This window comes from Pseudogemmobacter sp. TB195, from assembly GCF_058313095.1.
On record NZ_JBZEGG010000010.1, the window covers coordinates 1 to 191733 of the forward strand.

The 191733-nt window shown below is 62.9% G+C and carries 179 protein-coding genes and 1 pseudogene; 96 read left to right on the forward strand and 84 right to left on the reverse strand.

Annotated elements, in window-relative coordinates; genetic code table 11:
* The coding region (locus AC4FS3_RS11535; protein WP_491020679.1) for a hypothetical protein at positions 1-251 on the forward strand (251 nt) is incomplete at its 5' end.
* Positions 248-961, forward strand: coding sequence for an LbetaH domain-containing protein (locus AC4FS3_RS11540; RefSeq protein WP_491020680.1), 714 nt, complete (start codon positions 248-250; stop codon positions 959-961). The genes AC4FS3_RS11535 and AC4FS3_RS11540, both read left to right, overlap by 4 nt.
* On the opposite strand, the gene AC4FS3_RS11545 is transcribed toward AC4FS3_RS11540, so the two are convergent.
* From AC4FS3_RS11545 to AC4FS3_RS11575, 7 genes are all read right to left on the reverse strand, one after another.
* Positions 912-3392: a glycosyltransferase gene (locus AC4FS3_RS11545; protein WP_491020681.1), complete on the reverse strand. Its 2481-nt coding sequence runs from the start codon at positions 3390-3392 to the stop codon at positions 912-914. The two genes, AC4FS3_RS11540 and AC4FS3_RS11545, sit on opposite strands and share 50 nt — an antisense overlap.
* Positions 3393-4127: 735 nt before the next feature.
* Positions 4128-4934, reverse strand: coding sequence for a BtpA/SgcQ family protein (locus AC4FS3_RS11550; protein WP_283179527.1), 807 nt, complete (start codon positions 4932-4934; stop codon positions 4128-4130).
* Positions 4935-5007: 73 nt separating this feature from the next.
* The gene (locus tag AC4FS3_RS11555; RefSeq protein WP_491020682.1) at positions 5008-5883 is read right to left on the reverse strand and encodes a carbohydrate ABC transporter permease; all 876 of its coding nucleotides are present in this window, start codon (positions 5881-5883) and stop codon (positions 5008-5010) included.
* A 64-nt stretch (positions 5884-5947) separates the two neighbouring features.
* The gene (locus AC4FS3_RS11560; protein ID WP_491020683.1) at positions 5948-7219 is read right to left on the reverse strand and encodes an extracellular solute-binding protein; all 1272 of its coding nucleotides are present in this window, start codon (positions 7217-7219) and stop codon (positions 5948-5950) included.
* A 43-nt stretch (positions 7220-7262) separates the two neighbouring features.
* On the reverse strand, positions 7263-8063 hold the full coding sequence (locus tag AC4FS3_RS11565; protein ID WP_491020684.1) for a carbohydrate ABC transporter permease: 801 nt from the start codon (positions 8061-8063) through the stop codon (positions 7263-7265).
* A complete protein-coding gene (locus AC4FS3_RS11570) occupies positions 8060-9169 on the reverse strand; it encodes an ABC transporter ATP-binding protein (RefSeq protein ID WP_491020685.1) in 1110 nt (369 codons plus the stop codon). The genes AC4FS3_RS11565 and AC4FS3_RS11570 overlap by 4 nt, the downstream gene beginning before the upstream one ends.
* A 75-nt stretch (positions 9170-9244) precedes the next feature.
* On the reverse strand, positions 9245-10045 hold the full coding sequence (locus AC4FS3_RS11575; RefSeq protein WP_491020686.1) for an SDR family NAD(P)-dependent oxidoreductase: 801 nt from the start codon (positions 10043-10045) through the stop codon (positions 9245-9247).
* A gap of 350 nt (positions 10046-10395) precedes the next feature.
* Here AC4FS3_RS11575 and AC4FS3_RS11580 point away from each other — a divergent pair, with 350 nt between their 5' ends.
* The 33 genes from AC4FS3_RS11580 (at position 10396) to AC4FS3_RS11740 (ending at position 46273) form a co-directional block, all read left to right on the forward strand.
* A complete protein-coding gene (locus AC4FS3_RS11580; protein WP_491020687.1) occupies positions 10396-11160 on the forward strand; it encodes a DeoR/GlpR family DNA-binding transcription regulator in 765 nt (254 codons plus the stop codon).
* 29 nt (positions 11161-11189) lie between these two features.
* The gene (locus AC4FS3_RS11585; RefSeq protein ID WP_491020688.1) at positions 11190-12674 is read left to right on the forward strand and encodes an FGGY-family carbohydrate kinase; all 1485 of its coding nucleotides are present in this window, start codon (positions 11190-11192) and stop codon (positions 12672-12674) included.
* Positions 12671-13321 (forward strand): HAD family hydrolase, encoded by a 651-nt coding sequence (locus AC4FS3_RS11590; protein WP_491020689.1) that lies wholly within the window; start codon positions 12671-12673, stop codon positions 13319-13321. Before AC4FS3_RS11585 ends, AC4FS3_RS11590 begins: the two co-directional genes overlap by 4 nt.
* A gap of 200 nt (positions 13322-13521) precedes the next feature.
* Positions 13522-14343, forward strand: coding sequence for a carbohydrate ABC transporter permease (locus tag AC4FS3_RS11595; protein ID WP_491020690.1), 822 nt, complete (start codon positions 13522-13524; stop codon positions 14341-14343).
* 54 nt (positions 14344-14397) lie between these two features.
* On the forward strand, positions 14398-15699 hold the full coding sequence (locus AC4FS3_RS11600) for an extracellular solute-binding protein (protein ID WP_491020691.1): 1302 nt from the start codon (positions 14398-14400) through the stop codon (positions 15697-15699).
* Positions 15700-15774: 75 nt separating this feature from the next.
* Positions 15775-16668 carry a carbohydrate ABC transporter permease gene (locus AC4FS3_RS11605; protein ID WP_491020692.1) on the forward strand — a complete coding sequence of 298 codons (894 nt, stop codon included), beginning with the start codon at positions 15775-15777 and terminating at the stop codon, positions 16666-16668.
* Positions 16665-18944 (forward strand): propanediol/glycerol family dehydratase large subunit, encoded by a 2280-nt coding sequence (locus AC4FS3_RS11610; protein ID WP_491020693.1) that lies wholly within the window; start codon positions 16665-16667, stop codon positions 18942-18944. The genes AC4FS3_RS11605 and AC4FS3_RS11610 overlap by 4 nt, the downstream gene beginning before the upstream one ends.
* Positions 18941-19363 (forward strand): diol dehydratase small subunit, encoded by a 423-nt coding sequence (locus AC4FS3_RS11615; RefSeq protein WP_491020694.1) that lies wholly within the window; start codon positions 18941-18943, stop codon positions 19361-19363. Before AC4FS3_RS11610 ends, AC4FS3_RS11615 begins: the two co-directional genes overlap by 4 nt.
* A 13-nt stretch (positions 19364-19376) precedes the next feature.
* Complete coding sequence (locus AC4FS3_RS11620; protein WP_491020695.1) at positions 19377-20486, forward strand: ABC transporter ATP-binding protein; 1110 nt, start codon at positions 19377-19379, stop codon at positions 20484-20486.
* Positions 20483-21277 carry an SDR family NAD(P)-dependent oxidoreductase gene (locus tag AC4FS3_RS11625; protein ID WP_092904260.1) on the forward strand — a complete coding sequence of 265 codons (795 nt, stop codon included), beginning with the start codon at positions 20483-20485 and terminating at the stop codon, positions 21275-21277. The genes AC4FS3_RS11620 and AC4FS3_RS11625 overlap by 4 nt, the downstream gene beginning before the upstream one ends.
* Before the next feature lie 46 nt (positions 21278-21323).
* On the forward strand, positions 21324-22472 hold the full coding sequence (locus tag AC4FS3_RS11630; RefSeq protein ID WP_491020696.1) for a phosphotransferase: 1149 nt from the start codon (positions 21324-21326) through the stop codon (positions 22470-22472).
* A 6-nt stretch (positions 22473-22478) separates the two neighbouring features.
* Positions 22479-23807: an aspartate aminotransferase family protein gene (locus AC4FS3_RS11635; protein ID WP_491020697.1), complete on the forward strand. Its 1329-nt coding sequence runs from the start codon at positions 22479-22481 to the stop codon at positions 23805-23807.
* Positions 23808-23882: 75 nt separating this feature from the next.
* A complete protein-coding gene (locus tag AC4FS3_RS11640) occupies positions 23883-24572 on the forward strand; it encodes a GntR family transcriptional regulator (RefSeq protein ID WP_491020698.1) in 690 nt (229 codons plus the stop codon).
* A gap of 724 nt (positions 24573-25296) precedes the next feature.
* Positions 25297-25521, forward strand: a complete 225-nt coding sequence (locus tag AC4FS3_RS11645) for a hypothetical protein (RefSeq protein ID WP_491020699.1) — start codon at positions 25297-25299, stop codon at positions 25519-25521.
* 30 nt (positions 25522-25551) lie between these two features.
* A complete protein-coding gene (locus tag AC4FS3_RS11650; protein WP_491020700.1) occupies positions 25552-26532 on the forward strand; it encodes an ABC transporter permease in 981 nt (326 codons plus the stop codon).
* A complete protein-coding gene (locus tag AC4FS3_RS11655; RefSeq protein ID WP_491020701.1) occupies positions 26529-27635 on the forward strand; it encodes a M20/M25/M40 family metallo-hydrolase in 1107 nt (368 codons plus the stop codon). Before AC4FS3_RS11650 ends, AC4FS3_RS11655 begins: the two co-directional genes overlap by 4 nt.
* On the forward strand, positions 27635-29131 hold the full coding sequence (locus AC4FS3_RS11660; RefSeq protein ID WP_491020702.1) for an FGGY-family carbohydrate kinase: 1497 nt from the start codon (positions 27635-27637) through the stop codon (positions 29129-29131). Before AC4FS3_RS11655 ends, AC4FS3_RS11660 begins: the two co-directional genes overlap by 1 nt.
* 27 nt (positions 29132-29158) lie before the next feature.
* On the forward strand, positions 29159-30148 hold the full coding sequence (locus tag AC4FS3_RS11665; RefSeq protein WP_491020703.1) for an autoinducer 2 ABC transporter substrate-binding protein: 990 nt from the start codon (positions 29159-29161) through the stop codon (positions 30146-30148).
* 65 nt (positions 30149-30213) lie between these two features.
* Entirely contained in the window at positions 30214-31731 is a 1518-nt protein-coding gene (locus AC4FS3_RS11670; protein WP_491020704.1) for a sugar ABC transporter ATP-binding protein, read from the forward strand.
* Positions 31728-32771: an ABC transporter permease gene (locus tag AC4FS3_RS11675; protein ID WP_491020705.1), complete on the forward strand. Its 1044-nt coding sequence runs from the start codon at positions 31728-31730 to the stop codon at positions 32769-32771. The genes AC4FS3_RS11670 and AC4FS3_RS11675 overlap by 4 nt, the downstream gene beginning before the upstream one ends.
* Before the next feature lie 41 nt (positions 32772-32812).
* Entirely contained in the window at positions 32813-33811 is a 999-nt protein-coding gene (locus AC4FS3_RS11680) for a dihydroxyacetone kinase subunit DhaK (protein ID WP_491020706.1), read from the forward strand.
* Positions 33808-34404, forward strand: a complete 597-nt coding sequence (locus AC4FS3_RS11685) for a dihydroxyacetone kinase subunit L (RefSeq protein ID WP_491020707.1) — start codon at positions 33808-33810, stop codon at positions 34402-34404. The genes AC4FS3_RS11680 and AC4FS3_RS11685 overlap by 4 nt, the downstream gene beginning before the upstream one ends.
* Positions 34405-34928: 524 nt before the next feature.
* Positions 34929-35249 (forward strand): TAXI family TRAP transporter solute-binding subunit, encoded by a 321-nt coding sequence (locus AC4FS3_RS11690; protein WP_491020708.1) that lies wholly within the window; start codon positions 34929-34931, stop codon positions 35247-35249.
* A gap of 121 nt (positions 35250-35370) precedes the next feature.
* Complete coding sequence (locus AC4FS3_RS11695) at positions 35371-37188, forward strand: TRAP transporter permease (protein ID WP_491020709.1); 1818 nt, start codon at positions 35371-35373, stop codon at positions 37186-37188.
* A 357-nt stretch (positions 37189-37545) separates the two neighbouring features.
* The gene (locus AC4FS3_RS11700) at positions 37546-38523 is read left to right on the forward strand and encodes a LysR family transcriptional regulator (RefSeq protein WP_491020710.1); all 978 of its coding nucleotides are present in this window, start codon (positions 37546-37548) and stop codon (positions 38521-38523) included.
* A 158-nt stretch (positions 38524-38681) separates the two neighbouring features.
* Complete coding sequence (locus AC4FS3_RS11705; RefSeq protein ID WP_491020711.1) at positions 38682-40097, forward strand: amidohydrolase family protein; 1416 nt, start codon at positions 38682-38684, stop codon at positions 40095-40097.
* A 12-nt stretch (positions 40098-40109) separates the two neighbouring features.
* Entirely contained in the window at positions 40110-40742 is a 633-nt protein-coding gene (locus AC4FS3_RS11710) for a glutathione S-transferase family protein (protein WP_491020712.1), read from the forward strand.
* 45 nt (positions 40743-40787) lie between these two features.
* Entirely contained in the window at positions 40788-41792 is a 1005-nt protein-coding gene (locus AC4FS3_RS11715) for a membrane dipeptidase (protein ID WP_491020713.1), read from the forward strand.
* A gap of 33 nt (positions 41793-41825) precedes the next feature.
* Complete coding sequence (locus tag AC4FS3_RS11720) at positions 41826-42857, forward strand: ABC transporter substrate-binding protein (protein ID WP_491020714.1); 1032 nt, start codon at positions 41826-41828, stop codon at positions 42855-42857.
* 22 nt (positions 42858-42879) lie between these two features.
* A complete protein-coding gene (locus AC4FS3_RS11725; protein WP_491020715.1) occupies positions 42880-43791 on the forward strand; it encodes an ABC transporter permease in 912 nt (303 codons plus the stop codon).
* Positions 43791-44588 (forward strand): ABC transporter permease, encoded by a 798-nt coding sequence (locus AC4FS3_RS11730; protein ID WP_283179580.1) that lies wholly within the window; start codon positions 43791-43793, stop codon positions 44586-44588. Before AC4FS3_RS11725 ends, AC4FS3_RS11730 begins: the two co-directional genes overlap by 1 nt.
* Positions 44585-45643, forward strand: coding sequence for an ABC transporter ATP-binding protein (locus AC4FS3_RS11735; RefSeq protein ID WP_491020716.1), 1059 nt, complete (start codon positions 44585-44587; stop codon positions 45641-45643). The genes AC4FS3_RS11730 and AC4FS3_RS11735 overlap by 4 nt, the downstream gene beginning before the upstream one ends.
* Before the next feature lie 66 nt (positions 45644-45709).
* Entirely contained in the window at positions 45710-46273 is a 564-nt protein-coding gene (locus AC4FS3_RS11740) for an NAD(P)H oxidoreductase (RefSeq protein WP_491020717.1), read from the forward strand.
* A 44-nt stretch (positions 46274-46317) separates the two neighbouring features.
* On the opposite strand, the gene AC4FS3_RS11745 is transcribed toward AC4FS3_RS11740, so the two are convergent.
* Positions 46318-47217 carry a LysR family transcriptional regulator gene (locus AC4FS3_RS11745; RefSeq protein ID WP_491020718.1) on the reverse strand — a complete coding sequence of 300 codons (900 nt, stop codon included), beginning with the start codon at positions 47215-47217 and terminating at the stop codon, positions 46318-46320.
* A gap of 161 nt (positions 47218-47378) precedes the next feature.
* Between AC4FS3_RS11745 and AC4FS3_RS11750 the strand changes: the two genes are divergently transcribed.
* On the forward strand, positions 47379-48116 hold the full coding sequence (locus AC4FS3_RS11750; RefSeq protein ID WP_491020719.1) for an SDR family oxidoreductase: 738 nt from the start codon (positions 47379-47381) through the stop codon (positions 48114-48116).
* A gap of 326 nt (positions 48117-48442) precedes the next feature.
* Here the strand turns inward: AC4FS3_RS11750 and AC4FS3_RS11755 are convergent, their stop codons facing one another.
* A complete protein-coding gene (locus AC4FS3_RS11755) occupies positions 48443-48715 on the reverse strand; it encodes a HipA domain-containing protein (RefSeq protein ID WP_491020720.1) in 273 nt (90 codons plus the stop codon).
* A gap of 223 nt (positions 48716-48938) precedes the next feature.
* On the reverse strand, positions 48939-49418 hold the full coding sequence (locus AC4FS3_RS11760; RefSeq protein ID WP_491020721.1) for a pyridoxamine 5'-phosphate oxidase family protein: 480 nt from the start codon (positions 49416-49418) through the stop codon (positions 48939-48941).
* Positions 49419-49702: 284 nt separating this feature from the next.
* Between AC4FS3_RS11760 and otsB the strand changes: the two genes are divergently transcribed.
* Genes otsB through AC4FS3_RS11775 form a run of 3 tightly spaced genes read left to right on the forward strand, consistent with a single transcriptional unit; the run spans position 49703 to position 53876 of the window.
* A complete protein-coding gene (gene otsB / locus AC4FS3_RS11765; protein ID WP_491020836.1) occupies positions 49703-50578 on the forward strand; it encodes a trehalose-phosphatase in 876 nt (291 codons plus the stop codon).
* Positions 50579-50598: 20 nt separating this feature from the next.
* Positions 50599-52443 carry a glycoside hydrolase family 15 protein gene (locus AC4FS3_RS11770; RefSeq protein ID WP_491020722.1) on the forward strand — a complete coding sequence of 615 codons (1845 nt, stop codon included), beginning with the start codon at positions 50599-50601 and terminating at the stop codon, positions 52441-52443.
* Positions 52440-53876: an alpha,alpha-trehalose-phosphate synthase (UDP-forming) gene (locus AC4FS3_RS11775; RefSeq protein WP_491020723.1), complete on the forward strand. Its 1437-nt coding sequence runs from the start codon at positions 52440-52442 to the stop codon at positions 53874-53876. The genes AC4FS3_RS11770 and AC4FS3_RS11775 overlap by 4 nt, the downstream gene beginning before the upstream one ends.
* Before the next feature lie 54 nt (positions 53877-53930).
* On the opposite strand, the gene AC4FS3_RS11780 is transcribed toward AC4FS3_RS11775, so the two are convergent.
* Entirely contained in the window at positions 53931-54173 is a 243-nt protein-coding gene (locus tag AC4FS3_RS11780) for a hypothetical protein (RefSeq protein ID WP_491020724.1), read from the reverse strand.
* A gap of 50 nt (positions 54174-54223) precedes the next feature.
* Positions 54224-55003, reverse strand: coding sequence for a peptidoglycan-binding domain-containing protein (locus tag AC4FS3_RS11785; RefSeq protein WP_491020725.1), 780 nt, complete (start codon positions 55001-55003; stop codon positions 54224-54226).
* A 599-nt stretch (positions 55004-55602) separates the two neighbouring features.
* Here AC4FS3_RS11785 and AC4FS3_RS11790 point away from each other — a divergent pair.
* The 3 genes from AC4FS3_RS11790 (at position 55603) to AC4FS3_RS11800 (ending at position 57461) form a co-directional block, all read left to right on the forward strand.
* Positions 55603-56160: a hypothetical protein gene (locus AC4FS3_RS11790; RefSeq protein ID WP_491020726.1), complete on the forward strand. Its 558-nt coding sequence runs from the start codon at positions 55603-55605 to the stop codon at positions 56158-56160.
* A gap of 87 nt (positions 56161-56247) precedes the next feature.
* Complete coding sequence (locus AC4FS3_RS11795) at positions 56248-56982, forward strand: cytochrome c oxidase assembly protein (protein ID WP_491020727.1); 735 nt, start codon at positions 56248-56250, stop codon at positions 56980-56982.
* Entirely contained in the window at positions 56979-57461 is a 483-nt protein-coding gene (locus AC4FS3_RS11800) for a CopD family protein (protein WP_491020728.1), read from the forward strand. The genes AC4FS3_RS11795 and AC4FS3_RS11800 overlap by 4 nt, the downstream gene beginning before the upstream one ends.
* On the opposite strand, the gene AC4FS3_RS11805 is transcribed toward AC4FS3_RS11800, so the two are convergent.
* Positions 57422-57964, reverse strand: a complete 543-nt coding sequence (locus AC4FS3_RS11805) for a DUF2231 domain-containing protein (protein ID WP_491020729.1) — start codon at positions 57962-57964, stop codon at positions 57422-57424. The two genes, AC4FS3_RS11800 and AC4FS3_RS11805, sit on opposite strands and share 40 nt — an antisense overlap.
* A 48-nt stretch (positions 57965-58012) precedes the next feature.
* Here AC4FS3_RS11805 and AC4FS3_RS11810 point away from each other — a divergent pair, with 48 nt between their 5' ends.
* Genes AC4FS3_RS11810 through AC4FS3_RS11825 form a run of 4 tightly spaced genes read left to right on the forward strand, consistent with a single transcriptional unit; the run spans position 58013 to position 62830 of the window.
* Complete coding sequence (locus AC4FS3_RS11810) at positions 58013-58711, forward strand: cytochrome c oxidase subunit II (protein WP_491020730.1); 699 nt, start codon at positions 58013-58015, stop codon at positions 58709-58711.
* The gene (gene ctaD / locus AC4FS3_RS11815) at positions 58708-61185 is read left to right on the forward strand and encodes a cytochrome c oxidase subunit I (RefSeq protein WP_491020731.1); all 2478 of its coding nucleotides are present in this window, start codon (positions 58708-58710) and stop codon (positions 61183-61185) included. The genes AC4FS3_RS11810 and ctaD overlap by 4 nt, the downstream gene beginning before the upstream one ends.
* Positions 61182-61499, forward strand: coding sequence for a hypothetical protein (locus tag AC4FS3_RS11820; protein ID WP_491020732.1), 318 nt, complete (start codon positions 61182-61184; stop codon positions 61497-61499). Before ctaD ends, AC4FS3_RS11820 begins: the two co-directional genes overlap by 4 nt.
* Before the next feature lie 50 nt (positions 61500-61549).
* A complete protein-coding gene (locus AC4FS3_RS11825) occupies positions 61550-62830 on the forward strand; it encodes an NAD(P)/FAD-dependent oxidoreductase (RefSeq protein WP_491020733.1) in 1281 nt (426 codons plus the stop codon).
* Between the two features lie 197 nt (positions 62831-63027).
* Here AC4FS3_RS11825 and AC4FS3_RS11830 read toward each other — a convergent pair whose 3' ends face one another.
* Together AC4FS3_RS11830 and AC4FS3_RS11835 are read right to left on the reverse strand one after the other, a co-directional pair.
* Positions 63028-63621 carry a hypothetical protein gene (locus tag AC4FS3_RS11830; RefSeq protein ID WP_283179559.1) on the reverse strand — a complete coding sequence of 198 codons (594 nt, stop codon included), beginning with the start codon at positions 63619-63621 and terminating at the stop codon, positions 63028-63030.
* A 36-nt stretch (positions 63622-63657) separates the two neighbouring features.
* Positions 63658-64185 carry a hypothetical protein gene (locus AC4FS3_RS11835; protein WP_491020734.1) on the reverse strand — a complete coding sequence of 176 codons (528 nt, stop codon included), beginning with the start codon at positions 64183-64185 and terminating at the stop codon, positions 63658-63660.
* A 556-nt stretch (positions 64186-64741) separates the two neighbouring features.
* Between AC4FS3_RS11835 and AC4FS3_RS11840 the strand changes: the two genes are divergently transcribed.
* Both AC4FS3_RS11840 and AC4FS3_RS11845 read left to right on the forward strand, forming a co-directional pair.
* Positions 64742-64963 (forward strand): hypothetical protein, encoded by a 222-nt coding sequence (locus AC4FS3_RS11840; protein ID WP_491020735.1) that lies wholly within the window; start codon positions 64742-64744, stop codon positions 64961-64963.
* Between the two features lie 104 nt (positions 64964-65067).
* The gene (locus tag AC4FS3_RS11845) at positions 65068-65607 is read left to right on the forward strand and encodes a sigma-70 family RNA polymerase sigma factor (protein ID WP_283179556.1); all 540 of its coding nucleotides are present in this window, start codon (positions 65068-65070) and stop codon (positions 65605-65607) included.
* Positions 65608-65731: 124 nt separating this feature from the next.
* Here AC4FS3_RS11845 and AC4FS3_RS11850 read toward each other — a convergent pair whose 3' ends face one another.
* The 4 genes from AC4FS3_RS11850 to AC4FS3_RS11865 all read right to left on the reverse strand — a co-directional run bounded on the left by AC4FS3_RS11850 (position 65732) and on the right by AC4FS3_RS11865 (position 69356).
* A complete protein-coding gene (locus tag AC4FS3_RS11850; protein WP_491020736.1) occupies positions 65732-66007 on the reverse strand; it encodes a hypothetical protein in 276 nt (91 codons plus the stop codon).
* Between the two features lie 101 nt (positions 66008-66108).
* Positions 66109-68148, reverse strand: coding sequence for a PAS domain-containing protein (locus tag AC4FS3_RS11855; protein WP_491020737.1), 2040 nt, complete (start codon positions 68146-68148; stop codon positions 66109-66111).
* 84 nt (positions 68149-68232) lie between these two features.
* A complete protein-coding gene (locus tag AC4FS3_RS11860; RefSeq protein ID WP_283179552.1) occupies positions 68233-68796 on the reverse strand; it encodes a response regulator in 564 nt (187 codons plus the stop codon).
* Positions 68797-69002: 206 nt separating this feature from the next.
* Positions 69003-69356, reverse strand: a complete 354-nt coding sequence (locus tag AC4FS3_RS11865; RefSeq protein ID WP_283179551.1) for a response regulator — start codon at positions 69354-69356, stop codon at positions 69003-69005.
* A gap of 292 nt (positions 69357-69648) precedes the next feature.
* Between AC4FS3_RS11865 and AC4FS3_RS11870 the strand changes: the two genes are divergently transcribed.
* Positions 69649-70443 (forward strand): glucose 1-dehydrogenase, encoded by a 795-nt coding sequence (locus AC4FS3_RS11870; protein ID WP_491020837.1) that lies wholly within the window; start codon positions 69649-69651, stop codon positions 70441-70443.
* Here AC4FS3_RS11870 and AC4FS3_RS11875 read toward each other — a convergent pair.
* Together AC4FS3_RS11875 and AC4FS3_RS11880 are read right to left on the reverse strand one after the other, a co-directional pair.
* Positions 70392-71465: an HWE histidine kinase domain-containing protein gene (locus AC4FS3_RS11875; RefSeq protein WP_491020738.1), complete on the reverse strand. Its 1074-nt coding sequence runs from the start codon at positions 71463-71465 to the stop codon at positions 70392-70394. The two genes, AC4FS3_RS11870 and AC4FS3_RS11875, sit on opposite strands and share 52 nt — an antisense overlap.
* Positions 71466-72370: 905 nt before the next feature.
* On the reverse strand, positions 72371-72868 hold the full coding sequence (locus AC4FS3_RS11880) for a YciE/YciF ferroxidase family protein (protein ID WP_283179603.1): 498 nt from the start codon (positions 72866-72868) through the stop codon (positions 72371-72373).
* A gap of 263 nt (positions 72869-73131) precedes the next feature.
* Here AC4FS3_RS11880 and AC4FS3_RS11885 point away from each other — a divergent pair, with 263 nt between their 5' ends.
* On the forward strand, positions 73132-73446 hold the full coding sequence (locus tag AC4FS3_RS11885; RefSeq protein ID WP_283179604.1) for a hypothetical protein: 315 nt from the start codon (positions 73132-73134) through the stop codon (positions 73444-73446).
* A gap of 341 nt (positions 73447-73787) precedes the next feature.
* Here the strand turns inward: AC4FS3_RS11885 and AC4FS3_RS11890 are convergent, their stop codons facing one another.
* The 4 genes from AC4FS3_RS11890 to AC4FS3_RS11905 all read right to left on the reverse strand — a co-directional run bounded on the left by AC4FS3_RS11890 (position 73788) and on the right by AC4FS3_RS11905 (position 78296).
* Entirely contained in the window at positions 73788-74321 is a 534-nt protein-coding gene (locus AC4FS3_RS11890; protein WP_491020739.1) for a superoxide dismutase family protein, read from the reverse strand.
* 61 nt (positions 74322-74382) lie between these two features.
* Complete coding sequence (locus tag AC4FS3_RS11895) at positions 74383-75768, reverse strand: c-type cytochrome (RefSeq protein WP_491020740.1); 1386 nt, start codon at positions 75766-75768, stop codon at positions 74383-74385.
* Positions 75769-75779: 11 nt separating this feature from the next.
* Entirely contained in the window at positions 75780-77549 is a 1770-nt protein-coding gene (locus tag AC4FS3_RS11900) for a GMC family oxidoreductase (protein WP_491020741.1), read from the reverse strand.
* A 3-nt stretch (positions 77550-77552) separates the two neighbouring features.
* Complete coding sequence (locus tag AC4FS3_RS11905) at positions 77553-78296, reverse strand: gluconate 2-dehydrogenase subunit 3 family protein (RefSeq protein WP_491020742.1); 744 nt, start codon at positions 78294-78296, stop codon at positions 77553-77555.
* 171 nt (positions 78297-78467) lie between these two features.
* Between AC4FS3_RS11905 and AC4FS3_RS11910 the strand changes: the two genes are divergently transcribed.
* A complete protein-coding gene (locus AC4FS3_RS11910) occupies positions 78468-79058 on the forward strand; it encodes an exopolysaccharide biosynthesis protein (RefSeq protein WP_491020743.1) in 591 nt (196 codons plus the stop codon).
* Positions 79059-79230: 172 nt separating this feature from the next.
* Here the strand turns inward: AC4FS3_RS11910 and AC4FS3_RS11915 are convergent, their stop codons facing one another.
* Positions 79231-79476, reverse strand: coding sequence for a hypothetical protein (locus AC4FS3_RS11915; protein WP_491020744.1), 246 nt, complete (start codon positions 79474-79476; stop codon positions 79231-79233).
* A 161-nt stretch (positions 79477-79637) separates the two neighbouring features.
* Here AC4FS3_RS11915 and AC4FS3_RS11920 point away from each other — a divergent pair, with 161 nt between their 5' ends.
* The 3 genes from AC4FS3_RS11920 to AC4FS3_RS11930 are packed head-to-tail and all read left to right on the forward strand — an operon-like array spanning position 79638 to position 80393.
* Complete coding sequence (locus AC4FS3_RS11920) at positions 79638-79904, forward strand: MgtC/SapB family protein (protein ID WP_491020745.1); 267 nt, start codon at positions 79638-79640, stop codon at positions 79902-79904.
* Between the two features lie 16 nt (positions 79905-79920).
* Entirely contained in the window at positions 79921-80112 is a 192-nt protein-coding gene (locus AC4FS3_RS11925) for a DUF3008 family protein (protein ID WP_283179611.1), read from the forward strand.
* The gene (locus AC4FS3_RS11930) at positions 80109-80393 is read left to right on the forward strand and encodes a PRC-barrel domain-containing protein (RefSeq protein WP_283179612.1); all 285 of its coding nucleotides are present in this window, start codon (positions 80109-80111) and stop codon (positions 80391-80393) included. Before AC4FS3_RS11925 ends, AC4FS3_RS11930 begins: the two co-directional genes overlap by 4 nt.
* A 610-nt stretch (positions 80394-81003) precedes the next feature.
* On the opposite strand, the gene AC4FS3_RS11935 is transcribed toward AC4FS3_RS11930, so the two are convergent.
* The 11 genes from AC4FS3_RS11935 to AC4FS3_RS11985 all read right to left on the reverse strand — a co-directional run bounded on the left by AC4FS3_RS11935 (position 81004) and on the right by AC4FS3_RS11985 (position 91484).
* Positions 81004-81606, reverse strand: coding sequence for a GntR family transcriptional regulator (locus AC4FS3_RS11935; RefSeq protein ID WP_491020746.1), 603 nt, complete (start codon positions 81604-81606; stop codon positions 81004-81006).
* Between the two features lie 62 nt (positions 81607-81668).
* A complete protein-coding gene (locus AC4FS3_RS11940; protein ID WP_491020747.1) occupies positions 81669-82400 on the reverse strand; it encodes a methyltransferase domain-containing protein in 732 nt (243 codons plus the stop codon).
* The gene (locus AC4FS3_RS11945; protein ID WP_491020748.1) at positions 82397-82990 is read right to left on the reverse strand and encodes a pimeloyl-ACP methyl esterase BioG family protein; all 594 of its coding nucleotides are present in this window, start codon (positions 82988-82990) and stop codon (positions 82397-82399) included. Before AC4FS3_RS11945 ends, AC4FS3_RS11940 begins: the two co-directional genes overlap by 4 nt.
* Positions 82990-84258 (reverse strand): adenosylmethionine--8-amino-7-oxononanoate transaminase, encoded by a 1269-nt coding sequence (gene bioA, locus AC4FS3_RS11950; RefSeq protein WP_491020749.1) that lies wholly within the window; start codon positions 84256-84258, stop codon positions 82990-82992. Before bioA ends, AC4FS3_RS11945 begins: the two co-directional genes overlap by 1 nt.
* Positions 84258-84875, reverse strand: coding sequence for a dethiobiotin synthase (gene bioD, locus AC4FS3_RS11955; protein WP_491020750.1), 618 nt, complete (start codon positions 84873-84875; stop codon positions 84258-84260). Before bioD ends, bioA begins: the two co-directional genes overlap by 1 nt.
* On the reverse strand, positions 84872-86005 hold the full coding sequence (locus AC4FS3_RS11960) for an 8-amino-7-oxononanoate synthase (protein WP_491020751.1): 1134 nt from the start codon (positions 86003-86005) through the stop codon (positions 84872-84874). The genes bioD and AC4FS3_RS11960 overlap by 4 nt, the downstream gene beginning before the upstream one ends.
* Positions 86002-86949, reverse strand: a complete 948-nt coding sequence (gene bioB, locus AC4FS3_RS11965; RefSeq protein WP_491020752.1) for a biotin synthase BioB — start codon at positions 86947-86949, stop codon at positions 86002-86004. Before bioB ends, AC4FS3_RS11960 begins: the two co-directional genes overlap by 4 nt.
* Before the next feature lie 434 nt (positions 86950-87383).
* The gene (locus tag AC4FS3_RS11970; RefSeq protein WP_491020753.1) at positions 87384-87656 is read right to left on the reverse strand and encodes a hypothetical protein; all 273 of its coding nucleotides are present in this window, start codon (positions 87654-87656) and stop codon (positions 87384-87386) included.
* A 98-nt stretch (positions 87657-87754) separates the two neighbouring features.
* Complete coding sequence (locus AC4FS3_RS11975; RefSeq protein WP_491020754.1) at positions 87755-88195, reverse strand: hypothetical protein; 441 nt, start codon at positions 88193-88195, stop codon at positions 87755-87757.
* Between the two features lie 307 nt (positions 88196-88502).
* The gene (locus tag AC4FS3_RS11980) at positions 88503-88673 is read right to left on the reverse strand and encodes a hypothetical protein (RefSeq protein WP_491020755.1); all 171 of its coding nucleotides are present in this window, start codon (positions 88671-88673) and stop codon (positions 88503-88505) included.
* A gap of 114 nt (positions 88674-88787) precedes the next feature.
* Complete coding sequence (locus AC4FS3_RS11985; RefSeq protein WP_491020756.1) at positions 88788-91484, reverse strand: hypothetical protein; 2697 nt, start codon at positions 91482-91484, stop codon at positions 88788-88790.
* 219 nt (positions 91485-91703) lie between these two features.
* Here AC4FS3_RS11985 and AC4FS3_RS11990 point away from each other — a divergent pair, with 219 nt between their 5' ends.
* Positions 91704-92060: a hypothetical protein gene (locus AC4FS3_RS11990; RefSeq protein ID WP_491020757.1), complete on the forward strand. Its 357-nt coding sequence runs from the start codon at positions 91704-91706 to the stop codon at positions 92058-92060.
* A 13-nt stretch (positions 92061-92073) separates the two neighbouring features.
* On the forward strand, positions 92074-92370 hold the full coding sequence (locus tag AC4FS3_RS11995) for a hypothetical protein (protein ID WP_283179625.1): 297 nt from the start codon (positions 92074-92076) through the stop codon (positions 92368-92370).
* A gap of 167 nt (positions 92371-92537) precedes the next feature.
* Here the strand turns inward: AC4FS3_RS11995 and AC4FS3_RS12000 are convergent, their stop codons facing one another.
* The 11 genes and pseudogenes from AC4FS3_RS12000 to hisN form a co-directional block, all read right to left on the reverse strand.
* On the reverse strand, positions 92538-94826 hold the full coding sequence (locus AC4FS3_RS12000) for a PAS domain-containing protein (protein ID WP_491020758.1): 2289 nt from the start codon (positions 94824-94826) through the stop codon (positions 92538-92540).
* A 138-nt stretch (positions 94827-94964) separates the two neighbouring features.
* Positions 94965-95188: pseudogene (locus tag AC4FS3_RS12005) on the reverse strand (hypothetical protein); the annotation flags it as partial.
* A gap of 161 nt (positions 95189-95349) precedes the next feature.
* A complete protein-coding gene (locus AC4FS3_RS12010) occupies positions 95350-95520 on the reverse strand; it encodes a hypothetical protein (protein ID WP_491020759.1) in 171 nt (56 codons plus the stop codon).
* Positions 95521-95670: 150 nt separating this feature from the next.
* Entirely contained in the window at positions 95671-96609 is a 939-nt protein-coding gene (locus tag AC4FS3_RS12015) for a phosphotransferase (RefSeq protein ID WP_491020760.1), read from the reverse strand.
* On the reverse strand, positions 96606-97547 hold the full coding sequence (locus AC4FS3_RS12020) for a phosphotransferase (protein ID WP_491020761.1): 942 nt from the start codon (positions 97545-97547) through the stop codon (positions 96606-96608). The genes AC4FS3_RS12015 and AC4FS3_RS12020 overlap by 4 nt, the downstream gene beginning before the upstream one ends.
* A 9-nt stretch (positions 97548-97556) precedes the next feature.
* On the reverse strand, positions 97557-98843 hold the full coding sequence (locus AC4FS3_RS12025) for a Zn-dependent hydrolase (protein WP_491020762.1): 1287 nt from the start codon (positions 98841-98843) through the stop codon (positions 97557-97559).
* The gene (locus tag AC4FS3_RS12030; RefSeq protein WP_491020763.1) at positions 98836-100653 is read right to left on the reverse strand and encodes an ABC transporter ATP-binding protein; all 1818 of its coding nucleotides are present in this window, start codon (positions 100651-100653) and stop codon (positions 98836-98838) included. The genes AC4FS3_RS12025 and AC4FS3_RS12030 overlap by 8 nt, the downstream gene beginning before the upstream one ends.
* 14 nt (positions 100654-100667) lie before the next feature.
* Positions 100668-101576, reverse strand: a complete 909-nt coding sequence (locus AC4FS3_RS12035) for an ABC transporter permease (protein WP_491020764.1) — start codon at positions 101574-101576, stop codon at positions 100668-100670.
* On the reverse strand, positions 101576-102556 hold the full coding sequence (locus AC4FS3_RS12040; protein WP_491020765.1) for an ABC transporter permease: 981 nt from the start codon (positions 102554-102556) through the stop codon (positions 101576-101578). Before AC4FS3_RS12040 ends, AC4FS3_RS12035 begins: the two co-directional genes overlap by 1 nt.
* Positions 102557-102635: 79 nt before the next feature.
* Positions 102636-104213 (reverse strand): ABC transporter substrate-binding protein, encoded by a 1578-nt coding sequence (locus tag AC4FS3_RS12045; RefSeq protein WP_171909721.1) that lies wholly within the window; start codon positions 104211-104213, stop codon positions 102636-102638.
* 106 nt (positions 104214-104319) lie between these two features.
* Positions 104320-105129, reverse strand: coding sequence for a histidinol-phosphatase (gene hisN / locus AC4FS3_RS12050; protein WP_491020766.1), 810 nt, complete (start codon positions 105127-105129; stop codon positions 104320-104322).
* 247 nt (positions 105130-105376) lie between these two features.
* Here hisN and AC4FS3_RS12055 point away from each other — a divergent pair, with 247 nt between their 5' ends.
* Complete coding sequence (locus tag AC4FS3_RS12055) at positions 105377-106150, forward strand: DeoR/GlpR family DNA-binding transcription regulator (RefSeq protein WP_491020767.1); 774 nt, start codon at positions 105377-105379, stop codon at positions 106148-106150.
* A 136-nt stretch (positions 106151-106286) separates the two neighbouring features.
* Here AC4FS3_RS12055 and AC4FS3_RS12060 read toward each other — a convergent pair whose 3' ends face one another.
* Positions 106287-107516 (reverse strand): mechanosensitive ion channel family protein, encoded by a 1230-nt coding sequence (locus AC4FS3_RS12060; protein WP_491020768.1) that lies wholly within the window; start codon positions 107514-107516, stop codon positions 106287-106289.
* 712 nt (positions 107517-108228) lie between these two features.
* On the opposite strand from AC4FS3_RS12060, the gene AC4FS3_RS12065 reads away from it, so the two are divergent.
* From AC4FS3_RS12065 to AC4FS3_RS12100, 8 genes are all read left to right on the forward strand, one after another.
* On the forward strand, positions 108229-108963 hold the full coding sequence (locus AC4FS3_RS12065) for a pseudouridine synthase (RefSeq protein WP_491020769.1): 735 nt from the start codon (positions 108229-108231) through the stop codon (positions 108961-108963).
* A 289-nt stretch (positions 108964-109252) separates the two neighbouring features.
* Complete coding sequence (locus tag AC4FS3_RS12070; RefSeq protein ID WP_491020770.1) at positions 109253-109798, forward strand: YaeQ family protein; 546 nt, start codon at positions 109253-109255, stop codon at positions 109796-109798.
* Positions 109799-110170: 372 nt separating this feature from the next.
* Positions 110171-111424: an MFS transporter gene (locus tag AC4FS3_RS12075; RefSeq protein WP_491020771.1), complete on the forward strand. Its 1254-nt coding sequence runs from the start codon at positions 110171-110173 to the stop codon at positions 111422-111424.
* A 425-nt stretch (positions 111425-111849) separates the two neighbouring features.
* Positions 111850-114963, forward strand: coding sequence for a response regulator (locus AC4FS3_RS12080; RefSeq protein WP_491020772.1), 3114 nt, complete (start codon positions 111850-111852; stop codon positions 114961-114963).
* Complete coding sequence (locus tag AC4FS3_RS12085) at positions 114960-115823, forward strand: CheR family methyltransferase (protein WP_491020773.1); 864 nt, start codon at positions 114960-114962, stop codon at positions 115821-115823. Before AC4FS3_RS12080 ends, AC4FS3_RS12085 begins: the two co-directional genes overlap by 4 nt.
* A complete protein-coding gene (locus AC4FS3_RS12090) occupies positions 115813-117645 on the forward strand; it encodes a response regulator (RefSeq protein WP_491020774.1) in 1833 nt (610 codons plus the stop codon). The genes AC4FS3_RS12085 and AC4FS3_RS12090 overlap by 11 nt, the downstream gene beginning before the upstream one ends.
* 451 nt (positions 117646-118096) lie before the next feature.
* The gene (locus AC4FS3_RS12095; protein ID WP_491020775.1) at positions 118097-119908 is read left to right on the forward strand and encodes an AI-2E family transporter; all 1812 of its coding nucleotides are present in this window, start codon (positions 118097-118099) and stop codon (positions 119906-119908) included.
* 222 nt (positions 119909-120130) lie between these two features.
* Positions 120131-120877: an SDR family NAD(P)-dependent oxidoreductase gene (locus tag AC4FS3_RS12100; protein ID WP_491020776.1), complete on the forward strand. Its 747-nt coding sequence runs from the start codon at positions 120131-120133 to the stop codon at positions 120875-120877.
* 21 nt (positions 120878-120898) lie between these two features.
* Here the strand turns inward: AC4FS3_RS12100 and AC4FS3_RS12105 are convergent, their stop codons facing one another.
* The 4 genes from AC4FS3_RS12105 to AC4FS3_RS12120 all read right to left on the reverse strand — a co-directional run bounded on the left by AC4FS3_RS12105 (position 120899) and on the right by AC4FS3_RS12120 (position 124295).
* Positions 120899-121498 (reverse strand): ankyrin repeat domain-containing protein, encoded by a 600-nt coding sequence (locus tag AC4FS3_RS12105; RefSeq protein ID WP_491020777.1) that lies wholly within the window; start codon positions 121496-121498, stop codon positions 120899-120901.
* Between the two features lie 101 nt (positions 121499-121599).
* On the reverse strand, positions 121600-122085 hold the full coding sequence (locus AC4FS3_RS12110; RefSeq protein ID WP_491020778.1) for a heme-binding protein: 486 nt from the start codon (positions 122083-122085) through the stop codon (positions 121600-121602).
* Positions 122086-122173: 88 nt separating this feature from the next.
* Positions 122174-122755 carry a response regulator transcription factor gene (locus tag AC4FS3_RS12115; RefSeq protein WP_491020779.1) on the reverse strand — a complete coding sequence of 194 codons (582 nt, stop codon included), beginning with the start codon at positions 122753-122755 and terminating at the stop codon, positions 122174-122176.
* Complete coding sequence (locus tag AC4FS3_RS12120) at positions 122739-124295, reverse strand: sensor histidine kinase (protein ID WP_491020780.1); 1557 nt, start codon at positions 124293-124295, stop codon at positions 122739-122741. The genes AC4FS3_RS12115 and AC4FS3_RS12120 overlap by 17 nt, the downstream gene beginning before the upstream one ends.
* 675 nt (positions 124296-124970) lie before the next feature.
* On the opposite strand from AC4FS3_RS12120, the gene AC4FS3_RS12125 reads away from it, so the two are divergent.
* Together AC4FS3_RS12125 and AC4FS3_RS12130 are read left to right on the forward strand one after the other, a co-directional pair.
* Positions 124971-125366, forward strand: a complete 396-nt coding sequence (locus AC4FS3_RS12125) for a (R)-mandelonitrile lyase (protein ID WP_491020781.1) — start codon at positions 124971-124973, stop codon at positions 125364-125366.
* A gap of 108 nt (positions 125367-125474) precedes the next feature.
* Positions 125475-126518: an NAD(P)-dependent alcohol dehydrogenase gene (locus AC4FS3_RS12130; RefSeq protein ID WP_491020782.1), complete on the forward strand. Its 1044-nt coding sequence runs from the start codon at positions 125475-125477 to the stop codon at positions 126516-126518.
* 1108 nt (positions 126519-127626) lie between these two features.
* Here the strand turns inward: AC4FS3_RS12130 and AC4FS3_RS12135 are convergent.
* The 4 genes from AC4FS3_RS12135 to AC4FS3_RS12150 are packed head-to-tail and all read right to left on the reverse strand — an operon-like array spanning position 127627 to position 132291.
* Positions 127627-129063, reverse strand: a complete 1437-nt coding sequence (locus AC4FS3_RS12135) for a cryptochrome/photolyase family protein (protein ID WP_491020783.1) — start codon at positions 129061-129063, stop codon at positions 127627-127629.
* Between the two features lies 1 nt (position 129064).
* Positions 129065-130225, reverse strand: coding sequence for a class I SAM-dependent methyltransferase (locus AC4FS3_RS12140; protein ID WP_491020784.1), 1161 nt, complete (start codon positions 130223-130225; stop codon positions 129065-129067).
* Complete coding sequence (locus AC4FS3_RS12145; RefSeq protein WP_491020785.1) at positions 130225-131007, reverse strand: DUF1365 domain-containing protein; 783 nt, start codon at positions 131005-131007, stop codon at positions 130225-130227. Before AC4FS3_RS12145 ends, AC4FS3_RS12140 begins: the two co-directional genes overlap by 1 nt.
* Positions 131008-131010: 3 nt before the next feature.
* Positions 131011-132291, reverse strand: coding sequence for an NAD(P)/FAD-dependent oxidoreductase (locus tag AC4FS3_RS12150; protein WP_491020786.1), 1281 nt, complete (start codon positions 132289-132291; stop codon positions 131011-131013).
* Positions 132292-132498: 207 nt separating this feature from the next.
* Here AC4FS3_RS12150 and AC4FS3_RS12155 point away from each other — a divergent pair, with 207 nt between their 5' ends.
* The 3 genes from AC4FS3_RS12155 to AC4FS3_RS12165 are packed head-to-tail and all read left to right on the forward strand — an operon-like array spanning position 132499 to position 134490.
* Positions 132499-133110: a sigma-70 family RNA polymerase sigma factor gene (locus AC4FS3_RS12155; protein ID WP_491020787.1), complete on the forward strand. Its 612-nt coding sequence runs from the start codon at positions 132499-132501 to the stop codon at positions 133108-133110.
* A complete protein-coding gene (locus AC4FS3_RS12160) occupies positions 133107-133742 on the forward strand; it encodes a ChrR family anti-sigma-E factor (RefSeq protein ID WP_491020788.1) in 636 nt (211 codons plus the stop codon). Before AC4FS3_RS12155 ends, AC4FS3_RS12160 begins: the two co-directional genes overlap by 4 nt.
* A gap of 4 nt (positions 133743-133746) precedes the next feature.
* Complete coding sequence (locus AC4FS3_RS12165) at positions 133747-134490, forward strand: SDR family NAD(P)-dependent oxidoreductase (RefSeq protein ID WP_491020789.1); 744 nt, start codon at positions 133747-133749, stop codon at positions 134488-134490.
* On the opposite strand, the gene AC4FS3_RS12170 is transcribed toward AC4FS3_RS12165, so the two are convergent.
* The 5 genes from AC4FS3_RS12170 to AC4FS3_RS12190 all read right to left on the reverse strand — a co-directional run bounded on the left by AC4FS3_RS12170 (position 134471) and on the right by AC4FS3_RS12190 (position 137846).
* Positions 134471-134875, reverse strand: coding sequence for a DUF2177 family protein (locus AC4FS3_RS12170; RefSeq protein ID WP_283179661.1), 405 nt, complete (start codon positions 134873-134875; stop codon positions 134471-134473). The genes AC4FS3_RS12165 and AC4FS3_RS12170 overlap by 20 nt on opposite strands.
* Positions 134876-135028: 153 nt before the next feature.
* Positions 135029-135691, reverse strand: coding sequence for a TetR/AcrR family transcriptional regulator (locus AC4FS3_RS12175; protein WP_249497498.1), 663 nt, complete (start codon positions 135689-135691; stop codon positions 135029-135031).
* A gap of 15 nt (positions 135692-135706) precedes the next feature.
* Entirely contained in the window at positions 135707-136087 is a 381-nt protein-coding gene (locus tag AC4FS3_RS12180; RefSeq protein ID WP_491020790.1) for an acyl-CoA thioesterase, read from the reverse strand.
* Complete coding sequence (locus AC4FS3_RS12185; RefSeq protein ID WP_491020791.1) at positions 136084-137013, reverse strand: beta-keto acid cleavage family enzyme; 930 nt, start codon at positions 137011-137013, stop codon at positions 136084-136086. Before AC4FS3_RS12185 ends, AC4FS3_RS12180 begins: the two co-directional genes overlap by 4 nt.
* 47 nt (positions 137014-137060) lie before the next feature.
* A complete protein-coding gene (locus tag AC4FS3_RS12190; protein ID WP_491020792.1) occupies positions 137061-137846 on the reverse strand; it encodes an SDR family NAD(P)-dependent oxidoreductase in 786 nt (261 codons plus the stop codon).
* Between the two features lie 94 nt (positions 137847-137940).
* Here AC4FS3_RS12190 and AC4FS3_RS12195 point away from each other — a divergent pair, with 94 nt between their 5' ends.
* From AC4FS3_RS12195 to AC4FS3_RS12215, 5 genes are all read left to right on the forward strand, one after another.
* Complete coding sequence (locus AC4FS3_RS12195; RefSeq protein ID WP_491020793.1) at positions 137941-138621, forward strand: amino acid ABC transporter permease; 681 nt, start codon at positions 137941-137943, stop codon at positions 138619-138621.
* On the forward strand, positions 138621-139259 hold the full coding sequence (locus AC4FS3_RS12200; RefSeq protein ID WP_491020794.1) for an amino acid ABC transporter permease: 639 nt from the start codon (positions 138621-138623) through the stop codon (positions 139257-139259). The genes AC4FS3_RS12195 and AC4FS3_RS12200 overlap by 1 nt, the downstream gene beginning before the upstream one ends.
* A 10-nt stretch (positions 139260-139269) precedes the next feature.
* Positions 139270-139998, forward strand: coding sequence for an amino acid ABC transporter ATP-binding protein (locus AC4FS3_RS12205; RefSeq protein ID WP_491020795.1), 729 nt, complete (start codon positions 139270-139272; stop codon positions 139996-139998).
* A gap of 30 nt (positions 139999-140028) precedes the next feature.
* The gene (locus tag AC4FS3_RS12210; RefSeq protein ID WP_491020796.1) at positions 140029-140841 is read left to right on the forward strand and encodes a transporter substrate-binding domain-containing protein; all 813 of its coding nucleotides are present in this window, start codon (positions 140029-140031) and stop codon (positions 140839-140841) included.
* Positions 140842-140945: 104 nt separating this feature from the next.
* Positions 140946-142121 (forward strand): amidohydrolase, encoded by a 1176-nt coding sequence (locus tag AC4FS3_RS12215; RefSeq protein ID WP_491020797.1) that lies wholly within the window; start codon positions 140946-140948, stop codon positions 142119-142121.
* 71 nt (positions 142122-142192) lie between these two features.
* On the opposite strand, the gene AC4FS3_RS12220 is transcribed toward AC4FS3_RS12215, so the two are convergent.
* The 5 genes from AC4FS3_RS12220 to AC4FS3_RS12240 all read right to left on the reverse strand — a co-directional run bounded on the left by AC4FS3_RS12220 (position 142193) and on the right by AC4FS3_RS12240 (position 147713).
* Positions 142193-142870 (reverse strand): glutathione S-transferase family protein, encoded by a 678-nt coding sequence (locus AC4FS3_RS12220; protein WP_491020798.1) that lies wholly within the window; start codon positions 142868-142870, stop codon positions 142193-142195.
* On the reverse strand, positions 142867-143853 hold the full coding sequence (locus AC4FS3_RS12225) for an ABC transporter permease (protein ID WP_491020799.1): 987 nt from the start codon (positions 143851-143853) through the stop codon (positions 142867-142869). The genes AC4FS3_RS12220 and AC4FS3_RS12225 overlap by 4 nt, the downstream gene beginning before the upstream one ends.
* A complete protein-coding gene (locus tag AC4FS3_RS12230) occupies positions 143846-145474 on the reverse strand; it encodes a sugar ABC transporter ATP-binding protein (RefSeq protein WP_491020800.1) in 1629 nt (542 codons plus the stop codon). Before AC4FS3_RS12230 ends, AC4FS3_RS12225 begins: the two co-directional genes overlap by 8 nt.
* A 4-nt stretch (positions 145475-145478) precedes the next feature.
* Positions 145479-146735 (reverse strand): sugar ABC transporter substrate-binding protein, encoded by a 1257-nt coding sequence (locus tag AC4FS3_RS12235; protein WP_283179483.1) that lies wholly within the window; start codon positions 146733-146735, stop codon positions 145479-145481.
* A 75-nt stretch (positions 146736-146810) separates the two neighbouring features.
* Positions 146811-147713 carry a sulfurtransferase gene (locus AC4FS3_RS12240; protein ID WP_491020801.1) on the reverse strand — a complete coding sequence of 301 codons (903 nt, stop codon included), beginning with the start codon at positions 147711-147713 and terminating at the stop codon, positions 146811-146813.
* Positions 147714-148000: 287 nt separating this feature from the next.
* Between AC4FS3_RS12240 and AC4FS3_RS12245 the strand changes: the two genes are divergently transcribed.
* The 5 genes from AC4FS3_RS12245 to AC4FS3_RS12265 all read left to right on the forward strand — a co-directional run bounded on the left by AC4FS3_RS12245 (position 148001) and on the right by AC4FS3_RS12265 (position 153046).
* A complete protein-coding gene (locus tag AC4FS3_RS12245; protein WP_283179485.1) occupies positions 148001-148453 on the forward strand; it encodes an RrF2 family transcriptional regulator in 453 nt (150 codons plus the stop codon).
* Positions 148454-148626: 173 nt separating this feature from the next.
* Positions 148627-149283 (forward strand): GntR family transcriptional regulator, encoded by a 657-nt coding sequence (locus tag AC4FS3_RS12250; RefSeq protein ID WP_491020802.1) that lies wholly within the window; start codon positions 148627-148629, stop codon positions 149281-149283.
* 17 nt (positions 149284-149300) lie between these two features.
* Positions 149301-150860 (forward strand): ABC transporter substrate-binding protein, encoded by a 1560-nt coding sequence (locus AC4FS3_RS12255; protein ID WP_491020803.1) that lies wholly within the window; start codon positions 149301-149303, stop codon positions 150858-150860.
* Between the two features lie 93 nt (positions 150861-150953).
* The gene (locus AC4FS3_RS12260; protein ID WP_491020804.1) at positions 150954-151988 is read left to right on the forward strand and encodes a succinylglutamate desuccinylase/aspartoacylase family protein; all 1035 of its coding nucleotides are present in this window, start codon (positions 150954-150956) and stop codon (positions 151986-151988) included.
* A complete protein-coding gene (locus AC4FS3_RS12265; protein WP_491020805.1) occupies positions 151985-153046 on the forward strand; it encodes a threonine aldolase family protein in 1062 nt (353 codons plus the stop codon). The genes AC4FS3_RS12260 and AC4FS3_RS12265 overlap by 4 nt, the downstream gene beginning before the upstream one ends.
* On the opposite strand, the gene AC4FS3_RS12270 is transcribed toward AC4FS3_RS12265, so the two are convergent.
* Positions 153023-153880: an AraC family transcriptional regulator gene (locus AC4FS3_RS12270; RefSeq protein ID WP_491020806.1), complete on the reverse strand. Its 858-nt coding sequence runs from the start codon at positions 153878-153880 to the stop codon at positions 153023-153025. The genes AC4FS3_RS12265 and AC4FS3_RS12270 overlap by 24 nt on opposite strands.
* A 146-nt stretch (positions 153881-154026) precedes the next feature.
* Here AC4FS3_RS12270 and AC4FS3_RS12275 point away from each other — a divergent pair, with 146 nt between their 5' ends.
* The 7 genes from AC4FS3_RS12275 to AC4FS3_RS12305 all read left to right on the forward strand — a co-directional run bounded on the left by AC4FS3_RS12275 (position 154027) and on the right by AC4FS3_RS12305 (position 160747).
* Positions 154027-154788: a phytanoyl-CoA dioxygenase family protein gene (locus AC4FS3_RS12275; protein WP_198838677.1), complete on the forward strand. Its 762-nt coding sequence runs from the start codon at positions 154027-154029 to the stop codon at positions 154786-154788.
* A 92-nt stretch (positions 154789-154880) separates the two neighbouring features.
* Positions 154881-155894, forward strand: coding sequence for an ABC transporter permease (locus AC4FS3_RS12280; protein WP_491020807.1), 1014 nt, complete (start codon positions 154881-154883; stop codon positions 155892-155894).
* A gap of 66 nt (positions 155895-155960) precedes the next feature.
* Positions 155961-156926: a sugar ABC transporter substrate-binding protein gene (locus AC4FS3_RS12285; protein ID WP_491020808.1), complete on the forward strand. Its 966-nt coding sequence runs from the start codon at positions 155961-155963 to the stop codon at positions 156924-156926.
* 74 nt (positions 156927-157000) lie between these two features.
* Positions 157001-158536, forward strand: a complete 1536-nt coding sequence (locus AC4FS3_RS12290) for a sugar ABC transporter ATP-binding protein (RefSeq protein ID WP_491020809.1) — start codon at positions 157001-157003, stop codon at positions 158534-158536.
* Complete coding sequence (locus tag AC4FS3_RS12295) at positions 158533-159459, forward strand: ribokinase (protein ID WP_491020810.1); 927 nt, start codon at positions 158533-158535, stop codon at positions 159457-159459. Before AC4FS3_RS12290 ends, AC4FS3_RS12295 begins: the two co-directional genes overlap by 4 nt.
* Positions 159456-159917, forward strand: coding sequence for a D-ribose pyranase (gene rbsD / locus AC4FS3_RS12300; protein WP_491020811.1), 462 nt, complete (start codon positions 159456-159458; stop codon positions 159915-159917). The genes AC4FS3_RS12295 and rbsD overlap by 4 nt, the downstream gene beginning before the upstream one ends.
* A complete protein-coding gene (locus tag AC4FS3_RS12305) occupies positions 159917-160747 on the forward strand; it encodes a 3-methyl-2-oxobutanoate hydroxymethyltransferase (protein ID WP_491020812.1) in 831 nt (276 codons plus the stop codon). Before rbsD ends, AC4FS3_RS12305 begins: the two co-directional genes overlap by 1 nt.
* 1009 nt (positions 160748-161756) lie before the next feature.
* Here the strand turns inward: AC4FS3_RS12305 and AC4FS3_RS12310 are convergent.
* Both AC4FS3_RS12310 and AC4FS3_RS12315 read right to left on the reverse strand, forming a co-directional pair.
* Positions 161757-161957 (reverse strand): hypothetical protein, encoded by a 201-nt coding sequence (locus AC4FS3_RS12310; protein WP_491020813.1) that lies wholly within the window; start codon positions 161955-161957, stop codon positions 161757-161759.
* A gap of 208 nt (positions 161958-162165) precedes the next feature.
* Complete coding sequence (locus AC4FS3_RS12315; protein ID WP_491020814.1) at positions 162166-163089, reverse strand: LysR family transcriptional regulator; 924 nt, start codon at positions 163087-163089, stop codon at positions 162166-162168.
* Between the two features lie 140 nt (positions 163090-163229).
* Here AC4FS3_RS12315 and AC4FS3_RS12320 point away from each other — a divergent pair, with 140 nt between their 5' ends.
* Both AC4FS3_RS12320 and AC4FS3_RS12325 read left to right on the forward strand, forming a co-directional pair.
* Entirely contained in the window at positions 163230-164054 is an 825-nt protein-coding gene (locus tag AC4FS3_RS12320; protein WP_491020815.1) for an aldo/keto reductase, read from the forward strand.
* A 9-nt stretch (positions 164055-164063) separates the two neighbouring features.
* Positions 164064-165236, forward strand: coding sequence for an MFS transporter (locus tag AC4FS3_RS12325; RefSeq protein WP_491020816.1), 1173 nt, complete (start codon positions 164064-164066; stop codon positions 165234-165236).
* 56 nt (positions 165237-165292) lie between these two features.
* On the opposite strand, the gene AC4FS3_RS12330 is transcribed toward AC4FS3_RS12325, so the two are convergent.
* On the reverse strand, positions 165293-166381 hold the full coding sequence (locus AC4FS3_RS12330) for an isocitrate/isopropylmalate dehydrogenase family protein (RefSeq protein ID WP_491020817.1): 1089 nt from the start codon (positions 166379-166381) through the stop codon (positions 165293-165295).
* Between the two features lie 9 nt (positions 166382-166390).
* Positions 166391-167137, reverse strand: a complete 747-nt coding sequence (locus AC4FS3_RS12335) for a glucose 1-dehydrogenase (RefSeq protein ID WP_491020818.1) — start codon at positions 167135-167137, stop codon at positions 166391-166393.
* A 178-nt stretch (positions 167138-167315) separates the two neighbouring features.
* Between AC4FS3_RS12335 and AC4FS3_RS12340 the strand changes: the two genes are divergently transcribed.
* Positions 167316-168803 (forward strand): aldehyde dehydrogenase family protein, encoded by a 1488-nt coding sequence (locus AC4FS3_RS12340; protein ID WP_491020819.1) that lies wholly within the window; start codon positions 167316-167318, stop codon positions 168801-168803.
* On the opposite strand, the gene AC4FS3_RS12345 is transcribed toward AC4FS3_RS12340, so the two are convergent.
* The 11 genes from AC4FS3_RS12345 to AC4FS3_RS12395 all read right to left on the reverse strand — a co-directional run bounded on the left by AC4FS3_RS12345 (position 168800) and on the right by AC4FS3_RS12395 (position 181673).
* The gene (locus tag AC4FS3_RS12345) at positions 168800-169699 is read right to left on the reverse strand and encodes a LysR family transcriptional regulator (protein ID WP_491020820.1); all 900 of its coding nucleotides are present in this window, start codon (positions 169697-169699) and stop codon (positions 168800-168802) included. The genes AC4FS3_RS12340 and AC4FS3_RS12345 overlap by 4 nt on opposite strands.
* Before the next feature lie 159 nt (positions 169700-169858).
* Positions 169859-171370 carry a sugar ABC transporter ATP-binding protein gene (locus AC4FS3_RS12350; RefSeq protein WP_491020821.1) on the reverse strand — a complete coding sequence of 504 codons (1512 nt, stop codon included), beginning with the start codon at positions 171368-171370 and terminating at the stop codon, positions 169859-169861.
* Positions 171370-172434, reverse strand: a complete 1065-nt coding sequence (locus tag AC4FS3_RS12355) for an NHL repeat-containing protein (RefSeq protein ID WP_491020822.1) — start codon at positions 172432-172434, stop codon at positions 171370-171372. The genes AC4FS3_RS12350 and AC4FS3_RS12355 overlap by 1 nt, the downstream gene beginning before the upstream one ends.
* Positions 172431-174545, reverse strand: coding sequence for an ABC transporter permease (locus AC4FS3_RS12360; RefSeq protein WP_491020823.1), 2115 nt, complete (start codon positions 174543-174545; stop codon positions 172431-172433). Before AC4FS3_RS12360 ends, AC4FS3_RS12355 begins: the two co-directional genes overlap by 4 nt.
* A gap of 13 nt (positions 174546-174558) precedes the next feature.
* Entirely contained in the window at positions 174559-175572 is a 1014-nt protein-coding gene (locus tag AC4FS3_RS12365) for a sugar ABC transporter substrate-binding protein (RefSeq protein WP_491020824.1), read from the reverse strand.
* 40 nt (positions 175573-175612) lie between these two features.
* Positions 175613-176614, reverse strand: coding sequence for an ABC transporter permease (locus tag AC4FS3_RS12370; protein ID WP_491020825.1), 1002 nt, complete (start codon positions 176612-176614; stop codon positions 175613-175615).
* 256 nt (positions 176615-176870) lie between these two features.
* Complete coding sequence (locus tag AC4FS3_RS12375) at positions 176871-177521, reverse strand: HAD family hydrolase (protein ID WP_491020826.1); 651 nt, start codon at positions 177519-177521, stop codon at positions 176871-176873.
* A complete protein-coding gene (locus AC4FS3_RS12380) occupies positions 177518-179878 on the reverse strand; it encodes an aldehyde dehydrogenase family protein (protein WP_491020827.1) in 2361 nt (786 codons plus the stop codon). The genes AC4FS3_RS12375 and AC4FS3_RS12380 overlap by 4 nt, the downstream gene beginning before the upstream one ends.
* A 10-nt stretch (positions 179879-179888) precedes the next feature.
* Positions 179889-180818: a deoxyribose-phosphate aldolase gene (gene deoC / locus AC4FS3_RS12385; RefSeq protein WP_491020838.1), complete on the reverse strand. Its 930-nt coding sequence runs from the start codon at positions 180816-180818 to the stop codon at positions 179889-179891.
* A gap of 203 nt (positions 180819-181021) precedes the next feature.
* On the reverse strand, positions 181022-181411 hold the full coding sequence (locus AC4FS3_RS12390; protein ID WP_491020828.1) for a type II toxin-antitoxin system VapC family toxin: 390 nt from the start codon (positions 181409-181411) through the stop codon (positions 181022-181024).
* Positions 181398-181673: an AbrB/MazE/SpoVT family DNA-binding domain-containing protein gene (locus AC4FS3_RS12395; RefSeq protein WP_198838699.1), complete on the reverse strand. Its 276-nt coding sequence runs from the start codon at positions 181671-181673 to the stop codon at positions 181398-181400. Before AC4FS3_RS12395 ends, AC4FS3_RS12390 begins: the two co-directional genes overlap by 14 nt.
* A gap of 470 nt (positions 181674-182143) precedes the next feature.
* On the opposite strand from AC4FS3_RS12395, the gene repA reads away from it, so the two are divergent.
* The 3 genes from repA to repC all read left to right on the forward strand — a co-directional run bounded on the left by repA (position 182144) and on the right by repC (position 185692).
* The gene (gene repA, locus AC4FS3_RS12400; protein ID WP_491020829.1) at positions 182144-183319 is read left to right on the forward strand and encodes a plasmid partitioning protein RepA; all 1176 of its coding nucleotides are present in this window, start codon (positions 182144-182146) and stop codon (positions 183317-183319) included.
* A gap of 1 nt (position 183320) precedes the next feature.
* Positions 183321-184289: a plasmid partitioning protein RepB gene (gene repB, locus AC4FS3_RS12405; RefSeq protein ID WP_491020830.1), complete on the forward strand. Its 969-nt coding sequence runs from the start codon at positions 183321-183323 to the stop codon at positions 184287-184289.
* 269 nt (positions 184290-184558) lie between these two features.
* The gene (repC, locus tag AC4FS3_RS12410; protein WP_491020831.1) at positions 184559-185692 is read left to right on the forward strand and encodes a plasmid replication protein RepC; all 1134 of its coding nucleotides are present in this window, start codon (positions 184559-184561) and stop codon (positions 185690-185692) included.
* Positions 185693-185748: 56 nt separating this feature from the next.
* On the opposite strand, the gene AC4FS3_RS12415 is transcribed toward repC, so the two are convergent.
* Entirely contained in the window at positions 185749-186522 is a 774-nt protein-coding gene (locus AC4FS3_RS12415) for a nitrilase-related carbon-nitrogen hydrolase (protein WP_491020832.1), read from the reverse strand.
* Positions 186523-186608: 86 nt separating this feature from the next.
* Between AC4FS3_RS12415 and AC4FS3_RS12420 the strand changes: the two genes are divergently transcribed.
* The 3 genes from AC4FS3_RS12420 to AC4FS3_RS12430 form a co-directional block, all read left to right on the forward strand.
* Positions 186609-188276, forward strand: a complete 1668-nt coding sequence (locus AC4FS3_RS12420) for a flavin monoamine oxidase family protein (protein ID WP_491020833.1) — start codon at positions 186609-186611, stop codon at positions 188274-188276.
* A 309-nt stretch (positions 188277-188585) separates the two neighbouring features.
* A complete protein-coding gene (locus AC4FS3_RS12425) occupies positions 188586-190778 on the forward strand; it encodes a rhamnan synthesis F family protein (protein WP_491020834.1) in 2193 nt (730 codons plus the stop codon).
* A partial coding sequence (locus AC4FS3_RS12430) for a DegT/DnrJ/EryC1/StrS family aminotransferase (protein WP_491020835.1) occupies positions 190771-191733 on the forward strand: 963 nt, incomplete at its 3' end. The genes AC4FS3_RS12425 and AC4FS3_RS12430, both read left to right, overlap by 8 nt.

Genomic DNA, 191733 nt, shown 5'->3' on the forward strand with positions numbered 1-191733 from the left:
TGCTGGCCCTCGCCGAGGGGCGCATCTTCACGCGAGATCACTTTCCGCTGCTTTGCGGTCCTGGCACATACTGGGCCGGAGACGGTATCGTGACCGCCTCCGGCACGTCCCCGGTGGCGCCGGAGGCAGGGCCTGAACTTCTCTGCCTGCCCTTTCATGGCCGTATTACTGCGCCAGAGCTGGCGCGCATCACCGCCATCGTTTCGGCGGTGCTTGATCACGGCGCCCCCAAACCGGAGCAGGCCGAATGAAATCCACCACCGATTTCGACGAGATCACAGTCTTCGGCGCGCGCGGGCATAGTCTGATGATCCTGCGCGGACTTGAGGAATACTGGCGGGGCCGCGTCCGTGTCCGGGCGCTGATTGATGATATCGAGAACGGGTTCGTGCATCCCGGCCTTGGTGTGCCGGTGATCTCGTCGGCTGCGCGGCTGCGTGACCACGCAGCCCTGCCTGTGCTGCTGACGGTCTCGACCCCGGGATTGCGGCGCCGGGTGGCCGGGGGGCTGCGCGAGGAAGGTGCAACTCTTGCCACCGCCTGCTGCCCCGATCTGCCGCATGTCGATCCGGATGTGCAATTCGGCCCCGGTTCGATCACCATGCCCTGGACCCGGCTAGGGCCGGCGGTGAGGATCGGCGCCTGTGCGATGATCCTGTCCTCCAGCATCGGCCATGATGTGGAGATCGGCGATTTCTCAACGCTGGCGATCGAATCCGCCCTGGCCGGGCATGTGAAGATCGGCGAAAGCGTGAATATCGCTCCGAGGGGGGCGGTTATGAATGGCAGCCGCCGCCGGGTGATGGAGATCGGCGACGGGGCAGAGATCGGCGGTGGCGCAGTGGTGATCGGTAAGGTTGCGGCCGGGGCGCGCATGATCGGCAATCCGGCCATGCCGATCCGCGACTGGGTCAGGCTTCGCCGTCTGTTGCGGAATGAAACCGGCTCAGAAGCGCTGTGACATAGGGCCCGAAGCCGGTCTCCCTCCGGATCAGCCGGCGCAGATCCCGGCGGGACCCGGAAGTGACCGCATTGGCGGCGGCACCCGCTGCCGCGACAAATCCCGCCTCATCCTCGGGGGGCAGGAAACGCCCGACGCCCTCCGTCATCCCGATCAGGCCGATATCGGCGGCATAGCCGACAAAGGGCGTGCCAACCGCTGCGGCATGGATCGCGGTGGTCGGCCCCGGATCCTGGCGCGAGGTCAGCAGATAAACGTCAGCGGCACGATACCAGCCGAGGCAATCCTCGACAAATCCGGGCAGGGTCAGGGGCAGCCCCCCGGCCAGGGCGGCATTCGCGAGATCCCTGGCCCAGGCGTCCAGCACCCCCAGCCAGACAAAGCGCGCGCCGGGCTGCGCCGCCCGGATCCGCCGGGCCGCGTCGAGAAACAGATCAAAGCCTTTGCGCTTGTCGGCATGGCCGGCGCCGATAAAGACCGGCCCGTCCTGCCGCTGCCGCCACAGCCGCGCGCGCCGGAATGAGGCCAGCGGCGTCGGGGGCGGAATGATCCCTGGCCGCAATTGCCCGACAGGGCAGGGGTCCCCCGCCGGCGGCCCAGCCTTGCCCCGAGAGGTCCCCTGCGAGATGAGCGGTGAAATGCCCCGTGAAATCTGCGGCATCGAGGCAATCAGCCGGGCGCCCGCCGCTTGCGCCAGACGAAGATCCGGCATCAGGCCCTGGTCCCGGATGTAATCGGGCATCTCATGCAGCAGCACCAGACAGTCGAGACCTGCCTGCGCCAGAGGCACCGCAAGCCCGGCGGCGGCACTGGTATTGATCAGCGCAGCCGTGCCCTGCGGCAGCGCAGAGGCCAGCCCGGTCGCATCCCATCCCTCTGCGAGGATGAAAACGGGGCCAATCGCACGAAACCTGTCGAGCAAAGGCCCGGCATTGCCCAAAAGGAAAACCGGAACATAGCCCCGGGTGCCAAGGGCGCGCGCCAGATCGAGCGTCAGGATCGGCACCCCGGCCTTTTGCGCGTCATGGCAGACCAGCACGAAGGGGCGTGGCCGTCCGGTCATCGCAGCCGCCATCGCGGCGCCTGACATTGCCGCATCGACAGGTGTTGGCCGCGGCAGAAATCCTAGCGCAGAGCCTTCGGTGACATAATGGCGAAACGGGTGGCTTTGGCCGAGCGCGAGGTAACACCGGCGATAGAAACCGGCATCGAACCCTTTGGAAGGCGAGCGCCCCTCGGCATCGCCATGCAGGATGAAATGCCGCACGGGATCTTGCGCGGGGCCGCGCAGGTCGGGATTGGCCTCGAGGTAATCCTCGGGGTCAATCAGGGGGTGGGGCTGGCGTTTCTGACCTTTTGCCACCCGCAACAGATAGTCCTCTGCCGCGCTGGCAGCTTTTTTGTGCCAGTTCGGGTAGCTCGCTTTATAGAACTTAGTGGAGAAATAGGGGGATGGGTCCAGTCCCCTTGCATCGCCATGGCTTTGGAAATGACGCCATGCCTCGCTTGTGCTCAGGCCATTCCCGCACTGACTGAGATAATAAACAGGATCGAACAGCCCCTGATGGATGAGCTGGTTCCGGGTGATATCTGCAGAGTGCATTTCTGTCGGTTGCTTGTCCCGGGAGGGCAGGGGGCGAGGATCGCCAGGCGCGAAAATGCTGCCGTCATGGTGTGACCAATGTGCCGGACCTGCGGGCCGTGCCTGATCTTCCCCAGGCCGGAAAAGCGAGGCCGCCATCGCCGCCATCGATCCTGTTGTGCAGCGCGAAACACCGTGAAGCTCACTGGCATGGTCTGTCACAAACGCGCCGATCACCTCCAGGGCGCGGTCGCTGCCTGGCGGAACGGCGTTGCGCAGCACGTCCAGGACATGCGCCGGATCCGGCTCTGAAAGGCTGACGATATAGTCAAACGCCGTCAGCACTCCGAACCCGGTCAGCATCGGGATCCGGTCTGCGGCCCGCTGCCGCACAAGGCGCCGCACCAGCTCCGCGACCAAGGCGAAGTAACGTGCCGGGGCCGGGCCTGCATGCAAAACGCTGTTGATCAGCACCCGGCCGAGAGCGGTGCGCGCCTTCCGGACCATGGGAGTTAGGTCCTCCGCCGGGGCCGAGAGCGCGAATACCGGATGTCCGGATCGCAACAGCTGCGGGGCGAGGGGGCCGGGCAGAAAGGCCGGGTCGACATAGAGCCCGCCTTCCGCCGCCAGCCGGTGATACCGGAAATAATCCGATGCCATTGCAGGGACCGCGCAGGCAAGAAAGCCTGCCAGCGCCTCTGCCCCAAACTGCCGGTCGAGATAATCAGCGGCGGTCTCGCGATCAAAGAGCTGGTACTGTCCGGTGAAGGCGCGCGCCCATTCGCCCTGTCGGCGGCGAATCTCTGGCGGGCAGTCAGCTTGATGCCAGTATTGAATGACCATGCTCATGGCCAGCGTTGCACCTTCATCTCTCGCATGTTCCAGCCGGACCCCGCCGGCCCGGCCTGACCACTATATGGATGTCGGCAAGGCCTTGTTTCATGACTGGAATATGGCGCAGAGCGGCAGTTCTTTGCAATGATCCCCTTCGGCTGAGCCGCGGCAACCGCAACCTGGCGGAAAGCCCTGGGCGACAAGGCAGTCGCGCCCACCCTCTCAAGGCGCCCGCGCTGCAAGAGGCTGGAAGCCAGTTGCGCCAGCTATGGGTGAGGCAACGCATGAGGCGTTTAACCATTCCGGTCAGAAACCCGACAGGCGGAAACGGAGGAAGCCCGGAGCCGGTGGAAAAGCTGCGGTCCGGGCTTTGCTATGCCGGTGTTTTTCAGGTTTTCATGGAAACGGTATAGAAGTCCGATAATGCAAACTTATTGATCGTACTTTGAAGCTGACGGGCGCGGCGGATAATGGTAAAAAAATGAAAATATACCGCCTCAAGGTGCTGGCGTAACCGGCTTCGCGACATCTCAGGGTGGCCTCTCGCACCGGTCTCAGTTCTCATGATTACTATGTTGACCTGGTGGCTGATGCGGCACCCTCCGCTCGAAGCTTGCCCACATTTCTGGTCCCGAGCAGCAGGAATGGAGGAGGAGAAGCGGAGGTGGCCGTTGCGGGCACCCTTTCGTGCCCCGCCCGCGCGCCGGGCCGATTGCCGGGGGCCGGATCTGCCGGCCCCCGCGGCGCGCTTCAGCGCCTCATCTTGCGAACAATATCCATGAACTCCTGCGCGCGTTTGGGATCGACCGCATTCCAGGTGTGACCGTCGAGCTTGAGCGACGAGCCCACAACACAGCCATCGGCGATCTTCAGCACATCCTCGACGGTGGCATGTTTTACGCCGGTATTGGCCAGAACCGGCGTGTCGGGCAGGACCTTTTTGACCGATTCCAGATCGATCATCTTTGCGGATTCACCGGTGATCGCACCGGACACCAGCACAGCATCCGGGATCGATGAGAAGACCGCCGAACGCGCACGATCTGCAAGCGGCCGGCTGTCAAGCGAGGCCGCGAATTCTGCAGAGACATTGTTCAGGATCACCAGATCCTTGCGGTCCAGCTGGCGTGCCCGGCGCATCGCCCGGCCGGCGTTCGGGGTCCAGGGCCCCATATCCGAGGCATAGGTGCCGGTGAAAATCTCACGCACGAAGGAGGCGCCGGTGGCCGCTGCCAGGGCCACGGTGCTGTCGGGATCCCAGAGCACGTTGACGCCAAAGGGTTTCTGGATCTTTTCACGCAGGCGACCGATCACGAAACCCATCGCCGAAGTCGTGGCGATATCGACCTTCAGCTCATAGGGGCGATCATTTTCATTGCCAAACATAACCGCATCGACACCGGCCGCCTGGAGCGCCTCCAGATCCTTCAATGCGCCCTGATAGATCCCCTCGATCCCTGCATCGGCATCGTAAAGGGGGGTGCCGGGCATCGGATTCAGGTGAACCATCGCAATGACAGGCCTGATCCCCGGGAAAAGCTGGGCGAATTTGGTCATATCAGTCTCCTTGCTCCGCCGGCCACAAGCGGCGATCTGGCGGAAATGGGTTAGAGGGTTGAAGAAAGGGCGCTCAGGTCTTCCGACGCTCAAGCAGCCAGAAGAAGAAAACGGTGATCACCAGGATGATCAGCAAAAGCAGGAAGGCGGCCGCACTGCCCTCATTGACCTGAAGCCCCTGGAACGCGCGCTTATATGCAAAGAAGGACAGCAGTTCGGTCGAAACCCCAGGGCCGCCCTTGGTCAGCACATAGATCAGATCATAGGTGCGGAATTCATTGATCAGCTGGATCACGATGGCGATGGCCGAGACGGGGCGCAGAAGCGGCAGCGTGATATACCAGAACTGTTGGAACGGCCCGGCACCATCAACTTCGGCGGCTTCATAGGGCTCGCGCGGCAGTGAGGCGAGGCCTGCAGAAAGCAGCAGCACGACAAAAGAGGTCTGCTGCCAGATATCGATTGAGATCAGCGTGGAAAGCGCGAGGGAGCTGTCACCAAGCCAGTCGATCATCGGCAGGCCCATCGCCGCAAGGCTCTGGTTGATAATGCCGAGATTGGGCTGCAAAAGCATCCGCCAGATCAAAGCAACCGCCACCGGCGACATCGCCATGGGCAGAGTGAGAATTGCAAAATAGAAGCCCCGCATCGCGAGCACCTGGCGCAGCATCAATGCGAGTCCGAGGCCGATGATGAACTCGCCAATCACCGCTGCAACCGAATAGCGCAGCGTCAGCCATAGCGAGTGCCAGAACAGCGGTTCCGACATGATCTTCGCGAAATTCACAATCCCTGCGAAATGCAGATCAGGGCGGATCATTGTCATGGTGGAAAGCGAGATTGCCAGCGCATAAAACAGCGGAATCCCCATCACCAGCGCCAGCATGGCAAGGCCAGGCGCGGCAAAGCTCCAGCCGGCACGGATCCTGTTTCTTGCAATCACGCTCATGGAGCGCTCCTTCCAGGGGGTTATGGGGCCTCCGGACCCGGACGGGCCCGGAGGCAAACAGAGGTTACTTCGCGAGCAGTTCCTCAAGGCCTTTCGCCGAAGCCTCCAGCGCGGCCTCAACCGTGGCATCGCCGCTTGCTGCCAGCGAGATCTGGGTGCCGATCACATCCTGATATTGCGGCGTGTAGGTAAAGATCGGGAAGCTTTTGCCGGATGCCACGATCTCCCCGGCCTGGGCATAGAAGGGGTATTTCGCCAGAACCGCAGCATCCTCGAAAGTGTCCGAGCGCACCGGCGCATGGCCTTCCAGCGCGCGCCTCGCCGAGATGTCTTTCGACTGCACCCAGGAGATAAAGGTCCAGGCCGCGTCTTTCTGCTCGTCTGGGATGTTCTTCGGGATGCCCCAGCCCCAGCCGCCGCTTTCGCCATGGCCGCCCGGCATCACCGAAATTGACAGCTTGCCCGCCGCATTCGGGCAGGTCTCTGCATTGTCGATCTGCGGCAACATCCACCAATAGGTGACCATCGAGAAGCTCTCGCCGGCGCACATCAGGCGCATCGTATCGTCAAGCGTGGCAGAAAGCGCGCCGGTCTGGGCCGCGTTTGCGATCATATCTGTGTAGAAGCCAAGCGCCTGCCGGCCTTTGTCAGAGTTCAGCACAACGCTGCCATCGGCGGCCAGATAGTCGCCCCCCGCCGCGAAGAGATAGTTGGAGAACTCCATCGAATTGGGGTCACCGCGCTGGCCCTGCATTGCGGCGCCGTTGACGGCGCCCTCGGCCTTCATGAATTTCGCGATGGCAACATAGTCTTCCAGCGTTGTGGGCGCCGCCAGCGCCTTGCCGGTTGACGCCTGATATTTCGCGGCCAGATCCGCGTTTTCAAGCAGATCGCTGCGATAGATCAGACCCATCGAGTAGTTGTACATCGGCAGGATCGGCATCGCCGCGTCAGTGCGGCCCAGCAGATCCAGCATGGCGGGAATAATGGGGGCCATGTCGAAGCCGGTCTTTGCGACATAGGGGTTCAGGTCTTCCAGCCAGCCGCCCGCCGGGAATTCGCCCGCCCAGAGAAAATCGACCGAAAGGAGGTTGTAGTAGCTTTCACCGCCGACAAGCTGTGCCACCAGCTTGTCATGCATATCGCCGTAACCAACCTTCTCGAACTCGACCCTGATGCCGGTTTCGGCCTCAAATTCGGGCAGCAGAGCCTCAATGATTTTTGTTTCGGGGACGTCTTCCATCAGGGCGCGAAGCGTCACGCCATCGGCCAGTGCAGTGCTGGCCCAGAATGCGGCAGCAAGGCTGCCTGCGACAAGGAAAGCATTGGATTTCATCGTTTTTCCTCTCTGTTTTCGCAAATAGTCTTCTTGAGTGGACTTATTTAACCGAGCCGAATGACAGGCCCTGAACCAGGTATTTCTGGATGAATCTCACCGCGATCAGCAGCGGCAGAATGGCCAGCGAGACGCCGGCCGAAACCTGTGAGATCTGCACCCCATTTGACGTTTGCAGCGCGGCAAGTGCCACCGGAACCGTGGCGGTTTTTGAGCCGCCGAGGATCAGCGCGAAAAGGAATTCATTCCAGGACAGGATGAACCCCAGCACCGCCGCCGCCATAATTCCTGGCGCGGCGACCGGCAGAACCACGCGCCAGAACGCCCCCCAGCGGGTGGCACCATCCGTCATGGCGGCACCCTCCAGATCCTCGGGGATCGACTCGAAAAACCCCATCAGGATCCAGGTCAGGAAAGGCAGGTTGATCGCGGAATAGACCAGCACGAGGCCGGTCAGCGAATTGGTGAGGCCGGTGACGCGGTACAGCATGAAAACCGGCAGCGCGAGCGCCACTGGCGGCAGCATCTGGCTTGCCAGCGTGGCAAAACGGGCAAAGCGTCCGCCGGTGCGGAACCGCGCAAAGGCATAGCCCGTCATGGCGGCCAGCGGCATGGTCAGCACCACCGAAAGCAGGGCGACGATCAGGGAATTCATGTAGTTGCGGCCGAAATTTTTCTCGGCAAACAGCGCCCGGTAATTGTCCAGCGTGACCTCGGGAAAAACCTCTCTCGAATAAGAGGCATGTTCCGGTACCAGCGAGGTGCGAAACACCCAGAGGATCGGCAAAAGCACAATCAGGCAGGCAAGGATCAGCCCCAGATGCGACAACACCCGGCGCATCATGGCGTAGCCCGCCTGGGCCAGGCCTTGCCATCCGAGCCACGGAAGAGATGCATCTGCGCCATATCGGCGTGCAGCGTGACCTGATCGCCGAATGCGGGCAGGAAATGGCGCCCGGTGCGCGCCGAAATCGCAACGCCTCCGGCCGTCTCGATGCCGATCAGATTTTCGGCGCCAAGCGCTTCGCGCACCACAACCTTGCCGGTGACCGGCAAGGTGCCGGCAGCGGGCTCAGACAGGATATCCTCGGCGCGCAGCCCCAGAATGGCCGGTTCCTGCGCGGCGCTTGCATAAAGCGTGGCCTTGGCCGGCGGCAGCGCCCCCTCAAGAGGCCCGGCTTTCAGAAAGAGCTCTGTGCCATGTCCGGTCAGGCTGGCCGGGATAAGGTTCATCGCAGGTGAAGCAAGGAACTGCGCCACGAATGTATTGGCCGGGTTGGCATAGACCTCAAGCGGTGGGCCGACCTGTTCGATATGGCCATCCCGCATGATACAGATGCGGTCACCCATCGTCATGGCTTCGACATGGTCATGGGTGACAAAGACCATGGTCTTGCCAAGACGGCGATGCAGTTTCACCAGCTCCTGGCGCATCTCACCGCGCAGCTTGGCGTCGAGATTGGACAGTGGCTCATCCATCAGGAAGGCATCCGGCTCGCGCACCATGGCCCGTCCAAGCGCTACGCGCTGACGCTGGCCCCCTGAAAGCGCACCGGGCCGGCGGTCGAGATAGGGTTCCAGCCCGAGGATTGCCGCGGCTTCGGCGATGCGTCTGTCCTGCTCTGCGACAGGTGTGCCGCGCATCTTCATGCCAAAGCGCATGTTTTCACGCACCGACATATGTGGATAAAGGGCGTAGCTCTGGAACACCACGGCGACGTTGCGGTCCCGCGGCGCAAGCTCGGTCACGTCGCGCGTGCCAATCCGGATCCGTCCCGAGGTGATTTCCTCCAGCCCGGCGATCATTCTGAGCGTCGTGGATTTTCCGCAGCCCGAAGGCCCCAGAAGCACCATAAACTCGCCTTCGCCGATGGTGAGGGAGACATCCCTGACCCCGAACACGCCACTGCCATAATCGCGGCTGATACTGTCGAGTGTGATCGCTGTCAAAAGAGCCTCATTCCCGGGCGTTTATGTGAAAGATGCGGGTTCGGACATTACCGGACACGCGTGGCGGAGGAGGGGTCAGGTCGTGTAAACGCCGCCGGTCACGTTGATCGCCTGGCCGGTCATGAAGCGGGCCGCATCCGAGCAAAGGAAGACGACAACGCCTGCGACATCCTCTGGTGTCTCGATCCGGCCGAGCGGCGTCTGGCGGATGTAATCCTGCTCGACCTCATCGGGGGTCATGCCGCGCAGTTCGGCTTCCCAGAGGATCTCGCGCTCCTGCATAGAGGTGCGCACAAAGCCCGGGCAAACCGCATTCACCCGAATGCCCTTCGGCGCCAGTTCGCGGGCGAGGCCCTGGGTCCAGCCGACAACCGCGAATTTCGAGGCAGAGTAATGTGCCAGAAGAGGGGCGCCAATTTTGGCCGCCAGGGAGGCAGTGTTGACAATGACACCACGGCTTTGCCGCAGGAAATAGCGCGAAACGATCTGGTTTGTCAGAAAGACGCCGCGCGCATTCACATCCATATTGAAGTCCCAGTCATCGTCCGTCAGATCAACGGCCGCGCGCATGGTGGACACCCCGGCATTGGCGATGCAGATCTCGATTCCGCCAGCCAGTTCCAGCGCCTGGTCGAATGCGGCCTGAACCGAATCGCGTTGGCGCACATCTATTCTGACAGCATGATGACCAGCGCCGAGCGATGCCGCCGCAGCCTCTGCCGCCTCAAGGTTCAGGTCAGCAATCACCACCTGAATTCCCTGCGCTGCCAGCGCCTTCGCAATCGCAAACCCTATCCCGGTCGCAGCGCCGGTGACGAAGGCCCGCTTGCCGCCAAGGCCCGGGTGTTGCTGCTCGGCCAGCTGATCTGCACGCATTTGGAATCTCCCTTGATGGCAGAAATCAAACAAAACTTTCAGACTGACGCAAGAATAATGTTTGAGTATGTTCGGTTTTTGCGGTTTATATGTTTTGATTTGATCGATCATGCGCCGCTCCGACCTTGTGGCGCAGCACTTGTGCAGGCAAAACATGGAAAGGCCGGGAGATTCCTGGCGCGATGTGATACGGGCCCGGGAATACGATACCCATACCCCGAAAAGGATCAGGCCAGGACATGATACCGCCCGAACAGATGATTGCCACCGAACCCCCTGAGCCCGCACCCCACGGAGCAGCAGCGCCACAGCCAGCGACCGGGATTGCCCGCGCCCCGGCTCAGGCCCGCATGGTCCGCATTCTTGAAAGGCTGAATGAAGGGGGCTCGGTTACGGTTACCGATCTGGCCCATGAATTCGGCGTCTCAGATATGACGGTGCGCCGCGACCTTGCGGAGCTTGAACGTGACGGCTTGCTGGAACGCGTCCATGGTGGCGCCATCGGTCTGAGCCGCGGCCCGCTGACGGTGATTGATGATATAGAGCCCGCTTTCGAGGCCCGCGCCCGGCAGAATGCCGACCGTAAGGCCCGGATCGCTCTTGCCGCCGCCCGCCATGTGGCGGGTCGCAATGCGCTTGCCTTTGATCTGGGCACCACTGTCCTTGCCGCCGCGCGTGCGGTTGCTGCTGCGGGCCCGCAGCCACAGATGCGGGTGTTCACAAACAGCATGCGCGCCGGCCAGGCGATGGCCCGGGCCGGGCTTTCTGTCTATATGAGCGGCGGCGTGATCCGGGCCGAAGAAATGTCGCTGACCGGCACCGAGGCTGTTGATGGGTTTTCGCGATATTATTTCGACGTCGCGCTGCTCGGTGCCTCGGGGATGACGGCCGAAGGTGTGTTTGACTACTCGCCCGAGGAAGCCGCCGTGAAGACGGTTTTCCTGCAGCGCTCGGCCGAACGTGTGCTGCTGCTGGACAGCACAAAGTTCCGCCGGGTCTCCACGGTGCTGATCGCCTCCCTCGCGGAACTTTCCACCCTGATCACCGATGCGCCCCCACCCCCGGATCTGGCCTCTGTGCTGGAAGGGGCCGGGGTACGGGTGATCCTTGCCTGACCCGAAACCCTGCGCAGCGGATCTTTTGAATGACTGTCTTTCTCGGCCTTGATATCGGCACAACTTCGACCATCGGCATCCTCGCGGATACCGGGGGCAAAGTGCTGGCGCTCGCCTCGCGCCCTGTCACGCTTTATGCTGAAAAGCCGGGCTGGGCCGAGGAAGACCCCGCGCAATGGTGGGCGAATTGCTGCGATCTGATCCCCGAGCTTCTGAAAACCGCCGGAATTTCCGGCGCTGATATTGCAGGCATCGGCGTGGCCGGAATGCTGCCTGCCACGGTTTTGCTGGATGAGACGGGTGCGGTGCTGCGCCGCTCGATCCAGCAAAGTGATGGGCGTGCCGGCGCAGAAGTCGAGGAGATGAAGCGCGAGATCGACGAGCCGGTTTTCCTGAAAGCCGCAGGCTGCGGCGTCAATCAGCAGCTTGTGGGGGCCAAGATCCGCTGGCTGGCCCGCCATGAACCCGAGATTCTGGCCCGGGCAAAGGTGCTGCTTGGCTCTTACGACTACATCAACTTTCGCCTTACCGGCGTCGCGGCGGTCGAACAGAACTGGGCGCTGGAGGCGGGAATCGTCAATGTCGCTTCGGGCAGGGTCGATCTTGCCCAGGCGGCGATGACCGGGATTCCGCCGCATCTGCTTCCGCCGCTGATTGCCTCCTCGGCCGTGCTCGGAAGTGTCACCGCTGCCGCAGCGGCGGCGACTGGTCTGGCCGAGGGCACCCCCGTCATCGGTGGCGCTGCGGATATGATCGCCTCATGTCTTGGGGCCGGTGTGGTTTCTGGCGGCGACGTATTGCTGAAATTCGGCGGCGCGGTGGATATCCTGACCGCAACCGATGTGCTGAGCCCCGATCCGCGCCTCTTTCTCGATTACCATCTGATCCCGGGCCTCTGGATGCCCAATGGCTGCATGTCGACCGGCGGTTCGGTGCTGAACTGGTTCGTGGACACCTTTGCGTCCGGGATCGCTCCGCTCAATGGCTCGCGTCATGCCGCGCTTGATGCGCTGGCGGCAGACCGGCCCGCCGGCGCGATGGGGCTTACCTTCCTGCCCTATCTGCTGGGCGAGAAAACCCCTCTGCATGATCCGGCGGCACGTGGTGCGCTGAACGGGCTGACGCTGTCACATGATCTGGGCCATATCTGGCGGGCGATCCTTGAATCCTATGCCTATGCGATCCGCCACCATATCGAGATTTTCCGCGAGATCGGGCATAAGACGCGGCGCTTCATGGTCTCGGATGGCGGCGCAAAATCCTCGGTCTGGATGGGGATTGTCGCCGATGTGCTCGGGGAACCGCTGCACCGGCCTGGCGGGCATCCGGGCTCCTGCCTCGGCGCGGCATGGACGGCGGCGGTCGGGCTTGGTGCGGCGGAATGGGGTGGGATCACCGCTTTTACCAGCCAGGACCGGCTTTTCACCCCCGACCCCGCCGATCGGAAGGTCTACGACGACGGCTATGCCGCATTCCGTAATCTCTATCGCCGCCTGGACGGGTCGCAGTGGTGACGGGTTTTCCCTGGAAGGCGATTGCCTGGGATATCGACGGAACCCTGATCGACAGTGAGCCGCTGCATCACCGGGCCTTGCTCGCGACCTGCGCGGCGCATGGCCTTGATCTGTCCGCTCTGCCGGAAAGCACATTTGTTGGCACTCATCTGCGCGATGTCTGGCAGGCCATTCGTGCCGATCTGGAAGAGGGGGTGACCGAGGCAGGGTTTTACCGGCAAATTAACCTCAATTATGCGGCGGGGGCGGGCAGCCTGACTGAGATTCCCGGTGCGGTGGCTGTGGTGCGGGCGCTGGATGCGCTCGGGGTGATCCAGGTCTGCGCCTCCAATTCTGATCGCGAGGTCGTGGATGCCAATCTGGCCGCCCTGCAAATCGACAGGATCATGCGCGGCACCATCTCACTTGACGATGTCCGCGAGGGCAAGCCGGCGCCCGAGCCCTATCTTCGCGCCGCAGAGCTGACCGGCGTTGAACCTGCTGAAATTCTTGCAGTTGAAGACAGCCTGACAGGAGTGAGGGCGGCGCAGAGTGCCGGGATGCGTGTTGCGATGCTGTTGCCTCTGGGGCACCCCGACCCTGCAGGAGAGCTGCGCCCCGACTACCGCATCACCGCATTGAACCAGATCCCCGGTTTGCACCGCTGATCGCAGTTTACCCCTTGTTCTGATCCACGCCTATCGAGGCCCCCGCTGTTGGCGGGGGTATTCGCCGTTGGCAGAACTGCTTCGCGGTGACTTCGGGCATTTCCCTCATCATCACCGCAAGTCTTGCGAATTTCAGTTGACAAGACCCGCGGAGTCTTTGCAAGATCGTTATCTGTTATAACAAATTACAGGCATCGCGGATGCAACCCTCTCTCGTCCAGCGTCTTCTGACCCATACAATCCTCGGGTTTTGCAGCCTGGTGGTGCTCTTGCCGCTGCTTTGGGTGCTCAGGACCTCGTTTGCCGATAAGGTGGTGGCCTATCAGCTGCCCCCGGAAATCTTCTTCGTTCCGACTCTCGAGAACTACCGGACCATCCTTTCCGAGATGAACTTCGGAACGTTCTTCCTCAACAGCCTGGTGATTTCCCTGGCCTCGACCGTGCTGGCGGTGGTGATCGGGGCTTTGGCGGCATATGCGATCGACCGCTATCAGGCTGGCGGCAAGGCAATGCCGGTGATCATCCTTGCGACCCAGATGATGCCGCCCATCGTGCTGGTGATCCCGTTTTTCCTGATCTTCAAAGATATAGGGCTGACCGATTCCCATCTTGGGCTGATCATCACCTATCTGGCTTTCAATCTGCCCTATGTGGTCTGGCTGCTGATGAGCTTTATGAAGCGCGTCCCGCGAGAGCTCGACGAGGCAGCGCTGATCGATGGTTGCACACCATTCACCGCTTTTATCCGGATCATCGTGCCGGCCCTTCTGCCCGGTATCGGCGCCGCGACAATCCTCAGCTTCGTGCTCAGCTGGAACGAGTTTCTCTTCGCACTGATGCTTTCCGGCAATGACTCGAAAACCCTCCCCGTCGCCATTTCGAGCCTCGTAACGCAGCAGGGCACAGCAATCGGCGCGGTCAGTGCCGCGACGATCCTCGCCATGCTGCCCATGGCTGTCCTCTATTTTGCCATGCGCCGTTTCCTCGTCTCGGGGCTGAACACAGGCGCGGTGAAGGGCTGAGCCCCAAAATAAAACAAGGGCAAAGCCCTGACTCACACCAACAAGGAGACAGAAATGACCCGTTTGACGAAAACCGGGCTCGGTATAACTGCCGCGCTTCTGATGACCACCTCGGGCGCGCTGGCTGATGCGGCCGCCGTCTGCCAGGGCAAGACGCTGAACCTGCTGCTGGAGACCGTGCCCGACAGCACCGCACTTCTGGAAGTCGCGCCTGAATTCGAAGCGCTCTCCGGTGCAAAGCTCAATCTGGAAGCGGTGAATTACTCGCTGATGCATGAAAAGCTGGTGCCAAGCCTTACGGCTTCGTCCGGCTCCTATGATGTGCTGGTGGTCGACAGCTACTGGGCCGGAGAGTTTGTCACTGCAAACTGGATCCTGCCGCTCGATGACCGGATCGCAGCGGACGGTGTCGATACCTCGGCCTATTATCCGGCGCTGATGGAGGTGAATGGCCATGTCAAGGGCAGCACCTATATGTTGCCCTTCTGGCAATATGCGATGGGGATGCTCTACCGCAAAGACATCACCGACAGCGCAGAGTTCCAGGCTGGCTATAAAGAGAAATTTGGCCGCGACTGGCGCCTGCCCGAAACCCTGCAGGAATATGCCGAACTGGCGAAATGGGCGGGCGAGTTTACCGGCAAGGCCGGTGTCGCCATGTCCGGTCAGCGCGCCGATCCGGTGGTGATGGAGGCGACCAATTACCTCTTCTCGCTTGGCGGCGATTTCTACAACCGTGAGACCTGGGAGCCGGCACTGAGCTCTCCCGAGGCCATCGAGGCGGTGACGATCTTTGCCGATCTGATGAAGAATGCCGCCCAGCCGGGCGCGCTCGGGGCCAATTTTGACGATGTGGCCAATGCGCTGAAACAGGATAAAGCCGTCATGGCAATCCAGTTTCTCTTCCTGATGCCGACGCTTCAGGATCCAAAGGAAAGCCAGGTTGTCGACAAGATGGCCTTTGCCCGGATGCCAGGCCAGGACAGCCTGCTTGGCGGCTGGGGCTGGGCAATTCCGTCCAACGCGACCAATCCCGACTGCTCGTGGGAATTCATCAAATGGGCGGAATCGAAAGATGTCGCGATGAAGCGCGCTATGGCGGGCGGACAGCCGACCCAGGCCTGGATCTATGACGATGCGGCCTATCTGGAGCGCTGGCCGGCGATGGGCGCGGTCGGTGACGCCCTTGCCCATGCCAAGGGCCTGCCTGTGATGTCGCGCGCAACCCAGCTTGTCGAGGTCTTCGCCGAGGTGATGGGCGATGTTCTGGCAAATAACACTGATCCGGCGACCGCCATCGCCAATGCGGAAGACAAGCTCGCGCGTCTGACCCGCGGCGATCCCCTGCTGAAATAAGCGGAACCTGTAACATGTCGCGGCCCGCCTTTGCCGGGCCGTGACACCCGATCCCAGCGACGGATGCCCGAAGACATGACACGCGCCACCCCGAACAGTTCCCGCCGCGACGGCTTCTCTGTCGGCTTTTACAAACTGCTTTTCATGACGCCCACGATCCTCGTGCTGGCGCTGGTGGTGGCGGGGCCGCTGCTTTACTCGCTCTGGCTCAGCCTGCACGAATATATCATCACCTATGGCATGGGTGATCTGGTCTGGTTCGAGAACTACACCCTGATGATGAGCGAGGAATTCGCCGGCGTTTCATGGGTGACGATGAAGCTTACCGTGATCGTCGTCGTGCTGGAGTTTCTGATCGCCTTCGGGCTTGCGCTGCTGCTGAACCAGCCCTGGCTGAAGATGCGCAATTTCTATCTGGTCGTGCTGATGCTGCCGATCCTGATGACGCCCGTCGCGGTGGCGCTGATGTTCCGGCTGATGTTCAACCCCAATCTGGGCATCATCAACTGGGTACTGTCGCAAGTCGGCATTCCCGAACAGGGCTGGTTCGGAGATCCCGATCTTGCCCTTGCGACAGTGGTCTTCGTTGATATCTGGAACGAGACCTCGCTCATGCTGATCATGCTTTATGCCGGGCTTAAATCGCTGCCCCAGGACCCGGTCGAGGCGGCCCGGATCGATGGCGCCAGCTCGTGGCAGATCCTCTGGCATGTGACGTTGCCCATGCTCAAGCCCGTGATCCTTGTGACGGTGCTGATCCGCCTGATCACCGCGCTGAAGAGCTATGACCTGATTTATATGCTGACCCAGGGCGGTCCGGGCAAAGTCACGGAAACGATCAGCTTCTATGCCTACAGGCTGGGCTTTCGCTTTCTCGATATCGGCCAGGCGGCGGCTGTGTCCTTCATTCTGCTGGCTGCGGTCGTGGCCCTGACCGTGCTTCTCCTGCGCATCATGAAAGAGAAATGAAGATGGATGCCGGTCAGACCCCACGCTGGAACCGAATGCTGGAATGGGACCAGCGCCCTCTGCGGCTGGACAGCTTCTCAGAGGAAAACCCGGAACATGGCTTTGCCGTCTTCCATTCCCCCTGGGATCCTGTGCCGGGCCTCGTGCTGGGGACGGCAGGTGAAATCCTAGAGATGGATGGCCGCAAGGCTGCGGATTTCGACATTCTCGACGCCTTCATCGCCGCGCATCACCTCGATGTTGCCGTTGCGCCCGAGGCGATGGCCCTCGACAGCACCCGGATCGCCCGGATGCTGGTCGATGTGAACGTGCCGCGTGAAGAGCTGGAGCGGCTGGCGCGCGGCATGACGCCCGCGAAGCTGGCCGAGGTGGTCGGGCGGCTTTCGATGCTGGAGGCGACCTTCGCCTATTCCAAGATGCGCCAGCGCCACAGCCCCGGCAATCAGGCGCATGTGACCAATGCCAAGGATGACCCGCTGCAACTGGCGGCAGACAGCGCCATTGCCGTTGCGCTTGGCTTTGACGAGATCGAGACGACAATGCGGGTGGCGGGCAACGCATGGGCCAATGCGCTGGCCTGCACCGTCGGCGCGGCCTCGGGGCGCGGTTCGACCCTGTTCCAATGTTCCATCGAAGAGGCTGAGGAACTGAAGATAGGTCTTGCGGGCCTTGCCACCTATGCCGAGACGGTTTCTGTCTACGGCTCTGAGCGCAGCTTCGTCGATGGTGATGACACGCCCTGGTCCAAGACCTTCCTGACCGCAGCCTATGCCTCGCGCGGCATCAAGGCGCGCTGCACGTCGGGCGCCGGGTCTGAGCTGCTGATGGGCTTTCATGAGAAATGCTCGGTTCTCTATCTTGAGGCGCGCTGCCTTTGTCTGCAACGCGCCATGGGTGTGCAGGGCACGCAGAATGGCGGCGTCGATGGGGCACCACTGACCGCCTCTATGCCCGGCGGCGTGCGCGAACTGATGGCGGAAAACCTGCTGGCGGTCTGGCTGGGCCTCGAATGCGCCTCCGGGAATGACACCAAAACCTCGGAATCCGAGGTCAGGATTGGCGCGAAGATCACGCCCTATCTGCTGGCAGGATCCGACCTGATCACCTCAGGGTTCGGCTCGATCCGCGCCTATGACAATTCGTTCAATCCCTCCTTGTTCAACGCCGAAGAGCTGGAGGATTATCTGACGCTGCAACGCGACTTCCAGGCCGATGGCGGGCTTGCGCCGGTTGCAGAGACAACGGCCCTGGCCCTGCGCCGTCAGGCGGTGCTGGCTTTGGCCGATGTGCTGGACGAGCTGGGCCTTGCGGAGGCCGGGCCGGAGATGATCGAAAGTGTGATCCATGCCTCTGGTTCGAATGAAACCGAGACATTCTCGCCGTTGCGCACGCTCCAGATCAGCCAGGACATCGCAGCCCGCGGCCTGACCGCGCTTGATGTGGTGCGTGCTCTGGCGCTGCGCGGGCATCGTGAGATGGCGGAAAACCTGATGTCCATGCTGCGCCAGCGCGTCAGCGGTGACTATCTGCAGACCTCGGCCATCGTGCGCGACGGGCGCGTCGTATCGGCAGTCAACGACCCGAACCGCTATTCCGGCCCGGGCACCGGCTACCACATGGACGAAGACCGGTGGAACCGCGTCAAAGCGGTGCGGGGAACAATCAACCGCAATCATATCCTTGCCGGCGAGGGCCGCCACCAGGCCCCCTCGGGCGCCGCGCAATTCTACCCGATCGGCGAGGCCGCTCCGGGCCGTGATCCGCATGAGGTGGTGATTGGCATCTCTCCGGCCTTCGGCGAAAGGCTCCACCAGACCACCGCCGGCCACGCCGTGAGCGATGTGCTGGATGCCCTGACAAAGGGCATTCTCGAAGGCGGGGCTTTGCCGCGTGTCGTCCGCATCCGCCACACAGCCGATACCTCTTTCCTCGGGCTGACGGCGGCCCGGCTGGCGGGATCGGGGTTCGGCATCGGCATCCAGGCCAAGGGCACAGCGATCATTCACCAGAAAGACCGGCTGCCGCATATGAACCTGGAGCTTTTCTCCAATGCGCCTCTGGTCCGCCTTGATCAGTACCGCGCAATGGGCCGCAACGCGGGCCGCATGACCTGGGGTGAGTTGCCTGAACCGATCATCGTGACCAATGACGGCCAGGCCCTTGGAGCGCGGTTCCATCCGCGTGTGGCCTTGCTTTACGCCATCGAGACCGAGATGACCGACCCCGCAGCCGCCCCCGAAGAGATGTTTTTCGCCAGCGCGGAGCGCAACGCATGAGCCAGTCTCCACTTGATCTCTATCCGCTTTCGGAACAGGCGCCGGAGCTGGTGCGTACCCCCGGCGGTCTGGGACTTGATGACTTCACCGTTGATGCCGCCGTGGCGGGGCGGATCGGGCCGCAGGATCTTGCGATCACGCCCGAGGTGCTGCGTCTTCAGGCAGATATCGCCCGTGCGGCAAGGCGCGATAAACTGGCCGAGAACTTTGAGCGCGCGGCCGAGCTGACCGCTGTGCCGCAGGAGATGCTGCTCGACACCTACGAGCTGCTGCGCCCTGGCCGGGCCGGCTCTGCAGCTGAGTTACGCGCCCGCGCGCAGCTGATGCGCGACAGTTTCAATGCGCCCCTGATTGCGGCGCTGATCGAAGAGGCCGCCGAAATCGGCGAGAAACGCGGCCTTTTCACCAAAAGATTCTAGGAAGGACAGGGCTATGGCAGAGGTAGAAGTCGTCCGACTCGCCAAAAGTTTCGGGACCCATGACATCATCCGCGATCTCGATCTGAAGATCGAAGACGGGGAATTCGTCGTATTGGTCGGCCCCTCGGGCTGCGGCAAGACCACGCTTTTGCGCATGATCGCAGGGCTGGAGCCGACAACGGCAGGGGAAATCCGCATCGGGGCGCGGGATGTGACGCATCTGTCACCGAAGAACCGCGACATCGCGATGGTTTTCCAGTCTTACGCGCTTTACCCGCATATGACGGCGGCCGAGAATATGGGCTTCAGCCTGAAGCTTGCGAAGGTTCCGGCGGCAAAGATTACCGATCAGGTGGCGCGTGCGGCAAAGCTTCTGCATATCGACCACCTTCTGAACCGCAAGCCGCGTGAACTTTCGGGCGGTCAGCGCCAGCGGGTCGCCATGGGCCGCGCTATGGTGCGCGAACCGGCGGTCTATCTCTTCGACGAGCCGCTCTCCAATCTGGATGCGCAACTGCGTACCTCGATGCGTGCCGAGATCAAGCGGATGCATCTCGAAGAAAAGCAGACGGTGATCTATGTCACCCATGACCAGATCGAGGCCATGACACTTGCCGACCGCATTGTCGCGATGCGGGCCGGAAAGATCGAGCAGATCGGCAGCCCCGATACGCTTTACAATCGCCCGGCCAGCACTTTCGTCGCGAAATTCATCGGCTCTCCGGCGATGAACCTGCTGCCCGCTGAGCTGGCCGGCGGTGAAATCCGCGTCGCGTCCGGCCCTTCTTTTGCCCTTCCCGCCGGTTTCGCCCATCTGCGCGGCGAGACGGGCCGCAAGGTTTTGCTTGGGATCCGTCCCGAAGCCTTCCACCTTGCGCCGCTTCAGGCGGACTGGCCGGCTTTCCAGGTCACGGCCTCGCTGATCGAACCCTGCGGCGCCGAGGTCTATGTGATCGGCGATCTCGCGGGCCAGGAGGTGACCCTGCGGCTGGCCCCCGGCACCGCCCCCGCCCGTGGCGAGAGCCGCAGCTTCTTTGCCGATACCGGCGCAATCCATCTGTTTGATGCCGCAACCGAGCGCAGCCTGCGGGGGCCCGTTGAAGGCGAGGGGGACAAAGCATGACCACGCAAAGGCTTCTGGACGGCAAGACCGCACTTGTGACCGCCGCCGGATCGGGGATTGGGGCGGCATCGGCAGAAATCCTGGCGGCAAACGGCGCCTTCGTCATGGTGACCGATCGCGACGCCTCGGCTGCGGCTGCGACCGCCGCACGGATCCGGGACGCCGGGGGCGAGGCAGGGTCTGCCGCGCTGGATGTGGCGGATGAAGCGTCAATCACCTCGGTTTTCGCAGCGCTGGTTGCTGATCGGGGCGCGTTGAACATCCTTCACAATCACGCCGGCATCCAGATCGCGGGCGCGATGGAGGATATCGGCGCGCAGGAGATGCGCAAAAGCTATGAGATCAATGTCGTTGCACAGTTTGCGGCCTGCAAGGCGGCGCTGCCGCATATGCGCGCGCAAGGCGGCGGCGTGATCCTGAACACGGCCTCGAATGCGGGGGTGTTCCTCGACAAGGGCATGCTTGCCTATATCACCACCAAATCCGCCGTCATTACGATGACAAAGCAGATCGCACTGGATTACGCCAAAGACGGCATCCGGGTGAATGCGCTTTGCCCGGGCTGGGTGGATACTCCCTTTAACGGCCCTTATGAGGCGCAGCTTGGCGGACGGGCTGCGCTGGAGAAGGTGGTTGGCACCCTGGTGCCGATGGGCCGGTTCGGACGGGTGGAAGAAATCGCCGAAGCGATCCTCTTCCTGTGCTCGGACCGCTCTTCTTTCATCACCGGCCATGCCCTTGTGGCGGATGGCGGCGAATGCCTCGCCGGTGGCAGCAATTCCTCTGTGTGAGCCGCCCCGAGGGGCCGCGACCGAAGACAGGAACAAGGATAAAGACGTGCAGATCCCGTCCGACCTCAGCGCCAGCCTGGCGCATGGCGGCTTGCCGCCCTTCAGGATGACCACCGATCCCGCTCTGGCACCGGATGCCCGCGCGGCAGATGCCAATTTGCTGCTTTCGCAGGATCCGCCCGGCATTTCCCTCTCCGAGGCCGAAGAGATCGCCCTGCGCACCTTCGGCATTGCCGGCCAGTTCCGCAGCCTGTCATCCGAGCGGGATTCCAATTTCCATATCCGTCTGGCCTGCGGCACCCAGGCGCTTTTGAAGATCACCAATGCCAGCGAGGACCGGAGCGTCACCGCGATGCAGACGGCGGCGCTGATGCATCTGGCAGTGATTGATCCCGATCTGCCAGTGCAACGGATCTGTCAGACGCTGAATGGTGAGGCCTGGGACATCGTCACCGGCCCTTCGGGGCAGCAGCATATCGTGCGGCTGCTGACATGGCTTGACGGCACAATGCTGCATGCCGCAACGCCCGGCCCCGATCTGCATCACCGCATAGGAGCGATGCTGGGGCGGTTGAGCAAAGGAATGCGCGGCTTCTTCCATCCGGCCGCGGGGCATGTGCTGCAATGGGACATTAAACAGGCGGCCAGCCTGCGCCCGATGCTGTCCGCGGTCAGCGATACCGGGTTGCGCGACCGGCTTTGTGCCCATCTCGACCGGTTTGAGGCCGGGATCGCCCCGCGCCTGCCGCATTTGCGCGCCTGGGTCGTGCATAATGATTTCAACCCGCACAATCTGGTGGTCGACGCAGTTGAGGCCAGCGCCCCGACAGGGATCATCGACTTCGGCGATATGGTTCATACGCCGCTGGCCTGTGATCTGGCGGTGGCCTGCTCCTACAATATCACCGGGGGTCCTGCGCCGCTTGCGCGGGTCGCGGATATGGTTGCGGGCTATGCCTCGGTTCTGATGCCAGAGGAGGAAGAGATCGCGCTGCTCCCCGATCTGATCCGGATGCGCCATGTCACCACGCTGGCCGTTACCTCCTGGCGCGCCGCCCGTTATCCCGAAAACGCGCCCTATATCCTGAGGAATGCCGCCGCCTCGCTGCGCGGCCTTGATGTGATCGACCATATTGGCGCCGAAGAGACCGCGCGGCTGCTGCGCGCCGCCCTGCCTGTAAAAACGACGGAGTAAACCGGCATGAAACCCGATACCACCATGGTAAATGCTTTTGATCCGACGCGGACCGCTGGTCTTGCCCCTGAGGATCTTGCGCTGATCGAACGGCGCGGCAAAGCGCTTGGGCCGGCTTACCGCCTGTTCTATGAAGAACCGCTCCATCTTGTGCGGGGTGAGGGGGTCTGGCTTTACGACGCCCAGGGCAATGCCTGGCTTGATGCCTATAATAATGTGGCCTCTGTTGGCCATTGCCATCCGAAAGTGGTAGAGGCGGTCAGCCGCCAGCTTGCCACGCTCAACACCCATACCCGCTATCTGCATGAGGGCGTGGTCAGCTATGCCGAGAGGCTGCTTGCCACCATGCCCCCCGAGCTCGGGCATATGATGTTCACCTGCACCGGGTCAGAGGCCAATGACCTCGCACTGCGTATCGCGCGGTCTTACACCGGGCGCCAGGGGGTGATCGTGACCCGGCTGGCCTATCACGGGCTGACCGAGTCGGTATCGGAATTCTCTCCTTCGCTGGGTGGATTCGTACAGAGGGGCGCCAGGGTGCGCCTGATCGATGCGCCCAATGCTCTGTTTGTCCCGCCCGCCGAACAGGGCGCGAAACTGGCGGCGGATCTGGCAAAAGCCATCGCAGAGATGCGCGCGGAGGGGATCGAGCCCGCCGCTTTCATCGTCGACACCATTTTCTCAAGTGACGGGCTTTACCCTGATCCGGCGGGCTTTCTGAAACCGGCCGCCGACCTGATCCGCGCCGAAGGCGGTCTCTTCATCGCCGATGAGGTGCAGCCAGGCTTTGCCCGCACAGGGGATTGTTTCTGGGGCTTCCAGCGGCATGGCATCACGCCTGACATCGTCACGATGGGCAAACCAATGGGCAATGGTTTCCCCGTTGCAGGCGCGGCGATCCGCCCGGAAGTCGTCGCGGAATTCGGCGGGAAAGCCCGCTATTTCAACACATTCGGCGGCAATCCTGTGGCCAGTGCTGCCGGAATGGCGGTGCTTGATGTGATCGAAACCGAAGGGCTTCAGCAAAACGCGCGCGAGATCGGGGCCTTTCTGAAGCAGGGACTTTCAGAGATTGCACGCGGACGCGATGATATCGGTGACGTGCGGGGGGCAGGGCTGTTTCTGGCGATGGAATGTGTCGAGAGCCAGAGCACGAACAAACCGAATGCCCGGCTTGCGGGCCATATTGTCAACCATCTGCGGCGCAATGGTGTGCTGATCAGCGCCACCGGACCTGGCGCGAACATTCTCAAGATCCGCCCGCCACTGGTGTTGCAAAAGGCCGAAGCCACACGGTTGCTTGAGGCAATCAATGCGGCGGTTGCCGCCGCCTGAGGCCTGGCTGGCAGCAGGCTCGCGCCTTGCGGGGGAAACTGATAGTTTCGGTCAAAGTGCCTGAAAGACAGCATTATGGATTTTGCCCAACTGACCGCCGAACCCTTGCACGAGCAGGCCTATTCGGCTTTGCGCAATGCGCTTCTTATGGGCCGCTTCACCCCCGGACAATCGGTGACCATCCGTGGTCTGGGGGCGAGCCTCGGCATTTCGGCCACTCCGGTCCGGGAAGCCCTGCAGCGCCTGATCGCTGAAGGGGCGCTGGAACTTGCCGCCAACCGTACGGTGCAGGTGCCGGTCATGACGCGTGCCCGGTTTGCCGAGATCACCGCGATCCGCCTGCGGCTGGAACCGCTGGCCGGTGAGGCCGCGCTGTCCCATGCCAGTGCAGAGCTGTGCACAAAGCTGGAAGTGTTGAACGAACGCATGTTCGCCTCAATCGCCGAGGGCCGTTTTTCCGACTATCTGGCGGATAATCAGAGCTTCCATTTCCTGATCTACGAGAGCGCGAAGCAGCCATTCCTTCAGCAGATGATCGGGCTGTGCTGGTTGCGGACCGGCCCCTGGCTGAACCGCCTCGCGGATGAAGGGCGCTTCCATGTCATTGCCAATGAGGAACATGGCCAGATGATCTCGGCACTGCGCAGGCGGGACCGCGACGCGATCGCCGCAGCGCTGGTGAAGGATATTGGGGACGCCGCCGAAGTTCTGGCAACCCATCTGATCTATGCCGAGGATACCGGTGGCCCGAAAGGCCGGCCCTGAGCCGGTCTTCGCCTTAGCGGGTTGCCGGTTCCAGGGGCGGGGCGGAAATTTGGGCAGCCCGTTACATTGGCGACGGCAGGGTCTGCCTTCGCAACAAAACTCTCCATGTTTCAATCAGGCGGGATTGTCAGCATCCCTAACGCTGATCGAGCCGAACAGATCGCTTCAAATGATCGTTTCGATGGGCCGGGGTCTTTCGGCGCTTTGCGATCCCGGGACCGTGCCACCGCAGTTCAGGGGGCAAAGCATGGCCTGCGACCTCCCCCGGTGGCGCTGGCCCACGGTGTCGCCGTTTGTTCATCACATTCATAACCTCTGACCAGGGCATAGGCGCAGGGTCCGGTGGAATTTCAGACTTATCGGCCGGGGCACTTTGTTTGATATGTTCGATAATGTTTGATGGTTGCAGGAGGCCTCCCGGCTGTCGCGACTTCGTCCATAAATCATTTTCCTAAGCAAAATCATTAATATATGAAGACTTTTATGCAGATTGCTATGAGGGTCCCGGCAGAATTCACCGAAAATCTCTGATAGTTACAGGTGTCCGCACAGAATTCTTTTTCGATTGTGTTCGAATCCTGTTGACGCTTGTCGAACCCATCCATTAGCCTTTTCTCCAGACCCGCAAACAGGGTTGCAGGGGGATTATCATCGAGAGAGAGGCAGGGCAGGTTTGCCCGGGGCGCAATTTTCGCGGCATGTTCAGATTGCCATGAGGGCAGCTATGTCAAACTTCGCAGAATTGTTTCCCGGCACGAAACAGGTGACTGCCATGGTCCAGCTGAACCCTTTGCCGGGGACCCGGCTTTATGATGAGGCGGCGCTGACAAAGGGGATCGTCGAGGCGGTCGCCTGCGATACGGAGGCTTTGCAGGCCGCAGATGTCAATGCCGTCGATCCGGACCGTGAAAAGGAGTTCATGAGGATTGTGAGAGCCAGCCTGGGCTGACGTTCGGGCAGACCGTACCGGGGAGAGACGATGGACGTAAGACGCGATACGACAACCAGCTATCTTTACGGCCTCGCAGCGCTGGCGGTCGGGATTTTCGTCGCGTTGTCACTGGCGGCGCCGGGGTATCTTTCCTTCAACAATCTCTCGTCGATGGGGTTCCAGTTCCCGGAATTCGGGCTGCTGGCACTGGCAATTCTGCCCGCGATGGTTGCCGGGGGGATCGACCTTTCTGTCGTGGCAGTCGCCAATCTGAGCGCGGTGATCTGCGCGGTCTTGCTGCGTGAAGGCGGTGTTGCGGCGTCAGTCGCGATTCCGGTAACGATCCTCGCGGGGCTGTGCTGCGGTGCGGCCAATGGGCTCCTGATCTCATGGCTCAGGCTGCCCGCGATCCTTGCAACACTGGGCACCATGCAGCTGTTTGGCGGCATCGCTATCGTCATAACGGGCGGCCCGTCGCTGACGGGGCTGCCGGGCTGGTATGCCACTTTGGGGACATGGTCGGTCTTCGGGATCCTGCCGCTGCCGCTGGTCATCTTCGCAGGCGTGGCCCTGGTGCTGGGACTTGTGCTGGCGCGGACGCGGCTTGGACTGCGTGGCAGGCTTTACGGTGCCAATGCAACTGCCGCCCGCTTTGCCGGCATTTCCGAGACGACAACCCTTGTGCGGACCTATGCAATCTGCGGCGGTATCGCGGCTCTCGCCGGGCTGGTGGTGCTGGCGCGGGTCAGCTCGGCCAATCCCGATTACGGCAGCTCTTATCTGCTGCTTGTGATCCTGATCAATGTGCTGGCCGGGGTGGATCCCAATGGCGGCCGTGGCACCGTGATCGGAGTGGTGCTGGCGGTGCTGACATTGCAGCTGATCTCAAGCGGTCTGAACTTTATGGCCTTCAGCGCCTATTCGCGCGACCTCTTCTACGGCGGCCTGCTGGTTGCGGTGATGCTGGGGCGCTGGATGGCCGGCAATCTGGGCCTCGGCCCTCTTTTCATGCGGAAAAAACGGATATGATCGACTCTCTTCGCCAGTCACTCGAAGCGCTGATGCTGATCCCGGGCCTCGCCGGGCATGAGGATCGGGTCCGGCGCCATATCACAAGGCAGTTTGCGCATCTGCCATTGCAGGTCTCGGTCGATATGCTGGGCAATCTGATCTGTACGCTGCCTGGCGCCGACACCGCACCTTCGGTGATGCTGTTTACCCATATGGACAGCCTTGGTTTCGTGACCCGTAAAATTGAAGCGAACGGGCTGATCCGCATCGAGCGGCTTGGCGGTATTCCCGAGAAAGCGCTTCCGGCGCAGCTGGTCACGTTCTGCGTGGGTGAGGGGCGCGATGTGCATGGCATCATCGCCAATAAATCGCACCACGCGACCCCGGCAGATGAGAAATACAAGGTCACGCCCTATGCGGATCTTTTCATCGATATCGGCGCCGAAAGTGCGGGCGCTGTCGAGGCGCTTGGGATCCGGATCGGCACGCCGGTGGTGTATACGCCCCGGGTGGTGCATCTGAACGAGCACCGCGTAGCGGGCACCTGGATTGACGATCGCGCAGGCTGCGCGGTGGTGATGGCGGCGGCGGCGGCCCTGGCGGAACTGCCGGCTGCTCAGCGCCCGACGGTGCATTTCGTCTTTGCGGTGCTGGAAGAATTCAACCTCCGTGGCGCGATGGTGGCAGCCCAGGGGCTGCGGCCCGATGTGGCGATTCAGATTGACCTCGCGTTGAACTCGGACACGCCGGACATGACCAGCCGCGGAGAGGTCGTCCTGGGCGGTGGCCCGGCAATGGCGCTGTATTCCTTTCACGGGCGGGGCACGCTGAATGGCACTATCCCCCATCCGGCGCTTCCGAAACTGATGGATGAGACCGCCGCCGCCGAAGGTATCCCCCTGCAGCGCACCGCACATACCGGCGCTCTTACCGACAGCTCTTATGTGCAGCTGGTCGGCACCGGCGTCGCCTGTATCGATATGTGTTTTCCCTGTCGCTACACCCATACTTCGCTGGAATTGTGCGACTTGCGTGACCTTGCACAACTGACCCGGCTGGTCAGTGCGGCCATTGCGCGCATGGCAGGTGATTTCAGTCTCGACCGTGATCTGGTGACCTGATGCGCTATACGCTCGGCATTGATATCGGCACCTATGAGGCGAAAGGATGCCTTGTCGATGAGACAGGGCGGGTGATGGCCGAGGCTGCGCGTCGCCATGACATGCAGGTCCCCGAGCCGGGCTATGCCGAACATGATGCCGAGGCCGACTGGTGGCAGGGCTTTGTCACGCTGACGCGGGAGTTGCTGGCAAAAAGTGGCATTGATCCGAAAGAGATTGCCGCGGTCGGCATCTCGGGGATCGGACCCTGCATGCTGCCGGTCGATGCGGCAGGCCAGGCGCTGATGAATGGCGTGCTTTACGGCGTCGACACCCGCGCCAGCCGGGAGATCGCAGAGCTGACAGCGGAAATCGGCGTCGAAACGCTGTTGCGGCGCACCGGCAATGGTCTGACCTCGCAATCGGTCGGGCCCAAGATGCTCTGGCTGAAACGCAACCGGCCCGAGATTTTCGCGCGCACGAAATACATCATGAATTCGACCACCTGGCTCGTGTTCCGGCTGACGGGGAAAGTGGTGATCGACCATTATTCCGCCTCCAGCTATCACCCCTATTACGACATCGAAAGCCAGTCCTGGACGCGTGATTACGATGATCTGATCGCGCCGGCCGCGCTTTTGCCCGCACTGACCTGGGCCACCGATATCGCCGGACATATCTCTTCTGAGGCCGCGCAGCTGACGGGCCTTGCCGAAGGCACGCCGGTGATCGCGGGAACAATCGACGCCGCCGCCGAGGCGGTCTCTGTGGGCGTTCAGGATTCCGGTCAGATGATGCTCATGTATGGGTCGTCAATGTTCCTGATCCTTGTCACTGGCGAAAGAATTGCCGACCCGCGACTCTGGTATGCGCCCTGGCTTTTCCCGGGCCAGCACGCGCTGATGTCGGGAACCGCCACTGCGGGCACGCTCACGCGCTGGTTTGTCAGCCAGTTCGCCCGCGATTTGCCCGAGACAGAGGTTTTTGAGTTGCTCAGCGCCGAGGCGGCAGCCTCACCTCCCGGCGCGCGGGGCCTGGTGATGCTGCCCTATTTCTCGGGAGAGCGTACTCCGATCCATGATGCAGCGGCGAAAGGGGTTATTTTCGGCCTCGACCTCTCACATCAGCGCGGTGATCTCTATCGGGCCCTGCTGGAGGGGGTTGGCTATGGCATCGCCCAGATCCTCGATACCTATAAGGCGGCAGGTGCGCGCATCACCGAGGTGATTGCGGTGGGGGGCGGCACCCGCAATTCGATCTGGGCGCAGGGGATCTCGGATATCACGGGACGGGAGCAGACGATCCGCGCCCGCTCGACCGGCGCGGCTTATGGCGATGCCTTTCTCGCGGCGGTCGGGGTCGGCATGGTCGCTCCCCGCGATATCACGCGCTGGAACCCGAGCGCGCGCGCGCTGACACCAGATCCTGATCTGGCACAGCTTTACCAAGAGGGAGCAGCGCGTTTCCAAAGCCTTTACCACAGCACCCGGCCGCTGCTGGCCGGTGGCAAAAACTGAAAAATAAACAAAACAGAGGAGGACGATATGAGTTTTTCCATCCGCAAAGGCGCTCTGGCGCTGGCGCTTGGCGCGACATGCCTCGCCGGCCCGGCGCTGGCCGAAACCAAAAGCTATGAGATCGTGACCGTGGTGAAGCTGGAAGGCATCGCCTGGTTCAACCGCATGGCCGAGGGCGTGGCCGGCTTCAAAGAAGCTTCTGGCCATAATGCCACCACGATTGGCCCGGTTTCGGCCGACGCCGCGTTGCAGGTTCAGATGATCGAGGATCTGATCGCGCGCGGCGTTGACGCAATCACCGTGGTGCCGAATTCGCCCGAGGCGCTGGAGCCGGTCCTGAAAAAGGCGCTTGATGCCGGGATCAAGGTGATCGGCCATGAGGCTTCCTCGCTGCAGAATGTCACCTGGGATATCGAGGCCTTCGACAATGGCGCTTATGGCGAGCATCTGATGAAGGCGCTGGCCGAAGGTATGGGCGAGGAAGGCGAATATGCCGTGTTTGTCGGCCATCTGACCGCAAAAACCCATAATGAATGGGTCGATGCCGCCATCGCCTATCAGGAGGCCCATTATCCGAAAATGACGCTGGTTGGCGGCAAGGTGGAATCGAACGAACAGCAGCAGACCGCTTATGCCAAAACCAAGGAACTGTTGCGCACCTATCCGAACCTCAAGGGCATCCAGGGGTCGGCCGGTGAGGATGTTGTTGGCGCCGCCCTCGCAGTTGAGGAAGCCGGGCTTGAAGGCAAGGTGACCATAGTCGGCACCTCGCTGGTGTCGGTCTCCGGCCCCTATCTCGAGGCGGGCACCATCAGCATGATTTCATTCTGGGATCCGGCCAAGGCCGGCGAGGCGATGAACAAGCTGGCGGTGATGGCGATCGAGGGGCAGGCGGTCAAAACCGGCGATGACCTGGGGATCCCGGGCTATAATGACGTTAAGGTCGATGGCCATGTGATCTATGGCCAGGCCTGGGAAGATGTGACCTCGGCGAATATGGGCGATTACAACTTCTGATCCGTTTCAGGCCCTGCCCGGTTTGGTCCGGGCAGGGCACGCGCTGAGCTCTTCGGGATATTTCCATGCCCTCACCCGTTCCCCTGCTGGACCTGCGAAACCTTGCCAAGGCCTATGGGCCAATCCCGGTGCTGGAAGGGGTCGGCTTCACGCTCTGGCCGGGTGAGGTGCGCTGTCTTGCCGGCGAGAACGGGTCGGGCAAATCAACCCTGATCAAGATCCTCTCGGGGGTCATTGCCGCCGATGCGGGCGAGGTGTTGTTCGACGGCAAGCGCGCACCAAAAGGCGCGCGCGCGGCGATTGCGATGGGTCTTTCGGTGATCTGGCAGGATTTCTCGCTGCTGCCCAATCTGACAGTCCATGAAAACATCTCTTTCCTGTCAGCGCTCTCGTCTGGGGCAAGGGTCTATTCGGCGCGCGGTAGCAGGGCACTGGCGCTGGAGGTGCTGGCGCGGATGGGGGTCAGCCTTGATCCCGACCGGGTGCTGGAAGAAATTCCCGTGGCCGAAAAACAGGTCGTGGCCATTGCCCGCGCCCTGGCAAACGAAGCGCGCATCATCGTGATGGACGAGCCGACCACCGCCCTGACCCGGGCCGAAGTGGCGCAGCTGTTCGGGATCGTGCGCCAGCTGAAGGCCGATGGCGTTGCCTTTCTTTTCGTATCCCACAAGATCGAAGAGGTTTTCGCGGTCTGCGATACGGTCACGGTGCTGCGCGACGGCAAGGCGGTTGTCGCGGGGCCAATCACGGCATTCCGGCCAGCGGGTCTTATCGAAGCGATGTCGGGGCGTCCCATCGACAGCCAGCGCCTGGCGCGGAGCCCGGTCGCTGCAGCGGACCCGGTTCTGCGGCTGCGCGGTCTGACGCGTCGGGGCGATTATGAGGGTGTGGATCTTGATCTGCATCCTGGCGAGATCACCTCGATTGTAGGCCTGCTCGGCTCGGGGCGCACGCCGCTGGCCCTGTCACTGTTTGGCCTGTTGCAGCCCGACAGTGGCACGATTGAGGACGCATCCGGGGTGATCCGCCTGCGCTCCGCGCAAGATGCCATGGCGCGCGGTATCGCCTATGTTCCCGAAGACCGGCTGACCGAGGCCCTGTTCGCCGACCAGCCGATCCGGGATAATTTCGGCGTCGCAACCATGGAGCGTGACCTGCGCGGCCCGTTCCTCAGCCTCAGATCCATGGCAGTGCGCACAAGCAATGCGATCCGGCGCCTCTCGGTCCGCGCGCCCGGGCCGGGACCGAATATTTCGACCCTTTCGGGCGGCAATGCCCAGAAGGTGGTTCTGGCACGCTGGATGGAAACCGACCCGAAGCTATTGATCCTGAACGGGCCAACTGTCGGCGTCGATGTCGGCTCGAAACGGGCCATCCATGAACTGGTGCTGGCGCTTTCGCGTCAGGGCTGTGCGGTTCTGGTTGTCACCGATGACATTTACGAGGCAATGGCGCTGTCCGACCGTATCAGGGTCATGACCGGTGGCCGCCTGACCGCCGCTTTCGACGCTGAATCCGTCACTGAAGACGCAATCTATGCCGCCGTCACCGCCGATCATCCGCAAGGAGAGAGCGCCGCATGACCGCTGATCCGGCAGGAAAACTGATGGGCAATATGACAGGCATTCTGACCCGAACCCTGCGCTCACCCCAGGGCGTGGTCATGGCAATGGCGCTGGCTCTGGCGCTGTTTCTGGGCGCCCTGAACCCGGCCTTTTTTTCCGCAGCCACGCTGATCGACATCACCCGCAACGGGCTGGTGACCGGAATTTTCGCCATCGGGGTGATGCTGGTGCTCTGCGCCGGGGGGATTGACGTCTCGTGCACGGCCATCGGTGCCTTTGCGATGTATGCAACCGCAAAACTTATCATGGCCATTGATCCCGGCCTGTCGATCTGGGCCTGGTTTGCGATGGGGGCGCTGATCGGGGCGCTGCTCGGCCTGATAAACGGAACTCTGGTTGGCGGGTTCGGGCTGAACACGCTGATTGTGACGCTGGGCACCATGAGCCTGATCCGCGGTGCGCTTCTGACCTTCCTTGGCACAGTCTATGTCACCAATATGCCGCGCGAAGTGGTCAGCTTTGCACGATCGAATATTGTGCGGATAGAGAATGAGATGGGCCAGATGGTCTCGCTGCCAAAGGCCTTCTGGGCCCTTGCAGCTGTGTCGGTTCTGGTCGGGCTTATTCTGCGATTCACAATATTTGGCCGCAAGGTCTATGCGATCGGCGGTTCAGAGGAAGGCGCGCGGCGTCTTGGGATCAATGTGGCCGGGGTCAAGGTTGCTGTCTTCGTGATGGCAGGGGCAATTGCCGGAATTGCCGGAATAACCCATATGACGCTGGCCCGTATGGCGAACCCTTTCGATCTGGTCGGGCAGGAACTGAATGTCATCGCAGCTGTCGTGTTAGGTGGCGCGCGGATCACGGGCGGCTACGGCACGGTGATCGGTACGATGCTGGGTGTTCTGGTCATCACCATGATCAATACCAGCCTTCTGATGGTGGGTGTGCCATCCTATTGGCAGAAAGTGGTGGTCGGCGCCCTGATCATCATCGGCACAGCACTGCCCATCGCGATGGAGCGCTGGCAGGCGCGCAGCAGCCGCAGCCGGGCGTGACGCAGAAAAACCAGAACCACAGACCCCGGGAGGACGCCACGATGAAGAAGATCCTGAACCAGCCCGCGCATTACGTTGATGAAATGCTTGAGGGCATGATCCTCGCCCATCCGGACATCTATGCCCAGCCGTCGCGCCGGGTGGTGGCGCGCGCCGGCGGCGCGGCCGAGGGCCAGGTCGGTATCGTCTCCGGGGGGGGCTCGGGCCATCTGCCGGTTTTCACCGGCTATGTCGGCGAGGGGTTTCTTTCAGCCTGCGCGGTCGGCGATGTCTTCGCCAGCCCTTCGGCGGAACAGATGGCCGAGGCGATCCGGCTTGCCGATCGCGGCAAAGGGGTGCTGTGTCTTTACGGAAATTACGGTGGCGATGTGATGAACTTCGACATGGCCTGCGAGATGGTCGACCTGGAGAATGACATTTCCACATCGACCGTTCTTCTGACCGATGACGTGGTTTCGGCCCCGAGGCGCGAGGCTGCAAAGCGCCGTGGTGTCGGAGGCATGGTCTTCGCCTTCAAGATCGCCGGAGCCGCTGCGGATGAAGGGCTTGACCTCGCCGGCGTGACCGCCGCTGCACAAAAGGCCGCCGATAATCTCGTGTCGATCGGCATGGCGCTGACGCCCTGCATCATTCCGCAGCATGGCAAACCCACTTTCGAGCTGGGCGAGAATGAGATGGAAATGGGCATGGGCATCCATGGCGAGCGCGGTATTTACCGCTCGGCCATCAAAACCGCCGACGAGATCGCCGATGAGATGCTGGACCAGCTGGTTTCTGATCAGCCGCTTGAAGCGGGGGCGCGCATCGCGGTTCTGGTCAATTCGCTGGGTGCGACCCCGCAGGAGGAGCTTTACATCCTTTACCGCCGTCTCAGGGCCAGGCTCGACGCTATCGGGGTGACTGTAGCCGGGCTGCTGATCGGGCGTTACGCCACCTCGATGGAGATGACCGGCCTGACACTGACGGTTCTTAAACTGGACGCGGATCTGGAGCGCTGGCTGAAGGCGCCGGCGCATTGTGCCTTCTGGAGCGTCGCATGATTACGGTTGCCGATCTGAAAGCGGGGCTGGAGCGGGTGGCAGCCTATACCGCCGGTTTTTCGGATGAGCTTTGCCGCGCCGATGGCGCACTTGGCGACGGCGATCTGGGGATCACCGTCGCCAATGGATTTGCCGAGGCGGCGCGGATCGATCTCCCGGCTGATTTCGGTCTGGCACTTCTGGAAGTGGCAAAGGCCTTTCAGCGGGTGTCGTCCTCCTCCTATGGCACGCTGATTGCAACTGGCTTTATGTCGGCAGCGAGGGAGCTGAAAGGCACTGACAGCCTTGACCCCGCCCGGATACCGGCCCTCGTCGGAGGGGGGCGGGACGCGATGATGGCGCGCGGTAAGGGCAATCTGGGTGACAAGACGGTGCTTGACAGTCTCGACGCAGTGGCGAGATCGCTTGTCGGGGTGCCACCGGAGCAGATGGCGCGCGTCGCAACCGCCAGCGCAGGCGAGGTCGTCGAGGCATTTCGGTCCCGACCCTGTCTTCTCGGCCGGGCCCGCATGTTTGGAGAGCGTTCGGTCGGACTTGCCGATCCCGGCCAGCTGGCATTTCAGCGGATCCTTGAAGGCTTGCATCCCGCTTAGGTCCGGAGCGAGGCGCCCGGATCAGGCCGTAGCGGCAGCAGGGATTCCGTAGTCCTGTTGTTTCGTCATTATGGCTCAAATGGCGCGCGCCATTTTATGGGCCACGGAAATTGCGACCAGAACGCGCGGCTTTCTTGCCAGCATTCTCGCCGGCCTGGAAGCTTGCGGGAGGCGTGATCGTTCCAGCCAGGCCGCGCAGTCGCGGCCCGACGAAAAGCCTTCATGTCCGCTGCGAAGGCCTCGAATGCCAGGGCGGTGATTGGGCCTTGCCCCGGCACGGCCTGCAGATGCTTCGCCGCCTCGGCACCACCGGAAAGCCGGCCGGCTCTCCGGTCAGTACGGGCCGTTTGTTCTGCAGTGTGTCGCAGAAGATCTGGGAATTCTCCGCTCACGCACCGAGCGACCGCTGCTTCACCTGTATCAAGAACAGCGTTCACACGACCGCTGTGCCTGAGGCCTGCCGGAACCACAAAGCCGAATTCATAAAGAACGACGCGCACCGTATTTAAGAGTTCGGTTCTTTGGTGCGCAAGGCGTTCCCTGGCGCGGCACAGCATAGCACGGGCCTGCTGCCGGTCGGTTTTCGCAGGCTCAAAGCGCATCCCGGGCTGGCGAGCCGTGGTGACAATTGCCTTGGCATTGGTGCCTCGCAGCCCGACGACCTGATCTATGAGATCACCAAAGCGGTCTGGAACAAGAACTCGCGGGCGCTGCTGGACGCGTGTCACGCCAAAGGCAGGGAAATCGTGCTGGACCATGCGCTGGATGGCGTTGGCATTCCGCTGCATCCGGGCGCCGAAAGGTTCTACCGCGAGGCAGGCCTCGGGATCCCCGCCGCTGAGTGATCTGCCCTGAAAGACGAAGCCTGGGGCGGGGTGGTTAGACCCCCGCCCCCTCTGCTCGCGGCGCCGCGACCTGCCGTGCTTTCGTCTTTCCGTGCCAACCTCCAGAACAGAAAGTGTTCCGATGAGCGATCCGCACAGACCAGGGGCGGCAGAGCCCCGCGACATCCGGCCTGACGAGGCAGAAGCCCGCGCGCTGGAAGAGAAATTCGACCCCGAAGTGCGGTTTCGCGAGCTGGGGACATTCGCAGGCGGCCTGGCGGCTGTAGCCCTTTTCAGTCTTTCGGCGTTTCATTATTACACCGCCGGCTTTGGCCTGATGCGCGAGGTGACGCATCGCGCCATCCATATGTCTTTCGTGCTGGCGCTGATCTTTCTGGTGTTTGCCGCCCGGCGAGCCGACGACCGGCTGCACCGCTCCAGTCTCTGGCGCCCGGCGGGAATTCCGATTTACGACTGGGTGATGATGGCGGCCGCTGCCGTCTCGACACTTTATGTGCCCTGGGTCTTCCCGGAGCTGGCCTTTCGGGTCGGCAATCCCTCGATGCTGGATCTGGTCATGGGCACCACGCTGATCGTCGTGCTGCTTGAGGCGACCCGCCGCTCGATGGGGTGGCCGTTGCCGGTCATTGCCGCGCTCATGATCCTGTACGCGATTTTCGGCCGCCAGATGCCCGGGATGCTGGTCCATCCCGGCGCAAGCTGGTCGGCGCTGGTGAACCACCTCTATCTGACGAGCCAGGGCATTTACGGCATGCCAGTGGGCGTGGTGGCGACCTATGTTTTCCATTTCGTGCTGTTCGGGGTGCTGGCGACCCGGATGGGGCTTGGCCAGCTGTTCATCGATGCCGCCACCTCGATTGCCGGGCGCTATGCCGGCGGGCCTGCCAAGGTCGCGGAGCTCTCATCGGCGATGATGGGAACGATCACCGGCTCGTCGATTGCCAATGCGGTCACAACCGGCGCGCTGACCATTCCCGCCATGGTGCGGGTCGGCTATCAGCGCCACTTTGCCGCCGCAGTCGAGGCCGCCGCCTCAACCGGCGGGCAGATCACGCCGCCGATCATGGGGGCCGCCGCCTTCCTGATGATCGAATTCCTCGGCATCCCCTATACCCATATCATGATCGCGGCCCTGGTGCCGGCCTTCATGCATTTTTTCGGCGTGCTGATGCAGGTTCATTTCGAGGCCAAACGTCAGGGCCTGCGCGGGCTGAGCCGGGATGAGATGCCGAAAATATGGTCGATCCTCAGGCGCAACTGGCCGACGCTTTTCCCGTTCTTCGTGCTGGTCGGCGTGCTGATGAACGGCAATACGCCTTACCTTGCCGCCTTTTGGGGGATCACGTTCTCCATCATCATCGGTCTCGTCAATCCGCGCAACCGGATGACGATTGCCGATGTCTTCGCGGCCTTTGTGGTCGGCGCGAAATATGCGCTGGCGGTGGGGGCGGCGGCAGCCACGGTCGGCATCATTATCGGCGTCTTCACCCTGACGGGTGTGTCGTTCAAGGTGGCCTGTATCGTCACCCAGACCGCTGGCGAATGGGCCGGATCGCTGTCTGCCTGGACCCCCTTTGGTATCATAACACCCGAGGGCCTGACCCTGTTGCTGACGCTTTTGCTGACCGCAATCGTCTGTATCGTGATGGGGACCGGCGTTCCCACCACGGCGAACTATCTGATCATGGTGCAGAACTTTTCATGGTCGGAATTCACCCTTGCGGTCTATGGCTGTGCCCTGGGGATCATCGCGCTTTCGGCGGCCTTCTCGGATTATCTGACCGACCGGCTTTATGTGTGGGAGCGCTGGCTCCTCGCGATCGCCGCCGTCCTGCTGGTCGCCCCCGAGATCGTCACCACCCTCATCGGCACGGCGATCTTCGTGCCGATCCTGCTGCGCCCGATGCTCCGCCGGCACAGCGGCAGCCTGCCGGCCTGAGGCGTCAGGGGCGCAGGCCAGAACCTGTCTTCCCACCCGCAAGCGGCCTGCAGGGCGCTTGCGGGTGGGATTTCGGGGAAAGGTATCGTCAGTGACCGCGCCCTTCAGTGCGGGCGGCGCGCTGCATGAGAAATCTGTCACCGGCGCAACTGTTCCGGTCAGATCGTGTCCAGTTTTGCGATGCTGGCAACCTTTAGCAGGTTAACGCTATGCAAGCGAAGAAGAAGAGAACATGGTTCCGGGACCCCAGGTGGCTGGCGCCCGGATCCGGCCCTATAGTCAGCGCCTTCACCGGGGCAGCCTGGAATTCCGCGTCCCCGCCCATCTCATATTCTGCCGCAAGGGAGTTGATGAAATATGGATCTGCGTCAGCTTAGATATTTCGTCGCCGTCGCGGAGGAGCTGCATTTCCGCAATGCAGCGCAAAAGCTTCATATCTCGCAGCCGCCCTTGTCCCAGCAGATCCGCCAGCTTGAGGATTATGTCGGGCAGGCACTGTTCAACCGTGACACAAAAGGGGTCAGGCTGACCCCTGCAGGGCGCCGGCTCCTTCCCCATGCGCGGCGCGCGCTCAAGGCCGCCGAGATCGCTTTCGGGGCCGTGCAGCGTGCCGAAGGCGAGACGCTCCGCCTCGGCTTTGTCAGCTCGTCCTCGGTGTTGCTGCCGGGGATCCTGAAAGTCTTCCGCGAGGCCTGGCCCGAAACCGAGCTTCGTCTGACCGAGGCGAATTCGGTGCGCCAGGGCGAGATGCTGCTGGAAGGCGAACTGGATATCGCCCTGATCCGGGGCCCTTGGCGTGCGCCTGGTTTTGTGACGGAAGAGGTGTCCGTTGACCGTCTCGTCCTTGTGCTGGCCGAAGATCATCCCCGGGTCGGCGATCCGACGCTGCGGCTGGCAGATCTGGCCGTCGAGCCTTTTGTCTTCTTTTCCCGCGATATCGGACCGGGCTATTTCGATGCCGTCATGGGGGCCTGCATGACCGCCGGATTCTCGCCCGAGGTGTCGCAGGTCGTGGGCTCCACCCTGACAATGGTCGCGCTGGTATCGGCCGGTTGCGGGTACAGCCTTGTCCCGGAAAGCGTGGCCGCCGTAACGAGAGGGGTCGCGGTCCTTTGCCCGCCGGATCTGACGGCCGTCAGCACGTTGCACGCGGTTTTCCCTGAGGCGGCCGCCAGCAGCCCGGCCGTCATGTCAATCATCGATGCGATCCGTGATCAGGCGCCAGGCCGGGCCCTTGCCCGCACAGGTTCTGTCAGTACCGGAAAACCTCCGGGCGGAAGCCCCGGCAGGGCGGCCCCGACCCATACCGCAAAACTGCCGGCAGGGATTATCTGATCAGGGCCGGCTCCTCCCCTGGCGCTATTGATACGAAATATCTATCAACAAAGTCGTAATAAGTATTTGAGCGAACCGGCTGACCCTTTATGCTTGAGGAGAACCGGCGCGCCTGCCTGAGGGGTGCCAGAGGTAACAGCCTTAGCGGAGCCTATGTCATGGAGCGGCTGCCTGTCGATAGTCTGATCCGCAACGGCTTTGTGATCACCATGGATGCCGGGCGGCGCTGCCTGCCCAACGGGGCGATCGCGATCAGTGGCGGGCGTATCGTTGATGTCGGGCCAGAGGCGGAGCTCCTTGCCCGCTACCGCGCGGATCAGGTGATCGACGCCAAGGGCGGCACGGTTCACCCCGGCTTCATCGACACCCATGTGCATTTCATGAACACGGCCCGGGGCGCGCTGCCGGATACGCTGGAAACCGGCACGATGATGAATGTGCTGCGCCGGTGGTGGGATCTCTCTGATCTTGCCGATGAGCGCGCGGCGACCATGCTCAACTGCCTCGAAATGCTCTCGAATGGCACGACCTGCTTTCTTGAGGCCGGAACGCTGAAATATGCCGATGCCGCTGCCGAAGCTGCCGCTGAGCTTGGCATCAGGGGCTTTATCGGGGATCCGTTCCTGTGGGATCTGCCGATCAGCGATGGCATTTACGACATGTCGCGCGCCGCGCGCGATCTTGACCGCAGCCTTGATCTGCTGGGTGGCGAGCTGAAGCGCAATACGGCGGTGAAAGAGCCGCTGATCCGCGGCTGTGTCGTGGTTTTCGGGCTGGGTTCGGCCTCGGACGAACTGCTTCAGGCGGCAAAGTCGGTGGCGGATGCAAATGGCGCGATCCTGACCATGCATCAGTCCTTTGACCATCATGATGCCGGGGCCGATGCCGCGCGCCTGGGGAAACGGGCGATCTGCCATTATGCCGATCACGGTTTGCTGGGCGAGAATATGACGTTCAGCCATATGAATGATCTCGATCCCGATGAGGCGAAGCTGGCGGCAGAAGCCGGCGTGACGGCGGTCTGGTGCCCGGTGACATCGATGAATCTGGGCGCGCAGGCGGCAAAACATGCAAGGCATCTCGATCTGCGCCGCCACGGTGCCAATGTCTCGCTCGCCAGCGACGGCGTTGCCTCCGGCTGCCGCTATGATGTCGGGTTTCAGGGGCTTGTCGCGCTTCTGGGCACCCGCGCCAAGGGCGACGGCCAGCAGATGACCGCGATGGATGTGCTGGAACTGGCCACCATCGGCGGTGCGAAAGCGGTGGGAATGGCAGCCGATCTTGGCTCGCTGGAGCCGGGAAAATACGCCGATATCGTCATCCGCAGCACCGATCTGCCCGAGGCGCATCCCTGGTCTGATCCTGTGCAGTCGCTGGTCTATAATTGCGGCTCGAAATCGGTCGACAGGGTGATCGTCAACGGCGTCCTTGTCTGGGCGGACGGTCATCCGCAACTGGTCGACGCCGCGAAAGCCTATGACGAGGCGCGGCGTTCGCATCTGCGGATGCTGGAGCGCCTCGATATGAAACCGCGATGGCAGGCCGACCCGCCGCAGAATACCGGCCTGAGCTGAGGATACCCCAGAATGTACAAACTCTATTATGCGCCGGGACTTGCGAGTCTCGCGCCCCATTTTGTGCTGAACGAAATCGGGGCGCCCTATGAGCTGATCCTCGTTGACCGCAAGAAGGGCGAGCATCAGAGCGCAGACTATCTGGCGCTGAACCCGAATGGAAGAATTCCGACGCTGGTTGATGGCGATCTGACGCTGTTCGAGGCGGCGGCGATCTGCCTGCATCTGGCGGACCGCCATCCCGAGGCGGGTCTGATCGCCGCGCCTGGCAGCCGCGAGCGCGCTTTGACCTATCAATGGCTGACCTTTCTCACGAATACGGTCCAGGTGGATTTCTGGCAGTACTTCCGCCCCGAATTCTATGTGCCGCCCGAAGACGAGCCTGCCTATAGGGCGAGGATGGAAGGCCATCTTCATCGCCATCTGGCCGTGCTGGATGCGGCCTTGCAGGGGCGAAGCGCGCTCGCGGGCGAGCGGGTTTCGATTGCCGATCTCTACCTGCTGCTCCTCGGGCGCTGGTGCCGCCTGCTGTCAACACCCACCCGCAGCTTCCCAGACCTGGCCCGCCATCTCGACACTCTGGTCGAGCGCCCCGCGATCCAGCGCAGTTTTGCGGCGGAATCCATCACCGCCCCATTCTTCTGACACCTTCAAATCCTGACCCGCAAATCCTGACACGACGAGGCAACCATGTCCGAACTCACCCCCCAAAAGCGCCGCATCCTGATTGACGGATTGCAGGCCGATGAATGCGATGTCGAGGTTTTCCAGGAATGGAACCGGGGCGGAGTGTCCTGTGTTCACACGACCTGCATGAACTACACCTTCGACAATACCCGTGACGCGCTTTCCGCTCTGTCGCGCTGGCGGCGTGCGTTCCGCCACCATCCCGATCTGATCGAGCAGGCCCGCACGGCAGATGACATCACCCGGATCGCCGAAAGTGGCCGCACCGCCGTCATCCTCGGATTCCAGAACACCCTGCCGTTGGAAGATGACCTGGCGCTGGTCGAGATCTTCTATGATCTGGGCATTCGCTGCCTGCAAATGAGCTATAACCACCAGGGTCTTGCGGGTTCGGGCTGCCTTGAGCCGAATGACAGCGGGCTGTCGCTTTATGGCAGGAAGATCATCTCTGAAATGAACCGGCTCGGGATGATCGTCGATGTGTCGCATTGCGGGTTGCGCACCACGCTGGACAGTATCGAACATTCGAGCCAGCCGATTGCCGTCACCCATTCCAACCCGTCAAGCTTCGGCACGAAATACGGCCATAAGTTCGAGCTGACCCATCGGCTGAAATCCGATGATGTGCTGAAGAAGGTGGCCGAAACCGGCGGCATGTTCGGGATGGTGCTGTTTCCCGCGATGCTTCCCGGCGGGATCGACTGCAAGCTGGAGACCTTTGTCGATATGGTCGAACATGCGGCTTCGGTGGTTGGCCATAAATCGCTGGGGCTTGGCACCGATTTCGTCTGGCGGCGTCCGCTGTCCTATATCCGCCAGGTCCGCACCGGGCGGTCGACCTATGACTGGGCGCCGGTGGTGCCGCCGGTCTGGCCGGAATGGATGCGCACGCCCGCAGACCTGCCGCGCCTTGCCGATGAGCTTGCGCGCCGCAAATGGACCGAGGAGCAGATCGACGATTTCCTCGGCCAGAACTGGCTGGATTACTATCGCCGGATCCTCGGCTGATTTCCCCTCATACCGAAAACAGGACAGAAACCCATGATAAACCGACGTTCTCTCCTTGCCGCTCTCGGCTCGGGCACCGCACTGGCCCTGATCGGCGCGCGCAGCGCCCTGGCCGATGGTAAAGTGGTCAATTTCATCAGCTGGGGCGGCACCACCCAGGCCGCGCAGGAAGAGGCATGGATCGGCCCCTTCACCGAGGCGACCGGGATCAAAGTCGCCCCGGGTGGCCCCTCGGATTACGGCAAGCTGCAGGCGATGGTCGAGGCCGGCAATGTCACCTGGGACGTGGTTGATGTCGAACATGACTTCGGCGTCTTTGCCGGCAATGCGGGGCTGCTGGAGAAACTGGATTTCTCGATCATCGACCGCGACTCGCATGATCCGCGCTTTGTGACCGATTACACCATCGGCAGCTATGTCTCGACCCATGTGCTCGGCTTTGTCAAAGACAGCTTCGATACCGAGCCCGCAGGCTGGGCGGATCTTTTTGATCTCGAAAAATTCCCGGGCAAACGCGCCTATTACAAATGGGTCGGGCCGGGCCTCTTGGAGGTGCCACTGCTGGCAGATGGCGTAAAGCCCGAGGATCTCTATCCCCTCGATCTGGACCGCGCGTTCAAAAAGCTCGACGAGATCAAATCCCAGATTGTCTGGTACAGCAGCGGCGCGGAATCGCAGCAGCTGGTCGCCTCGGGCGAGACCAAGATCGGGATGCTCTGGAGCGGGCGTCTCTGGTCGCTGATCCAGGACGGGCTGGATATCGGCATCTCCTGGGATCAGAACCTGGTCGCGGCCGATGTGCTGGTCGTGCCCAAAGGCACGCCGAACAAAGAGGCGGCGATGCGCTTTCTTGCCTATGCGGGCAGCGCAGAAGGCCAGGCTCGCATGGCCAATCTCTCGGCCTATGGGCCGACCAATCCCGGCGCGATCCCCGAGCTTACGGCCGAGATCCTGCCCTATCAGCCCAGTGAACATGCGGCGCAGAATGTGCCGCTGGACATCGCTTGGTGGGCCGCAAATCGCGACGCCATCAGCGCGCGCTGGTATGAGTGGCAGGCCGGCTGATCCGTCATGAGGGGAAAAACAGATGCAGACAGGCCCTGAAAAGACCCGCTCCGTGCCACTGTCCGGCCCTGCCTCCCGGGGCCGGCGCGCGGGGCTGCGCGCAAGGCTTGAGGGTGCGACCGCGACCCTTGCGGTTCCGGCGCTGCTTCTGGTTCTGTTTTTCTTCATCCTGCCGGTCGCGCTGCTGCTGGCCAGAAGCATTCTCGAGCCCGAAGCCGGGCTCGGGAATTATGCCGAATTGCTGCAATCGGGGGCCTATCGCACGGTTTTGCTCAACACATTCACCATCGCATCGGTGGTGACCGTGGTGACGGTGCTGATAGGCTTTCCCGTCGCCTGGCTGATTGCGGTTTCAAACCGGTTCTGGGGCATGGCGCTTCTGGGGCTGATCTTCATCTCGATGTGGACCAGCCTGCTGACGCGCAGCTTCGCCTGGCTGATCCTGTTGCAGTCCAATGGCGTGATCAACCGGATGCTGAAAGGGCTTGGCCTCATCTCGGAGCCGCTGAGCCTTGTCAACAATATGACCGGGGTCGTGATCGGCATGACCTATATCCTGCTGCCTTTCGTGATCTTTCCCCTGCTCAGCACGATGCGCGCGATCGAGCCGGGCCTGTTGCGGGCCGCCGCGCTTTGCGGCGCAAACCGATGGCAGTGCTTCTTGCATGTCTTCCTGCCGGCCTGCGCGCCGGGGATCGCGGCGGGCGCCCTGATGGTCTTTGTCATGTCGCTGGGCTATTTCATCACGCCCGTGATGCTGGGCGGCAGTTCAACCATGATGCTGGCCGAGCTGATCGTGCATCTGGTGCAATCCCTGCTTCGCTGGGGCCTCGGCGCGGCGGCAGCCTTTATCCTCTTTGCCATCACGCTTGCGGCCTATGCCCTGCAACTGCGCCTGTTCGACCCGCTGCGCTCCGCAAAGGGAGGCCGCTGATGTTATTGGATTTCCGCCATCTCGGCGCCCTCCGCTGGGTCCTGGTTGCGATCGGGCTTCTGGTGGCCGCCTTCCTGCTGCTGCCGGTCGTTTTCATCGTGCTTTTGTCCTTCGGATCGTCCCGCTGGCTGATCTTCCCGCCGCCGGGATGGACGCTGAAATGGTATGAGGCGTTTTTCGCCGATCCCGGCTGGTTTGCGGCCCTCGGTGCCAGCCTGCGGGTCGGGCTTGCTGCGGCGGTGATCGCGGTGGTCTTCGGTCTGGGTGCAGCCCTTGCGATGAGCCGCGGCAGGCTGCGCGGGGCCTGGTGGCTGCATATGTTGCTTTTGATGCCGATGGTGCTGCCGGTGGTCGTTCTGGCCGTGGGGATCTATTCTCTCGCGCTGCGGGCCGGGCTGAATGACACATTCATTGGCTTCGTGCTGTCCCATGCCATCGTGGCATTACCCTTCACCGTGATTATCCTTGTGAACGGACTGAACAGCTTTGATCCCTCGCTTGAGGATGCCGCCGTCCTGTGTGGCGCCAGCCGCTGGCGGGCGCGGCTGCATGTGACCTTTCCGTCTATTCGTCTCAGCATCATCACAGCGGTGATCTTCGCCTTCCTGATTTCCTGGGACGAGATCGTCATCTCGATCTTCATGGCGGGCCCGAACCTGCAAACCCTGCCGGTCAAGCTCTGGACCACGCTGCGCCAGGATCTGACGCCGGTGATTGCGGTGGCCTCGACGATGGTGCTGGCCTTTTCCCTGATCCTGCTGCTGATCGCGGCAATCCTGACCCGGAGGGGCAGATGACAGCCTGGCTTTCAATTGACGCGCTCAGCAAATCTTTTGGCCAAAGCATTGCCGTGCGCGATGTCAGCCTGGAGATCGGACGCGGCGAATTCGTCACCTTTCTGGGCCCGTCCGGCTCGGGCAAATCGACGCTGCTCTATATGATCGCAGGGCTTGAAACACCCAGCACCGGGGATATCCGGCTTGCCGGTGACTCGCTGCTGCCGGTGGCGCCGAACCTGCGCAATATCGGTATGGTCTTCCAGAGATACACGCTGATCCCGCATCTGACCGTGGCCGAAAACATCGCCTTCCCGATGAAGATGCGCAAATGGGACCGGCAGCGGCAAAAGCGGCGGCTCGAGGAGATGCTGGCGCTTGTGCGGCTTGAGGAATTCGCGGATCGCCGGCCGGAAGCTCTTTCGGGCGGGCAGCAGCAAAGGGTCGCCCTGGCGCGCGCCCTGGCCTACGAGCCGGAGATGCTGCTGATGGATGAACCGCTGGCCGCGCTGGATCAGAGCCTGAAACTGGATCTGCAGCGCGAGATCAGACGGATCCATGACAGCACCGGCGCCACGATCCTTTACGTCACCCATGATCAGGAAGAGGCGATGCGGCTTTCTGATCGCATCGCGGTCTTTCACAATGGCACGGTCGAACAGTTCGCGACGCCAGGAGAGATCTACCAGAAGCCAGGCACCGCCTTTGTCGCGGGCTTTGTCGGGCATTCGAACCTCTTGCCGGCAGAGATGTTTGACGAGGCGCACCCTTCTGTCGCCCTGGCGGGTGGGGGTTCCACCGGAACGCCAGGCTTTCAGCCTGGCAAGGGCGCGGCCCTGTTCCGGCCCGAGGATTTCACCGTTCTGCGCAGCGACAGAGGAACCGCCGCCCTGTCCACCGCCCTGTCCGGCACCATTACCGACATCGTGTTCCTGGGGCCGGTCGTCGAAATCCTGGTCTGCCTCGCATCCGGTGCCCGAATTCTGGTGCGGCAGGCCCCCGACCTGACCGTGGATCTGCGCCCGGGAGACCAGGTCTCTCTCCGCATCCTGCGGCAGCCCTGGATTCTGCCCTGAGCGGTCACGGGCGCTGCCGGAACCGGCCGGGCCGGATGACGCATCACAAAAGTATGGAGGCCCGATTTGAACGTCCTGGTCGTTTTTGATCATCCGCGCCGGAATTCGTTCTGCGGCGCGGTTCTCGACCGTTTTGTCGCCGGACTGCATGAGGCTGGGCATCAGGCCGAAATCGCGGATCTGCGCGCAGAAGGCTTTGATCCGCGCCTGGGCGTAGAAGATGAGCCGGATCGTGATGCGCCCGGTAAAATCTACAGCCCCGCGGTTCTGGCCGAACAGGCGCGCGTCACGAGAAACGACGCGCTCGCCTTTGTGTTTCCGGTCTGGTGGTGGTCGCTGCCAGCCACGAGCAAGGGCTGGATCGACCGGGTCTGGAACCGTGACTGGGCCTATGGCGCGCGCAAACTGACACATAACAAGGCCCTGATGATCGGCCTCGCCTCAGCCGATGCCGGGCAATATGCGAAGCGCAGCTATGACAGCGCCATGCAGACACAGCTGGTGCAGGGCGTCCTCGATTATTGCGGTATAGCGGACGCCTCTCTGGAGCTTCTGCATGGCAGTACAGGGTCAGAAAGCAGTCGCTCCGGCCTGCTGGAACGGGCCACGATGCTTGGCCGGACGTTCTGAACCCCACACCGGCAAGGGCCCGGCCCGTGCATCAGGCGCGAGTGTCAGGCCCGCTGCCCGCTGGCAAACTGCTGCGCCGCCCAGTCGATGAACAATCGCACCCGGGGCGACAGCTGCCGGTTGGTGGGATAGAGAAGCGAAACAGGTAGGGGTGGCGGCAGGCTGGCCGGCAGCACCTCGACCAAATCGCCGGCAGCAATCGCGGCTTCGGCATGGTAATGCGGCACCTGGATCACTCCGAGGCCCAGCCTGGCGGCAGCCACATAGCTTTCGGCGGCATTGACGGTAAGCGTTGTCGGCAGGACCACCTCGCGCACCTTGCCGCCAACCGAAAACTCCAGCGGCATCAGCCGCCCGGTGGCAGTCGAATGAAATCCGATCATGCGATGGCCGTCGGCAAGGGCGTCAACATCAGCGGGATTGCCGAACTGGGCCAGATAATCCGGTGAGGCGAGCGTGACCTCTGTCAGGGTCGCGAGACGGCGCACAATCATCTCGCTGTCCTGCGGCTGGCCGACACGCAGCACGCAATCGATCCCCTCGCGCACAAGATCTGCCAGCCGGTCGCCCTCGCTCATGTAAAGTGCGATCCCGGGATAGCGCTCCAGAAACTGCGGCAGGGCTGGCAGAATGAAGTGGCGCGCCAATGTGCCATGCACATCAACGCGCAGCGGTCCTTCTGGCGTTGCACCGGCGAAAGCCCCTTCGGCATTCTCGACATCGGCGAGAATGGTGATGCAGCGCCGGTAATATGCCTCGCCGTCGAGGGTCGGCCGCACGCTGCGCGTCGTGCGCTGAAGCAGCCGCGCTCCGAGGCGGTCCTCCATCTGCCGGATCACCTGGGTCGCGGTTGAGCGCGGAATGTCGAGATCAAAAGCCGCCTGGGTGAAGCTCCGTCTTTCGACGACCCGCGTGAAGAGCCGCATCGCGTCCAGTCGGTCCATGGTCTCTGCTCTGATTCCCAGGCCCGGAGCTGCGAAAGCTGGCCCGCTTTTGTTCGTTACAGTGGAATAGTGATGCCAAAACATAGGTGATTATTCAATTCAAAGAAAGGCGCATATTTCCTGCAATCCGGCGCATGGACGCTGAACACAGGAGAAATGAAATGACTGATACCAATAAGGTCGCCCTTGTCACCGGCGCGTCTCGCGGCATCGGCGCGGCTATCGCCCGTCGCCTTGGCTCTGACGGTTACACCGTCGTCATCAATTACGCAGGTTCGGTCGGACCTGCTGAAGAGCTTGCGGCCGCTGTCGAAAAAGCGGGCGGCAGGGCCCTCACCGTCCAGGCCGATGTACGTGATGCCCGCGCTGTCACCCGTATGTTCGACACTGTCGAGACCGCATTCGGAGGTATTGATGTTCTCGTCAACAATGCCGGAATCATGAAGCTGGCCCCGATCGGCCAGAGCGAAGACGCGCTGATCGACAGCCAGATCGACATCAACCTGAAAGGCACGATCCACACCCTGCGCGAGGCGGCAAGACGCCTGCGCGACGGGGGGCGCATCGTCAATTTTTCAACCAGCGTGGTGGGGCTCAAACTTGAAACCTACGGCATTTACGCTGCCACCAAAGCCGCAGTTGAGACGCTGACCGGCATTCTGGCCAAGGAATTGCGGGGCCGCTCGATCACCGTCAATGCCGTCGCGCCCGGGCCGACCGCGACCGCACTGTTCCTTGATGGCAAAACGCCCGAGCTTGTCGGGCATCTGGCGAAGATGAACCCGCTCGAACGGCTCGGCAGCCCCGAAGACATCGCAGCCGTGGTCGCCTTCCTGGTCGGCCCGGATGGCGGCTGGATCAACGGCCAGGTGCTGCGCGCCAATGGCGGCATGATCTGACCGGGCCCCGCCGCGCGGCCGGCCATTTGCGCCCCGAGCGCCAGAAGGCTGCGGCTGCGCCATATTGCGCAGGCGGAAACGCTCTTGACGACGGCGGCGGGAAAACCCCTGGGGCAGTTGGCTCGCCGCCTCGTCCAGGGCTGGGGGAAAGCGGCTGCGGACTTCCTCGAGGATGGTGACTGCCCTTGCACGGGACACCCCGCCCCTGGATCTTGTCGGGGCGATAGTGGCGGCTGTCACCGGCAGACATCGCCAGCTTCATCTGCTTCTGTTCGATCTGCCGGGCAGCGGGTGCCGGCTGTGCAGTCACGATGTGTAAAGTGGCGTCATCCGGTAGTGGCCACCATCCCCGGGCCGCCGTCGCTCTGGTATTTCAGCGTCGGCGGGATGCACAATGCCTGGCGGCAGTCTTCCTGCGGCAGGCGCAAAAGGCGACCGTCACGGGTCCAGGTCCGGTCGAAACGCACGAGAACCCATGCCCTGGTCTCACCGAAAGCTTCCATTCCGGCCTGACGGACCGGCCGGCCGAAAAATCTCTCAGGCGTCAGGCAATAGAATTCGTTCTCGACGCTGTCCGACAGATCGATCCCATCCGGCAACCGGCCGATCAGCGTTTTGAAGATATGGGGCTATGATGGCTGTCCTGCCAGCCCATCACACATCCCGTGATCTCCCAGCCCTTTCAGTACGCCTTACCTTGACAGCGGCGTGCAAAAGGCGCGCCCGGCCTGATTTGGCCGGGCATTCACAACTTCAGCGGCCTGCCGGGTACCGGTCCCGCTTGCATTGCACCACATCAGCGCACCACATCAGCGCACCACATCAGCGCAACGGGACGGAGGCGACCTTGCTCTTGTAATCTTCCTTCGGGTCTGCGCCGAACAGCGCTGTGAAACCCGCGAGGATCGAGGAGGCGTTCTCCCAGATCTGCGCACCTTCCGGATCCAGGCGCAGAAGGCGCAGTTTCGGGTCATCCTTGCCCTCGAACCACGCTGCAATCATGCTGTTCCAGAGGCGATCAACCACCAGCGGATCAGTGTCGATGGTCACTTTGCCATGAATCGTTGCAAAGAGATCATGGCCTTTTGAGACAAAGGCCGCCACCGCGCGCCCGCCGCCTGCAGTCACGATCTCGTTGTCGGTGCTGGTGAAGAACCAGATCGGGCTTCGATCCTCGTCCTCGAGGATTGCGGTCATCGGCCGGGTATGGCCGTCAACCTTGCCCGCAAGGCCCAGCATAAGCACACGGTCCGAGCGCAGGGCGGTCCAGAGTCTGGTCTCCAGTTCAGCGGCTGTCGACATAACGTCCTCCTGTTGCTGTCGGGTTATGAACCGGCGAAGGACCGATCTGTTCCCGCCCCTCCGGCCCGGATGCGCAAGATTTGCGCGATCAGCAGGTTTATGCCCGTCAGAGGCGCGGTGTGGCGCAGACGGCCCAGGAAGAACACACCGGGCGCGAAACCGTCGTCGGGTGGCCCTGCATCGCCTGTTGAACGCGTTCCCGGCTGCGTCGTCAGGTGCATCGCCAGGCGAAGATCCGCGCCCCCGGTTTGCAACCCGGGTGCGATATGCCCACTATTCCGGATATGGTTGCTAAAAATCGACAGGAAGCGTCACCGGAAGTCCCGCCGGAAGGTAAGGGCTTTTCAGAACCGCCGGACTTATCGTCCCGGACATCTGTCCTGGTCACCGAGGACGGGCCAAATCTGCCAGACCCCGGCAATGTTGCGCTCTTCCTGGATCTGGATGGAACTTTGCTCGATCTGGCAGCAACGCCGGATCAGGTGGTGGCGGAACCGGGGCTGCGCGCTTTGCTGCTGCAGCTGGAAAGAAGGACGGCTGGCGCATTGGCTTTGGTGACCGGGCGCCAGGTGGCTTTTGTCGACGCCCTGTTCCCCGGCCATCATTTCCCCGGTCATCATTTCACTGTGGCCGGGCTGCACGGGGCTGAACTGCGCCCTGGCACAGCAGCCGGGGTCGGGATTGCCGCGATTGCTGCACCGACAAGAGAAACCCAATCGTTTCAGGCAGCCTTTTCCCGTATGAACACAGCGGCCCGAGGCCTCGGCCTTCTGACCGAGGATAAGGGAGCCGCCTTCGCCCTGCATTATCGACAGGCGCCCGAACTGCGCGGAGAGGCGGAGCGGATCATGGCTGAGGCCGCGCGTATTGCAGGGCCCGGCTACCGGCTGCGGGAGGGGAAATGCGTCATCGAACTTTGCCCCGCCGGTGCGGACAAAGGGGCCGCGCTCCGGAACCTTATGGCATCACCGCCGTTTAACAGCCGACATCCCCTGGCTGCCGGCGATGACCTCACCGATGAGGCCATGTTCAAGGCGGCCAATGCCCTCGGGGGGCTCTCGATCCGCATCGGAGCGCAGGACAGCCCGAGCGCTGCCACTGCACGAATTGCCAGCCCGGCCACCTTCCGGGCCTGGTTGACCCACCTCGCCGCAGCGTAAAGCGCAGGAGACTGAGGTTTATGACAGAAGAAACACTCGCTGACGGCGCCCGTGCTGATCAAAGAACTGATCCGGACCTCGATCGCGCCGTCATCGGCAATGCCAGCCTTGCGGCGCTGATCGACTGCGACGGCGGACTGGACTGGATGTGCGTGCCGCGCATGGATGGCGATCCGGTCTTTTGCGGGTTGCTGGGCGGCGGCTGGGGCGGGGGAACCGATGCCCGCGACGGCGCCTGGCGCATCCGGCTGGACCGCCAGACGGAAGCCCGCCAGCGCTATCTGCGCAATACTGCCATCCTCGAAACGATCTTGAGCGATGAACACGGCAATGAGGCGCGGATACTCGATTTCGCGCCGCGCTTTTTGCGCAATGGCCGCATATTCCGCGGCTATTCCGTCCTGCGCATCGTCGAGCCGCTGCGCGGCACGCCACGGCTGACGGTTTCTCTGCGGCCAAGATCCGATTATGGTTCCAATACGCCTGGAATGACGCGCGGCACCAGCCATATCCGCTATATCCTCGGGCCGGAGGTGCTGCGCCTGACCACCGATGCGCCGGTCGATTACATCCTCTCAGAGACCCCTTTCCTGCTGGAGCATCCGCAGGCTTTTATCCTCGGGCCGGATGAGAGCCTGACGGATCATCCGATGGTCCTTGCCCGCCATTTCCTGCAAGAGACCACGGATTACTGGCGGAACTGGGTCCGCAGCCTGGCGCTGCCCGCCGATTTCCAGGATGTGGTCATCCGCGCGGCAATCACGCTGAAGCTCTGCTCGAACGAGGAAACCGGGGCGATTGTCGCGGCCCTCACCACCTCGATTCCGGAATATGGCGCCAGCGGACGGACCTGGGATTACCGCTTCTGCTGGCTCCGCGACAGCTATTTCACCGTCCAGGCGCTGAACAGTCTCAACGCCACCAGGACAATGGAAAACTACCTCAGCTATGTGTCGAACCTCGCGGCTGGGTCTGACAGCGGCTATATGCAGCCGCTGTTCGGCCTCGGGCTGGAGCGGGTGCTGGACGAGCATATCGTCGCCGCCCTGCCGGGCTATCGCGGGTTTGGACCGGTCCGGCGTGGCAATGCGGCCTTTGCCCAGGTGCAGAATGACGGCTACGGCTCTGTCATCCTGGCGGCAATCCAGTGTTTCTTTGACGAACGTCTGCCCGATATGGGGGATGAGACTTTGTTCCGCCGGCTGGAAAAGCTGGGGGCCGAGGCCGAAGCCTGCTGGGACCAGCCCGATGCGGGGCTGTGGGAGTTTCGCACCCGCGAAGAGGTCCATACGCATTCGGCGCTGATGTGCTGGGCCGCCTGCGACCGGCTGGCGCGGATCGCGCGCAAGCTGGGCCTCGCGCCTGAGGCCGCGCGCTGGTCCGCCAGCGCGTCGAAGATCCGCGAGGCAATCTTCCGTATGGGCTGGAACGCTGAGCGCGGCTGCTTCGTGGCCGCGTTTGGCGGCGATGAGGTGGATGCGAGCCTGCTCCTGATGGCCCAGACCGGTTTCATTGCCGCCGATGATCCGCGCTTTCTGGCTACGGTTGCGGCCTGTGAGGCAGATCTGCGGTTTGGAAACCACCTCTACCGCTACCGCCGCCCCGATGATTTCGGCGCGCCCGAGACCGCCTTTACCGCCTGCACCTTCTGGCTGATCGATGCGCTGGTGCGCACCGGCCGCAAAGAAGAGGCGCGCGGGATCTTCGCCGATGTGCTGGCGCGGCGGAACCATCTGGGCCTTCTCTCGGAGGGCGTCCATGTCGAAAGCGGCGAGCTCTGGGGCAATTTCCCGCAGACCTATTCCATGGTCGGGCTGATCAATGCCGCCATGGCCCTGTCGCGCCCCTGGGAGGATGTGCTGTGAGCCGTCTTATCGTCGTCTCGAACCGGGTGCCTGCGCCGGACCGCCCGCCACAGGGCGGGCTTGCGGTGGCCGTCCGGGCCGCGCTGCAGGAACGCGGCGGGGTCTGGATGGGCTGGTCCGGGCAATCCTCTGGCGAGGCCGATCCCGGACCGCTGAAGCTTTTTGAGGAAGGCCAGATCACCTATGCGCTGAGCGATTTGTCGGAGCGCGATCTGTCGGAATATTACAATGGCCTTGCAAACAGCGTGCTCTGGCCTTTGTGCCATTACCGGATCGACCTCACAGATTACAGCCGCCGCGATGCCGAGGGATATTTCCGCGTCAACCGGCTCTTTGCCGGGCGTCTTGCGCCTCTGATCCGCGAAGGCGATCTGATCTGGATCCATGATTACCACCTGATCCCGCTGGCGGCCGAACTGCGAAAACTGGGGATCACGAACAGGATCGGGTTTTTCATGCATATACCCTGGCCCGCGCCGGATGTTTTTCTCACCCTCCCGGTGGGCGAGACATTGCTGCGTGCGATGACCAGCTATGATCTCCTGGGCTTTCAGACCGCGCCGGATGCCGGGAATTTCAGCCTCTGCCTCAGCCGCAGCGGGATCGCAAAGCCGGTTTCGGGCGAGGATGGCACCCATCTCGCCAATGGCCGGCGGTTCCAGGTCGGTGCCTTCCCGATCAGCATCGATGCGGCAGCCTTTGGCCGTACCGCCGCGAATGCCGTGCGCAATGTCGCGATGCGCAAGTTCCGCAGCTCGCTCGAGGGGCGGATGCTGATCATGGGGGTCGACCGGCTTGATTATACCAAGGGCCTGCCGCAGCGCATGCATGCCTTTGGCCGTTTTCTTGAATCCAGTCCGGAATGGCTGGGCCGGGTGACATATTTGCAGGTCACACCGCAGACGCGCGAAGGCGTCGCGCAATATGACACATTGCGCCAGGAAGTGGCCGGTCTGGCCGGACAGATCAATGGCATGCACAGCCGGCTTGACTGGATGCCGGTGCGCTATGTGAACCGCGCCTTTGGCCAGCAGACGCTGGCGGGGCTGTACCGCATTGCCCGGATCGGGCTGGTCACGCCCCTGCGCGACGGCATGAACCTGGTGGCTAAGGAATATGTCGCGGCCCAGGATCCCGAGGATCCCGGCACTCTGATCCTGTCCCGCTTCGCCGGGGCCGCAGCCGAGCTGCGGGACGGCGCGCTGCTGGTCAACCCTTATGATGACGAAACCATCACGCGTGCCATTGCGCAGGCGGTTGCAATGCCCCGCGAAGAGCGTAAGGCGCGCCATGCCGCTATGTCAGCGGTGCTGGCGGAACATGATGTATTTGCCTGGTGCCGGAGCTTTATGGCGCAGCTTGGGGAGGATCGCCCCGCTTTCGCCTCTCAGGCCGAGGTTGACCGCCGCGCGCCGGGTCAGACTGTTGTCTGACCCGGGTGCCAAATACCGAAAGGCCCGCCACTGTCACATAACGGCAAGCGACCCTTACGTCGCGCGGCGGATAAAACGTGCGATGGGCCAGGTCCAGCCGATCTCGCGTGACCGGTTCGGGCGCAGCCAGATCCAGTTCAGAAGGCCTGCCGGAACGCCAGGCAGCAGCCCGGTCAGGGCCGCGATGACAAAGGTCGCCGCATCATAATAGCCAAGCGCGAGACCCGCGATCACCACCGTTCCGGCGATGCAGGCCGCCCAGAGATGGACGAGCAGCAGGCGAAGCCAGGGAAACATCCTCTTTTCCTTTCATATCAGGTTCAGGGCATCCCCCGGGATGCCGGTTTTCACCCGCCGCTCTGCCGGCGCAGTTCGCGCAGCTGGTCGGCGGTGATATAGCCGCTGGCCCGCAGCCCTTCGTCCCGCTGCCAGGCCGCGATGGCATTGCGGCTGTTCTGACCCAGAACACCATCGGCGCCCCGCGTGTTGTAGCCGAGAACCGTCAGGCGGCGCTGAAGGTCGCGGCGTTCAGAGACCGTCAGCCCGAGGAGGCGTTCCTCTGCCCGGTCGTCCATGGCGACAGTATCCTCGGGCGGCGATACCGTTCCGGCCTGTTCGCGCAGCTGGCGGACCTGGCGGTCGGTCACATAACCGCTGGCGGTCACCCCGTTTGCCGTCTGCCAGCGCCGTATGGCGTCGCGGGTCTTGCGCCCCCAGAGCCCATCCGCCACCCCGGCATCATAGCCGAGCGAGGTCAGCTGGCTCTGGATCTGGCGCCGCTGGTCGCGGCTCAGTGCCAGTGCCGCTTCTGCACTGCTGGCACTGTCGGAAGGCGCAGGTGCGGGCAGGGGCGTCGGGTCGGCAGGTCGGACCACACCGCCAAGCCGCGCGATTTCGCGCTCCGCCTCGGCACGGGAAAGACCATTCGGGAAGCGTTGCAGATAGGCACGCCAGCCGTTCAGCGTTCCCGCCTGCCGCGCCTCGGCGCCGGCCTGGCGGTCAAGCTCCTGCACCAGCAGGCCCTGTGCAACGCCCGAGATGATACCTTCCAGGTCACCCTGGGCCAGTGCCGGAGACTGCCCCCCGAGACAGACGAAAATCGCAAGTACAGAGACTGACTTCCTCATAGTGTTCCTCCTTTGGTCAGGCGCCGTGCGCCCTGTCATGGCACAAGACCGCCTCAGCACGCACACGGCCCTGACGCGGCGGTGGCGGACCGGGCTTGCAAGGCTCCTGCCCCGCCGTGCCGGGAAGAGGCGACCGGACCCTCGGGCCGATCGGGCGCCGGTATGGGGTCTCCGACATCGGGGAGTTGCGGGATATCAGGGCCGCGGCGGCCCGGACTTGGGTCCTGTACCGGAGTATCGGGCGGATCCTGCGGTACATCCGGGCCTGCGGGTGGAACCGGTGTGACCGGCAGATCGGGATCTTCGCCACCATGTGGCATTGTAAATCCTCCGTCTGATGTGACGCCGGAATGGTGTCCGGCACAGGAAGTAAACCCGCTGCGGCAGGCTCTGTTCCCGCCACGACCGGGCATAGAGCGCTTTTTCGCCTCCCGGCTGCGGCGGAGCGGAACAAAAGCGGGTCAATACCGCGCAGGGCGGGATCACTTTGGAACAAATCGCGGGGCTATGGGTTTCTTCCCCTGATGTGCCGCCTTTGACGTCTGGACAGGCGAGGGCGGGCCGCCCGGAGGCCACCTGTCCGGAAGGGGGAGAATGACATGCCCGTAATGACCCGGCTTTACCAGGATCACGCCGCCGCAATGCGTGCCGTTGAGCATATCGAGGCGCTTGCTTTGCCCTCGGTCGAGCCGTCGATTCTTGGCGGGGATGCCCTCAGGGACTACCGCGATATGCGGATCGAACGTGATCCGGTCACGGGCGAAAAGACCCAGATCCCTGAACCCGCCCCTGCAACAACGGCGGGTGGGGCGCTCGGCGCGGCGGTGGGTGGCAGTGCGGGCCTTCTCGCAGGGCTTGGGTTTATCGCCATTCCCGGACTTGGCCCGGTCGCTGCCGGCGGGTGGCTGGTGACGGCGCTGACCGGCGCAGCGGGCGGCGCGCTGGCCGGGGCCTCTTTCGGGGCGCTGGTCGATCTTGGCATCCAGGAAGAGGATGCGGATCTCTACACTGAGACGTTCCGGCGCGGCGGCGTCGCTGTCGCCGTGCGTTTCCCGGAGGCTTGCCGAGGCATGGTGGAAGCGGCCCTGGCGCAGACCGATGCCAGTTCGCTGCCCGATTTACGCCGCGCGCATCAGACCGGGGCCTGGCGGCGCTGATCGCTCCGGGCGCGAGAGGGAAACCTGCTGCGCAATTGCGCGTTACATTACCGGGCGGCCACGGGAATATTTCAGGAGAACGCTTTCATGGACAGAACAGGACTGCCGGACCCGGTTCCCTGGTGCGGCCCTGCGCCAGACCCGGCCGCGCTGCTGAGCAGCTGGAATTTTCATCCGGGTCTCCTGACGGCTATTCTGGCGGCACTGATCTTCGGCCTTTTGCGCGCTGAGGGCCGGGGCATTTTCCTGATGGCCTGGGGCGCGCTTGTCATTGCGTTCGTCTCGCCGCTTTGCGCCATGACCACTGCACTTTTCAGCGCCAGATCCCTCCATCACCTGCTGCTCGTCAGTCTCGCCGCGCCGCTGCTCGCGCTCTGGCTGCCCCTGCGCTGGTTCGGCGCGCCGGTCGCGTTTTTCCTGACCGCAGTCGCCCTGGTTCTCTGGCATATTCCCGCAGTCTACAGCGCGGCATGGGACAGCGCCGGGATATACTGGCTGCTTCAATTCGCCCTGTTGCTGCCCGCCTGGGCCTTCTGGTCCGCTGCCTTTTTCCCTGCGGATCGAGACGCCGGCGCGGTTCTGGTCAATGCAGCGCTGACCGGCGCCCTGGCAGGGGTGATGGGGCTGATCGGGGCGGTGCTGACCTTCTCGAACCGGCTCCTTTATACCGAACATATGGCAGCACCACTCGCCTGGGGGATCGAGCCGCTTACGGATCAGCAAACCGCCGGGCTGATCATGTGGGTGCCCGGGCTGCTGCCGCTGGCAATGGTCGCCGCGATCATGCTGAGGCGCGCCTGGCGCGTGGGGCAGACCGCATGATTGCCGCGCTGAAATTCCTGCATGTCGCAGGACTCGCCTGCTGGTGCGCGAGCCTGATCGCGCTGCCGCTGCTGATGAAAGCCCATGGCTGCGCACAGAACCAGCGTCAATATGCGCATTTCCGGCTTGTCACCCATATCGGCTATATAGCCTTTGCGACGCCCGCCGCGCTGGTGACAATCATTGCCGGCACTGCGCTGATCTTCGCGGCACAGGTTTTCGAGCCATGGCTGCTGGTGAAACTGGCTTTCGTCGCCACCATGGTGCTGGTGCATGTCTGGTTTGGCCACCTGATCCAGCGCTCGGGCGAAGAGAAACGCAGCCACTGGCAGGCCGCGCCGCTTACAGGACTGCTGCTGGTGCTGCCGCTGATCGCAGTTGTGCTGGCGCTGGTTCTCGGCAAGCCCGACCTCACACCACTGCGCGGGTTGATCCCGGATCAGTTCCTCGCGCCACGCGGAGGAGGAGGCGCATCATGATCGTTCTGCGTTCCCAGCCCGTAGTCGAAAACCAGCTTGCCGCCATGCCAGCCGGTCATCGCAGTCATCCCGGTCGCGAGCAGCGATGCAAGAAAGCCCCAGGGCAGTACCGCGCCGACGGGATCTGCGAGCCGCATTCCCCAATTCGCACCGAGCACCGACAGCAGCATCACCGCGAGGATGAAATGCGTCCAGCTGGCGGCGCGGATACGGATACCCGGCACCAGCAACAATTCGGCGGTGCCCGCCAAACCGGCAAGGATACCCATCCCGAAACCAACCCCTGCCGCCCAGAGCGCCGCGCGCGGCCAGAAGAGATCCCCCGTCCACCAGTAAAGCGCATCTGCGCCCAGCGTGCTGACGCAAAGCGCGATGGGGAAGGCTACCAGCATGGCATGGATCGGGTGGCCCGCCACCGCGATCTTCGATTCCGTCCGGTGAAAGCTGCGATGTTCATGGATCGGGTCACGCAGCCCGCGGCGGGGTCGTCTGGCCTGTCTCATCTGCGAATTTCCTCCTCTGTACCCTTTGGGAAACCAGCGGCGGCGCTGATGGTTCCGGCGCTGGCCGGATGTGGCGGGCCGCTCTCGACCCTTTCGCCTCAGGGACCTGCGGCCGCTGACATCGCGACCCTCTGGTGGGCGATGCTGACAGGCGCCACACTGATCACGCTTCTGGTGCTGGTGCTGGTCTGGCGCGGCTTTGCGCGGCAGGGCGTCCGCCCGCCCGCGGAAAGCTTCTGGATCAGGGGGATGGGTCTTGGCTTCAGCTTTGCCGTTCTGATCGCGGTGGTCGGTGCAGGCATCTGGGTGGGCGAGCGGATCCAGGCCCGCCCAGTCGCGGATGTTGTCCGTGTCGAAGCCATCGCGCGCCAATGGAACTGGCGCTTTAACCAGCCCGGCCCGGACGGGGCCATGATCGGGACCGAGGGTCGCCTTTATATTCCCGCCGGAACGCCGATTGATGTCGTGATCCGCTCGGAAGACGTGATCCACGCCTTCTGGGTGCCGCAACTGGCGGGCAAGATGGACGCCCTGCCCGGCCGCGACAATCTCCTGCGGATCGAGGCTTCAGCGCCCGGCCTCTACCACGGCACCTCTGCCGAATTCTCGGGCATCGGCTATGCCGGGATGCGGTTCGAAGTGCTGGCCTATGACCCGGCCAGCCCGCCCGATTTCAGCGATCTCTCAGGCACCACCGGCCCGACGGATCAGGCAGAGCCTGCCGCCTACCAGGAGGGCACCCCATGACCGAACTCCCCCCGGGCCTTGCCGCCAACCCGCCGCAGCGCGCCTTGCCCCTGCACCGCCAGCTTGACCAGATCTGGGGCCGCCCGGCGGGTCTGCGCGGCGTCCTGACTTCGGTCAACCACAGCGAGCTGGGGCTGCGGTTCATGCTGGCCTCTTTTGTCTTTTTTGCCATTGCGGGCTGTCTCGCCATGCTGATCCGGGCGCAGCTGGCAACGCCCGGCGGCGCGTTTCTCGACACAGCACTTTATAACCAGTTCTTCACGATGCATGGCAGTCTGATGATGTTCCTCTTTGCCATTCCGATGCTGGAAGGGCTGGGGATGTATCTGCTGCCCAAAATGCTCGGGTCACGCGACCTTGCTTTCCCGCGCCTCTCGGCGCTTGGCTGGTGGTGCTATCTGTTCGGCGGGCTGATCATTCTTTCCGCGCTGGTCGCGGGCGTCGCGCCGGATGGCGGCTGGTTCATGTATACGCCTTTGTCGTCAAAGACCTACAGCCCGGGGATCAATGCCGATGTCTGGCTGCTGGGGGTGACCTTTGTCGAGATCTCGGCGCTGGCAGCGGCGGTCGAGATCACGGTGACGATCCTGAGGATGCGTGCGCCGGGGATGAAGCTGACGGAAATGCCGCTCTTCGCCTGGTATATGCTGGGGACCAGCGCGATGATGCTGGTGGGCTTTCCGCCACTGATCCTCGGCTCGGTGCTGCTCGAGATCGAGCGCGCCTTTGACTGGCCGTTTTTCGACGTGACGCGCGGTGGCGACCCTTTGCTCTGGCAGCACCTCTTCTGGCTTTTCGGGCATCCGGAGGTCTATATCATCTTCCTCCCCGCCGCCGGCGCGATCTCGACCATCCTGCCGGTGATGTGCCGTACCCGGATCATGGGTTACGGTGCCATCGTTGCCGCCGTGCTCGGCCTCGTATTCCTGTCCTTCGGCCTCTGGGTGCATCACATGTTCACCGTGGGCATCCCGCATATGGCGCTGGCGTTCTTCTCGGCGGCCTCGGCGCTGGTGGCGGTTCCGACCGCGGTGCAGATTTTCGCCTGGATCGGCACCATGTGGCAGGGAAGACCGCAGATGCGCCTGCCCATGCTGCATCTTATGGGGTTCTTCTCGACCTTTGTGATGGGCGGGCTGACCGGCGTGATGCTGGCGATCGTGCCCTTCAACTGGCAGGCGCATGACACGGCTTTCGTCACCGCCCATCTGCATTATGTGCTGATCGGAGGGTTCGTCTTCCCGATGATGGCGGCAGCGGTCTACTGGATGCCGCTTTTCACCGGGCGCGCGGCGGTGCGTGGTCTGGGGCCTGCGGCCTTCTGGCTGATCCTGATCGGCTTTCACGGCACGTTCTTCATCATGCATCTGACGGGTCTGCTGGGAATGCCGCGCCGGATCGATGTCTATCCCGATAACCCGGAATGGATCTGGCCCAATCTCGTCAGCTCGTTCTTTGGCTTTGTGATGGCGGCGGGCTTTGCGCTTTTCGCGCTGGATCTGGTGTTGCAGGCGCTGTTCGGTGCGAAGGCACGGCGCAACCCCTGGGGTGCTGACACGCTGGAATGGGCGATGCCGATGCCCGCCCCCAGCTACAATATCGCCTCGCTGCCGCTGCCCGGCCAGAGCGCTTTGCAGCTGGCGCGCGGCGAAGGTATGTTGCCCGGGGCACCCCGCGCCCGGCGTGAGACCCTGGTCGTCGATGCGATCAGCGGCGCGCCCCGTCATATCGCTGTGCTGCCGGGGAATTCTGCGCTGCCGATTGTAACCGCGGCGGTGATCGGCTGCTTTGTCCTGATGATGCTGTTCGGGCTTTATGCTGTGGCACCTGTTGGCCTTGTGGCCATCGCGGCCACCGTCTGGCAGTGGCACCGTTTCATGGGCAGCCCCCGGGATGAGGCGCTGATCAGTCTCGCGCCGGGGCTGAGCCTCCCCGCAAACGCCATGGTCCCGGACGGGCTGGCGCGGACCGGGCTCACCTGCCTCCTGATCTCGAATGGCACTTTCTTTGCCTGCTTTCTCTTCGCAATCGGGTTTCTGTCGGTTATCGCCCCTGGCTGGCCCGCGCCGCCCTCCGGCATCGCGACTGCTCCCGCAGCTGCTCTGACCGCTATGCTGATCCTGATCCTGATTGCAGCCTCCGGGCTGGCGCGTTTCCGCCTTGCCGCTGGCGCAAGTGTCGCCTTACCGTTATTGCTGCTGGGGCTTGGGGTCACTGGCGGTCTGGCCATGCAGCTTGATGATCCGACCCGCCACGCCCGCGACGCGCTGCGCGCCGCCGGGCTTGGCTATATCGCCCTGCATTGCACGGTTTCCGCGCTTTTGGCCGGGTTGTGCCTGGTGCAACGCCGCGATGGCAGGATCGCGCCGGACCGGCTTTCGGCCTGGCCGATCTGGCGCGCATGGCAGGATTTCACGCTTGCGACTGCGCTGATCCTCGCGCTCCTGATCACCGGGCAGGAGATCGTCGCATGAGCTGGCCCCTGCGCGCCCTGTCTGGCCCGACCCTCTGGGCCATAAGCTTTTGCGCAATCTACGCAGCGCATGGGCTCGGCTGCGCCTGGGGCTGGGCCGGGCGCCCTGCCCCGGTCGGCGATCTGCATCATTTCACGCTGATATCGCTTTGGCTGATATGCGTCGCGGGGGCGGGCGCGATCCTCTGGTGTTCCCCGCGCGGCAGCGACATTCCCGACCGCCTGATCCGCGCCGGTGGCTGGATCGGTCTGTTGGCAACATTACTCACGCTCTTCCCGGTCCTCGGACTGACGACCTGCGGCGCCGGGCCATAGCGCGGTCAGGCCCCACCGGCATCTGCACTCAAAAGGAGATCCCCCGGCTCATGACAAGCCAGCAATCGCCTCACCTCGTTGTCATCGGCGCCGGTTTCGCCGGGCTGCAAACCGTGCAGGCCCTGAAAGGCGCCGGCCTGCGCATCACGCTGATCGACCAGCGCAATCACCACCTGTTCCAGCCGCTGCTCTATCAGGTGGCGACCACCATCCTTGCCCCATCCGAGATCGCCTGGCCGATCCGAAGCCTGATGGAGCACCGGCCGGATGTGACAACCCTGATGGCACGGGTGCGCGGCATCGATCCCGACCGGCGCCAGGTGATCACCGATGACGGGGCGCAGATCAGCTATGACATGCTGGTCATCGCCACCGGGGCCACCCATGCCTATTTCGGCCATCCCGAATGGGAGCCGAACGCGCCCGGGCTGAAGACGATCGAAGATGCGACCCGGATCCGCAACCGCATCCTTCTGGCCTTTGAACGGGCCGAGACCGAACCCGATCCCGCGCAGCGCGAGGCGCTGCTGACCTTCGGCGTCATCGGCGGTGGCCCGACCGGAGTCGAGCTGGCGGGAATGCTGGCCGACCTCGCCCGCAACATGATCCGGGGTGAGTTTCGCAATATCGACACCAGGCAGACGCGCGTCCTGCTGATCGAGGCGGGCAAGCGCATTCTCCCCTCCTTTCCCGAGCATCTCTCTGCCTATGCCGCCCGGGCGCTGGAGCGGCGGGGGGTAGAGCTGCGTCTTGGCACTCCGGTCACGGACTGCACCGAAGAAGGCGTCCGGATCGGGGACGAATTTCTGCCCTGCCGGACCCTGATCTGGGCGGCGGGTGTTGCAGCATCGCCTGCGGCAGACTGGCTGGGGGTGGAAGGGGATAAGGCGGGGCGCGTGAAGGTGCAGTCAGATCTGACAGTCGCGGGCCACCCAGAGATCTTTGTGATCGGTGACACGGCAGCGGTGGTGCAGCAGAATGGCGATCCGGTGCCGGGCATCGCGCCCGCAGCAAAGCAGCAGGGAAGCCATGTCGCCGGCACCATCCGGGCACGGCTGAAGGGCGAGGCAAATCCCGCTCCGTTCCAATATCGCCACCAGGGAGACCTCGCGACCATCGGGAAACGCGCCGCAGTCGTGAAGATCGGGCGGCTGAGCCTCAGGGGCGCAGTGGCGTGGTGGATCTGGGGGATCGCCCATATCTTCTTTCTGATCGGCACCCGCAGCCGGGCGTCTGTGGCCTGGAACTGGCTCTGGACCTATCTGCGCGGCCAGAACAGCGGCCGCCTGATCGCCCATCCGAAACCCGGCGATGAGCCTACCATCGACTGAAAGTTTCGCATCTGGTGGCGGCATTCCTGAAAGAGAGCGCGGCTGATAAGCAGACGGCATATAGGCCGGTCAGGCCCCGCCAGAACCGCCGCCGCAGGGCAAAATCGGATTGGTTAAACCTCCGAGCGCGGCACAAACCACAGCGGCCAAAAGACCCGCACCCTTGTCTCAAGGGTGCGGGAAAACACCGGGATCGGTTACAGCGGCGGAAGGCGCGACGGGTCATGATCGCGCAGACGCGCCTGGCGTTCGGCCTCGGCCTCATCATAGCGCCAGCCGCCGCCCTCGAAACGCGAGCGCAGATCGCCAATGCCGACCTCGGGGACTTTGGCAAGCGCTGCGGTCACTTCTGCACGGCGCTCTTCGGGGAAGCGGACCGTCAGGGCGACATTGCCGCGCTGCATGGCCTCGTGAAAGACCGGGGCATCGGCCTCACTGATACCGATATCGGCCAGGGCGCCAATGGTGCCCCCGACGGCCGCGCCACCAGCCGCGCCGACGGCCGTCGCAGCGAGCCAGCCTGCGGCGACCAGCGGGCCGATCCCTGGGATGGCGAGCATCCCGAGGCCGGCCAGCAATCCAGCCCCACCCCCCGCGACGGCACCAATCCCCGCGCCGGTTGCGGTCCCCGACAAATCCCTGGGGGCAGCGTCGACCGACCCGTAGTGCTCACGCACCCGATCATTGCCCAGGACCGAGACCTCGACATCGCTCCATCCAAGTGAGTCAAGGCTCGCCCGGGCACGCTCTGCGGTTGCAACGTCATCATAAATTCTGGTGAGAACAGCCATTTCATAGTTCCTTCTGTCGCGTTACGGGTTACGGGGTTACTGGGCGGCAGGCGTGGTGACGACATTGCCCTTGTAATCGATGGCCACGGCCACCGCGTCAGGGCCGACCTTGCCGGTGCCGCGCCAGACGCCCTGCTCGTCAAGGGCGAGCGCCGAGACATCGGTGACATTCCAGGCGATCGCGCGTTGCCGGGCCTGTTCTTCGGTGAAGCTGTTCGCGCCTTCCAGCGGGGCGCCGGCTTCGGGCGTATGTTGTGACCAGCTGTCTGCTGCGCAGATGGCGAGAAACTGGTCGCGGGTCAGCCCATCGGGGCCGATTGTCACGCCGTCAATGCCGGCGCGGGCGAAGTCACGTTCGGATTCCGACTGGCTGATAAAGCCGTCCCCATTGATATCAAACAGGCGGTGCTGCTCTTCGCAGTCAGCAGTCGCGAGGCCCTGCGTGGTCTGTTCCTGCTGATCCGGAGAGATATCCGGCATTCCGGGAATTTCTTCCTGCGCCATCATGGCGGATGGTGCCGCCAGCGCGGCGATGATCAGGACTGCATAACCTTGACGTTTCATTTCGTCCTCCTCGATGAGCGGCCACTTTGCGGGGTCCGGATCTGGCGGAGCCGCAGCGACCAGGTGGCTGCATGAACCCACCACCGCAAAGAATGTTCCCGGGGACGGCATCCCGCGCTCATTCTATGCTCCGCCATTTCTGTGGAACAATCCGGAGACGTTCCCGGTTTGATCAGCCTGGCTTTGATCGCGGGGCGAGAGGCGCATCCGCATTGCCAGGAGCACATGACATGGGAAATGGCCGTGAAAAAACGGGGTTGATGAACATGCCCGGCGAGAGCTCGGGATCTTTGAGGGCCGATGCGACAGGCTGGCGGAGCCTGACAACATCGCTGCCATTGTCCTCAAAATTCGGGTTGGGGCGGGCGGCGTCAGACAACACTGTAACGGCAATCCCATGGCCGCCGACGCGGTATCTGGTAGCTTTGCCGCCCGAGGGAGCTCTCTGTTGTGTCGCAGTGGTCCCACACAGGTTAAGCAGATGCATTATTCAGGCTGTTATAAATGGTGGAACCGGGTAAACTGACTGTCGAGGCTTGCATGCTGGATTGTGCCGATGAGTAACTCTGTAATTCCGTTCCCTGGTTCCGATCCTGAGCGGGTTTCCGAAGAGGAAGACCCGATCCGGGCCGCAAGCCAGGAACTGCTGTCAGCGGTTATGGCGCAGCCGGTTCCGGATCAGCTGCATGCGCTTGCTGCCGAAGTCGGCAGGGCGCTTGACCAGCGTGCAGCAGACTTCTCTTCCGTACAGGGCGCTGCAACTGACGATACCGCCTGAACCGCCTGAGCAAAACGGCGGATTGTCGCCGCTCTCTGAGGTGCCGCGGAACTGAACTCCCCAGGTCCCGTTTTCCTTTCATGCAGAAGAAAAGGGAGACGATCATGACCATCTCGAAGCAGACACGACCGCAGGACGGAGCAGCTTCGGAGAATGTGGTCGAAATGATCCCGTTTCTCCGCATCTATGCGCGAAACCTGACACGCGGCGGACCAGAGGCCGACGACCTCGTGCAGGAAACGCTTGTGAAGGCGCTTGCAAATATTGACCGCTTTCAGCCAGGCACCAATCTGCGGGCCTGGCTTTTTACGATCATGCGCAACAGCTTTCTGACCGGCATCATGAAAAGAAACCGCGAGCCGGTTGGCGGCCAGGACTGCGTCTCAGGCCAGGTGATATCTTTTCCCGTGCATGACGCAAATATTGCCTGCAACCGGGTGATGCAGGCGATCCGGCGGCTGCCGTCGCAGTACCGCGAAGCACTGGTACTCGTTTTTCTGGTGGGCGAGAGCTATCAGGATGTGGCGCGGATCTGCGATTGCGCCATCGGCACCGTGAAGAGCCGGATCAGCCGCGGCCGGCAAATGCTGATGGATGATCTGCAGATGACTGAGTTGCGCGACCTGATCGCTGTCAACTACTAAGCCTTTAATTAACAAACCTCTCCGTGGCGGGCCAGTGCTCTGAGAAACGCTGCCCGCCTGATGAGCTGCGGCCGCCGGTCTGGTGCATTTGTAAATACCGCCCGGCCTGTTGCCGCACGGTCGGTCAAGGATCCTGCTCTGTCACGGATCCTGCCACATCGGGGGCGGTCGGATCGGGAACCGACTTGCGACGGCGATCTTCCGGATCGAACTGCTCCTCGGCGCCGTTGTCATTCGGGTCTTCGTCCAGCGGGTCATTTCCAGGCAGGATATTGCCCTCGTCATCCGCGGGCAAAGCCGCATCCGGCGGCCAGGGCAGATTCTCTTCTCCCCGGTCAAAGACGGGCCGCGCATCGCCGGCGGGCGGGGCCGCTGGCTGGTCCTTGCGATCCCTTTGCATCTTCACCTCCATTTGGCTGGCTCTGTGACCACAACCGGCCAGGACGGCGGAATGTTCCCCGGGAGTTTTTCGCGGGCAGACCGCCTGGAGCTGTCTACAGATCAGATTGGCAATGAGATCGTGCAGAGGATCCCGTCCGGACCGGTCCGGAAGGTGGTGACAGCATCAAGCTGATAGGGCAATGCGCGCTCTATCAACTCGCGCCCCTGCCCCCAGGCCGGTTCGGCCCCGGGCATAGCGACACCGGTTTCACGCCACAGGATGTGCAACCGTGATGGCTCTTTTCCCTCGATCTGCCAGCCAATATGCAGATGTCCCGCCGCCGATCCCAAAGCACCGTGCTGCACCGCATTGGTGGCAAGTTCATGCAGGGCCATGGAGAGCAACTGCACTGCGGAAGGCCTAAGTGACACATCTGCGGGGCCTTCAAGGCTCACGCCTTCGTCAGAATCCGCGCCGACAGCCGAAAGCGCCGCCTGCACCAGCGCGTCAAAGCCGAGGCCTGAATTCCCGTCGAGATCCGAAAGAAGGCCCTGCACCCGCGCCAGCATCTCGAGCCGGTCACGGAACCGCTGTCCGAAATCCCCAAGATCGCGCGCCGATTTCAGGGTGCGCTGTGAAACCTGGCGCACCACGGAAAGCAGATTGCGTGTCCTGTGCTGAAGTTCCCCGACCAGCGCCCGCTGCTGTTCCTGCAGGCCGAGCAATTCGTTCACATCTGTCGAGATCCCCAGCCATTCAATGATCTTCCCGTCGCGGTCGCGAACAGCGGTGGCGCGTGTCCGAAACCAGCGCCATCCCCCCTCCGTGGCATCCATCAGCCGGAAATCAGCCGCAAAGCCCTGCGTTTCCGCCGCGCCTGCGGCAGCGGCCCAGGCTTTCCGCAGGGCATCCAGATCATCGGGATGCGCCTGTTCCTGCCAGCCCTCGCCCATAGCGCTTTCCAGAGGCTGACCGGTACAGGTGGTCCATTGCGGGCTGACCCAGGTCCACGAGCCGCGCGCATCGGCACGCCAGAACAGCTGTGGCAGCCCTTCCATCAGGCTGTGCAGCCGCGCCGCGCTGTCTTGCAGCGCGCTTTCGGCATGACGGGTAGCGGTGATATCGGTGAAGGTCAGGACCGTACCGCCAATGTAATCGTCAATGCTGCGACAGGGCAGAACCTTCACGGCGTAATCGCGCGTCCCGGCAGTGTCACTCACCTTACGTTCAACCGGGATCTGGCTTTGCAGAACCTGCTTCACATCCTCATGGATCTCTGGATAGCTGAGCCGCGCCGCCAAATGATCCAGCGGGTGGCCGACACCGGTTTCCAGTTGAGGGAACAGGTCTGACGCAGATGCGGTGAAACTGCGCAGCCTGAATTCTTTGTCGAAGAAGGTCGTGGCGATCTCGCTGGCTTCCAGCAGGTTCCCGATGTCTGAATTGCTGCGCGCCAGCTCGCGGATCTGATGTCCCAGTTCCTGATTGACCGACTTAAGCCCCTTATTGACCGGCTGGAGTTCCTTTTTCGAAGACAGAAGCTCTTCAGGGGCCGCCTGAAGTTTGTCAGCGCTGAGCGGCACTTTATTTTCCTGCCGCAAAACACCGTCATTAGGTACGGGGTGTTCGCTCTCATCCCCCACCGGTCCGACATTGCGGAAGATAACCACCAGTGTGGTAACATGGTCCAGGCTGAGAGGCTCGATGACGATGTTCACATAAGAGGCCTGCTCGTCAGGCCGGATCAGCTGGCGCGACAGCTCCACTCGCCTCGCCTGGGATATGGCCCGATAAAGCGCGGCCTCGAGCCAACCCCGCAGATCCGGGTGAACGAGACGGATCAGGCTCAGGGGCGCAGCGCCGGCGGGCGTCTCCAGAAACTGTGCGATCGGCCCTGAAAACTGCAGCACTTCGAACTGCGTGTCGATCACGACATAAGCAGGGGCGAAATATGCGGCGATGGCATCGGCCTGACGGACGATGCTGTCCGGGAGCCGGGGCGATGTCACCGGCAGGTCATCCGTCGCAGCAAAGGCGGCGGCTGTACCGGTTTGCGGATGCCGCGAGGGTGGAACGGCCGCACCCTCCCGTATCGCCGCAACCTCAGGAGGAAGATCTGCAGGATCCTTCTTCGGATCAGGAGGGGAAGCATCGTTCATTGGATATCCCGGTCGTCTCGCGCAGAGGGCTGCTGTAACGCTCCGGGGCAGCGGCAACTGATCCCGGTTCCTGCAAAACTCCCGTCATTGCAGGAAATCGCGGCCTCGCTCTGCCAGAACGCGTTCCATCAGCCGTTGCAGCCATTTTCCCAGAGGAGGCAGCGTTGGCAGGCTGTAATGTTCCTGCAATGCGAGCCTCAAAGTCGCCTCGACCAGCCGGTCTGCGGCCATCGCGTCGGAGAGCATCAGCCGCGCCGAGAGCCTGAGCCTCGGCAGGAGGGCGATCAGCGTCTGCGTATGGATCTGGCTTTGCAAAAGCGCCACAGCCTTGCTCGCTTCATGTGGTTTGGGCAGGCGCGCGATATGGGCGAACCGTCGCGGGATTCTGGCAATCTCATGCGCCGAGTAAAACACGAAGGGAATGGCCGCTCCCATCAAAAGATCGGCCAGCGGATAGACCTTCTGTCCCCGAAGATTGACATCCAGCACCGCAAGATCGGTATCACCGACATAATCCGTGGCCTCGGTGATGGATGGAAACGGCCCGAGCACCCTGGCCTTTGCCGCACGGAAATGATCAGCGAGTTCGCAGGCGACATAGTAGTCATCCTCGACGATCATGATTGTGCGGCCAGAAAGGTTTTGCATGTCTTATCGGTCTCGCGGCTGGTTCGGCTGTTCCGATGCAGCGGGCCCGGCACGGATCGGACTATGGCTACAGTATGAAGCAAGATGAAATTGTCGCAACCTTCTCATGATCAATAACATATTATATTTATCAATATGTTATGAATCATGATCGCCGAATCTGCGGATATCCGCCTGGCAAAGATTTCCCTTTCCTTCAAAGCGGGTCAGAGATCCACCGGTTTTCTAAGACGGGGAATTTCAGCATATGCCGCCGGCAAAGAGGCTGTGTCGTATCCGGTCATGAAAATGAATGGGATCCCCGCGGCAATGAGGTGATCGGCCAGGGGAAACACCATCTCGCCCCTCAGGTTGACGTCGAGCATGGCAAAATCGGGTTTTGCACCAGCGCAGACACTGCTCAGTGCTTCGGTCAGGGTGGGAAAGGGGCCGATCACGCTGGCCCCGCCCCGCTCCAGGAACTGTGCAAGATCGGTGGCCAGAAGATACTCATCCTCGACGACAAGGACAGATATTCCACTCAATGCAGGCAGAAGTGAGCTCAGATCTGCGTTCCTCATGGGATCATACTCCTTCCCTTTGCGTAAGACAGTAATTGCGTGAAGCCACATTCCAGGTCGCTCGCTTGCGGGAACAAACCGCCGTTCTGAATGTTCACGCAGCAATCTGTAAAGCGGAGGACATGACATGCGCAATTCTTCTGACCAGACGGCACCCCCCACCATTATCGCCAACGCGCCGGGACATGACAAAACCGGCGACGAGACGGACAATGGCAAGCTGCCGAAATACTTCGATTACCCAGGGCCACCCTTCCCGGAACAGGTTCAGGACCTGCCCGGCAGTTTCCGGATGATGCAGCCCCCGCCGGATCATGGCGAAGAAAGCTGGATCGGCGCCAGTCGGCTTGAAGGCATGGTTGCGGTGATCACTGGCGCCGACAGCGGCATCGGTCGGGCAGTTGCCATTGCCTATGCGCGCGAAGGGGCAGATGTCGTGCTGGCTTACCTCAATGAAAGCGCGGATGCCGCCGACACGGCAAAGCTGATCCGCGACAGCGGGCGCCACTGCCTGGCGATAGAAGGCGACATCGCCTCTGCCGCGCATTGTCGTGCGATTGTCGGGAAGGCCGTCGCGGAATTCGGCCGCATCGACATTCTGGTCAACAACGCGGCGCATCAGAACACATTCGACGCGCTGGAAGACATATCGGATGCAGAATGGGAGCGGACCTTTGCGGTCAATCTCCATGCCATGTTCTGGCTGACCAGGGCGGCTGTGCCGCATATGCGGCGCGGCAGTTCCATCATCAACACGGCCTCGATCAACGCCGATATGCCAAATCCGACCTTGCTGGCCTATGCGACCACGAAGGGGGCTGTTCAGAATTTCACCGGCGGCCTGGCGCAATTGCTGGCGGAAAAGGGGATCCGGGTGAATTGCGTCGCACCCGGCCCGGTCTGGACCCCGCTGATACCGGCAAGCATGTCCGCAGAAAAAGTCTCCGGATTCGGCGAAAACTACCCGATGAAGCGTCCGGCGCAGCCGGTGGAGCTGGCCTCGGCCTATGTGATGCTGGCAGAACCGATGTCGAGCTATATCTCGGGCGCCACCGTGGCCGTAACCGGCGGCAGACCGCTGATCTGATCTGCGGGCTCCTGCCCAATGGAAGAGGACCGGAGTGTGAAAACCACGCCTGCGGGGTCGAATTTCAAAAGCGCCTCGCCCCGGAACTCGTGACTGAGCGCCGCTTCGATCAGCTCCCGCCCGAAGCCGCTGGTTGCGGGCTCAATAACGGGGGGGCCACCAACTTCGCGCCAGATCAGCTCGAACTGGCCACGCCGCTGTGTCCATTCGATCAGCACGCGGCCCTTGTCATCCGACCAGGCCCCGTATTTCTGCGCATTGGTCGCCAGTTCGCCCAAAGCAAGGCTCAGCGCGAACACCTGATCAGCCTCGATCATCACAGGGGGGCCGCGCATGACCAGTCGGTTTTCAGGCAGACTGCCGGCAAGGGCATCGGCAATAAGCGTGCGGATGTCGAGCGTGCCGTAGACATCCGCAAGCAGCGCCCGCTGCGCCTGGTCGAGCTGACACAGACGTCTGACAGTGGCTTCCTTTGCGTCTTCGACCGATCTGGCCTGACGGAAGGTCAGCCGCACGATCGCAATGGCTTTCGCATAGGCATTCTTGATCCTGTGGCGCAATTCGCCGTTCAGGATGCTGCTGCGGCGGGCGGTCATCACCTCGCCAGTCGTCTCGATAACGGTGTTCATGAATCCCGAAATCACGCCGTTCTCATCAGCGACCGGGCTGTAGCAAAAGGTGAACCATCCGGTTTCATGCCCGTCTCCGCGTTCGATCTGCAATTCATAATTGCGGATGAAGGTCGAATGCCCCTGCAGTGCCCGGTCCGCGATCGGCCCGATCTCGTGCCAGGCTTCGGCCCAGATCTTTCTGAACGGCTGACCAAGGCAGGGCGCCTTATGCCCGAGGATCGGTACAAATGCATCATTGTAGATCGTGATCATCTCAGGCCCCCAGCACAGACATTTGGGGAAGTCGGATCGCAGGATCAGATCCGACGTGATGCGCAGGGCGACCGGCCAGCCAGCACGCGCCCCCAGCGGCGTTATGCTCCAGTCAAATTCACGAACCTGGGCATTCATGGCCCGATCAGTATTGTTGTCCATGGAAGGAAACCCGTGCGTGAATTCAGATGCTTAAGGCATCTTCTGCCGGGATAGTTGTGCTCTTCCACAAATGAATCAAGACAAATCTGGTGCAGGGTCAGTCCGGGAAGCGCCGGAGCCGGGCTTTCCTCTGCCTCCGTTCCGCGCCGCGGGCGCTGTGCATCGGATTCCCGGTTGTTCCGGAGCGCCTGCGCGCAGCTGACGCGGGGCCGTCCCGGCGCGGAGATCTTCGGTGTTTTCCGGAATGGTAAGCCGGGGCACAGCCCCTCTCCCCGCAGAATCTCCCCATTCCTGACCCGGCAAAGGTCTCAGGGCTTCGAAGATCAGGCGCCAGCACCCCGGCGTTTCAGAACCTGTGCCGAGAAATGCGACGACCAACTTCATGAGGGTCGCCGCAATCCGCAAGCCAGGCTCCCGATGACGCTCCCGGCGTCTGGGCGATGCAAGGGATCTGCTTTGTGAGACACACCTCACCTGTTGAACCCGGACGCCCGACGGCGGCGTGCCTGGCCGTATGTCAGGCGTTATCCGTCAGGGTTAGGTATCGCCTTTGGATTCCTCGGCCCTGACTTGCCATCGCCCTGCCCCTCAGGCTCCGAGCGCTCATCCTCCATATCCGCCGGATATGTCTCATCATCCAGGACAGAGGGTTTGGCAGCGCCCTGGGGCACTTCGCCTTTATAGCGTGTTTTGACAGGCATCTTCGATCCTCTCATCAGTGGTCGGTCTTATCTGAACACGTGGCGGCCCCTGTGGTTTCCCGCCGGCTGATGTCCAGGCGGATTCTGTCCTGCTCGCCGCTGTCCTGCGCGGGCTGGCCATGCGCAAGGCGCGGCCAGCCCGCTACGTCCTGCCGCCGGGAGCAAGCGACCGGACGTATCTCAGGCCGCTGCGAGGGCGGCCTGGTTGACCGAACCATCCGCAAGCTCTGTCAGCGTGCTGTCAGTGGCTTCTTCTTCGGAAAGGGTGGTTTGCAGGATTTTTGCAATCTCTCCCTGCCCCATCAGCTTCGCCCAGTTCCTGAGCGTACCGTAGCGGGCCATTTCGTAATGCTCGACCGCCTGCGCAGAGGCGACCAGACCGGCATCCAGCGCAGGGGAACCTTTGAAGCTCTCGATCACTTCTTCGCCCTCATCAAGGATCCCCTCAATGGCCGGGCAGGTCTTTCCGCGCGCGGGTTTCCCCAGAATATCGAACACCTGCTGGAGCCGCTCAACATGGATCTGGGTTTCGTCATGGTGCTTTTCAAAAGCCGCTCCCAGCTCTGACGACTGTGCCGCCCGCGCCATTTTCGGCAAGGCTTTCAGGATTTTGCGCTCGGCGTAGTAGACGTCTTTCAGAAGGTCGAGGAACAAATCGTCAAGTGTTTTCGCTTTCATCAGTCTCACTCCTGTGCGCGATAACCTTTGCGGGGTGCTCGGGTTCAGATGCAGGAACCGCTGCGGCGGCAGTTTGTTCCGGCGATGTGCGATCTTCACCGCCCGCGACGATCACCCCATAGTGCCGCCCCGCCCGCGCTGCGTTTCAGCCGGCCCGGCGGGCATCAGGTGAATCAAGGGGCCTTACAGCCAATTTCCTCAGCTCGGGAACATCACCGCCCGGGGCGGGTTTGTAACGGGACCTGCACAGAAAGGAGAGCACCATGTCTGCGCCGAATACCAACCTCGAAAAGCAGCGAAAGCGTCACTGGGCCCCTCTGCTGGGGATCGCAGCCGCCGCCCTGTTTGGCGTCCTGCTGATTGTCTACTGGATCGGAGAAGAGGTCGTGGAAGCCGATCCGGATGCGCCCGCCGGTCTCGATGCCGGAACCGTCAACGAACCCGCGCAGTCCACCATTCCTGCCCAGGTGATCGAGCCCGGGGCTCAGCCCGGAGCGTCCGGGGGCTCGGCAACACCGCCCACCACCCGCGAAAGCCCGCCGGTGCCCAATGCGCCGCAGGAGCTGACACCCGAGTAGACGAGGCCCGGATATTTGCCGGACGCTTTGGCGAGGCCAGACTTGCATTCGCAACAAGCGGGGCCCTGAGGTCAAACCGTTTGCGGTCGGATTTCTGGAAGGGGCTCCGCCGGTTTTCCCGCCTGTCCAGCCCCTGCAGGACGGTGGGAAATATCGACAGATCGTAGTTTCGCAAAGCCCGGCGGCCCGCCTTGCAGCGGGCCGCTCCAGTTTTTCGCCATGCCTGCGCAGAAGAAGGGACCGCCGGTCAGGACCCCTTGTCGCGAGACATTTCGCTCATCGTCAGCGTTATGTCTTTCGACGCGGTTTCGGCTCCGCTGTCGCGCGTGCCAACCACTGCCCTATTCGATAACCGCACAAGCCAGGCGGTCGCCCGCATTTCCGGTCGGCTGGCTGCGGTGGTCATCGGCACCGGCATGGACCATCAAAGCACGGCCCATGACCGAATTGTCCCCCGCGCCAAGCCTTACATTCGGATTGAGCACCTGAACGCGCGCGAAGCCGTCTGCATCGGTGCGGATGTTCGGCATGTCCCCGGCATGGGGCCCGGTTGTCGAGAGCACGCCATGTTCCACATTGGCCGGATTGAAATGGCCACCTGCGGATTCATGCCCGGTATGGGGATCGCAACTGCCCGTCTCATGGACATGAAAGCCGAGCCAGGATTTGGCGGGAAGCGCACCCAGTTCCAGATCGATCAGTACACCGGCGCGGGTCTCGGTCAGGGTGGCGGTGCCGGTCTCGGCGCCTTCGGTATCGACAAAGGTGACCCTGGCTTCCTGAGGCGTTTCTGATTGCGTGGTCGCCTCCTCGGCCAGCGCAGTGAGCGGCAGCATGAGAACGGCACTGAGAAGGGTGACGTGCACAGGTTTCATTGGTTTTTCCTCCATTAATGACGAAAGAAACCCGCAGCTTCCGGGGATGTTCCGGCCAGGATCAGTCCGAGAGGGGGGCATCGTCCCGGCGCGCCACAGGTTGCTCATTCGCGCGGATATCTGCCACTTCAGCGGCCGTGACCGGCCCGGCATCATTCCCCCAGGCCTCGCGCAGAAAGCTCGCAAGCTCAGCGATTTCGCTGTCGCTCAGGCGGGCCTCATAGCCCTGCATCACCAGTGGCATCGGGCGCTGCACGGTCCCTGCGACCTCTGCACCATGCAAAATGATCGAGACCAGCGGTGTGATTTCGTCCGAAAGTACAAGTGTATTGCCCTGAAGCGCGGGGAAGATCTCCGGCGAGCCGCGCCCGGTGACAAAGTGGCACTGCGCGCAATTGTCCATGTAAATCCTGGCACCAAGCGGCATATCCGGCGCGGCTTCGGTCAGCATTTCTGCCGTGGCGCGGCCTTGGTCATCCGCCTCAGGAGCGGGCAGCGAGAGCGGCCCCTGAGGCACCGCAGCCGCAGGCGGGTCATGCGGCTGGCCGTCCAGCGCCTTCAGAAAACGCGCCATGGCGATGATGTCGGCATCGGTCAGATATTGCAGTGAATGCTCGACCACGAGCCCCATCTCGCCATTGGCAGTCGAGGCGAAGTTGCGACCGGTGGCGAGGAAAGCTGTCAGCTCCGGGATCGGCCAGTCGCGGGTCACACTTCCCGGCCCCCGCAGGGCGGGCGCTTCCTGTCCGTCGATGTAGCCGCCGGTCAGGAAGGCGCGTTCATCGGCGGTGATCCCGTCCTGGCCCATATAGACGGTGCGCGGGCTGTGGCAGGCCGCGCAATGGCCAGGGCCTTCGACCAGATACTGACCGCGATCGAGCACCGGATCGCCCATGATCCCATTGAACCCGCTGTCATGGGTCAGGATCAGCCAGTTCAGCGCGCGAATGCCCCAACGCTGGCTGAAGGGGAAAGGCAGATCGGGTTCGGGCACATCATAGCGGACCGGCTGCACCTCTTCCATGAAATAAGCGTATAGCGCGCGAATGTCGCGCTCGGTCAGCAGGCGGTAATTCTCATAAGGCATGGCCGGATAAAGATGGCTGCCATCGGCGCTTAGCCCGTCGACCATGGCTGCGCGAAACTGATCAAGGGTCCAGTCGCCGATGCCGGTTTCCGGGTCCGGGGTGATATTCGCGGTATAGATCGTGCCGAGCGGGCTGTGGATCGGCCGCCCGCCTGCGAAATCAGCGCCACCCTCGGAGGTATGGCAGGCCATGCAATCGCCCGCCCTCATGGCATATTCGCCAGCGCCGGGTTCAGGGGTCCAGCTGACGGGTAAGGCCTCGGAGGCGGGCGTGCGGCTGACCGGGATCCAGATCAGGGCCACGATGGAAAGAGCTACGACCAATATCAGCGCCGGGAAGAGGCGAAGGACGGTTTTCATCTCATCCCCCCTCAGACCAGCGGACCGGGATTGCGCAGATACTGGCGCCGGATCGCATCCGCTGCCCAGTAGGTCAGTCCGCCGACAAGACCGGTCGGGTTATACTGCGTGTTCTGAACAAAAGCCCCCGCGCCGGTCACAAAGACATTATGCTTGTCCCAGGCCTGGAGATAGCGGTTCAGCGGGCCGCCCTCGGGCGTCTCTGACAGGATCGCGCCGCCTGTGTTATGGGTGGTCTGATAGGGCCGCACATCATAACGGCTGTCGAAATCCTTGTAGCTGGATTTCATCAGGTCGGGCTGCATTGAGCGCGCCAGATCCTCGATCTTCTGCTGCAAAAAGGCATTCAGCCGCAGCTCATTGGGATGCCAGTCAAAGGTGATCCGCATAAGCGGGCGGCCGTGGCGATCTTTGTAGGTCGGATCCAGATCGCAGTAATGGCCGCGGTAAGACATGACCGAGCCGTGAAGCGAGATGCTCATCTCATGGCCGTACCATTCGGCAATCGCCGATTTCCAGCCGCCCCCCCATTCGGGCGTATCCTCGGGCAAAGGCATCGAGCGGATCGGCTGGCCATTGGTCTGGGCGGAAGAGATATAGGCGCCGCCGATGAACCCCTCGGCCCCGAAATCAATCGCATTCATGCCGAAATCATCAATGCACATGCCATTGATGCCGGCCCCGACAAAGGGGTTGAAATGCTCGTCTTTGAAGAACATCGAGGTCGAGCCGGTGATCTGATAGCCGTAATTCCTGCCTGTCACACCTTCGCCCGTGGCCGGGTCATAGGGCTGGCCGATGCCCGAGATCAGCATCAGCCTGACATTTTCAATCTGATAGGCGGCGAGGATGACGATATCGGCGGGCTGGAACACCTCTTCGCCGCTGTCCTCGTCAAAATATGTCACGCCGGTAGCGGTCTGGCCGTCAGGAGCCATCTCGACCCGCAAGACCTCGGCCCCGGTGCGGTAGCTGAAATTCGGCTTGCGGAAGAGCGCGGCGAGGATCGTCGTCTGAGGTGATGATTTCGAGTATTGGTAACAGCCGTAGCGCTCACAAAAGCCGCAAAAATTGCAGGCCCCCATCTGCATCCCGTATTCGTTGACATATGAGGTGGAGGCATTGCCGCCGGGGCGCGGAAACGGGTGATAGCCCATGGCACGCGCGGCCTCGGCGAATTTCGCGCCATTATATGTCTCGGGCAAAGCCGGCATCGGATAGTCGCGCGACCGCCAGCCCTCGAACGGATTGCCGCCTTCGCGGATCTCGCCATTCACATTGCCGGCGTTCCCGGAGATCCCGGCCACATATTCGAAACGATCAAAAAACGGCTCCAGCTCGTCATAGGTGACGGGGTAGTCGCCAATGGTCATATCCTCGGGGATGATCCCCTCGCCCCAGCGATCAGCGACATAGCTGCGTAACCCCAACTCGACCGGCTGCGGCCGCCAGTTCTGACCGTTCCAGTGCACGCCCGCACCGCCGACCCCGTTGCCGAGCAGGAACGACCCCCATTTGCGCATCGGCAGCGCGGTCTCATTCAGGTCGCGGCGGATGGTGATGGTGGATTGCGAGGGGCGCTGCATCATCTTGTGACGCTCGCCCTGCGCCAGCTCGTCGATCATCCCGGGATATTTCATTTCCGGCACGGTTCGCCGGTCGGGGCCGCGCTCCAGCGCCACAATCTCCAACCCCTCCTCGGCCAGTTCCATCCCCATGATTGCGCCCGTCCAGCCAAGGCCGACAATCACCACATCCTTTTTCGGATTCTGCCTCGCCATAGCTCAGGCCCTCTCGCCCGAGATCGAAACCGGGCCGAGCGGATAGGGGATATTGTGCCGCCCCACCCATTCCTTGAAATGCGCCCGCGCGCCCGGAAAGCCGATATGGACCCAGGCCGCCATGCCGTGATTGCCGCCATGGATCGGGTCCGCGAAATAGCCCTCTTTGGTATTGGCCAGCAGGATCTCGAAGAAATCGCGCAGCTCTGGCGGCAGGGAAACCTCTCCCTCCTCCAGCGCGGTCAGCGCCGCGTCCTGCTCCTCTGCCGCGAGGGCAGAGAACGCCGCGCCGTGGCGGGCCTCGCACCAGGCATCAAAGAGCGGGATCGCCGCGCGGTAGATTGCAGCCGGGGCGAGAGGCGATTGCCAGCCCAGTTCCGGCGGCGCGTCGGGGTGATGGGGCCCGTCCATATACCAGTCGGTCGCCGCGCCAAAATCACCCGCCAGTTCCCGGTCGATAAAGACCGGCACCCGCGCTTCGATCGCACCGGGACCATCCCCCTCCGACGGAATCAGCCGGGCTACGGCGGCCAGAACGAACACCCATTCGGCCGCATCGAAAAAGCGGCGCGGATGATCTTCAAGCGGCGGCAGATCCTGCGCCGCGACTGCCCCCGCGGGCCAGAGCCCGGTTGCGGCCAGACTGGCGGCAGAGACCCTGAGGAACTGGCGCCGGTCTGGATGGTGGTCGGGATGGCTGGGGGTATGTCCGGTGCGGATCAGCGGGCTTTGCGGTGGGGCGGTCATGTCGTTTCCTCGCTTGGAACTGGGCCTCGAAGAACAGGGCCGGGAAGCGGCATCCGGGATGCACTTGAAAATCAAAACCGGGCGCGGGGCGGATTGTTCCGAAATAATCCGGAACAGTGCTGCCGCGAACGCGTTTTACGATTCCCGGCATGGCAAAGGACCGGCAAGGACATGGATGAAAACAAGGATGTTCTGAGTGCAGTGCTCGATCAGCTGGACGAGATTGGCGCGACCGGGACGGTCAGCATCGGCGCGGTGGCCGAGGCGATCGGCACGCGGTCTTTTGCGACACTGATGCTGATCTTTGCGCTGATTGCGGTTTCTCCGGCCAGTATCGTGCCCGGGGTGACGACGGTGGTCGCGCTGGTCGAGTTCCTGCTTGTGGCGCAGATGATTGCCGGCAGACGTCATATCTGGTTGCCCGATCTGCTCTCCGACAGGGAAATTCCGGGCGAACGCCTGCGGTCTGCTGTTTCATGGCTGCGCAGGCCGATTGCGGTCGTGGACCAGATCCTGCAGCCCAGACTGAGCTTTCTGACTGAAAAGCCCTGTCTCTATATCTGGCTCTTCCTGATCCTCGCGCTCACTCTGGTCATGCCCTTCATGGAACTGGTGCCAGGCACCGGCACCGTTGCCTCGGGTCTGATTGCCCTCGTGGCGGCGGCCGTTCTGACCCGGGACGGCGCCTTGCTGATACTGGCGGGTCTGTGCCTTGGCGCCCTGGTCTGGATGGTGCGTTTGCTTGGTGAAGCCCTGTTCTGAGCGCGCAGTTTCTCTGTCTGATCCACCATCTGCGGGGAACAATTCCCGCGCCCAGGCGTTAACCCGCGCGGGTTCATAGCTGAAGCAAGACTCCATTCAGATATGTACCTCGAAAACGTTAAGGCGCCTGCCCATGCAGGCGCCTTTTCTCTTGCCGCTTTCTTTGGCGGCGTCAGGTCTCGAGAACTGTTCCGTGCAGATGCTCTGGCAGTTCCTGCAGCTTCTCTTTCGTCCGGACGGTTTTGCCGTGAACCTTGCCATTCGCATCCCGCATCAGGGTCAGCTGATCGGGACTGATCCGCACGGGCCCCGATCCGGTTGCAACAAAGCCGCCGATATCAACCCCGGCATCGACCACGACCACGACCTGGGTCAGAGGGCCAGCGAACAGACCGCTGCCATGAATGGTCGCCGGCACATCGCGATCGCATCGGCTGCCTGCTGAAGCACGGCGCGGCATGAAGCGGGGATTTTCGCCGCAGCGGAGGGCGTTCGGGAACAAATGCGCGGGGCTCAGGGTTGGATGTCGTTGCATAGCGGCGCCCGATTTCGCCTTGCGGCATCCGCGAGTATTTGGCCTTGAATGAGGCGGTCACCGCCGGGGTGGCATTTCTCGCTGCAGGGGCGGCCTTTACGGCGGGCGGCAAGGTCACCGCCCTGACGACCGGCGCAGGTATGTGGATGGCCGGAGCCATCGGCTTGGCCTGTGGCAGCGGCTTCCTGCCGCTTGCCATCATGGCGACAGTGCTTGCGATCCTGGTGCTGTGGGTGCTGTGGGTGCTCGGGCGCGTGTCGCGCCGCATTGCGCGGATCTGCGATCGCGGCACCTCAGACGAAAATCACTGACGGGAAGGAGGCAAAGATGCCCGCAAAATCGAAAGCTCAACAAAAGGCGGCCGGGGCTGCCCTGTCGGCAAAACGGGGAGAAACGGCGCGAAAGGATCTGGTTGGCGCGTCAAAGGAAATGTTTGACAGCATGACCGAGGCCGAGCTGGAAGAGCTCGCCTCCACCCCGCATGACGGCTTGCCGGACCGGGTGGAGGATGACGCATGATAACCCCTTTGCAGCCCGCTGAAATCACCCGAGCCCTTCTTATCGGCAAACAGGTTTTCGCATCACGCAACGAAGCCGTCGGTTCAGTCAGCGATGTTCTCGGCACCGGCAACTCCGCGGTAATATTTGTCGACCTCGGCGGGCTCTTTTGCGCTGGTGGCAAGACCATTGAACTGGCCGCGAATGACATGCGGATTGGCCGGGAGGAAAACGGGGCAATCATGCTTGAGACGCGACTGACACTCCACGAGCTGGAGATGTTACCTGAAGTAAAACTCTGAGCCGTGGGCCAGGCCGGTCTGCGCGACCGGCCTGCCGGATCATGCGCAATGTCACCATGCGCGCATCTGGCAAAGAGGCTGAAACCTCTCATCCCCACAATCGCCGTTAACACTGTGCTGTTTTGGTCGAGTGCCGACGCCGCTTCTGGCACATGGTGCACCTTCCATCTGCCGATGACGGGGGTGGTGATGCGCGGCCCAGAAGAGGCGAGCGGTTCACTGTTCAGTTGTGATAGTCCGCAGGAGCGGATGCAGGATAACCTGCTGTTTCGGTGGTTTGTGGATGGTTGGTTGATGCCCCGGTCTGGGTGACAACCGGGTCTATGAAGAACCGTGACCGCCTGTTGAACACCGAAATGTCGCGCAAAGTCTGGGCGGCAATACGCGCAGATCACGCAGTTCAGCCGCTTCTGTCGGACGACCACATTTCGGTCGAGGGCAAAGGGCTCAAGGCTCGGGCAGCAATTTAGGGCTTCCGGCCAAAGCCCGAAGCCATGCGGGGCATAGTACGCGCGGGTTCCTGACCGTTCCCGCCGCCTGTGCTGGGGCAAAGCCGTTCCCGCCAGTGCGTCGCCGCTTCATGGCGTCTTCCTGAGGCAGGTCAGGGCGATCAGTTCAGGCGGTTCAGGTGACGTTCCAGAATGGCTGAGGCAGCTTTGGTGTCATGGCGGCGGATGGCGACCATGATACCATAATGATCATTGTCAACGCGCGGCTTCCACCGCTTGCTGTAATGAACAAGGATATAACGCGCCGCCAGGTTTTGCATGCTCTCGACCGCTTCCAGCAGCCGGGGCATCTCGCAGGCCTCATAGATCTTCATATGAAAGGCACGGTTAAGCTCTTCCCAGTCAAAGATATTCTGCGCCTGGTCACAGGCCTGGCGCAGGGCGTCGGCCTCGCGCACCTGGCCGGGGGTGAGATTGGGCACGGAATGCAGCAAGGTCAGCGGCTCGAGCGCCAGCCGCATCAGCTTCAGCTCTCTCTGGGCCATCGGGTCAAGCGGTGCGACCTGCATTCCCCGGTTGTGCTGTGACACGACCAGGCCACGCGCGACCAGTTTCAGCAGCGCCTCACGCACGGGGACATGGCTGGCACCGAACTCGGCGGCGAGATAATCCTGACGAAGCTTTTCACCCGCCATCAGCTCGCCACGGATGATGCGTCTTGCCAGTTCATCCGCGATCAGCAGTGGCGTTGGGACGGCTGGCATGACGTCGATCAACCTTGGTGGGGACGGAGGGAAAGAGCGAGGCGGGCGCCGTAAAGGGCCGTCTATGATCTGCGGGCAATACAATAAGACGGGCGATAGGTCAAAGTGGGCGGCCCCGCCGCGTTGATCTCTCGCAGCAGGCCGCGCAGCCGTCCCGGCGAAACCCGCCCCGCGGCAAAGCCGTTCACGCCGCTGGCGCGCAGATGCGCAAAAAGATCTTCGGCGCTTTCGAACTGCAGGGTGATGGCCTCGTCGCGGAAGACAAGACCCTCCATCCCGGCGGGCAGGGCATCATATATTCCGGCAGCGTTTAGATAAGAGGGCGCCCCCCGTGGCAGACCCCAGCCGGAAAATTCGGGGAAATTGTCGGGGCCAAAGCCTGACAGCGCCAGCAGGCCCGAGGGGCGCAGGGCCTGCACCGCTTTGGCCAGCAAGGCGCGCGGATCGGCGATCCATTGCAGCATTGAGGCACTGGCGAGCAGATCCAGATCGCGCGGGAAATTACAGGCGGCGGCGTCTCCGGGCAGAGGATATACGCGCCCCTGCCCCGTCCAGGCCAGCTGCGGCAGCGGGGCGACAAGATCGTTCAGCCAGATATCCCCGGGGTTCAGGCGGGCAAGTTGCCGTGTCAGAAGGCCGGTGCCATGGCCCAGCTCAAGCACTCTGCGGGCGGTGCTGATATGGGAGAAGATGCCTTCGGCCAGGCTTCCGGCGATCCGGGCCTGCGCCAGCGCCGCCCCTTCGTAGCTGTGATGATGGCGGGAAAACTCTGCCGCGATCCGCGCCATCATCATCTGATCTCGCTCCAGGCGCGCCAGTGGGGAAAGGGATTATGGCCGCAGTCGAACCATGTGATCTGCCGCCCCGGCCAGCCCCCGGCCATTCCGCGCCGTGGAAAGATACGGTCGCGCCGCCCGGCAATGATATGGGTGAACGCGGCGGCGGGAGCGGGCTCGCGCAGGGCAAGATGTTGAAGTTCCAGCGCGAGGGCGTCGGGTTCGGTCTGTTCCGGCAGAGCGGCCCCGGCGCGGCGGGCGAAGCGCTGCAGGCTCTCTGCGGTGACCGCCCCCGCCGTGGCGTCATAGGTCTCGGGGCCGATGGCCGCGCGCGGATCGGGCGCGCCGCAGATGGCGGTGGCCCGCGCCGGGGCCAGCTGATCCAGATGGCGCGCGGCGACAGCCACCCCCATCGACCAGGCAATCACATGCAGCCGGCGATAGGGGCGCAACAGCAGGTCGGGCAGGGTTTCATCGCGGTAATCGTCGAGAGCCAGCACATCATCGCCGCCTTGCAGATGGTGAACAGCGCCTGCGCCAACGGCCCAGCCGCCATAAAACAGGATCAGATCTTCGCTGCCGGATCTTTGCAGCCATTGCGCCCGCATCAGAGCCCCCTTGCGATGGCAAGCATTGCCGCGCTGACCTTTGTCAGCTCGTCCGGGCGGATCGTCAGCGGCGGCATGGTATAGAGCAGCCTGCCGAAGGGCCGCAGCCAGACGCCGGTCTCGGCGCAAAAGCGGTGCACCTTGTCCATCGGCAGGGGCGCCTTCATTTCGATCACCCCGATTGCGCCGAGGACCCGGAGGTCCGCAACCGATGGCAGGACGGCCGCGGGCGCGAGGTCACGCCGCAATTGCGCGCCGATGCTGCGGGCCGCTCCGCTCCAGTCCGCGCTTTGCCACAGATCCATGGCGGCGGCGGCAACGGCGCAGGCCAGCGGATTGGCCATAAAGGTCGGGCCATGCATCAATGTGCCGGCCTCCCGCGCCAGATCGCCGGTGGAAATGGTGGCGGCCAGGCTCATCATGCCGCCCGTCAGTGCCTTGCCAAGGCACATGATATCGGGCCTGACCCCTGCCAGATCGGCAGCAAAGGGGGCGCCGGTGCGGCTGAAGCCGGTGGCGATTTCATCGAAGATCAGCAACACGCCATGGCGGTCACAGAGCGCCCGCAGGCCTCTGAGATAGGCGGGGTGGTAGAAATACATCCCCCCTGCGCCCTGGACGACAGGTTCGATGATGAAGGCGGCAATCTCTGCGTCATGGCGGCAAAGCAGCGCCTCGACCTCGTCCAGCCCGTTCAGCGCCGGGTCCTCGGGCCAGGCGGCGCCATAGGGCACCGGCGGGCGGGCGGCGAAGTGCTGCGGCGCAATGGCCCGCCCGAAATGGCTGTGCATACCGGTCTCGGGATCGCAAAGGCTCATCGCTTTCCAGGTGTCACCGTGATAACCGCCGCGCACGGTCGCCAGGGCGGTGCGTCTGCGGTGACCGCGCGCGATCTGGACCTGAATGGCGAGTTTCACCGCCACCTCAACCGCGACTGAGCCACTGTCGGCATAGAAGATCCGGTCGAGCCCCTCAGGCAGAGAAGCGACCAGCCGGCGGCTGAGATCAATGGCCGGCTGATGGGTCAGCCCGCCGAACATGACATGCGACAGCTGTTCCGCCTGGTCCTGCACCGCTTTGACCAGCGAGGGTGGCGCGTGGCCGAACGCCGCGCACCACCAGGAGGACATGGCGTCAATCATCTGCCGGCCATCGTCGAGCGTCAGCCAGATGCCCTCGGCCCGCACGACCTTGTGCTGCGGTGCCGGATGCGCAATCGAGCTGTAGGGATGCCAGATATGGCTGCGATCAAAGGCCAGATCCTCCATTACAGCGCGGCCTTTATGGCGCTGAGGTCGATACCCTGAAAGGCCTGTTCCAGCGCGGGGCGGGTGACATTCGCCAGGCGCGGCAGTCGGCCGAGCGCGGGCAGGGCAGCGATCCGGCAGATGGTTTGCTGGCTGTCCTGCATTTCCTCGCCGATAAAGACGATACCCAGCAGCGGCACGCGGCGCTCGCGCAGGGCTTCGATGGTCAGCAGGCTGTGATTGATCGTGCCAAGTGCGGTCCGTGCCACCACGATGACCGGGGCCTGCCATTTCGCCATCTGATCGGCGTATAGGAAACTGCCGTCCAGGGGCACCAGCGCCCCCCCCGCCCCCTCGACCACCAGCGGGCCATCGACCCGGGGCAGCGACATCGCCGTGATCCTGACCCCCTCGCGCGCCGCCGCATGATGCGGCGACGCGGGAAGCTTCAGCCGATACGCCTCGGGCAGGGTGGGGCGGCCGGTCAGGCGGGCGACGGTCTCGCTGTCGGTCTCTTCGTCAAGCCCGGCCTGGACGGGTTTCCAATAGCTTGTCTGCAAAGCCAGCGTCAGCCCGGCGCTGAACACGGTCTTGCCGATACCGGTATCGGTGCCGGTGATGATGACGGCAGAACTCATATCGGCCCCCGGATTTTCATACCTGCAATGGCGACGAAAAGCGCATCAATATCCGTGACTTGCAGCCCGCCGGTGATCGAGATGCGCAGGCGCGCGGTGCCTTTCGACACGGTGGGCGGGCGGATGGCGCGAATATCGAAACCCGCCTCGCGCAGGTGACGCGCGGCCCCGAGCGCCGCGTGGTCCTCCCCGAGGATCAGAGGCAGGATCTGGCTGAGGCCGAGATTGAGCCCCAGTTTTCGGGCGGCGCGATGGGCATGGAGGCGCAGGGTTTCGGCATGCCCGATCAGGGAGGGCCGTGTCTGCACCAGCAAAAGCGCCGCGCGCACCGCTGCCGCAACCAACGGCGAGGGGGCGGTGGCATAGATAAAGGGGCGCGCGCGGTTGATCAGCGTCTCGGTCACGATGCGGTCGGCGCAGATCAGCGCGCCGCTGGCCCCGAGCGCCTTACCGCAGGTATGGACCACAACCGATGCAACATCGTCCGGCACATCGGCAAGCCCGCGCCCCATCGGCCCGTAAAGCCCGGTCGCATGGGCCTCATCCAGGACCAGAACCGCGTCGCACGCCCGCGCCAGCGATATGAAATCCGCCAGTGGTGCGAAATCGCCATCCATCGAATAGAGCGTCTCAAGCGCGATCCAGATCCGCCCCGAGCCACCTCTGGCGCGCCAGTCGCGGATCTGATCCTCTGCATGCTGTGCGTCACTATGGCGGAACTCCCAGCTCTGCGCCGGGCCGAGCCGCATCCCCTCATGCACACTGGCATGGATCCCTGCATCATAAAGCACCAGATCGCCCGACATCGGCAGTGCCGAAAAGATAGCCTGATTGGCCTGAAAGCCGCCGCCCATGAACAGGCAGGATTCAGTGCCGAAGAAATCGGCGGCCTCGGCCTCCAGCGCTGCAAATTCCGGATCATTGCCGCGCAACAGCCGTGACCCGCCTGACCCCACGGGGACACCCCGGGCGATGGCCACCTGTACCGCTTCGGCGAGGGCGGCGGATGCGCTCAGGCCCAGATAGTCATTCGAGGCAAAGTCATGCCCCAGAGCCGGCAGCAATGCGCGGGTGCGCCCCCGCGCTGCGGTGACCGCAAGCCGTTCGGCATGGCGGGGAAAAAGGCTCACGCCGCCGCTCCACAGGGGCGCAGCGCTTCGGGGAGCAGACCGAGTCTGGCGAAAAGCTGCGCGTCTTTGCTGTCGCCGGGATTATCCGCTGTCAGCAGCGTATCGCCGACAAAGATCGAATTGGCACCGGCGAAAAAGCACATCGCCTGCAGCTCATCCGACATCGCGCTGCGCCCTGCCGAAAGCCGGACATAGGATTTCGGCGCCAGAATACGCATGGTGGCGATCGTGCGCACCATCTCGATCGGATCAAGAGGCGCCACATCGGCCAGGGGCGTGCCTGCCATCGGCATCAGCATGTTGATAGGGATGGATTTCGGCGGCTCGGGCAGATCGGCCAGGGTCTGGATCATCGCGATCCGGTCCTCAGAGCTCTCGCCCATGCCGATGATCCCGCCGGAACAGACATTGATCCCGGCCAGGCGGACCCGCTCCAGCGTCTCCAGCCGGTCGGCAAAGCTGCGGGTCGAGATGATCGTGGGGTAAAAGCTCTCAGAGGTGTCGATATTGTGGTTGTAATAATCAAGCCCTGCCGCCCTGAGCTGCACCACCTGGGCGTCATCCAGCATCCCCAGCGTCATGCAGGTCTCAAGCCCGAGCGCCTTCACCCCCTTGACCATGGCGATGACCGCCGGCATGTCGCGCGCTTTCGGCGAGCGCCACCCGGCCCCCATGCAATAGCGCGTCGCCCCCGCATCTTTGGCCTTTTTCGCCTCGGCCAGAACCTTCTGCACCTCCATCATTTTCGAGGCGCTGAGTTTAGATCCGTTGCGCGCCGATTGCGCACAATAGGCGCAGTCTTCCGGGCAGCCGCCGGTTTTGATCGACAGGAGTTTCGCGCATTGGATGCGGTTCGGGTCGAAGTTTTCCCGATGCACGCTCTGGGCGCGGAACAGCAGATCCATCAGGGGGAGATTATAGACAGGGCTCGCACGCATTTGCATCGGGGTCCTCCGGCAGGGCTGCGATCAAGCAGACAGGGATCCGGGCGCGCGCTCAATTTGCAAAGTTATCTATTATTTGGCCCGGCTCTGAAACTGATTTAATTTTTAAAATCAATTTTATAGATCGGATCCCGTGTGGGGGGCTAGAGGCAGGGGCCTTCCGGTTTGTCTATAATATATTATTCGAACCCCGTGTTTCTGCGGCTCAGCAGACTGAGCCCCCTCTCCGGCGCTGGATCGCAGGCTCCACACGACACGGCCCGATAAGGGGATAGCCATCGCAAAATCCGCACTTTGAACTCACCCTCGGTCTGTGGCTGGCGTCTCGCCGCGGACTGTCCCGGATCATCCTACGAGCGGTGATGCTGGTGATTGCCTCACGCGACCTCACCGGCCTGGGGCAGTGGGGCCCGTTCTGCCAGATCGGCCCAAGGTCAGTGCCGGGCAAAGGCATCGATGCGCAAGAGGCGGGCGGCGACAATGATCGGTATCAGCACCACCAGCCCCGCCATTACGTTCAGCACAGACACACTGGCCAGCGTCGATTGCATGGTGATGTGCGAGGCACCGTCCGCCACAGCCGCCTGACAGGGCATGACCGACAAGAGCGGCAGGCGATGCGACAGGATCATCGGGATAGGAAAACTGCCCCCGCTCTTCCTGACGGCCAGTACGGCGGGCATGATCACCGGCAGCATAACGTTCATCCGCGACTTGCCCGCCGTGCCTGCCTCTATCAGCCGCATATCAACGCGGGCGATGGAGGAGACGGGGCCGATACAGACTTAGGTGCCGTAGATGAATCTCATCGAGGGGATCTGCCGGAAACAGCCATAGAGGCCGGGCAAACGGATACGGATTTCGCACTGCGAGCGGCTGATAAGCCCGTTATTGCCGGCATGATCGTCCAGGCGCCGGCTGCGATCACCTCAGGGTTCACCGGGTTGATCAGCGGCGGCAGTGCGTTCAGGCCCTTGACGGGAAAGGTGTTGGGGGCGGTGACATAGGCCAGCGGCACGCCGAGCAGCGTGGCCAAGAGGGTGACGGCTGTGGCGGAAAGCAGCGTGCTGCCGATGGCCCGCAGACATTTGGGGTTGTCGAAAAGGCGGGCCCAGCCACTCAGCCCGTCGCCAGGGACGCTGGTGGATATGCCGCAATCACCAGGGCCTCGAAGGCGTCGATGCCCGGATCGACCGCCGCGCCCCGGCATAGAACCGTTATGGCCGGGGCCATACAGATCCGCCATCACTTCGGTCCCCTTGCCAGATCAGGCCGATAGCCGGTTCTCGGGCCCGGATGTTGCCGCGACCTGACAGCGGCGGGCCGGTTCCGGAGGACCTGTTTCGGCACGGCGGCAAGAGGCAGGCTTTCGGCTGCGGGTTTTCCGCGCGCATCGGCGGCAAGGATCCTGACCTGGCCGAAAGCGGCTTCGACCGGTCTGCCGGTCGCAACCGAGCCGCCGGCCAGTTGGCCGCGCCGACGAAATTCCCGACATGTCTGGTGCGCGACGTGGCGCAGATCTCTTCTGGGATTTCTTGCAGGCGGCGAATCTGTCAGAGGCCACCCGGGTTCATAACCCCATTCAGATCAGGCATCGACAGGGTTTCTTCAGCATCGTGGGTCACGAAGGAGGTGGTGATAATCGCCTCGTTCTGCAGCCCTGTGATGATCTCGCGGATCTGGACGCGCAGCTTTGCGCCCAGATTGGACAGCGGCGCGTCCATCAAAAGCCCCGCCGGTCTCATCACAGGCGCACGGACCAGCGCCAGAGGCTGATGCTGGCCGCCCGACAGCGCCGCTGAGCGGCGTGTATCGTCCGACCCACCAATGCCGTATCGTCACTGTGCCGACGCCACGCAGAAACTGCGGGTCGAAATCGGGTTGTGCCAGCAGCGCCCCCCGGCTTCGGTCACCGGACCATCGGTTCTGACCTCGTTCAGGCGCCAGATGCCGTCCTGGACATAGGTCACGCTGCGGTCCCCGTCCGGCCAGACATAGACGTTCAGCGCAATCTGCTCGCGCAGCTTCTGCATCTTTGCCGATGCCTGCCAGAAGATAAAGCCATGGCATGGTTTTTCCGAAACCACCTCGCCGCTTAAAGCTCTGACCTGACAGGTGAACGGGTCAGAGGGCAGAGCGCCCGCGCTCCATTCCTCCAGGAGCTGCGCATTGGCCGCGCAGGCCTGCGCAATATTGTCCAAACAGCCCATGTCAAAGGCGCGCGAGGCCTCGGAAAGCACCAGCGGCGGCGGCGGATCCTCCTCCGCCCCGGGAGGTGCGAAGGCAAGGGGCGCTGCCGGTGTCTCGCCCCGGCGCACGCTGTCAGTCAGCATCCCGCCATAGATCAGGCAGGCCGCGCCATCAGTCGTGGCGACGCGCTGATGAAAGCAGCCGCGCTGATAAGCGGCCAGCGCAAGCGCCGGATCGGCGGGCCGGGCAACCCCGTTCGAAAGCAGATCGCCGAGCAGCCTGCACCCATAGGGCGCCACCGAAGCGTCGGCGCTGTCGCAGGTGAACCGGGCCCATCGCAGGGCCTCGGGCAAACGTGTCTGATCCGCAAGCGCCAGTTTCACCGCGTCATAGCAGGCCCAGCTGTCCTGATCATTCCCGCTGGCCATCACTGCCTCGCAGGCCATTGACCGGATATAGAGCGCGCCTTCCCCGTCACCACGCTCTGCCATAGCATCCGCAAGCTGGCCGCAGGTATTATCGGCCTGCGCCATGGCATGTGCATCCCGGCAGCCCATGCGCAGGGTCGCAAGCCAGGCCTCAGGATCGTCGCGGGCGGGGATGGTCACGCCCTGGGTTTCATATCCGACCCTGGCGTAAAGCCCCGCCAGTGGCGCGCAGCCTTTGATATTGGTCCGCGAACAGGCCTCTTTCAGCATCATTTCGACCGTGTCCAGACCATCCGGTGCCTCCAGCGCGGCATAGACATACAGCGCCTGACTGCAATCCTGCGACGATCCTTCGCCGGGGGACAGGCAGGATCGGGCAAGGGCGTCATATCGGGCGCGCAAGGCGGGGCGGGCCTCGGAGAGTGTCACGTCCATGGCCGCGCCGAGGCTTTCGCAGATGCTGTCCTTGCTGTCCTGAGCGTCACAGAGCGCAATCGAGCGGGCGGCCGCAGTCTGCCGCTCGGCCACCGGCCAGAAATCGGCCAGCTTTGACAGGGTGGCGCAGGCCGCCGGATCGCCGGCTGCGCAGCCTTCAGTCAGGAAGGCGCTGGCCCGGGTCACACGCACCGGACCCCGCGCATCGGGATCGCCATAGGTCAGGAAATCGCGGTAAAGATAATAGGCGGATTTGCAGCTGCGCTGATTTGGAGCGCGGGGGCCCTGGGTGCAGATGCCCGCCTCGATGCCCGCCAGCGCGAACCGTTCGTCCGGGGTCAGACCGGTCGCGCCCCGCGCCGCTGTCACCGCGCGAAAGCCCTCTTCCAGCCCCTCGCAAATCCAGCCGATCCCTTGCTGGCAGGCGGTCAGATTGGCCGCGAAATTCGATGCCGCCTCGACGAGGGACGGGCTGCGATCTGCCGCCGTGTTCCGCGCCAGCAGGATACAGCCCACGCGGTCCTGCGCATCGCAAAGAAGCTTCGACAGCTCCGCCGTCACGCGATCCTCCGCAGTGACCCCGCCCGGCAGCGCCTGATCCTGCGCAAGCTCTGTCGTATTGTCCTGCCGGTTGATCGCCAGCCGGCACCCTTCCAGGTCCCTGGCCATACAGCCCAGCAGGGCATAGCGTGTGACCACGGCGGGCCCACGGCCCGGCCCTTCCGGCGCATCATAGATCAGGCCGGCAAATGCGGTGCAGGCCGTGCCGAGGCCCAGATCGCAGGCCTGTTTCATCCCAGCAGGATCCCCGGCCATAAGGGCTTCGGCCATCAAGGCCGCAGCCTCCTGCGCTCCGCCCTGCCCGGCTTCGACAAATCCGGCATCATCCCGGATCAGCGCCGCGCTGAAACCGGCACCGGAGACACAGGAACTGCCCTCTGGCAGCTGATCGGAAAGGCGGACTGTCCTTTCGCTGGCCCCGGTGCTCAGAAGACCCAATACCAGCGCATAGCCTCCCGCCTGCAGCCGATAACCGGACGCAGAGGGGCCAAAGGCAGGCAGCGAGGCCGCAAGATCGTTCAGCTCGGACAGTGTATCGGCATGGCCCGCAACAAGATGGCAGGTACTCGGCGGAGCGAGATAGATCTGGTCGCGGCTGTCACTTGCGGTCGTCGGCGGGCAGAAATGCGTGACCCCGGCAATCTCCAGATAGCCCACTGCCCGCTCCAGCCCCTTTCCGGTCGCGTAATCCAGCGCGAACCATGCGGCACTATCCGGGCCGAAGGTCACGTCGCGTAAAGTGACCGCTTCGCCCGCCGCCAGTTCGCGTGCTGCCGACCCGGCAGGTGCCGCGTAAATCGGTTGGGCAGCGCAGATATGGCGGGTTTCCAGCGGCTGATGGGGCAAAGGTTCCTGCGCCAGGGCCGGAGAGCAGACCCCGGACGCAAGCAAAGCAAGGGCGGGCAAGGTGATCCTGATCATCAAAACTCACAAATGGTGACGTCCCGGGCCACGATCACAGGCCGGCTGCCGATGCCGGGCAGGATGGACCGGAAGGAGACCGGTTCCAAGCAGGGACGCAATGCATCCGGCGTGATCCTGCCGAGAGACACGGGATGCGCCCGGCCAAAATCCGGGAGTGACTGTTCCGGCAGAACATCTGTGCTACAGGGCGTGGAAACATACGACATGGACGGCGTTATGCGGAAACTTCTTCTTGTTATCATTGGCCTCGCATTGCTGGGCTTTGGCGGTTATCGGCAATTTGCCGATGCGGGCGTCAGCGCGGCAGACCAGGCGCGGTGCGAAGAACAGGTCCGCGCGCAGAGCGGTGACGATGCCGAGGCCCTGGCGCTTTTGCTGCCCAAATGCAGCGATACCGGGATGGTGGCAATGATGGATGCCCAGGCATCGGGCGATGATGCCCAGGCGGCAGCGCGCCGGATCTCGCAGGCCAATCAGGGCGACCTGACGGCGCATCTCGTTGACTGGGCGATGATCGGCGCGGGCCTTGTCGCATTGGCGGCTGCTGCGGCCCTGAACCGCCGCCGCGCATGATCCGGGTGCCGGGGTGAAGACCTCACGCCGGATCTGGCTGCTGATCCTGATGGTCGTCATCGGGATCGCACCACTCGCTTCGGTTGCCCTGGCCGGGCTGATTGCGGACTGGAACGGCTGCGCCCTGCATGAAGGCTTTGCCCAGCCCTGTATCCTGTTGGGAACCGATATCGGAGGCGTGCTTTACACCATGGCCGTCATGGGCTGGCTGATGCTGATTTCGCTTTTCTTCCTTGGAGGCGGATTGCTGGGGCTGGCATGGGAGGGCGTCTTGCTGATCGCCCGGAGGATATCGCGGGGCCCGAGATGACAGGCGCAGCGCCTGCCGCGCGGCTTTCCTTAATCCGCCGGGCGCAGCAGGGTTTGGGCCGATCAGACCGCGCAAGGGATGCTGCTGCGCCAATGGTTCGACCGCCGCTTCTGCTTCCTTCCGGGGGGTATCCCAATGAACATCCCTGTCAGGGGCGGGTTCAGGTGTCAGTGCCGTGTGCCGGAACCCGTCAGCGACGAGACCGGCAGGCTGATATCAATGGTCAGGCCGTCCTGCGTCCATGTCCGTGTCGCGTGACCCCGAAGCTGGCCTTCGACGATTGAATTGAACAGCTTCGAGCCAAAGCCTGTACCCTGACCCGTCGCGGCAGGCAAATGCGTCATTTCCACCCAGCGAATGCTGAAGCGATCTTCGATGTGGCTGAGCTCGACCCGGAGCAGGCCCTGGCTGTCCCTGAGGGCCCCATACTTGACGGCATTCGTCCCCAACTCATGAAATATAAGAGCGATCGCGGTCATGGCTGACGGGTCGAGCGGCAGATCATCACCTGTGATCTTAATGTGGTCTTCCCCTTTATCGTAAGGCGCGAGAAGTCGACGCAACAGTTCCGCTATAGTGGCCGCTGTTCCGTCCTGGTTATGCCGGATAAGGCCGTGGGCATCGTGGAGCGCTCTCAGTCGTCCCCGAAGCGACTCCGTCACGGCCTTAACATCTGAGCCGTCGCGGGCCGTGAGGCTGACCAGGCCATTCACAAGTGCGAACAGATTGCCGATCCGGTGGTCAAGTTCCCGGGCGATGATCTCACGCTCGGCTTCCAGTTGCTTGACGGCATCGATATCCGTGGAGGTTCCATACCAGCGCGTGATCGCGCCTTCGGCGTTCCGCAGCGGTTTGGCAAGAACCTTGAGCCAGCGATAGCTGCCGTCATGATACCGGAAGCGATAATCGATTGCGTAGGTTTCTCCCGTCGCAAGGCAGGCTTCCCAGGTTGCATCGACCCGCGCCTTGTCCTCTGGGTGAACCAGGGTTTTCCAGGTTTCTGCCGTGATCTCTTCCGGGGTGATGCCGGTGAATTCGGTCCACCGGCAATTGAAGTAGTCGTGCCGCCCATCGGCGTCCGTGCTCCAGACTATCTGAGGAATGGATTCGCTCACGATATTGAAACGTTTGTTGCTTTGCTCAAGTGTCTCGACGGCGTCGGTCAGCTCGGTGATATCGATCAGGATGCCGCTCAGATGGGAGGCCGCGCCTTTCCCGTCACGCACCACTTTGCCGAAAGCGGCAAACCATCGGTTTTCACCTGTGGGCGTCGCAATCCTGTAGCGGCAGTGATAGTCAGAGCCGGTCGCGATCGCGCCACCGAGAGCATCGAGTACCCGCTCACGGTCATCCGGGTGAAGGAGCGGCGAAAGTCTCTCAAGGGGGATACCTGTCTCGGGCTGGTCCTCCATTCCGAACCGTTTCAGGAACGTTCCTTCCACGGTGAGATCCCGCCGCGCCAGGTTCATGTCCCATGTGGCGATGATCCCGCCGGCTTCGAGGGCTATGTCGACGCGTTGCCGGGCAAGCAAGAGCTTACTGATCAGGTCATCGCGATTGCGCATCACGATAGACAATGTGACAGGCGCCAATGCGACCATGAAGGCTGCCAATCGCATGGAAACAATCGCATGCTCGTCATAGGCGCCCGCGACACTGTGAAGATAGGCCTCGCACATGACGGTCAGCAACCAACAGCTGAACACGAAAGCGAGGGCGGAAGCAGTGAAGACGGAATAAGCCAGGCCGCACCACAAAAGCGCGGGCAGCGCGAAGGCGAAGGCGCCTGGCCCTCCCACAACCATCGCCAGGGCGCAGGACGCTGCCAGAGCAACGACAGGAACAGCTGCAAGCGCGCGCGGCACCAGGTTGAACGACCTGATATTCGCGCCCAGGCTACGAGGCGTCGGCGCGGAGAGTATGACCGGCAACAAGGCGATATAGTTGACGAGTTCCGTCGTGAACCAGAATGTCCCTGCATTGACCGCCCCGAGCCTCAGTACCAGAGGATCGGCAATTGCGCCGACAAGCCCCGCAGAGGCGGCACCCGACACCGAGACAAGGACGATATAGAATGCGGATGCCGGCTCCCGCATCCGCAGCGCATTCTCGGGAAGATACCGGCAGACAAGGCAGGCTGTACCCACGCCGCACAGGTTTGCGGCATTGAGCACTAAGGCCTTTGCAATACTGGTGCCCGCGATCAGGTCTGCTGCCATATAGGCCACCGCCGCCAACAGCCACACCGAGGGACGGCGCGTATCAGGCAGGCGAACGAGCAATCCGAGCATGACCGCATTTGCGGGCCAAATCATCGCAAGATACCCGACCGGTCTTGTAAGGATGCCCAATGAACATGCGGTAAACACCGCGAGACCGATGACGAGCGAATGCGGAGGAAGAGCCGGGACGCGTTTGAACCATCTGGACGATGCACTGCTTTCTACGGAGGCCATCAGAGTCTCTCGCCGACAGGTCAATGCGACAATTTAGCGCATCCCCCCTGCATAGTCACCTGGGTTCTTTACCAGTGCCAAAGCGGGATTTTTGCGAAAACCGGCGGCTGGCCGGAAGTGCCCCTTTCCCTCTTATATTCAGGCCGGGCGTTGGATTCCGGCAGTGCCGGGAGCATTGAAGCGGTTCATACGGCGCAGGTGAACACCTTTGGTCCGAGAGACCCTGCGACCAGATGCAGATCTGGACTTCGGCTGTCTGGCGGTCTGGATCACGTAAGGCGTTGCGTTGCGCCAAACGCCTTGAGGCAGCCCCTCCTGGTCTTGAACCGCCTTCGGGCGTGATATCCGGACCAGCGCTTCCAGGCAGAACCTGGGGGCGTTCGTCGGGGAAACAGCCTCCCGGACTGTTGTCTGATCTTCCTCACCGCTGAACACCACAGGGCGGCCATGGCTGCCGGTCCTGAGCGCGCCATGTCAGTCCTTAACCAGCCAGATCAGCAGAGATCCGCACTGCTTCAGCGCATCATTGCAGCACTTCCGGTTCGTCATGCGACAGATGACGGGCGCGGGCTTGCTCATGCCCGAAGCCTGACCACACGGAGCCGAACCGGGGATCCGGGCTGGAGCTGACTTCTGCAACAACACCGACCAGATCAGGCACCCTGAGGGCGTTGTACGACAGCCCCGCGAACATCATTGCCGCCTGGTTTCTCGCCTCAGCGAAAATGAATTTTATGAGCTCCGGCTGGCTGACCGGGGAACGACCCCGGCCAACGGCCAGCAGGGCGCCCTGCTCTTCGTTGCCCCGGTTTGAGAGGCCATGTCCGGGATGTGACGCAGGCGATTACAGCCTGCGCAACTGTTCTTTCCAGGCCGGATTGCTGGTGATCTGCTGAAAGCGCATCAGCTTCCACACCCCATATTTGTAGAAATCGAAATCCAGCGCCGAGACCTTCAGCTGCACCATCGACCAGGCTGCCCATTTCACATCGGCCAGCGCCTTGTGAACGGTGACCCGCGCCACGATCTCGGGCGTTACCCGGCCGAAATATTCCTCGATCAGTTCGGCCTCGATTTCGGGCGTGTAGAACATCTCGCCGAACCAGATGCCCAGATCATAGCAACGGTCGTTCATTGAAGCATATTCATAATCGATCAGCATGATCGAGCCATCCGCACCGATCATGAAATTGCCGGGCATCGGATCGTTGAACGAGGGCACCAGATCAAGGCCCGAGGCCTGCATCGCATCGCGCGCCATCTTTGTGTTCAGCGCAATCCATTCGGCATGGCGCGGCACGGGCGAGCCAAGCTCTGCCATCTGCACATGATGCTCGTCGATCATGTCGAAAACGGTCTTTGTCAGCCCAAGCGCGGGCAAAGCATGCATCTGACGATAGGCCGCAATCGCCGCCGCGCGATTGGCGGGATTGCCGAAATCGGCATGGGTCGAGGGGCGGCGGTCGGGGATGAAATCATTGATCTCCACGCCCTGATGCGCGAGATCCTCGTAGATCTTCGGGCCAAGCCCGGCGGCTGCGGCCTTGCGCGAGGCATCCATCGCCGCGACACGGTCGATGAACATCTCGGTGCCGTTGCCGGGGATTTTCACGAACCAGTCACGGCTGGCGCAGGCCGATTGTACCCGCCAGTTGGAATTCGAGATCCCGCCCGAGACCGGCGCATAGCGGGCGCCTTCCCCGAACAGCGCCCGCGCATCCTGCATTGCCGCTTCGATATCGCGCTCGGCCTGGCTCGCGGCGCTCCCCACTGCTTTCATCATGCCCGACCCTCCGCGATCCGGATTTTTTCCTCGAAACCGGGGTGATGCAGCACCAGCCGCGCCCGCATCAGTCGCCATTCGCCAAATTTCAGCCATTCCAGCGATTTGCGCACCGAGACATGGCCGAGGATCCGGCAGAAGATGGCCTGGATCATGTCATCCACCACCGACCAGAGCCGCGCCCGGGCAAACCCCGCCTCATCGCCGCCATAGCTGCGGAATGTCGCCTGCATATCCCGCTCGAATTCATGCATCTCGGCCAGCACCGCGCCCAGATCATACATAGGGTCATTGAGGCCTGCCCGGTCGAAATCGACCAGCAGCGCGGCCTGATCCGGCCCGATCATCAGGTTGGAGACCGAGCTTTCATTGCGGCACAGCGCCAGCGGCGCGGCCTCCAGCATCGGGCGAGCGGCATTCAGCAGCGACAGGATCCAGCCAAGATCCGCAGGCAGGGAAACGCCCAGGCGACCTGCCTCGGAGATCAGCGCCTCAAGCCGTGCGAAAGGCTCGAACCGCGCCCCTTTGGCCGGGGCTTCATGCAGCCGCCGCAGCGCCTGCAGGGTGTTCCTGCGAAAATCCGCGTCAAGGCAGTCGGCCAGTCGCGCCTCGCGCCAGCCCGGACCTGCCGCCGCGAAGAGGATCGCCCCGGCTTCCGGATCGGACCAGAGAACCCGGGGCGCGACCCCGGCCTCGCCGGCCGTCTTTGCCGCCGCGAAACCGGTCGGCAGGTCGAGGAAATCCCGGATCTCGGGATGGATGATCTTCAGAAACCGGCTTTCGCCATCAGGCAGATCGACGAAAACCGCCGCGCTTTCCAGCCCCCGACAGGAGGGCGAAGCCAGCGCCGCCGGGCCAGGCCGCGCCTGTGCGCCGTCCAGCCCCGGCGCGGCGGCAATCACCCGCGCGACATCGGCATCCGTGACAATCTGACTCATGCGTCCCCCTCAGGAATTGATGGTCACAGCGAGGTCGAGATCACCCCTGGCGGCGTCGATCCGGCGGATCATCCCGACAAGAACATCACCGCCCTTCGCCAGATCTTCCGGGCTGGTATATTCATTGTAACGGTGGATCACGCCATCGACCGAGGGCACCACGAAGACAATCGACGGAATCCGGCGCTGGATCGTCACGGCGTCATGGCCGCCGACCGTATCAAGTTCGATCCGCCCGTAGCTGTTCTCGTCGGCGCCCATTTCGACCAGCTTCACCAGCCGTTTGTCGAACCGCCCCGCCGGGCGGCGGTCAATCGAGACGATCTCGCCTGCCACGCCTGCTTTCGCCATCAGTTCCGGCAGGGCGGCTTTCAGCCCGGCTTCCGACCAATCGAGCATCGCCTGTTCCGGCGAGCGCAATTCGCAGAACATATTCACTTTTTCCGGAATGATATTGGCGGAATTGGGCGAAATATCGAGCCGCGCGCAGGAGCTGTAAAGTGTATCCGGCGCGGTATTGGCGAGGTGTTTCAGTTCCGCCATGATATAGGCCGCACCCAGCAGCGCGTCCTTGCGGTCTTCCATTTTGGTCGGGCCGGTATGGGCCTGTTCGCCGGTCACCTCGATCTTCACCTTCAGCGCGCCCCAGTGGCGGGCGAAGGGGGCGATATGTTTGCCGGCCTTTTCCAGCTCGGCATCGCCTTCGATATGAACTTCGAGATAGGCGACCGGTTCGGGCGCGGTATCGGTGCCCGCATAGCCCACGCGTTTCAGCTCATCGGCCACTGATTTGCCATCGCGGTCCTGGCGTGCCAGCGCAAAATCGAGAGTATATTCGCCCGAGAAGACCGAAGATCCCAGCAGGCTTGGCGTGAAGCGCGCGCCTTCCTCATTCATCCAGTCGGCGACGCAGAAATTGCATTGCGGCGTGGTGCCGGTCTCGGCGCACCAGGCCCGGTAGCTTTCGATTGCCGCCAGCGCCGCCATCACGCCGTAAGCGCCATCGAACCGCCCGCCGAGCGGCTGGCTGTCGATATGCGAGCCGATCATCACCAGCGGCGCGCCTTCGCCGGCAAGGTCGATCTGGCCGAAGAGATTGCCGATGGCATCGACCTTTACCGTATAGCCGCGCGCGGCCATTTCGGTTTTGAACCAGTTGCGCGCTGCCGCATGAGCATCGGTCAGCGCCGGGCGGTCGACGCCGCCCATCGGCGTTGCACCGAATTCCGAGATCTTGTCCATCAGCCGGTTCAGAAGACCTGCGTCGATTTTGCTTGGAACTGTGGTGTCAGGCATAGGTCTTCTCCGATACGGCCGGGGTCTCGTCGTTAAGGAAGCACGCCGCAAGCGCCCGCCCGCCCCTGTCGCGCAGGACCGGGTTTTCCACGCGGCAGCGGTCAAAGGCATGCGGGCAGCGGCTGGCAAAGGCACAGCCGGGCGGCAGGTCGATGGGTGAAGGGGGCTCGCCCTCCAGGAGGCAATCCTCGGGACGGTAGCGCCGTGTCTCCAGCGTCGGCGCGGCAGAGAGCAGCGCGCGGCTATAGGGGTGGCCGGGGTCAAAGAACAGCCGCTCATTCGGCGCCACCTCGACCACTTCGCCCAGATACATCACCGCGATCCGTGAACAGACGCGGCGCACCATCGTCAGGTCATGCGAGATGAAGATATAGGTGAAACCGTGCAGCGCCTGGAGGCGTTCAAACAGATCGAGCAGCTTGCCCTGTTCGGTCTGATCCAGCGCCGAAAGCGTCTCGTCCATGATCAGAAGCTTCGGCTCCAGGATCATCGCACGCGCCACATTGAGACGCTGGCGCTGGCCCGCCGACAGCCCGCCGGTCAGGTGGTTGTAATAGCTGTCGGGCAGCCCGACCTCGTTCATCACCGCCCGCGCCCGGTCGCGCCGTTCCGCAGCCGACCCGATGCCGTGGATTTTCAGCGGCTCTTCCAGGATCTTGCCGATCGGCCATTGCGGCGGCAGCGATCCGTAGGGGTCCTGCAGCACCAGCTGGAATTTCTTGCGCATCCCGCGCAGCGTCGCGGCGCTGGCCGTGCCGACATCTTCGCCGTCAAAGATGATCTGGCCGTGATCGGGGCGTTCCAGCCCGGTCAAAAGCCGCATCAGTGAGGATTTACCGCAACCGGATTCGCCCACGACCCCGAAATTGTCGCCCTGGAAGACATCGAAAGACACATTCCGCACGGCCTGAACCACAGAAAGCCCGGCCTCGCCGCGCCGCCGGATCTTATAGGCTTTCGCGACATCGCGGATCGAGAGCACCGGCACCGGAGCATCGCGTTCCTCGCCCGGCGCGCGGGTGGTCTCATCCCAGAGCTTCGGCAGTTCCTGGATCAGTTTGGCGGTATAGGCGCTTTTCGGGTCTTCGATCAGCGCGCGGGGCGGCTGCATCTCGGCCACGCGTCCGGCATTGAGCACCATCACCCGGTCAGAGGCATCGCAGGCCACCGGCAGCGACGAGCAGATGAACAGCACGGCCGTCGAGAATTGCGCATTCAGGTCGCGCATCAGTTTCAGGATCTGCGCCGCCACCGTCACATCAAGCGGCTGGGTGATATTATCGGCGATCAGCAAAGCCGGGTCCGAGATCAGTGCATCGACGATCATCGCGCGCTGCATCATGCCGCCGGAATACTGGAACGGGTATTCTTCGAACCGCTTATGGGCAGACGGAATCCGCACCGCATTCAGCAGCTGGATCGCCTTTTTCTTCGCCTCTGTGGCTGAAATATCCGGGCGCACGGCGCGGAGTTTCTCGACCAGCTGCGCGCCGACCGTCATCGTCGGGTCGAGCGCGCCTGCCGGGTTGCCGCCGACATAGGCGATCTCACGGCCCGCCAGTTTGCGCGCAAGACCGGGGTTCTTCACCAGATCCTGGCCGCGAAAGCGGATCTCTCCGCCGGTGATGCGCAAAGGGTCCGAGAGCCAGCTTGCAATCGCGCGGGCCAGTACGGTTTTGCCCGACCCGCTTTCGCCGATGACCGACAGGATCTCGCGTGGGTGGATGTCAAAGGAGATCGCCGAGAGGATCTCGCGCGCTCCGGCGGCGACGGTCAGGTTCGAGACCTGAAGGACCGGCGCAGATTTCATCGCCTCTTCCATCTTCATGCGCCCCCGTAGATCTTGTTGCGGGCACGCTCCAATGCGGCGCCCATCAGGTTGATACTGGTCAGCGTGATCACAAGGAAAACGCCGGGCATGGTGGCGATCCACCAGGCGTTCATGATGTATTTACGCCCGTCCGAGATGATATTGCCAAAGGTCGGCGTCGGTGGCTGCACCCCAAGGCCGATAAAGCCCAGCACAGATTCAAAGATCATCATCCGCGCGATATCCAGCACCGCGACAAAGGCCATCGGCGGCAGGAGAAGCGGCAGGATGAGAAGAAACATGATCCGAAGGTTTGTCGCGCCCAGCACCATGGCGCCGCGCACATATTCCTTTTTCGCTTCTGCCATCACGGTCGAGCGCATCACCCGCGCATAGACCGGCCAGCCCGCCAGCCCGAGGACAAGGATGATCGAGGGAATGGTTGGTCGCGATACACCCAGAATGGTGATTGCCAGAATGATCATCGGGATCGCGAGCTGCGCATCGGTCAGCCGCATAAGCACCATATCCACCCGGCCACCATAATAGCCGGCAAAGAGCCCGATCAGCGCGCCGACGATCAGCATCAGCACCGTGGTCGCAACCCCGATCAGCAGCGAATAGCGCAGCCCCGTCAGCGCGCGCGACAGCATATCGCGCCCCAGCTGATCGGTGCCGAGCGGGTGTTTCCATGTCCAGCCTTCCCCAAGGAACAAGGGCGGGATCAGCTTCTCGCGGACCGAGAGCTTCGTCGGGTCCAGCCCGCTGAGTTCGGGGTAAAGGGCGGCGGCCAGCACCAGAAGGACGAAGACGATCAGCCCGATGCGGAACTCGATCGAGGCGAAGGCCTCGCGCCAGATCCGCGAGGATACGGTCTGAGCGGCGGCGACGCGGGCGGCGGGGTCAAGTGTTGTGACGCTCATCAGTAATCCAGCCTCGGGTCGATGGCGGTCGCAGCAAGGTCGACCACGATATTGATCAGGACGAAGGCGGCAGCGGTGATGATGGCGATGCCCTGGATCAGCGGGAAGTCACGCTGCATCACCGCGTTGATCGTCAGAAGGCCAAGGCCGGGGTAATCAAAGATGAACTCGATCACCAGAACACCGCCCAAAAGCATCGAAAACTGCACGCCGAGCAGATTCAGAAGCGGCACCGCAGCGTTTTTCAGCGCGTGGCGGAACACGATCTGGTTGCGCGACAGCCCCCGGACCCGGGCGATGTCGATGAAGTTCTGCGCCATCACGCCCGCGACCGAGACCGTCAGCGTGCGGATCAGGAAGGGCGCGATCTCGATGGCCAGCACGAAGGCCGGCAGGATCGTATAGGCGAAGTTGTGATAGCCGATCGAGGGCACCAGCTGCCATTTCACCGAGACCACCAGCGCCAGAACGATGCCGAGCCAGAAATTCGGCAGGCTGACGAATAGCGATGAAAGGTAAAGCGCCATCCGGTCAGGCCATCTGCCCGGGTAAAGCCCGCCTGCCACGCCAATCGGCAGCGCGATGATCAGCGCGAAAACCATTGCAAGCAGCGCGAGCTGGATCGTCATTGGCGCGGTCTGCGCGATCAGGTCCAGCACCCTTGCCCTTTCTCCCCGCGTCGAGTCGTCGAAACTCGCGCCCCCCACCGCCGCACCCGAGGCGGGACGGACGAAGCTCTGCCCGAAATCTCCCTGGAACACCTTGGTGATATAGCGCGTGAATTGCACCGGGATCGGGTCGCGCAGGCCCATCTCGGTCGCGATCTCCTCGATCAGCGCCTCGGGGGCCATGCCGCCCGCCATCAGGCGCACCGGATCGCCGGGCACCACGCGCAAAAGCGTGAAGATCAGCGCCGATACGAGAAAGACAATCACGACGCCCTGCAAAAGGCGGCGCACAAGGAACCTAAGGATGAACATTCAAACCCCGGACGTTCTGGCAGAAAGTGTTGCTGGATGGGCTGGCAGAGAGCGCGGGCGCCCTCTGCCAGAGGCTTTGTCAGCCGAAGGTGCCTTGGGAGGCGTCAATCTGCCCGTCGGGATACATGATCAGCCCCGAGAGGTTCTCGCGCATCCCGTGCATCAGCACCGAGGTGAACAGGGACAGCGCCGGAACCTTGTCGGCCAGCATCGGCATCAGATTGGTCTGAAGCGAGGTCTTGCGCGCTTCGAGGGAAGGCGAATTGCGTTCCTCATCCAGCGCCGCGTCAATCTCGGCATCTTCGATGCCGCAGATCCGTTTCGACGAGGAATGGAAATGCGAGCGCAGAACCAGATCCGGCTCTGGCGAACCCGTGGACCAGCCGCAATCGACCATATGGCCCGGGCCACCGCCCGGACGGTCATAGAGACGCTCGTTCCAGGCCGCGACTTCCATCACATTGAGCGTGACCTTGAAGCCCTGTTCCTGCATCAGCGCGGTGATGACCTCGCCATATTCCTTGGTTTTCGGGTAGAAGCCGGTCGAGGTGATATATTCCAGCTCCGGCAGGCCCTCGCCATTCGGATAGCCGGCCTCGGCCAGCAGGCGCTGGCATTCCTCGGGGTTGTATTCCGGGTAATTCTCAAGGTCGATATAGCCGAATTTGATCGGCGAGACAAAGTTCGCCGAGGCGTGACCGGCCGAGCCCATCACTTCCAGGATCAGCTCACGGTCGATGGCGTGGCAGGCGGCTTTGCGCACCAGCGGATTGTCGAAGGGCGCTTTCGAGCAGCGGAACCAGAGATATTTGTTTTCGACCGAGACCTGGCGCTTGATGACGATGCCGTCCTCGGCCTCCAGCGTTTCGGCCTGTTCGGGCTCCAGCCGTTCGATGATATCGGCCTGGCCGGACATCAGCGACAGCATCCGCGTGGTGCCGTCACCGACAAACGAGAAATTGACGCCCGGCACGGTCGGCGCGCCTTTGAAATAGCCCGGGAAGGCCTCCATCACGGTGTCATTGCCGCGCTGTTCGACGAATTTGAACGGGCCGGTGCCGTTCAGACGCTGCGAAAGCGGGCCCGAGGGGCCACCCGCCACGTCATCCGCCGCAAGGATCGGCAGGTAGGAGGCGAGGAAGATGAACAAAGACGCGCCGTAGCCGCCTTTCGACGTGTCGATGACGACGGTGAAATCATCCGGCGTGGTGACTTCGAACGTATCGGTCGCACCCGGATAGACCTGCTTCGGACGGTCCAGCCCCGAACCATATTCCAGCGTCGCCTTCACGTCTTTCGCGGTGAAGGGCTTGCCGTCATGGAAGGTCACGCCTTCGCGGAGTTTGATCTCCAGCGTATGGGCGTCGATTTCCCTGATCTCGGTCGCGAGTTCATAAACCACTTCATCGGGCTTTTCCGGCGTCATCGGCGCGCGGGTCAGATAGCCCATCACAAAGCCTTCGATATTGGTCTGCGACAGCGTCGTATGCGCGGTCGGATCCCAGTTGCCGGTGATGTTTTCGGCCGAGAGGAAGGTGATGGGTTTCGTCGTCTGGGCCATGGCCGGGCCAAACAGGAAATTCGTATTGATCTGCGGCATGGCGGCAAGCGCGCCAAATCCCGCTGAATAGTTCATAAACTTCCGTCTGCTGATCATTTCTCTCTCCATGTTGGATGCCCGGTACCGATTTCTGGCTTTTCCGGGCTTTGGTTATTTGTCGCCGCATGATGATTTGGCCCCATGCGTGCGGGGTATTTCTGTATCAGCCAGGGGGCTCCGGCGCCTGGCCCGACAGATGGTGCAACACTTCGGCATGCAACTCCGGCGTGGCCGAGGCGACGACATCACCGGCAGATTGCAGCGTGAGCGGGCGGCCATCCCAGTCGGTGATCACGCCCCCTGCGCCTTCGACCACCGCGACAAGCGGCAGGTAATCGAAAGGCTGCAGCCCGGTTTCGATGACGAGATCGCAATGCCCCGAAGCCAGCAGCCCGTAATTGTAGCAATCGCCGCCATATCGGGTCAGCCGGCCCCTGGAGCTGACCGCGTCAAAGGCTGCTTTCGAGCGGCCAGGAAAGGCGAATGGATTGGTCGTATAGATCCAGGCATCGACAAGTGCCTTGCAGCTGCGGGTCTGGCAGGGTGCACCATTAAATGTGCTCGGCCCGCCCGTGCTCCCCTGCCAGCGCTCGCCAAGCGCGGGCATGTCGATCTGCCCCAGCACCGGCACGCCGTCTTCCAGAAGTGCGATCAGGCCGCCATAAAGCGGATGCCCGGTCACGAAACTTTTGGTGCCGTCAATCGGATCGACCACCCAGATGCGGCGGCTGTCGAGATTGCTCGGTGCTTCTTCCTCACCGAATATCCCGTCTTCGGGGAATTTCTCCGCGATCATGCGGCGCAGCATGGCCTCGGTCGCGCGGTCAGCGATGGTGACCGGCGATTTGTCCTCCTTGTCCTCTACCTCAATCGGGCGGCGGAACCAGGACAGGGTAATCTCTTTCGCAGCCTCAGCCGCCTGCGTCAGGAAACGCAGTTCATCACCGGGGTCTGATTTGGAATCTCGTGGCATTTGTTGCACCTGCGAGGCATTTCTTCGTCAAACTAGTAGCGATTCGCACAAACGCGCAACAAAATTAGTTTGTCAGATGCAAAAAATTGTGGATTCAATTGCGGCATAGGGCAAATCGCGGGCAGCTAAGCGGCGGATTGACTGCTGAACGGGCCGAAACCGCCGTATTTGAGGGTGGATTGCCACATGGTTTTGGGTTTTTGTGGAATTTCTGTGGCTTTAAAGCCGGTGAACAATGAGGTGACACATGTGGTCGCATGAGCGGCAGGCGCAGATCCTCGGTCAGCTGACCGCCCGGCAGAAGGTTTCAACCGGCGAGCTTGCGACACAATTCGATGTCTCGCGCGAGACGATCCGGCGCGATCTTCTGGAAATGGAGGAGAGCGGGCTTCTGAACCGCGTCCATGGCGGCGCGACCCTCGCGCGATCCGGGATCGAACCCGAGCCGGCCTATGAAATGCGCCGCGCCGAGAATGTGGCCCAGAAAACCGCCATCGGGCGCAAGGCCCTGACCCTGGTCCCCGAGGGATCGACGCTTTTCATTGACACCGGCACCACCACCATCGCTTTCGCGCGCGAACTGGCGGCGCGGGGCAATATCCGCGTGATCACCAATTCCTTTGAGATCGCCCGCATCATGTCTGCGGGGCGTGAATGCGACATCCTTCTGCTTGGGGGGCGGCCGCATCGCGATGTGCCAGCGACCTATGGCGAGATGACCTTGTCGCAGATCGACCGCTTCCTCGCAGATTTCGCTGTCATCTCGCCGGTGGGTCTGCATGCCGACCGCGGCGTCACTGATTACGAATTGCATGAGGCCGAGGTCGCCCGGGCGATGATGCGTCGCGCCCAGTCGAATATTCTGCTCTGCGATTCCGGAAAGATCGGCGCCGAAAGCCGGGTCTCGATCTGTCGTCTTGAGGAGATCAACCATCTGGTCACCGATCCTCATCCGCGCGGTGCCAGCCTGACCCTGACGCGCGGCACGGTGCATTTTTGCGAGGTTGCGACAGGCAGTTGACCCCCCCCGATGGCTTGAAGGGGCCCGGCCTCACCCGGCCATTCGCCCCGCCCGGCACGGGAAATGCTGCTGCCCCGGCGGCGGCGCAGAGATCCAGGCGGAAAACACACAGGCCTGGTACTCAGCGGGTGCGCGTTCAGGCACCGTCACGACCTGGCAATCTTCTGAAATCACTCCCCGAAGGTGACTGAAACACAGAGAGACCGAACTCTGGCAGGACGCCGTAAAGGTGGTCGAAAATATCCGACTGTATGCCCTCATAGGCCACCCAGGCGATGGTGTTCGTAAAGCAATAGATCTCGATCGGCAGCCCCTCAGCCTCGGGGGGAAGCTGACGCACGATCATCGTCATGTCCTGACGAAGCTGCGAATGCGCCTTGAGATAACTCTCCACATAGGCGCGGAAGGTGCCGATATTGGTCAGGCGGCGGCGGTTCGAGCTGACCTCATCGGGCTCAAGGACCGCGTTCCAGTCCGACAGTTCACGGGTCTTGCGCTCGATATAGCTTCTGATGGGCTTCATCTGCTGCAGTCGAAGCAACTCGTCATCCGAAAGATAGCGGATGGTATTCTGGTCAATGTTAAGTGAGCGCTTGATCCTGCGCCCGCCGGTCTCCTGCATTCCGCGCCAGTTCTTAAAGGGCTGGGTTACGAGATTCCGGATCGGAACCGTCGTGATCGTCTTATCCCAGTTCTGGACCTTTACCGTATGGAGCGCGATCTCGATCACATCGCCATCGGCATTCTGGGCCGGCATTTCCACCCAGTCACCAACCTTGACCATGTCGGTGGAGCTGATCTGAACCGATGCGACCAGCGACAGCAGCGTATCCTGAAAGACGAGGATGAGAACGGCGGTCAGCGCCCCAAGTCCGGAGAGAAGGATCAGGGGCGAGCGGTCGATGACCGCCGCAACCATCAGGATCGCCGCAATGCCATAGACGAGAATTGTCGCAACCTGAACATAGCCCTTGATGGATCTGCCATTGCCCGCAGAACGCCGGTTCCAGATGGTGTGGAACAGCCCGAGCGCCGCCGAGATGGCCATCGCAAAAACCAGGATATTGAACGCGTTCGCGACGTTTCGGATGATTGTGGCGATGGCAAAGGGCAAACCCGGTACCTGCATGATGCCTGCAGAAATCACCAGGGCAGGCGCGGCATTGGCGATCCTTGCGATCACCCCGGACCGTACAACCTCGGGTCCCTGAATATACTGGACCCCTTCGATCAGGCGGTGAAGAAGTTTCACCAGCACCGCCTTGGTAACGATGTTCACCAGAAGTGCGGCAAGGATCAGCGCACTGAGCCAGAATAGGGTTTCGACCCAGGGTGTATCGACCGCGAAGGCCCAGAGGTTATGCATAATCTTAGTCTCTCATCTGCCGGTTTTGCCTGCGAAAGGGTGACCCTGCCTTGTGCCCTCTCAGGCGTCTCGGGGCAATGTCACGACCGGCCAGTCTGTCGGCATCGTGATCACTATCCCATGCGGGATCGTGGGCTTACGCAGAGTGAAAGGCCAGGTCCGGCCAGGAATGTATTTCACGCATTCGGGGCATTGTTGCGAAAACCGGCTGTTGGCCGGAGTTGCACCTTTCCCCCTTACATTCAGGCCAGGCGCTGGATCCCGGCACTGCCGAGAGCAGTGAAGCGGTACATGCGGAGCAGGTGAACACCCTTGGTTCGAGAGCCCCTGCGACCCGATGCGGATCTGGACTTCGGATATCTGACGCTCTGGATCACGTGAGGCGATGCGCTCCCCCAAACGCCTTGCGGCAGCTCGCGCTTTCGGTTGCGGTGGCGAAGGCGCAGATCACACAGGCACTGGCGGGGGCGGAAACCATCGCCACAGGCAATCCGCATGACGTCCCGGTCGCAACGTTCGCGCCACTTGGCATCCCCTGTCGGGTAAAATACTGGGTGCCGCAGCATGAACGTGAAATGGCCTGCGGCAACTATGTGTTCAGACGGATCCACGCGGCCTTGCACAAAAATGGCGTCAGCCTGAAGTCATGGGGAATGTTCCGGCGTAAGAGCCCGCAGCCCCCCGCCATCCGATCAGAACGGAGACCGACACGATGCCGAAAGCCGTAACCGCCCGGATCGACAAATTGCTCTCCTCTATGGGCTATGGATCGCGCAGCGAGATCGGCCGGCTGGCGCGCGCCGGGCGGATCACACTGGATGGGGCAAAACCCGTCGATGTCACAAGCCGTATCACGGTTGACGCGGATCTGCCGGCACGCCTGAGTGTCGATGACGCGCCGCTTGATCCCGTGGCAGGGATGGTGATCCTTATGAACAAGCCCGCCGGCGTGACCTGTTCGCACAGCGAAGCGGGACCCCTGGTCTACGGCCTGCTGCCGCAGCGCTGGCGGCAGCGTGATCCGATCCTCTCGACGGTCGGCCGGCTTGACAAAGAGACCTCGGGTCTCCTGCTCCTGACCGACGATGGCGATCTTCTGCACCGGATCATCAGCCCGCGACGCAAGGTCAGCAAGACCTATCGCGCCACCCTCGCCCGCCCGCTGAACGGCGACGAGGCAGCGCTGTTTGCCTCCGGTGACCTGATGCTGAAAGGTGAGACAAAACCGCTTGATCCCGCGGTTCTGGAAATCCTGTCGCCGACCGAAGCCCTGCTGACGATCACGGAGGGGCGATACCATCAGGTGCGCCGCATGTTCGCGGCCTGCGGCAATCATGTCGAGGCGCTGCATCGTGAGAGCCTGGGGCAGCTGCGCCTGCCGGATGATCTGGCGGCCGGTTCCTGGAGGCTGCTCGGGGCGGAGGATCAGCAGCGGGTCTTTCTGTAGGATGTTCCCGGCCGGAACCGGGTCGCACAGGTTTCGACCCGGAAGTGCTTTGGCGGCCGGGCGTATTCCCATAGTCTGAAGATAAGCCCATTTCTGTGCCTGACTGCGGCACAGCGGCCTGCGCCAGGGTCAGACCGGTCACAGGGCGGGCACTCGGTCCCTGATCAACGCAATTCCAGGCAACCGGAACCAGAAATACGCGGCGGGGCGTTGCCCCGAAGGTTTTCGCGCTTACCCAGCGGCTCCAAAGGCACTATGCACCCTCATCTTACATATCCGGGGTCCGGTCATGGCGCAGAATGCCACCATCTACAAAGTCGAGCTGTCCGTGGCCGATATGGATCGCCACTATTACGAAACCCACAAGCTGACCGTTGCCAAACACCCTTCCGAGACGGATGAGCGGCTGATGGTGCGACTTCTTGCCTTCGCTCTCAATGCCGAAGCCGAGCTGGAGATGACCAGGGGCCTCTCAACGGATGACGAACCGGACATCTGGCAGAAAAGCCTGAGCGGCGATCTTGAACTATGGGTCGCACTGGGCCTGCCCAGCGAGAAGGTCATTCGCCAGTCCTGCAGCAAGTCCAAAAAGGTCACCGTCTACGCCTATGGCGGCAGGCAGGCCGAGATCTGGTGGGATAAAATCAAGGGCAGCTCCGCGCGCTTCGACAATCTCCAGGTGATCAACCTGACACAGGAAGACACGGCCGGGCTGGCGAAGGAGGCAAATCGCTCGATGAAGCTGCAGGTCAATATCCAGGATGGCGACGTGATGGTCAGCGTCGATGACAGCGTGCTTTACGTCAGCCCGACGAAATGGAAGGCTGCGGCATAGCGGGCACCTGATCGCGATGTGACGGCCGGAAGCCCCCCAATCGCTGATCCGCAAGCCCTGCACGCGCCTTTTGGGCCAGGCAGATATGCACTGACCCGAGCGGCTGCAGAACAAGCGCCGAAAATGGCGTCCGCTGTTGCAGGTGGTCGCATTTTGATCGGTCAGTCCCTCTGTGATGCCCAAAAAAGGAGGAACCCATACCTGTGGCCTGGCTGAGGCAGGACACCGGCCCATGTACCCGACGCTCCGTCACGGACACAGGCGGCAGACAGTCCACGGGAGAGGCAGCAAGGCAATCAATTCTCTGGGGGGAACATGGCTTCTCAAACTGAAACGGGCGGGCCTGGCCTGATACGGCTGGATGAGGCGCCCATGCGGCCCGTCCATATTCTTGCGGCGGCGGCGGTTCTTGGGGGCGCCGCGCTTGACGGCTATGTGCTGGGGATTGTCGGACCGGCCCTGGCACTTGCGAAACAGGAGATGGAGCTTTCCGCCCTGGGTCAGGGGCTGATCGCGGCCAGCGCCCTGATCGGCGTCTTTATCGGCGGGCTGTTCTTTGGCAACCTGGCCGACCGCTTTGGCCGCAGGCCGGTATTTTCCTGGAATCTGCTGGCTTTCGTCCTGCTCTCGCTCTTGCAGCTTTTCGTGCAGGAGGTCTGGCAGCTGGTGCTCTTGCGCCTTGCGCTTGGTCTGGCGGTCGGGGTGGAATATGCGGTCGGCACCTCGGTTCTTGCCGAATTCTCGCGCCGCAAAGGGCGGGGCGTGCTCCTGGGCAGCTTTGCCGTGGGCTGGCAGGTCGGGTTCACCATCGCCTTTGTCTATGGCAACCTGATCTATTCCGGCGACAACTGGCGGCTCTTGCTGGCAACCAGCGCGATTCCGGCCCTTCTGGTGTTTTTGCTGCGCATAGGCCTGCCGGAAACGCCGATGTGGCTGAAGGCCCGCGGCCGTGACGCCGAGGCGCAGGCCGTGGTCGAACGCCATTTCGGCAAGGGCTTTGCGATCCCCGATGTGGAGCTGAAGCTCAACCAGCCCTCGGCGCGTGAATTGCTGAAAGTGCCGAATGTCCGCCAGCATCTCTATTCCGGCCTGTTCTGGTTCTGCCAGGTGGGGCCGTTCTTCGCGATTTTCACCTTTATCGGGCCGGTATTCGACGCGCTCGGGATCGAGGATCAGACCACGGTCGATATCTGGCTGAACCTTGTGCAGATCCTCGGGGCGGTTTTCGGCCTTTTCCTGATCGCCTGGCTCAGCCGCCGCCATTTTGTCATTTCAACCTTCGCGGGAATGTTCGTGACGCTGCTGGCGATCGGTCTCTTCCCGCAGGCGCCGATCTGGGTGATTGTCGGCCTTTTCGCGGTCTATATGTTTGTCGCGCCTGCGGCCAATAACATCCAGTATGTCTATCCCGCCGAGATTTTCGACACAAATCTGCGCTCGACCGGGGTTGGGTTCTCGGCGGCTTTCTCTCGGATCTCGGCGGCAGCGGCGGTCTATCTCCTGCCCTATGCGCTTGAGACCCTCGGCGCATCGGCGGCGCTGCTGATCATGGCGGGCCTTCCGCTTCTGGGGCTGGTGATGTCCATCCTGTGGGCCCCCGAGACCAAAAGCAAAGCCCTGCTCTGAGCGCGGCATACCTTGCGGCCCGGGCAGTCCTGTCCGGGCCGGAAATCGCAAGGCTGAGACCCCGATTGCCGGTTCAGGCCAGGCCTCCGGCGAGACCGTCTTTTGCGTCATCCCGCCCGGGTCACGTCACCTCCGAACCGGGCCTTCCCTCTCACGGGTGCTGCCCATATCATCCTGACGAAGAACAGCATTCAGCGCTCATTGCCGTCGCGGAACAAGCACATGATGAGGCCCCCTGCGCTTTCATGGCGAACGCAATGCGCAGCCGCCAAATCCAACAGGCCATCAGTATCCTTGCGTCCCGGGCTGGCTTTTCAAGGCATTTCGGCTTACTCCCATAGCGTGATCGTCTGTTATTATGAACCCGCTAAGGAATAGTCATGTAACTATGGCGCTGCCGGATCAGGTTGCTGGGGGAGACCAGGATGAAGACTGACAGCAAAGACTACCTCGATGTTTCGGGCCTTGTCGTCATCGTGGCGATTATGCTGATCAGCTTCATTGCCGATCTCAATATCCCGCTGGGCCATGCGGTCTGGCTGGGCTATCTTCTGGCGCTGGCGGTCAGCTTCTCGCTGCGGTTCCTCTGGCTGCCCTCGACGATCGCGGTGGTCGGCATAGTGATGCTGATCCTCGGCTATGTTCTGGATGAGCGCGAAAACAACGTCGCAATCGCGCTTTCGAACCGCAGTCTTGCCTCGGCATCGCTGATATTCCTGGCCGTGGCCGGGACATTCATGGTGCGAAACCGCCTGCGCATCGCGGCCGAGGACTGGCGCAAGAGCATCGAGATGGCGCTGGCGAAAGCGCTCGAGGGCGATCTGAGCCGGGTGCAGATCGGCGAGAACACGCTGCGGCTGGTTGCCGGGGCGCTTGGGGCGCGGGCGGCGGTCCTGTGGGAAAAGCAGCAGGACAGCCTGATCCCGGTCGCCTCCTGGGGAACCGCCAACACGGCCGAGGCTCTGCATGAGGGGCAGCCTGGTCGCCAGGCCGGTCATCTGCGCCGGGCATTGCAGGGCAATGAAACTGTGGTGCTGATGGCGCCGGGAGAGGCGGCGCTTGACTGGGGGTCGGGGCTGATGCGGGGCCGGGCCGCCTGTTCGGTGATCGTGCCCACCCGCGAGAATGGCGTGGTCAATGGGGTGATCGAGATCGGCCTAGACCGCGAGCCGACCGACGCGGAGCGGGAATTGATCGAAAGCCTCGGCGACAAGGCCGGGGTCGAGTTGCGCTCGGCTTTGTACCGCGAGGAAGTGCAGCAGCTGCTGGATGAGACCCGCCAGCAATCCGAGGAATTGCGCAGCCATTCCGAGCGGCTGGCCGACACCAATGCCGAGCTTGAGGAACAGACCGAGGCGCTCAAGCGCAGCGAGGCGCTGCTGCGGGATCAGCAGGCGGCGCTGGAAGAACAGAACGCCCAGCTTGAGCAACAGACTGCCGAGATGGAAGAGCAGCGCGACACCCTGGCGGCGACCGGGCGCAAGCTGGCTGAACAGGCCGAGGAGCTGGCCCGCGAAAGCCGCTACAAATCCGAATTCGTCGCCAATATGTCGCATGAGCTGCGCACGCCGCTGAATGCGCTTTTGATCATGGCGCGGCTGCTCAGCGAAAACCGTGGTGGCAATCTGACGGGCGAACAGGTCCGCTGGGCCGAAACGGTGGAAAGCTCGGGCAAAGATCTTCTGCGGCTGATCAATGACATCCTGGATCTGGCCCGGATCGAGGCCGGAAAGGTGGCGATCTCGCCCGAACCCAGCGATCCGCGCGAGATTGTGCAGCGCATCGCGCGCGCCTTCACCTTCGCGGCGTCGGAAAAAGGTCTGAAGCTCGAGACCGAGATTTCCGGGGATATTCCCGGCATCATCACCGACCCCTCGCGGGTCGAGCAGATTCTGCGCAATTTCGTCGGAAATGCGCTGAAATTCACCGATCACGGCGCGGTCACGCTGTCACTGACGCGCGAGGGCGAGGGCGTGCGCTTCCGGGTGAAGGATACCGGTATCGGCATTGATCCCGAACAGCACAAAGCCGTGTTCGAAGCGTTCCGCCAGGCGGATGGCTCGATCTCGCGCCGCTTTGGGGGCACCGGTCTTGGCCTTGCGATCTCGCGCGATCTCGCCGATCTGCTGGAAGGGCAGATCACGCTGGAAAGCGCGCCCGGCAAGGGAAGTGTCTTCTCGCTCTCGCTGCCGAAAACCCTGAAAGAGATCGATGAACTGCCGCCGGCAGAGCTTCGGCCCGGACTGAAGCCCGCCGCCCCGCCGCGCGCCGCGGAAACGCAGCCCATGCCACTGCGCGGCCCGGGCCAGATCATCGACCTGAATGACGATCGCGGCGAGCTGGGCGAGGATGACCGCAGCCTGCTGATCGTCGAGGACGACCCGGCCTTTGCCCGCATCCTGCTTGATCTTGCGCATGAGCGCGGCTTCCGCGCGATTGTGGTCAGCAGCGCCGATGATGCGGTCCGGGCTGCGCAGACCTATCTGCCGGTGGGTGTGATCCTCGATATGGGCCTGCCCGATCATTCCGGCCTGACGGTGCTGGACCGCCTGAAGCGCGCGCCCGCGACCCGGCATATTCCGGTCCATGTCGTCTCAGCCGCAGATCACACCCGTGATGCCATGGCGAAGGGCGCGGTGAATTACCTGATGAAGCCGGTGGCGCGGGAATCCCTGATCGAGGCGCTCGACAGTATCGAATTCCAGGCCAACAGCCGGCTCCGCCGCCTGCTGGTGGTCGAGGATGATCCGGCGCAGCTGTCGGGGATCAAGGCGCTTCTCGGCTCGGACGCGGTCGAGGTCACCGGTGCCGCGACAACAGCTGCCGCGCTGACCGCCTGCCGCAACAAGACCTTCGACTGTATCGTGCTGGATATGAACCTGCCCGACGGGACGGGGTTCGATCTTCTCGAACAGCTCAGCCAGGACGAGACCGCCTCTTTCCCGCCGGTGATCGTCTATACGGCACGCGCGCTTTCCGAAGCCGAGGAGCAGCGCCTGCGCCGCCATTCGCAATCGATCATCGTCAAAGGCGCAAAATCGCCAGAGCGGCTGATTGATGAGGTGACGCTGTTCCTGCATCAGGTGGTCTCGGATCTGCCGCAGCGTCAGCGCGAAATGCTGGCAGCCTCGCTGAACCGCGATTCGGAACTGGACGGGCGCCGCATCCTCGTGGTCGAGGATGATGTCCGCAATATCTACGCCCTGACCGGAGTGCTGGAGCCGCATGGCGTCGATATCCGCATCGCCCGCAATGGCCGCGAGGCGCTGGATATGCTGGGCCGGGTGACGGATGGCGCCGAGCCTCCGGTCGATCTGGTGCTGATGGATGTGATGATGCCCGAGATGGACGGGCTGACCGCGACCAAAGAGATCCGGCGCATTTCGAAATGGCGGACCTTGCCGATCATCATGCTGACGGCGAAAGCCATGGCCGATGATCAGGCCAAATGCCTCGCCGCCGGGGCGAATGACTACCTCGCCAAACCGCTTGATGTTGACAAACTTCTGTCGCTGATAAGGGTCTGGATGCCGAAATGACGACCCCGGTTTCCGTCAGCGACAAGATCAGCGATATTGAAACGGATCTGTTTCTTGAGGCGCTCCGGCGGCGCTATCACTATGATTTCAGCGCTTACGCCCGCTCGTCGCTGGTGCGGCGGGTGGAGGTGGCGCGGACCCGTCTCGGCTGCGACAGCATTTCGGCGATGCAGGCGCGGGTGCTGCGCGAGCCGGAGCTTTTGCATGACGTGATTGACGCCATGACCGTCCAGGTCAGCGATCTGTTCCGCGATCCGGGCTATTACCTGGCCCTGCGCCAGAAGGTGATCCCGCATCTGCAGACTTTCCCCTCGCTGAAGGTCTGGGTGCCGGGCTGCGCCAATGGCGAGGAGCTATATTCTCTGGCCATTCTCTTTGCCGAAGAGGGCCTGCTGGATCGCACCATGTTCTATGCGACCGAAATCAACCGCCGCGCGCTCAGCAAAGCCTCGGCGGGGATCTATGAAACCGGGCGCGTGCCAAAGTTCAGCGAGAATTATCGCGCGGCCGGCGGCAAGACGACGCTGTCAGATTATTACACCGCAGCCTATCGCGGCGCAGCATTCCACCGCCATCTGCGCCAGCGCACGCTGTTTTCCGAACATGACCTCGCGACCGATCAGGTTTTTTCCGAAATGCATCTGATCTCGTGCCGCAATGTGCTGATCTATTTCGATGAAACCCTCCAGAACCGCGTTCTGGGGCTTTTCGCTGAATCGCTGGTGCGTGGTGGCTTCCTTGGCCTTGGCTCGCATGAGACATTGCGGTTCTCAAAGATCAAACCTGCTTTCAGCGCCCATGACGAGGGTGAGCGCATCTGGCGCCGCACGAATATCGAAAAGATTGAAAATGCCCAATAAAGCCATCCGTTTCCTGCTGGTTGACGATCTCCCCGAGAATCTGCTCGCGCTGGAGACGTTGCTGCGCCGCGACGGGCTGGAGATCCACAAGGCGCGCTCGGCCACCGAAGCGCTGGAGCTGATGCTGCATTATGACTTCCGTCTGGCCTTTGTTGATGTCCAGATGCCCGGCACCAATGGCTATGAACTGGCCGAACTGATGCGCGGCAGCGCGCGGACCCGCGAGATCCCGATCATTTTCGTCACGGCAGCCGATCACAACGAGATCCGTCATTTCCAGGGCTATGAGGCCGGCGGGATTGATTATATTTACAAGCCGATTGACCCGATCATCCTGCGCTCGAAAGCCGAGGTTTTCTACCGCCTGGCCCAACAGACCATCAACCTCGAGCATCAGCGCGACGAGCTGCGCGAAAGCGCCCAGGCGCGCGATCTTGCGATTGCCACGCTGCGGGCCCATGCCGACAACTCCCCGCTTGGGGTGATCGAATGCGATGCCAGCCTCAACCTTCTTGGCTGGTCGGGCGGTGCCGAACGGATCTTCGGCATCGGTGCGGGCCGGGTGCTGGGCCGCGATCTGGGTGAGGCCGGCTGTTTCCGGCCCGAGACGCTGGTGCAGTTCCAGGACTGGATCACAGGCGCCGGCACGGTTGCCCGACACAGTGCCGAGGCCGTCGCCACCGGCGCGAATGGCGAGATCAATTGTGAAATCTACGGTTCGGTGGTGATCGACCCGGCAACCGGCAGCCCTTCGCTTTCTCTGCAGGTGCTCGAGACAACCGAGCGTCATCAATCCGAAAAGGTCCGTGCCCTTCTGGTCGGAGAGCTGAACCACCGGATCAAGAACACGCTGGCCAATGTGCAGGCGATCATGCGGCAGACGCTGCGCACCTCGACCACCCTGCCAGAGTTCAATCTGCGGTTTTCAGGCCGGCTCCAGGCGCTGGCACGCGCACATTCCATTCTGTCAGATGTCACCTGGTCCAAAGCGTCACTGGGCCAGCTGGTAAGGGATCAGATCGAAGCCGGCACCCTCGATCGCGATTTCATCGATGTCAGCGGGCCCGATGTGGCCCTGTCGCCGGAAGTGACACTGCGCCTCGCGCTGATCCTGCATGAGCTGGGGACCAATGCCGCAAAATATGGCGCCCTGTCGCAGGCTTCAGGTCGGGCCCTGGGGCGGGTGATCCTGTCCTGGACCATTGACGCCGAAGGGCTGAGCCTGACCTGGCAGGAAACCGGCGGGCCCCCGGTCAGCACACCCACACGGCGTGGCTTCGGCTCCGATCTGATCCATAACGGCGTCGGCGATGGCCGGGTCGAGGTTAACTGGAACAGGGCCGGGGTGATCTGGCGGATCATGATCCATTCCGGCTTTGGCCTTGACGGCGCGCAGCGCAGTTCTGAGACCAGGGCTGCCCGGCCGGGCGTGCCGCAGCGCGATGGCATCAAAGACAGCCGGGTCCTGCTGGTCGAGGATGAGCCGCTGATCTCGATGGAGCTTTCCGACGTGCTTGAGGATGCCGGTGCCCGGGTCGTGAAGATTGCGGCCAGTCTTGACGAGGCGATAGTCGCGGCGCGCACGCTGGATTTCGACTTCGCGCTGCTGGATGGCAATCTGCGCGGCGCGCCGGTGGATGTGGTTGCCCATACATTGCGGCTGCGCGGCGTGCCGTTCTGTTTCATCAGCGGCTACAGCCGGGATCAACTGCCGCGTGACTTTCAGGACGCCCCCTTGCTGACCAAGCCGGTGGATCAGGACAAGCTGCTGGAGGTCGTGCTTAAATTGCAGACCGGCGAAAACAGGCGCGCTACGGGCTGAGAACTACGGCCATGCCTGACGAAAACTGCCAGACACGGCGCCGAAATATGGTTGCAGCAAAACGCCCGCATCCGGAGGAAGCGCCCCGCCGCCCGGGGCCCTGGGCGATGATGAAAGACGCCTTCGCAGTCTGGCCATCATTGTGTCGGCTTCACCCTCTGCAGGGTCATTCCTTCGGGTGCTGCGCTGATCTTTTGCCTTGCCAGACTGCCAGCCGCCGGTGACTATCGGCGCAAACCGTGCAGGACTGACGCAGCCCCGCGCCATGAGGCACAGTTTGTTGTGACGGCGCATTTCGACACGCCCGAAAGCGATAACGGCAGGTCAAAAGGTCCGGACCTGTCGTGATTTATGTGACGCATGGCTATGTGAGTGCAGGTGACAAATGTCGGAAACACCCTCTCTGACTGAAAGCGCATCCTCATCGGTCGGAAGGATCACGCTTCCCCGCATGGCGACCATCGTCGCGGTCGCCGCCGTCCTTTATGTTGCACAGGATGTTTTCCTGCCGATCGCCATCGCGATGCTGATCGCCTTCGCGCTGTCACCGCTGGTTTCGGGGGCCCGCAGGATGGGCCTGCCGATGCTGACCTCTGTCCTGCTGGCCACGGCACTTGCCTTCAGCGTGATCGGCCTGCTCAGCCTGATTGTCTTTTATCAGCTGGCGGATCTCGCGGTGAAGCTGCCCAGCTTCCAGGCAAATATCATCAGCAAGCTTGATGCGATCCAGAGCGCCTCGGGCGAGGCCAGCCTGATGTCGCGCCTGATGGAGATGGCGGCCTCGATCAATTCTGAAATAAGTGGCGTCCTCCCGGGAGAAGGCACGGCAGCGGCCCAGCCCATGCCGGTGCAGGTGGTGCAGCCCAGCAACCCGCTTGAAATCCTGCAAAGCCTGGTGGTCCCGCTCGTCAGCCCCATCGCGACGACAGGTCTTGTGATCGTGCTGGTGATCTTCATGTTGCTGGAGCGCGACAGGCTGCGTGACAGGTTCATCCGCCTGGTGGGCACCGCCGATCTGCACCGGACCACCCAGGTTCTCGAGGAAGCGGGCGGCAGAGTTGGCAGCTATCTTCTGATGCAATTGCTGGTCAATGCCATCTACGCGCTGCCGATCGGGATTGGTCTTTGGCTGATCGGGGTGCCGAATGCCGCCCTTTGGGGATTGCTGACGCTGGTTCTGCGCTTCGTCCCCTATATCGGCTCGGTTCTTGCGGCAGCCTTCCCGCTGTTCCTCGCCTTCGCGGTTTCCTCAGACTGGTCTGCGGTTCTCTACACCGCCGCGCTTTTTGCCGTCGTCGAACTTATCACCTCCAATATCATCGAACCCTGGCTCTATGGGGCCAATACCGGTGTGAGCTCGCTGGCGATCATCGTCTCTGCGATCTTCTGGACCTTTCTCTGGGGACCGCTCGGCCTTGTCCTGTCGACCCCGCTGACCGTGTGTCTGGTCGTCCTTGGCCGTCACATCCCACAATTCGAGCTGTTCGATATCCTGTTCGGGGATGAGCCGGTCCTGGCAAGTCACCAGCGGTTTTATCAGCGTTTGCTGTCAGGCGACCGGATCGAGGCGGCCTCGCGTGCGGAAGAGTTGCTTGAGGATATGACTGCGGCCGAATTCCACCGTGATGTAGCGCTTCCGGCCCTGTTGATGGCCCAGGATGACCGCGACCGCGGTGTGCTCTCGCCCGGACAGGAAAGCAGGCTCGCCGGAGTCGGGATGGCAGTTGTATCGGATATCGGTGCGCTGATGGCCGAAGACGCCGGCGAAGCACAGGCTGCGCCGCAGCTGCGTATCACCTGTTTCGGCGGGCGCTGGCCCATAGATGATGTCTCGGCGGCGATCCTTGCCCAATCCCTGCAGGAGGAAGGCGCCGAGGTCCTCCACAGATCCTATATGGATCTTACGCCCGGCGGGCTTGCGGCTCTTAACCTTGCGGAAACCGATTGTGTGATCCTGTGTTTCCTGGATTCAACGCCCACACGGGCCTCCCTGCTGCATATCAGGCGGATCAAACGGCTGCGCGCGGGGCTGCGTCTTGGCATCGTGATCTGGCAGATGCCAAAAGATCTGATCCTTGAAGGGTCAGCGGGCCCGGCGCCGGTTGATCCCGCAAAGCTCGCCGAAGCCCGTTCCCTGGGCGCGGATTTTGTTGAGACATCCCTGGAAGGTGCCGTGGAAGCAGCCTTGCAGGATGTGCCCGCCCTGCCCCTTCCCGAAGCGCAGCCCCGCAAACGACCGAGCCGGCCCCGGTCTGCGGCCTGAAGAGCCGGGGCCTGCACAGTCCCCGCCACGCCGCCACACCCGCAACCTGCCGCGTTGGATCATGATCTGCTTGCTGCAATGCTGTGGCGGCGGGCATCTGATCATCCGACCGCCACTGGCGGCGGGCAGCGCGCTCAGATAGGCAACCTCAGCGGTCAGTCTTCTGAAAGAAACGGGGCGCTCTGGCAGGAAATAGAGGCAAAGCCGGTGAGAGGTGCAGAGATGGATCTGAGCGGGAAAACAGTGGTCATCACCGGTGCCGGGCGGGGGCTTGGCGCGGCTTTTGCCCTGTCACTGGCCCCATTGGGATGCAAACTCATCCTGTGTGGACGGCGCGAGGCTGATCTCGCAGCCGTCGCCAGGTCCGTGCTTAACCACGGAGGCAAGTCTGCGCAGACCGTGGCGCTGGATCTTGCCGATACGGCAAGCGTCACAGAGGCAGTGGCGCGGATCGCCACATTTCAGGCCCCGGTCGATATCCTGATCAACAATGGCGCGATGTGGCTTGAAGCCAGCCAGGCCCCCTATGCCGAAGCCGAGGTGATGGCGGTCGTCAGTGCCGCGATCACCGGGACATTCCTGCTGGTACAGGGGCTGCGGCCCTTGATGCAGCTGTCCGACGCGCCCGATATTCTGACCATCGGCTCGATCAGCGGCCTGCCGAATGCGGCGCTGCAGACGGTTTCTGTGCCGTTCTATGCCGCCAAACGTGGCCAGGTGGCGCTTGCCGAAGGGCTGAGGCAAGAGTTCAGGGGCGGGAAATTCCGCTCGATCCTGGTGAACCCGCCTTATCTCGACGAGGCGATGCCTGGCGGGCAGAGCTGGGCCGCAAACGGCACCCGTGCAAAGAATATGCGGGCGACGAGCCGGGATGTGGTGGAGGCGTCGATTTTCGCGCTGACACGCCCGCGCCATATATCCCTGACCATCGAACTTGGCGCAGATGAGGGCGGCCTGTTCCCGTCCTGATGGGGCGGGCCGGGCGGGCTGTCACTTATGCCGCGCGATCATCTCGGCGATCTTCGTGAACCCGCGCGCCCGTGCATGTTCCAGCGCGGTGATGCCGTCGCGATCGGGGATCTCCGGATCGGCCCCCGCAGCCAGAAGCTGCGCGATGATCTCCTGATGGACCGGGCCGCCATCGGTCAGGACCACGGCCTCCATCAGCGCGGTCCAGCCGAGCCGGTTGACATGGTTCACATCAACCCCGGCCCGGATCAGTTGTGCCACCGCGTCGGGATGGCCCTTCTCTGCGGCGGGGATCAGGGCGGTGCCGCCAAAGCGGTTGGTGCTGTGCAGATCGGCGCCATGCCGCAGTATCATCGCGAGGATCTCGCTGCGGCCCTCGGCACCGGCCACGAGATAGGGGCTGTCCTGCTGGTTGTCTTTCGCATTCACATCTGCGCCGGCGGCCAGCAAAAGCCGGGCCGCAGGGATGTCGTTCTTCCAGACCGCCATCAGAAGCGCGGTCTGGCCGGAGGCATTCTGCATGTCGACCGTTTCGCCGGCGGTGATCGCCCGCTCCAGCGCGACGATATCTCCCGCGCTGATGGCTGCCAGAATATCCGCCTGTGCCATAGGCCCGCTCATGATCAGAACTCCCGCAAGTATCATCATCCGCATCGCATTGCCCCGCTTTTCGCTGTGGAGGTCTGCGGGGGCGTAACGCTGCACCCCCGCAGGTCCTTGTATCATTTCAGCCGGTCGGCGAACTGATCAAGCGCCTTATTGGCGCAGGCCTCGTCAAGATGCCCCCCCGGAGCCCCACCGACCCCGACCGCGCCGATGACCTGATCGCCTGCCCGCACGGGAACACCACCCGCCAGCACGAGGAAACCCGGGATATCGGCCAGACCGGCGGCGCCCGGGTTTTCGGCGACCGTTTTGGCCATGCCGCTGGTCGGGTTCCGCGATGCGGCCGATGTATAGGCCTTGGCGGTGGCGGCAGCCGCAGTGTGATTGCCCGCAGTCTCGGCCCGCACAAGCGCCAGCAGGATGCCCGCGCGGTCGGTCACTGCCGCCGCGACATTATGGCCGTCTGCGGCACAGGCCGCGACGGTGGCGGTGGCAATCTCGACCGCGAGACCGGTGCCGAGGCTGCGGAGTTCGACAATGTCCTGCGCCATGACCGGCAGGGCAAAACAGGCGATGGCTGCGGCGCTGATGATCGTTTTCATGGTGTCCCCTCATAATGCTGATGCCCTCACCCTAACCGGGGCAGGCTTTGCGCCATATTCGCAGGATAACGGGGAGGGATCGGTAGGATTACGGATGCAGCGAGATCCAGGCCCGGGTCTGTTCCGCCACGGCTGCGGTGCCGAGCTTTGCCGCAATCGCCGCGCGGTGACTGTCAACCGTGCGCACCGAGAGGTGCAGGGCGGTGGCGATATCCTTGCTGCCAAGCCCGCGCGCGACCATTTCCAGCACCTCGGCCTCGCGCTGCGTCAGCAGTGACAAAAGCTGCCGCGTCTCGTCGCGCTGCAGATCGGCGGCCAGTTGTGCCTCGGCCCGGGTGATCGCATCCATCAGCGCATGTTCATCGACCGGCTTGGTCAGGAAGTCGGTCACACCGGCGCGAAAGGCCCGCCGGCAGGCTTCGACATCGCCGTGACCGGTCACCATGATCGCGGGCCAGTGAATGCCGCGCTGCCCCAGATGATCAATAAGTTGCAGCCCGCTGATCACCGGCATGCGCAGATCCAGCAGCAGAACGCCGGGCCGGGCGGTGTCGAGATGGGCCAGAAGATGCGGGCCATCGGGAAAGCCGGTGACCTCTTTGTGATAGGTCCGCAGCAAAAGCGTCATCGCCTGGCGGACGGCGGCATCGTCATCAACGAGATAGATCATCACGCCCCGCCTCCGGCAGCAAAAGGGTGAAGACCGCGCCGCCGGTTGTGGGGTCGTTCCCGGCGGTAAGACGGCCTGACATAGCCTCGGTCAGGCGCTCAGACAGCGAAAGACCAAGCCCCATGCCATCGGGTTTCGTGGTGAAAAACGGCTGGAATATGCGCGAGATGTCGTCTTGCGCGATCCCCGGCCCGTTATCGGCCACAAGCAGGGCAACCATGCCCGCGCCCGCCGCGCCTGTGGTGATGGAAATCACCGGCGCAGCGGTTTGCGCCATCGCCTCGGCGGCATTCATCAGCAGATTGTGCAGCACCTGCTGAAACACCACATGGTCGACGCGGATGGTGGCATCACCGCTCAGATCCACCCGCAGCACGAGCCCGCGCCGGACCAGCTCGGGGCGGATCAGTTGCAGCGCATCCTCCAGCGCCTTGCGCAGGGGCCAGGCCCGGGGCGCGACCGGCGTGCCGCCGATATAGGCGCGCATCCGGCCCAGAATATCACCCGCGCGCCGGGCCTCGCGGATATTGGCGTCGATGGCTTCGGCAAGGATCTCGGGCATGTCCAGCGCCAGGGCCCGTTTCGCCGCCTGGCTTTGCCCCGAAAGCGCCGCCACCGGCTGCGACAGCTCATGCGCGATCCCCGAGGCCATTTCCCCCAAAAGCCCAATCCGTGCGGCATGGGCCATGCGCGCCTCCTGTTCCAGCAGAGCAAGCTTCTGGTCTTGCAGGCGCGCATTCCGGCGGGCATCGATGCTGCGCCAGCTCAGCCACAGAAGCACCACAGCAAGCGCCAGGAGCGGCGCCAGGACAGGCAAAGGCAGGATCTGCGCGAGACCGGGCGACAGCACAAGATCCAGCCGCAGCGGCTGGGTGGGATTGGCGATCTGGCGGCTTAGCGCCAAGCGGAACGGCGCGGAGGCGACGTTGTCGCGCGGCGTCAGCATGGTCTCGCCAAGCGAAAGGCTCGCGCTGAGCCCGGAAGGGATTGCGGCTTCGTCCAGCATCCGGCGGGCATCAATCTTCAGCCGGACCACAAGGCCGGGACGGACCAGCTTGTAGATAAGATAGGTTCCGGCCCCGCTGTCTGCCGCCGTCTGTGTGGCGCCGGGATGGGCAAGGGGGGGTGGCGCGGGCTCATCGGGCATCCGTGTCGGCCCGGCCGGAGTTCCAAAGCCGATCACCTGGCTGCCATCATCCGCCGAGACGCTGACACCGATGATGCGCGGGTAGAATTCCAGGATCGCCACCGCAAGCCCTTGTACCCCCTGGGCGTTCTCACCGGTGAGGCCGGATCCCTGTTCGACCGCCGTGCGGATCACGGCGGAAAGCGCCGTCAGATGCGCCTCATGCTGTGCGAGCTTTTCTGCGAGTCCGGTCTCGAGATGCAGCGCTCCGGCGTCCAGCTCACGCGCCGCCATCCGCCAGGAAAAGACCCCGACAGCTGCGACCACCAGCAGCGCTGTGATCGCCGCGAAAGAAGCCCTTCTGAAGCGCACCTCTTCCCCACCTCCCTGAACCTGCTCCTCTGCGAGGGACACTATAGGCGCCTCTTGCCGCACCGAACAGGACCCGCCGCCGCCGACGCGATCCTGTGGCGGCGGCCTGGGTAGCAGATGAGGCAACCCGCAAATGGCTGTGACCCGTCGTCCGGCGCCACGATTAGCGCACCCGGGTCGCAACCTGCCGGGCGATGAGGTCCTCGGTCACATAGGTGATGCCGGAGCCGCACATCGCTGCATCGGCCATCTCATAGGATCCGTTGATGGTCAGGGGCCTCTCGACCGCACTCCCGGGTCTTCACTGTTCTTCTCAAACGCCCAGACATAGAATCAACCGGCCTCGATCTGTCGGATGTTGATTCAGGTACGGGCGATCAGCTCCTTTGGCTTCATGGGCGGGCCGCATGCAGCTATGTAGTCGGGCGAGGCGGCGGGCGGGCCGAACTTCGATGCCTTTCGGCAGGCTGGCCAGTTTCGGCATGGCCTCGCTGCGGTTTCCAGGCGCATCATTGCCGGCACATCTTGCATGCAGGAATCTGGCGGCAGCGCCACGAACCTGTTGAACCGCCGCCTGGATCAGACCAGAGGCCAACCGATCTGTGATGAGACGCCGGGCGATCTGTGTTACTTTCGCGGCTGGGGCGCGGTGGCGCCGCTACGGGTCAGGACCATCTATCCGCTGCGCCTTGATCATATGTCTTAAGGAGAAAACCGATGGAAATATTCCGTGCCGGACAGGTGCCTTCGCGCAAAGGTCCCGCCGACTGGTTCACCGGACAGGTCCGTATCGACACCCTGTTCAATCCCGCCGCGCCCGAGCGCGTGCAGGGCGCGAGTGTGACCTTCGAGCCGGGCGCCCGCACCGCCTGGCACACTCACCCGCTGGGCCAGACGCTGATCGTCACGGCTGGCCTCGGCCGGGTGCAGCGAGATGGCGGCCCGGTCGAGGAAATCCGCCCCGGCGATGTTGTCTGGTTCGCCCCCGACGAACGCCACTGGCATGGTGCCAGCCCCGCAACCGCCATGACCCATATCGCCCTTCAGGAAGTAAAGGACGGCAAGGTCGTCGACTGGCTGGAACATGTAAGCGACGCCGATTACGGCGTCTGACATCGCTGAAACCCGTATAATCTGCACCCAGGGTCAGCCCCGGCGGGTCTGGAATCGCCCTGACCACAGCGCAAAACCGGCCGGACCCACCACAAAAGGAGACCTGAAATGGTTGTGAAAGCCTATGGCACCCCGGCCGGCGATGCGCCGCTGGCCCCCCTGAACATCACCCGCCGCATGCCCGGCGCCCATGATGTGCAGATCGGGATCCTGTTCTGCGGCATCTGCCATTCCGACCTGCACCAGGCCCGGGGCGAATGGGCCGGAACCCTGTATCCCTGTGTTCCGGGTCACGAAATCGTCGGCCGCGTCGCCTCGGTCGGCGCACATGTCACCCGCCACAGGCCCGGAGATCTGGTCGGCGTCGGCTGCATCGTCGACAGCTGCCAGCATTGCGCCGAGTGCAATGACGGGCTGGAGAATTACTGCGACAGCATGATCGGAACCTATAATGGGCCGACGCCGGACGCGCCCGGCCATACCCTTGGCGGCTATTCGCAAGAGGTGGTGGTACATGAGCGCTATGTGCTGAAGATCACCCATCCCGAGAATCAGCTGGCCGCCGTGGCCCCGCTTCTCTGCGCCGGGATCACCACCTGGTCGCCACTGCGCCATTGGGGGACGGGCCCGGGCAAGAAGGTTGGCGTCGTCGGTATCGGCGGTCTTGGTCATATGGGAATCAAACTGGCCCATGCCATGGGCGCGCATGTGGTGGCCTTTACCACCTCGGAGTCAAAACGGACCGATGCGCTGAAGCTCGGCGCGGATCAGGTTGTGGTATCGCGCAACGCGGCAGAGATGGCCGCCCATGCCAAAAGCTTCGATCTGATCCTGAACACGGTGGCCGCGCCCCATGATCTGGACGCGTTCCTCGTGCTGTTGAAGCGCGACGGTACGATGACGCTGGTCGGCGCACCCGCCACGCCGCACCCGATGCCCAATGTCTTCAACCTGATCATGCGCCGCCGCAGCCTTGCCGGGTCGATGATCGGCGGCATCCCCGAGACGCAGGAGATGCTGGACTTCTGCGCGAAACACGGCATCACCTCGGATATCGAGATGATCCGTGCCGACGAAATCGAGGCCGCTTACGAACGGATGCTGAAGGGCGATGTTAAATACCGCTTCGTCATGGATATCGCCACGATGTGATCCAGGGCGGGCGCTCCGGCATTGCCGGGGCGCCTTGCTGGCTGCCGGGTGGCGGGCTCCGGATTTCCCCATGGTCTTCGTCAGCTGAGGCGTGGCAAAGGCGCCATGGGCCTTATTAAGGTTTCAGATGTTCCAGGAGCGGTCTGTGACGAGCCCAATCGGGGTTTGCGCCGCTTCCGGGTTTTGCATGGCGGATGCGAACGTCTCGTACAACGCGCCGGCTCCCCCGGGAAATCCCAGGGCATCGCCGCTCTGTCGCTGAAAATTGCGCTTCTTTCGTCGAAGGCTGGACGCCTGAGCCCTCCAGCCCGACTTTCACAAAGGACGTGGAAAGATGTCCAGCACCATCCAGGGCAAAACCATTCTGAGCATCGGCGCCTCTTCGGGTATCCGCGAGGCCACCGCAAAGCGTATGCGGCCTGAGGCCCGGAGGTGGTTCTGAGCGCACGCCGCGAAGACCCGCTGAAAAAGCCCGCCCGGGCGATCACCGGGGCGGGAGAGCAGCCGATCAGACAGGAGCCGGAGTCACTGAGGACAAACTGGCCTTCGTTGCCCGGGCCCGTGCAACATTCAGCAGTAACGACTCCATCTTCCTCAACGCCGGCCTGATGCCGGGCGCGCCGGTCCCGGCACTCAGGATCACGGAATGGAAACCTATGATTGATATGAACATCAATCGCAGCCTGAACGGGGGTGCCGCAGTCAGGCCGGCAATGCGTATCTTCCGGTCCAGGTCGCTGTAGCGTGCAGAGCGCCACCCGACCTCAGGACATCAGGCCGACGCCGGGTTGCTGCGCAAGCCATCTCCGCAGAGCCGACACGCCGATGCCAGGCCTGGCCCGGTTCTCTCTTTCATTACAGGCCCTCAGGAGCACTCTGAAGCGGTTATTCCGTGAGGGGTTCATCTGCTGAACCCGTGGGTGGCAGCACGGGAAGAGAAGCAGGCCGCATATAGCAGGCGATGGGATTTGACACTGGCCCGCTGGCCGTCGGCGGGAGCAGAACCGCTCTCGTCCTGCACCCGGATCTGCGGCAAGCGATGGGGCCCGGGATGGATCCGATCGGCCCCGCCTCGAATACATGAAATGACAGGATGCCGTGCAGTATGTCAGCCCGGACCCTGATCTGAACGGGGCGCGGCCCGCTCCCTGGATTTGCGGTTAAAAGCCTCCAGCGCCGAGAGCGCACGTTTGCGGCCCTGATCCAGGAGCGCGGCGCTGTCTGTAAGAGCGCGGTGCTCAGGCGCGTTCCAGGAGGCAGGCACAGTCTCACGCCAGGCGCTCGCCCCTTCGCCCGTCAGCCAGTGATCGCGGTAAAGACTTTTTGGGTCAAAACTTGCCGCTTGCTTCTCCGGGTTGAAGATGCGGAAAAAGGGCGAGGCATCGGGCCCGCAGCCTGCAACCCATTGCCAGTTCATCGCATTCGCGGCCGGATCCCAGTCGGTCAGGCTGTCTTCGAAATGCGCCAGACCGATGCGCCAGTCGGTCAGCAGATGTTTCGTAAGCCAGCTTGCCACCACCATGCGGACCCGGTTGTGCATCCGCCCGGTCACCCGCATTTCGCGCAGGCCCGCATCAACCAGCGCGATGCCGGTTTCGGCGCGGCTCCAGGCCAGGGCAGCGGGATTGGCGCCAAGCCAGGGAAAGCGCGCCCAGTCCGCGCGCCAGGCCGTCTCGGCCAACTGCGGGAAGGCCAGGAGCAGATGCCAGGCAAATTCACGCCACAGAATTTCCGAAAGAAACTTCTCAACCCCGGGGGCAAGCGCGGGGTCAATCTCGGCGCGCAGCGACGCCATCGCCCAGATGCGCCGCGGACTGATCTCCCCCAATGCCAGATGCTCTGACATACCCGAAGTGGCGTCAATATCCGGGCGGTCGCGGTGCGCGGGATAATCCGGCACATGAGCGATAAAATCCCCGAGCCGGGCAAAAGCCGCCGCCTCGCCCGCAGGCAAGGCCTGTTCCGCCAGAACCGCCGCCCCGCGAAACATATCCGGCGCTAGAGTCAGTTCCCCGGCCCGCTGCGCGCCCATGGCCGGCAGGGCGGTGATTGCAGCAGGGGGCGGCAGGGGGCGGTCAGGCCCCGCAAGCCGCACGGCCCGGGCAAAGGGGGTGTAGACGCGAAAGCCGCCTCCCGCGCCGGTTTTCACCCGTGAAGGATTGATCAGCAGATGGCCTTCATGCAGATGCAGCCTGACAGGGCCTGGCCCGAGCGCCCGGCGCAAGCCTTCCTGCGAGGTTTTGCTGCCGGCGGTCGGCCAGTCGTTCTGATGGATGGCGCTGGCCCCGATGCGGATGGCAAGATCGGGAAGAAGATCAGGCGCCTCTCCCTCCAGCACAGTGATCCGCTCGCCCGTCCGCGCCTGCCATTCGGCATCGAAGCTGGCCAGGGCCCGCCCCAGCCGCCAGCGGCTGGCCGCGCCTTGCGCGCGCGTCGCAGTGTCGATGACAAAGACCGGCAGAACGGGTCCGTCCTTGATTGCCGCCGTCAGCGCGGCATTGTCGTCAAAGCGGAAATCGCGGCACAGCCAGAGGATTGATGTCATCTTATGCCGCCTGTGCAATTTGGCCGACATGGCCGAATTCGACCTGTACCACATCAGAGCGCCCGGTCGCAAAGGTCGCGGCGCAGCTCTCCAGGTAATAGCGCCAGCCGCGCAGGAAGGGCTCGTCATAGCCAAAGCGGCGGATGCGCGGGGCGGCCCCGGTCATGCGCGCGGCCCAGATCCGGCAGGTGCGGGCGTAATCCTGCCCGAAAGAAAAGCTCGCATGCAGTTCCAGCCCGGCTTTCGCGCCCTGGTGGCGCAGGATCGCCGGGCTGGGCAGCATACCGCCCGGGAAGATATGCTGACGGATGAAGTCAGAGCGTTTGCGATAGATTGAGAATTCGGCATCCGGCACGGTGATCGCCTGCAGGACCGCCCGCCCGCCGGGGGCAAGGCGCGCTTTCAGCGTGGCGAAATAGGCGGGCCAATAGCGTTCGCCGACAGCCTCGATCATCTCGACCGAGACAATATTGTCGAAGGTCCCGCCGGCGTGGCGGTAATCCTGCAGCCGGATCTCGGCCCCTCCGTCAAGCCGTGCATCGGCATAACCCTTTTGCGCGGGCGACAGCGTCAGCCCGGTGACATAACGGCCGGTCTCGGCGGCGCGTTCGGCAAATCCGCCCCAGCCGCAGCCGATCTCGAGAATGCGCTCGCCCGGGGCCAGCCGCGACAGGATACGATCATTCTTGCGCGCCTGGGCGGTTTCCAGATCATCGGTGCCGTCGAACAGAGCCGAGGAATAGCTCATGCCCGGATCAAGCCAGAGCTGGTAGAATTCATTCCCGACATCGTAATGCGCCCGGATATTGCGTGACGAGCCCGCGAGCGAATTGGTCCGCAGCCGGTCGGTCAGGCGAAACCTGAGAGCAGCAAGCCAGCCCGGTCTGCCCTGGCCATCCAGCAGATCGAAATTGCGGATGGCAAGGCTCAGAAGCGCTTCGAGATCCGGGCTGTCCCAATGGCCTGCGACATAGCTTTCGCCAAACCCCACATCGCCGCGCGTCGCCAGCGCGGCAAGCAGCGCCCAGTCGGTGATCCGGATCACGGACTCGGGGCCTTCTGATCCGAAATTATGACAATGGCCCTCGGGGGTGGTCAGGCAAAGGCGTCCGTGCCGGATACCCTCAAGCGAGGCGAGAAAGCGGGTCTGTAGCAGGCTCATCAGCTGATTTCCTCAGGGGGCGCAGGGGGCAGGCGGCGATAGGCGACGCCTTTGAGGCGCAGGCGCAGGGCCTGCCAGTAGATCAGGGCCAGGACCCGCAGCGCGCCGCCCGGACGGCGGAAGGCGGCTGTCAGCAGGCCAGACTGGCGCAGGGGCCGGGGCGCGGCATTGAGTGTGGCGATCAGCCCCTCTTCGCCATCTGTGTGGCGGATCAGCATTGCAACCCGGGCCGGGGTCACGCGGAACCGGAACTCATAGCGCCCGGCCACGTCCTGAAAAGGCGAGACGTGAAAGACCTTTTCGGTGGTCATGAGATCTTCAGGCCCGATCGGCGTGAACCCCTCATGGTGGCAAAGATAAGAGTGCCGCTGGCCAAAGGTGTTGTTGACCTCGGCGATCACAGCAAGAAGATCATCGCCGCGCAACACCATCCAGAAGCTGACCGGGTTGAACCAGAAACCAAGGAACCTTGGCTGCGCCATCAGCGCCAGGGTCATCGCACCCTCGCGGCGCAGACCGGCCTGCCCCAGCACCTCCCAGGCCCATGCAGCGCCTTTGCCATTCCCCCGGGGGCCGCCGTGATCCATGGCGCAAAAGCTGAAAAGGCCCGCCCGTCCCAGGCGGAAGAGCCCGTGCCGGCATACGACCTCGGGTGCCAGCAGCAGATAATCCACCCGGTAGCGAAAGGCATGGCGCCGCGCGCCGCGTCTCGCATGGGTCACATCCGAAGTCAGATGCAGCACCGCGCCTTGCGCCAGTTGAGAGACAAGCCCGCCTTCCATCTCTCAGACCGTCGCGGGCAGCAGCTGCCGCGCGATCCGCACGGCGCTGGCAAAGCCGTCCTCGTGGAAGCCATTCCGCAGCCAGGCCCCGGCGAACCAGGTCTGCCGCGTGCCCTGCATGGCCCTGATCCTGGCCTGGGCGTCGACGGCGGCCCGGTCAAAGACCGGGTGGCGGAAGCTGGTCTCGTCATAGATCCGCGCCGGATCTATCGCGGCGCCCGGGTTGAGGCTGACGAAAAGCGGATCAGTCTCGGGCAGCGATTGCAGGCGGTTCATCCAATAGGTGACGCCGACCGCCTGCTCTGCCTGCGGCTCATCCGCGCGGTAGATCCAGGAACTCCAGCAGGCGCGGCGGTGTGGCATCACCACCGGATCGGCGTGCAAAACGGCGCGATTGTCCTGAAACCGCACCGCGCCGAGTGCGGATCTCTCCTCCGGTGACGGATCGGCGAGAAGGGCCAGCGCCTGATCGGCATGGCAGGCCAGGATCACATGATCGAAGCGCTCGGCCAGACCCTGTGTCTGAACGGTGACGCCCAGAGGGCCGCGCGACACGGCGCGCACCTTTGTGGCCGGGCGCATGGCGACACCGCGCGCCTGCAGCGAGGTTGTAAGCCGGGTCACATAGGTCATACTGCCGCCGGTGACCGTCCACCACTGATGTTGCCCGCCCTTGTTCATCAGCGCGTGATTGCCCAGAAACCGCAACAGGGTCACAGCCGGGAAAGCACCGATGTCGCGCGCCGGCGTCGACCAGATCGCACCGCAGATAGGATAAAGGTAATGGTCGCGGAAGCGGGTTCCGAATCCGAGCTCCGTGATCAGCGCTTCGATGGTGAGGTCTGCCCGCCCCGCTGCCGTCTCCGTTGCCCGCGCGTTAAAGCGCAGGATATCACGGATCATACGGTGAAAGCCGGGCCGCAGCAGGTTTGAGCGCTGCGCGAACAGCGCATTGACCGAGCGCAGCGCGAATTCCACGGCGCCATTCCCCAGCGAGACGCCAAAGCTCATATCGCTGCGCTGCACCGGCACATCCAGATCACGAAACAGCGCGGTCAGATGCGGATAATTGGCGTAGTTGAAGACGATGAACCCGGTATCCACCGGAACATCGCCCCGCAGGCCCGCCATCACCGTGCGGGCATGCCCGCCAAAACGTGGCGCGGCCTCGAACAGGGTGACCTGATGATGCCCCGACAGCAACCAGGCGGCTGCGAGGCCGGAAATCCCGCCACCGATGATGGCAATCTTCTGTGGTGCGTTGCGTGTCAGGTCAAAAGGCACATCCGCCCCCTCTGGTTGTCTGTCTGTAATTACGCAGCCACGCTGGTCCCGGATCACTATGCCCCGCTGGAATTGCATTTTTCGCTGCGCGGTGATCTGTTGCACCGGCGCCGGCGTATCCAACCCATGATGTCAGAGAGCCGCAGCACCCTGAATGTGATCCCCGCGCCCGATCCGGGCGTTGCAGTGCCGTGCGGAGGCGCCCGGATGACCGCGAAGGAGAGCGGGCTTTTGTCATCAGACACGGCACCAGACTCAGCATCAGACATGGCGGACGGGACCAATCCGACCCTCTGGTTGCTTGCGGTGCGCGACCAGCGCGACCGGGCCTCCTTTTTGTTGTTGTTCGAGCATTTTGCGCCCCGGCTGAAGGCCATGCTGATGCGTGGCGGGTTGCGCGATGGCAGCGCAGAAGATGTGGTGCAGGATGTGATGCTGGCGGTCTGGCACAAGGCGGCGCAGTTTGATCCGCACCGGGCCGAGGCCAGCGCCTGGATCTACCGCATTGCGCGCAATCGCCATATCGACCTGATCCGCCGCAAACCGCCGCCCGAACCCGATGCGCTGATCGACCCCGAAGGCGCGGAGCCCGACGCCGCGCAGATCCTCGCCCTTGGGCAGGAGGCTGCGCTTTTGCGCCGGGCGCTCGATGCGATGTCTCCGGATCAGGCCCGGGTGCTGGAACAGGTGTATTTCGAGGATCTGCCCCATAGCCGGATCAGCGAGATGACCGGCCTGCCCCTTGGCACCATCAAGTCGCGGATCCGGCTGGGCCTGGACCGCTTGCGGCGCGACCTGAACGCTTTGAGGCAGCCATGACCGCCATCACGCATCATATTTCAGACGCATTGCTTGACGCCTGTGTAACGGGCAGCCTTCCCCATCCCTTTGCGGTGGTTGCCGCAGCGCATCTGTCGCTCTGCGATACCTGCCGTGCGCGGGCAGAGGCCGCCGAGATGCTTGGCGGCAGCCTGCTTGATCGCATCCCCCCCGCAACCCTCAGCCCGGGCGCGCAGGATCGCCTGCTGGCCGCGCTGGACGATAACGCGCCACCCCCACTGCAGGCGACGGCCTCTGGCATTTTTCCCGCACCTGTCATGCAGGCGCTTGGTGGCCAGCCGCCGAAATGGCGGATGCTGGGCGGTGGGATCCGCCAGCAGATCCTGTCCGCCGACAGCGAAGGCTCGCTGCGGCTGCTTTATATTCCGCCTGGGCGCGCAGTGCCCGCGCACAGCCATGGCGGGCTGGAACTGACCCTGGTGTTGCAGGGCAGTTTCGCAGACAGTGAGGGCCGTTTCGGCCCCGGTGACGTGGAAACCGCGCATGACGAGATCGACCATCAGCCGGTCGCCGGGCCGGACGCGCCCTGCATCTGCCTTGCGGCGACCGACGCGCCTTTGCGGTTTCGCGCGCTTATCCCGCGTCTGTTGCAGCCACTGTTCAGGATCTGACCCAATGGGCTTTGCCGGCAAGACGGTCTGGATCATCGGCGCAAGCGAGGGCATCGGCGCGGCCCTTGCCCGGGCGCTGTCGCAAGAGGGCGCGCGACTGATCCTCTCGGCGCGCAATCAGGCCGCGCTGGAATTACTGGCAGCCGGCTGCCACAAGGCTCAGGTACTGCCCCTCGACCTGGCGGCCCCGGGGGGCCTCGCGGATGTGGTGGCCGGTCTTGAACCCGGCAGCCTCGATGTGGTGATCTGCACCGCCGCGCTTTATGATCCGGGCCGGGTTTCGGACCTGGATCCTGAGAGCATCGCGCGGCTGGTGGCGGTAAATCTCCTGGGGAGTTTCGAGGTCGCCCGCCTCGTCCCACCTTTGTTGCGTGATGGCGGACAGCTGGTCCTCTTTGGCTCGGTCGCGGGCTATTTCGGCCTGCCGGGCGGACAGCCCTATAGTGCGACCAAGGCCGCGGTAAACAATCTGGCCGAGACCCTGCGGACCGAACTGGCGCCGCGTGTTGACGTGCGGCTTGTCTGCCCGGGATTCGTCGCGACCCGGCTGACCGCGAAGAACACCTTCGCGATGCCCGCGATAATAACGCCGGAACAGGCGGCGCGAGAGGTGATCCGTAGTCTGAAGGGGCGTGCCTTTGAGATCCATTTCCCGAAACGGTTCACCTGGGCGATTAAATGTCTCAGGGCGCTGCCCTATGCGGTCTCGCTGCGGCTGACCGCGCGGCTCAGGCCAGGCGACCGCTGAGAGCCGCCACCCCGGCCCAGGCCGCAAAGCCGGTCAGGACGGTACCCCAGAGCCCATCCGCCAGCACTTGTTGCCAGGACCAGTCTGCCAGCGTGGCATAATTCGTCATCTCATAAGTGCCATAGCACATCGCCCCGAGCAGCGCCCCGAACGCCAGGGCCTGTAACGGTGCCCCGGCTTTCAGCGCCGGCAAAGACACGAAGAACAGCAGCCCGGCGACATAGAACAGATAGAATACCACCGCTGGCCCCAGCCGGAGCGGCGCCGCCAGCAGGTGCCCGATATGCGCCTCGAAGACAGGACGGATGATATAGCGGATGCCGACCATATCGAGGCCCAGAAAGACCGCTGCCGTCACCGCATAAAGAAGAATGGCCTGGCCCATGGTCTGCTCCGTTCTGTCAGCCTCTGTCCCCCGGAATACGCGGCGCGGGCAGAGATGGATCACATCGCATTCTTGCTTTGCGCGTGCCCCCTGCCCGGAAGGCCGCAAAACACCGGACAACCGATCCCCGGCCGGGATTATATGCGGAAGGCCTCAGATCTGAGCGGATTGCGGTTCTGCCGCCCCGATTTCGGCAAGATGCGCGAGAAGGACCGGCAGAGCGGTGGTCTTCCAGGCCAGCCAGGCCTCTTCCAGTTCCGCCGCGCTGCGGGTCTTTTTCAGGGTCGCCAGACCGCGCAGGAAAATCGCAAAAGTCCCGTCGAGGAGGAGCAGGATACGCTTGTCCTGCAAGGCCGCCGCGCCGAAGGCCAGTTCATACATCCGCTTTTGCAAAGCGCGCTGCGAGATCGCGTAGTGATGCATCCGCGTGCCGAGCTCGGGATTGGTGCGCGCGGCCAGCAGCAATTCCCCCACCACTTCGAAAATACGCCCCATCGCCACCAGGCGCAGTTGCTCAAGCGCGGCATCGGCGCGGGCGGGCATATCGCGCGGCAACTCTGCCATACGCACCTCATATTCCGCGACACTGCGCTGGAACAGGGCATCAACCGACGCGGCCAGCAGATCCTCGCGCGTGCCAAAATGATGCAGATGGGCGCCATGGGTCACGCCGGCCCGGGCCGAAATCGCGGCAATGGTGACTTTCTGATAGCCACTTTCCCAGAGCTGTTCGATGGCGGCATCGATCAGCTTTTGCCGGGTCATCAGGCTGCGCAGCTGGGGCGGGCGGGCCTTTTCGGTCTTTCGCGGTGCCATACTCACTTCCGGGTGTCAGGTCAGACAGGACTTTTGCGCCCCTGAAAGGGCCGATGAAACACCTTTACGCGGATCGACCTGCACCAGAACCGACAGACCCGAGGCGACCAGAAGGTCATCTTCGAAGATCTCATGCGACATGTCAAAAGAGCTGTTGCCGATCCGGCTGACAACGGAACGGGTGACAAGGCGGCGCGCTGCAACCGGCTGGGCGTGAAAATCGACGCGCAAAGAGACCAGGCGCCATTCGACATCAGGGGCCTGCGGAATGCCGGCCAGAAAATCCAGCCTTGCATCTTCGATCAGTTCCGCCAGTTTCAGGCTGTTGACATGGCCCATTGCATCGCGGTCGGCAAAGCGCAGCAGCGCTTCGCGACTGTGGCTGCGGGCGCTCATGCCGCGACGCCGATCCGGGGCCGCATATTGAAAGCCTCGCGCACATCCGTCGAGCTTGCCAGTTTGATGTTCAGCTTGTCGAGGATTTCGCCGATCAGATTGACCTGTTCGGCATTGGATTTCGCGAGCTCGCCCTTGCGGATATAGAGCGCATCCTCCAGCCCGACCCGGACACCGCCGCCGCGACAGGCCGAGGCGGTGCCGAATGCCATCTGCTGACGGCCGGCAGCCAGCACCGACATATAGTAATCATCCCCGAACAGCCGTTCTGCTGTTTCGTAGAAATGTTCAAGATGGCTCGGGTGTACGCCGACGCCGCCAAGGAAGCCGAAGATGAACTGCACCATCATCGGGCCTCGGATAATGCCCTGATCGCGCAGGTATTTCAGGTTGTAGAGATGCCCGATATCATAGCATTCACATTCAAAGACCACGCCCTCGGCCCCGAGTTCAGTCACGATATCTTCCAGCACCTGGAAGGAGTTGACCGAATATTTCGACTTGGATTCGAGCAGAAACCGCTCCTCCCAGTCATATTGCCAGTCCTTTTTCTTGCCCGCCATCAGATGGAAGCCGAAATTGATCGAGCCCATATTGAGCGAGACCATATCGGGTGACATCGCACGCGCGGCGGCGAGCCTTTCATCCATGGTCATGCCGGGTGCGCCGCCGGTGGTGATATTGACCACCGCATCGCAGCGCGCCCGGATCCCCGGCACGAACTGGCCATAGACCGCCGGATCGGCGGTGGGGCGGCCATCATCCAGACGGGCGTGAAGATGCACGACGGCGGCGCCGGCAGCATGGGCCTCGACGGCGGAATCCTCGATCTGTTTCGGGGTGATCGGCAGATAGGGCGACATGCTCGGGGTATGAACGCCCCCCGTCACCGCGCAGCTGATGATGGTCTTATTGAACTTGAACATTCGGCATTCCTTGTTGCGGCGAAGCGCGGGATCAGACGTTTTGCCGCTCAGGTGCGGGCGAAGGGGGCGACCATTTCGCTGGAATAGCCCTCGAAATTACCACAGACGGCCAGTTTCTGGCCGCTGACATGACGCGCCTCATCCGAGAGCAGGAAGCGCACGCTTTTCGCGATATCCTCGCCGCTGACCATGGTTTTCAGCGAGGTGCGCGCGGTGAATTCCGCAATGGCTTCGTCAAAGCTGATACCACGCGTATCGGCCTGAGCCTGAGCCACGGCTTCGATTCTGACGCCCTCGACGATACCGGGCACCACGACATTCGAGCGGATGCCCCAGGGGCCAAGTTCCATCGCCATGGTCTCGGACAACATTTCCAGCGCGGCTTTCGACACGACATAGGGCGCGCGCTGCGGAAAACCGTTGCGGGTACAGGCCGAGGAAATCGACACAATTGCTCCGCGCCTTTGCTTTTTCATTACGGGCGAAACGTTCTTGATCAGAATCGCGGCGGAAATCACATTGATCCCGAGCACGCGCTGCCAGTCTTCGGCAGAGATGGAATCGATCAGGCCGGTTGGCCCCGCGATCCCGGCACAATTCACCAGCCCCTCAATCGCCATTGGGCCTGCGGCAAGCTCGGCGACAAGCGCCTCGACCTGTGCAGAGTTACCCACATCACAAGGGTAATGCAGAATCCCTGCCCCCGGTTCTGCCGGCGCATTGAAAGGGTCCAGCGCCACGGCTGTGCCACCCTGAGCCGCGATTTCACGACAGATTGCAAGACCGATCCCTGCGCCCCCTGCCGAGACGATGTAGTAGCCCTGACGAAGCATCTTCCCGTCCTAAAAAATTATTCTTGTAATGTTTTGCTTGACTAGATCGGGCGCGTCAACAATTCTGTTTCAAAAAATGAACCAGGAGGTGACGGTGGAATTTGGTGTGGTCCTCGACCATTTGCCGCTGCTTGTCGGCGGGGCGCTGCGCGGCGTGCTCTACGCGGTGGGGGGCTTTGTCATCGGCATCGCCTGCGCGGCGCTGATCATCCTTGGCCGCATGGCCTGGGGTCGTTGGGTGACCATCCCCAGCCAGATCTTTGTCGAGATCGTCCGCAACACGCCCTTTCTGCTGCAGGCCTTCTTCCTTTACTTCGGCCTCGCGAAACTTGGCGTGATGATGCCGGGCTATGTCGCCGCAATCATCATCGTGACATTCAATTCCGCCGCCTATGCGACCGAGATCCTGCGCTCGGGCATGCTCGGCATCCCGAAGGGCCTGCTTGAGGCCGGCGACTCGCTTGGCTTCACCGCCCTGCAGCAATTCCGCTATGTCGTAGCGCGGCCCATGCTGCGCGCGGCGCTGCCCGCGCTGAGCGGCCAGTTCATCATCATCATGCTCAATACCTCGCTCCTGTCGGCCATCGCCATTCCTGAGCTGAATTATGAGGCCTCGAACCTCGCCTCGACCAGCTTCCGCCCGTTTGAGGTCTATGTCGTGGTGGCCGCAATCTATCTGGTGCTTTCGTCGGTCTTTGCCGGGCTCTTTGCCCTGATCAGCCGGCGTGTCAGCGGCAGCTGGGGCAGTGAGCGCCGCATGCAGGATGTTGTCTGATGCGTGAATTCAGCCAGAATCATATGATCCTGATCCTTCAGGGCCTGGGCTGGACTGTGGCCCTGACCCTCGCTGCGATGATCTTTGGCGGCATTCTGGGCCTGCTGGTTGCGGTCCTGCGCAGCTCTCCCAATCGCTGGGTCTCGCTGCCCTCTGCTGTCCTGATCCGGCTTTTCCAGGGCATCCCGCTGGTGGTCGTGATTTTCATGATCTATTTCGGCATCGCCCGGACCGGCTATAATGTCTCGCCCTTTGTCGCCTGCGCCGTGGGGCTGTCATTGTTCGCTGCGGCCTTTCTGGGAGAGATCTGGCGCGGGGCGCTGCTTGCCATTCCGCGGGCCCAGTGGGAATCCGCTGACAGCCTCGGCATGACCAGCTTTCAGGTGCTGCGCATCGCCATCCTGCCGCAGGCGCTCAGGCTTTCGGCCCCGGCGACGGTGGGCTTTCTGGTGCAGCTGGTAAAGGCCACCTCGGTCTGTTCGATGGTCGGCTTTGTCGAGCTGATGCGGGCCGGCCAGATGGTCAATGGCACCACCTTTGACAGTTTCCGCGTCTTCGGCATCGTCGCGGCGCTTTATCTGCTGATCAACCTGCCCATGTCCTTCGCGGCGAAGCGCCTCGAAAAGCTGAAGCTCTGAGAGAGGGCCCATGTCACTCATCGAACTGAACGCCGTCACGAAATCCTACGGCTCCCACCAGGTGATCTATGATGCCACGCTGTCCATTGCTGCGGGCGAGGTGATTGCGCTGATCGGCAAAAGCGGCTCTGGCAAGAGCACGCTCCTGCGCTGTCTGAACGGGCTGGAGCAGATTTCGGGCGGCAGCCTGACAATTGCCGGCACACCGATCAGCTATGAAAAGGCGAAGCTGCGCGCCTTGCGCCGCAAGGTCGCGATCGTTTTTCAGGGCTATAATCTCTTTCCGCATCTGACGGTCGAGGACAATGTCGCGCTTGCGCCGCGTGTCACCGGCAAGGCGAGCGGCACCGAGGCGCTGAAGCTTGCGCATCGTTATCTGGAACGCGTCGGGCTGGCCGACAAATTCCGCGCCCATCCGCGCGATCTGTCGGGCGGCCAGCAGCAACGCGTGGCCATCGCGCGCGCCCTTGCCGTGCAGCCCGAGATCCTGCTGCTTGATGAGGTGACGGCGGCGCTTGATCCCGAACTGGTGGGCGAGGTGCTCACGGTGCTGGGCGAACTGGCGGAACAGGGCCTGACCATGGTTCTTGTAACCCATGAGATCGCCTTTGCCCGCAGGGCTGCCAACCGCATTGCCTTTATGCATCAGGGGCGCCTGCACGAAGTCGGCCCTGCCGAAGCAACGATCAGTGATCCGCAGACCGCCGAGCTGCAGAAGTTTCTTTCGGCTGTCCGCTGACAACCAATAACAGGGAAGATGGAGACTAAGATGATCAGACAATTCAGCAAGGTTGCAGCCGGTGCCATGGTCAGTCTGGGCCTGGTTCTCGGGGCGGGAATCGCCTCGGCAGAGGATCTGCCGGCCATTCTGGAAAAGAAAAAGATCGTGATCGGCGTCCAGAATGACCTGCCGCCCTATAGCCAGATCGGCGATGCGAACCAGCCCATCGGGCTTGATATCGATGTAGCGGAAGAAATCGGCAAGCGTCTTGGGGTCGAGGTCGAGCTCGTGGTGCTGACCGGCGCCAACCGTGTGCCCTATCTGATCTCGAACCGGGTTGACGCCGTGGTCGCAACCATTGGCATCACGCCCGAACGCCGCGAGGCCATTGGCTTCACCCGCCCCTATCTGGTGTTCCGCACCGTCATGGTGGCGCCGAAGGATCTTGATGTGACCAGCAATGAAACCATCGGCGACAGGGTTGTGGGCGTGACGCGCGGTACCATGATGGATCCGCTGATCACCAATGGTGCGCCCGCAGGCACCAATATCCAGCGCTTTGACGATGATGCGACGACCTCGGTCGCGCTTGTCACCGGCCAGGTTGACATGATCCCAACCGGCGAGGCGATCGTCATGGAAGTGATCCGCCAGAACCCCGCACGCAATCTTGAGATCAAATATGTCATGGCCAGCACCTATGCCGGCATCGGCGTGAACAAGGACAATACCGCGCTGGTGGAAAAGCTGGACGAGGTGATCACCGCGATGGAGGCCGATGGCAGCCTTGGCGCGATCTATCTGAAATGGATCGGCAATGAGATGCCAGACCTGCCCAAATCGCTTGATGAGCTGAACTAAGCCGGAAACGGCCGCTTGCGGCGCGCCAGCGCGCCCTTGCCCTGTCGCAGTTGCGGTGCCGCAGCTCTGGCGGGGCATTTGTATTCCTGCCGGAGACCTCACCGATGACCCTTGCCTTGCTCACCTCCGTTGCCGATGGCGCTGCCGAAATGCGCAGCTGGCTGCGCGCGCTGCATCAGATGCCGGAGCTTGGCTATGAGGAGCATAAAAGCGTGGCTTTCGTGGCGGCGCGGCTTGCCGAGATGGGGCTTGAGCCCGTGACCGGCGTGGGCGGCACCGGCGTAGTCGCTGTGCTGAAGGGCCAGGGGCTGGCACCCCCGATCGGATTGCGGGCTGATATGGATGCGCTGCCGATTCACGAGGCCAGCGGCCTTGACTGGGCCTCGCGCGTGCCCGGCGTCATGCATGCCTGCGGCCATGACGGCCATATGGCGATGCTGCTGGGCGCTGCCCGTTATCTGACCGACCGCCATCTGAGCAAGGCCTCGCCGCCCGGCGATGTCGTCTTCATCTTTCAGCCCGCCGAGGAAACCGGCGCCGGCGCGGCCGCAATGATCCGCGACGGGCTGTTTGACCGGTTTGACATCCCGGCGATTTACGGGCTGCACAACTGGCCGGGGCTGGAGTTTGGCCGCTTTCTTGCCTGTGACGGGGCGCAGATGGCCGCCGTCGATCGATTTGACATCACCCTGACCGGCACGGGATGCCATGCCGCCATGCCGCATCTGGGGCGCGATGCCCTGCTCGGGGCAAGCCAGCTACATCAGCTCTTGCAGGGGATTGTGGCGCGCAATGCTGATCCGCTGGACAGTGCGGTGGTCTCGGTCACCCAGATCCATGGCGGCGAGGCCTATAATGTGCTGCCGGAAACCGTGGTGATGCGTGGCTGCACCCGCAGTCTCAGCGCCGGAATGCGTGATCTGATCGAGACGAGGATGCGGGGCATCAGCGCCGGTCTGGCCGCAAGCCTCGATCTGAAAATCACGCTCGACTATCACCGCGGCTATCCGGTCACCCAAAACAGCGCAAAGGAAGCCGGTCTGGCGCGCGAGACCGCGCGCCGCGTGCTTGGGCCCGCTTCTGTCGATCCCGCGCCGCAGCCCTCGCTTGCCTCTGAGGATTTCGCTTATTTCCTGGAGAAACGCCCGGGCTGCTACGGCTTTCTCGGGGCAGGCCCCGGGGCAGCACTGCACAGCCCGCGCTACCGCTTCAACGAAGACCTTTTGCCGGTCGGCGCGGCCTGGTGGGTGGGTCTGGCGCAGCGGGTGGCGCTGACCTGACCCACCGGTCGCGAGTTCGGTGCCGGGGGCCCTTTAACACCTCCGCCGCCCTATGGCATTTTCGAGCGTCGTTACACACGTTCCTTGCGGCGATACTGCGGATCATCGAGCCCGATCACCGTGATGAAGCCCGGCAGCGCCCGGATCCTGTCGATCCAGGCCCGGATCGCCGGATATGGCTCCAGTGGGATATCCCCCATCGGGGCCAGCGCGACATAGGGAAAGACCGAAATATCGGCAATGGTGGGGCGGCCCAGCACCAGCCAGTCCTGCCCGATCAGCGCGGCCTCGAGGATCTCAAGCGATTTCAGACCCCGGATGCGGGCCTCATTCAGGGTGACCGCCTCTTGCTGGAAGCCGACGCCGTTATAGGTGCCTCTGAACGAGACAATGGCGCGGGTGGTAAAGACACCATACTGGATCCAGCTGGCCGAGAAGGCGAGCCAGTCGATGATCCCGGCCTGCTCGCCCGTATCCCTGCCGCCCCAGCCTTCGGGCGCATAGGTGCCCGCAAGCCAGGTCAGGATCGCGGCGGAATCGCGGAAGATGCGCTCGCCGTCGACCAGAACCGGCACCTCGCCCCGCGGATTGATCGCAAGAAACGCCGGGCCATGATGTTCATCCCCCGGCAGATCGACCTCATATTCCTCAAGCGTGATCCCGGCGAGCGCGGCGAACAGCCGGATCTTATAGCTGTTGCCGGATTCGAAATTTGTATAGAGTTTCGGCACATTGGCCTCCCGTTTCATTTGAGGGTCAGGCCGCGTTGCGAGGCCATGGTGAAGATCGCGGCCAGCACGATAACGGCGCCTTTGATCATGGTCTGGGCGAAGTCCTGGACGCCCATCTGGTTCAGCCCATTGACCAGAACGGTGATGATCAGGACGCCGAGAAAGGTGCGCCCGACCCCGCCGACGCCCCCCGAAAGCGCGGTGCCGCCGACCACAATCGCGGCGAGGGAATCAAGCAGGGCCGTCGAGCCAAGCGAGGGCCCGCTGGAGCCGAGCTGCGACGAGATCAGCAGCCCCGCCAGCGCCGCCGTCACCCCCGAGGTGACAAAGGCCAGGATCTTCACCCGCCTGAGCGCAATCCCCGACAGCCGCACCACCCGCTCATTGCCGCCGATCGCATAGATATAAAGACCGAACCGTGTCCGGTTGGTGATCAGGGCCACCAGGGCCAGCGCGATCAGCCCGATCACTGCCGAATTCTGCACACCCGGAATCCATTGCCCGATGGACAGCGACAGCACGCCCGGCGCGTCGAAATAGATCGAACGCCCGCCGATCACCGTCAGCCCCAGCCCGGCAAAGAATGAAAGCGTGCCAAGCGTGGCGATGAAGGAGGGCACCTTACCGAAGGTGAAGATCAGCCCGTTCACCAGCCCCGCCAGTGCACCGACTAAGATCACGACCAGGATGATGACGACCGGCGCAGTGATCCCGAAATTCACCACCCTGGACAGGATTGCCGCCGTCAGCAGGATGATCGAGCCGACCGAGAGGTCGATGCTGCCCATCAGGATCACCAGCGTCGCGCCAAGCGCCACCAGCAACAGGATCCCGGCCTGGCCGCTCATGATCAGGAGGTTGGCCGGGCTGAGAAAGGATTCCGCCCGCAGTGCGAAAAACAGGATCAGCGCCGCCAGCACTGCGATGGGCAAAAGATCCCCCGGCCGCAGCTGCCTGAGCCAGGTTCGGGGATGCTGTAAGGTAAGACTATGGTCAGACATGGATATTTCCTGGAAGACGGGCCAGATCCGTCAGCGGCGCTGACGGGTTCTCTGATGAAATTGCAGTTGGTGGCAGACCCGCCGGGATCATATCGGCAACGATCTCGGCCTCGGCAGGTTTTGCCTGCGGCGGCGCGGCGATATCGCGGGTGATCCTGCCTTCGACCATGACGAGGATCCGGTCCGAAAGACCAATCAGCTCGGGCAGGTCATCGCTGACGATCAGCACAGCGATGCCGTCTGCCGCTGCCTCGCGAATGGTGCGGTAGATCGCCTCGCGCGCGCCGCTGTCGACGCCCTGGGTCGGGTTTTCCAGCACCAGAACCTGCGGCGCCCGTTCGAGCCATTTTGCCAGCAGGACCTTTTGCTGATTGCCGCCCGACAGCGCCGAAACCGGGCTGTCGATGCCTTCGGGCGCCTTCACCTCCAGCGCCTGGAAACGGCGTTCTGCGGCCGCGCGGGCTGTTGCCTGCCGCCAGACCCCCAGCCTCGTTGCGAAAAGATCGCGTAGCGACGGCAGCTGGAAATTCGCGATCAGGCTGGCGCCGGTGATCAGCCCCTCGGCCTGACGGTCGCCCGGAACAAAGGCGATCCCGGCGCTGACAGCCGCATCGCTGCCGGCCCCGATCCGCCTGCCATTGACCCGGATCTCGCCCTCATCGGGTTCAAGGTCACCGCCCAGCACCTGGGCCACCCGCCGTTTCCCCGATCCGTCCGTCCCGGCGATGCCGACGACCTCGCCGGGCCGGATCGCAAAGCCAAGTGGCCCGACCCCCGATGCCAGCACCAGGCCATCCACCTCCAGCCGGGCGGCCGCATTTTGGCCGCCGCTTTGCAGATCACCGAGGTAATAATTCGCGCCGCGCTCGCGCCCGACCATCAGCCGGTGCAGATCGGGTTCTGTCAGGCCCTGGACCGGCTGATCCGTCACCAGGTTGCCATCCTTCAGCACCACGACCCTGTCGCAGCTGCGCAGCACCTCGCCCAGACGATGCGAGACGAAGACCACCCCTGCCCGACCGCGCAGCCGGTCCAGCAGATGCAGGAAATTCTCTTCATGGCTCTGATCCAGCGCGGTGGTCGGCTCATCAAAGAGGATCACCGGATCGGGAATATCCAGCCGGTCCGCCAGCGCCACAGCCCGCGCGATATCGAGGCTCTGGCGCAGGCCGGGGGGCAGATCGCCCACCCGTTTCGTCACCGGGATCGTGGCCAGATTGCCGCTGGCCAGCACCTCACGCGCGGCCTCCTCCATGGCGCGCCTGTCGAGAAGGCCCGCCGCATTGCGAAACAGGCTTTCCCAGCCAAACCAGAGGTTCTGTGCCACCGTCAGATTGCCGATCAGAGCCGGGTCCTGGAAGACACGGAAGATGCCGCGTTGATTGGCCGCGCGGTAGCTGCGTGGTGCGATGGGGGCACCGTTCCTGCGGATCTCTCCGGCGTCTTTGGTCACGACGCCGGAGAGGATATTGAGAAGCGTGCTTTTCCCCGCACCGTTCTCGCCGAGAAGGCCGATGATTTCACCGCGCCTGAGGGAAAGTGACACATTGGTCAGCACCCTGTGGCCGTCATAGCTTTTGGCGATGCCGGTCAGCTCCAGCAAAGGGGATGCGGGGGCCATCGGCTCAGCCCGCCAGCGGCGATTTGTCGAGCAGCTTGATCTTATAATGATCCTTGAACTGCTGGACGATCCGCTCATAAGAGCCGTCTTCGCGGCCTTTCACATAGGCCTCGGGATAGCTATAGCCCTCCGGCTTCGGCTGATTGATCCATTGTTCGTCGATATCGCTCGGGATCAGTTCATATTGCGGATCCCAGTCCTCGGGGCTTTTCACCCGCGAGATTTTGGTCGCATCGAAATGGGTCTCGACCGGCGCGTCGATGTAACGCTCGATATAGGCATCGATATTGTCTTTGGTCAGGATCTCGGCGCGGAAGGTCAGGGCGCGTTCCAGGGGCTCGGGCGTCCAGCCGTTCAGCCGGTCAAAGAGGTTCGCGGCCAGTGTATAGCCGATAAAGGACGGGTTATTCGCAGCCGAGGCCAGCTGCGTGCCGTCTTTGATCCGGCGCGCGCCATCCAGCGTGCCATTGGTGCCGACAACCAGGATATCCTTGCCCGGAACCTTGCCGATCGCCCGGATCGCCGCAATCACGCCGGTCGCGGTATCGTCATTCTGCGCGATGATGCCACGGGTATCGGGGAAGCGCGACAGGAGCGCCGCCGCCGCCTTCTGCGATTGCTCCGGCGTCCAGTCGCCGGGCAGCTCACCGGCAAAGGTGATGCCGGGATATTCGGCGATGACCTTATCGGCGCCTGCACTGCGCACCACATCCGAGCTGTCATTCAGCAACCCGCCGACACGCACGATGGTGCCTTCACCGCCAAGCGCCTCGATCAGGACGCGGGTGACCTGGCCCAGGCCCTCGAATTCATTGGGCTGGATGTGCAGGCTGTAATATTCGCTGGCATCCCAGGGCGTGAACCAGGGCGCATTGCCCCAGACATGGCTGAGCCAGACCTTGTTCTCTTCCGCCACCCGCGCAAGACCCCGGATCGAGCCGCCATCGACTGCTTCCAGCGCGATGCCGCCAAAGCCGCGCCCGATCTGCTGGTTCAGGCCATTGACCTGAATCGACGGATCAGACTGGCCGTCAAAGCTCTCGCCTTCGATGCCGAGCTGTTTCGCGGCGGCGTTGAAAGCCTCGGCGATCTGCACCGAAAGCGTTGCGGCATAGCTGAAAGGGGTGAAGCCGATGCGCTGTGCCGTCTGGGCGCGCAACGGGCCGGCACCAAGGGCCGGCAGCAGCGCCGCTGCGGCCCCTGCCTGCAAAAGCGCACGTCTGGAAAGCCCACTGACAGTGGGACGAGTAACTCTGGTCATCATTCTACCTTTGGTTTGATGGTTTTCGGGAAAGGGGCGTCAGGGATTGGCCCCTGTCTGTGTTCCGGCCCGGGCCTACGCGCCGGTCTCAAGCGGCAGATCAGGATCCGCCGTCCATTCGGTCAGCGATCCGTCATAGACCGCCACATCGTCCCGCCCGAGTGTGGCCAGGGCCAGCGCTTCGACCGAGGCCGCAATGCCACTGCCGCAATAGGTGATGGTGCGCTTTGACGGGTCCAGCGCGCCGACCCGGCTGAAATGCGCCCTGAGTTCGTCGGGAGATTTCAGCTTTCCGGTCGCCGCGTCGAAAATGTCCTCATACCAGACATTGCGGCTGTTCGGGATATGGCCGGGGCGTGAAAAGGTGGTGCGCCCGCCCGCATGGGTGACCGGATCAACCGTGTTCAGCAGCAGGATATCATCGCGCGTGATCGCTTCACGCACCTGCGCCTTGTCGGCGATCAGCTCGGGGCGGCGGCGGGCGGTGAACTGTGCGGGTGGATAGTGGGTTTCGCCCGCTTCAACCGGCCGCCCCTCGCGCCGCCATTGCGCAAGGCCTCCATCAAGCACCGCCACATTGTCAAAGCCTTCAAGCCGCAGCTGCCACCAGAGCCGCCCCGCCCAATGCTGATAGAACGCGTCCGGGTTACGGGTCGGATCGAACTGGTCATAGACCACCACGATACTGTCATTCCCGACGCCAAGCGCGCCGATCCGCTCGGCAAATGTCGCAGATGGCAAAACGGTGAAGGCATGTTTCGCCTGCTGATCGGTGAGCTCCAGCAACAGATCGGCAAAGGCGGCGCCGCTGATATGCTCTTCGATATAGGCATCGCGCCCTGAGGACAGGGTGTAATAGCCGTCCTGGCCATCTTCGGGGAAGGCGAGAACCGTGGTCGCGTCGAAGATCCTGAGAGAGGGATCACCGAGCCTGGCCTCGAGCCAATCGCCATCAACAAGGGGGGGAATCGCTGCCATTTTTCGCTCCTTATGTCCGGCACCGGGGTTTCAAACCGGTCTGATCCGGACTGCTGCGGGCAAAGTCTCCTTCACAACAATATTTGTCAACAAGGAGGATAAAGATTGGAACAAGCCATGTTCCTGCCATGCCCGTTTTGGAAAATTCCATTCAGAAATACGGTCGGAAACAGAAAGCCTGTTAAGCTTTACATCATCAGGTCACTGTGGAATCATGGGGTGATCCGGTCGCGATACCCGCGCAGGATCCAATATAACTGATCTTATGATGAAGGGCGTTTCGGCCGATGCATATCTCCGCGAGGACCGATTACGCTTTGCGTGCGATGATCGAACTGGCCGCTCATGGCGAGGAGCCGCTGAAATGCGAAACCATCGCCCGGGCCCAGGCAATGCCGCTGAACTTCCTCGTCAATATCCTCAATGAGCTGAAGCGGGCCGGGCTGGTTCACAGCCAGCGCGGCACCGAGGGCGGCTACTGGCTGGCCCGTCCGGCGCGCACGATCTCGGTCGGGGAAATCATCCGCGCCATCGAGGGAGAAATTGCCCTGGTGCGCGGCACGCCGCCGCAATCGGTGGATTACAATGAACGCAGCCGCCCGCTGCAGGATGTCTGGATCGCCTTTCGCGCCGCGATCCGTGAGGTTCTGGATGAAACCAGCCTTGCAAATCTGGCCGACGGAAACCTGCCTGACGTGGTGCGCCGCCTCAGCGATGGGCCGCATCGCTGGCAATCCTGAACATTTGCGTCCCTGCATATCGGCGTCGGCAAAGCGCAGGGTTCTGATGTCTGGCAGCTTGCCCTGAAATCAGGCGCTGCGGCCTGAACGGCCGCAAAAAACTTCCTCCTGCCGGAATCTGTGTTGCTGATTGCTAACAATCATCTATCTTTCAGGGAATCGGGGGGTCTTTCATGCTGTTCGAGAAAGTAAGTCTTACGGACCGGGCGATTTCGCACCTGCGCAACATGATTGTCGCGGGTGAGCTGGCGGCCGGACAGCGCCTGACCGAACAGGAAATCGCGAATGCCCTCCAGGTTGCGCGCGGCACGGTCCGGGCAGCTTTCGCGGCTCTGGAAACCGAAAACCTGCTGGTCCGGCGCCCCTATGCCGGCTGGTCGGTGAAAGAGATCAACCCTGAAGTTCTGCGCGAAAGCTATCAGCTTCGCGGCGCATTGGAGGAACTGGCCGTCCGGTTGCTGGCCGGTTCCATGGATCACGACAAGCGCGACAGGCTGACCGAACTCGGCCAGCGGCTCAGATCGGCAGAGATGTCCGGGGTCGCCGAGGATCGGGTCAAGGCCGATCTCGGGTTTCACAGTGGCATTGTGGGGCTTTGCGGGAATGGCCTTCTGAAACGGCAATATGAGGCGATCTCGGGCCATACCGAATGGCTCTATCGCTGGTCGGAGCTGAACTGGCCATCCCGGATCAATCTGATCGAATGGCATCAGCCGATGATCGACGCGATCCTCGCCGGCGATGCCGGGGCCGCAGTCAAAGCGGCGCAGGAGCATACAGACCGCAGCCTCAGCGACGATGAACGCGATCTGAACAATCAAAACAAATGACAACAGGGACATATCAGATGACATCTTTCCCTCTCACCGGCACACGCTCTGGCCTCAACCGGCGCGGCTTCCTTGCGGCAGGATCTGCGCTTGGTCTCTTGCTGCCCCTTGGCATGGCGCGCGCGGAAAGCGCGGCGCCGGTCAAGGGCGGTGTATTCAATCTGGGGATGGCCGGGGGCAGCACCGACAACTCGCTCGACCCGCGCGCCTTTACCCAGCAGGTGCAGCGGGTGATCGGGGTTGCGGTCTGCAACCAGCTGGTCGAAGTGCTGCCCGATGGCACGCTGGCGCCCGAACTTGCCGAAAGCTGGGACAGCTCCGACGCCATCACCTGGGTTCTGAAGATCCGCAGCGGTGTCACCTTCCACAATGGCAAGACACTTGATGCCGCTGACGTGGTCTATTCGGTCAATCTGCATCGCGGCGAAGACACGACCTCGGGCGCGAAATCCCTGTTCAATACGATCAGCGACATTCAGGTGACCGCGCCGGATGAGGTGACGGTAGTGCTTGACAGCGCCAATGCTGAATTCATGCGCGTCTTCGCCGATTATCACGCAATGATCGTGCCCGATGGCTTCACCGACTGGCCGAACCTGACCGGCAGCGGCGGCTATCGGCTGGTCAGTTTTGACCCCGGCGTGCGGGCGGTGCTGGAACGCAACCCGGATTATTGGAAATCTGATCGCGCCCATGTCGATCAGGTGGTGATCCATGTGATCAATGACGGCACCTCGCGGCTCGCGGCGTTGCAGAGCGGCATGCTTGACGTGATAAATCAGGTCGACCGCAAGGTCGTGCCCTTCATCCGCAACAACCCGAAGCTGGAACTGGTGCGCTCGCCCGGTGCGGTCCACTGGACCTTTATCTGCGCCGCTGACAAAGAGCCGACCAGCAACAATCATATCCGCCAGGCGCTGATGTATGGCTGCGACCGCCAGGCGATGCTGGATCTGGTGATGGGCGGGCTGGGCTCGCTGGGGAATGATCACCCGATCTCGCCCGACAACCCCTATTACAATGCCGACCTGCCGCAGCGCCTGTTCGACCCGGAACGCGCGCAATTCCACCTTAAGGCCGCCGGGATGGAAGATTTCAGCATCGACCTCTATACGTCCGAGGCGGCGCTGCCGGAGGCAATTGACCTTTCGATGGTCTATGCCGCCAAGGCCGGGCCGGCGGGCTTGAAGATAAATGTGCAACGCCGCCCGGCGGATGGCTACTGGACCGACGCCTGGATGAAGCAGCCCTTCGCGGTGTCCAGCTGGCTGAACCGCCCGATCGACCAGACCTTCTCGCTGATCTATGGCACCGGATCGTCCTGGAATGAAAGCTACTGGTCGAATGAGCGCTTTGACGCCCTGCTGGCCGAGGGCAAGGCTGCGCTCGATTTCGACCGCCGCAAAGAGATCTATGGCGAGATGCAGGCGATCCTGCACAATGAGGGGCCAAGCGCGATCCCGGTCTTTGCCGATTTCCTCGATGCGAAATCGGTGCGGGTCAAAGGGTTCGAGCCAAGCAATGTCGCAGACCTCTCGGGCGACCGCATCATCGAACGGATCTGGCTGGAAGGCTGACCGCCGCTCCAGGGGCTCCGGGTGCAACACGTGCCGCCCGGGCCGTTCCGGTGACCGGAAACCCGGTCACCGTCCTCATAACCGGAGAACTGCATGTCCCTCACCTCCGTCTGGTGTGAGCCGGACCTGAGCGCCCAGGGGCGCCAGGTCGGCTGGATCCGTGTCGAGCATTCTGTCCATCGTTCCGCCTATGGCACAATCGCTATTCCTTTTGCGGTTTTCGCCAATGGCGAGGGGCCGACGATCCTTCTGATGGCGGGCTCGCATGGGGATGAATATGAGGGTCAGCTGGCTCTGACGCGGCTGATCCGCAGCCTCGATGTCAGCCGCATTAAGGGCCGGATCCTCGTTCTGCCGGCGGCAAATCTGCCAGCTGTTGTCGCGGGCCAGCGCACTTCTCCGCTTGATGGTGGCAATCTCAACCGCAGCTTTGGGGATCACTATACCGACACCCCGACCGGGCAGATTGCGGCGTTCGTCGCCGAAGAGCTGTTGCCGCTATGTGACGCGATGCTGGATCTGCATTCGGGGGGCAGTTCGCTGCGCCACCTTTCCTGTTCCTATGCCGATCTGAGCTGTGATCCCGCGATGGCGGCCAGGACCTTCGCCGCTCTTGAGGCCATGAATGCGCCACTGTCCTGGGCACAGGCCGGGATACCTGCCGCGCCGGTCGCCGGACGGGCGGCTTTGCGCAAAGGGGTCATGCATCTCTCGGGCGAATTTGGCGGCGGCGGCGCGCTGAATGCCGCTGATCTGAATGTGGCCGAGCGCTGTATCTACCGCCTCCTCGACCATCTCGGCATCCTGGAAATGGCTGCGGAATGGCGGGCGGAAATCGCAACCCGCTTCGTCTTCAACACGCAGGCCCATTTCACCTATGCCCCCGGGGAAGGCGTGTTCGAGCCCCTGGCAGAGCCCGGCGATGTGGTGGAAAAGGGTCAGCCTGCCGGCTGGATCCACCGGCCGGAACGCCCGGAAGATCCCCCCGTCGCCTTGCATTTCACCAGCGACGGGATCGTGGCGGTGGTCCGCGCAATGGGGCGCTGCCTGCCTGGTGACTGCCTGTTCCAGTTGCTGGAGGAGACACCGCGCGCGGCGGTCCTTGCGGGGATCAAGGCGCTGAAATGACTGATTTCCGGTCTGATAACAGTTGCCCGCCATCGCCGGAGCTGCTCGATGCCCTCGCGCCCGTGCTGCGCCAGGGTCATTCGCCCTATGCAGCGGATGAGATCACGCAAAGGGTCGAAGGCCGCTTTTGCGAGGTCTTTGACCGCGATCTGCGCTTTTTCCCGTTGTTTTCCGGGACGGCGGCGAATGCGCTGGCCCTGACACAGCTCGCGCCACGTTTTGCCGAAGTGATCTGCCATCGCGACTCCCATATCAATCTCGACGAATGCGGCGCGGTTGAATTCCAGTCGGGGGCCCGGCTGCTGCCCGTTGGGGCGCGCGACGGCAGGATCTCGCCCGACGATCTGCCACCCCTTCATGACAGCCAGGATCCGCACCGGCTGCGACCGGCTGTACTCTCGCTCAGCCAGTGCACGGAACTGGGCACCGCCTACCGCGCCGCCGATATCCGGGCGCTGACCGGGCCGGCACGGGCGGCCGGGCTGGGCGTCCATATGGATGGCACCCGCTTTGCCAATGCGCTGGCGACAACCGGCAGTACACCGGCGGATCTGAGCTGGCGCGCCGGCGTCGACATCCTCTGTCTCGGCGCGACCAAAAGCGGTGCGCCCGGGGCCGAAGCGGTTCTGATCTTCAACCCCGATCAGGCCGCCGGATTTGACAGGCTGATGAAACGCGCCGGGCATCTGGCATCGCGGCTCTGGTTCCTTTCGGCCCAGATCGAAGCCTGGCTGGAAAATGACCTCTGGCTGCGGCTGGCCGCGCATAGCAACGCCATGGCGAGCCAGCTTGCCGGTCTTATGCGGGCCGCAGGTCACATCCCGCTTTATCCGGTCGAAGCAAATATGCTGTTTTTTGCCGCCACCGCCGGGCAGAGCGAAGCGCTGAACCAGGCCGGTTTCGCGCATTATCTCATTGCCCGGTCAGACGGGCTGACCGCGATCCGGCTGGTCACCTCCCATGCCACAAGCGGTGCGGATATCGAACGGCTGGCGGCGGTGCTGCCCGGCATCCTCGGGCAAAGTGACAAGGTCTCACAAACCGCCGCCGCCATCTGACTGACGCCAGGCGGTCGGTGACAGACCGACCACCCGGCGAAATTCACGGCTGAAATGGTAGATGTCGCTGAAGCCGCAGGCCTCAGCGACCGCCGAGACCGTGACCCCCTGGCGCAGCAGCAGATCCTGAGCGCGCTGGATCCGCTGCCGCCGGAGCCAGTCGCGCGGTGTCGTCTGCAGATGCGCGCTGAACAGCCGGCGCAGCTGTGCCGCGCTCATCCGGGCTGTTACGACCATGTCTTCCGCCGTCCAGCGCAGCTCGGGGCGGGCACCCATCGCGGCGATCAGGCGCATCAGCGCGGGCGGCAGGCGGTCGCTTTCAAGCGCCAGTCTTTCAGCATTCAGCAGGGACCAGAGTTCGCCGATCTGCCGGTTGATCAGCAGGTCCTGGTTCGTGCCGCGCGCGCGCATCAGATCAAAGAGGCGGGAAAACCAGTCGGTAACCGATGCCCCGCGCGCAATCGGGATCCGCCCCCCGGGGCCGAACAGCAGGCGCATCATTTCTGTCGCCTCGGCCCCGGTGATACGCAGCCAGTACAGCACCCAGGGATCCTGTCGGTCGGCGAAATGGCCATGCGGCTGATCGCCCGCAATCACCGCGCAGGTCGAGGGGCCGATCCGGCGCAGCTCGTCACCGATGCGGATCGTGCCCTGCCCTTCCCGGCAATACAGCAGATCGAAACCCGGCGAGGACATCCGGCTGATCGCATAATCCGGGCCACAGATCACATGGCCCGCCCGGGCCACACGGGTGACTGCGCCGTCCCAGCGGGGATCGGGCAGCGTATGCAGGTTTTCGACAAAAACCGTTCGTTTTTCGCGGAGCGCAATCATGCGCGTTTTGTACAAATAATTGATCTGAGAGTCCATTTTAGAATGGCGCCCGACAGGTCATAACCGCCACAGGAGGGGCCGCTGCAGCCATGGCGCGCGGTCCGGAGGATCGGATTTCATTTCGAAGACAGAGGGAGGGCCGGGTCATGCTCATGCCGACCAGGGACCAGCAGAACCGCTATGCGGAAGATGGCTTCTATATCGTCAAAGGGCTGCTTTCAGCCGAAGAAGTCACCAATTTCCGGGACCACGCCCGCAAGCAGCTTGAAGAAGAGGCCCGCGAAGGCAGTGTCATGGCCAAGGGTGACCGCGATGGCAAAAGCACGCTTCTGAAGATGTGGAACACCGCCGGCGATGACAAATACGGGCTTCTGGCCCGTGACCAGCGCATGGTGTTGCAGGCCGAAGCGCTGCTGGGCGAAGAAAGCTATCTCTACAGCCACAAAATGACGATGAAGCAGCCCCGCGAGGGCGGCGCCTGGGAATGGCACCAGGATTTCGGCTATTGGTACAACAATGGCTGTCTGCGCCCCGATATGCTGTCGATCTACATCTCGCTGGACAAGGCGACGAAAGAAAACGGCTGCCTTCAGGTGCTGAGCGGCACGCATAAGCTCGGCCGTCTGGATCACGTCCGCGAAGACGGTCAGACCAATGTGGCGCGCACCCATCTCGAAGCCGCCATCGAGCGTTACGAGCATCTTTATGTCGAGATGGAAGCCGGCGACGCGCTGGTGTTCCACGGCAATCTGCTGCACCGCTCGGATGCGAACAACAGCGACACCTATCGCTGGGGTTACATTTGCTCTTATAACGCCGTCTCGAATGCGCCCTTCGCCCGTTTGCGTGAATACGGCAATTACGAAGAGATGAAGCCGGTTCCTGCCGGCAGCTTCATGGCTGCCTGACTTCGGTTCTCCTGAGCCATTATGGCCCGCGACGGCGGGCCATTCGCCATCCCAGAAAGGCCCTGATTGCGGCCATCCCGGAAAGGAAGCTGATGACAGGATCTCTGGCACAGCCTGCCGCAAAAGCGGCAAAAAAGCGGTTCCTGCGGTTCGGCGGGCGCGAAACCGGCGTCGCGCTGGCTCTTTTGGTCATGTGTATTGCACTGACGCTGCTGAATGACCGCTTTCTCACGACCAACAATCTCCTGAATATCGGGCGTCAGGTCTCGCTTCTGGGGATCATGGCGGTCGGCATGACCTTCGTGCTCGCCTCGGGCGAAGTCGACCTCTCCGTGGGGTCGATTTATGCGTTTTGCGGCCTGGTGACCGGCATGGTGATCGTCGCCGGCTATGGGCTTCTTGCCGCCCTGGTGCTGGGCATCCTGGCCGGGATTGTGATCGGCATCATCAACGGGCTTTTGTCGACCTATGGGCGGCTGCCCTCGCTGATCGCGACGCTTGGCATGTTGTCGATGGTGCGCGGTGCAGCACTGATCCTGACAGATGGCCGCCCGGTGACCGTCAACGCCAAAAACGGCGCCGCGCCGGATGTGCTGGCGCAGTTCACCTTCCTTGGTCAGGGCTCGGTTGGCGGCATCCCGATGCAGCTTGTATTCTTTGCCCTGATCGCGCTGGCGGGCTGGTTCCTGCTGGCGCGGACCTCGTTTGGCTTTCGCGTGCTGGCGGTGGGCGGATCGACCAAGGCGGCACGCGTCTCCGGGATCTCGGTCGAGCGCGTCAAGATCGCAGCCTTTGCGCTGATGGGTGGCCTCGCGGCCTTTGCCGGTATCCTGTCGATCGCCTTCCTGCCCTCGGGCCAGGCAGGGCGCACCGGACTGGGACTGGAGCTGGACGTGATCGCGGCAACAATTGTCGGCGGCACATCGCTTGCGGGCGGTGAAGGCACCATCATCGGCACCATCCTTGGTGTGCTGATCATCGGCGTCTTACGCAACGGGCTGGTGCTGACCGGGGTTTCGCCATTCGCCCAGGAATTCCTGATCGGCCTCGTCATCGTCGTCGCGGTTGCCATCGACAAATGGACCATCCGGGAACGCCGGATCTGAAGGACCCCGACAGGGGCGATCATGCGGGAGGGCATGATCGAAAACAACAAAGAGGGAGGAACTCAGATGAAGAAACTGCTTGGAACCGCGCTTGTGGCGGGCCTTGCCTGGCCGATGCTGGCCGGGGCTGACCCGATCAATGTCAAGGATTTCGCCCTGGCGCCGCGGATCGCCGAAAAGGTGGCTGCGAGCGAAGAGCTGAACATCTTTGTCTCGTATCACGATGTCTCGAATGAATTCGCGCCGCAGATCCGCGCAGGCGTCGAGCGCGGCGATGCGCTGGACAAGGTCAAAGCGAAATTCATCGGTCCGGTTGGCGCAGGTGCCGATGGCCAGATCAACGAGATCGAGGCGCTGCTGGACACGATGGACGGGCTGGCAATTTCCTCGGTCTCGACCGATGCGCTGGCACCGATCATCGACCGCGTGGTCGAGGCGGGCATCCCGGTCATTACCTACAACACCGACAATCCCGACAGCAAACGCATCGCATTCGCCGGCCAGGATCTGATTCAGTCGGGCCGCGAAGCCGGCAAGCTGATGTGTGAGGTTCATCCCGAGGGCAAGCTGCTGATCCTGACGCTGGACGCGGCCGCGCAATGGTCGCTCGACCGCGAAAGCGGCGCGCGCGAGGCGATGGCAGCAAATTGCCCCGGGGCCGAGGTGGTGCAGACCGTCAATACCGGCACCGATCCGCAGGAAATGTATGCCGCGATTGAAAACGCGATGCTTGGCAACCCGGAAATCTCGGGGCTTCTGAGCCTAGAATGCTGCACCACTCCGGCAGCCGGTTCCTGGGTAGATCGCAATGGCCGCGCGGGCGAGGTCAAGATCGTCGGTTTCGACCTGCTCGACCAGACGGTTGAATTCGTCGAGAACGGGGTGATCCAGGCGACCATCGACCAGGCTCCGGAAGCCCAGGGCTTTGCTGCCGTTGATCTGCTGGCAAAGTTCCTCAACGGCGAGACCATTGACGATCTCGACACCGGCGTCGGCATCTTCACCTCTGCAAATATCGCAGACGTGAACTGATCAAAGCGTCCCGGGCTCGTCAGGGCCCGGGACGTTTCCCGGACAGTTTCTGAACAGATCGGCACGGAATGCAGATGGACAGGTCCCCCGTCGTCAGTTTTCAGCGGATCGGCAAATCTTTCCCCGGTGTGCGCGCACTCTCGAATGTGTCGCTGTCGCTGACCCCGGGCGAGATTCACGCCGTGATCGGTGAGAACGGCGCGGGAAAATCGACGCTTATGAATATTCTCGCGGGCGTTCTGGCGCCTAGCGAGGGCACGCTTGTGCTGGATGGCAAACCCCTGCGGCTGTCCTCGCCGCTGGACGCGCGGCGCCGCGGGATTGCCGTGGTGTTCCAGGAACTGTCTTTGTGCCGCAATCTCTCGGTCGGCGAGAATGTGATGCTGCCGGCGCTGGCAGAGATCCCGTCCTGGCAGCTGATCCGGCGGGCGCGCGCCCAGGGACAATCGCGTGAAATCCTCGCCCGGCTCGGCATGGATATCGACCCCGCGACACCTTTGCGCGATCTGTCAGTGGCACAGATGCAGCTGGTCGAGATCGCCCGCGCGCTGGCCCGCGAAGTGCGGGTTCTGGTGCTGGATGAGCCGAATTCGGCGCTCTCGCCGCATGAATCCGAACACCTGTTCAACATCATGCGCCAGCTGCGCGCGGACGGTGTCGCGATTGTCTATATCTCGCATCACCTGAATGAGGTGCTGGCGCTCTCCGACCGGATCAGTGTCATGCGTGACGGCGAGCTGGTCGAAAGCATCACCGATCTGACCGGTATCGAGGTGCCGCATCTGGTGGCCGCGATGGTCGGGCGCGATCTGGGGGATGCCGCGCCTTACGGGCTGACCCATCCGCCGCGCGACACGGCGCCCGTTCTGTCCCTGCGCGACTTCCGGGTGGCGGGCGAGATCAAGGGCGTCTCGCTTGATCTGCGCCCCGGCGAGATCCTTGGGATCGGCGGCCTGCCCGGCAGCGGCAAGGATATTCTGGCCGAGGCGATTTTCGGCCTCTGCCCGCGTTCGGGCACCGTGACGATTGCCGGCCAGACCCTGCCGGCGCAAAAGCCGATGGCTGCCATTCGGGCCGGAATCGCACTGATCCCGGCGGATCGCCGCAACGGCGGCGCGCTTTTGTCGATGTCGGTGGCGCAGAATGTGGTGTCCTCGACGCTCGACCGCCACTCGAAGATCGGCGTTTTGCGGAATGACCTGATCGGGGAAACCGCCGGTCAGCAGATCCGCGCCTTTGATGCGCGCGTATCCGGGCCAGGCCAGGTGATGGGCACGCTTTCGGGCGGCAATCAACAGAAGATCATCCTGTCGCGCGGGATTGTCTCAGAGCCGAAGGTTCTGATCCTGCATGAACCAACCCGGGGCATCGATGTCGGCGCGAAAGCCGAGATCTACGCGATCCTGAAGCGCCTGGCGGGAGAAGGACTGGCGGTACTGATGATCTCGTCCGAACTGCCCGAACTCGTCCTGCACGCGAACCGCGTGGTGATGATGGCGCATGGCCAGGTCTCGCGCGATTTCACCGGGGCGGAGATTTCCGAGCAAAATCTGATGATGGCGGCGAGTGTGCAGCCCGCACATCTGTCCGAAGTGGAGGGGGCAGCATGAAGAAACCGGTTATTACCGTTGTCGGCAGTTTTGCGGTTGGGATGACGATCAGAACCCCCACCCTGCCGATATTTGGTCAGACAATTCTCGGGTCCGATTTCGATATGGGCCCTGGGGGCAAAGGGTCGAACCAGGCGGTTGCCACGGCACGGCTTGGGGCGGATTCCGCGCTGGTCACCTGTGTGGGGAATGACGCGCTGGCAAAGATTGCCACCGATATGTACCGCGCCGAAGGGGTGAACGCCCGCCATGTGACCGAGTTGCCGGACCGCGCGACCGGGGTGGGGTTCATCATTCTGAACACCGAGGGCAATAATTTCATCATCCTCGATATGGGCGCGAATAACGCGATGGATGCCGCCCAGGTCGACAAATCCGCCGACCGGCTGGCCATGTCGGATGTGGTGATGACGGTGCTTGAGATCCCCGATGCCGCCGCCTCGCGCGCGATGGAACTGGGCAAAGCCTCAGGCGCGCGGACAGTGCTGAACCCGGCCCCGGCTCGCGCGCTGCACCCTTCGATCTTCAAACATGTCGATGTGCTGATCCCGAATGAAAGCGAACTGCGGATCCTTCTGGGCCTGAAACCTGACGACCCGAGCCCTTCTCGCGACCTCGCGATCCGTCTGCGCCGTCTGGGCGTTGGCACCGTGGTGGTGACGCTTGGCCGCGAGGGCGTTCTGATCCTCTCGGACGAGCACGACCTGCATATTCGCGCCCCGGAAGTCGCGGTAGTCGATACCACGGGCGCGGGCGATGCCTTCTGTTCGGGCTTTGCCGTGGCGCTGGCCGAGGGGAAATCCATCCCCGAGGCCGCGCGCTATGGCACGCTTTGTGGCTCCTGGGCCTGCACGAAACTCGGCGTGGTGCCGTCACTGGGGCGGCGCCATGAAATCGAAGCCTTTGCGAAGGAAATCCAATGAAACGCGGTCGCATTCTGAACGCTGAACTGAACCATGCCATTGCCTCGATAGGGCATGGCGATCTGATGATCGTCTGTGACGCAGGCTTCCCGATCCCCGACACGACCTGGCGCGTCGATCTCGCGATCGAGAAAGACCTGCCGGATCTGGGCCAGGTGCTGTCGCTGATCGCTTCGGATTTCGTGGCTGAGAAAGTCGGCTATGCTGACAACCTGCCAACGAACAACCCGGTCTTGCTGGATAAAGTGAAGACACTCTTCCCCGATGCCGATCACGAGATGACCACCCATGCCAATATTCTGGGTGCGATGGCGGCGCAGGCCAAGGTGATTGTGCGTACCGGGGCTTTTGATCCCTGGGGCAATATCCTGCTGTGGTCAGGTGTAGATGTGCCGAAATGGTTCGACAAGCCGGGCGTGATCGCACCGCCGGAATATGCGCGGAAGCTGAAAGCCTGATGCCGAAGATCTTTGACTGGGCCGCGCAACCGGCCGAGCGCATGGTGACCGTCGGCTCGCTCCGGGCGGGGAAAGGCACCCCCGCCCGCCACGCCCAGGTCACCGCCGATACCGCAGAAGAGGCCGCAGCCGCCGAGGCCGCCGGGATCGAGATGGTGGTCTGCCGTGCTGCCAATGTGACAACCGTCCGACGCGGATCGAAACGGGTCTTTGTGACGGCGGCGCTTGGTTTCGCTGAAGCCATCACCGAAGATGAGATCCTGCGCACCGCCTTTCGCGCCCTGACCGATGGCGCCGATGCGGTCATCACCGCGCGCCGCCTTTCGGTCGTCAGCCTGCTGGCGGCGGAAGATATCCCCGTCATGGGCCATCTGGGATTCGTGCCCCGGAAAAGCACCTGGACTGGCCTCACCCGCGGCGTCGGGCGCGAGCCTGGCGAGGCAGAAGAGCTCTGGCATCGCTTTCGCCGTCTCGAAGAGGCCGGAGCCTTCGCGGTCGAGGCCGAACTGGTCGCAGCACCTTTGCTTTCGGCCATCACCCGCAAATCGGGGCTGGTCACCGTCTCGCTCGGCTCAGGCCCGGGCGGTGATGTGGCGTTCCTGTTCACCTCGGACATCATTGGCGACAGCCCGCGCCTGCCACGCCATGCCCGCTCCTGGGGGGATGTGGCCAGCCTGCGTCAGCAGATCGTCATCGAACGACAAAGGGCGCTTACGGCCTTTCGCAGCGAGGTCGCCGGCGGCAGCTATCCGTCGCCCGGCGAGCTGATCCACCCCGAGAGCGACCCGGAGCTCGACGCGCTGCTCGACCGGCTCAGCAGTGCCCGCTGATCTGCCGGCCGCGCGAAAGGGCAGACGCCCGCACTGGGCGAGACCCGACAACCTGACTTCGGGCTTCGGTCACCTGGCGACCGAAGCCGGCCCCCGTCGCCTTCTGGTCAGGTGAGGGTCCCTGCCCTCATACACCTGCCGCGTTGCAGTCCTGGGTGTCGCGCAAACTCTGCAAGCCGGCACTGTCGCCTGTCTGGCGCTGCAAGCCAATTTGCGCAACGCTTCAGCGCGGTGACAAAGCGCAGGGCCCAAGGCATTTTCTGTTCCTCACCTCGCATAGTCGCGCGGCAGACCGGATCCGGCATACATCAGCGGATGGCTCCAGAGCGGCTGCACCATGTTTCGGTCAATCCGTCCCCTGGCGCTACCGGGCGGCCGGGTTTGAACCAGTGCGGGGCCTGCACTGTTCCACCGACACAGATAGCCCGCAGAGCAAGAAAAGGGAGGCCGATTTCGATATCTGCTGGCGCCTCACACGCTCTGCTCCAAACGCTCGACCAACTACGCTCCCCGGCTGATCCACCTTCACAACAGGAATTGCGATGGCAAGGATGGGGACAGCAGGGGTGACCCGATCACGTGAAGCGTTTCGGCCCAGTCCCGAACACCCCCATGCGCGCCTGCACTGATCAGTTACTGCCGCCCGCTGGATCAGTTTTCACGTAAGCGGGTGGCCAGCTGTGGTGCTGGTTATCCCGAGACACACCGATACGATTTCGGCTTTTGGCGAAGGCATTGAGACGAATAATCCGGGTACCAGAGGGCGGGGCCAGGGTCTTTACACCGCCCGCACCAGAGCTGGAACCACCGTCATAGTAATATCCGCGGCGTCCATAGCCTGCTGCGGAACTTTCCAGAGGGAACGGAGCCACGTGCAGGCGATCAGCACCGCCTCCCCATAGCCCTGCGAGATCTTACCGATGAAAGCACACGGCCTTCCGTGTGCACCCGAGAAATTCACGCTTGTCTGAACGGGGCTCGTCCTCAGATGGGTCTTCAGGAGACCAAATTATCGAAACATCACGGCACTCCGCGTCGCCATCCCAACCGGAGACATCATCCGCGTCGAGAAGATGAGGAGCAGAGTTTCATCCTTCAGCCTGAGATCGGGGCCATATTTCACCGCACCGCCGATCAGCGTATTGGCAGGATCCCAGGCAATCCGCCAGTGCACCGGATCATCGGCCTGGCGCGCGACCGGATCTGCCATTTCGCCTTCTTGATGCCGGGCGAAGACAACCACCGCCTTGCCATGGTCGAAAATCCTTTCGCCGATGCCCCAAGGGCTTTGAATTCGAAAGCTTCCAGGTCTCGCCCCCAGGGGTGAGCAACTGTTGCCTGGCTTGAGAAAGTCTTGCCTCTGGTTCTGCCGACGGACAAGCCCGTCACAGTCACGCGGATGCCATGCCGATACGGTATCAGTTGCTGCGATATCCCGGCGCTTGTTCCAGAAACGCGCGCAGACGGGGGGTCATGAAATCAAGGAAGGCGCGGACACGGCGGGGCATGTGATCACCGCCCAGGAAGACCGCATGCACGTCTTCACTGTCACCGTCGACGGCCTCGGCGAGCACCTCAACGAGGGTGCCGCGCGCCAGATCCTTGCGGATATGAAACTCCCCCATGCGCGCAAGGCCCATTCCGGCAAGTGCCATCTGACGCACCGTCTCGCCATTATTGGCCAGAAGCGGGCCATTCACGCGGTTGTCGATGATCCGCCCGCCCTCATGCAGCGGCCAGACCGGCGATGAGCGGCGGAAATTAAGGCCAAGGCAGGCATGATCCGCCAGATCGGCACCGCTTTGCGGCACACCCCGCCGGCGCAGATAGTCGGGCGAGGCCACGATTTTGCGCGCCGCATGGCCCAGACGGATCGCGGTCAGTCCCGAGCTAGCCAGCCGTCCCACCCGAAACGCCACATCGGTCCGGTCAAGATAAAGATCCACCACCTCATCCGAGATCGAGAGATCCAGGGTGATATTCGGATATTCCTGCCAGAACTCCGGCAGCAGGGGCTGGATCGCCACCACCCCCAGCCCGACCGAGGCCGAGATCCGCACCTTGCCGGTGATACTGGCCGCGCCCTGGCGCAGATCGGCCTCGATCGCGTCCATTTCGGCCAGCAGGTTCAGGCTGCGTTCATAATAGACCTGCCCCTCGCCCGTGAGCGAAAGCCGCCGGGTCGAACGTTCCAGCAACCGCACACCAAGCCGCGTCTCGATCCGCCCGATCAGTTTCGAGACGGTCGAAGGGGTCATGAGCAGCTGCCGGGCCGCCTCGGAAAAACTGCCGGATTCAACCACCCGCAAAAACACCTGCATCTCGCCTGCGCGGTTGTCCATCCTCGTCCCCTGCCCCTCTCAGCGCATCCAGGAAATAATTTCACAGATGATGCGAAGATCAGAGGAATTATCAAGCCCTCGCAGCGGGTCTATCTGGGGGCAACGCCAGCCGACCGATGGATCTGGCAAAGGAGAACAGGATGCAATTTGTAAAGACCCATGGGGCCACGATCCCGGCGCTTGGCTTTGGCGTGTTCCGCATGTCTGGCCCCGAGGTGCAGACCATCGTCCCGGCGGCGATCGAGGCCGGGTTTCGCCATTTCGACACGGCGCAGATCTATGAGAACGAGGCCCCGCTGGGCCAGGCGCTGAAGGCCTCGGGCCTGCCACGCGCCGAGCTGTTCCTGACCACTAAGGTCTGGGTGGCAAATTACAGCGCAGATCGTTTTGCGGCTTCGGTCGATGAAAGTCTCGAAAAGCTCGGGGTCGATCAGGTTGATCTTTTGCTGGCGCACTGGCCCGGCGATCAGGTGCCGGTTGCACAACAGATCGCCTGGCTGAACGCGGCCCGGGCGGCGGGCAAGACCCGGCATATCGGCGTCAGCAATTACAACCGCAGCCAGCTGCGCGCGGCGACCGCAGCCAGTGCAGCCCCCATCCTGACCAATCAGATCGAAATCCATCCCTGGCTTGACCAGTCAGAGATGGCCGCTCTGGCGCGGGAGACCGGCACATCCCTGACCGCCTATTTCGGCATGGCCGATGGCGCGGTGCCAAAGGATCCGCTGATCGCCGGGATCGGGGCACGATATGGCAAGACCGCCGCCCAGGTCGGACTGCGCTGGCTGATCCAGCAAGGCTTTGTCGCCCTGTCGAAAACCGCCAACCCTGCCCGTGTGACCGAGAATTTCGACATCTTTGACTTTGAGCTGACCGGGTCCGAGATGGCAGCGATCAGCGGCCTTGCCCGCGCCGATGGCCGCATCGTTTCGCCCGCAGGTCTGGCACCTGATTGGACCGCCTGAGGATAGCCCATGGAAAACCGCAAACTGAACTGGCCGTTGCTGGCCCTCGCCGTGGGGGCCTTTGCCATCGGCGTGACCGAATTCTCGCCGATGGGGATGCTGCCGGTGATCGCGCGGGGGGTCGATGTCTCGATCCCTTCGGCCGGGATGCTGGTCAGTGCCTATGCCATCGGGGTGATGGTCGGGGCGCCGGTCATGACGCTCCTTTTCGCGCGCTTTGGCAAACGCACCGCGCTGATGGCGCTGATGGCGATTTTCACCCTTGGAAATCTGATGTCGGCGCTGTCGCCTGATTACTGGACGCTGCTGGCCTCGCGCATGGTGACCAGCCTGAACCATGGCGCGTTCTTTGGCCTCGGCTCGGTGGTGGCTGCGAGCCTCGTTCCGAAAGAGAAACAGGCCAGCGCGGTTGCGACCATGTTCATGGGCCTGACCATCGCCAATATCGGCGGCGTGCCGGTCGCAACATGGATCGGCCAGGTGACCGGCTGGCGCGAGGCCTTTGCCGGGACGGCGGCGCTTGGCCTTCTGACCATCGCGGCCCTGTGGCTGGCTTTGCCGCCCGGCACCGCCGGCGCGCGCCCCGAAGTCGCGCGGGAGCTGCGCGTGCTGACACGGCCGCCGGTGCTGGTGGCGCTTGCCACGACCGTGCTTGGCGCCAGCGCGATGTTCGTACTTTACACCTATGTTGCGCCGGTGCTGGCGACCCTGGCGGGCGCGTCGGACGGGTTTGTGACGCTGGCGCTGGTGCTGATCGGGCTGGGCTTCACCTTCGGGAACTGGCTGGGCGGCCGGATGGCCGACTGGTCGCTGGAAGGGGCAACGGCGATCTTCCTTGCTGTGCTTTCACTGATCATGCTGGTCGCGCCCTTTACCCTTGGCACGCTTCCCGGTGCCGCGATCACGCTGTTTCTCTGGGGGGCCGCCGCTTTTGCCATCGTGCCGCCGGTGCAGATGCGGGTAATGCAGGCCGCAGCAGATGCGCCGGGCCTTGCCTCTTCGGTGAATATCGGTGCCTTCAACCTCGGCAATGCCATCGGAGCGGCGCTTGGTGGCGCAGTGATCGCGCTGGATCTGGGCTATAGCGCGGTGCCGGTCGCAGGCGGATTGACGGCGGCGGCGGGGCTGGCTCTGGTCTGGATAAGCCGCCGGAACCCGGCAGGGATGCCCTGCAAAGCATGAGATAAAGGCGCGCGGCTTTCAGGCTGCGCGCCTTCACGTTTCAGCGCAGCGCCAGATCAGGTCAGGCGGGCGCGCAGCCCTTCGGTGATGGCGGCACTGCCGCTGTCGCCGCCCAGATCGCGGCTGATCAGCCCATCGGCAATTGCCGCGCTGACGGCAGTACGGATCCGGGTCGCGGCCACCGAGAGGCGGCTGTCCTCATGCCGCGCCGCCAGCCATTCCAGCATCGACGCCGCCGAAAGCACGGTGCCATAGGGGTTCGCGACCCCCTTGCCCGCGATATCCGGGGCCGAGCCATGCGCCGCCTGGAACAAGCCCTGATCGTCGCCAACCTCGGCCGAAGGAGCAAGCCCCATGCCGCCAATCGTCGCCGCAGCAAGATCCGAAAGGATGTCACCGAACATATTCTCGGTCACGATCACATTGTAATGGCCGGGCTTTGTCACGAGATACATCGCCATCGCGTCGATCAGACCATGTTCGGCCTGAATATCGGGATACTCCGCCGCCACCTCGTCAAAGATCGCGCGGAAGAACGCGTAGCTGCGCAGCACATTGGCCTTGTCGACACAGGTGACACGCTTCACACCATCCGCAGGCGCCCCGTTCGAGGCCCGCGCCAGCTCAAACGCCTTGCGCACGATGCGCTCAATACCTTTGCGGGTCTGGACCAGAGTATCCACCGCCATCTCGCCGCGCAGCTGCGCGCCGGCGCCCCGGGCGGCGTAAAGCCCTTCGCTGTTCTCGCGCAGGATGATGTAATCAATATCCCCGGGCTTCACATCCGCCAGCGGCGACCGGATCCCGGGATAAAGCCGGATCGGGCGGATATTGGCGAAAAGATCCAGCTCGAATCGCAGCCGCAGCGTGAAATCCAGCCCTGCCTCGGTCCCGTCAGGATGGACGACGCCCGGAATTCCCGCCGCGCCATGCAAGACCGCATCCGCCCCGGCACAGGCGCGGAAGGTGGTTTCCGGAAAGCTCTCGCCGGTCTGGCGGTAAAGCTCGGCCCCCGCCGGATGATCGGCAAAGCGCAAGGGGCAGTCATTCCCGAAGGCCGCGCGCAGCACCTCGACACTGGCGGCCGCCACTTCGGGGCCTATGCCATCCCCGGGGACGACCGCGATATCATAGATCTCTTTCATCTTGCCGCCTCAGATACAGCGCCCGCCATCGACTTCCATCGCGACGCCGGTGATCATCGACGCTTCCTCGGAACACAGGAACGCAGCCGCATTGCCCATATCCTCAGGCGTCGAGAACCGGCCAAGCGGGATCGAAGCGAGGAATTTTGCACGGATCTCGGGCGTGTCCGACCCCATGAAGGTCGAGAGCAGCGGCGTATCCCCCGCCACCGGGTTGATCGCATTGACGCGGATCCCGAACGGGGCAAGCTCCACCGCCATGGCGCGGGTCGCAGTGATCACCCAGCCCTTGGAGGCATTGTACCAGGTCAGATTGGGGCGCGGCGAGACCCCGCCGGTCGAGGCCACATTCAGGATCGCCCCGGCTTTCTGCGCCTTGAAATGCGGCACCATCGCGCGGGCGCCAAAATAGATCGAGCGCATGTTCACATTGGCGATCCGGTCGAAATTGGCCTCGTCCAGCTCATCAAGCGGTGTCGGCAAATGACCCACCCCGGCATTGTTGACCAGCACATTCAGCCCGCCAAAGACTGATAGCGCCAGATCACGGGCGCCCGTCATGCCTTCGGCGCTTGCCACATCGCCGATGAAGGGCCGGCAATCGGCGCCAAGGCTTTCCGCCACCCGTTCTGCATTGGTCTGATCGCGGTCCATCAGCACGACTTTCGCACCCTCGGCCACGAATTTCCGCACGATCCCTTCGCCAAAGCCCGAACCGCCGCCGGTGACGACAGCAATCTTACCACTCAGTCGCATCATATCTCCCTCGCGGGGCTCTGCCCCCCGCCAAACGCCGGCAGAATGGGGGAAAGCCGGCGCCGGTGACAGCCGCATTATCTGAACGCGCGATCAGGTTTCCTTCCTTGAGCGCAGCCGCGCGCCGGGTATTTTGGGCCGCAGAGACCCGGCGATCTGACCGACCGGAGGGGATGACATGACTGACTGGACCAGCCGCGCCCGCGCGCTTTACGATGGCGGCTTCCGCCCGATGTTCCTTGATGGCCAATGGGTCGGCGCCGTCTCGGGCGAGGTGATGGAAGCCCGCAATCCTGCCACCGGCGCCCTTCTCGCCACCGTCCCGAAAGGCGGTGCAGCCGATATCGACGCTGCCGTCCGGGCCGCGCGGCGTGCCTTTGAAGGGCCCTGGTCGAAGTTCACCCCCTTTGAACGCCAGGCGCTGCTGTTGCGCATTGCTGAGCGGTTCGAAGCTGCATGGGAGGATCTGTGCCTTTCCGACACGCTGGATATGGGGATGCCGATTGCCCGCACCCTGGGCAATGCGCGGCGTGTATTGGGGATGCTGCGCTTTTACGCGGGCCAGGCGGTTGCGATCCATGGCCAGACCATCCCGAATTCCTTCCCCGGCGAGATCCTGTCGCAGACAGTCAAGGAACCGATCGGCGTGGTCGGCGCAATCATCCCCTGGAACGCGCCGATTGCGGGATCGGTCTGGAAGATCGCCCCGGCGCTGGCGACCGGCTGCACGGTGGTTCTGAAACCGTCAGAGGAAGCTTCGCTGACCGTGCTGATGATCGCGCGGCTGATGGCAGAGGCGGGTCTGCCCGAAGGCGTGTTGAATGTGGTGACAGGAACCGGAGCCGATGCCGGCGCGGCCCTGGCGGTGCATCCCGATGTCGACAAGATCGTCTTTACCGGCTCGACCGCCACCGGTCAGGCCATTGCCCGCGCCGCCACCGGCACGCTGAAACATGTCTCGCTGGAACTGGGCGGCAAATCACCGGTCATCATCTGCCGCGACGCGGATATCGACAAGGCGGTCCCCGTGGCCGCGATGGCGGTCTTTGCCAATTCCGGCCAGATCTGCATCGCCGGATCGCGCCTGTTTGTCGCGCGCGAGATCCATGACGAGTTCGTCACGCGCGTCGCGGATTATGCCGCAAAACTGAGGATCGGGGATGGGATCGCCCCGGAAACCGAGATCGGCCCGATCATCTCGGCCCGGCAGAGCCAGCGGATCGAAGGGTTCCTTCACACCGGGCTGGAAGAGGGCGCAAAAACCTATACCGGCGGCAACAGGCTGGATCTGACCGGGCTTGAGGGCGGCAATTTCATCGCGCCGACCGTCTTTGGTGGCGTCACCGATGAGATGACCATCGCCCGCGAAGAGATCTTCGGCCCGGTGATTGCCGCCATGCCCTTTGACACGCTGGACGAGGTGGTCCAGCGCGCCAATGCCACGCCCTACGGCCTCGCGGCGGGAATTTTCACGACGCATCTGGGTACGGCGCATAAGCTTTCGCGGCGTATCCGTGCCGGATCGGTCTGGGTGAATATGTATCACGCCATCGACCCCGCCGTGCCGTTTGGCGGGATGAAGATGTCGGGCTATGGCCGCGAGGGCGGGCTGGAACACCTGGGTGAATATCTTGAAACCAAGGCGATCTGGATCAATACCGACTAGGTTCGTCCCAGTTCGGTCCGGATCAGCTCGATCAGCTGTTCAGAATAGCTGTGCTGGACATAGCCCTTCGCGGTCAGGATCCCGACCGCGCGGGTCGAGCCGGGATCCGAGATCCGCACCACGCGGAATTCGGCCGTCGGCATCATCGGCACCGCAATCTCCGGCACCAGCGCCACGCCAAGCCCGGCCGAGGCCAGCGCAATCGCGGTATAGGCGTTTTGCACCTCATATTGCAGGTTCAGCGAGATGTCCTGATCTGCCGCCAGCCGGTCGATCTGAGCCCGGATCGCAGTCTGGCGGTCCAGCAGGATCAGCGGGAAACGCGCCACCTCTGACAGCATGAAACGCTGCGCGCCTTCGTCGAAATCGGCGGGGATACAGGCGACGAGATGGTCTTCGAGGATCGGCTCGAACTGGAAATCGCTGAGCCCGGGCACTTCCGGCCCGATATAAAGCTCGACCTCCTGCTCCTGCAAAAGCGCAAGCGCGGCATTGGGCGGCGTTTCCTTCAGATCCACCAGGCTGCGCGGATAACGCAGCTTGAAGGTCGCAAGGATGCGCCCCAGCCGGGTCGAGGCGAGGGTGGGCGCACAGGCTATCCGCACATGGCCACGCCGCTGCGCTGCGACCTCGGACAGGCGCGCCAGACCGGCCTGCACCTCGGCCATCGCGTGGCTGACCTGTTCATAAAGCACCCGCCCTTCCGAGGTCAGATTGGCGCGTTGCGGCGTGCGGATGAAGAGGCTCATCCCCACCTGCGCCTCAAGATCGCGGATCTGCATCGACACGGCGGAGGGCGATCGGTTGCTTTCTTCGGCCGCGCGGCGAAAGCTGCCATGTTCGGCCGCCAGCAGAAAGGTCTGCAGCAATTTAAGATTGATATTGCTCGCAGCCATGACGGGCCCCCTGTGACAAGATCGTAGCCGCGGGGCGGGCTGCTGTCAGCCTTCCCCGCAAACTCCTGTCTCTGAGCCTGGCCACCGGTTCGATGACACGGATGCCGTTTGCCTATGCGCCGGTGGCGGGGGCTGATGCGCGCCCCGCGCCAGGGCGGCTCAGTGAACGGCCGCGAACATGATCTTTTCTTCATCCGCGTCAAGGGCCATCATCTCTTCGACGATCTTGCCCCGTTTGGCCACCAGGATACGGTCGGAAACCGCCATGATTTCAGGAAGATAGGAAGATATCACCACAACAGCGAGGCCCTGATCCGCAAGATCATGGATCAGCTGGTGGATCTCGACAATCGCGCCGACATCGACGCCCCGGGTCGGTTCATCGAAAATGATCAGCTTCGGCTCCTGGATCAGTGATTTGGCGATCACCACCTTTTGCTGATTGCCGCCCGACAGTTCGATCATCCGCGCCCGGTCCGAGATCTGCTTCAGCCGGAGCCGCTCGCCCCATTCCCTGGCCAGTTCCAGCGCACGGCGCGGCGAGACAACAGAGAGCGGGTTCGATTGTTTCGACAACTCCCCCAGCAAAAGGTTCTGCCCCGCCGTCATGGTTTCGAAAAACCCGTCAAGTTTGCGGTCTTCGGTGACGTAGACGATGCCATCGCGCATAGCCGGGCGCGGCACGCGGTAGCGTACCGGTTTGCCGTTCAGCCGCACCTCGCCGCCATGCATGAAATCGCGTTTCAGGACACCCGCGACGACTTTGGCCATCTCGGACCGGCCCGCGCCGACAAGGCCGAAAATCCCCGTCACCTGTCCGCCAAAGACCGAGAAGGATGAGTTCCGCACCATGGCGCCGCAGGACAGGTTCTCGACGCTGAGAACCTTTTCGCCGTAAGGCCGGGGCTTGCGCTTCACACCGCCATGCAGACTTTCCGACAGGGTCCGCCCGACCATCGCCTGGACGATGCTTTCGCGGGTGAAGTCAGACGCCGCGCCGGTCGCGGCAAGCTGGCCATCACGCAGGATGGTGATGCGGTCCGAGACCTCCAACGCCTCTTCCAGCGCATGGGTGATGAAAACAATGGCCACGCCCTTTGCCTTCAGCCGCTCGATCAACATGAAGAAATGGCGCTTTTCCTCGGGCGTCAGCGTCGCGGTCGGCTCGTCAAAGATGATGACACGGGCATTGTGATGCACCGCGCGGGCGATCTCAACCATCTGCTTTTGCGCCGCCCCCAGCGTCGAGACCTGGGCGGTCGGATCAACCTGGAACCCCATGCCGACAAGGAATTGCCGCGCTTCGATGTAGAGGCCGCGCAGGCGGTTGAACATCTTCTCATCGCCCAGATAGATGTTCTGCGCGACGGTCATGGCGGGCACCAGATTGGTTTCCTGGAACACCATGACGACGCCGTTTTTCAGCGCCTCTGCCGGCGAGGCAAAGCTGACCTCGCGCCCGTCCAGCAGCATGCGGCCCTGGCTCAGCCGGTAGACACCGGCGATCACCTTGGTCAGCGTTGATTTTCCGGCGCCGTTTTCCCCCAGAAGCGCGTGGACCTCGCCCTTGCGCAAAGTGAAATCCATGTCGCGAAACGCCGCGATGCCGCCGAAGCTTTTTGTGGCATTTTGCAGTTCAACCACGGTCTCCAACTTCAAACTCTCCGCCATCAGATCCCCCGGGCGGCGCCATCGAGGCGCAGGATTTTGCCATGGCCTTTCGAGGCTACACAGAGATCATCGCCCTGTTCCGCGACCGAAACACAGCCATGCGCCTGGCCATCCGCCCGCGAATGGAAACTGCGCAGCGGTTTCATCTGCGGCGAACATTGCAGCACCAGCCCATAAGACCGGGTCTCGGCAAAGGGTTTGGTCACCCCCATCCGGCGGAGCTGGCTGCCCTGCATTGGTTCGGAAAAGGACAGGCCAGAGGCAAGAGCGGGTGCCATCCAGAACGGCTCCGGCACTTCGGCCAGCATGCGTTTGCAATAGGCCGGTTCGCGCAGGATGAATTCGACCAGCTGATTGCGGACCGAGAAAAAGCTGAGCCAGAACCCCGCCTCGACCGCAGGCGCGATCCGGGCCGGATAGGCGGGCAGATGTTCCAGCACGGGCTCGGCTTTGCCCGTGCCCAGATCGACCGACAGCACCCGGTGCCGCCAGCTTTCCGAAACCCAGACCTTTTGCGACCCTGTCGCGGCAACGCCACCCGCCCAGGCGAGACCCCCCAGCACCCTGACCGCCTCGCCCGTGGCAAGGTTCAGCCGCCAGAGCGCGCCGGACTGGCCCCGTTCCATCAGATCGCGGCGCCAGTCTGCAGCGCGGCGCTGGCTTGCGCCTTCGGTCACCAAAAGCGTGTCGGCATCGAGAAAGGCCAGCGCGCTCGGGTTCTTCGGCATGGCAAAGCTTTTGCCGTCATGAGAGCCGCCGCGCAGCGTCACGCCCTTGCCGTCAAGACCCACGGCAAGCATACCCTTGCCATAAGCCAGGGCTGAAACATCGGCGTCGAAAGCGGCGATCTCTTCCCCGGTCTCAACCCGGATCACGCGCGGGCCAGAAGACGCCACCAGCCCCTTGCCGGTCACGACGAGATTATCGGCATCTGTCAGCAAGGCGACCTCAGCCGCCTCATCGAGACCCGCATTTGGCAGCATAGGGCCATCCAGTACCGGCACCGTGATCGCGGCCTCGCCCCGGCCAAGGCGGCGGTCGATAAAGCGGCGGATCGCGATCATTTCGGTTTCCCCCAATAGCTGTCGACGCCGCACCAGTCCTGGTCCGCCCCGGGCAGTTTCAGCGCGCCCATCCGGTTGTTGAAAATGCCGCAGAGATAGAGGGTGCCCTTATGCTCGCGCATCGAAGTGATCATCGGATGGCGGGTGCCGCCAAGATCCCAGAAGCTTTCCAGAATCTCGCCTTTTTCGTTGAACTTCAGCACGCAGCCGGTGTTGAGGTTCGGCATCAGCCAGGCATCCTGCGACACCCTTCGCGCCATGCGGCGGCGGAAGGACGGCATTTCCAGCGACAGATCCAGCGCCGGGGTGCGCGAGCCCATCAGGGCCAGCCAATAAGTGCCGTCCGAGGCACGGTTGATGTTGTCCGGATAGCCCGGAAGCCCCTCGATCACCCGCTCAAGCCTGCCTTTCTTCGGTCCGGCATAGTAATAGCGGTTGATCCGGCAGGCCCAGCTTTCGGCAAACAGCACGGATTCGCCGTCGTAAGAGGTGCAGACCCCGTTCGGGAAGATCAGGTTCGACAGCACGGTGCGGGTGGTTTTGCTTTTGGGATCATAGACGATCAGCCGGCCATTGCCGCGGCTTTCCAGCGCATCGGCATACCAGTCATGCATCTCGAACCGCACAGTCGCCTCGGAAAAGATGATGCGCCCATCCGGCAGGATGTCGCAGTCATCGGCGAGCTTCATCACGGAATCGTCCGCGATCGAGGTCCAGCTGCGGTTGGTTTCCGCCGTCAGCAGCGTGACCTCGCCTTTGGGCGAGACCTGATAAAGCCCCATGCCGCCGACACAGACCGCAAGGTTGCCCTCGGCGTCGAACGCCATGCCCTGGGGCGCGCCGCCGGTATGGGCAAAGATCTCGTAACGGGTGTAATCCGGCCCGAACCAGCGCATGATATCGCCATGGCGCGAGCCGGTATAAAGATTGCCGTCACGGTCGAAAATTGCATCCTCGGCGCCATCCATGATGCCAAGGCCGATCGGGTCTGACGCGCGCAGCCGGTCATTCGGCACCAGCGGGCCTTCGGTCGTGGAAATCGCCGGCGGCAGCTTGTTGAAGGTGGGCGAGATATAGACCGCGCGCAGCAGTTTATGGCGGTTCTTCACCCAGCGGACGTCAAGGAAAACAGCCGTGACCAGCACAAGGCCAAGGATCAGCGCATTGACCGGGCCCGGAATGGCCAGCGCCAGCAAGGACGTCGACAGGATCAGCACGAACAGCGCCCCCATCAGCGCCTTCGCAACCGATCCGCGCCCTCCGCCCAATGAGATGCCGCCCAGCACGGTCGCGGTCAGGGCCTGAAGCTCCATCCCCGCGCCGATGTCGGATGCAGCCGATCCGATCCGCGCCGCAAAATGGAACCCGCCAAGCGCCACCAGAACCGAGCAGATCACATAGGCGGAAAACACCGTCCAGCGCACATTGATCCCGGCATTATGCGCCGAACGCCGCGCACCACCCACCGCCATCAGCCGCCAGCCATAGCGACCACGTGACAGGACGATATGCAGGATCAGCGCAATCGCGGCCAGCACCCAGAAGGGGGTCGGCAGGCCCAGCACATGCCCCATGCCAAGGAAATCCCATGCCGCGGACTCCGGGTAATTCATCACGATATCGGTCGAGATCTGCGGGAAGACGATATCGAAAACCGAGCGGAAGATGATCAGTGTCACCAGCGTCGTCAGAAAGGCCCGCATCCTGAGGATACCGACCATGAAGCCGTTGATCGCGCCGCAAACCGCGCCGACCCCCAGAGTGGCGGCCAGCCCGCCACCCAGGCTCAGCCCCATGACATTCATGGTGTAAAGCGCGGTGGTGACCGCGAGGGCAAAGGTGGACCCGACCGAGAGGTCAATCCCCCCCGAGATCATCACGATGGTCAGGCCCAGAACAACGAGCCCCAGCTCGGCCATTTCGCCGGAAAGAAGTGAGATCGTCCCGAACTGGAAGAAGCGCGGCACAATCGGAGCGAAAATCGCAATCACAAGCACAAGGGCTGCGAAGGGAATTGCACTGTCCACCCATTTCTTGGTGAGAAGCTCGCCCAGAACGTGATCGGGAAGAACCCGGTACCGCAACCGGACAAGGCTTTCGCTGAGGCTCATTGCAGACAGGTCCTTACTTCAGCTCGTCAATTTTCCAGCAGTTACGGCCGCTGGCATTATTTTTGTCGACCCGGGTGATCGGCCCGAAGAAGACGGTTTTTTCCGAACCCGCCGGGCGGTCGGGGTTTTGCAGGAATTCCGAGATCTGCTGCGCGGCAATCTCGGCCTGGATCGGCGCGTTGAAGTTGTAAACAACGTCAAGCAGACCCTTTTCGATGCTCTCGCACGCGGTATGGGCGCCCGCACCATTGGTCACGATGGTCACCTGATCCTGCTTGCCTGCGGCCAGAACGGCGGCACCGGCACCGACCTCGGCATTGTCCCAGATGCCCATGATGCCGCAAAGATCAGGGTGCTGTTGCAGCACGGTCTCGGTGATCTGGCGGGCTTTCTCGCTGTCATAGTCAGCGGGCTGGTCAGACACCAGCTCAAGCCCCGGGTTTTCCGCGAGGATCTGGTTGAGACCTTCGCGCATATAGATATTTGCGGCACCGGTCTGCACGCCCGCCAGCCAGACGATCTTGCCCGAAGACGCGCCGGGGGCAAGGCAGGTCCGGGCGAGCTCGCCTGCCTCAAGGCGGCCCATCTCGATCCAGTCATTGCCGACATAGCTGTCGGTCTGGGTGATCGACTGCATATTGATCTGCAGGATCTTGATCCCGGCATCCTGCGCCTGTTTCAGCGCACGGGCATAGGTCTGCACATCGGGATTCTGCACGATCAGGACATCGGGCTTTTCGGCAATCGCGCCCTGCAGCGCGCGGATGCCGGCGGCGGTGTCCATATTCGGGTCACGCACCTCGAAGGAGAACCCATAACGCGCGGCATGGCGCTGCCAGACGGCGGTCCAGGCCTGGTTGAGATCCATCCCCTGCGACAGCGGAACAAAGATCACTTTCTTGCCCGTCACGGCCTCAAGATAGGCGGCGCGCCCCACCTGTTCGATATCATCGGCCTGCGCCGGAACCGCTGCCAGCAGAGCGGAAGCCGCCAGCGCTGCGAAGGCGGTATTTTTCAGAACTTTCATGATGTCTCCTCCCTGAAACTCTCTTTAGTCCGCATGACGTTCAGATATCGCCGCTTTGCGAGGTCTGCTCATCGCGGGGGTTGATCACCGCATCCAGCGCCAGCGCGGCCAGCAGGATCACGCTCTTGATGAGGTTCTGGCTGGTATAGCTGAAATTCATGATCGTCATGCCATTGATCAGGATCCCCACCAGTACCGTGCCAACGAGAACGTTGCGCACGCCGCCCTGGCCACCGGAAAGGCTGATCCCGCCCAGCACCACGACCAGAAGCACGTCATAGATCAGCGTGGAATTATAAAGCCTTGTGTTGATCCCGGACACGAGGCCGGTCATCAGGATCCCGGCGGCATAGGCGATCAGCGCGGCCAGCACATATTGGCTGATCTGCACCGGCCGGGTCGGCAGACCCATGGTGCGCGCCGCATGTGGATTGTCGCCGGTCGCATAGATGAAGCGGCCAAACCGCGTCAGGCTGAGAAACAGCGCGACCAGCGCCGCGATGCCCGCAAGGATCAGAATGGAATAGGGCACGCCCAGGAAGGTGCCCGAGCCGATGGCCACCAGCCAGCCGATCCCCGCCGGTGCATAAAGCACATCCGAGCTGAAGGCGACACGGCCGCCGCCATAGACAATCGACGCCATGGCAAGGGTGGCAAAAATCGGCGGCACTTCGGCAATGGCGATCAGAATGCCGGTGATCAGCCCGCAAAACGCCACCAGGGCCGCGCCGATCAGCACCGCTTCACCAAAGGCAAAGCCCTGTGATGACAGCCAGATGGCGAAAGCCACGCCCACCACCATGACCGCAACCATGGTCAGGTCGATGCCGCGCCCGACCACGATCATCCCCATCCCCACCGCAAGCGTGCCAAGGATGGCCACGTTTTTCAGCAAGGTGAGCAGATTACCCTGGGTCATGAAGTTGTTCAGAAACAGGGCAAAAGCCAGAAACAGCGTCAGCGCGATCAGGGAGACCACACCCTCCTGGGTCAGCCGGAAACGGCGGTGACGTCCGGCCTGTGCCGGTTCTCTCAAGGACATCTCTTTTCTCCCCTCCCCGGCATCGCAGGATTCATCGCATGCCTGCAACACAAACAGGCCCGACGGATGCGGGCCATACCTCTCCCAAGGCAAGCGCAATCTCCAGCTTGTTTTCCGCACAGGCAATTTCATTTTCCTGACCGCGCGTGCTGAAAATCCCGCCAGCATCCGAAGAACGGCCCCCCGGAGCTTTCGCCAAGGCGGTCGCAGCACCGTTTCGGTCAAGGTGCAGCCCGAGGCCCGGAAGCGCGCGGGTTCAGAGCGCCCGCAACGCGGCCTCGCTCAGCTCGGATGTGCGGGTGAAGATGCGTGCCGCCCCCGCCGCAAGAAGCTGGTCGCCATGTCCCGGCCAGGAATGGCGTCCGGCGGTCAGGCCGGCCACCCGCATTCCTGCCGCAAGGGCCGCTTTTACCCCGGCGGCGCTGTCCTCAACCACCACGCAATCCGCCGGGGAGACGCCGCACTGACTGGCGGCGAACAAAAACACATCCGGAAAGGGCTTGCCCCGTGCCACCTGGCTGGCGGAATAGATATGCGGCGCGAAGAAATCGCTCAGCCCGCAGACCTCGAGCGAGCGGCGCAGTTTCGGCAGTGCCGAAGACGAGGCCACCGCCTTAAACCCGGGCAGGCTCTCAAGCGCGGCCCGAATACCTTCGACCGGCTGCAATTCGGTCTCCATCCGCGCGAGGAGCAGCGCATCGGCCTGCTCAATGAGACCCTCGGGCCAGGGCGCGCCCCGCAGCGCGGCGATCTGATCCCAGATAACCGCCTTGGGCTGACCTATATGGCCGCGGATGATCTCTGCTGCAGTGATCGGCCAGCCAGCCGCTGTCATCAGTTCTGCGTCAATCGCATTCGAGAGGATCTCGCTGTCGACCAGCACGCCGTCACAATCAAAGATAATCATTCGCCGTAAGGAACCCAGATGTTTTTGACCTGTGTGGCGCGGGTCAGGAAGTTTCGGCCCTGGCCTTCAGCGGAAAGCCAGTTGCGGGCCGCACCCTCCTCGCACCAGGTCTGTTTCAGATTGCCGGCCGAGGCGGTCTCGACCGCCTTCGCCCCGTCGCCGGTGCCGAAATACCAGAGGCCATCGACATCGTCATGCTCCGCCAGCGTCTTCGCCAGCACCTCGCGCTCGCCGGTCACGATGTTGATCACGCCGCCGGGAAGGTCCGAGGTCTCGAACACCTGATACAGGTCGGTCGCCGCCAGCGGATGGGTCTGCGACGGCACCGCCACCACCCGATTGCCCATCGCCACCGCTGGCAGCGCCAGAGAGACAAGGCCCAGAAGCGGCAACGCCGTCGGGCAGACCAGCCCGACCACGCCGAGCGGCTCGTGCATCGCCAGTGTCACATGCGCCGATTTGGTCGAATGCACCGCGCCATCGAATTTATCCGCCTGGGCCGCATACCAGAAAATACGACGCAGCGCGGTTTCGACCTCGGTTTTTGCCGCCGATGCCGTCTGTCCGAAACTGCGCAACCGGTCCTCGAATTCCGCTACGCGCGCCGAAAGGTTCTCGGCCAGGTAATACAGCACCTGGGCGCGGTTATGCCCGGTTTGTGCACCCCAGCCTTTGGCCCCATGCGCGGCCTCGACCGCGTTGCGTATATCCTTGCGGCTGCCAAGCGGCGCAAGGCCGGCCGTGCCCTTCGGCCCTTCGACCCGGTAGGAATAGCCAGAGTCTGGCCGTGCCTGTTTGCCGCCGATATAGAGCTTGGCGGTGCGGTCGATGGCGCTTGCGGGCAGGGTCTCCGCCGGGCTGGCGTCAAGGGCCGCCGGGGCCTCCTCGGGCTTCTTCGCCTTAGGCACGGCCAGTTTCAGATAGGCGCTCATGCCTTCGCGCCCGCCCTCGCGGCCAAAGCCGCTTTCGCGCATGCCGCCGAACCCGGCGCCGGCATCAAAGATATTCGCAGAATTGATCCAGACCACCCCGGCCCGCACCCGACCCGCTACATCCAGCGCGAGGTTGATGTTTTCTGACCAGATCGAAGCCGCAAGGCCGTAACGGGTGTTATTGGCCAGCGCCACGGCATCTTCGGGCGTGCGAAACGGGGTCAGGGTGACCACCGGGCCGAAAATCTCTTCGGTGGCAAGGATCGAGGCGGGCTCGACCCCGGTGACCAGCGTCGGCGGGTAGAAACAGCCTGCCGGCGCCTCGCCCTGGTGGATCGCAACCCCTTCCGCCCTGCCCTTTTCAACCAGATCGGTGATCCGCGCCAGCTGCACCGGATGCACGATGGCGCCGATATCTGTGGATTTGTCCAGCGGATCGCCAACCCGCAGATGGGCCATGCGGCGTTTCAGAAGATCGGTGAACCGTGCAGAGACCGCTTCGGCCACCAGGATGCGCGAGCCCGCAGAACAGACCTGACCCTGATTGAACCAGATTGACTCGACCACGCCCTCGACCGCCGCATCAAGATCGGCGTCAGCAAAAACGATGAAGGGGGATTTCCCGCCCAGCTCCAGCGTCAGCGCCTTGCCGGAACCCGCGATCTGGCGGCGGATGACCCGGCCAACCGCGGTTGACCCGGTGAAGGCGACCTTGTCGATGCCGGGATGGCCGGTGAGCGCCGCGCCGGTCGTGCCATCGCCGGTGACGATGTTCAGCACACCCTTCGGCAGGCCCGCCTCGCGCGCGATTTCCGCGAAGGCCAGCGCGGTCAGCGGCGTATATTCCGCCGGTTTCAGCACGACCGTATTCCCGGCCGCGAGGGCTGGTGCGACCTTCCAGGCCAGCATCAGCAGCGGGAAATTCCACGGGATCACCTGGCCGCACACACCCTGCGGACCTGCGCCGGGGAATTCATCGGCGAGGATCTCGGCCCAGCCCGCGTGATGGTAGAAATGCCGTGCGACCAGCGGGATGTCGATATCGCGGCTTTCGCGGATCGGCTTGCCATTGTCGATGGTTTCCAGCACCGCGAGAAAACGGGCATGTTGCTGCACATGGCGGGCAAGCGCGTAGAGATGTTTCGCCCGTTCATGCCCTGGCAGCGCCGCCCATTTCACTTGCGCCGTCCGCGCGGCTTTGACCGCGGCACTGACATCGGCCTCTGCCCCTTGTGAGACCCGGGCGATGGTCTCGCCTGTGGCGGGGTTCATGACCTCTAAAAGCTGCGAGGGCGCGGTGAACACGCCGTCGATGAAATGGCCAAAGCCCGCCTCATGGCGTTTCAGCCAGTCGCGCAGAACGCTGATGTCCTCAGGGGCGGGGCCATAATCCATCGTCGCCAGGATCTCTTTGATCTTGTTCATTTATCCCCCCTCATGCCAACGCGAGGCGCGATGCGGATGAATAGCGTCCGGTGACATGATGTTCCAGCTGACGCTCGATATCCCCAAGCATTGACGAGGCGCCAAGGCGGAACAGATGCGGCATGAGCCAGTCGCGGCCCATTTCTTCCCGCATCAGGATCTGCCAGCTCAGCGCGTCTTTCGCCGCTTTCATGCCACCTGCGGGCTTGAAACCGATGCGGTGGCCAGTGGCGTCGAGATAATCGCGCAAGGCCCGCACCATCACGAGGCTGACGGGCAAAGTGGCATTGACGCCCTCTTTCCCGGTCGAGGTCTTGATGAAATCGGCCCCCGCCTGCATCGCAACCATTGACGCCGCATAGACATTTCTGAGCGTTTGCAGATCACCCGTGGCAAGGATTGCCTTCAGATGCGCCGGCCCGCAGGCCGAACGCATGGCCGCGATCTCGTCATAAAGCGCCGCCCAGTTGCCGGTCAGCACATGTTCGCGGGTGATGACAATGTCGATCTCATTCGCACCCTCGGCCACCGCATAGCGGATTTCTTCCAGCCGCAAATGGAGCGGCATCAGCCCGGCGGGAAAGCCGGTTGCAACCGAGGCAACCGGGATCCCGCTGCCCTGCAGCGCCTTTGCCGCATGGCCCACCATGGTCGGATAAACGCAGACCGCGCCAGTGGTGAGCCCGAGATCCGCGATCCCCAGCCCCTCGGTGATATGGGCGGCCAGCGGCTGGCGGGCTTTGGCGCAAAGACGGCGCACCCGCGCCGCAGTATCGTCGCCGGCGAGCGTCGTCAGATCAATGCAGCGGATCGCATTGATCAGCCAGGCCGCCTGATACTCTTTCTTGACCGTGCGGCGCGCGCCCAGCGACGCGGCCCGGCGCTCTGTGGCAGAGCGATTGACCCCGTGGCCTTCGAACATTGCGATCTCAAGCGGCATGCCCGGATTGCGCGGATCATTCGCCAGATCCTGCGGGCCGCGGGGCGCAGAGTGACCTGCGGCGGGGTCAAAGGTCATAGCCATGCTCCAATACCCTGGTCGCGCTGGCCCCAACGCCGCCGCACCTATATTGCCATAAAGCGTGAGATTGCCCCCGGACGCCAGCCCCGGCAGATCTCCGGAGGGTGGTCATGCCCATGGAGTCAGGCGCTTTGCACGTCCGAAAACCCCGATTCCTGCGCCAGTTTGACAAACCTTCGGTCAAAACTCACGAAACCATCACATTGCGCCGATTTTCCCAGATGCAGCGCATCGGCGAAATCCATGCCCTGTTCGGCCCGGTCCAGCGCATCCGCCACGATCACCGCATCTTCAACGGTCACGGTCGCAAGCCCGCCAAAGGCGCGGAGCGCACGCGCCACGTCGCCCGGTTTATAGCCGTAAGCGCTGCGCAGCACCCATTCGGTTTCCAGAATGACCGTCACAGCGACAAAGACCGCCTGGCCGTTGACCAGGGTGCGGGCGCGCGGCGACTGGTCGGGGTGATCGCCGGTCAGGTAGCGCACCACCACATTCGTATCAATCGCGATCATGACGCCGCCGGGCTTCGGCCAGCACGGCCGCATCCATCTCTTCAACCGATTTCGGATCGCCCCGATGGGGCAGCAGGGCAAAGACATCCTCGGGCTTTGTTGCGGCAAAGCTGGGCGCGCGTTTCAGAAGCACCCCCTCTGCCGTCTCTTCGACGATGAGCCGGGTGCCAACCTCCCAGTCCCGCCGCTGCCGGATGGCCTTGGGCAGGATAATCTGGCCTTTGGTCGAAAGGGTCGTGGTCACAGAGGGGGGCCGGGGCATGAGCAAAGCTCCAATGTAAGACAAAGGTAAGATAACAGTTCCACCCCTGTCTTTCAAGCATGCCGGACAGGGCCGGTTCTGTCCCCCGGTGATTGAGCGCGTGACGACCAAAGCAGGTACCGGCCCGGCGTAGAGCGTTCTGACCTGCCTGACGAATCGCAACTTTGATCCGGCGGCCAGCGACGCCGGGAATGCTACAAGATATTGATACAGGTCGGGATGACCAACCGGGCTGTTTTCGTTACATTTCGGCCACATGACAACCGGGCGCCGCATTTTATCCACAAGCTGGCCCGAGAAGGCACTACCAGGTGTAGAATTTTCTTGCGTGACGCCCATTCCTGGCGCATTTCTCTTTGTAGCGCAGAAATGCAAGAATTTCGGATTTTTGCGCTACAGACATCACGAGCATCCCTGTACAGGGGGCAGAGCACAGAGAAACTGTGCCGCACAGGATAAATGAGGGCTGCATGACAGCAGAGCGTGTATTCGCAGAGCTCCAGGGCGATGCAGCAACCTTGCACGATTCCATCCGCCAGCATCTGGAGCGCAATTTTGCGCCGGATGCACGGAAATATCTGCGCAGCTTTTCCTCGGGAGAAGCAGCCGATTTTCTTGGCCTCGCCCCCGGACATCTGCGCAAGCTGCATGCCGAAGACAAGATCCCCGATGTGGCGCTCGATGAACGCGGCCGCAGGCTTTACACGGCAGAGGATCTCGGGCTGATCCGCCTCGCGCTGGCGCGCACCACCAGGGACCCTTCGCTTTACCTGCGCGGCCGGGTCGGGCAGGAGCCCGTGCAGATCCTGTCCTGTGTCTCCTTCAAGGGGGGGTCGGCCAAGACGACTTCCGCGGCCTATCTCAGCCAGTGGTTCGCGCTGCATGGCTACCGGGTGCTCGTGGTCGATATGGACCCCCAGGCCTCGCTGTCCTCGATGACCGGCCTGCGCCCCGAGATCGATTTCTCGCATCAGGGCACGATCTATGACGCGATCCGCTATACCGACCCGCTGCCGATGGAGGAGGTCATTCGCAAGACCTATTTCCACGGGCTCGACATCGCTGCGGGCGGGCTGATCCTGTCGGAATATGAAACCGAGACCCCCTATGCGCTGCGCCAGGGCTCGGAGCCGCCGTTTTATCTGCGCCTGCGCGAGGCGATCCAGTCGGTCGAGGCAAATTACGACCTCGTCTTCATTGACTGCCCGCCGCAGCTGGGCTTCCTGACGCTGTCTTCGCTGGTGGCCTCATCGTCGATCCTGATCCCGGTGGTGCCGAATTTCATCGACGTGGCCTCGCTGGCGCAGTTTCTGACAATGGCAGCCTCGCTCCTTGACACGATCCGGGACGCGGGCATGACGCTGGATTACGATTTCCTGCGATACCTGGTGTCGCGGTTCGAACCCTCGGACGGGCCACAGGCCCAGGTCGCCGGGCTTTTGCGCGCGAATTTCGGGAAACGGGTGATGACCGAGACCTTCCTGAAATCCACCGCCATCTCGGATGCCGGGCTGACGCATCAGACCCTGTTCGAGGTCGGACGGGGCAGCATGAACCGCAATACCTATGACCGCGCGATGGAATCCGTGAATGCGGTCGCGCGCGAGCTGGAGCAAGACATCCACAGAGCCTGGGGAAGGAACTGACATGGCCCGCAAGAACATGTTCGAAGGCATCTCCCCTGCCCCGCGCCCTGCCGGGGTGGCCGAGCCCGCCAAGATGCCCGAGGTCTTTCAGGCCAGCGGCCCGATTGCGGCGATCCGCAATGACCTGCGCAGCATCGGCAGCCGTTCGGTCCAGGAGATTGATCCGGCCCAGATCGAGGATACCGGCCTCAGGGACCGGCTTGGCGATCTGGGCGAAGACATCCTGGAACTGCGCGAGAGCATTGCGAAACACGGGCAACAGGTGCCGATCCTGCTGCGTCCGCATCCAAAGCTCAGCGGCCGCTATCAGGTGGTCTATGGCCGGCGCCGTCTGGCGGCGATCCGGGGCCTTGACCTGCCGGTCAAGGCGCTGATCCGCACGCTCTCGGATGAGGAGGCGGTGCTGGCTCAGGGCCAGGAAAACAATCTGCGCAAAGACCCATCTTTCATCGAAAAGGCGCTGTTTGCCGGCGACCTTGAAGAGGCCGGCTATGAGGCCCGCGTGATCCAGGACGCGCTGAATGTCAGTCGCAGCCATACCTCGCATATGCGCAAAGTGCGCGAGGCGCTGCCGCGTGAGGTCATCGAGCGGATTGGCGCGGCGCCCTCGGTGGGCTGGAAACGCTGGTATGATCTGGCCTTGCGGATCCTCGAAGGGCAGATCGCGGCGCGCTCGGTCCACCCTGCCCCATTTGCCCCGGAGCTGACCTCGGATCAGCGCTTTGAGGCCTGGGTCAGGGCGATCCCGTCGGCTGCGCGGCCGGAAAAAGCAGCCGCTGCCGACAGTGCCGCCCCTATCCTCGCCCGTAACGGGACAGAGCTGGGCTCGGTCCGGCTGCAAAGGGCCCGGATGAGCTTTGAGGCGACGGCCGGGAATGCAGCTTTCGCGGCCTGGCTGCATGACGAGGCACAGGATCTGCTGCCGCGCCTGCATGAGGAATTTCTGGCGGCGCGCGCGAAACGCAGCTGACCGGACACATCACACCCCAACGATAACAACAAAGGAGCAGCGTCGGAAAAAGAAAGACCTTCCGAATGGAAACCACCCGGAAGGCCCGTGCAAACCACAGGGCGCCAACCCTGAGAATGCTTAACGTCTAGCAAGAGCACTCTAGCGCAGGCCCGAATCACATGCAACATCGCTCAGGCGGTGATTGGAAAACTGTTGTCGTTTTCCCGGTGTGCCAGCCGGCATGCGGCCCATAATCGGACCGTCTTCTCGTTCCGCCCGATGACATCATGGAACAGATCACTTATTCGCCCCTGCCCCGCCGGGACGGGCGCCGGTCGTTTGCACCCTCTCGCCCTGCCCTGCCGCAGATGACAGGCAAAGGCGTCACCGACCTGCGCTGGCACCTTCTGGATCTGGTGCGGATCTGCCGCGAACGGCTTCAGCTGCGCGACCGCGACATTGCGGTTCTGCGCGGGCTCCTGAGCCTTTTGCCACAGGATCCGCAGCCCGATCAGAGGATGGTCTTCGCCTCGAACCGGGTGCTGATCGCGCGCTGTGACGGCATTGACGAGCGTACCTTGCGCCGCCGTCTGAACCATCTCCGGTCGGTCGGGCTGGTGAGCAAGCGGCCGAGCCCCAATGGCAAACGCTATCAGGTCCGCAATTCTGAGGCCGATGTGCAGCTGAGCTATGGTATCAGCCTCGCGCCGCTGTTCGACCTGCATCCCCATCTGGAAGCCCTTGCTGAGACCTGCCATCAGGAAGCCGCAGAGGTGAAGGCCCTGCGGGCAGTGATCCGCGACCGGCTGTTTCACAGCGCCGGAGATCTGGCTCAGCCACTCCTGGAAACTGCCCGCCTCGCGCTGCGGCGAAAGCTTGGGCCGGATGAGCTGCGGTCTATTGCGGCGACCCTGCCCGACCCGGATGACAGCGCACCTGACCACACGCCGCCCGACATGACACAGCCAGATACTGCATCTGAACGATCCGGCGAAATGACCGCCAGCAACGGCCAGAATGACCGGCACATTCAGAGATCAGGAAAAGATACCTCTGATTCTGACTCTGCTCAGAAAGCACAGGATATCAGCCTTGATGAATGCCTGGAGATGGCTGCGAGTGTGAAAGATTACGCTCCACACCAGCCGCGAAACTGGCCTGATCTTATCCGGCTTTCTGAAACTGTCGCGCCGGCGATCGGTTTGACGCATCCCGTGCTTGGCCTCGCAAAAAAACGGTTTGGGCTGCAGGGCTGCGCGCTGGTTGTTCTGGGGCTTGTGGAGGCCTTTGGTCGTATCCGCAGCCCCGGCGCTTATCTCAACGCGGTGCTGCGAAAGGCAGAGGTCCAGGTGCCAGACCCCGTGCGGGTATTCCATTCCCTTGTGAGATCCGCGCCTGCGGCCAGATGTATACCGGGGTAAACACTCAAGCCTCGGGGTATGTATACCGGGGTAAACATGCCGGATGTTTCGAAAGATCAGACCGGCCTGAAATCCGCCGCCTGCGCAGATCTCAGATTCTCTGGCACCTCATCTGACGCAGCGAGGTCCACAATCAACAGTGCCTCTCCCCGGGCACCGGCGGTTGCAAGCGGCTGGCCATCCGGCCCGGCAATCACGGAAAGCCCGCCAAAGGTCAGGTCCCCTTCCGGACCGGTCAGATTGGCATAGGCCACGGTGCAATTGCCTTCATGCGCGCGGGCCGGCACCAGGATACGCTGGACATGTTCAAAGCCGGCAGGATTGGCCGTGGGCACCAGGATCAGTTCGGCGCCATTGCGGGAAAGGGCTGCCGCATGGGCGGGAAACTCGATGTCATAGCAAACCAGCATGGCAAGCTTTCGTCCTTCCAGATCAAATACCGGACAAAGCTGGTCGCCAGGGCGAAATGATCGGCGCTCCATCGGGCCGAAGAGCTGGATCTTGCGGTAATGCGCCAGCACCGCGCCATCGGGGCCGATCGTCGTGGCGGCGTTGTAAACGGTAGCGCCGTCCCGTTCTGCCCAGCCGAGGCAGATGCCGCACCCCGCATGCGCCGCCATCTCACGCAGCCGGGTGATCCATGCGCCGTCCAGCGGCTGTGACAGACTTTCATGCAGATCCGGCCGGTTATAGCCCGGGAGCAACAGCTCCGGCGCGAGCAGGAGTTTGGCCCCTGCCGCTGCCGCCACCTGCAACTGCGTGCAAATCGCCGAAAATGCCGCCTCAATGTTCCCATTGGTCGGCTTCGCCTGCCAGAGTGCCACCTTCATCTGAACCTCGCTTCCGCTACTGTCTTTACAAATCTGCCCTGGTTTCCCTCAATCTGCAAAGCACCAGCCCGAAAGCCTCTGATAGCATGACCCTGAAAAAGCCTGTAACCGCCTTCGGCCCGGATTTTCCCTTTGCCTATGACGACTGGCTGACGCATCCGGCCGGGCTCGGAGGCGTGCCGCAGGCGCGCTTTGGTGAAAAACTCGCGGTGATCGGGGCGGGGGCTGCGGGCATCATCGCGGGCTATGAACTGATGAAGCTGGGCCTCCATCCCGAAATCTACGAATCTGGTAAGTTCGGTGGCCGGCTGCGCTCTGAGCTGTTCGAGGGCACGGAGGATATTATCGCCGAACTTGGCGGCATGCGCTTTCCGGTCTCGTCGCGCGCCTTCTACCATTATGTCGATCTCCTTGGGATCGAAAGCCGCCCTTTCCCCAATCCGCTGACCGAGGCCGCCGGATCGACGGTGATCGACCTTGAAGGCGAGACCCATTTCGCCCGCGGCCCCGAGGATCTGCCGCAGCTTTATCACGAGGTCGCCGCCGCGTACCGCGCCGCGCTTGAGGAACATGCCGATTTCGCCGCCCTGACCGAAGCCGTGCGCGACCGCGATGTGGCCCGTCTGAAAGCGATCTGGGATCCGTTGGTTGCGAAATGGGATGAACGGACATTTTACGATTTCGTCACCTCGTCCAGCGCGTTCCAGAGCCTTGGCTTCCGGCATCGCGAGGTCTTTGGCCAGGTTGGGTTTGGCACCGGCGGCTGGGACAGTGACTTTCCGAATTCGATGCTCGAGATCCTGCGGGTGAACCTGCTCGAACTGGATGACCATCAACGCTACATCGTCGGCGGGGTCGAAGGGGTGCTGCACCAGCTCTGGCGACTGCCTGCGCGCGGGGCGCATTGGCCCGAGGGCACCTCGCTGGCGGATCTGAACGGAGGCGCGACGCTCGGGCGCGCGACGCGCATCGCGCGGAGCGGGCAGGGCGGGTTCACCGTCACCGACCAATGGGGCGTGGCGCGCGATTACAGCGCGGTGCTCGTGACCTGTCAGAGCCATCTTCTGACCACTTCGGTCGCCGTGGATGAGGCGCTGTTTGATCAGAAACTCTGGATGGCGCTGGACCGCACCCGATATATGCAGGCCGCGAAGACCTTTGTCATGGTCGACCGGCCGTTCTGGAAAGAAACCGGCCCTGACGGGCGACCGCTTTTGTCGATGACGCTGACCGATCGCAACACACGTGGCACCTATCTCTTTGACAATGGGCCCGACCGGCCTGCGGTGATTTGCCTCTCCTACAGCTGGATGACCGATGCGCTGAAGGTGCTGCCTTACGGGCCAGAAAAGCGGGTCGAGCTGGCGCTTGCGGCGCTGGAGCGGATCTATCCCGGCGTTGATATCCGAAGCCATATTCGCGGAAACCCGATTTGCGTCAGCTGGGAGGCGGATGACAACTTCCTTGGCGCCTTCAAAGGCGCGCTGCCCGGGCATTACCGCTATAATCTGCGGATGTACCGACACTTCATTCAGGCCGAGATGCCTGCGGATCAGCGCGGCATTTTCCTTGCCGGGGATGGCATCAGCTGGACCCCGGCCTGGGTCGAGGGGGCCGTCCAGACCGCATTGAACGCGGTCTGGGGCATCATGACCCATTTCGGCGGCAGCTCTGACCGGGCCAATCCCGGTCCGGGAGATCTCTGGCCAACGCTCGGCCCGGTCTCGCTCGACGGGCCGGGGCAGTCTGGCTGACTGCTGCAAGTCCGTGCGCCACCATCGGGCGCACGGGCAAAGCGCGAGACCAGTCAACAGACGTCTTGAGGGAAATTCCTGCAACTGAAGAAAAAACTGCGGCCATTTCACTGTAATATGTTGAATTATAATGGATTTATAGGTTTTTTCTGAGGGCAGAGGCGCGAAGGCCTGCCATTGCGCCCGATCCATGCGTCACGCCCGCCCGATGGGGTGGTGCAGCGCATTGACGCTCCTCGCAAAAACCTCAAATCTGGGCCTGTCAGCGGGGCGAGCTTGGGTGCTCCTGGACGTATCGGATAAAATGCTATGAGCGGGTCAGGAGTTCTCGTCTGTATCAGGATCAATGCGACGAGGACGAACCACCAGTCCTGGGGTGAAAGCCAATACGCGGAAGGCCTGGCCCGGGCCATCCGGCGGCATGCGGGCTGTGAGGCTGTTCTGCTGTTTCGGGGCGAAGAGCCGGAGCCGTCCGCGCTGCCCTCAGTTCTCTTGCAGATCGCTGGCCCGCATCTGGAAGAGCCTGTCGCGGGGATGGCCAATCTGCTCTGGATGATCAGTCCGCCGAACGTGGCGCCGATCGGGATGCTGCGGCGCTATCAGGCATTGTTCATCGGATCAGAGAAGCTCACCGCCCAGTTGCAGGATCATGGGCTTGCGGCAGATTACCTGCCTCAGGCCACCGAATGTGCCCGTTTCCATCCCTTGCGGCGTTCGGCGGGGGCGGATGAGATTCCGCTGGCCTTTGTCGGCGGCTATGCCCCCCGCGTGGACCGCCGCATTATCCTTTGGGCGGCAGAGGCCGGGTTCGAGCCGCAGATCTGGGGGCCGGGCTGGAAGGATGTGGTGCCCGCCCGTCTCTGGCGGGGCGAGCGCCTGAATTCTGAGGCGCTTGCAGAGGTCTATGCCAGCGCCCGCATCCTGCTGAACAGCCATATGCCGCCGATGGCGACGCAGGGCTTCATGAGCAACCGCAGTTATGATGCGCTGGCCAGCGGGGCGCTCGTTGTCTCGGACCGGGTATCCGGCTTCCACGATCCGGATTTTCCCGAGATCCGGCAGGTTGCCGGGCAGGAAGATCTGGTGTCGACGCTGAAACAACTGCTCGCGGCGCCACCCGTTGGTTTGCCGGACCGGATTGCCCTGCATGATCGTGTGGTCTCCCGATACGGCTTTGACAGGGCTGCGGGGGTGATCCTTGACCGGGCGCGTGCGCTGATCAGCAGCTCTTCCAGTGCCGTCGCGGCCTTTTCCCCGGGTCGATCCGCTCCGATGACCACAGCCGGCAGCGCTGCTTCTGTGGCAGATGACGTCCGGTCGACCGTTCTGGCCGCAGCGCAAGAGATCGTCGCAGCGCTGTATTATCTGGAGCAAGGGCGGCTTGCCCCCTTGCCCTCCGACAGCGGTAGCGCGGGCATCATCCACGTGCTCTCGGCGGATCTTCATGAGATGCGGCAGCTCGCCCGGTGCGGGCCCGCACCTGACCGTACCGCCCGGGTAGAGGGGATTGCAGGCCGGGCGCGCAGGGTGATCGAAGCTTTGGAGGATCGCGCCTCTCCCCTTCACCTGCATGTCACGCCAAAATTGCTCGAGCCTGTGCTGAGCCGGATTGTGAGCAATGAGCCGCTCTGGGCGCATGGTCCTCAGGGTTTTTTGCGCGAACGGGGCAAAGCGGGATTGCCGCTGCGCCCGAGGGCGCAATGTGCCGGGACGGACCGTCCGGTGGGTGTGTTCCTGCACCTTTATTATGACGAGCTGGCGCCGGTCTTTGCCGCGAGGCTCGTGCATATTACCGTGCCGTTCCGCCTCTATGTGTCAACTGACACCGATGAGAAGGCGAGGCGCATCCGCGCGCATCTGCCGGATGCCGAGATCCGGGTATTTGCGAACCGGGGCCGCGATATCTGGCCCAAACTATATGGCTTTGCCGATGCCCATGCCCGCCATGACATCGTGCTGCATCTGCATGGCAAACGCTCGCTGCATTCCGACAGGCTGGATGACTGGCTGGCGCATATTCTCGGCTGCCTGCTCGGTTCGGAAGGCGAGGTGAACCGGATCCTGTCCTTTTTCGGGTCGATCCCCAGGCTTGGCATGGTGGTTCCGGTCACGTATCGCGCCGTGCTTGGTGCGGCACATTGGGGGGCGAACCGCGATATCGCGCGCGAACTGGCACGGCGGATGGCGCTGCCCGGTCCGCTGCCCGACAATGACAGACTGCGCTTTCCGGTGGGGTCGATGTTCTGGGTCCGCAGCGCCACGCTCCGCCTGCTTCAGGATCTGGCGCTTGGGCAGGAGGCGTTCCCGCCCGAGGCTGGCCAGGTTGACGGGACCCTTGCCCATGCGATCGAGAGGATGCTTGGTGTCAGCTGTCAGGCAGGCGGAGCCGATATCCTGCCGGTGATGGGAGGCGGCACGCAGCTTCATCGCAAGTACCAGGTCCCCTTCACATCCAATCGAGACCTGCGCGAGGCGCTTGCGAGCGGAGCCTTCAATGACTGATCTGCCGCCTGTTGTGTTCGGCGCGCCGATGCTGCCCGACCCCGCCCGTCTCGCCAGCCTGACCGCCGAGGCGCTGGATGCCGGCTGGCTGACCAATGGCGGTGTATTGCATATGCGGCTGGAACACGCGCTGAGTGCGTGGCAGCAGGCGGGGGATACGGTCTCACTGACCTCATCAGGGACGATGGCGCTGACACTTGCGCTGATGCTGGGTGAGCTGCCGGCAGGAGCCGAGGTCATCACCACCCCGCTCACATTTGCCGCGACAGCGCAGGCGATTGCAGCGCTCGGGCTGGTGCCGGTCTTTGCCGATGTCGATCCAGACCGCCTGACGCTCTGCCCGCGCGCGGTTGAGGCGGCGATCACGCCGCGCACGGCGGCCATCCTGCCGGTGCATTTCCTGGGGATACCCTGCGATGTCGCGGCGCTGGAGACCCTGGCGCGCCGGCATGGCCTCTGGCTGGTCTATGATGCCGCCCATGCCTTCGGGACCGAGATTGACGGCATTCCGATTGGTCATTTCGGCGATGCCTCGGCCTTTTCCCTGCATGCGACCAAATTGCTGCATACGGCTGAGGGCGGATTTGTCGTCACGCACGGCAATCAGGCGGCGGCCCTGCGCCGGTTGCGCAATTTCGGGCTGGAACAGGGGCGGGCGACCGGGCCGGGCCTCAATGGCAAACTTTCGGAACTGCATGCCGCCATGGGGCTCGCCCTCTTGCCCGATCTGCCGGCAGAGCTGACCGCGCGCCGGGCGTTGCGCCAGGCTTATGACAGTGCATTCTCCGGCTTGCCTGGGCTGCGGCTGCATCGGGCAGGGGGCGAAATCCCCGGCTATTATGCGCTGCGTCTTGCGCCGGATCTGCGCGCGCGGCTCGTGCTGGCCCTCGCCGAGGGGCGCATCTTCACGCGAGATCACTTTCCGCTGCTTTGCGGTCCTGGCACATACTGGGCC

Coding starts and splice junctions, on each gene's coding strand:
- AC4FS3_RS12135 (WP_491020783.1), bottom strand. CDS start 129,063: ATGACATCAATCCTCTGGCTGTGCCGCGATTTCCGCTTTGACGACAAT.
- AC4FS3_RS12205 (WP_491020795.1), top strand. CDS start 139,270: ATGTCACTCATCGAACTGAACGCCGTCACGAAATCCTACGGCTCCCAC.
- AC4FS3_RS12370 (WP_491020825.1), bottom strand. CDS start 176,614: ATGTCCTTGAGAGAACCGGCACAGGCCGGACGTCACCGCCGTTTCCGG.
- AC4FS3_RS11930 (WP_283179612.1), top strand. CDS start 80,109: ATGATAACCCCTTTGCAGCCCGCTGAAATCACCCGAGCCCTTCTTATC.
- AC4FS3_RS11800 (WP_491020728.1), top strand. CDS start 56,979: ATGATTGCCGCGCTGAAATTCCTGCATGTCGCAGGACTCGCCTGCTGG.
- AC4FS3_RS12305 (WP_491020812.1), top strand. CDS start 159,917: ATGCCGAAGATCTTTGACTGGGCCGCGCAACCGGCCGAGCGCATGGTG.
- bioA (WP_491020749.1), bottom strand. CDS start 84,258: ATGGAGGATCTGGCCTTTGATCGCAGCCATATCTGGCATCCCTACAGC.
- AC4FS3_RS12200 (WP_491020794.1), top strand. CDS start 138,621: ATGCGTGAATTCAGCCAGAATCATATGATCCTGATCCTTCAGGGCCTG.
- AC4FS3_RS11825 (WP_491020733.1), top strand. CDS start 61,550: ATGACAAGCCAGCAATCGCCTCACCTCGTTGTCATCGGCGCCGGTTTC.
- AC4FS3_RS11625 (WP_092904260.1), top strand. CDS start 20,483: ATGACCACGCAAAGGCTTCTGGACGGCAAGACCGCACTTGTGACCGCC.
- AC4FS3_RS11720 (WP_491020714.1), top strand. CDS start 41,826: ATGATAAACCGACGTTCTCTCCTTGCCGCTCTCGGCTCGGGCACCGCA.
- AC4FS3_RS11970 (WP_491020753.1), bottom strand. CDS start 87,656: ATGAACGTTATGCTGCCGGTGATCATGCCCGCCGTACTGGCCGTCAGG.
- bioB (WP_491020752.1), bottom strand. CDS start 86,949: ATGCAAATGCGTGCGAGCCCTGTCTATAATCTCCCCCTGATGGATCTG.
- AC4FS3_RS11985 (WP_491020756.1), bottom strand. CDS start 91,484: ATGATCAGGATCACCTTGCCCGCCCTTGCTTTGCTTGCGTCCGGGGTC.
- AC4FS3_RS12020 (WP_491020761.1), bottom strand. CDS start 97,547: ATGAGTCAGATTGTCACGGATGCCGATGTCGCGCGGGTGATTGCCGCC.
- AC4FS3_RS11935 (WP_491020746.1), bottom strand. CDS start 81,606: ATGCCAGCCGTCCCAACGCCACTGCTGATCGCGGATGAACTGGCAAGA.
- AC4FS3_RS12345 (WP_491020820.1), bottom strand. CDS start 169,699: ATGGCTGCGAGCAATATCAATCTTAAATTGCTGCAGACCTTTCTGCTG.
- AC4FS3_RS11640 (WP_491020698.1), top strand. CDS start 23,883: ATGGATTTTGCCCAACTGACCGCCGAACCCTTGCACGAGCAGGCCTAT.
- AC4FS3_RS12250 (WP_491020802.1), top strand. CDS start 148,627: ATGCTGTTCGAGAAAGTAAGTCTTACGGACCGGGCGATTTCGCACCTG.
- AC4FS3_RS12185 (WP_491020791.1), bottom strand. CDS start 137,013: ATGTTCAAGTTCAATAAGACCATCATCAGCTGCGCGGTGACGGGGGGC.
- AC4FS3_RS11810 (WP_491020730.1), top strand. CDS start 58,013: ATGGTTCCGGCGCTGGCCGGATGTGGCGGGCCGCTCTCGACCCTTTCG.
- AC4FS3_RS11615 (WP_491020694.1), top strand. CDS start 18,941: ATGAGCCAGTCTCCACTTGATCTCTATCCGCTTTCGGAACAGGCGCCG.
- AC4FS3_RS11865 (WP_283179551.1), bottom strand. CDS start 69,356: ATGAGGAACGCAGATCTGAGCTCACTTCTGCCTGCATTGAGTGGAATA.
- AC4FS3_RS11805 (WP_491020729.1), bottom strand. CDS start 57,964: ATGAGACAGGCCAGACGACCCCGCCGCGGGCTGCGTGACCCGATCCAT.
- AC4FS3_RS11655 (WP_491020701.1), top strand. CDS start 26,529: ATGATCGACTCTCTTCGCCAGTCACTCGAAGCGCTGATGCTGATCCCG.
- AC4FS3_RS12395 (WP_198838699.1), bottom strand. CDS start 181,673: ATGCCCCGGCCCCCCTCTGTGACCACGACCCTTTCGACCAAAGGCCAG.
- AC4FS3_RS12390 (WP_491020828.1), bottom strand. CDS start 181,411: ATGATCGCGATTGATACGAATGTGGTGGTGCGCTACCTGACCGGCGAT.
- AC4FS3_RS12295 (WP_491020810.1), top strand. CDS start 158,533: ATGAAGAAACCGGTTATTACCGTTGTCGGCAGTTTTGCGGTTGGGATG.
- AC4FS3_RS11845 (WP_283179556.1), top strand. CDS start 65,068: ATGACCATCTCGAAGCAGACACGACCGCAGGACGGAGCAGCTTCGGAG.
- AC4FS3_RS11695 (WP_491020709.1), top strand. CDS start 35,371: ATGAGCGATCCGCACAGACCAGGGGCGGCAGAGCCCCGCGACATCCGG.
- AC4FS3_RS12265 (WP_491020805.1), top strand. CDS start 151,985: ATGACTGATTTCCGGTCTGATAACAGTTGCCCGCCATCGCCGGAGCTG.
- AC4FS3_RS11665 (WP_491020703.1), top strand. CDS start 29,159: ATGAGTTTTTCCATCCGCAAAGGCGCTCTGGCGCTGGCGCTTGGCGCG.
- AC4FS3_RS11610 (WP_491020693.1), top strand. CDS start 16,665: ATGAAGATGGATGCCGGTCAGACCCCACGCTGGAACCGAATGCTGGAA.
- AC4FS3_RS12070 (WP_491020770.1), top strand. CDS start 109,253: ATGGCGCAGAATGCCACCATCTACAAAGTCGAGCTGTCCGTGGCCGAT.
- AC4FS3_RS12310 (WP_491020813.1), bottom strand. CDS start 161,957: ATGGCAGATCCGGTCGCGCGCCAGGCCGATGATCCGGTGCACTGGCGG.
- AC4FS3_RS12015 (WP_491020760.1), bottom strand. CDS start 96,609: ATGATGAAAGCAGTGGGGAGCGCCGCGAGCCAGGCCGAGCGCGATATC.
- AC4FS3_RS12010 (WP_491020759.1), bottom strand. CDS start 95,520: ATGTTCGCGGGGCTGTCGTACAACGCCCTCAGGGTGCCTGATCTGGTC.
- AC4FS3_RS12125 (WP_491020781.1), top strand. CDS start 124,971: ATGGAAATATTCCGTGCCGGACAGGTGCCTTCGCGCAAAGGTCCCGCC.
- AC4FS3_RS12100 (WP_491020776.1), top strand. CDS start 120,131: ATGGATCTGAGCGGGAAAACAGTGGTCATCACCGGTGCCGGGCGGGGG.
- AC4FS3_RS11770 (WP_491020722.1), top strand. CDS start 50,599: ATGACAGAAGAAACACTCGCTGACGGCGCCCGTGCTGATCAAAGAACT.
- AC4FS3_RS12080 (WP_491020772.1), top strand. CDS start 111,850: ATGAAGACTGACAGCAAAGACTACCTCGATGTTTCGGGCCTTGTCGTC.
- AC4FS3_RS12115 (WP_491020779.1), bottom strand. CDS start 122,755: ATGATCTATCTCGTTGATGACGATGCCGCCGTCCGCCAGGCGATGACG.
- AC4FS3_RS11635 (WP_491020697.1), top strand. CDS start 22,479: ATGAAACCCGATACCACCATGGTAAATGCTTTTGATCCGACGCGGACC.
- AC4FS3_RS12045 (WP_171909721.1), bottom strand. CDS start 104,213: ATGATCAGCAGACGGAAGTTTATGAACTATTCAGCGGGATTTGGCGCG.
- AC4FS3_RS11855 (WP_491020737.1), bottom strand. CDS start 68,148: ATGAACGATGCTTCCCCTCCTGATCCGAAGAAGGATCCTGCAGATCTT.
- AC4FS3_RS12360 (WP_491020823.1), bottom strand. CDS start 174,545: ATGAGCCTCAGCGAAAGCCTTGTCCGGTTGCGGTACCGGGTTCTTCCC.
- rbsD (WP_491020811.1), top strand. CDS start 159,456: ATGAAACGCGGTCGCATTCTGAACGCTGAACTGAACCATGCCATTGCC.
- AC4FS3_RS12155 (WP_491020787.1), top strand. CDS start 132,499: ATGACCGCGAAGGAGAGCGGGCTTTTGTCATCAGACACGGCACCAGAC.
- AC4FS3_RS11550 (WP_283179527.1), bottom strand. CDS start 4,934: ATGACCAAATTCGCCCAGCTTTTCCCGGGGATCAGGCCTGTCATTGCG.
- AC4FS3_RS11710 (WP_491020712.1), top strand. CDS start 40,110: ATGTACAAACTCTATTATGCGCCGGGACTTGCGAGTCTCGCGCCCCAT.
- AC4FS3_RS11890 (WP_491020739.1), bottom strand. CDS start 74,321: ATGAAACCTGTGCACGTCACCCTTCTCAGTGCCGTTCTCATGCTGCCG.
- AC4FS3_RS12215 (WP_491020797.1), top strand. CDS start 140,946: ATGACCCTTGCCTTGCTCACCTCCGTTGCCGATGGCGCTGCCGAAATG.
- AC4FS3_RS12210 (WP_491020796.1), top strand. CDS start 140,029: ATGATCAGACAATTCAGCAAGGTTGCAGCCGGTGCCATGGTCAGTCTG.
- AC4FS3_RS12000 (WP_491020758.1), bottom strand. CDS start 94,826: ATGGCCTCCGTAGAAAGCAGTGCATCGTCCAGATGGTTCAAACGCGTC.
- AC4FS3_RS11850 (WP_491020736.1), bottom strand. CDS start 66,007: ATGCAAAGGGATCGCAAGGACCAGCCAGCGGCCCCGCCCGCCGGCGAT.
- AC4FS3_RS12160 (WP_491020788.1), top strand. CDS start 133,107: ATGACCGCCATCACGCATCATATTTCAGACGCATTGCTTGACGCCTGT.
- AC4FS3_RS12025 (WP_491020762.1), bottom strand. CDS start 98,843: ATGCCTGACACCACAGTTCCAAGCAAAATCGACGCAGGTCTTCTGAAC.
- AC4FS3_RS11745 (WP_491020718.1), bottom strand. CDS start 47,217: ATGGACCGACTGGACGCGATGCGGCTCTTCACGCGGGTCGTCGAAAGA.
- AC4FS3_RS11925 (WP_283179611.1), top strand. CDS start 79,921: ATGCCCGCAAAATCGAAAGCTCAACAAAAGGCGGCCGGGGCTGCCCTG.
- AC4FS3_RS11705 (WP_491020711.1), top strand. CDS start 38,682: ATGGAGCGGCTGCCTGTCGATAGTCTGATCCGCAACGGCTTTGTGATC.
- hisN (WP_491020766.1), bottom strand. CDS start 105,129: ATGCCACGAGATTCCAAATCAGACCCCGGTGATGAACTGCGTTTCCTG.
- repC (WP_491020831.1), top strand. CDS start 184,559: ATGGAACAGATCACTTATTCGCCCCTGCCCCGCCGGGACGGGCGCCGG.
- AC4FS3_RS12190 (WP_491020792.1), bottom strand. CDS start 137,846: ATGCTTCGTCAGGGCTACTACATCGTCTCGGCAGGGGGCGCAGGGATC.
- AC4FS3_RS12380 (WP_491020827.1), bottom strand. CDS start 179,878: ATGAACAAGATCAAAGAGATCCTGGCGACGATGGATTATGGCCCCGCC.
- AC4FS3_RS11540 (WP_491020680.1), top strand. CDS start 248: ATGAAATCCACCACCGATTTCGACGAGATCACAGTCTTCGGCGCGCGC.
- AC4FS3_RS11700 (WP_491020710.1), top strand. CDS start 37,546: ATGGATCTGCGTCAGCTTAGATATTTCGTCGCCGTCGCGGAGGAGCTG.
- repA (WP_491020829.1), top strand. CDS start 182,144: ATGACAGCAGAGCGTGTATTCGCAGAGCTCCAGGGCGATGCAGCAACC.
- AC4FS3_RS11885 (WP_283179604.1), top strand. CDS start 73,132: ATGTCTGCGCCGAATACCAACCTCGAAAAGCAGCGAAAGCGTCACTGG.
- AC4FS3_RS11735 (WP_491020716.1), top strand. CDS start 44,585: ATGACAGCCTGGCTTTCAATTGACGCGCTCAGCAAATCTTTTGGCCAA.
- AC4FS3_RS11830 (WP_283179559.1), bottom strand. CDS start 63,621: ATGGCTGTTCTCACCAGAATTTATGATGACGTTGCAACCGCAGAGCGT.
- AC4FS3_RS11650 (WP_491020700.1), top strand. CDS start 25,552: ATGGACGTAAGACGCGATACGACAACCAGCTATCTTTACGGCCTCGCA.
- AC4FS3_RS11790 (WP_491020726.1), top strand. CDS start 55,603: ATGCCCGTAATGACCCGGCTTTACCAGGATCACGCCGCCGCAATGCGT.
- AC4FS3_RS11785 (WP_491020725.1), bottom strand. CDS start 55,003: ATGAGGAAGTCAGTCTCTGTACTTGCGATTTTCGTCTGTCTCGGGGGG.
- AC4FS3_RS12420 (WP_491020833.1), top strand. CDS start 186,609: ATGACCCTGAAAAAGCCTGTAACCGCCTTCGGCCCGGATTTTCCCTTT.
- AC4FS3_RS12240 (WP_491020801.1), bottom strand. CDS start 147,713: ATGGCAGCGATTCCCCCCCTTGTTGATGGCGATTGGCTCGAGGCCAGG.
- AC4FS3_RS12335 (WP_491020818.1), bottom strand. CDS start 167,137: ATGCGACTGAGTGGTAAGATTGCTGTCGTCACCGGCGGCGGTTCGGGC.
- AC4FS3_RS12230 (WP_491020800.1), bottom strand. CDS start 145,474: ATGGCCCCCGCATCCCCTTTGCTGGAGCTGACCGGCATCGCCAAAAGC.
- AC4FS3_RS12165 (WP_491020789.1), top strand. CDS start 133,747: ATGGGCTTTGCCGGCAAGACGGTCTGGATCATCGGCGCAAGCGAGGGC.
- AC4FS3_RS12225 (WP_491020799.1), bottom strand. CDS start 143,853: ATGTCTGACCATAGTCTTACCTTACAGCATCCCCGAACCTGGCTCAGG.
- AC4FS3_RS11900 (WP_491020741.1), bottom strand. CDS start 77,549: ATGGCGAGGCAGAATCCGAAAAAGGATGTGGTGATTGTCGGCCTTGGC.
- AC4FS3_RS12365 (WP_491020824.1), bottom strand. CDS start 175,572: ATGAAAGTTCTGAAAAATACCGCCTTCGCAGCGCTGGCGGCTTCCGCT.
- AC4FS3_RS12110 (WP_491020778.1), bottom strand. CDS start 122,085: ATGAAAACGATCATCAGCGCCGCAGCCATCGCCTGTTTTGCCCTGCCG.
- AC4FS3_RS12325 (WP_491020816.1), top strand. CDS start 164,064: ATGGAAAACCGCAAACTGAACTGGCCGTTGCTGGCCCTCGCCGTGGGG.
- AC4FS3_RS11990 (WP_491020757.1), top strand. CDS start 91,704: ATGCGGAAACTTCTTCTTGTTATCATTGGCCTCGCATTGCTGGGCTTT.
- AC4FS3_RS12425 (WP_491020834.1), top strand. CDS start 188,586: ATGAGCGGGTCAGGAGTTCTCGTCTGTATCAGGATCAATGCGACGAGG.
- AC4FS3_RS11585 (WP_491020688.1), top strand. CDS start 11,190: ATGACTGTCTTTCTCGGCCTTGATATCGGCACAACTTCGACCATCGGC.
- AC4FS3_RS11860 (WP_283179552.1), bottom strand. CDS start 68,796: ATGCAAAACCTTTCTGGCCGCACAATCATGATCGTCGAGGATGACTAC.
- AC4FS3_RS12175 (WP_249497498.1), bottom strand. CDS start 135,691: ATGGCACCGCGAAAGACCGAAAAGGCCCGCCCGCCCCAGCTGCGCAGC.
- AC4FS3_RS12315 (WP_491020814.1), bottom strand. CDS start 163,089: ATGGACAACCGCGCAGGCGAGATGCAGGTGTTTTTGCGGGTGGTTGAA.
- AC4FS3_RS11595 (WP_491020690.1), top strand. CDS start 13,522: ATGCAACCCTCTCTCGTCCAGCGTCTTCTGACCCATACAATCCTCGGG.
- AC4FS3_RS11880 (WP_283179603.1), bottom strand. CDS start 72,868: ATGAAAGCGAAAACACTTGACGATTTGTTCCTCGACCTTCTGAAAGAC.
- AC4FS3_RS12275 (WP_198838677.1), top strand. CDS start 154,027: ATGCTCATGCCGACCAGGGACCAGCAGAACCGCTATGCGGAAGATGGC.
- AC4FS3_RS11910 (WP_491020743.1), top strand. CDS start 78,468: ATGGATGAAAACAAGGATGTTCTGAGTGCAGTGCTCGATCAGCTGGAC.
- AC4FS3_RS12180 (WP_491020790.1), bottom strand. CDS start 136,087: ATGAGCGCCCGCAGCCACAGTCGCGAAGCGCTGCTGCGCTTTGCCGAC.
- AC4FS3_RS12290 (WP_491020809.1), top strand. CDS start 157,001: ATGGACAGGTCCCCCGTCGTCAGTTTTCAGCGGATCGGCAAATCTTTC.
- AC4FS3_RS12285 (WP_491020808.1), top strand. CDS start 155,961: ATGAAGAAACTGCTTGGAACCGCGCTTGTGGCGGGCCTTGCCTGGCCG.
- AC4FS3_RS12065 (WP_491020769.1), top strand. CDS start 108,229: ATGCCGAAAGCCGTAACCGCCCGGATCGACAAATTGCTCTCCTCTATG.
- AC4FS3_RS12130 (WP_491020782.1), top strand. CDS start 125,475: ATGGTTGTGAAAGCCTATGGCACCCCGGCCGGCGATGCGCCGCTGGCC.
- AC4FS3_RS12060 (WP_491020768.1), bottom strand. CDS start 107,516: ATGCATAACCTCTGGGCCTTCGCGGTCGATACACCCTGGGTCGAAACC.
- AC4FS3_RS11750 (WP_491020719.1), top strand. CDS start 47,379: ATGACTGATACCAATAAGGTCGCCCTTGTCACCGGCGCGTCTCGCGGC.
- AC4FS3_RS12095 (WP_491020775.1), top strand. CDS start 118,097: ATGGCGACCATCGTCGCGGTCGCCGCCGTCCTTTATGTTGCACAGGAT.
- AC4FS3_RS11760 (WP_491020721.1), bottom strand. CDS start 49,418: ATGTCGACAGCCGCTGAACTGGAGACCAGACTCTGGACCGCCCTGCGC.
- AC4FS3_RS12245 (WP_283179485.1), top strand. CDS start 148,001: ATGCATATCTCCGCGAGGACCGATTACGCTTTGCGTGCGATGATCGAA.
- AC4FS3_RS11940 (WP_491020747.1), bottom strand. CDS start 82,400: ATGATGATGGCGCGGATCGCGGCAGAGTTTTCCCGCCATCATCACAGC.
- AC4FS3_RS11580 (WP_491020687.1), top strand. CDS start 10,396: ATGGTCCGCATTCTTGAAAGGCTGAATGAAGGGGGCTCGGTTACGGTT.
- AC4FS3_RS11945 (WP_491020748.1), bottom strand. CDS start 82,990: ATGCGGGCGCAATGGCTGCAAAGATCCGGCAGCGAAGATCTGATCCTG.
- AC4FS3_RS11600 (WP_491020691.1), top strand. CDS start 14,398: ATGACCCGTTTGACGAAAACCGGGCTCGGTATAACTGCCGCGCTTCTG.
- AC4FS3_RS12340 (WP_491020819.1), top strand. CDS start 167,316: ATGACTGACTGGACCAGCCGCGCCCGCGCGCTTTACGATGGCGGCTTC.
- AC4FS3_RS12220 (WP_491020798.1), bottom strand. CDS start 142,870: ATGAAACGGGAGGCCAATGTGCCGAAACTCTATACAAATTTCGAATCC.
- AC4FS3_RS11545 (WP_491020681.1), bottom strand. CDS start 3,392: ATGAGCATGGTCATTCAATACTGGCATCAAGCTGACTGCCCGCCAGAG.
- AC4FS3_RS11715 (WP_491020713.1), top strand. CDS start 40,788: ATGTCCGAACTCACCCCCCAAAAGCGCCGCATCCTGATTGACGGATTG.
- bioD (WP_491020750.1), bottom strand. CDS start 84,875: ATGAGTTCTGCCGTCATCATCACCGGCACCGATACCGGTATCGGCAAG.
- AC4FS3_RS11895 (WP_491020740.1), bottom strand. CDS start 75,768: ATGAAAACCGTCCTTCGCCTCTTCCCGGCGCTGATATTGGTCGTAGCT.
- repB (WP_491020830.1), top strand. CDS start 183,321: ATGGCCCGCAAGAACATGTTCGAAGGCATCTCCCCTGCCCCGCGCCCT.
- AC4FS3_RS11795 (WP_491020727.1), top strand. CDS start 56,248: ATGGACAGAACAGGACTGCCGGACCCGGTTCCCTGGTGCGGCCCTGCG.
- AC4FS3_RS11875 (WP_491020738.1), bottom strand. CDS start 71,465: ATGAATGCCCAGGTTCGTGAATTTGACTGGAGCATAACGCCGCTGGGG.
- AC4FS3_RS11835 (WP_491020734.1), bottom strand. CDS start 64,185: ATGAAACGTCAAGGTTATGCAGTCCTGATCATCGCCGCGCTGGCGGCA.
- AC4FS3_RS11730 (WP_283179580.1), top strand. CDS start 43,791: ATGTTATTGGATTTCCGCCATCTCGGCGCCCTCCGCTGGGTCCTGGTT.
- AC4FS3_RS12035 (WP_491020764.1), bottom strand. CDS start 101,576: ATGAGCGTCACAACACTTGACCCCGCCGCCCGCGTCGCCGCCGCTCAG.
- AC4FS3_RS11645 (WP_491020699.1), top strand. CDS start 25,297: ATGTCAAACTTCGCAGAATTGTTTCCCGGCACGAAACAGGTGACTGCC.
- AC4FS3_RS11560 (WP_491020683.1), bottom strand. CDS start 7,219: ATGAAATCCAATGCTTTCCTTGTCGCAGGCAGCCTTGCTGCCGCATTC.
- AC4FS3_RS12085 (WP_491020773.1), top strand. CDS start 114,960: ATGACGACCCCGGTTTCCGTCAGCGACAAGATCAGCGATATTGAAACG.
- AC4FS3_RS12140 (WP_491020784.1), bottom strand. CDS start 130,225: ATGAGCCTGCTACAGACCCGCTTTCTCGCCTCGCTTGAGGGTATCCGG.
- AC4FS3_RS12105 (WP_491020777.1), bottom strand. CDS start 121,498: ATGAGCGGGCCTATGGCACAGGCGGATATTCTGGCAGCCATCAGCGCG.
- AC4FS3_RS11670 (WP_491020704.1), top strand. CDS start 30,214: ATGCCCTCACCCGTTCCCCTGCTGGACCTGCGAAACCTTGCCAAGGCC.
- AC4FS3_RS11725 (WP_491020715.1), top strand. CDS start 42,880: ATGCAGACAGGCCCTGAAAAGACCCGCTCCGTGCCACTGTCCGGCCCT.
- AC4FS3_RS12075 (WP_491020771.1), top strand. CDS start 110,171: ATGCGGCCCGTCCATATTCTTGCGGCGGCGGCGGTTCTTGGGGGCGCC.
- AC4FS3_RS12260 (WP_491020804.1), top strand. CDS start 150,954: ATGTCCCTCACCTCCGTCTGGTGTGAGCCGGACCTGAGCGCCCAGGGG.
- AC4FS3_RS12090 (WP_491020774.1), top strand. CDS start 115,813: ATGCCCAATAAAGCCATCCGTTTCCTGCTGGTTGACGATCTCCCCGAG.
- AC4FS3_RS12145 (WP_491020785.1), bottom strand. CDS start 131,007: ATGGAAGGCGGGCTTGTCTCTCAACTGGCGCAAGGCGCGGTGCTGCAT.
- AC4FS3_RS11660 (WP_491020702.1), top strand. CDS start 27,635: ATGCGCTATACGCTCGGCATTGATATCGGCACCTATGAGGCGAAAGGA.
- AC4FS3_RS12170 (WP_283179661.1), bottom strand. CDS start 134,875: ATGGGCCAGGCCATTCTTCTTTATGCGGTGACGGCAGCGGTCTTTCTG.
- AC4FS3_RS11840 (WP_491020735.1), top strand. CDS start 64,742: ATGAGTAACTCTGTAATTCCGTTCCCTGGTTCCGATCCTGAGCGGGTT.
- AC4FS3_RS11680 (WP_491020706.1), top strand. CDS start 32,813: ATGAAGAAGATCCTGAACCAGCCCGCGCATTACGTTGATGAAATGCTT.
- AC4FS3_RS12415 (WP_491020832.1), bottom strand. CDS start 186,522: ATGAAGGTGGCACTCTGGCAGGCGAAGCCGACCAATGGGAACATTGAG.
- AC4FS3_RS12040 (WP_491020765.1), bottom strand. CDS start 102,556: ATGTTCATCCTTAGGTTCCTTGTGCGCCGCCTTTTGCAGGGCGTCGTG.
- AC4FS3_RS11685 (WP_491020707.1), top strand. CDS start 33,808: ATGATTACGGTTGCCGATCTGAAAGCGGGGCTGGAGCGGGTGGCAGCC.
- AC4FS3_RS11565 (WP_491020684.1), bottom strand. CDS start 8,063: ATGATGCGCCGGGTGTTGTCGCATCTGGGGCTGATCCTTGCCTGCCTG.
- AC4FS3_RS12375 (WP_491020826.1), bottom strand. CDS start 177,521: ATGATTATCTTTGATTGTGACGGCGTGCTGGTCGACAGCGAGATCCTC.
- AC4FS3_RS11620 (WP_491020695.1), top strand. CDS start 19,377: ATGGCAGAGGTAGAAGTCGTCCGACTCGCCAAAAGTTTCGGGACCCAT.
- AC4FS3_RS11820 (WP_491020732.1), top strand. CDS start 61,182: ATGAGCTGGCCCCTGCGCGCCCTGTCTGGCCCGACCCTCTGGGCCATA.
- AC4FS3_RS12030 (WP_491020763.1), bottom strand. CDS start 100,653: ATGAAATCTGCGCCGGTCCTTCAGGTCTCGAACCTGACCGTCGCCGCC.
- AC4FS3_RS12355 (WP_491020822.1), bottom strand. CDS start 172,434: ATGATCGCGATCCGCCGCTTTATCGACCGCCGCCTTGGCCGGGGCGAG.
- AC4FS3_RS12320 (WP_491020815.1), top strand. CDS start 163,230: ATGCAATTTGTAAAGACCCATGGGGCCACGATCCCGGCGCTTGGCTTT.
- deoC (WP_491020838.1), bottom strand. CDS start 180,818: ATGCCGCTTGAGATCGCAATGTTCGAAGGCCACGGGGTCAATCGCTCT.
- AC4FS3_RS11605 (WP_491020692.1), top strand. CDS start 15,775: ATGACACGCGCCACCCCGAACAGTTCCCGCCGCGACGGCTTCTCTGTC.
- AC4FS3_RS11780 (WP_491020724.1), bottom strand. CDS start 54,173: ATGTTTCCCTGGCTTCGCCTGCTGCTCGTCCATCTCTGGGCGGCCTGC.
- AC4FS3_RS11980 (WP_491020755.1), bottom strand. CDS start 88,673: ATGGACGCGCCGCTGTCCAATCTGGGCGCAAAGCTGCGCGTCCAGATC.
- AC4FS3_RS12235 (WP_283179483.1), bottom strand. CDS start 146,735: ATGACCAGAGTTACTCGTCCCACTGTCAGTGGGCTTTCCAGACGTGCG.
- AC4FS3_RS12270 (WP_491020806.1), bottom strand. CDS start 153,880: ATGATTGCGCTCCGCGAAAAACGAACGGTTTTTGTCGAAAACCTGCAT.
- AC4FS3_RS12255 (WP_491020803.1), top strand. CDS start 149,301: ATGACATCTTTCCCTCTCACCGGCACACGCTCTGGCCTCAACCGGCGC.
- ctaD (WP_491020731.1), top strand. CDS start 58,708: ATGACCGAACTCCCCCCGGGCCTTGCCGCCAACCCGCCGCAGCGCGCC.
- AC4FS3_RS11905 (WP_491020742.1), bottom strand. CDS start 78,296: ATGACCGCCCCACCGCAAAGCCCGCTGATCCGCACCGGACATACCCCC.
- AC4FS3_RS12330 (WP_491020817.1), bottom strand. CDS start 166,381: ATGAAAGAGATCTATGATATCGCGGTCGTCCCCGGGGATGGCATAGGC.
- AC4FS3_RS11975 (WP_491020754.1), bottom strand. CDS start 88,195: ATGGCGGATCTGTATGGCCCCGGCCATAACGGTTCTATGCCGGGGCGC.
- AC4FS3_RS11575 (WP_491020686.1), bottom strand. CDS start 10,045: ATGCGTGCAGATCAGCTGGCCGAGCAGCAACACCCGGGCCTTGGCGGC.
- AC4FS3_RS12280 (WP_491020807.1), top strand. CDS start 154,881: ATGACAGGATCTCTGGCACAGCCTGCCGCAAAAGCGGCAAAAAAGCGG.
- otsB (WP_491020836.1), top strand. CDS start 49,703: ATGGTTGCTAAAAATCGACAGGAAGCGTCACCGGAAGTCCCGCCGGAA.
- AC4FS3_RS12055 (WP_491020767.1), top strand. CDS start 105,377: ATGTGGTCGCATGAGCGGCAGGCGCAGATCCTCGGTCAGCTGACCGCC.
- AC4FS3_RS11870 (WP_491020837.1), top strand. CDS start 69,649: ATGATGCAGCCCCCGCCGGATCATGGCGAAGAAAGCTGGATCGGCGCC.
- AC4FS3_RS11675 (WP_491020705.1), top strand. CDS start 31,728: ATGACCGCTGATCCGGCAGGAAAACTGATGGGCAATATGACAGGCATT.
- AC4FS3_RS11555 (WP_491020682.1), bottom strand. CDS start 5,883: ATGAGCGTGATTGCAAGAAACAGGATCCGTGCCGGCTGGAGCTTTGCC.
- AC4FS3_RS12350 (WP_491020821.1), bottom strand. CDS start 171,370: ATGGCGGAGAGTTTGAAGTTGGAGACCGTGGTTGAACTGCAAAATGCC.